The organism is Pseudomonas putida (genome assembly GCF_003228315.1).
GTDB classification, from domain to species: domain Bacteria; phylum Pseudomonadota; class Gammaproteobacteria; order Pseudomonadales; family Pseudomonadaceae; genus Aquipseudomonas; species Aquipseudomonas putida_S.
The window spans coordinates 2,860,001-3,090,686 of the sequence record NZ_CP029693.1; the positions used below are offsets into that span (position 1 = coordinate 2,860,001).

Genomic DNA, 230,686 nt, shown 5'->3' on the forward strand with positions numbered 1-230,686 from the left:
TCGTTGCCAGCCCTAAGAAAATGAAAAAGCCACCGCTATCGGTCATCGCGGTAATCATGACACTGGCGCCCATCGCCGGGTCACGCCCAAGTCGCGCAAGCGTCATAGGAATCAAAACCCCCATCAACGCAGCAAGCAACAGGTTCAGAGTCATGGCCGCTGTCATCACCACTCCCAATGACCAACTGCCATACAACAGATAGGCAACCACTCCGATCACCCCACCCCAGATCACTCCGTTGATCAGCGCTACCGCCAACTCTTTACGCATTAGTCGTGAGGTATTGCCGGTACTTACCTGGTCCAGCGCCATGGCACGGACAATCATGGTGATAGTCTGGTTACCCGAATTCCCACCTATTCCCGCTACGATTGGCATCAATGCCGCGAGCGCCACGAGCTTCTCGATCGACCCTTCAAAAAGGCCAATCACCCGAGATGCGACGAACGCCGTGATCAGGTTGATTGCCAGCCAGGCCCAGCGGTTACGCAGCGACTTCCAGACCGACGCGAAGATGTCTTCCTCTTCGCGCAGACCCGCCATGTTGAGAACTTCGCTTTCGCTCTCCTCACGAATCAGGTCGACCATTTCATCGATGGTCAGACGACCAATCAGCTTGCCGTTCTTGTCGACCACGGGGGCGGAAATCAGATCGTAACGCTCGAATGCTTGCGCAGCATCGTAGGCTTCTTCGTCCGGGTGGAAACTCACCGGATCGCTGGCCATGACTTCAGAAACCTGTTTCTCCGGATCGTTGACCAGCAAACGCTTGATCGGCAAAACCCCCTTCAGGACGCCGTCGTAATCAACCACGAAGAGTTTGTCGGTATGACCAGGAAGTTCCTTGAGACGACGCAAGTAACGCAATACCACTTCAAGACTGACATCCTCACGGATCGTCACCATCTCGAAGTCCATCAACGCACCGACCTGCTCCTCGTCATAGGACAGAGCGGAACGCACACGCTCGCGCTGTTGCTGGTCCAGCGTTTCCATCAACTCGTGAACGACATCTCGCGGCAGCTCGGAAGCCAGGTCCGCAAGTTCGTCGGCATCCATGTCCTTGGCCGCAGCCAGAAGCTCGTGATCGTCCATGTCGGCGATCAGGGTTTCACGGACCGAGTCGGATACTTCGAGAAGAATGTCGCCGTCACGATCGGCCTTGACCAATTGCCAGAGCGTCAGACGATCGTCCAACGGCAAGGCTTCGAGGATGTAGGCGACGTCGGCGGAGTGCAGGTCATCGAGCTTGCGCTGCAACTCGACGAGGTTTTGCCGGTGAACCAGGTTCTCGACCCGATCGTGATGCGGGCCTTCCTGGCGGTGAGTCAGGTCTTCGACCACTCGCTGACGCTGCAACAGCTCAATGACTTGAGCGAGGCGGTCCTGCAAGCTTTCCTGCGTTTTTTTTACTTCATTTTCAGACATAGGCGAACTCCACTCCCAGCAGAGGAGCACGCCGGAAGGATCAATCAGTCAATTCGTGATTGGAAAATCTGTTTACTGAGTAACTACTGGGTAAGTCCATGGAGGTATTCCACAAGCCCCGGCGGGGCTGACGGGCGCAATGATACACCGCCTGAGTGTTTTAAATGTTAAAAAATCGCGGATGAAACAAGCGCTTGCAAGACAAACCTGAGCAACGCTCTGATCCTTGAATCTCCGACGACTCATCCTGAAAAGAAAGCACACTGCCGGGAAAAATGCGCAGGCTACGCTTATGAAGAATCGTCACGGAGGACATTCAATGCAATCGAGCTCACAGTACTTATTCATTACCGCCCTGCTCTTCCCGTCCTGGTCAATTGCCACGACCATTCACCGCTGTGAGGCCGCCAACGGGCAGATCACCTTCACCACACTGAGCTGCGCAATCGGCGAAAGCTACTCGCGTCAGGAACTACAAACCTTCACACCAAGCAACATGACGGCACTCATGCCTGAAGCGGAGCCTCGCAACACACCAGTCAGGACCATCAAAAGACGAGAGCCCGTTGTTGCAGGCCAGACCGAGGACAAATGTGGAAACCTGATCAGCGCCGCGGAACGGCGCGCGGCAATCATGAGTAAACGGATCATCGCCGGCATGAGCCCGCAAGATGTCGAAAGCGCACTCGGCAAGCCCGACCAGATCAGTATTCGGAATTCGAGCACCCGCTACCGCTACGACTCCAAGCGAGGACGTAGTGCACAGATTGAATTCGATGAGAGAGGATGTACGAAAGGAAAAGCCAAATCCCAGACGGCAAAAAGCCCGCATTAAATGCGGGCTTTCTGTTGTATGGTGCACTCGACAGGATTCGAACCTGTGACCGCTCGGTTCGTAGCCGAGTACTCTATCCAGCTGAGCTACGAGTGCATTTTGTGTTTTTAGACCAGACCACAACTGGTTGAAGCCGACTTACTTATATCGCTATAAGCAACCCTTAAATGGTGCACTCGACAGGATTCGAACCTGTGACCGCTCGGTTCGTAGCCGAGTACTCTATCCAGCTGAGCTACGAGTGCATTTGTTGCCGCGCATTATAGGCCGTTAAATCTGTTTGTAAAGCGCTTTTTTCTAGTAATTTCAACAACTTACCGAAGAAGCCAGATTACAACGTACTACGAAAATAATGGCGGAGAACGGGGGATTCGAACCCCCGACACCCTTTTGAGGTGTACTCCCTTAGCAGGGGAGCGCCTTCGGCCACTCGGCCAGCTCTCCGCAACACGGGGCGTATATTAACCAGCTTCTTCCCCGTTTGCAAACATAAAAAACGATAAAAATTAATGGCTTGGTTCTTCGTCCTTCTCTTTCTTGATGCGAAGGTAGATTTCCTCACGGTGGACAGCTACCTCTTTCGGGGCGTTGACCCCGATACGCACTTGATTTCCTTTGACGCCGAGCACGGTCACGGTGATTTCGCCATCACCAATAATCAGGCTTTCTGCGCAGCGACGAGTCAAAATCAGCATACCTTTCACCTCACGCATTTCATTTCAGGAACAGCAGTCTGCAAAAAAAAAGCAAAAAGCCTACAGCCAAATCGGCTGAGGCCTACATGCCAGAGTATTGACTAACGCGAGCAAAAGAACAGCTTCGAGGGTCACGCCATTAAAAAAAACAAAAGGCGCGGTTCAGACCGCGCCTTTTGGCAAACGCATCACTCGCCCTGGCGGGCCGGTGCGTCCAGATCGAAAGCCGTGTGCAGGGCGCGCACAGCCAGTTCCAGGTACTTCTCTTCGATCACTACGGAGACTTTGATTTCCGAAGTCGAGATCATCTGGATGTTGATGCTTTCCTTGGCCAGGGATTCGAACATGCGGCTGGCTACGCCTGCGTGAGAACGCATGCCAACGCCGACGATCGATACCTTGGCGATCTTGGTGTCGCCAACGACTTCACGGGCACCGATCTCGCGAGCGGTGTTTTCCAGCACACCCTGGGCGGCCTGGTAGTCGTTGCGGTGCACGGTGAAGGTGAAGTCGGTGGTGTTATCGTGCGCAACGTTCTGCACGATCATGTCGACTTCGATGTTCGCGGCGCTGATCGGGCCGAGAATCTTGAATGCAACGCCCGGGGTGTCTGGCACGCCACGGATGGTCAGCTTGGCTTCATCGCGGTTGAAGGCGATGCCGGAAATGATCGGCTGTTCCATGGTTTCCTCTTCATCAATAGTAATGAGGGTGCCCGGACCCTCCTTGAAGCTGTGCAATACGCGCAGCGGGACGTTGTACTTGCCGGCGAATTCCACCGCTCGGATCTGCAATACCTTGGAACCGAGGCTGGCCATTTCCAGCATCTCTTCGAAGGTGATCTTGTCCAGGCGCTGGGCCACGGACACCACGCGCGGGTCGGTGGTGTAGACACCATCGACGTCGGTGTAGATCTGGCACTCGTCAGCCTTCAAGGCCGCCGCCAGCGCCACGCCGGTGGTGTCGGAACCGCCACGACCGAGGGTGGTGATGTTGCCGTGCTCGTCGACGCCCTGGAAACCGGCGACGACGACGACGCGACCAGCCTTCAGGTCGCCGCGAATCTTCTGGTCATCAATCTGCAAGATACGCGCTTTATTGTGCGCGCTATCCGTCAGGATCCGAACCTGGTTGCCGGTGTAGGACACCGCTGGCACACCACGCTTGATCAGCGCCATGGCCAACAGGGCAATCGTCACCTGCTCACCGGTGGACACGATCACATCCAGCTCGCGGGGAACTGGCTGGCCGTCGCCACTGATTTGCTTGGCCAGATCGATCAGACGGTTGGTTTCGCCGCTCATTGCAGACAGCACAACCACCAGGTCATCGCCGGCATCGCGGAATTTCTTAACCTTGTCGGCGACCTGCTCGATTCTCTCGACAGTGCCGACCGAGGTGCCTCCAAATTTCTGTACGATCAAAGCCATTTCAAAGCCGCCTCTGCCCATGAAGGGCGCCCAAATAAACACTCAAACAGCGATCCGGCCCGCCACTAGACTGCGGGCCGGACACGCTGCCTTATAGACCCTGCTCTACAAATGGAACGGTCAGCGCCAGTGCCGCATCCAGCGCGCCAGCGTCGGTACCACCGCCTTGCGCCATGTCTGGACGACCACCGCCCTTCCCACCCACTGCCGCAGCAGCTTGCTTCATCAAATCACCGGCTTTGAGTTGGCCAGTCAGGTCTTTGGTTACGCCTGCAACCAGAACGACCTTATCCTCATGGACACTGCCGAGCAGGATCACTGCGCGGCCGAGTTTGTTTTTCAGCTGATCGACCAGCGCCAGCAGCGCCTTGCCATCCTGGCCATCCAGACGCGCAGCCAGCACTTTCGCGCCTTTGACATCCAGAGCGGAAGCCGACAGATCGTCGCCCGCCGCACTGGCTGCCTTGGCCTGCAACTGCTCGAGTTGCTTCTCCAGCAGACGGTTGCGCTCCAGCACAGCCGACAGTTTGTCGATCAGGTTGTCGCGGCTGCCCTTGACCAGGCTGGCCGCTTCCTTGAGTTGTTCTTCCGCCGCATTCAAGTAGGCCAGTGCCGCGGCACCGGTGACGGCCTCGATACGACGTACACCCGCAGCCACACCGCCTTCGCTGATGATTTTCAGCAGGCCGATGTCGCCGGTGCGCTTGGCGTGGATACCGCCACACAGCTCGACGGAGAAATCACCGCCCATGCTCAGCACGCGCACGCTGTCGCCGTACTTCTCGCCGAACAGCGCCATGGCGCCTTTCTTCTTGGCGGTATCGATATCGGTTTCTTCGGTTTCAACAGCGGAGTTCTTGCGGATCTCGGCGTTGACGATGTCTTCCAGCGCCTTGATCTGCTCAGGCTTGATCGCCTCGAAGTGACTGAAGTCGAAACGCAGGCGCTGACTGTCCACCAGCGAGCCCTTCTGCTGAACGTGATCGCCCAGCACTTTGCGCAAAGCCGCGTGCAGCAAGTGAGTGGCCGAGTGGTTCAGCGAAGTGGCGTGACGCACGTCGGCTTCGACGTGGGTTTCCACCGGTGCACCGATCAACAGGCTGCCACGGACCAGGGCACCGTGATGCAGGAAAGCACCGCCAGTCTTGGTGGTATCGCGCACTTCGAAACGCGAAGCGCCGGCCTGCAGGTAACCACAGTCGCCAACCTGGCCACCGGATTCGGCATAGAACGGAGTCTGGTTCAGCACCACGACGCCTTCTTCGCCTTCATTCAATACGTCGACCGACTGCCCATCCTTATAGATAGCAACGACTTTCGCCGAGCCGCTGGTGGCGTGGTAACCGGTGAACTCGGTGTCGACATCGACCTTGACCAGGCTGTTGTAGTCCATGCCGAAGGAACTGGCGGAACGGGCACGGACGCGCTGGGCTTCCATTTCACGCTCGAAACCTGCTTCGTCGATGGTCAGGCTGCGCTCGCGAGCGATGTCGCCGGTCAGGTCCATCGGGAAACCGTAGGTGTCGTACAGTTTGAACACCACGTCGCCCGGCACCACGTCACCCTTGAGCTCGGCCAGATCCTGCTCGAGGATCTTCAAGCCCTGCTCCAGGGTCTTGGCGAACTGCTCTTCTTCGGCTTTCAGCACGCGCTCGATGTGCGCCTGCTGGGATTTCAGCTCAGGGAAGGCTTCGCCCATCTCGGCAACCAGGGCTGCGACGATCTGATAGAAGAAGCTGCCCTTGGCGCCCAGCTTGTTGCCATGACGGCAAGCGCGACGAATGATCCGGCGCAGTACATAGCCACGGCCTTCGTTGGACGGCAGCACGCCATCGGCAATCAGGAAACCGCAGGAACGAATGTGGTCGGCCACGACTTTCAGGGAAGCCTGGGCGTCGTTGGTGCAGCCAATGGCCTTGGCCGATGCGTTCAGCAGGCTCTGGAACAGGTCGATTTCATAGTTCGAGTGAACGTGCTGCAGCACGGCACTGATCCGCTCCAGGCCCATGCCGGTGTCTACCGACGGCGCTGGCAGCGGGTGCAACACGCCATCGGCGGTGCGGTTGAACTGCATGAACACGTTGTTCCAGATTTCGATGTAGCGGTCGCCGTCTTCTTCCGGCGAGCCCGGTGGGCCGCCCCAGATGTCGGCGCCGTGATCGTAGAAAATCTCGGTGCAAGGACCGCACGGGCCGGTATCGCCCATGGTCCAGAAATTGTCCGATGCGTACGGCGCGCCCTTGTTGTCGCCGATACGAACCATGCGCTCGGCCGGCACGCCGATTTCCTTGGTCCAGATGTCGTACGCCTCGTCATCGCTGGCGTAGACGGTGACCCACAGCTTTTCCTTCGGCAGGTTCAGCCACTTGTCAGAGGTCAGGAAGGTCCAGGCGTAGGTGATGGCATCACGCTTGAAGTAATCGCCGAAGCTGAAGTTACCCAGCATTTCGAAGAATGTGTGGTGACGAGCGGTATAGCCGACGTTTTCCAGGTCGTTGTGCTTGCCACCGGCGCGCACGCACTTCTGGCTGCTGACAGCGCGGGTGTACGCGCGCTTTTCCTGGCCCAGGAAGCAGTCCTTGAACTGGTTCATCCCCGCGTTGGTGAACAGCAGGGTTGGGTCGTTGCCCGGAATCAAAGAGCTGGAGGCTACACGGGTGTGGCCTTGCTCTTCGAAGAAGCGAAGGAAGGCTTCACGGATTTCTGCGCTTTTCATTAGGTTCTTCCACGGAGGCTGCGGCCAAAGGCCTGTTCGAAACGTCAACGGACGAAACGACGGCAAAGGGCCGCATTATATCGGCCCTGCGCGCGGGGTACAGCGTGTTTATACGATAGAAACGGTCAATTGGCGTGCTAACGCTATCACTTACGCGAAAAGTCGACGAATGTCGCGACGACCTGCTCGATTTGATCACCGCTGACGTCCATGTGCGTGACCATCCGCAGACGGGCGGCAGCGCTTAATGTGATGCCGCGCTCGGCCGCATACGCCTTGAGCGCTTCGGCCTTATCGCCGATGTTCACGTACACCATGTTGGTCTGCACCGGTTCGACTTCATACCCTGCCGCGCGCAGGCCTTCGGCCAGTCGCTGGGCATTGGCGTGATCGTCCGCCAGGCGCTGGACGTTGTGATCCAGCGCATACAAGCCCGCCGCCGCCAGGATCCCGGCCTGGCGCATGCCGCCACCGACCATCTTGCGCAGGCGTCGCGCTTTGGCGATCAGCTCCTGCGAACCACACAGCACCGAGCCGACCGGCGCGCCGAGGCCTTTGGACAGGCACACCGAGACCGAATCGAAATGCTGAGTAATTTCCCGCGCATCAACCCCCAACTTGACCGCCGCGTTATACAGACGCGCGCCGTCCAGATGCAGTTGCAAGCCGTGCTCACGGGTGAAGCTGCGGGCCCGGGCCAGATACTCCAGTGGCAGCACCTTGCCCTGCATGGTGTTTTCCAGGGCCAGCAGGCGTGTGCGGGCAAAGTGAAAGTCGTCCGGCTTGATCGCCGCTGCGACCTGCGCCAGCTCCAGCGAACCATCGGCCTGCACTTCCAGCGGCTGGGGCTGAATCGAACCCAGCACCGCCGCACCGCCGCCCTCATATTTATAGGTATGCGCCTGCTGCCCGACGATGTACTCGTCACCGCGCTCGCAGTGGGCCATCAAACCCAGCAGGTTGCTCATGGTTCCGCTCGGGACAAACAGCGCGGCGGCAAAGCCCAGGCGCTTGGCCAGTTCGGCTTCCAGTCGATTGACCGTCGGATCTTCGCCATAAACGTCGTCCCCGGTGGCCGCGGTGGCCATCGCGTCGAGCATCCCGGCGGACGGTTGAGTGACGGTGTCGCTGCGAAGATCGATAACGCTCATGAATCTGGCCTCGGTTAGCAGGGGGAAATCCCTTTCAGGTAGGAATTACTGCGGTCATGCCGATGATTAATCAACCCTCGGGCAAGGAAAAGGCGGATTAATCCAGCGAAAAAGTCGATGAGAATCATCTGAAAGCATCAATGCGCAGGCAGGAAATATGTGTTAAAAACGCTGCGCCGCCAAACATTCTGGCGGCAAAAACGTTCTCAGGGCGGGGTGCAACTCCCCACCGGCGGTAATTGCGCGCAATGCGCATAGCCCGCGAGCGCTTGGTGACGGTACCGCTTTGGCGGTGACGGCCATCAAGGTCAGCAGACCCGGTGCGATCCCGGGGCCGACGGTCATAGTCCGGATGAAGAGAGAACGGGATTGTTACCGATGGGCCGTTTGTAGCATTCGTGCGAGCGTGCGTACCCTGAAATCCCCTTCGATTCATAACGCCCTGTTTTTCACACAAACAGGAGTCAGAACATGCAACCCACCGCAATCGACAGCAAAAGCAAACACCCTCATGGCGAGCGCGTTGCGTTCATTCAGGCCTGCTGGCACAAGGATATTGTCGACCAGAGCCGTAAAGGCTTCGTCGCCGAAATGATTGCCCAGGGTTATCAGGAATCCGACATCGATTTCTTCGAAGTCGGCGGTGCCTTCGAAATGCCCCTGCACGCCAAGTTGCTGGCCAAGACCGGCCGTTATGCCGGGATTGTCGCCGCAGCCCTGGTGGTGGACGGCGGGATCTATCGCCACGAATTCGTCGCCCAATCCGTGGTCAGCGGCCTGATGCAGGTTCAACTGGAAACCGAAGTGCCGGTGTTTTCGGTGTCTTTAACCCCGCACCACTTCCATGCTGGTGAAGAACTGCACCATAAGTTCTTCTTCGAGCATTTCGTGCACAAGGGCCAGGAAGCGGCTAAGACGTGTGCCGACACACTGAGCAAGATTCGCGCGTTGCGCCGCACCGAGCCGCGTGCGGTAGCCGTCTAACGACAAAACCCACTGTAGGAGCGAGCCTGCTCGCGATGGTCGTCAACGATGACGCGGGCAATCTGATACCCCGCGGCGGTCTTGCGACCATCGCGAGCAGGCTCGCTCCTACAGAGTACGGCGGTGTTTTCAGGCCAGGTTTTCGTCGCTGGTCGGAACGACCAGGATGCCGGCCCGCAGACCATTCTTCACCTTGGGGTTCGGGAAGATGATCCGGGCGCCCTCCTCCTCGATGATCCAGCGGGTGTTGGCGATGTCTTCCGCCAGCAGATAACCCACGTCCAGCTGCGAAAAATTCTCGATATCCGCCGGCAGGTTCAGGCGGAAGCTGTCGCTGTGCTTGATGATTTCCCGCGCCACGCTGAACAGCTGCAAACCGTCCAGTGCCGCCTCGGTCAAGTCCGGCTCGGTGCCTTCGATGATCTGCTTCAGGCGGTTTTCCAGCAGCGAGACGTTAACCCCGTCGTTCTGCCCGAATGGCCGCGCCTTGCCCAATTCAAGGGTGAAGGACTCGGCACCCAGCTTGTCGTAGGTATAAGAGCTGAACACGATGGACGGCTTGTTCTGCAGCAGCACCGCCTCCATGCCGGCGGCGCGCAGGCGAGCCAGCTCCTGGCGTGAATGCTGGCGCCCCTCCTTCCACGGGTATAAGGCGAACTGCTCGATTTTCGAACCACGAATCGCCGTGTGCAGGTCGTAGTGCAGGCGCTGGCGATCCGGCAGGCTGAAGAAACTGGCGGCCAGGCGCTCCAGCTCGCAGGCGCGCAGGGCTTCATTGCCGCTGCTTTGTTCATGACGGCCGTTGAACAGCCGATTGACGTCCTGCTCGACGAAACGCTCGCCGCGACGAATGGCGTCGGGGTTGCCGAACAGGAACAGAATGCGTGCACGCGGCTTGAGATCGCCGCGAGCGATGTCATGCAGCAGCCGGTCGAGCAGTTCGATCGGTGCTGTTTCGTTGCCGTGGATCCCTGCCGACAGCAGCAGGTCCAGGCCATTGTCACGGGCTTCGGGTGGCCGCACTTCCAGCGCACCCTCGCTCAACCAGCGCATGCGCACGCCTTCGACAGTCAGTTGAGTCTTCTCCGCCGGTTCGCGGCCGGCGAGGGTCAGTTCAAGCAGTTTGCCGAGGGCGAGCATAGAGCGGTTTCCTTAGTGGTCGTGATTGCAATCCGGGCCGTGAACGTGACCGTCATCGCCGCCGATGTCAGCCGGTTCCATCTCCAGTTGCAGACTTACCAGATTAGTCGCCAATGGGCGCAACAGCAGGTTGGCGTATTCTTCGTCGTCTTCTTCGACGTCCACGCCGATCAGCAGCTGGCCGCGGCCGTCCTGCTGGATCCACAGCTCTTTGCCTTGCCACATGACCGCGACGCGGGTGCAGGACGTTTCCAGTTGCGTGCCGTCGGTGTCTTCAAGGATCAGCTGCAGTTTGTCGCTCATGTCATTACGCTCTCATTGGAGATGAAGCGGCGCGCCCCCGGGCCCGAGGGCGCGCCGTCGATCAATTGATCTGGAATGGATAAACCGCGCCCAGTTTAAGGATTTGCGTCAGTTCATCCAGTGCCGTCCGGCACTCAAGCAGCAATTGCGGGTCCGCCAGATCGTTTTCGGTCATGCGGTCGCGGTAGTGCTTGTTGACCCATTCGGTCAAAGTGCCATACAGCGGCGCCGTCATGATAACGCCTGGGTTGACCGCCGCCAGTTCGGTTTCATTGAGTGCCACGCGCAACCGCAGGCAAGCCGGGCCACCGCCGTTCTGCATGCTTTGCTTGAGATCGAACACCTTCACTTCACGAATCAGGCCGCCGGAGCTGGTCAGGCCCTGCAGGTATTGCCACACACGCTCGTTGCCACGGCACTCTTCCGGCACGATCAACAGCATGCTGCCGTCAGGACGCGACAACAGTTGGCTGTTGAACAGGTACGAGCGAACTGCATCTTCAACGCTGACCGCCGAGCGTGGTACGCACACCGACTGGAATTTCCCGCCGACCTTGGCCAGTTTGCTCGAAAGCTCAGCCAGCATCTTGTCGGTCTCGAGGAACGCATCCTCGTGATAGAACAGCACTTCGCCATTACCCACGGCGATCACGTCGTTGTGGAACACGCCCTGATCGATCACCGACGGGTTCTGCTGAGCGTAGACCACGCCGTCATCCTTCAAACCGTGCAGACGGGCAACCGCCTGGGACGCTTCGAGGGTCTGGCGCGCCGGGTACTTCTGCGGCGCCGGGTAACGGGTGTCGAAGGCACTGCGACCGAACACGAAGAACTCGACGCCCGCTTCGCCGTACTCACGGCAGAAACGCGTGTGGTTGGCCGCGCCTTCGTCACCGAACTGCGCCACGGCCGGCAAGGCGGCGTGATGCGCAAAGTGCTTCTGGTCGGCAAACATCGCGCCCAGCACGCGGCTGGTGGTCGGGTGCTCGATGCTGCGGTGGTATTTGCAGTTGAGGTTGGCGGCGGTGAAATGCACGCGGCCGTCCGCGGTGTCGGCGCTCGGGCTGACGGTGGCGGCGTTGGCCACCCACATGCTCGACGCCGAGCAGCTGGCGACCAGCAGCGGCATCGCGTCTTTCGCGGCGCGCTCGATCACTTGCGCGTCAGTGCCGCTGAAGCCCAGGCGACGCAGCGCGGCCACGTCCGGGCGTTCCTGCGGGGCCAGCACGCCTTGCTGAAAGCCCATGTCCATCAGCGCTTTCATTTTCGCCAGGCCCTGCAGCGCCGCTTCCTTGGGGTTCGACGCCTGCTGGCTGTTGCTCTGGGACGCGACGTTGCCGTAGGACAAACCGCCGTAGTTATGGGTCGGCCCCACTAGACCGTCGAAATTGACTTCATAGGATTTCATCAGCGAGGCTCCACGAGAATCTGTTTGTTATAGGCTTCAGGTAACAATTCAGTAAGACCGCGTCGCGGCCATCGCGGGCAAGCCTTGCTCCTACAAGGATTGCGCAAACCTGTGGGAGCAAGGCTTGCCCGCGATTGGGCGTTACGACATCCGCACGCCTGGGGTCAATGCGCCGGGCAACACCAGGCTCGGCGTCTCCAGCGAGGCCACCGGGTACGCGCAGTAGTCCGCCGCGTAATAGGCACTGGCGCGATGGTTGCCCGAGGCGCCCACGCCGCCGAACGGCGCGCTGCTGGCAGCACCAGTCAGTTGCTTGTTCCAGTTGACGATGCCGGCGCGGCTTTCCAGCCAGAATTGCTGGTAGCGTGCTTCGGAGTCCGACAGCAGGCCGGCCGCCAAGCCGTAGGCCGTGTCGTTGGCTTCAGCGATCGCCGCTGCAAAATCAGCGTAGCGGATCACTTGCAGCAACGGCCCGAACAGCTCTTCGTCCGGGCGCTCGGCCACGGCGGTCACGTCGAGAATGCCAGGGGTCAGCAAGGCAGCCTGGGCCTGAGGCTGGGTCATTTCCAGCAAGGCCACCGCGCCGTTGGCCAGCAGGTGTTCCTGGGCGTCCATCAAGGCTTTCGCCGCGCCAAGGGAAATCACCGAGCCCATGAACGGCGCCGGCTGCTGGTCGAAAGCGCCCACGTCGATGGTCGAACTGACCGCCACCAGCCGCGCCAGCAACGCATCGCCCCAGGCGCCTTGCGGCACCAGCAAGCGGCGTGCACAAGTGCAGCGTTGGCCGGCAGAGATGAACGCCGACTGAATGATGGTGTAAACCGCGGCATCCACATCGGCGACTTCATCGACCACCAGTGGGTTGTTGCCGCCCATCTCCAGCGCGAGGATCTTGTCCGGACGACCGGCAAATTGATTGTGCAGGTGATTGCCGGTACGGCTGGAACCGGTGAAGAACAGACCGTCGATGCCAGGATTCGCCGCCAGGGCGATACCGGTTTCGCGAGCACCCTGCAGCAGGTTCAGTACGCCCGCCGGCAGGCCAGCCTCGATCCAGCACTTGACCGTCAGCTCGGCGACTTTCGGCGTCAGTTCGCTCGGTTTGAACAGCACGCTGTTACCGGCCAGCAGCGCCGGAACGATATGCCCGTTCGGCAAGTGACCGGGGAAGTTGTAAGGACCGAACACGGCGACAACGCCATGTGGCTTGTGACGCAACACAGCGGTGGCGTCGCCCAACGGGCCGCTCTTCTCACCGGTACGTTCGCGGTAGCTCTGCACCGAGATCGCGATCTTGTTGACCATGCTGGTGACTTCGGTCGCCGATTCCCACAGCGGTTTACCGGTTTCCTCACCGATGGTGCGCGCCAGTTCGTCCGCGTGTTTCTTCAGGGTGGCGGCAAAGGCTTCCAGCACCGAAATACGTTCTTCCAGCGTGCGACGAGCCCAACCCGGGAATGCCTGGCGCGCAGCCTGCACGGCCGACTCGACCTGGGCGGCCGTGGCGCCATTGCCGGACCACAGCACTTGCTGGGTCACCGGGTTCAACGACTCAAAGGCTTCGCCCTGACCGTCCAGCCATTCACCTGCGATGTAAAGCGACTTCATTATTTCGACTCCCGAGCAGCGGACAACGGAACGGCGCGCACCTGATCGCCGGCGTTGAGTTGAAGACGTTTGGCGGTCAGCGGATCGACCACCAGCGTGCCCGCGGCGAAGCGTGCGGGTGCGGCAGTGATGCGGCAGTCTTCGCGCTTGCGGTTATGAATAATGAACGGCGTGGCGTCATCGCCCGGTGTGCCGATGGCCAGCACCAGCGCCTGGCTGTCGCGCACCGCGCGGATCTTGCCGGTTTCGCATTCGATGGCAGGGCCCGCGTCGAAAATGTCGACGTAACCCTGATAGCTGAAACCTTCGCTCTTGAGCATCGACAGCGCAGGCTCAGTGTCCGGGTGCACCTGGCCGATCACGTTGCGCGCGTCCGGCGACAGGAAGCAGGTGTACAGCGGGAATTTCGGCATCAGTTCGGCGATGAACGCCTTGTTGCCCACACCGGTGAGGTAATCAGCCTGGCTGAATTCCATCTTGAAGAAGTGCCGGCCCAGGCTTTCCCAGAACGGCGAACGCCCGGCTTCATCGGAAACGCCGCGCATCTCGGCGATGATCTTGTTGCCGAACAGGTCCGGGAACTCGGCGATGAACAGCATCCGCGCCTTGGACAGCATGCGGCCGTTGAGGCCGGTGCGGTAATCGGCGTGCAGGAACAATGAGCACAGCTCGGAATTGCCGGTCAGGTCGTTGGCCAGGAACAGCGTCGGGATTTCCCGATAGATATTCAGTTCTTGCGAAGCGCTGACGGTCAGACCGACGCGGAAGTTGTACCAGGGCTCACGCAGGCCGACGGCACCGGCGATCGCGGAAATACCCACCACACGACCGTTGTCGTCTTCGAGCACGAACAGGTAGTCCGCATCGCCCCGCCCGGCTTCGCCGCGGAAGGTCTTCTCGGCCCAGCCGACCCGATGAGTCAGGCGCTCTTCGTTGGCCGGCAAGGTGGTCAGGCCGGTGCCGGTGCTGCGGGCCAGGTCGATCAGAGCGGGTAAATCGCTGCTGCGTACGGGACGAACGATCATGCTATCTCCTCAAACGGGCCGCCAACGCCACCCGCGAAACTTCGCTGCTTTGCAGAATGCTTTCAGACCGGCCTTAAACTGCCACCAGGCGCACGCTGGCACCTTCACCAACGCCCAGGGCTTCGGCGGCTTCCAGATCCAGGGTCACGGGTTTGCCCGGCGCGTAATCGAGTTCGAGCAACACGGCGCGGTAATCCTGCAACTGGGCATTGGCCACCAGGTATTGACGACCGACACCCTTGGCCGGCTCGCCGATCTTCACCGGCACCACGCGGCTCTGGGCGATCGAACGGATCCCCGATACGCGAGCGTGCAGGGTCGGGCCGCCGTCGAAAATGTCGATGTAGTGATCGGTCTCGAAGCCTTCGCGCATCAGGATGTCGAAGGTGATCTGCGCCCGTGGGTGCACCTGGCCCATGGCTTCCTGAGCGGAGTCCGGCAGCAGTGGCACGTAGATCGGGTAGTGCGGCATCAGCTCGGCCAGGAACGTACGGCTCTTCAGGCCGCACAAACGCTCGGCTTCAGCGTAGTTGAGGTCGAAGAAGTTGCGGCCAATGGCATCCCAGAACGGCGAGTCGCCGTTTTCATCGCTGTAACCGACGATCTCGGTGACCACGGCATCGGCAAAGCGCTCCGGATGGCTGGCCACGAACAGCAGGCGACCACGGGAATTGAGCTCGGCCCAGGGCGAACCCACCAGCTCGCGCTGCACGTAGAAGCTGGTCAGCAAGCTGTTGCCGGTCAGGTCATGGCACTGGGAGAGCACGTGAATCTTGTTGTGAATCTTCAGCTCGCGGGAGGCGTGCACGAAGGTTTCGTTACGGAAGCTGTAGAACGGCTCGGAATAACCGGCTGACGCCACGATGGCCGAGCAACCGACGAGCTTGCCGGTGGTCGTGTCTTCGAGGACGAAGAAGTAGCTTTCTTCACCGTTGAAACTGACTTCGGCGGCGAACGAGGCTTCGCTCGCGGCGATCTTGTCGCTCAGGCGTTCAACGTCATCCGGCAAGGAAGTGACACCAATCGGGCTGTCCGCAGCCAGACGCTGTACCTCGCCCAGATCAGCCATTTGCGCGGGGCGCATCACCAGCATGGTGTCACTCCTTTTTTCAACTCTTGAGGGAAATAAGCCGGCCCCTTGTAGGAGCGAGCCTGCTCGCGATGGTGGATCAGCAACAATGATGTCGACTGACACACCATCGCGAGCAGGCTCGCTCCTACAGAAAAGCGGGACCGGTATCAAAATTTGGATCGACGCCCGAATTCTCAGGCGCCGAAGGGTCTATCAGGCTTGCGTCAGTTTTGCCGCAGCACGTTCGAAGCGGTCCAGGCCGGCATCGATATCGGCGTCTTCAACCACCAGGCTTGGCGCGAAACGCACCACGTCAGGACCGGCTTGCAGCACCATCAGGCCTTCTTTTTCAGCGGCGTTGAAGATGTCCTTGGCCTTGCCTTTCCAGGCATCGCTCAAGACGCAACCAATCAACAGACCCAGGCCACGTACCTGAGTGAACAGGCCGTACTTCTCGCCGATCTGCTCCAGGCGCGCCTTGAACTTGTCGTGCTTGGCATTCACGCCCGCCAGCACTTCAGGGGTGTTGATCACGTCCATCACCGCACCGGCCACGGCGCACGCCAGCGGGTTGCCGCCGTAGGTGGTGCCGTGAGTGCCGACGACCAGATGCTTGGCCAGGTCTTCGGTGGTCAGCATGGCTGCGATCGGGAAACCGCCGCCCAGGCTCTTGGCGCTGGTCAGGATGTCCGGGATCACGCCGTAGTGCTGATAGGCAAACAGTTTGCCGGTACGGCCCATGCCGGTTTGCACTTCGTCGAAGATCAGCAGTGCGTTATGCGCGGTGCACAGTTCGCGGGCACCTTGCAGGTATTCGAGTTCAGCCGGGATCACACCGCTTTCGCCCTGGATCGGCTCCAGCACCACAGCACAGGTCTTGTCGGAAATGGCGGCTTTCAGCGCGGCCAGATCGTTGTACGGCACATGGGTGATACCGGTGATTTTCGGACCGAAGCCGTCGGAGTACTTCGACTGGCCACCGACGTTCACGGTGAACAGGGTGCGGCCATGGAAGCTGTTGAGCGCGGCGATGATTTCGTACTTCTCGCTGCCGAAACGGTCGAAACCGACACGACGGGCCAGCTTGAAGGCGGCCTCGTTGGCTTCGGCGCCGGAGTTGCAGAAGAAGGCACGCTCGGCAAAGGTGGCATCAACCAGCTTGTGGGCCAGGCGCAGGGCCGGTTCGTTGGTGAACACGTTGGACACGTGCCACAGCTTGTTGGCTTGCTCGGTCAAGGCACCGACCAGCGCCGGATGCGCATGGCCCAATACGTTTACGGCAATCCCGCCGGCGAAGTCGATCAGCTCGCGGCCGGACTGGTCCCAGACGCGGGAGCCTTCGCCACGTACCGGAATGAAAGCGGCAGGCGCGTAGTTGGGAACCATTACCTGGTCGAAATCGGCGCGTTCTACCGCAGCGTGCTCAACGGACATCGGAGTCTCCTGAAGAGAAAACACCCGCCTGAAACTGGCGAGCGATGGGGGGATTGTAAGGACAGTTTTCAGCCCGGCCTTGCCGCCAAGCGACAACTTCTTATAGCGCAAACCCCGGTTTTTCCCGGGTTTACGGCAATGCGACATATAGGGTCGCAAAGGCGCAGTTTAACTGTACGAGGCAGTTAACGGCAGGCTTGGAGGGATTTGATTTACCGCAGGTGCGCAAGATGCCGCCGATTGCCGGACATCTATAAGGAGGGATTAACGAAGTGTTTACAGATCGGCCATGGCGACACCGCCATGGCCTGGTCAGGCAGGAATCAACCGCGCTCGGAAGGCACGGAGGACAATTCGAAAGGACTGCTGCTACGCCGCTGGTTGCGATCTTCCCGCGGCGTGGCGCCGAAGAAGTTGCGGTAGGCGCTGGAGAAATGCGGCCCCGAAGAGAAGCCACAGGACAAACCGATCTGGATGATCGACTTGCTGGTCTGCATCAACATCTGCCGGGCCTTGTTCAGGCGCAGTTCCAGGTAGTACTGGCTCGGCACTCGATTGAGGTATTGCTTGAAGATCCGCTCCAGCTGACGACGGGACACGCAAACGTGCTGGGCGATTTCGTCGGTGGTCAGCGGCTCCTCGATGTTGGCCTCCATCAACAGCACCGCCTGGGTGAGCTTCGGATGACTGGAGCCGAGGCGATTCTGCAACGGGATACGCTGACGCTCCCCGCCTTCACGAATGCGCTCGACCACCAGCTCCTCCGACACTGCACCGGCCAGTTCCGCACCGTGATCCCGAGCTAGCACCGCCAGCAGCAAATCGAGTACCGACATGCCACCGCACGCGGTCAAGCGATCACGATCCCAATCGAACAGATGACTGGTGGCGATAACCTTCGGGAAACGCTCGGCAAAATCATCCTGCCAGCGCCAGTGCACGGCGGCGCGATAACCGTCGAGCAACCCCAGCTGCGCCAACGGATAGACACCGGCAGACAGGCCACCGATCACGCAACCGGCACGCACCAGTTGCTTGAGGGCCGTGCTGAGCGCGGGCGCCAGGGCGGTCGGCGGCTCGTCGGCGAGCAGGAACAGCTTCTGGAAATTCTCGAGCTTGCCGCTCCAGGCCTCGCCCGGCAATTGCCAGGCGCCATCTACCGGCGCCTCGGCCTGCAGGAAGGACAGCTCGTAGACCACTTCCGGATGCACACGCTGGGCAACACGCAAGGCCTCCTCAGCCAGCGCCAGCGTCAGTGCTTTAGTGCTGGGCCAAATCAGGAAACCAATTCGATGGGCAGTCATGGGCGGGCGATCCGAAACGAAGAACAGTGATGAAAGCATGGGCCAATGCTAGCCCGTAAATGAACGCAAATCGCAAACCGGCAAAGATCTAATTGTAGGAGCGAGCCTGCTCGCGAAAGCGGTGGATCAGTCGACATCCGAGTTGGATGTCACACCGCAATCGCGAGCAAGCCCGCTCCCACAGGGGATCGGGGCCAGCCTTTAGACTGCGAAGCATGCACCATCCAGGTGCACAACGGCAGCCCTGATTACTTGAGGCTACCCGACAGGAATTGCTGCAAGCGCTCGGACTGCGGGTTCACCAGCACTTCACGCGGGTTGCCGCTCTCCTCGACCACACCTTTATGCAGGAACACCAACTGATTCGACACTTCACGGGCGAAGCCCATTTCGTGGGTCACCACCACCATGGTCCGGCCTTCCTGGGCCAGGGCCTGCATCACCTTCAACACGTCACCCACCAGCTCCGGGTCCAGTGCCGACGTCGGTTCGTCGAACAGCATGACTTCCGGCTCCATCGCCAGCGCACGGGCAATCGCCACACGCTGCTGCTCGCCGCCGGACATATGCCCAGGGTAAGCGTCCTTGCGGTGCGCCACGCCCACCTTGTTCAGGTACAGCTCAGCCTTTTCGCGGGCTTCAGCCTTGGACACGCCCAGCACATGGACCGGCGCTTCCATGATGTTTTCCAGCGCGGTCATGTGCGACCACAGGTTGAAGTGCTGGAACACCATCGACAGGCGCGAACGCATGCGTTGCAGCTGTTTCGGATCGGCAGCCTTGAGCCCGCCGTCCTTGTTCGCCACCAGCTTCAACTCTTCGTTGTTGAGCAGGATCTTGCCCGCGTGCGGCTGCTCCAGCAGGTTGATGCAGCGCAGGAAGGTACTTTTGCCGGAGCCACTGGAGCCGATGATGCTGATCACATCGCCAGCCGCCGCTTTCAGGGACACGCCCTTGAGCACTTCGTGACTGCCATAGCGTTTATGCAGGTCTTGGACTTCAAGTTTGTACATGCGGTCGGTTCTCACAAAAAGCAGTCAGTCAGTCGTTGAGCAAGCGCCCGTGACGCAGCGCTTCGCGCCCCGCCACCTTGGCCAGCCAGAAACCGGGTTGGGCGTATCGCAGCCGTTCAATGGCAAACAGCACCCCGGACGTACCAGCACACACCGTGCTGACCCGATCCGCCAGCGGATCGATCACTTCGAAAATTTCGTCGCCGGCTTCGATCCACTCGCCGGGTTTGCGCAAGTAACTGATCACGCCAGGGTGCGGCGCGAACAGCAATTCGGTGCCTTCGAACGGCATACCTTCGCAAGGTTCATGCGCAGGCTTAGGCCATTCGCCACTGATCAGCCCTTGCTCGGCAAGGAACGCCAGAATGCCCTCGGCCCAGGCTTCGGTGGCCTCGCGACCGGTGTCGGCCTGACCGCCCAATTCGAGGGTGGTCGCCAGGCACGCCAGCGGAATCTGTGCATCCGGGAACAAGCGCGACAAACGCAGCCACGGCAACGAACAGGCTTCATCAAAGGAGCTGCCGCCGGAATCCTCCGCCAGCAAGCCGACCCGCACATTCAAATGCGCGGCCAGCGAACGCCACTGCGGCCAGTGCTGCGGCAAGGCATACATGTGCAGCGCCGCTTCGGCATCGCAATGCAGATCCAGCACCACATCGGCGGTGCAAGCGTGGCTGAGCAGGATGCGTTGCATGCCCTGCAACTGGCTGCTTGCCTCGGGCAAGGCAGCCAGATGATCGCTCATGGCCTGGCGGATCAAACGAATGTTGGCGTGCGGGTCATCGCCCAGATGCCCGTCGAGCTGAGCCGCAACCGGCGCGCTGAGTTCGACGAAATCGCGGTTGAAGTTCTTGCCGCTGCCCGCCTCGAAACGCCCTTGGTGATTGCCTTGCAGTAGTTGCCCCAGCCCCAGTGGATTGGCCACCGGCACCAGTTCAATCACGCCGTTGAGCGCGCCTTGAGCTTCGAGTTCGGCCAGGCGTTTTTTCAACGCCCAGGCGGTGCGCATACCCGGCAATTCATCGGCGTGCAGGCTGGCCTGGATGTAGGCCTTGCGCTCGCCACTGCCGTAGCGAAACACCGAAATATGGCGCTCGCTGCCCAGATGACTCCACGGCAATGCGTGATCGATGCGTTCCATATCAGTGCTTCCGCGGGGCCAGGTAGCCCAGCCAGCGGCGCTCGGCCAGCTTGAACAGTTTCACCAGAATGAAGGTCAGGCACAGGTAGAACACGCCGGCGGTGATGTACGCCTCGAACGGCAGGTAGAACTGGGCGTTGACCGTGCGCGCGGCACCGGTGATGTCGATCAGGGTCACGATGGACGCCAGACTGGTGGTCTGCAGCATCATGATCACTTCGTTGCTGTACTGCGGCAGCGCCCGGCGCAGGGCCGACGGCAGCAGGATGCGCTTGTACATCTTGAAGCGCGACATGCCCATGGCCTTGGCCGCTTCGATCTCGCCGTTCGGCGTCGCGCGCAGGCTGCCAGCGATGATTTCGGCGGTGTAGGCGCTGGTGTTGATCGCGAAGGCCAGGCAGGCGCAGAACGTCGCGCTGGACAGCCATGGCCACATGAAGCTTTCGCGCACCGCCTGGAATTGCGCCAGGCCGTAGTAGATCAAGAACAGCTGCACCAGCATCGGCGTGCCGCGGATCACGTAGGTGTAGAGCCACGCCGTCATGTTGACCACGGCGTTTTTCGACACACGCATCAGCCCCAGCGGCAATGCACACAGCAAGCCGAAGAACAGCGACAGCGCGAGCAGTTTGAGGGTGGTGACCAGGCCGCCGAGGTACAGCGGCAGGGCCTCCCAGATGACGTTGTAGTCGAAGATCATAGCTCAGCCGCCCTTACGCCTACCGAGTAGCGCTTCTCGAGGTGACGCAATGCCAGCAACGAAACACTGGTGATCACCAGGTACAAGGCAGCCACTGCGAGGAAGAAGGTGAAAGGCTCGCGGGTGGCGTCGGCCGCCTGCTTGGCCTTGAACATCATGTCTTGCAGACCCACCACCGAAATCAGCGCGGTGGCCTTGGTCAGTACCAGCCAGTTGTTGGTGAAGCCCGGAATCGCCAGGCGAATCATCTGCGGCACCATCACCCGGAAGAACACCTGGAACCGGCTCATGCCGTAGGCCATGCCCGCTTCGGCCTGCCCCTTGGGGATCGCCATGAACGCACCCCGGAAGGTCTCCGACAGGTACGCACCGAAGATGAAGCCCAGGGTGCCGATACCGGCAGCCAATGGGTTCAGGTCGATGTATTCGTCATAGCCGAGCATCGGTGCCACGCGGTTGAGCATGTCCTGACCGCCGTAGAAGATCAGCAGGATCAGCACCAGGTCGGGAATCCCGCGGATCACCGTGGCATACAGGTCGCCCAGCCAGGCCAGCCAGCGCACCGGAGACAGACGCAGTGCCACGCCGATCAGGCCCAGCACGATGGCCAGGGCCATGGACGACAAGGCGAGCTGAAGCGTCAGCCAAACGCCATCGAGGATGACAGCCCCGTAGCCTTTCAACATGATTCAGGTCCTCGAAAGTTGGGATGAAAAAATGGCGCAAACCTCAGTGATCCTGCTGCTTGCGCCATTTCGGACTTGTCGCTTGGGCGTGTTACTTGCCGTAGATATCGAAGGCGAAGTACTTGTCCTGGATTTGCTTGTACTTGCCGTTTTCGCGGATGGCCGCGATGGCAGCGTTGAGCTTGTCCAGCTCGGCCTTGTCGCCCTTGCGCACGGCGATACCCACGCCGTCGCCGAAGTATTTGACGTCGGTGAAGGCCGGGCCGACGAACGCGAAGCCTTTGCCGGCGTCGGTTTTCAGGAAGCCGTCATCCAGCAGCGTAGCGTCTGCCACGGTGCCGTCGAGGCGACCGGCGCTCACGTCCAGGTAAATTTCGTTCTGCGAACCGTATGGCTTGATCTCGGCACCCAGCGGGGCCAGGACTTCGCGGGCGAAACGCTCGTGGATCGAACCACGCTGCACGCCAATGTTCTTGCCCTTGAGCTCGGTCAGGCCTTCGCTGACCTGGGTGCCTTGCTTCATGACCAGGCGAGCCGGGGTGTTGTAGTACTTGTTGGTGAAGTCCACGGACTTCTTGCGATCTTCAGTGATCGACATCGACGACAGGATGGCGTCGATCTTGCGCACTTTCAGTGCAGGGATCAGACCGTCGAACTCTTGCTCGACCCACACGCACTTGACCTTCATCTCTTCGCACAGGGCGTTGCCGATGTCGTAGTCGAAACCGACGATGCTGCCGTCCGGTGCCTTGGAGGCGAACGGAGGGTAAGCCGCTTCGATACCGATTTTCAGAGGTTTTTCATCGGCGAAGGTTGGCAAGGACAGCACGGAGGACAGTGCCAGGGCGCCAAGCAGCACGAGTTTCTTCATCTTGGGACTCCATCGGAAAAGGGCTAAAACGGCAGAGTGAGCGACAGCCCAATATGCGAATGAGTGGAACCGGAATTGTGTTGCTCCGTCCTGGGAAGCCTGTACGAATTTTCAACACAGGCAACGACGAGCGAGTGATCGGCATTCTAACGACAGGCCCGAGGCCGATATTTCTTCAATGCGACAACTAGTTACAGAAGCACCGAGAAAGCCGTTTGAGCGCGTTGACAGCCTCGCAAATTCATGCAAAGGCAAAAGAGGGTAAACCGATCTATGTAGCAAATTGCGGGCCTATTATTGGCAAACCCTTCTAATCCGGCAAGCTTGGCGTGGGGTGTTATTTTTTTGAGGGGCTTTTTTGCCCCTGACAGGAGATGCCGGGTTTCCCAATGACTCGTCTGGGTGTGGAGCGGTTACACATTCAGTTACTTGAGAACTGACGGGTAACAGTGGGAAAGGGCCTACAGGGGAAGTCGATAATTATTGGCTGGTGTTTAGGCGGTGTCAGACAGGCCGCCATCGCGAGCAGGCTCGCTCCTACAGTGATTTTGTGAACGCCTGAGACCCCTGTAGGAGCGAGCCTGCTCGCGATGAGGCCAGCCCAGGCAACACGAATCTCACAGACAACAAAAAGCCCCACCAGGCACAACACCTGGCAGGGCTCCGATGACTCCAAACGCTACTTAAGCCACATTCATCGTCTTGTGCGTATCAATCAAATGCTGCACCACACCCGGATCGGCCAGGGTGGAGATATCACCCAACCCCTCATACTCGGCCGTCGCGATCTTGCGCAGAATCCGCCGCATGATCTTGCCCGAACGGGTCTTCGGCAGCCCCGGCGCCCACTGGATCACATCCGGCGAAGCAATCGGGCCGATCTCCTTGCGCACCCAGTTCTTCAACTCAAGGCGCAGTTGCTCGCTCGTCTCTTCGCCGGCATTCAGGGTGACGTAGACATAAATGCCCTGCCCCTTGATGTCGTGCGGCACACCCACCACCGCCGCTTCGGCGACTTTCGGGTGCGCAACCATCGCGCTTTCGATCTCGGCCGTACCCATGCGGTGGCCGGACACGTTCAGCACGTCATCCACACGGCCGGTGATCCAGTAGTAACCATCGGCATCGCGACGCGCGCCGTCACCGGTGAAGTACATGCCACGGAAAGTCTTGAAGTAGGTGTCGACGAAGCGGTCGTGGTCGCCGTACAGGGTACGCGCCTGGCCCGGCCACGAATCGAGAATCACCAGGTTGCCCTCGGCCTCGCCCTCGATGATGTTGCCCAGGTTGTCCACCAGCGCCGGCACCACACCGAAGAACGGACGCGCCGCAGAACCCGGCTTCATGGCATGGGCGCCCGGCAGCGGGCTCATCATGTTGCCGCCGGTTTCGGTCTGCCACCAGGTGTCGACGATCGGGCAACGGGACTTGCCGACGTTCTTGTAGTACCAGTCCCAGGCTTCCGGGTTGATCGGCTCACCCACCGAACCGAGCAGGCGCAGGCTGCTGCCATCGGCGCCTTCGACCGCGGCGGTGCCGGCGGCCATCATGGCGCGGATCGCGGTCGGCGCGGTGTAGAGGATGTTGACCTTGTGCTTGTCGACGATCTTCGCCACCCGGGTGATGTCCGGATAGTTCGGCACGCCTTCGAACAGCAGCGTGGTAGCGCCGTTGGCCAGCGGGCCGTAGACGATGTAGCTGTGACCGGTGACCCAGCCGACGTCGGCGGTGCACCAGTAGATTTCGCCCGGACGGTAGTCGAACACGCGCTCGTGGGTCATGGCCGCATACAGCAGGTAACCGCCGGTGGTGTGCTGCACGCCCTTCGGCTTGCCGGTGGAACCGGAGGTGTAGAGGATGAACAGTGCTTCTTCAGCGCCCATCTCTTTCGGCGCGCACACGGTGCCGGCCACTTTCATCAGGTCTTCGAACCAGATGTCGCGATGCTGGTTCCACTTGATATCGCCACCGGTGCGCTTGCACACGATGACTTTCTGGATGCTGCTGGTTTCCGGGTTGGTCAGCGCGTCGTCGACGTTGGCCTTGAGCGGGATCTTCTTGCCGGCACGGATGCCTTCATCGGCGGTGATCACCACTTTCGAGCGGCAGTCGATGATGCGACCCGCCAGGGCTTCCGGCGAGAAGCCACCGAACACCACCGAGTGAATCGCGCCGATCCGGGTGCACGCCAGCATGGCGACCACGGCTTCGGGAATCATCGGCATATAGATGGTCACCACGTCGCCGCGGTGCACGTCCTGGCCACGCAGGGCGTTGGCGAACTTGCAGACTTGTTCGTGCAGTTCGCGGTAGGTGATGTTGCGGCTTTCGGAAGGGTCATCGCCTTCCCAGATGATTGCGACTTGGTCGCCGCGCTCGGCCAGATGACGGTCGAGGCAGTTGTAGGAAACGTTCAGGGTGCCGTCGGCGAACCATTTGATATCGACATGGTGATCGTCGAAGGAAGTCTGCTTCACCGTGGTGAAAGGCTTGATCCAGTCGAGGCGCTTGGCCTGCTCGCGCCAGAAACCGTCCGGGTTGACGACCGACTGCTGGTACATGGCCTTGTAGGTCGCCTCGTCAGTCAGCGTATTGGCCAGAACCTCGGGACGAACGGGATACAGAGAAGCCGCACTCATCTTTCTTACCTCGGTGGAATAGTTGTTTTTGTATGGCCCCTGTTTTAGCCGGGCGGGGGCTATAGAACCATTCGACGATGGTAGTAACAAGCCCATACAAATTGTCCTGATTACTCCCACGCCGCCCTGCCAAACATCCCACACTCCTGTAGGAGCGAGCCCTGCTCGCGATGGTCGCCAACGATAACGCGCCCAGCCTGACACCCCGCGCAACCTTCTAGTCCATCGCGAGCAGAGCTCGCTCCTACAGAAAAAGAGGTTATTCAGGGATTGTTACAGGATCTGTCAAAAGTGTTTATCAGAACCACGTCTATATGAACGTATCCCCCGCCCCTAAAATCTGCCTCGCCAACCCGGCAACCGAGTTAACACGTTACAGCCCCCACGAAGGCAGTTAACCCACATCCAGTAGTGCAGTTACACACGCAACCCCAAAAAGGTTGCGTGACCCCTTTCGCCCTCAAAAAGGTAAAACTTAAATGAAAGCTTTATTGGTTCTGGCCCTCACCAGCCTGTGCGCAACCGCCATGGCAGACGAGATTCAGACTGATGTCGCACAGCAACAACCGGCCATCGAGGAATACACTTACTCAATGAACCTGGACATCGCCAAAGTTATCTCCATGAGCGAAGTTCCGAATGTTTGTGAAGTTGTTCCGGCGAAAATGGAATACGACGACTCTAACGGTCAGCGTCATATTCTGCGCTACAGCGTCATGGGTAACGGCTGCTCCGGCGGCTGATCAAAACTGCACCGAATCGGCCACCTTTGCGCTCAGCGCTCAGGCTCGATTTCAGCCCGACTTCGGTCGGGCTCAGTTGTGTCTGGAGTCGTCGAAAACCGATCCAAAACACAAGATGTAGTAAAAAATGGCTTTTTCCGCTCATTTTTTGAGCAATCCCTGAGTCAAGCCATTTTTCCGAAAAAAATTCTTCTCCCGCCAAAGCCCCATAAACTCTCGCTCTGGCCGAAAAACCTGCCCCCTCGGCCGCCCCGTGCGCGGATTCGCCCCACCACGGCCGGAAAAATTTCCCTATAATGCCGCCTTAAACGGGCCTGCAATATTCCCTTACAGGGACGGCAGTCAGTCTGAAGCCCACGTGGACGTCCTCAACGATTTCCGCGCCCCCTCAGAGGCTCTCGGAGCCCGTACGAAATTATGTTTATTTGCCTGCGCGTGCCGCTGCAAAAAACGCTATCCAACGCGGCCAGTACGGCCGTGTGAAAAACAGACCATCCATTTCACACGGGCAACTGGCCCTCACGCAGGAGACGACACGTCATGCTGAGCTGGGACGAATTCGACAAAGAAGACACGGAAGTAGTGGCCAAGAGCACCAACGCTGGCCAAGCTGCCGAAGCCACCATGGACCGTCTCGACAGCGCCGGCGGTGCCGCCGCCCTGGAAGCTCGCGCCGTGACCGCTGCTGACTCCGCCGCCGTTGCCCGCGCCAAGGCTGCCCTGGATTCCCTCGACGTCGCCGAAGGCCTGGCCGAACTCGAAGGCGCCTCCGCCCGTGTCGCCGTTGACGAAAAGCGCATGATCAACTGCCGCGCCGACCTCAACCAACTCGTACCTTTCAAGTACGACTGGGCCTGGCAGAAATACCTGGATGGCTGCGCAAACCACTGGATGCCGCAAGAAGTCAACATGACCGCCGACATCGCCCTCTGGAAAAACCCGGAAGGCCTGACCGACGACGAGCGCCGCATCGTGATGCGCAACCTCGGCTTCTTCTCCACCGCCGACTCCCTGGTTGCCAACAACCTGGTCCTGGCCGTGTACCGCCTGATCACCAACCCGGAATGCCGCCAGTACATCCTGCGCCAGGCCTTCGAAGAGGCGATCCACACCCACGCCTACCAGTACTGCATCGAATCGCTGGCCATGGATGAAGGCGAGATCTTCAACATGTACCACGAGATCCCATCGGTCGCGAAAAAAGCCACCTGGGGCCTCAAGTACACCCGCTCGATCTCCGACCCGAAATTCACCACCGGCACCGTCGAGACCGACAAAGAGCTGCTGCGCAACCTGATCGCCTACTACTGCGTTCTGGAAGGCATCTTCTTCTACTGCGGCTTCACCCAAATCCTCTCCATGGGCCGCCGTAACAAAATGACCGGCGTCGCCGAGCAGTTCCAATACATCCTGCGCGACGAATCCATGCACCTGAACTTCGGCATCGACGTGATCAACCAGATCAAAATCGAAAACCCACACCTGTGGGATGCCGAAATGAAGGAAGAAGCGACCCAGATGATCCTGCAGGGTACTCAGCTGGAAATCGAATACGCGCGTGACACCATGCCTCGCGGCGTACTGGGCATGAACGCGGCGATGATGGAGGACTACCTGAAGTTCATCGCTAACCGTCGTTTGTCGCAGATCGGTTTGAAGGAAGAGTACCCAGGGACGACTAACCCGTTCCCTTGGATGAGCGAGATCATGGACTTGAAGAAGGAGAAGAACTTCTTTGAGACTCGGGTGATTGAATACCAAACCGGTGGTGCGCTGAGCTGGGATTGATTCCTGAGCTAGCCACGATTTGACGATGTAAATCGGCAAATCGAACATCTAAAAGCCCCGATCTGATCGGGGCTTTTTATTGGGGTAAGAAAACTCTTACTCGCAATCTCCCCTGCAGCTAAACCTCCTACAAAAACTCCAGCACGATCTGTATTGAGAGCTACATCAAGCAGCTCTACGATTTGCGCAGGTGCCTAAGAAACGCCCAACGTAGAAACTGATTTTCATCACATCGAACGCATGCTGGTATCAGCCATGAACGCTCTATGTGCAGAAGGATCAGTTTGTTGGAGTTTCTTAAATCCTCTACGTCGGGTTTTGGCCTTATTCAACTTCGCACGTAGAGGTAAAGGATATGCCTGCAGAAAGCCCACAATGTTGGATCGTGCATGAGCCCTTCGATCCGGCAATTTTCACCCGCCATAACCTCGCCCTCCACGCCCTCCTCCTTGAAAACCAGCCTTGGTTCTGTGCGCGTGACATCGGTCGTTTGATGGGTATCCATCTGAGCGATCGCATGGTCAGCAAGCTGGATAAGGACCAGCGTCGCATTTGCTGGATTGAGTATTTCCGAAAGCCAGAAGAACAGCTGATGCTCAGCGAGTCAGGCGTGTACGCGCTATTGGTTTATCACTACATTCCTGGGAATCGATTGCTGCGTGAGTGGTTGACCCATCAGGTGGTGCCGGCCTTGCGCGATGCAGAGCCCTCGAAAAATTCGGACCGGCCGATGTTGAGTGTGTTGGATTGGCCGGAGATGTCGCTAAGCTTGCTGCATTGGCAGGATGAAGGTTGGATTCGGTTGCGGGACATGCCGTTCTGGTTGAACGATCGAACGCAGCCGCGGGTACCTGCGGCTAAACCGTGGTGGCGGAGAGTTGTGCAGTTGATTCAATCGTCGAAGCGTTCAATGGGATGAGTGATAGGGAATAGATTCAATCGTGGAATCCATCACTAATTTTTGGTAGGAAACTTCGCTGATAATTTTAATAGCTATTCCGTGTCGGCCGAGGGTTACCAACCCTCGGCGACCTACAGGTGTTGAGCAAAGCTTTCATAGGAGCTTTGTTTTGAATCCCCGAACTTCCTAGATCCTCGACAACTTCCCGAGACTCACCTAACTATCGGCCAAATCTTCGAAAACCCACCGGCCATGAAGCATGCCTTTCAATTCCTCGACGGTAAGTAGGTTATCGGGCTTCTTATGAACAGCCGCGTGGCAGTTCGCACAGAGTGTAATCAGGTCGGTTGCTGGATCGACTGCTTGGTCTTCCTGAAACTCTGAAATGGGCCTCACATGATGAACATGAATGAAGCCTTTCGCATGCTCGCCATAAGCCTTCTCGAAATCAAAACCACAGGCATTACATACGACCCCATGAATCGCTATCGCCTGCCGTCGAAGCTTTGGACTGCGTTCGTACCTCACACCAAAATAGGTGATTTTTTTCCCTTCGACGCCGGTGACTGTAGTCTCAAACTCCTGCTCATGATCATTCAAGTTGTAATCGTCGATCTCCTCGGGCTTTAACACCGCTAGGGAGCAGATGCTGTCGAATACACTTTGATCAATGGCTCGGACACCGTTACGCCAGTAGTTATCTTTGAGTTTTGGAGGAATTGGCTCGAGGTAATTTCCACCTACCTTGTTGGGAATAGCAGTTTCAAAAGGCCTAAAGTCCTTAATGACGGCAAATAAATCTCCCTTCGTGCTGTTTTTATCTGCATGAATGCTTCCAACTCGAGCAACGCCAAAGTAATGAGGATTGGCGCTAAGGCGTTTATTCCCAAAAGCCTTGTTCGTCATTTTTCCTTTGTAATAAAGCACGGCAGTTCCTTCGGCAAGGATCGCTCTGTACTGCTTTGGGAAGTGGTAAAGCAAACCTGTTTCGTCAGCCCACTTCGATTCATCATTTTCGGCAATGACCGCTGGCATCCATTCATCCTCCTATTGGAGAATGAAGCCTACCAAATCACAGGAAATTTCCTACACGCATAACGGAACACGACTACAGCTCTTGATATGGAAATGAAGAGGGCTCTCCATCTGGAGGCATTGATTTCAACGACTTTGAATCAACAGATGCGCCATTTCCCTCCACCCGCTATTAATACGCCCCCTCCATCGAAGGACTGAGCCCCCCATGAAATTCGACCTCGCCTACTGCCTAAGCCTCGACACCAAGCTGTCGATCTACGACGTACGCGATCTGAATTTCGACGAAACCATCACCTTCGACTCCGCCAAAGAACACTTCCAGTGCCCCAACGACGCCTGTCGTTCGGCGTTCGATGCGGCAAACGTGTTGACCACGTTCAACGCCAAGAACGTGAATTACGTTCGCACCCCGCACTTCAAGAACACGCCCGGCACGCGGCATGTGGTGGATTGTCCTTATGGCAGTCTCAGGGCGTCGGCGTCGGGTGTGGAGACGGAAACAGATGACGGGCGTGAGGAGCATTTTCCGTCGGAGTTGTTGCTGACTCGGCGTGAGTATGTGCGTAAGCCGTCGAGTTCTGCGGTCGCGGTGAATGATGTGGGAGCTGCGCCGAAGCCTGCTTCTGCATCTGACAACACAGAGCACCCGAGCCGCGAAACGGCGCCGGACAAGACCAGCGTGTTCGCCCATCCCGTGGAGTGTTTTGTCTCGAACTTCGAGGACAAGGAACTGCTCAAGCGCATGCCGTTGAAGATCGGTGAGCACACGGCCAGTTACGGGGCGTTCTTCAAGAAGATCGAGTATCTGCAGGACAACAATGGGCTGATTTACTGGGGACGGATCAAGGAGTTCAAGGATTACATCCAGAGTTTTCGCATCGATTTCGAGAAGAAGGTCTGGTTCGAGAAGAAGCCGTACTCGGTCAATGTTTACCTGAGCAAGAAGCTGATCGAAGGCTATCGTAAGCGCAAGGCGTTTCTGGAGGAATCAAGCACGCCATTGAAAGAGGGCGTGAGTTGTATTGCTTCTTTTATGGAGTGACGCCGGAATTGAAGCAGGTGCCGAGCAAGAAAAACCCCGAGCAGACGTTCGGGGTGTTCAGTGCGGATATCGAGAACCTGGATCACTTGATTGTGCGTGAGGTCCCTGGACTGGAGGGCTGAGCGGCCGGCCTCCAACGATATCTCAATCGCTCATTGCTCCTGGCGTCTGAGTTGATCTTTGAGCGCCCGTATTTCCCGCTTCACTTCCATACGACGCTTAAGGGCGGCGTTAATGCCTGACTCATCAAGCCCGCAGTAACGGTGCAACCAGTGGGCGAGCATTTCCTCATCCGGGTAGTACAAGTCCTTGTGGCCTTTGCTGCCTCGGGGGGTGTCATTCATATCGCCATCGAAGCGTCCGGCTGAAAACTCGTCAGAAGGTAAAGTCCCCCATTCGGCGGCGCAATCTTCGAAAACCCATGAGATCTCATTGATATGTTTTTGCGCACCACGATGGCCGCGTTTGTAAAAGGCGTACTCGCGGCAACCCTCCTGGAAACTTTCCATCATCTGCTCAGGATCAACCCAGCGCAGGATGTCATGGTCCCCGGCATGCTGGACTAGCCCCTCCAGCCAACGGTTGGCAAAACGTCGAATGAAACCATCGATATCCGCTTTTTTCGCATCCGCGAAAATCATGCAGTAGCGGGTTTGCACATGGATGACGTACAGCACATGTTTGCGTTGCACCGTGGTGGCATAGACCAGCCATTGTTCGGTGAATTCACTCGCCTCATCGTCCTCGATAACGGGTGATGGCGGTTTCTCCACCGGGGTGATTTTCTTGCCCTTGTGCACACGGCTGAAGAAGTTACTGGCCGCTTCGCTGCAGTTGAAGATCAGCATCCTGTTTCTCTGGTAGAGGAAGGTAAGTCTGGTTGTCAGTCCTGCCGCACGATCTCATCAACCCATACAAGCTCATAAGGTTGGCGAACAACGCCCGAGATGTAATCGCGGGCATCTTCGCTGAGCGTCGACAGCTCCGCCTCGGTCAACAAGTCATGCATGACAAACAAAGCCAATCCTCTGAGTGCACTCGAGCGGGATTGGCTGTTCGCGTCGAATGCCCGGTACATGTCCTTGTTTCGGTCCTGGATCAGACCGTAGAGCATTCCATAACGAGCGTGAGCGGACAGCGCGCCGTGCTGAGCGATCGCCTTGGCATCGGCCAGAACGCCCTGACAAAAACGATCGAGCGCAATCCTTCTCAGTTCCTTGAATTTCTTCCAGTCACTTTCAGCGATCGACATGGTTTTCTCCTGCAAGCTTTCGGGTAGCGGAAAGCTTGATTGTTGCGAAAAAAACTTTCCCACCAACTCAAAAATCAGTTTTTTCTCGAGCAAAGAGAGGAACACCGTCTGTCCGGTTGGATGCGCTGGAACAGAAAAAACCAAAAAATGCATTTGATCCGCGCTCAAAACAACTGTACAAAAACACAGTATATTTTGAACCAACACCCCGAGCCCGGAGAACACCATGGCCTCTCAAGCGATGAAAATCACCCTGGAGCGTATCGCCCTCTTCCAATTCACCCCCACCCACTGCGCACAGGCCCGAGCGATGCTGGGCTGGAGTGTGGAGGAGTTGTCCCGGGAGGCCGGGGTTTCGGTGGAGGCGATTGAGCGTTTTGAAGCCAAACGTGAGGTGCTGGATGTCACGCGATTGGCGTTGGCGTATCGGTTTGAATCGGAAGGGTTGGTGTTCTTCCCGGGGTTTGCGCCGGGGCGTGGGATGAATGTGAAGGGATCTACGCCGAATCCGGTGGGGCGGGCGGATTTTGCGATGGTGGAGTGAAGCGGTTAATCGATTGACGATTATTCCCATATAGGTATATTTTCGCATGAGTACAAGGAAGTCACTCCTGTGGGTTGGAAGCAGCAAGAAAGACCTCAAGCAGATGCCCACAGATGTACAGGATGTTTTTGGTCACGCTCTCGATCTGGCACAAAGCGGCAAGAAACATTCAGATGCCAAGCCGCTAAGGGGCTTCGGAAGTGCTGGTGTCCTTGAGTTGATAGAGGACTTCAATACGAACACTTACCGCGCCGTTTACACAGTCAGTTTCGGTAGCGCCATTTATGTTCTGCACTGCTTTCAGAAAAAGTCGACTACAGGTATCAAGACCTCGCAGTGCGACATCGATCTGATCAGAAAGAGGCTACAAGCAGCGCAGGATCATGCGAAAGGAATGAGTAATGGTTGATATCGAAGAAAGCAGCGGCAACGTCTACCAAGACCTCGGAACCCCCAATGCCAGCGAAATGCGAGTCAAATCCCAGCTGGCGGCAAAGATTGGGGAAATCATCAAGGCCCGTCATCTGACCCAGGTTCAGGCATCAGAAATTTTGGGGCTGTCACAACCCAAGCTGTCCGAGATGTTGCGTGGAAAGTTTCGAGGAATCAGTGAGGCCAAGATGATGGAGTGCCTTCTGTTGCTCGGGCGCGACGTGCAGATCGTCGTCAAATCGGCCCCCCGTTCACGCAAAGAGGGCCGTCTTGAGGTGGTCTTCAGTTGAAGTGGTAAATCCCGGTTTGTCCTTTTCCTACGGTTTGAACCCTGGCGTGCGCCGCGCATTCGCTATCTGTTCATACCCGTACGCCAACACTAGAAGCCTCGCTTCGCTCCAGCGAGGCCCGAAGAAAAAAATCGAGGTGGGGACGCCTTCATCGTCCATACCGGTCGGCACCATGATGCCGGGATAACCTGCCAGCGGCACGATGTTCATGGCGGGTGATTCGACGTCCGACACGATCGCAGCCAATTCATACGTTACTAGTAGCCGATCGATGGCCGCGGCGTTTTCGCTTTGGATGTTTTGCCAGAGCTGATTGTAGGTTTGTTCGCCGAAGGCAATGGCACCGGCGGCCAGCAACGTGCCCTGGTTGTAACCATCGTTGGAAGCAGCATTCAGCGACAGCAGTTCATCCAGCGTCCGAGCAGTAAGACCTGTTCGAGTTGCCAAGTAAGTAGGCAAGTCACGCTTGATTCCCATTTGAAAAGCCTCCTCCACCCGCTCGGAAAGCGGGTCGATCAGGTCCACGGGGATCAAGGTTGCGCCAGCCGCCTGCATGCGTTCCAGAGCGTTGGAAAACTGGGGATCGCCCAGCAATGGCAATCCGCTGCGATCAAACTTGGCCGGGTAGCCGATGCGCTTGCCGACCAATGCTTCGGAGCGCAACAACGCGGTGTAATCCAGCCCCTTCAACTCACGGGGTTTTGGCACTGGATCGGCGGGATCGTCCCCCGTCATGACATTCAACAATAGCGCCGCCTCGCGAACCGTACGCGCCATCGGCCCGGGCGTATCCAGCTTGTGAGTCACCGGGATGATGCCGCTACGGCTTAACAACCCCACCGTGGGTTTGACACCCACTACGCCGTTCATGGAAGCCGGGCAGATGATCGAGCCTGCGGTTTCCGTTCCAACACTCAGCGGTGCGAAGCCTGCAGCGACGGCGGCGGCTGAACCTGAGCTTGAGCCGCACGGATCGCCACTTAACAGATGCGGATTTTTGGTTTGTCCGCCGCGCCCGCTCCAGCCGCTGGGAATCTCCGGATCTCGAAAGTGAGCCCATTCACTGAGATTGGTTTTGCCGAGAATCACTGCTCCAGCGACCCGCAGCCGCTGCACGATAAACGCATCCTTTGCGGCAGGTTGACCGACCATTGCCAGGGAGCCGGCAGTGGTCTGCATCTGATCGGAGGTGTCGATATTGTCCTTGAGCAACACTGGAACGCCATGCAACGGCCCACGAATGTAGCCGCCCTTTCGTTCCTGATCCATTGCCTGGGCCATGGCCAGTGCATCTGGGTTCAGCTCTATCACCGCATTGATCGCCGGTCCGTTTTTATCCAGCCTTTCGATCCGTTCCAGCAGGTGCTGCACCAGCGTGGCGGAGGTCAGTTCACCACGACCCATCCTCTGGTTGATTTCATCGACACTCAAATACTCAAGCCGTGTTTCCGGGGCCGCAGTCGCCGCACTCATAACCAACGACAGCAGGGCAATCCCGGTCAGCCGCTTCATGCAGCCGTTCAATTTCACATCCATGTTTGCATCCTCGATAACTGAAAACGGGTGACTGATGTCACCCGTTTTTCAGCCTACCGAAGCAGCGCAAATTGACCGTCATCCCCGCTCACGGCCTCTCGTATGAATGCTCACTCCGGCTTGTAGCCGCCTCAACCGACGCTCTTCTGATCCTCAAACACAGGCTGTTCCACCGCCAACCACCACGCCTCGCCCCGACGCGGATACATCAAGTTGAAGGCTTCCCCCATTTGCGGCGTGGTGATCGACACGCTTCGTTCCCAGGCCAGGGCCAGGATGCGATCGAAGGGTTCGTACCAGGCATGCATCGACAAATCGAAGGTGCCGTTGTGGATCGGCAACAACCAACGACCCTTGAGGTCGAGGTGTGCTTGCAGGGTTTGTTCAGGCTGCATGTGCACGTGCGGCCATTCGACGTTGTAAGCGCCGGTTTCCATCAGGGTCAGGTCGAATGGGCCGTACTGTTCGCCGATGCGTTTGAAGCCATCGAAGTAGCCGCTGTCGCCGCTGAAGAAGATCCGCGTGTCACCGTCGATCATCACCCACGACGCCCACAGGGTGCTGTTTCCGTCGAACAGGCCGCGACCGGAAAAGTGTTGCGACGGCGTGGCGACAAAACGCAAACCATCGACTTCCGTGCCTTGCCACCAATCCAGTTGCCGGACCTTGCTGGCGTCGATGCCCCATTTGATCAGGGTGTCGCCCACGCCCAACGGGGTGAGGAAGTACCGGGTCTTGTCGGCCAGTTGCAGCACCGCCTGATGGTCCAGGTGGTCGTAGTGATCGTGGGACAGGATCACCGCTTCAATCGGTGGCAATTGCTCCAGGCTGATGGGCGGCTGGTGGAAGCGCTTGGGACCGGCCCATTGCACGGGCGAGGCGCGCTCGGCGAACACCGGGTCGGTGATCCAGAATTTGTCGCGCAGTTTGAGCAGCACCGTGGAATGGCCAAGGCGATAGACGCTGTGGTTCGGTGCGGCGATCAGCGCCGCTTGCGTCAAAGGCTGCACCGGCACTGGTGCACTGGGGCGGGTGTCGCGGGGTTTGTTGAAGATCACGTTCCACAGGATGCGCAATGTTTTGCGAAAGCCTTCGCGCTTGACCGGTGCATGGTTGCGAAATTGCCCTTCTGTGTGACGGGAAGCTTCAGGTGTGGCAGCGATTTCCGCCGGGGACGTTGAATGGGCCATGACTGAAAAACTCCAGAAAAACCGCACGCTTCACGGTTTCACTTTTGTGGATAGATGGCCAAGGCACGCACGCATCAGCCGAACTTTCTATTTCTGAATCTCTATCTTCTACTGCGCAGGATTAACAAAACATTACACTGCACAGTGTAGTTTCAAGGTTGCATCAAAGCCGATGACAAGTAAACTACCGAGTGTAATTTTTCTCTCTACCCTGCCGAAGCGTATTTATGACAGCTCCACAGCGCCTCACCGACCGTAAACGCGAAGCGATCATCCAGGCCGCGATCGCCGAATTCCGTGCCAACGGTTTCGACATCACCAGCATGGACAGGATCGCCGCCACCGCCGGCGTGTCGAAGCGCACGGTGTACAACCATTTCCCCAGCAAGGAAGAGTTGTTCGCCGAGATCCTCAATCAATTATGGGCCCGGGTGACGGCCGAGCAGTCGACCCCTTATCGCCCCGATCTGCCCCTACGCGAGCAGCTACGCCCGTTGCTGCTGGCAAAACTGCAAATGCTCGACGATGAAAACTTCCTCAACCTGGCGCGGGTCGCCATTGCCGCGGCGATCCACTCCCCTGAACGCGCGCAGAGCATGGTGGCGCGCATGGGTGAACACGAGGAAGGCCTGACCGTATGGATTCGAGGCGCCCAGGCCGATGGTCGACTCAAGCTGGTAGCCCCCGACTTCGCCGCCCAGCAAATCCACGGCCTGCTCAAATCCTTCGCCTTCTGGCCGCAGATTTCCATGGGCATGCCCGGGCTGTCGGACGAGGAGCGGGACAAGGTGGCGGACTCGGCGCTGGAGATGTTTCTGGCCTGCTATCAAGTGCAATAAATGACACTGTTATCGTGATGATCGGCCGCGCAATCGACTCCAACCCGAGCGCGGCCAATGTGTTTCAGGATGAAACTGACGCCGGACTATAGTGAACCTCAGTCCCGGCGACCTTCAGAGATCATCATGAATCACGAACCCAACGACAACGCCCCCGTCGATCATCACCTGCGTTTTCTTCATCCCCATGCCCACCTCGGCCCCACCTTCGGCACCGACAAATTTGCCCTGCGCGCCGAAGCCTTCGCGCGGTTCTTCGGCACCCCGACCTTTCTCGGCGCGCAAACGGTAGTCGTGGCGGTGTGGGTGTGCCTGAACCTGTTCGGCGTCACCCATTTCGATGTCTACCCGTTCATCCTGCTCAACCTGGCGTTCAGCCTGCAATCGGCCTATGCCGCGCCGCTGATTCTGCTGGCCCAGACCCGCCAGGCCGCGCGGGACAAGGCCCAGTCCGAAGCCGATGCGAAGCACCGCGAAGAGTTGGCGACCCTCAACAGTCAGCGTCAGGTGCAGGCGGCGCAGAACACCGCGCAGTTGTTGCAGCTGCTTGAGCAAAACACCCAGCTGACGCAAATGACCAAGGAACTGACCGAACGCATCGAAACCCTAACCTCGGAGATGCACCAGCATTTCGTGCGCAAGGAAGAAACCAAATAGCTTCAGGGCAACTTCAGTGCCCGCCCCAGCTCGTCGAACAGCGTCACCACCGAGCGCAAGGCGCGGCAATCCGGGCGGGTCAGCAGCCACAATGCAGTGTCGTAACCGTCCAGTGGCTCGCTCAACGCACATAAATCCCCGCCCATCAGGAAATCCGGCAACGCCGCCACGCCCAGCCCCGCGCGCACCAGTTCAGTGACCGAAAGCATGCTGTTGCAGCGATAACCCGGCACCACACCCGGCAACGCTTGACGGCGCCAGGCCACGGTCGGGTGATCGGGCAGGAAGTCATCCGGGGCGATCCAGGTCAATCCGGCGAGGTCTTCGGCATTCACCGATTGCAGATAACTCGCGCTGGCGCAGACCCGGTAGGAAATGTCCGCCAGACGACGCCCCACCAGATGTTCCGGCGGGGTGCGAGTCAGGCGCAGGGCGATGTCGGCATCGCGGCGGCTGAGGTTGGCGAAATCGTTGGAGGTACACAGCTCGATGGTCAGCGCCGGATAGTTGGGCATGAACCGCGCCAGCGCCGGCAGCAGCAAACCCTGCAGGACCGAATCGGTACAGGTCAGGCGCACGGTGCCGCTGATCACTTCGCCGCCCTGCTCCACGCCGATGCGCGCCGCTTCCAGTGCCTGTTCAGCCCGTTGCGCCTGCTCGGCCAGCGTTTGCGCCAGGGTCGTGGGTAAGTAACCGGCGCGGCTTTTTTCGAACAGCTGTTGGCCCAACGCGCCTTCCAGTCGACGCACGGCGCGAAACACCGTCGAGACGTCTACCTTCATCAGCTGCGAGGCCCGCGCCAGAGAGCCGCCGCGCACCAGCGCGAGGATCAGGGCGAGGTCGGGATAGTCCAGACGATAGTGCGCCGGTGCATTGATCACTTGGGGAAATGCCCATATTGAGTGCGTGAACGCCAATCTATAGTGGACGCCAGGAACCAACAAGCGCAGAGGCGAAACATGGAAAACCCTGTCATTCGCATCGCCCTGATCGGCGATCACGACCCGCAAGTCACCGCCCACCAGGCCATCCCCGTCGCCCTCGGCATGGCCGCCGAACACAGCGGCCGCAACGTGCAGGGACAATGGCTGGGCACCGATACCATTCGCGCCGACACCCCACTCGACGAATTCGATGGCTTCTGGTGCGTACCGGCCAGCCCCTACCGCAGCATGGACGGCGCATTACAGGCGATCCGGTTTGCCCGCGAGCAGCAACGACCGTTCCTCGGCACCTGCGGTGGCTTCCAGCACGCCGCGCTCGAATATGCGCGCAATGTGTTGGGTTGGGCGGATGCCGAGCACGGTGAAACATCACCCGACGCCGAGCGCGCCTTGATTACGCCGCTCACCTGCTCGCTGGTGGAAGCGGTCGACAGCATTCATTTGTTGGGTGGTTCTCTGATCGCCAAGGCGTATGAAACGTCCGAGATTCGTGAAGGCTATCGCTGCCGATATGGCGTGAATCCGGCGTTCGAGCAGGCCCTGTTCCAATACGACCTGCAACCTGTGGGGCACGATTCAGACGAGGGGCTTCGGGCCATGGAACTCAAGGGGCATCCGTTCTTCGTCACCACCCTGTTTCAACCAGAACGTGCGGCCCTCAAAGGCATCCTGCCGCCGCTGGTTCGGGCGTTGGTCGACGCCTGTGTGGAGCGCCGCTCATGATTGCCAATACGCCAGCGCCCCCCTATTACGCCGTGATCTTTACCTCGTTGCGCACGGAGGGGGACCAGGGTTACAGCGAAGCGGCCGAGCGGATGCTGGAGCTGGTGCGTGAACAGCCGGGGTTTCTGGGCGTGGAATCGGCGCGGGGTGAAGACGGGCAGGGGATTACGGTGTCGTATTGGGCCAGTGAGGAAGCGATTCTGGCGTGGACGCATCATCCCGAGCACACCGCGATTCGCGAGCGGGGGCGGTCGACCTGGTATGCGCGGTGTCAGACGCGGGTGTGCAGGGTTGAGCGGGATTATGGGTTCAGTCTGTAGTTGATGTTGTGTTTATCAGGCCGTCTTCGCGAGCAGGCTCGCTCCCACAGTTGATCTCCATAGTTCAAACGGACAATGTGGGAGCGAGCCTGCTCGCGAAGAGGCCATCACAGGCACCGCAAACTCTCAGCCCTTCACCACCCGCCGCACCGCCGAAATCTCCGGCACCTCCCGCCGCTTCATGTACACCCGCAACGGCTCGGTGATGTTGATCCGCTCATCGATGTTCTGGTCCAGCAACAACTGAATCAACTCGCGCTTCAGTGTCATGGTCGATTCAGGCCCCGCGACCCAGACGAATTCACTGGCGGGCATGATGCCGTCATCCGCCACATCCATGCCGAACGAGTCCTCACTGAAACGCACAATGTAGTGCCCGGTCTTGCGATTGAGGCCGACGAAACCCTGAAGTCCGTCGGCCGCCTGGCAGATGAGCTGGGAAGTGATGCGCATGGTCAACCTCACAAAAAAGATCGAGGTCAAGGCTACTGCAAACCCGCGCACACAAACCCTGATCAGCATCAGCTTTAAACGGCTTTATGTCGGTCTCGCGATAGCGCCTGCCACGCTCAGTTGTTAAAAGGGACGTCTTTGAACACTTCGCGAAAGGAACTCGACCATGCCTGCAACCTTCACCAAAAACGCTTTGCTGCTGAGCCTGTTGCTCGGCCTGACGCAAATCCAGACTCAGGCCCAGGCCGCCAGCGCGCCCAATCCCGCTGCTGTCGCCAATCGCCTGGGCATCCCTCATCCGGCCGTCATTGCTCACCGTGGCGCGTCCTACGATGCACCGGAATCCACCGCTGCCGCCTACAGGACCGCTCGCGATCTGGGCGCCGACTACCTGGAACTCGACCTGCAGCGCAGCAAGGACGGCGTGCTGTTCGCCCTGCACGACAACAACCTGCAACGCACCACCGACGTGGCGAGCAAGTTCCCCGAGCGCAAGGACAGCCCCGCCAATGCCTTCACCATGGCCGAGCTGAAAACCCTCGACGCCGGGCGCTGGTTCAACGCCGCCTACCCGGATCGCGCACGGCCTTCCTTCGCCGGTCTGAAAATCCTGACCCTGGATGAAATCATCGACATCGCCCAGGGCAATCCACTGCACCAGCCGGGCCTGTACATCGAGACTAAGGAGCCCAAGCAGTTTCCCGGCATCGAGCGTGATCTGCGGGCGAAACTGCAGGACCGTGGCTGGTTGAGCCCGGCCGGTTCCAAACTGGGCAAGCGCGAGCTGGCGGTCGGTCAAGGCAAAGGCAAGGTGGTCTTGCAGACTTTCGAGAAGAGCAGCCTGGAGTTGCTGCAGAAGGAAATGCCGAAGGTGCCGAAGATCCTGTTGTTGTGGGTGGGCGAAGGCAATATCGAGCCGGCCTCGAAGGTCAGCTTTGCCGAGTCCGGCGAGCAGGACAAAGCCGCTTTCTATGCCAAACAGCAGCCCAGGGACAAAGCCGAATTCCAGCGCTGGGTCGACTACGCCAAGGCCCAGGGCGCGATCGGCACCGGCCCATCTGCTGCGCTGACCCAAGGTGGAGATCAGAGTTATGCGGATCTGGTGCAACCGTGGATGAACCAGTACACCCATGATCAGGGGATGCTGGTGCACGTCTACACCGTCGACGATGCCGTGGATTACCAGAAGGTCATGAATGCCGGCGTCGACGGGATTTTCACCAACCGCGCCAGCGAGTTGTTGAAGTTCTATAAACGCCCGGCGGCGGCGAGTGTTGATCAGGTATTGAAGAACAATGGGTATTGATCCGGGACCGTGGTGACTGCTTCGCGAGCAGACTCGCTCCCACACCTCAGATCAACTGTAGGAGCGAGCCTGCTCGCGATGGTCGTCAACGATAACGCGGGAAGCCTGATACCCCGCGGCGTTCTCGGGTTCATCGCGAGCAGGCTCGCTCCTACAGAGGTACGGCCTGGGGTTTTAAGGGTGGATTAAGTTACGACAGCTAATCTGATCTCACTTAAACAGATCACCCAAGGAACGAACCTTATGAAGACTTTGACCGCCCTGTTCACCGCCGCCACCCTGACCCTCTCCGCCGGCCTGGCCCAGGCCAAGGACGTTCCCGTCGACCAGATCCCTCAACTGGTCAAGGACGGCAAGATCAAGCCGCTGGAAGAACTGAATGCGATCGTGATGAAGCTGCACCCGGGCGCAACGATCACCGACAGCGATCTGGACAACCACACCAGCCTCTACGAATACGAAGTCGAGTTGAAGGACGCCCAAGGCGTTGAATGGGACGTGGATTTGAACGCCACCACCAGCGAAGTCCTGAAGAACAAGAAAGACCACTGATGCACACAGCAAAAAGCCGCACGATGTTCGCATCGTGCGGCTTTTTTACGTCTGGATGATTGATCAGGCCGTGGTGCTGACCAGCGCTCCCGAGGTGCTGGAAGAGGAATCCGTCAGCGCCTGCAACAACGCCGCCGTAGCGCTCTGCAACGAGGCGGAAGTCGCTGCGATCTGCGATTGAGCCGCCGCCACTTCGCTGGCCTTGGCCGCATCGACTTCGCGCTTGGCCTGGGCTGCTTGCAGTTGTTGCTGCTGCTCCTGCATCTGCTTTTGCAGCTCGGCGATCTGCTTGCGCAGCTCTTTAACCGCATCGGATTCTTCGTTGCTGGAGCTGCTGTCACCCGACGCCGGTGCGCCGCCGGCCGGGGCCTTGGTGCTGTCGGCAGCAGCGCCGGCAGCTGCGGAAGTGGCGGAGGTTGCCGTGGTGCCTTCGGTATCGGTGCTGCTGGCGACTTTGGTGGCTGTATTCAACGTCGTTTGCGGGATCGAAATGTTGGTGATGCTGACCATGCTGGTACTCCGTTACGGGTTCGGTTTCACCTGATCATCGACGTCCACAACCCGCACTTGAGATCGACTGTGTACCGACTCGGTAAGCAAGTCGGTACACAGCGGTGTTCATCAGGCGCTCAAGCGCGCCGTCACCTGGTTCAACTCCCCCGACAGGCCATGCAGGTTGTTGCTTGCCGCTTCGGTGCGCTGCACGTTGTCCAGGTTGGTGCTGGCGATGCTGGTGATCTCGGTGAGGTTGCGCGAGATGTCCTCGGCCACCGAGGTCTGCTCTTCGGCGGCGGTGGCGATCTGGCGGTTCATGTCGCGGATGGCTTCCACGGCCAGGGTAATGCGCTCGAGCATGGCGCCGGCCTCGGTCACCTGCTGCACGCTTTCTTCGCTGCGCGACTGGCCGCTTTCAATCGCCTGGGCGGCATCCACCGCGCCGGTCTGCACAGTCTGGATGATCTGGTTGATCTCGATGATCGACGCCGCCGTGCGCTGGGCCAGGCTGCGCACTTCATCGGCCACCACCGCAAAACCGCGCCCGGCTTCACCGGCGCGCGCCGCTTCGATGGCCGCGTTGAGCGCCAGCAAGTTGGTCTGCTCGGCAATGCCACGGATCACTTCCAGCACCTTGCCGATGCGCCCGCTGTCGGTTTCCAGCTGACGGATGACCGTGGCGGTGTTGGCGATTTCACCGCGCATCTGGGTGATGGTGTGAATGGTGCCGTGCATGACTTTCTCGCCCTGCTGCGCCGACTGGTCGGCATCGTCGGCGGCACGCGCGGCATCGGCGGCATGACGAGCCACTTCCTGCGCGGTGGCGGACATCTCGTTCATCGCCGTGGCCACCTGATCGGTGCGGTTGAACTGCTCGCTGGTGCCGTTGGCCATGACGGTGGCGATGGCGTTCAGTTCGCCACTGGCACTGTCCAGATCCGAGGCGCTGCGTTGCAGGCGATTGAAGGTTTCGGCAAGGAAATCGCGCAGGGTGTTGGCGGCCATCGCCAGTTTGCCCAGTTCGTCCTGACGGTTGCTGCTCACGCGATCGGCAAACTTGCCCTGGCTGAGTTGCGCCACGTAGTCGATCAAACGGCGAATCGGCTCGACCAGGTGGCGGTTGACCAGCCACAGGCTCAGCAGGCCAATCAGCAGCCCCGAGGCCAGCATCACGATGATCCCCAACAGCACGGTGCGCTCGGCACTGGCGCTGATCAGCGTCGATTGCTCGGCGCCCTGTTTGCGCAACTCGCTGACCAGTTCGCTCATCTGCTCACTGGTGGCGCGGTCCACGCCCTTGACGGCAGTGTCGCCCGCCGTTGGATCGGCACCGGCCGCCACGTAGGCATCACGACCCTTGCGGTAAGCCGCGCCCAACTGGCGATGCTCATCACGCAGCCGCTCGATGCGAGCCTTGAGGGACGCCTCGATACCCGGCTGCCCCGCCAGTTGGCCGAGGATGCCCTGCACATCGGCCTGACGCTCCTCGAACTGCTTCCAGTACTTGTCCAGGTCCGCCGGTTGCTTGCCGCGCAGCAGGACGTTTTTCCACTCTTGCACCTGCACCTTGAATTGCAGGTTGGCCTCGTCGATCAATTGCGAGGTGTGCAGCGGCCCTTCGATGAGGTTGGCGTAGCTCTGCACGCCACTGGAGAGAAAGTGAAAACAGGCCAGGGCAATCAACAACATCGCGATCAGACTGCCGCTCAACAGGGCGAGAATTTGCGCTCTCAGGGACTTTTGCAAAGACATCGGAAGGTACTCATGGCAGGAATGAGACACGCCCTTGGAGAGCGTGAAAAGTGTCCGGACATCCCTGTCTGCGGTGTCGGCCATCGGCCGCGCGGCGCGCACTGTAACCTCCCCGAGATCGGCGTGCCAGAGCGGTTCTTGAGCCGAATCCGACGACCGGTATGGCAATCGTTTGTATTCATTTTCTCGTCACAAAACCGTCATCTGGCCTTGCGATGATGCGCCCTGTGCCCGTGCCTGAACTGCACCTGTAGGAGCGAGCCTGCTCGCGATGGTCGTTAACGAAAACGCGGCGTAACTGGATGTACGCGGTGCCCTTGCGTTCATCGCGAGCAGGCTCGCTCCTACAGGAGACATTCCCACCTTGCGAGTCCTCATGAACCACAGCCTCGATCAAAGCCATCGCGACCCTGATCTGTTTGGTTTGCTGTACGGGTTCAGTTTCCGTCCCGGCGAACGCGGGCAGGAAATCGATTCGGCCAGGGCGTTGCAATGCCTGCAACAGCCGGACGACAGCGAAGAATTCCTCTGGCTGCACCTGAACCTCGCCCACGCCGCGTGCGAGCGCTGGATGAAGAGCCACCTGGAATTGCCCGACGAGTTTTTCGAAGCCCTGCACGAAGGCTCGCGCTCGACGCGCATCGAGCATGTCGACTCGGCGCTGTTGGCGGTAGTCAACGATGTGGTGTTCAACCTCAGCAGCATGGTCTCGTCCGATGTCTCGACGCTGTGGGTGTGCGTGCGCAGCAAACTGATCATCAGCGCGCGCCTGCAGCCGCTGCATTCGGTGGACAAGTTGCGCTCCTCGGTGAAGGCCGGGGAGCGCTTTCGTTCGCCGCTGGAATTGCTGGTGCACTTGCTGCGTGATCAGGGTGAAGTGCTGACCCAGATCGTGCGTAAGACCAGCCTGAGCGTCGATCAGGTGGAAGACGAGCTGCTGTCCTCACGCCTGTCGACCAACCGTGCCGAGCTGGGCGCCAATCGCCGGGTGCTGGTGCGTCTGCAACGGCTGCTGGCGCTGGAGCCGGGCTCGCTGCTGCGCCTGCTCAACCGCCCGCCGCCGTGGCTGCAAAAGGAAGACGTCAAGGAGCTGCGCAAATCCACCGAGGAGTTCGCGCTGATCATCAACGACCTGACGGCGCTCGGTGAACGCATCAAGCTGCTGCAGGAAGAAATCGCCGCCAACCTCAACGAACAGAGCAACCGCACGCTGTTTACCTTGACGGTGGTGACGGTGCTGGCGCTGCCGATCAACATCATCGCCGGCTTTTTCGGGATGAACGTGGGTGGCGTGCCGCTGGCCCAGGATCCGGAAGGGTTCTGGATTCTGGTGGCACTGGTGGCGACCTTCACCGTGATTGCCGGGCGTTGGGCGTTTCGCAAGCGGCGGGATTATTGAACTCATCACCGCCTCATGTAGGAGCAAGGCTTGCCCGCGATTGAGGCAACGCGATTTATCAGATGACCGCGTTATCGTTCATCGCGGGCAAGCCTTGCTCCTACAGGGGCCGTGGCACATTCGGATCAACGGATCCAAAAAACGCCCAAACCCTGACCCAGAACAGCCTCCCTGTAACATTTCGCAATGATCATGGCGGATACCCCTTCCCTCCTCAGGAATGCCCGGTATGGCTACGCCTTCTTTCTCCACCGCCCAAGCGCCCGTCGCAGGCGGTAGACCTCATCTGGATAAAAAACCCGGCCTGCTCACCCTCGTGATTTTCTTTGCGGTACTGGCCATGGGGCTGCTGTTTACCGCCTACAGCCTGATGCGCGACATGAACGAACTCGGCACGGTGGTGACCACCTGGACACCGTTCCTGCTGCTCGGCGTGGCGCTGGTGATTGCCCTGGGCTTCGAGTTCGTCAACGGCTTCCACGACACCGCCAACGCCGTGGCCACGGTGATCTACACCCACTCGCTGCCGCCAAATTTCGCGGTGGTCTGGTCCGGGTTCTTCAACTTCCTCGGCGTGCTGCTGTCCAGCGGCGCGGTGGCGTTCGGCATCATCGCCCTGCTGCCGGTGGAGCTGATCCTGCAAGTCGGCTCTTCGGCCGGTTTCGCGATGATCTTCGCCCTGCTGATCGCCGCGATCCTGTGGAACCTCGGCACCTGGTGGCTGGGCCTGCCGGCCTCGTCGTCGCACACCCTGATCGGTTCGATCATTGGTGTGGGCGTGGCCAATGCCCTGATGCACGGACGCGACGGCACCAGTGGCGTGGACTGGGCGCAGGCGACCAAGATCGGCTATGCGCTGCTGCTCTCGCCGCTGGTCGGCTTCGGCTGCGCCGCGCTGTTGCTGCTGGCCTTGCGCGCCTTCGTGAAAAACCGTGCGCTGTACAAGGAGCCGCAAGGCAACACCCCGCCGCCGTGGTGGATTCGCGGTCTGCTGATCCTGACCTGCACCGGCGTGTCCTTCGCCCACGGTTCCAACGATGGCCAGAAAGGCATGGGCCTGATCATGTTGATCCTGGTCGGTACGCTGCCGATGGCCTATGCGCTGAACCGCACCATGCCGGCCGATCAGGCCTTGCAGTTCGCCGCCGTGGCGGAAGTCACCCAACAAGCGCTGGTGAAAAGCGCACCGCTGCCGGCTCCGGCCGATCCGCGTCCGGTGCTGTCCGAATACGTGCGCAGCAAGGAAGCGACGCCGCAACTGGTGCCGGCGCTCGCGGCGCTGACCGGCAGTATCGGTGCCCAGGTCAAGAGTTATGGCTCGCTGTCCAAAGTACCCGCCGAAGCGGTGGGCAACGTGCGTAACGACATGTACCTGACCAGCGAAACCATTCGCCTGATGGACAAGAACAAGGTTGGCAACTTCGACGCTGACACCAGCGGCAAGCTGCAACTGTTCAAGCAGCAGATCGACAGCTCGACGCGGTTCATTCCGCTGTGGGTGAAGATCGCCGTGGCCATCGCCCTGGGCCTGGGCACCATGGTCGGCTGGAAGCGCATCGTGGTGACGGTCGGTGAAAAGATCGGCAAGACCCACCTGACCTACGCCCAGGGCGCCTCGGCGGAAACCGTGGCCATGCTGACCATCGGCGCGGCCGACATGTTCGGGTTGCCGGTCTCGACCACCCACGTGTTGTCTTCGGGGGTGGCCGGGACCATGGTCGCCAATGGCGGTGGGTTGCAGATGAAGACCATCCGCAACCTGTTGATGGCGTGGGTGCTGACCTTGCCGGCGGCGATTTTGTTGTCGGGCAGCCTGTATTGGTTGTTCACCCAGCTGTTCTAAAGAACAGCGCATTCAACCTGTAGGAGCGAGCCTGCTCGCGATGGTCGTCAACGATAACGCTGGGTGCCTGACACTCCACTGCGTTCTCTAGTCCATCGCGAGCAGGCTCGCTCCTACAGGGTTATGCGTTGACCAGGCGGGCACGGGTCACGTCGTATACCCAGTGGTAAACGTAGGTGTACGGCAGGAAGAACAGCAACACGCCGATATCCAGCACGAACGCCTCCAACAGGCTGATATCCAGCCACCACGCAATCAGCGGCACGCCCAGGGCCACCAGGCCACCTTCGAACATCAGCGCATGCACCACCCGCGTCCAGGCGTTGTGGGCGATGGCGAAGCGTTTGAGTACGCGGTCGAACCAACCGTTGAAAATCACGTTCCACGCCAGCGCCAGCGCGGCCATGGCGATGGTCACGACGCCCATGTCGAGCATCGGTTTGTCCATGATCCACGCCAGCAACGGGGTACAGATCAGGATGGCCAGCAGCTCGAAACCGATGGCCTGGAAAATACGTTCAGTGATGGATTTGTTGGCAGTCATGGCCGACTCCCTTGAGTGTGTGTGGTTGCCATGGTCCGACATCACACCGATACTTCATAACCAATAACCATCGATCAAGGCGATAGTTCATGGCGTCCCAGGAAGTGTTGCAGGCGTTCGTCCAGGCCGCGACCCAAGGCTCGTTTTCCGCCGCGGCGCGTAAGTTGGGCCGCAGCCAGTCGACCATCAGCGCTGCGGTGGCCAGCCTGGAAATCGATCTGAACCTGGAACTGTTCGACCGCAGCAGCCGCAAGCCCACGCTCACCCCGGCCGGGCACGTGATGTTGCAGCGGGCCGAGGACATCCTCGCCGCCACCGGCCGCCTGGAAATGACCGCCAGCCAACTGTCCCAAGGGGTCGAGGCGAAGCTGACGGTGGCGCTGTCCGACACCTACCAGTCCGACCGCTTCGAAGCGGCACTCAGTGCCTTCGAGCAGCGTTACCCGGATTTGGAGCTGGAATGCCTGATCGCCGAATGCGACGACCTGGTGGCGCTGGTGCAGAGCGGTCGGGCGAATGTGGCATTCGCCGAAATGCAGGACAGCTACCCGCCGGACCTGATGAACGCGACGGTGGACGAGCGCACGGACATCGCCCTGTTCGTCTCGCCCGCGCATCCCCTGGCCACGCTCGAACACATCGATCAGGACGTGCTGCAGCAGCATCGTGAGCTACGCCTGGCGACCATCGTCAACCCGTATGAAAGCCGCGCCAAGGGCCGGGTCTGGTCGGCGCCCAGTTACCTGATGCTGCTGGAGATGGCCCAGGGCGGATTCGGCTGGGCACCGTTGCCGCGCTGGCTGGTGGAGCGTTTCGGGCCGGGGTCGTTGCAGGAACTGTCCGTGCGTGGCTGGCCGAAAACCGTGTATGTGGATGCGTTGTGGTCGCGGCTCAATCCGCCGGGGCCGGCGGGGAGCTGGTTGTTGGGCAAGATGCTGGAATAGCGGTGTCTGGTCGGACGCCATCGCGGGCAAGCCTTGCTCCCACAGGATTTGCATCGAACCTGTGGGAGCAAGGCTTGCCCGCGATGAGGCCAGCACATTTAACATTGATGGCGTCTGACACTCCGCTTTCGCGAGCAGGCTCGCTCCCACAAGGGAATGCACTTCAACTGTGGGAGCGAGCCTGCTCGCGATGAGGCCAGTGGAAACACATCACTCCAACGCCTTGAGCCGGGCCTCGATAAACCGCCGCTCCGGCTCTTGTCGGGTCAACTCCAGCGCCCGTTCATAGGCCTCGCGCGCCTGCTCTACCCTCCCCAACTGCCGACAAAACTCCGCCCGCGCCGAATGCGCCAGGTGGTAATCAAGCAGCTCTCCGCGATCCAGAATCGCGTCGACCAACGCCAGCCCCGCCAGCGGCCCATCGCGTTTGGACAGCGCCGCCGCCCGATTCAGCTCGATCACCGGCGACGGCACCGCCCGCAGCAGCACGTCGTATAGCCCGACGATCTGCACCCAATCGGTCTCATCCACCGAAGGCGCTTCAGCATGCACCGCGGCAATCGCCGCTTGCAGGCAATACGGGCCGAACCCGCGAGTACCCAGCGCCCGTTCCACCAGTGCACAACCTTCGGCGATCATCTCGCCGTCCCACAAGGTGCGGTCCTGCTCGTCCAGCAAGATCAACTCGCCGCTCGCTGAGGTCCTGGCCACCCGCCGCGATTCGTGCAGCAACATCAACGCCAGCAACCCCATGACTTCCGGCTCCGGCAGCAACTCCATCAACAAACGCCCAAGACGAATCGCTTCGCGGGTCAGATCCTCACGGGTGACCTGGGCGCCGATGGACGCCGAATGACCCTCGTTGAACACCAGGTAAATCACCCGCAAAACACTGTCGAGGCGTTCGGGCAATTCCGCCAGGGACGGCACTTGATAGGGGATTTTCGCGTCGCGGATTTTCGCCTTGGCCCGCACGATGCGCTGGGCGATGGTGGCCGGTGCCGAGAGAAAGGCCCGGGCGATTTCTTCCGTGGTCAGGTCGCAGACTTCACGCAGGGTCAAGGGCACCTGGGCGTCCGCCGCCAAGGCCGGGTGACAACAGGTGAAGATCAGGCGCAGGCGATCGTCTTCCACATCTTCATCACTCCAGTCGGATTGCTCCAGCGCCTCCAGTTGCGCGATCAACAGCGGGCGCGAGGCGGCGAACCGGGCGCGCCGGCGCAGTACATCGATGGCCTTGAAACGCCCGGTGGACACCAGCCAGGTGCGCGGGTTGTCCGGCACGCCGTCGCGCTGCCAGCGCTCGACCGCGACGAAGAAGGCCTCGTTCAAGGCTTCTTCGGCGAGGTCGAAATCGCCGAGCAGGCGGATCAGGGTCGCGAGGATGCGCCGCGAGTCCTGGCGATAGACCTGCTCGACCTGCGCCTTCACCGACTCCGGCATGTCAGACATTCAACGTTCGAACGGGGCGCACTTCGACGCTGCCGACCCGCGCCGCCGGGATGTCACCCGCGACCTGGATGGCTTCGTTCAGATCCTTGGCATCGATCAGGTAGAAGCCGGCCAATTGCTCCTTGGTTTCGGCAAACGGACCGTCAATGATCGACAACTTGCCGTTGCGCATGCGCACGGTGGTGGCGGTCTGCACCGACTGCAGCGCCTCGGCGGCGATCATCCGGCCACTGCCCTGGACCGACTCGGCATAGGCCATGCACTCCTCGTCGTTGGGGCTTTCCGGCAGCGAATGCAGCAGGCGCTCATCGCTGTAGACCAGGCATAAATATTTCATCGCGCTCTCCTGACCGAAGGGTTCTACTCAAGGCTCCAGATTGAACAGTGCCGCGCCGCTTTGCATGTCGAACGGGGCCGACCAGTGTTCGTGAACGATGCGCCATTGCCCGGCTTCGCGTCGATAGCCGGCGGTTCCGCGCATCCAGCAGGCCTGGATTTCGCCCTTGTCGTTGGTGCCACCGCAGTGGGCCAGCCAGTGGGCGAAGGCGATGTGTTCATCGGCGACGATGTTGATGTGGTCGAAGTCGAACTGGTGCGGGCCCGGGCACATTTCCATGCAGGCATGCCAATGCGCCCGGTAGGCGGCTTTGCCGCGAAATTGCAGGGCCTTGACCGCGTCGAAGGAGACGATGTCCTCGCCATAGAAGCTCATGATTCTGTCGATATCCTTGGCGACAACCGCCTGACGATAGTTGTCGATGAGGGTCTGGATTTCATGGGTGGCGCTCATGGTGGTTCTCCGTGGTTTTTATTGTGAAGACACCTTTAGTCGTCTGGCGGCCCGGCTGATCGACAGCTGAAATAAAAATAATCCAAAGCGCCGTAATCGCTAGAATCCGCAGTTCATTCGTGCAGGAACAAGGACACTCCCATGACAGCCCGACTCGTGCCTTACGAAAGCCTCAGCGCGCTGCAGCGCCAGCAGGTCGAGGCGATAGAGGTGCTCCCGGAACAGATCAAATTCTCCGGTGACATTCACGGCGCCTTGCACACCCTGCTGTCCCGTCCCTGCCCCGGCGTCAAGGGATTTGCCCTGCTGGCGGACGACATTCCCGTGGCGTTCCTGCTGCTCAAGCGCCCGCCGGTATTGCCGGCCTGGGCCAATGAGCATAGCGCCACGCTGCATGCGCTGCAGGTCGACCAACGGGCCCAGGGCAAAGGCTATGGCAAGGCCTGCCTGCAAGCGCTGCCCGAAGCGGCGCGCCAGGCCTGGCCGGAAATACGGGGGCTGGAGTTGTCGGTGGATGCGGACAATGAGTCGGCGATTGCGCTGTATGCCCGGTATGGCTTTGTCGACAGCGGCGAGGCGTACAGGGGAAGGATCGGGTATGAGCGGCGGATGGGGCTGAGCTTCTGAAACTGAGCACGATTCCCTGTGGGAGCGAGCCTGCTCGCGAAAGCGGTGTGTCAGGCAACATTGATGTCGTTTGATTCACCGTCTTCGCGAGCAGGCTCGCTCCCACAAATGCGCTCCCACAGGGGATCTGCGTTGGAGTCAGAGATTGAGCAACATCTCATGCCACGCCATGCCGCCATGGTCGGAAGCCGAAGGCTTGATGTAGGCAAACCCGAACCCGGCATACAACGGAATGTGCCGCTCCTTGCACATCAAATGAATCGTCGCCTTGCCCATGCCACGCATGCGCTCGATGAACTCAGCCATCAAGCGCTTCGCCAGACCCTGCCCCTGATAATCCGGATGCACCACCACCGACATGATCACCACGTTCGGGCCCGCCGGGTCGTGGCCGATCAGTTCCTTGAACGCTTCATCGGACATTTCCACCTGGAACGCCGCGCCGGAGTTGATGAAACCGGCCACCACGCCGTCCACGTCGGCCACGATGAAACCCTCGGGCCAGGTGGCGATACGGGTGGCGATCTTCTCGTAGGTCGCGGCTTCGTCGCCTTCGTAGGCAACGGTTTCGATGGCGTAGCAGCGGTCCAGGTCGGCAGGCGTGACGTTGCGGATGACGGTGTTCATGGCAGCTCGGAATGGGCGGGAAAAGGCAGGGGATCTTAAAGCAGGCGCAGCGTGACATCGAGAGGCGAATCGGTTGATGCACCTCCCTAGGCCTAAGTCATTGCTGGATCGGCAACCAGATTTCCAGCTTGCCGGTGTTCAGCTTCGGGTTGTAGTCCTCGCTGTAGCGCTCGAACTCCGGGGCGTCGCTGGCCTTGTAGCCGGATTGCGGGAGCCAGGTATCACAGATGTAGCGGAAGGTCTGCGGCAAAGTGGTCAAAGGCCCCTTGTGCTCGAACACCGCGTAATACTGCGGCTGGACTTCAACCCAGCGGTAGCTGTCGGGCAGGTCATCGAGCTTGCTGATCTCGACCCCGGCGATGTAGTCGAAACCGCCCTGACCATCGAAGTTATAACCGACGCCGTACATCACTTCGCCTTTCTGGCCAGGGATCTGCCCCAGATGAGGCATGAGTTTCTCCCACAGAGCGGGGATACGCGGGATGGTCTGTTGGGTGAAGCGCTCGCCCATACCGGCAATCAGGAAAAAGTGCCCGTGTTCGAAGCGAGGTTCCGACAGTTCGAAGCCTTTTTGTTCATCCATGACGCAACTCCTGGAAGGAAAAAGTGGGTTCGGCTGGGAGTATAGAAGCCAAACCCGATTCGCCCAGTTACAGGGCGTGCAACTGCTCGACGGCACCCGCTCCGAAGAACTCGTTGTACCCCGATAGGATCACGTACACCGCGAAATAGCAGAAGATCGCCGCCGATGCCATGTAGGAGTAACGCAGCAGCTTGTCGCCCAGCAGCTTGCCACCGTGGCTGGCGGCGAAGCACAGGCCGGCGCACCACAGCAGCCCGGCGCAGAGGAAACCACCGAGGAACAACGCTGAACTCAGGGGGCCGCCACCGCCGGAGCGGGCGATCAGCGTGCCGCCCACGGCGGCGAACCAGAGGATCGCGCTGGGCGATGACATGGCGAGAAAGATCCCGCGAAAGAACTCCTTGCGAGGGGAGTTGTGGCCGACCTCGGCGGTGGCGGCCAACTGCGCTTCATGGTGAATCGCCGAATAGATCATCTTCGCCGCGAAGTACACCAGCAGCGCAGAACCGCCGATCCACAGCACCCAGCGCACGGTTTCGTATTGCAGCAGAACGGTCATGCCCGCCAGCGCCAGCACCGCGTAGATCAAGTCGCCGACGCAGGTGCCCAGGCCCAGGGCGAAGCCTTGAAAATAGCCGCGTTGCATCGCCAGGGTGATCATCGCGATGTTGGCCACGCCGATATCCAGGCACAGCGAAAGGCTCAGCAAGAAGCCACTGCTAAATTCCATCAATCCAATTCCTTCGGAAAAATTTGTTTACATCGAGGCTGGACAGTCTGCCACAGCTGCCCGTACATTCCGCCACAGGTCACCGCAGTGACCTGCGTCGCTCGGACGGTTCCGGGCGCTTACGTTATCGAGGCAACAATGGCCGAACAAGGTTCGCCGCGCCGCTTTGCGCGCATAGATCGACTCCCCCCCTACGTTTTCAACATCACAGCCGAGCTGAAGATGGCCGCCCGTCGTCGTGGCGAAGACATCATCGACTTGAGCATGGGCAACCCCGACGGCGCCACCCCGCCGCACATCGTCGAGAAACTGGTGACCGTCGCCCAGCGCGAAGACACCCACGGCTACTCGACGTCCAAGGGCATTCCGCGTCTGCGCCGGGCGATTTCCAACTGGTACAAGGAACGCTACGAGGTCGACATCGACCCGGAAAGCGAAGCCATCGTCACCATCGGCTCCAAGGAAGGCCTGGCGCACCTGATGCTGGCCACCCTGGATCAGGGTGACACGGTACTGGTGCCCAACCCGAGCTACCCGATTCACATCTACGGTGCCGTGATTGCCGGCGCCCAGGTGCGTTCGGTGCCGCTGGTGCCGGGCGTGGATTTCTTCGCTGAACTGGAACGGGCCATTCGTGGTTCGATCCCGAAGCCGAAGATGATGATTCTCGGCTTCCCGTCCAACCCCACCGCGCAGTGCGTGGAGCTGGATTTCTTCGAACGGGTAATCGCCCTCGCCAAGCAGTACGACGTGCTGGTGGTGCATGACCTGGCCTACGCCGACATCGTCTACGACGGCTGGAAAGCCCCGTCGATCATGCAGGTGCCCGGCGCTAAGGACATCGCGGTGGAGTTTTTCACCCTGTCCAAGAGCTACAACATGGCGGGCTGGCGCATCGGTTTCATGGTCGGCAACCCGGAACTGGTCAGCGCCCTGGCGCGGATCAAGAGCTACCACGACTACGGCACTTTCACCCCCTTGCAGGTGGCAGCGATTGCCGCGCTGGAAGGCGATCAACAATGCGTGCGCGACATCGCCGAGCAATACCGGCAGCGGCGCAACGTGCTGGTCAAGGGCCTGCATGAATTGGGCTGGATGGTCGAGAATCCGAAAGCCTCGATGTACGTCTGGGCGAAGATTCCCGAGGCGTACGCCCACATGGGTTCGCTGGAGTTCGCCAAGAAACTGCTGGCCGAAGCCAAGGTCTGCGTTTCGCCGGGCGTGGGTTTCGGTGAGTACGGGGATGATCACGTACGCTTCGCCCTGATCGAAAACCAGGACCGGATCCGCCAGGCCGTGCGCGGGATTCGCGGGATGTTCCGGGCGGATGGGCTCGTCACCAAATCCAACGCCTGACACAAAAACCTGTAGGGCCGAGCCTGCTCGCGATGAGGCCATCACTTTCAAAAAAGCTGTTGCCTGACCCACCGCTATCGCGAGCAGGCTCGCTCCTACAGTGGTTTTGTGTATGACCATGAAATCATCACCCACAAAAAAACCGCATCACTGCGGTTTTTTTGTGTCTGTTGAAAACGCTTAAACGAACAGCGACAACAACAGAATAAAGCCCAGCCCCACCACCGACAGAATGGTCTCCATCGCGGTCCAGGTCTTGAACGTCTCTGCCACGGTCATGTTGAAGTACTGCTTGACCAGCCAGAAACCGGCGTCGTTCACGTGGGACAGGATCAAGGAACCGGCACCGGTGGCCAGTACCAGCAGTTCACGGTTAACCCCTGGAATCATCCCGACAACTGGCACCACGATGCCCGCGCCGGTAATGGTCGCCACGGTGGCCGAACCTGTAGCGATACGGATCACCGCCGCCACCAGCCAGGCCAGCAGGATCGGCGAGATCTGTGCAGCCACAGCCATATGACCGATCACGTCGCCTACGCCGCTGGTCACCAGCATCTGCTTGAAGCCACCGCCGGCACCGATGATCAGGATGATCGCGGCGGTCGGCGCGAGGCTCGCGTCCAGCCACTTGAGGATCTGTTGCGAACCGATGCCCTGCTTGTGACCGAAGGTGTACAGCGACAGCAGCAACGCCAACAGCAGCGCCGAGATCGGGTGACCGATCAGGTCCATGAAGGTGCGGAAGAAGTTGCCGTCCGGCAGCACCACGTCAGCGAAAGTTTTCAGCAGCATCAGGAACACCGGCGACAGCACGGTGACCAGGGTGATGCCGAAGCTTGGCAGTTCGGCGGAGTCCGATTCACGGGCCAGTTGATCCACCAGTTCCTGGTTCGGATGGCCTGGGATGTGCTTGGCAATGAAGGTACCGAAGATCGGACCGGCAATGATCGCCGTTGGCAGCGCCACGATCAGACCGTAAAGAATGGTCTTGCCGATGTCGGCACCGAACACGCCGATCGCCAGCAGTGGGCCCGGGTGCGGTGGCACCAGGCCGTGCACGGCGGACAGGCCGGCCAGCAGCGGGATGCCGATCTTGATGATCGACACACCGGTGCGACGGGCGACGATGAACACCAGCGGGATCAGCAGCACGAAGCCGATTTCGAAGAACAGCGGGATGCCCACCAGGAACGCGGCGAACATCATCGCCCACTGCACCTTGTCCTTGCCGAAGGCGCGGATCAGGGTCTGGGCGATCTGGTCCGCCCCGCCCGACTCGGCCATCATTTTGCCGAGCATGGTGCCCAACGCGAGGATGATCCCGACGAAACCGAGCACGCCACCGAAGCCATCCTGGAAGGCCTTGATGATGGTGCCGATCGGCATGCCGGAAGTCAGCCCGAGGAAGGCGGCGGCAATGGTCAGGGCAATGAAGGGGTGAAACTTAAACTTGGTGATCAGGACGATAAGCCCGATCACCGTCACCACTGCATCAAGCAGCAGGAACGTCTCGTGGGACATGCCAAACATTAGGGGTGTCTCCTGGTTGTTGTTGTTATTAAAGCGGGTAATTCGAAAGCCATAAGGACAGCGCTATCTCTGCAAGCAAAAATTAACCGGCACGTTTCAGGCCGTGCTCGAGCCACCAGTGGTGTGCTTGCACCGCCAACTGGTCGACGCTGTGGGTCGAGGCATCGAGGGCCAGGGTCAACGGCTCGCCGACCGGGGATTCGAGGGTGGCGAACTGGCTATCGATCAGGGTCGACGGCATGAAATGGCCCGGACGATGGGAAACCCGGTCGGCAGCCACTTCGGGGGTCAGTTCCAGGAACACGAAGCCCAGGCCCGGCAAGGCACTGCGCAAGCGTTCACGGTAAATGTGCTTGAGGGCCGAGCAGGTCAGCACCGGGCGCTGGCCCAGGGCGTCGACGCGGCGCAGCTCATCGCACAGGCTGTCGAGCCAGCCGGCACGGTCTTCATCGTTCAGGGGAATACCCGCGCTCATCTTTTCGATATTGGCGGCAGGGTGGAAAGAGTCGCCTTCAATGGCAGTGGCGCCGTTAAGCAGGCAGAGGGCCTCGCTGACGCACGTCTTGCCGCAACCGGCAACGCCCATGATGACCAGGGCGGTGATGGGATGGTTCATGTAACACCTCAGCGCGCAGACAGCGCTACCTTTGCCAGTTATGACACTAGACCAAAAGCAGGAGTTGCCGACGCCTTTCTTGTCATTTTGTGGGTTGCAGCATGTTTGTCCCCAACGCCAAAAAGCGAGGATCAGGCGAACCCTCGCTCACGCATTTGCAGCTGCATCGAGACAGCGCTACCTTAGTGCCTTGAATATTGTTTGGCAAGCCGTCGATGACCTCAACCAAGAACGATAAAAATACGCGCACCACTGGCCGCCCTACCCTGAACGAAGTCGCGCGACTGGCTGGCGTCAGCCCGATTACCGCGTCTCGCGCCCTGCGCGGCTTGAGCACAGTGGCCACGGAACTGGTGGAAAAAGTCCAGAACGCGGCCCGTGAACTCAACTACGTGGTCAACTCCGCCGCCCGCGCCCTGGCCTCGGCCCAGAGCCATTCGGTGGTGGTGTTGGTGCCGTCGCTGTCCAACCTGCTGTTCATCGACACCCTGGAAGCCATTCATCAGGTTCTGCGCCCCAAGGGCTTCGAAGTGCTGATCGGCAACTTCCATTACTCGCGCGATGAAGAAGAAAACCTGCTGCGCAACTACATGGCTTATCAGCCCCGTGGCTTGCTGCTGACCGGTTTCGACCGCACTGAAAGTTCGCGGCGGATGATCGAGGCAAGCAACATCCCCTGCGTGTACATGATGGAACTGGACAGCGCCGCGGGCCTCAATTGCGTCGGTTTTTCGCAGCTGGCCGCCGGTGAAACGGCTGCCGAACATTTGCTGTCCCGGGGCCGCAAGCGCCTGGCCTACATCGGCGCGCAGCTCGACCAGCGCACGCTGCTGCGCGGCGAAGGTTACCGTCGCGCCCTGCAAAAAGCCGGTCTGTATGACCCGGCACTTGAAGTGCTGACCCCGCGTGCCTCTTCCGTGGGCCTGGGTGGCGAACTGTTCTTGAAACTGCTGGCCAGCCATCCGGATGTCGATGCCATCTTCTTCGGCAACGACGACCTGGCCCAGGGCGCCCTGCTCGAAGCCCTGCGCTGCGGGATCAAGATCCCCGAACAAGTGTCGATCCTCGGTTTCAACGATTTGCCGGGGTCGGCCCACATGGTCCCGCGCTTGAGCAGCATCAACACCCCGCGCGAAGCCATCGGCCGCCGCGCGGCAGAGCAGATGCTGACGCTGATGGCCGGTAATACCGTGGCCAAGCCGGTGCAGGACATGGGGTTTGAGTTGAAGGTGCGCGAGAGTACGTAGGAGCTTGCGCAGGCTCTGATCGTTCCCACGCTCTGCGTGGGAATGCCTCAACGGACGCTCCGCGTTCGGCTCTGGATTTGGGACGCGGAGCGTCCCCGGCTGCATTCCCACGCAGAGCGTGGGAACGATCACATCGCAACCTGCGGCAGCTCCTACAATTAAGGGGATGTACACCATTGTGGATGGAGTCGCTTCATGGAACATGCACTGAAAATCCTCGGCAAGGCCTCGTCGATCAACGTCCGCAAGGTCCTGTGGACCTGCGAGGCGCTGGGCCTCACCTATGAGCGCGAGGATTGGGGCAGCGGTTTCGCCTCGACCCACAGCCCCGAGTTCCTGCGCTTCAACCCCAACGCCCAGGTGCCTGTGATCATTGATGAGAACGGGCCGCTGTGGGAGTCCAACACCATCTGCCGCTACCTGGCCGGCAAGCATCACCACCATCACAACGAGCTGCTGCCCACCGACCCGGCGGCCCGCGCCCGGGTGGACCAGTGGATCGACTGGCAGGCCACCGATCTCAACGCTTCCTGGAGCTACGCTTTCATGGCGCTGGTGCGCAAGGACCCGGAATTCCAGGACCCGCATCGCGTGGAAGTCAGTGTGCGCGGCTGGAACCAGAAAATGGGTATCCTCGAACATCAACTGGCGAGCACCAAGGCCTACGTCGCCGGGGCCCGGTTTACCCTGGCCGACATCGTGATCGGGCTGTCGGTCAACCGCTGGCTGATGACGCCGATGGAGCGCTCCGACTACCCGGCCATCGATGAATACTTCAAGCGTCTGGCACCGCAGCCCGGTTTTCTCAAGCACTGCTGCAACGGCCTGCCTTGAATGGCGCAACCTTTGCCATCCGTCGGCAAAGGTTTGCCCTTCTCTGCCGCGAAAGCTCACCGAAACAAGGCTAACCAGCTGATCTGTATAGAGTTTTCTTTACAGGCACAGTCTTTGCTCAAAGCCCTGCACTGTCATCACTTACAAGGGCTTTCATCATGTTGGTCAATGCAAAAACAAACCTGGTTACTCCCCTTCCCAAACGCCCAGGCGAGGATCCCACCGCCGAAGCCGCCGCCGGCCTGCAAAGCGTCCTGACCCAGGCCCTGCAGAACAACGTGCAGGCACAGAACTCCCAGGCCGCGTCCCAGGTTCAGGAGTCCGCCACCGGGCAGGCCACGCAGCAGGTCAGCGAAACCACACGCATCAGTGACAACGTCGATGAAGCGTTCGCCAAGACCCGCGTGAACCTGCAAGCGGTCAATGCGCCGCTGCCGGACGGCGTCAGGGATCGGATCAAGGACGGCTCGGCCACCTCCGAGTTCAAGGAGTACATGAGCAAGTCCCCGGAACAGCGCATGCACGATGCGATCCTTGAGGAAATGGGCCTGACTCAGGAAGAAGTCGACAAGATGCCTCCGGAGAAGCAGCAGGCGATCGGTGAGGAAATCGCCAAGCGCATGGAAGACAAGCGCGAGATGGCAGCGGCCGAGAAGGCGCAAAAGGACGGCAATCAGGACAAGGCTCAGGTGGTGGATAAACTCCTGGCTTCGCTCTGAGCACAGCCCCGTCCCCTGTAGGAGCGAGCATGCTCGCGATGGATTACCAGACACCGCTGGCATTCAGAATGCCCGCGTTATCGTTGACCTCCATCGCGAGCATGCTCGCTCCTACAGGGGTTTGCGTTTAATTCAGTTGCAGCGTGGAATTGAACTGACTGATCGCATCCACCACATGCCGCGAGCCCTGTTGAATCTCCAGAATCACTTCCCCCGCCTCGTTAGCCAGCTCCACCCCGAGCCCGGTTCGGCTCAGGCTCGATTGCATGCTCGTCACCGCACTCACCGACAGATCGTGGTTCTTGCGCACCACATCGACGATTTCCACCGTCGCCTGGCTCGTGCGCGCGGCCAGGCTGCGCACTTCATCGGCCACCACCGCGAAGCCTCGGCCGTGCTCCCCGGCGCGGGCCGCTTCGATGGCAGCGTTGAGCGCCAGCAGGTTGGTCTGATCGGCGATGCCGCGAATGGTCTGCACGATGGTGCCGATGATGTCGGACTGTTTGCTCACCGCATCGATGCTCAGCGCCGCTTCGTTCAGGTCTTTGGAAATGTCCTGGATGATCTGCACCGTCTGCTGCACCACCTCGGAGCCCTTGCGGGCGCAAACGTCATTTTGCACCGAGGTGCTGTGGGCCGATTCCGCAGCGGTTTGCAGGGTGGTCATCTGGCGGGTGATGTCGCTGGCGAACTTCACCACCTTGTACAGCCGGCCCTTGGCGTCGAACAAAGGGTTGTAGGACGCTTCCAGAAAGACGGTATGACCGAACTTGTCTTTGCGCTCGAATCGGTGCGAGTGATATTCGCCGCGATTGAGCGACGCCCAGAATGCCTTGTAGGCCGACGACTCGGCTTCGGCACGGTGACAGAACAGGCTGTGGTGTTGGCCAACGACTTCGTTAAGGGAGTAGTGCATGGTCTTGAGAAAGTTTTCGTTGGCCGTGATGACCTTGCCGTCCGGGGTGAATTCGATCACCGCCATGGAGCGGCCGATGGCGGCGAGCCGGGCTTCGTTTTCGTGTTCCTTGTTGATCCTGTCGGTGATATCCGTGGCCACCTTGATCACGCTGCGCACCTGTCGGTCAGGGCCGAACACCGGCATGTAACTGGCTTCGAGCCAGATCTCCCGGCCACTCTTGTTCAAGCGCGAAAAGGTGCCGCTGAGCGCTTCGCCCCGCGCCAGGTCACGCCACAATTTGGCGTACGCCTCGCTGCGGTAAAACGCTTCCTCGCAGAAAATCCGGTGATGCTTGCCGCGTACTTCATCGGCGCTGTAACCCATGGCCCTGCAAAAGTTTTCATTGGCATCGATGACGATGCCATCCGGTGTGAACTCGATCATCGCCATCGAACGACCGATAGCCGCCAACTTGGCATTGGCTTCGGCCAGTGCACAGCCGGAGCGTTCGATTTCCAGCAAGTCAGCCTTGTTATGCAGGTTGAACATGGTCGTATCACCCTATGCGCGGTCTTTTGATAAATGAAAGTAACGGGGCTTTCACATCCACCACTTCGTTCCTTGGAACAGGTACGCGCGCCCCTCCAAAGGAAGGACTTGTCAGGGAATTAGTTGATGTTGAATCGGAGGGTCCTTATTTCGACGTCCTCATCAAGACATCCTTCTCTTGATAGCCCGAAACCGGGCGAGCCCTGATGTGCTCATAAACAAAGTCCATTTAACGTATTTCTCCATTTTGATCGGCTACGGTGCCTTGGCCTGCGCACTCTGAAGCCGCAATCGCTATTGGCCGATTGCGTCCGACATAGTTAGTTACGAATGAGCATAGACAGGCATGGGGGCTAAGCAAGGCCACTAGTCGGCCAGTATCGAGGACAAAATCGGTTCAGCGGTTGGATCCAAAACCGCTCTAGGACGCGTGTTTGAGAATGGGAACGAAGACGGTGTCAGCCGTGGGGATGGGGTGAAGCGGATCGCGAGCAGGCTCGCTCCTGCAGGGCCACGGAAATCCTGTAGGAGCGAGCCTGCTCGCGATGGCTAACGATCGAACAGCACAGCACAGCACTACAGGCTGGCACTCACCTTGCCCGCCACCTCCCCCGGCACCCAACCTTTCCACACCTGCGGCTGTTCACGCAAAAACGCTTCGGCGACTTCCCGCGGCTTCTGCCGCTTTTCGCTCATCTGCCCCAACGTCTGGTTCAACAGATCGATCGGCAGGTCGACCTTCTCGAAGAACGTCACCAGCTCCGGGTACTGCGCCTTGAAGGGTGCGGACACGCCGATGGCCAGGCTGGCCGGCATCGAGCGGGTACCCCTCGGATTGGGGTTAGTGGCGTCGGCCAGGGTTTTCCAGGCGTCGGCGTCGAACGGCGGTTCTTCCAGCTTCACCAGTTTGAAGCGCCCCAACAGCGGCGTTGGCGACCAGTAGTAGAACAGCACCGGCTTGCCGCGACGAATCGACGACGCCACCTCGGTATCCAGCGCCGCGCCGGAACCGGTGCGGAAGTTGACGAAGCTCTGCGTCAGGCCGTAGGCCTTGAGCTTCTGGCTGTTGACGATTTCCGAGGTCCAGCCGGTGGGGCTGTTGAGGAAGCGCCCGCGGCTCGGATCCTCGGGGTCGCGGAACACGTCCTTGTACTTGCTCAGGTCGGCCACGGATTTGAGCTCCGGCGCCAGCGGCTTGATGCCGCGCTCCGGGTCGCCCTTGATCACGTACTCCGGCACCCACCATCCCTCGGTCGCGCCCTTGACCGTATCGCCAAGGCCGAACACCTTGCCCTCAGAGGCGGCCTTGACCCATGCCGGACTGCGCCCGGCCCACTCTTCGCCAATCACCTGAATGTCATTTTTGGCCAGCGCCGCTTCGAGGCTGACGGTGCTGCCCGGCAAGGTATCGGTGGGGTAGCCGTAACCTTTCTCGACGATCAGCCGCAGGATCTCGGTGATGAGATTGCCGCTTTCCCAGGTCAGGTCGCCAAAGTGGATGGGCGTCGTTTTTTCGCTTGCCGATGCCGGGCCGGCAATCAGGCTCAGGGCCAGCAGCGAACTGCCGAGCAGGGTTTTGATCGATCTCATGCGGACCTCTTGTTCTGTAGTGGGTTGTTCAGCCATTGATTGGCGCTGTGCCGGGCGCACAGGGCCGTGGAACGGGTCATGTAGACGCTGACCGAACGCGGGGAAATGCCCAGTTCAGCGGCGATCTGCGGGTAGGTCAGGCCGTCGACCCGCGACAGCAGAAAGGTCGCCCTGACCTTGCCCGGCAGGCGCGCCAAGGTGCGGTCGAGGCCGTGCAGGGCCTGGGTCAGTTGCGCCAGTTCTTCGGGGGACGGTGCCGTGGGTTGATCAAGCTGTTGCAGTTGATCCAGGTGCCGGCGTTCCAGATCGCGGCGGCGCCACGACTCAAAGACCAGACGTCGGGCGATGGTGGTGAGCAAGGCGCGCGGTTCGCGGATCGATGTCAGGTCGGGCGTTTCGAGCAACTGCACGAAGGCATCGGCGGCGATGTCTTCGACGCTGCAAGCGTTGCCCAGGTATTGGCGCAAGCGGGCGCACAGCCAGGGGTAATGGGCGCGGAACAAGCCGCCCACGTCATTGCGATGGGAAAAGTCGGTGCCGGACATAGAGGCTCCAAAGGTCAGGGTCGCTGAATGTCCGGTCGTCCGGTGGCGCGATCCTAGCAAGGAGCCTTATTCATTAATAATATTTAAAATTCATTTTTATATTCGATTTAGGAATATTTATTTGTGTTGTCTGGCAGATTGCTTTCGCGAGCAGGCTCGCTCCCACAGGTCCGCGGATATTCTGTGGGAGCGAGCCTGCTCGCGAATGGTCTTCAGTCAACGCAAAAGCCCATAACCCGACGCTTGCGCCTGTAGTTGATAATCCAGAACGATCTGGTAGTCGCTTTCGTCGGCCGCCAACACCTCTTGCAAACCAAGCACCTGCGCCACCTCCGGCAGATCTCCCAGCGTCTCATTCATCACCCGCCGAATCTCTTGTGCTTGCTCATCGCTCAGACTTGCAGCGGTGATGTACGGCAATGTCGGGCTCAAGGCACTGCGCTCGACCACCCGCAACCCTTGCACCTCCTCTGCCGCCTCACGCGCCAGATAGGCGAAGGTCACGCTGTCGATGGCCGCCAGATCGGCCCGATCCTCGCGCAACCAGCGCAGGCTTTCGCGGTGGCTGCCGCTGATGCCGACCTGGGCGAAGAATCGACCGTCCCGATGCAAAGGCGCCAGGCGATGACGCAACAGGTTCATGCCGCTGTTGGAATCCTCGCCGTTAATCACGCCCCGGCTGCCATGAAAGTCCGCCAGGGTCCTGCGCGGATCATCGGCACGACTCAGGATCAGGCTGCAATGGTTGCCGGCGCTGCTGTCCGGCAGTTCATAGCGCGGGCGCCCCAGCACCCGGACCTTGCCGCGCAGCGCGGTCATCAGTGGGTAGCCGCAGGTTTGCGTCAGCAGCAAGTTCGGTGACAGCCAGAGGTCCATCAGGGACAAACCCTCGGCGTCGCGGCGTGTGGCGCCCAGTCGCTCGAGGATGAGCGCCAGCCAGCGTTCGTTGGCCTGGCGAATGGGTTCGGGGGCGACGTACATCAGCAGTTCGGCGAGGTGTTGAGTCATCAAAAACCTTCCATACAACAATGATCCCCTGTAGGAGCGAGCCTGCTCGCGATAGCGTCGTGTCAGACAAAAGTGATGTCGACTGATTGGCCGCCATCGCGAGCAGGCTCGCTCCTACAGGGGAATGTGTTCGCAATCAGTGAAATGGATGCCGCGGGCTGTCGATTGCCTTCACGCCATTCTCGCGCCACAACTGCCCATACCCCCGCACCAGAAACCCGCCACTGCGCGCCAGCCACTGCTCGCGTCGATCACGGTAGGCACGTGGCAAGTCGTACCAGGGCAACCCCGGCAAATCGTGATGCACCAGATGCAGGTTGAGGTTGAGGAACAACCAGCGCCAGGGCCATGCCGCTTCGTTGAGCACGGTGCGCTGCTGGGGCTCGGCGTGGGGGCGGTGTTCATAGTAGGAGCGGATCATCGCAATCGACAGCGCCGGCACGCTGATCAGCAGCAGGTAATGCCACACCGGCACCACGCTGTAGCGTGCGATGAACAGCAGCATCAACAGGGTCAGCGCGCCATGACTGAGCCACATCAGCCACGCCTGACGATCACCGGCTTTCAGCCGCTGCAGTTCCTCCCGGGCCAGCCCCAGCAAGGCCAGCGGTGCACCGATGGCGAAGCGCCCGAGCACGGTTTTGTTCAGCCAGTGCAGACCCTGTTCGAACAGCGAACTGCCCTGCCATTGTTCGCGGCTCAGATAGCGGCTTTCCGGATCGCGACCGGGGAGGGTCAGGTCTTCGTCACGGTGATGCAGCAGATGACTGTCGCGATACAGCGTGTAGGGATACCACACGGCGAACGGCGCGTAGCCGAGGACTTTGTTCAGTGCGGTCCAGCGGGTCGGGTGGCCATGCAGCAATTCGTGCTGTAGCGACAGCCAGAGCACCACCACGGGAATCAATAAAAGGGTGCTCCACCACAGGCCCAGTTTGTGGCTGTTCAGAATGATGGCGAACCAGGCGCTGTAGACGCCAATCAAAAGCAACCAGGTCGGCCACTCGGTGCGGGCGGTCAGGCGTTGGCGCAGGGCTTCGATTTCTGTGCGGTGGGCGTCATCGAAATAATGGGGCATGGCGTTGCTCGGATCGGGGACCAGTCCCCTTCTGTGCAACGACGCCGGGATTTCTTGCAGATTATTTTGCTTAAACGCTGATCAACGTAGGAGCTGCCGCAGGCTGCGATCTTTTGATCTTGATTTTAAAGATCAAAAGATCGCAGCCTGCGGCAGCTCCTACAGGGGAACGAGGCTCAATGGCCGAATACGTTCAGTTTCTTGGCCTTCTTATCGGCGCGCTTTTCAATGGCGGTTTTTGCCGGTTTTTTCTTCAGCTCTTTTTTTGCTTCCATACCTTTGGACATGATGCGTACTCCACTCGTGAGGGATGTGACATCAGGTATACACCTATCCCGGCGTGCGCGTTCTTTTATAATCGCGCGCTTGCCCTCCAACAGTTTAGTCCCATGCCCGATACCCGTTACACCCGGCTCGACGAGCCGCTCTGGCCGTTGATGAACAAGTTCTATCGCGCCCACCAGTCATCGATGAAAGCCGTGCGCGACGCGCAGTTGTGGGTCGCCCGGCGAGACGAGATCGTCGCGGCGCTGTGCCTGCGTCCAGTGGCCGGAGGGCATTGGCTGACCGGGTTGTTCGTCGATCCGGCCTGTCGTGAACAGGGTGTCGCCGCTGCGTTGATCGCTGAGGCGGTGAAGGGAGTCGAGTTGCCGGTGTGGCTGTTCTGCCATCCGGACCTGCGCGGGTTCTATGAGCGGCGCGGCTTCACCTTCAATCCGCCGATGCCTTACGCCATGGTCGAGCGTTTGAGCCGTTATGCGCGCAGCAAACCGATGATTGCCATGGGTCTGGCACCCAAAACCTGAACGCCGCATAACCCCTGTAGGAGCCGAGCTTGCTCGCGATAGCGGAGTGTCAGTCACATCAAAGCTGACTGACACTCCGCTATCGCGAGCAAGCTCGGCTCCTACAGGGATTTGTGGTGTTTTTTTGAAAGGGGTCAGTCGTCGGCGTTGGGGTCAAGGTCGGGGAACATCACCTCGGTAAACCCGAACTTGCTGAAATCGGTAATGCGTGACGGGTACAAACGGCCGATCAGGTGATCGCATTCATGCTGCACCACCCGCGCATGGAATCCCGAGGCGATCCGCACGATCGGCTCACCCTTGGGGTCGACACCTTCGTAACGGATCTGCTGATAGCGATCCACCGCACCGCGCAGGCCGGGCACCGACAGGCAACCTTCGAAACCCTCTTCCATGATCGGGCTCAGCGGCGTGATCAGAGGGTTGATCAGGATTGTCTGCGGCACGGCTTCAGCGTCCGGGTAGCGCTCGCTGTGCTCGAAACCGAAGATCACCAGTTGCAGGTCGACACCGATCTGCGGCGCGGCCAGGCCGACGCCGCCGACGCTTTCCATGGTCTGGAACATGTCATCGATCAGTTGCCACAACTCAGGGCTGTCGAACATTTCGGCAGGCACTGGCGGGGCGATGCGCAGCAGGCGCTCGTCGCCCATTTTCAGGATTTCACGGATCATTTGATGACTTCGTCAGTGGGTGGTTTGACCGAGTGATCGCGGCCCAGGCCGGACACGTGGTGTTTTTCTTCATGCTGCCCTTCAGGATCAGTACCGTGCTCGCCGGGGACTTTCTCGCCAGGGTCCTTGCCCTCGCGGGACATGTGCTCGATCACCGCATTCATCTCTGCGCCGAGCAGCAGCACGGCGGCGGAAATGTAGAAGTACAAGAGCAGCACGATGATCGCGCCGATACTGCCATACATGGCGTTGTAGTTGGCGAACTCCTTGACGTACAGGCCGAAGCCCAGGGACGCGATGATCCACACCACCACCGCCAGCACCGAACCCGGGGTGATGAAGCGAAATTCCTGTTTGACGTCGGGCATCACGTAATAGATCAGCGCCACGGCGACCATCAGCAGGATCACGATCGCCGGCCAGCGGGCGATGGACCATAGGGTAACGATGAAATATTCGAGACCGACCTGCTCGGCGATCCAGCCCATCACCTGTGGCCCGAGCACCATCAGCGCGGCGGCCACCAAGAGCATGCCGGCGATGCCGACGGTGTAGATGATCGACAGCGGAAAACGCTTCCAGGCGGGACGTCCCTCGACCACGTCGTAGGCCGCGTTCATCGCACTCATCATCAGCCGTACGCCTGCCGAGGCCGTCCACAGGGCAATCACGATACCCACCGACAACAGGCCGCCCTTGGACTGCTGGAGCTGGTCGATGACGGGGTTGACCTGCTCCAGGGCTTGGGGCGGCAGCACCAGTTCCGATTGCAGGCGCAGCCAGGTGAAGAAGTCCGGTAGATGCAGGAAGCCGATCAGGGCGATCAGGAACAGGATGAAGGGAAACAGCGAAAACAGCATTTGATAGGCCAGCGCCGAGGCATAGGTCGACATCTCGTCTTCGACGAATTCGGTGACCATGCGCATCATCACACGGTGCAGGGGCAGGCCTCTCATGTCCGGGAAAATCATTCGCGTCTCCATTCGCCGCATGCAGTGTTGGGTGGAAGTCTTGGCGACTCAGGGGCCGTTTTCTTACATCAAGTTAGCCTACCTGGCGACTTTGAAACAATTTCGTCGCTCAAGTTCAGGCTGACACAAAAACGGCCATCCGTGGATGGCCGCCGCGTGTTTTCGTCAAAGCCCGGATCAAGCCTTGTCGATGCCTTTTTTCAGTGCGTCCTTGGCTTTGCCGACCGCTTGCTGGGCCTCGCCTTTCTTTTCCTGCATCACGCCTTCGGCGCGCATTTTGTCGTTGCCGGTGGCCTTGCCGACGCCTTGCTTGACGTTGCCGACCGCTTCGTTGGCCATGCCTTTCACTTTATCGCCCGTGCTGCCCATGATGATTCTCCTGCGTCGCTTTCAAAGGGAGGAAAGTCGTTACACAGGGTTGACCGGAGGCTTTTGCGGGGAGTTTCATTTATTTTCAGCGCGTCATTTCATCGCTCCAGGCAGGTTGGGCTTTATGTTTGCCCGGCAACCCCCGAGAATGCGCCACGTATCGGCGCCATGACGCTGAAGATCCAACCCCCGCAGGAATGTTATGAAACTCGATAAAAAGCAGGCCATTGCCCGCAGAAACCAGGAACTTGGCGGTGCCGTGCTGGGCGTCAACAACTGCCATTTCACCGAATTGAACCGCAACCGCAACATCTGGTGGTTCGACATCCCGGTGTCGCGCCTGGCCGTCGGTCAGTACGAGTGGATTCACCTGCTGATGCACACCCCGGCCACCGACGAACTGCTGCACCTTAAAGTGCCGACGGTGTTCCTGCGCGAGAAACTCGAAGGCCTGGTGGTGCGCAACCAGGGCAAGCGCAAGGCGGCCCTGAGCCTGGAACTGAGCGCCGACAAGGACTCCTGGCTGCAGGACATGCGCCCGGCGGGTACCAACGTCAATTTCGCGCCGTTTCGGCAATAACCCCCTTTCCTGTAGGAGCGAGCCTGCTCGCGATGGACGTCAACGATGACGCGGGCTGCCTGGATGCCCGCGTTGCCGGGACCTTCTTCGCGAGCAGGCTCGCTCCTACAGAGGGCCGGTTTTTCCAGCCGACCAACAAAAAGCCCCGCATCGGCGGGGCTTTTTGTTGATCACGCGGTGGCTTTCTTCGCGTTGATCTTCTTCAACTCTTCATCGCGCAACTCGCGCCGCAGGATCTTGCCGACGTTGGTGGTCGGCAGCGCATCGCGGAACTCCACGGCCCGTGGAACCTTGTAACCGGTGACGTTGGCGCGCATGTGCTCCATCACGGTTTCCTTGGTCAGGGTCACGCCCGGCTTGGCGACGATGAAAATCTTGATCGCCTCGCCCGACTTCTCGTCCGGCACGCCGATGGCTGCGCATTGCAGCACGCCCGGCAGGGTCGCCAGCACGTCTTCCAGCTCGTTGGGGTACACGTTGAAACCGGAGACCAGGATCATGTCTTTCTTGCGATCGACAATGCGCATGTAGCCATCAGGCTGGATCAGGGCGATGTCACCGGTTTTCAACCAGCCTTCGCTGTCGAGGATTTCATCGGTGGCTTCCTGGCGCTGCCAGTACCCCTTCATCACCTGCGGGCCTTTCACGCACAGCTCACCGATTTCACCCATCGGTTGCTCGGCACCGGCATCGTTGACGATTTTGCACAAGGTCGACGGCACCGGGATGCCGATGGTGCCGATCTGGATGTTCTGGATCGGGTTCACCGTGGCCACCGGGCTGGTTTCGGTCATGCCGTAACCTTCGCAGATGGCGCAGCCGGTCACCGCTTTCCAGCGCTCGGCGGCGGCCAGTTGCAGGGCCATGCCACCGGACAGGGTGACTTTCAGCGCGGAGAAGTCCAGCTTGCGGAAGCCTTCGTTGTTGCACAGGGCCACGAACAGGGTGTTGAGGCCGACGAAGCCGCTGAACTTCCACTTCGACAGTTCCTTGACCATCGCCGGCAAATCACGCGGGTTGCTGATCAGGATGTTGTGGTTGCCGATCAGCATCATCGCCATGCAATGAAAGGTGAAGGCGTAGATGTGGTACAGCGGCAGCGGCGTGATCAGGATCTCGCAACCTTCATTGAGGTTGGAGCCCATCAGCGCCTTGCACTGCAGCATGTTGGCCACCAGATTGCGGTGAGTCAGCATCGCGCCCTTGGCCACGCCGGTGGTGCCGCCGGTGTATTGCAGCACGGCCACGTCGCTGCTGGCCGGGCTGGCTTCGGTCACAGGCTGGCCCTGGCCTTTGCTCAGCACGTCATTGAACTTGATGGCCTTGGGCAAGTGATAGGCCGGCACCATCTTCTTCACGTACTTGATCACGCTGTTGATCAGCAGGCGCTTGAGCGGTGGCAGCAGGTCCGCCACTTCCGTGACGATCACGTGCTTGACGCCGGTTTTCGGCACGACGGTTTCCGCCAGGTGCGCCATGTTGGCCAGGCACACCAGGGCCTTGGCGCCGGAGTCGTTGAACTGGTGTTCCATTTCCCGGGCGGTGTACAGCGGGTTGGTGTTGACCACGATCAAGCCGGCCCGGATCGCACCGAAGACGGCCACCGGGTACTGCAAGACGTTGGGCAGTTGCACGGCGATTCGATCGCCCGGCTGCAAATCGGTATGCTGTTGCAGATAAGCGGCAAAGGCACCGGACAGTTCGTACAGCTCACCGTAGGTGATTGTCTTGCCCAGGTTGCTGAACGCCGGTTTGTTGGCGAAGCGTTGGCAGGATTGCTTCAACACTGCCTGAATATTCGGGTACTCGTCTGGATTGATGTCGGCAGCAATTCCAGCTGGGTACTTATCCTTCCAAAAGTCTTCGATCATGGAAGCCCACTCCTCAGCAACGCGAATTCAGCACCGCATTTGATGCGATTATTATTGGTGTTTGTTTACAGGTGAATCCGGGCTTTTTCCAGGCCGAGAAGTCACAAAGCGCGCCGAGAGTAGCAGCTTTGAATTGGGTCGACCAGAGCCAAAAGCGGCCTCTACGGTCACATTTGTGACTCAAGAATGGCTGCCGGTCATTTTAGAGCAAAAAACCTATATGTCGCTATAAGCCCCGTAAATCGGGGGTTTAAAAACTGTAGGAGCGAGCCTGCTCGCGAAAAACGTCCAGACAACGCTGTCATTCAGACAAGTCGCGTTATCGTTGACGTCCATCGCGAGCATGCTCGCTCCTACAGGGATAGGCCATTTATCGATCAGGCGATATCCCGCAACTCCCGCCGCAAAATCTTGCCCACCGGCGTCATCGGCAACGACTCACGCAACACAATGTGCTTGGGCACCTTGTACGCCGTGAAATTCTCCTTGCAGTACGCCTTCAGCTCCTCAAGGCTGACCCCCGCCTCACGCGCCACCACAAACAGCTTCACCGCCTCCCCCGAACGCTCGTCCGGCACACCGATCACCGCGCAGTTGGCGACTTTCGGGTGGGCCATGACCACGTCCTCGATCTCGTTCGGATACACGTTGAAGCCCGAGACGATGATCATGTCCTTCTTGCGATCGACGATACGCACAAAGCCATCCGGATCGATCACCGCGATGTCGCCGGACTTGAACCAGCCTTCGGCATCCAGCACCTCGTTGGTCGCCTCGGGTTTCTGCCAGTAGCCCTTCATGATCTGCGGTCCCTTGATACACAGTTCGCCACGCTCGCCCAGAGGCTGCTCGACACCCTCATCGTTGATGACCTTGAGCGTGGTGCCCGGCACCGGCAGGCCGACCGTGCCGATGCGCGACTGGTCGCCGTAGGGGTTGGTGCAGGCCACAGGCGAGGTTTCGGTCAGGCCGTAGCCTTCGGTGATGCGGCAACCGGTCATTTGCTCCCAGCGCTCGGCGGTGGCCTTGACCAGCGCGGTGCCGCCGGAGTTGGTGAGCTTGAGGCTTGCGAAGTCCAGGGTCTTGAAGTCCGGGTGGTCCATCAGCGCCACGAACAGCGTGTTCAAACCCAGCAGCGCCGAAAACCGCCAGTTTTTCAGCTCCTTGATGAAGCCGCCGATGTCCCGTGGATTGGTGATCAACACGTTGTGGTTGCCGGTCACCATCATGCACATGCAGTTCGCCGTGAAGGCATAGATGTGGTACAGCGGCAGCGGCGCGATCATGATCTCCTGCCCTTCGCGCAGCAGCGGCTGGCCATCTTTACCGGACTGACTGAGGCAGGCCCGCGCCTGCTGCATGTTGGCCACCAGGTTGCCGTGGGTCAGCATCGCGCCCTTGGCAAGGCCCGTGGTGCCGCCGGTGTATTGCAGGACGGCGATGTCGTTGAGTCGGGCGGTCAGCGGCTTGATGGGCTGGCCTTTGCCCTGATTCAACGCGGTTTTGAAGGAAATGGCCTGGGGCAGCGAATAGGCCGGGACCATTTTCTTGACCTTGCTCACCATCGTGTTGACCAGCCAGCCCTTGGCGGTCGGCATCAGGTCGCCCATCCGGGCTTCGATCAGGTACTGGATGTCGGTGTCGGCCAGCACTTCCTGGACCTTCTGCCCGAACATGTTCAGGTACACCAGCGCCCGGGCGCCGGAATCCTTGAACTGGTGACGCATCTCCCGCGCGGTGTAGAGCGGGTTGGTGTTGACCACGATCAGCCCGGCGCGCAAGGCACCGAACACGGCAATCGGGTATTGCAGGACGTTGGGCATCTGCACCGCGATGCGATCCCCCGGTTTCAGATCGGTGTGGGCTTGCAGGTAGCCGGCGAACGCTGCGCTGTAGCGCTCCAGCTGGGCGTAGGTCAGGGTCACTCCCATGTTGCTGAACGCCGGGCGATCAGCAAACTTCTTGCAGGAACGCTCGAACACCTCGATGACCGACTTGTACTCAGCGACATCAATGTCCAGTGGCACGCCGGCCGGGCGTTTGTCATTCCAGAAATCAGGTTGCATTGTTCTTGTCCTCTTTACCTGAGCCGATCCGGGCCGCTTTTCTGTCATTTTCCAGAGATTCTCGAAATGCATAAAAGCGGAGCTTCACCGACACTAGCAGTAATGGCGAATCAGGCAAATATGTCCTCAGGTGTCATAGATAGCGTGAATCTTGCTGCCCCGGCGCAGCCTGATCGAATGTTTTGGTGGAGGATGCGCTATACAGTGCAGTCAGCTCTTTGTAGGAGCGAGCCTGCTCGCGATGGATGACGGAACACCGCGGGGTGTCAGGTTACCAGCGTCTTCGTTGACGACCATCGCGAGCAGGCTCGCTCCTACAGTAAAGTGTGTGACAAAGGCCCTCAGCAAAGGAATCGCGATGATCCACGACACGTTCTGGCTGACCACCAGTGACCACCACCGGCTGTTCGTCAACCAGTGGCTACCCACGGACAAGCCCAGGGCAGTGATTCTGCTGGCGCACGGCATGGCGGAACACAGCGGTCGCTATGCGCGTCTGGCAGAAAAGTTCTGCGATCAAGGCTTTGGCGTGTACGCGCCGGATCTGCGCGGACATGGCAAAACTGCCGAAAACGGGACCCTCGGACATTTCGCCGATGAAGGCGGTTGGGCCAAGGTGGTCGGGGACCTGGCGTGCCTCAACCAGCACATCGGCCAGCGGCATCCCGGCGTGCCGATTGTTCTGCTGGGGCACAGCATGGGCAGCTACATCGCCCAGGCCTACCTGCTGCATCACAGCGCCAGCCTGCATGGCGCCGTGCTCAGCGGTTCGAACTTCCAGCCCGTGGCGCTCTATCGCGCGGCCCGCCAGATTGCCCGTTTCGAACGCCTGCGCCAGGGCCCCAAGGGCCGCAGCGCGCTGATCGAATGGCTGTCATTCGGTTCGTTCAACAAGGCGTTCAAACCGGCGCGCACCTCTTTCGACTGGCTCAGCCGCGATCCGGCGGAAGTCGATCTGTACGTCAACGACCCGCTCTGCGGCTTTCGCTGCACCAATCAGCTGTGGATCGATTTGCTCGGCGGGTTGCAGCAAATCAGCAAAACGTCCAATCTCGCCCAGATCGACCCGGGCCTGCCATTGCTGGTCATTGGCGGCGAATGTGATCCGGTGAGTGAAGGCAAGCGTCTGAAAGATCTGGCCGGCGCGTTGCGCGAGGCCGGCAGCCAGAACCTGCAACTGACCGTTTATCCGCAGGCCCGGCACGAACTGTTCAACGAGACCAACCGCGATGAAGTGACCGCCGATGTGCTGGCCTGGATCCAGCAGACCTTGAGCAACCCCCGGCCGCACCGATCCGAATAGTTATCAGCGACTTCTTTTATTCGTCACAGGAATTCAGACCCATGACCCAGGTTACCAACACCCCTTACGAAGCCCTCGAAGTCGGCCAGACCGCCAGCTTCAGCAAGACCGTCGAAGAGCGCGATATCCAGTTATTCGCGGCGATGTCGGGTGACCACAACCCGGTGCACCTGGACGCCGAATACGCCGCCGGCACCATGTTCAAGGAGCGCATCGCCCACGGCATGTTCAGCGGTGCGCTGATCAGCGCCGCGGTTGCCTGCGAACTGCCTGGGCCGGGCACCATCTACATCGGCCAGCAGATGAGCTTCCAGAAGCCGGTGAAGATTGGCGACACCCTGACCGTGCGCCTGGAAATCCTCGAAAAACTGCCGAAGTTCCGCGTACGCATTGCCACCCGTGTATTCAACCAGCGCGATGAGCTGGTAGTGGACGGCGAGGCGGAGATTCTGGCGCCGCGCAAGCAGCAGTCGGTGACGTTGACCGAGCTCCCAGCGATCAGCATCGGCTGATTCATCGCACAATAAACTGTAGGAGCGAGCCTGCTCGCGATAGCGCCAGTTCACTCAACATCAATGTTGAATGGAGGACCGCCATCGCGAGCAGGCTCGCTCCTACAGGGGTTTACCGGTTGGGATTTACGAACGCGCACGCGCCTGGTTACGCAGGGCTTTCACCTGATCATGGTTGCGTTGCACGCCGTGATACTGGCGTTCAACCAGGTCACGAATACCCACCAGGTTGTGCTTGTTGATTTTCTCCATGGCATCGCGATAAGCCTTCAACGCATGGTCTTCACCACGCTCGGCTTCGTTCAGCACGGCCTCTTCGCCCTTGCCGGTGAACATCGACTTCACGTCGACCCAACGACGGTGCAAATCGCCACTGACGCTGGTAGTGGTTTCCGGATCGCCACCCATCGAACGCACGGCGCTCTGCAATTCGGACGCAGCGGTCGCACATTCAGCCGAGCGCTGCACGAAAAGGGTCTTGAGTTCCGGGTGCTTGATGTCTTCAGCGCAAGTCTTGAACCCTTCCTGACCGTCCTTGCTGGTTTCAATCAGGTCGTTGAGTACAGAAATCGCTTCTTTATTCATGTCAGTCATTTTTCAATTCCTTGCGGTTGATGAAGGTGCGATAGGTATTGCACCCTGCATGCCACTCCGAAACTGATAAATAAGTCGTTATTTATTAGATAGTTACGTAAATACCATCCATCTGTATCCGTTTCTTTTGCATGATCTGTCAATTGGCCTGCATGCAGAATGCCTGTATTTTTCCGACTCACCGCAATCAGGACGACTGAGTGATGAACCCTGAAAAACTCGAACTTCTGATTACCCGCCAAATGCCCTTCGGCAAATACAAGGGCCGGATCATTGCGGACTTGCCGGGGCCGTACCTGAACTGGTTCGCCCGCGAAGGTTTTCCCCATGGCGAACTGGGTGGCCTGTTGGCGCTGATGCATGAAATCGATCACAACGGATTGTCGGAACTGCTCGAACCGCTGCGTGCCAAACATGGCAAACCTGCCCCTCGTCACTGAAGACTCTCCACCTGCCTGAGTAGCCCATGCCCGACAATACCCGCCGCGCCCGTGATGAAGCCTTCTGGCAAACCTTCGCCGATCGCTACGATCTGCAACCCGGCCCGATCAACCTGGAAAACGGTTACTTCGGACGCATGTCGCGCACGGTGGTCGAGGAGTATCAGCGCAACATCGAGCTGATCAACCGTGGCAATTCGGTTCAGGTGCGCCAGCGTTTCGAACAGGGCGACAGCGTGAAGATCAGCGCGCAGGTGGCCAAGCTGATCGGCATGCCAACCGAGACCGTTGCCCTCACCCGCAACGCCTCGGACGGATTGCAGTCGTTGATCCGCAACTACAACCGGCTGCAACCGGGCGACCAGGTGCTGATCTGCGATCTGGAATACGACACCGTCAAGGGCGCGATGCGCTGGCTGGCCAAACATCGCGGTGTCGAGGTCGTCGAAATCGAGCACCAGCACCCGGCCAGCTTCGATAGCCTGGTGAAGACCTACCGCGAGACCTTTGCCCGTCATCCACGCCTGAAGCTGATGGCCCTGACCCACGTCACCCACCGCACTGGCCTGGTGATGCCGGTGCAGGCCATCGCCGCTGCGGCGAAGGAACACGGCATCGATGTGATCCTCGACGGCGCCCACGCCTTGGGCCAACTGGAGTTCAACCTCGACGAGCTGGGGATCGAATTCGCCGCCTTTAACCTGCACAAGTGGATCGGCGCGCCGCTGACCCTGGGCTTCCTGTACATCGCGCCCGAGCGGCTGGCCGACATCGACCCGGACATGGGCGAAATGCATTTCCCCGTCACCGACATTCGCGCCCGCACGCCCTACAGCACACCGAACATCCCGGCCCTGCTGACCTTGCCACTGGTGCTCGAAGAGCATGAAGCCATGGGCGGCGCGGCAGCCAAGGGCTCTCGGCTGAATTACCTGCGCAACCTGTGGGTGCGAGAGGTGCGTGAACTGCCGGGCATCGAAGTACTGACACCGGATGATCCGCGCCTGTATTGCGGCATCACCTCGATGCGCTTTACCGCACAGACCGATCAACAGGCGATGGTCGAGCGACTGCTCAAGGACTACAACCTGTTCACCGTGGTACGCACGGGGGCGGCGTGTGGTCCGTGCATCCGCATTACGCCGGGGCTGACCACCACGGCGGAACATATGAAGCAATTGATCACAGCGCTGAAGGAACTGCGCTGATCACCCCTGTAGGAGCGAGCCTGCTCGCGATGGTCGTCAACGATGACGATGGAAACCTGACACCCCGCGGCGCTCTCTGGTGCATCGCGAGCAGGCTCGCTCCTACAGGGGTTGGCGCCCGGCATTGTTCGCAGGCAAAAAAAAACGGCGCACCGACCAAGCGCACCGTTAAAGCCGTAAAGCACACAACTACGTGTAGGGTGAGGCGGATCAGTCCAGCAGCGCCAACGCCTCGGCGGTGCATTCCTGAATGCGGGCCCAGTCGCCGTTCTTGACCCACTCAGGATCAAGCATCCAGCTACCGCCCACGCACATGACGTTTTTCAGCGCCATGTAGCTCTTTATGTTCGCCGGACCCACGCCGCCGGTCGGGCAGAATTTCACTTCGCCGAACGGGCCGCCCAGGGCCTTGATGGCCGCGACACCACCGCTGACTTCCGCCGGGAACAGCTTGAAGCGGCGATAACCCAGGCCATAGCCCTCCATGATGCCCGAGGCATTGCTGATGCCCGGCAGCAGTGGAATCGGGCTGGCGACGCTGGCTTCCAGCAGGTCGCGGGTGATGCCCGGCGTGACGATGAACTGCGAACCCGCAGCTTCGGCAGCCGCCAGCATGTGGCGATCGAGTACGGTACCGGCGCCGGTCACCAGTTCCGGACGCTGTTCGCGCAGGATCTGGATGGCCTTGAGGCCGAACTGCGAACGCAGGGTCACTTCCAGGGCGGTCAGGCCACCGGCGGCGAGGGCATCGGCCAGCGGCAGGATGTCCTGCTCGCGGGCGATGGTGATCACCGGCAGGATCCGCGCCTTGGCGCAGAGGCTGTCGATCAGGGCAACTTTATCCGCCATGGAAACGGTCGGGGATGGATTTGTCATAGCGGCTGTTCCTTGGCTCATGGGCACCAATAAATCTCTAACGTGGGTTGCAGAAATGCGCGAATCGGCAGTTCGGCGACGTCGTCACCGGCCAGCGCGAAACTCAGGGTGGTCAGCTTGGACTGACCGGAAATCGACAGGATCTTGTGTTTGGCCGAAGCCAGCAGCGCGCGACTCATGGTCAGGCGCTGACGCGGCACCGTGGGCGCCAGCATCGGGTAGCAGCGGCGAACACCGTCAGCCTTCAGGGCTTCGGCGAGGTTCGGGCTGTCGGGGAACAGGGACGCGGTATGGCCGTCATCACCCATGCCCAGCACCAGCACGTCGATCACCGGCAATTCGGAGAGTCGGCAGTCGGCTTGTTCGGCTGCCTGTTCGAGGTTGGCACTGGCGCTGTACAGGCTCAGGAACTGCGCCTTGGCCGCTGGCCCCTGCAGCAGGTATTTCTTGAGCAAACCGGCGTTGCTGTCGGCGTGTTCCACCGGCACCCAGCGCTCATCGGCCAGGCTGACCACCACGCTCGACCAGTCCAGCGTCTGCTTGGCCAGATGCTGGAAAAACGCCACCGGGCTGCGGCCACCGGAGACCACCAGGGTCGCGGTGCCCTGGGCGTCGATCGCATCGCTCAGTTGCTTGGCCACGTTCAGCGCCAAAGCCTCGGCCAACAGCGCCGGGCTCTTGAACTGATGGGCAGTGACACCCTGGGGCAGTTTCAAATCAGATATCGCCATACCACGACCTCCCGTCCCGCGTGATCAGCGCAATGGAGCTCATCGGCCCCCAGGACCCGGCCGCGTACGGCTTGGGCGCATCACCGGATTTCTTCCACCCGGCGATCAACTGGTCACACCACTTCCACGCGGCTTCGATTTCATCTTTGCGGACAAACAGGTTCTGATTGCCGCGCATCACTTCCAGCAACAACCGTTCGTAGGCATCGGGAATCCGTGCGCTGCTCCAGGTGTCGGAAAAATTCAGCTGCAACGGACCGCTGCGCAGCTGCATGCCTTTGTCCAGGCCTTGATCCTTGGTCATCACGCGCAAGGAAATGCCTTCGTCCGGTTGCAGGCGGATAATCAGCTTGTTGCTGATTTGCAGGCGCTGCTCGGGGGCGAAGATGTAGTGCGACGGTTCCTTGAAGTGGATGACGATCTGCGACAGCTTCTGCGGCATGCGCTTGCCGGTACGCAGGTAAAACGGCACGCCGGCCCAGCGCCAGTTGCGGATGTCGGCACGCAGGGCGACGAAGGTCTCGGTGTCGCTCTGGGTGTTGGAATTGGGTTCTTCCAGGTAGCCCGGCACCGCCTTGCCTTCGCTGTAGCCGGCGATGTACTGGCCGCGCACCACCTGGGTGGTCAGGCCTTCCGGGCTGATCGGCGCCAGCGCCTTGAGGACCTTTACCTTCTCGTCGCGGATGCTGTCGGCGGACAGGTCGGCCGGCGGGTCCATGGCGATCAGACAGAGCAGTTGCAGCAGGTGATTCTGGATCATGTCCCGCAGCTGGCCGGCCTTGTCGAAGTAGCCCCAGCGGCCTTCGATACCGACCTTCTCGGCCACGGTGATTTCCACGTGGGAGATGTAGTTCTGGTTCCACTGGGTTTCGAACAGGCTGTTGGCGAAACGCAGGGCGATCAGGTTCTGCACCGTTTCCTTGCCCAGGTAGTGGTCGATGCGATAGGTGCGGTTCTCCGGGAAGAACTGCGCCACGGCATCGTTGACCTTGCGCGAGGATTCCAGGTCCGAACCGATGGGCTTTTCCAGCACCACGCGGGTGTTTTCCGCCAGGCCAACCTTCGCCAGGTTCTCGCAGATTGCGCCGTACACCGCAGCCGGCGTGGCGAAATAGGCAATCATCCGCTGTGCGCTGCCGGCCTGCTCGGCCAGGGCCACATAGTCTTCGGCTTTGAGGAAGTCGACGTGCAGATAGGACAGGCGAGCGAGGAAGCGCTCGACCACGGCTTCGTCCAGCTCCTTGGCCCCGACGTAACGGCGCAGCTCGGAGGCGATGAACGTCAAGTGCTCCTGTTCGCTGCCAGGCTCACGGGCCAGCGCGATGATGCGGGTGTCCTCATGCAAAAGGCCTGCGCCATCGAGTTGATAAAGGGCTGGAAACAGCTTGCGCAGGGCCAGATCGCCCAGAGCGCCGAACAAGGCAAAGGTGCACGGTTCAACCGTAATCGAAAGCATGATGTTTGTTCTTTTATCAAGTTAAGCTACAAATACCTTTTTTCAAGGCATCACTCAAGGGAAAATGTAGTAATAACCACAACATTTTCGCACAATACAGATTCCATATGGTGGTCAGTCGGAGCCAACAGTAGGATAGGCCACCGTGACGGGCCTCACCAAAGGCCCTTTTTGCATGAGCCGCGCGCTGAACAGCGCCGGTGTTAAGGATACTTATATGGACCGCGTGCGAAATTTACTGGAGCAGATCCAGAATCGCCTTGAAGAGCTGAACAAGGCCGAACGCAAAGTCGCCGAGGTGATCCTGCTCAACCCGCAGCAGGCCACTCGCTTCAGCATCGCCGCCCTCGCCCAGGCCGCCTCGGTGAGTGAACCGACGGTCAACCGTTTCTGCCGTTCCTTCGGCGTCAGCGGCTACCCCGAACTCAAGCTGCAGCTGGCCCAGAGTCTGGCCAGCGGCGCGGCCTATGTCAGCCGCGCGGTGGAAGCCGACGACAATCCCCAGGCCTACACCCAGAAGATCTTCGGCAGCGCCATCGCCTCCCTGGACAGCGCTTGCCAGGCGCTGGACCCGAACCTGATCAGCCGCGCCGTCGACCTGTTGATCCAGGCGCGGCAGATCCACTTCTTCGGCCTCGGCGCCTCGGCCCCGGTGGCCCTGGATGCACAGCACAAGTTCTTCCGTTTCAACCTGGCCGTGACCGCCCACGCCGACGTGCTGATGCAGCGCATGATTGCCTCGGTGGCACACACCGGCGAATTGTTCGTGATCATTTCCTACACCGGCCGCACCCGCGAGCTGGTGGAAGTGGCGCGTATCGCCCGGGAAAACGGCGCGTCGGTGCTGGGCCTGACGGCGGAAAACTCACCGCTGGCCAAGGCCAGTACCCTGAGCCTGAACATTCCGCTGCCGGAAGACACCGACATCTACATGCCGATGACCTCGCGGATCATTCAGTTGACCGTACTGGACGTGCTGGCGACCGGCATGACCTTGCGCCGGGGCGTGGATTTCCAGCCGCATTTGCGCAAGATCAAAGAGAGCCTGAATGCCAGCCGGTATCCGGTGGGTGACGAGTTCAACTGATCCGGAATCTCATTGCCTGATCGGGCCTCATCGCGGGCAAGCCTTGCTCCCACAGGTTGAGCGGCGGTCACAAGTTTTGTGCTCGACGCGGACACTGTGGGAGCAAGGCTTGCCCGCGATGGCGTTAGTGGCAACACCGCAAAGTCAGGCTCCCACCCGCGCCTGCAAACTCAAATGCGCCCGCTCCCCCGGCTTCAGGCACAGGCTGTCCGTGCCGCCACTCGCCGCTTCCACACAAACGAATTCGGTTATTTCATTCCAGCTCACCCCCAGCAACGGCCGCGACCCCGGATGCCAGACCACCGTGTCCGCCGTATCCCCGGTATCGATGCACAGCGCCCGCTGCCAGGCATGGTCGTTGAGCTGCAATTCACCGTCATGCTGGAACACCCGCTGACAGCCTCCGTCGACGCGTAACTCGCCTTCCTGCTGGCAAAACTCTCGGCTCAACTGGTCGTAACCCTGCACGCCATCGAGCCCAGACAGCGCTACCTCAGCGACATCGCCAATACGCCAGTAAGCATGCAAAGCCTGGCTCAACTGGCACGGCAGGTCGTCCTGATGCTCGGTGCTCAGGCGTAGATCCATGCTTTCACCGAGGTGTGCATGCAGGTCCACCTGCCAGTCGCACAACTCGAGACGCCAGTGCAGCCGCACACCATCGTCGTCACTGCTGCTGTCGATCAGCTTCCAGTCGAGCAGGCGCGCCCAACCATGTGACGGCCAGGCATTTTCGCTCGGGTGACGGCCATACCACGGCCAGCACACCGGCACGCCACCGCGAATGGCGCCCACCTGAGGCCAGCGCGCCGCGCACCACAGCCATGGCTTTTGATCCCTGGGTTGAAAGTGCAACAGCTGCGCGCCCTGACGGCTGAACACCGCCTGGCACAACGGGTGATCGATCACCAACACATCGCGCTTCTGATAGCGCTCCCACGCAAACACCGGCCGTTCGCGCAAGGATTTGAAGAAGCGTTGTAGCGGATGCTCAAGCATGTGCAACGGTCCTGAAAAACACTGTCACCGGGGCTGCGCGCTCCCCAAAAAAAAAGCGGACAGCCTGGGCTGTCCGCAAAATGCGCACATAGAGAGGAGCTTATCGCAACAGCGTCAGAACACCGACTGAATTTTCAGGCCGGCGACCAGCGCGTTATCCACTTCATCCACACCGCCGGGGTGCGTGACGTATTGCAGGTTGGGACGCACGGTCAGCCAGTTGGTGACGTGGAAGCCGTAGTTGAGTTCGTAGTTGTACTCGGTCTCGCGCAGTGGCGAGAACAACGGGTCTTCGTAGTTGCTGACACCATTGGCCGCGTTCACCAGCTCGGCGTTTTTCTTCACGTCATCGTTGACATGGATACGGGCGAAACCGATGCCCACGTCATCTTTCGGACGCGCATCGAACGGCCCCTTGTACACGAACATCAGCGACTGATAGTTGTCGACGACGTTGGTGTCCTTGTCGTGGAACGTGGCGTTGGCCGCAATGTTCAGGCCACGGGAAGCGTCGCCGTTGTGCGTGGTGAGTTGCTGCTGCGCGACAAACCAGTAGCCGTGCTTGCTGTCATGGCTGCGGTAGGCGTTGCCGGTGGTGGCGGCGTCATTGCCGTTTTCGTCTTCACGGACGTCATCGGCCTTGGCCGTGCTCTTGTAGTAACCGACACGGTACTCGCCCGGCAGGTTGCCAGGGTTGGGCAGCCAGACCAGTTCGACCGGCAGTACGGTACCCTCGGTGCCGCTGCCGCTGAGCTTGAAGCCGTTGCCGTGCTCGAGCTGCGTCGGGTTCTGGTTGTACGCGCCGATCTGCGCATACCACTCCGGCGAGATGTTCCACTTCACGCGGATCGCCGCCTGGCTGATCGGCCAGTTGTACCAGATGTTGGTGGCCCAGTTACCCACCTGGGAGCCGCAGAACGCCAGGTTCTGGAATTCGCACGGGAAGCTGTTGAAGTCTTCGCCTTCACCGAAGTAACCGGCCTTGACGTCCAGTTGGTTGTCGAAGAACTGATGCTTGATCCACAGCTGGGTCAGACGAACCATGTGGCCGCGACCGTAGACTTCCTGGGAGGAACTCAAGGTGCCCGCGCGCGGATCACCGATGCGGTCGTTGGAGATGTTTTCGCCGTTACGGTTAGTCAGCTGGATCTTCGCCTGGGTGTTGTCCCAGCCGAGCAGCTTTTGCAGGTCCAGCGCCGCGCCGAGGCCGAACTGGTCGGCATAACGCGCGGTCTTGTCGTCGTTGAAACCGCCGTGCAGGTTGCCACCGACTTCACCGACATAGTCCATCTTGATGTCGATGCCCTGCTCGATCAGCCGGGTCCGTTCACCACCCCAATCACCGGTCATCCATTCTGAATCGGCGCTGAACGCTTCAGCTGCGTGGACGCTACCGGCCAGCATCATGGCCGCGACGGCCGATAACTGACAGATCAGCTGAGCGCTGTTGTTCTTCTTCATCCCTACTTCCTCGTTTTATTGTTATTAACTTTTTTGCCTAACGCGGTTACATCAGTTGCGAAGAGCGACAGGCCGCTCACCGCATATCCCCCCTGTAGGAGCGAGCATGCTCGCGAGAAACCTGAGAGCACCGTGGGGTGTCAGGTTTCCAGAGTCATCGTTGACGTCCATCGCGAGCAGGCTCGCTCCTACAGTTTTTGGTCTTCAGCGGCCTTTGAATTGAGCAACGTTGGCAGCGTGGCTCTCGACCTTTGGCAACCCGGCAACCCCCAGTCGCTCACCGCTCTTGGCGTCGAACAGCAGCACTTTCGCCGGATCGAATTGCAGGGTCAGGGTCTCGCCCACCTGCGGCGCGACGTCCGGTGCGAGGCGGCAGCAGACCTTGGTGCCGTTGAGATTGACGAAGACCAAGGTGTCGGGACCGGTCGGCTCGGTGACCTGGACTTCGGCGCGAATGGTCGGCAAACCATTGGCCTCGGCGCCGGCCAGCACGATCTGCTCCGGACGCATGCCGAGGATCACTTCGCGGTCTTCAAGGCCGGCGTCCTGCATGCCCAGCGGCAGTTCGCAGCGCGCCTGGCCACTGTCGAGCAGCGCCAGCAAACGACCGTCCTTGCGCTGCAAACGCAGGGGGATGAAGTTCATCGGCGGCGAGCCGATGAAGCTCGCCACGAACAGGTTGGCCGGGTTGTTGTAGATGTCTTTCGGGGTGCCGAACTGCTGGATGATCCCGTCCTTCATCACCGCCACTTTGTCGCCCAGGGTCATGGCTTCGATCTGGTCGTGGGTCACGTAGACCGTGGTGGTTTTCAGGCGCTGGTGCATCAGTTTCATTTCGGTGCGCATCTCGACCCGCAGCTTGGCGTCGAGGTTGGACAGCGGTTCGTCGAACAGATAAATCTTCGGTCGCCGCGCCAGTGCACGGCCCATCGCCACCCGCTGTTGCTGGCCGCCGGAGAGCTGGCCGGGCTTGCGGCTGAGCAGGTGTTCGATCTGCAACAGCTTGGCCACACGGGCGACTTCTTCGTCGATGTCGGCGGTGGGCATTTTGCGAATCTTCAGGCCGAAGGCGATGTTGTCGCGCACGCTCATGGTCGGGTACAGCGCGTAGGACTGGAACACCATGGCGATGTCGCGATCCTTGGAGCTCATGCCGCTGATGTCGGCGTCGTCCACCAGGATCGCACCGCCGCTGATGGTTTCCAGGCCGGCGATGCAGTTCATCAGGGTCGATTTACCGCAGCCCGACGGGCCGACCAGGATCAGGAACTCCCCGTCGTTGATCTTCAGCTCGATGTTTTTCAGGGTGTCCGGCAAGCCGGCGCCATAGGTCTTGTTGACGTTGCGTAATTCGAGAGTTGCCATGTTTCTACCCCTTGACCGCGCCGGACGTCAGCCCACGCAGGAAATACTTGCCAGCGAATATGTAGACCAGCAGTGTCGGCAGCCCGGCGATCATCGCGGCGGCCATATCAACGTTGTATTCCTTGACCCCGGTGCTGGTGTTGACCAGGTTGTTCAGGGCCACGGTGATCGGTTGCGCATCGCCACTGGCGAACACCACGCCGAACAGGAAATCGTTCCAGATCTGGGTGAACTGCCAGATCAGGCAGACCATCACGATCGGGATCGACATCGGCAGCAGGATCTTCCAGAAGATCATGAAGAAGCCCGCGCCATCGAGCCGCGCGGCCTTGACCAGCGCATCCGGAATGCTCACGTAGTAGTTGCGGAAGAACAGCGTGGTGAACGCCAAGCCGTAGACCACGTGCACCAGCACCAGGCCTGCGGTGGTGTTGGCCAGGCCGAACTTGCCGAGGGTGAACGAAGCCGGCAGCAGCACGGTCTGGAACGGCAGGAAGCAGCCGAACAGCAACAGGCCGAAGAACAGTTGCGAACCGCGGAAGCGCCACATCGACAGCACGTAGCCGTTCATGGCACCGATGAAGGTCGAGATCAGCACCGCCGGCACGGTGATTTTCACCGAGTTCCAGAAGTAGCCGCCGACCACGTCCCAGGCCTTGATCCAGCCGATGCCGTCGATCACCGCCGGCCAGCTCAACAGGTTGCCGGTGCGAATGTCTTCCGGGGTCTTGAAGCTGGTCAGCAGCATCACGATCAGCGGAATCAGGTACACCGCCGCCGCCAGCAACAAGGTGGCGTAGATGGCGATGCGGCTGAAACTCAAGGAAGGTTTGCCCAGTTGATTAGTCATGGCGCTTGCCTCGCAGCTCGGAGTACAGATACGGCACGAGGATGGTCAGCACGGCACCGAGCATCAGCATGGCGCTGGCCGAACCGATACCCATCTGGCCACGGCTGAAGGTGAAGGAATACATGAACATCGCCGGCAGGTCGGAGGAGTAGCCAGGACCGCCAGCGGTCATCGCCGCCACCAGGTCGAAGCTCTTGATCGCGATGTGCGCCAGGATCATGAAGGCGCTGAAGAACACCGGGCGCAGGCTCGGCAAGACGATCTTCAGGTAGATGGTCGGCAGGCTCGCACCATCGACTTGCGCGGCACGGATGATCGACTGATCGACACCCCGCAGGCCGGCGAGGAACATCGCCATGACAAAGCCGGAGGCTTGCCAGACAGCGGCGATCACCAGGCAGTACACCACGCGATCCTGATCCACCAGCCAGTCCAGGCGGAAGCCTTCCCAGCCCCAGTCACGCAGCATCTTGTCCAGGCCAAGGCCTGGGTTGAGCAGCCATTTCCAGGCAGTACCGGTGACGATCATCGACAGCGCCATCGGGTACAGGTAGATGGTGCGGATGAAGCCTTCCTTGCGGATGCGCTGGTCCAGCAGCACCGCGAAGAGCACGCCCAGCACCAGGCTGATGCCGATGAACAGACCGCCGAACACCGCGAGGTTCTTGCTCGCGACCCACCAGCGGTCGTTGTCCATCAGGCGCATGTATTGCTGCAGGCCGACCCACTTGTAGCTCGGCATGAAGCTGGAGTTGGTGAAGGACAGAATGAACGTCCAGATGATGTAACCGTAGAAGCCAACCAACACGATCAGCATGCTCGGCGCCAGTACCAGTTTGGGTAGCCAGCGCTGCAGCGCATCGAACGGTGAGGCTTTGCTGAAAACCGCCACAGAGCTCATCGGGATAATCCAGGTTTAGATGTAAAGGATCGGAGTACGACCCCTTGTAGGAGCCAGCCTGCTGGCGATGGAGTGTCAGTCGACATCTGTGTTACTGACACACCATCGCGAGCAGGCTCGCTCCTACAGGGGACTCCTCGGTGTCAGGGATTACTGGGCCGCTTTGACCGCCGACGCCAGCTGCGCGCTGGCCTTGGCCGGGTCGGCGTCCTTGTCGTTCATGAAGTTGGTGACCACGTCGAAGATCGCGCCCTGCACGGCCAGGGAAGTGGCCATGTTGTGCGCCATGCTCGGTTGCAGGCCTCCGGTCTTGTCGTCCGCCAGGAAGTCCTTGGCAGCGGTCTGGGCGCAGGAGTCGAAGCCCAGTTTGTCCATCTCGTTCAGCATGTCGGTGCGGACCGGGATCGAGCCTTTGTTGATGCTGAAGACTTTCTGGAAGTCGGTGCCCAGCGCGACCTTGGCCAGGTCCTGCTGCGCGGCGATGTCGCCTTTGCGATCAGCCTTGAGCTTGAACACGGCCATCGAGTCGATGTTGTAGGTGAAGGCCTTGTCGGTCCCCGGGAACGCTACGCACTGGTAGTCCTTGCCGGCGACTTTCTTGGCGGCGGTCCATTCACTCTTGGCCCAGTCGCCCATCATCTGCATGCCCGCCTTGCCGTTGATCACGTCGGCGGCAGCGATGTTCCAGTCACGACCGGCACGGTTCGGGTCCATGTAGGTGGTGATTTTTTTAAGCTCCGTGAAGGCCTTGGTCATCTCGGCGCCCGACAGGGTTTTCTGGTCGAGATCCACCAGCGCTTTCTTGTAGCCATCGGCGCCCATGACCGAGAGCACCACGTCTTCGAACACGGTGCTGTCCTGCCACGGCTGGCCACCGTGGGCGAGCGCGATGAAGCCGGCGGCCTTGAGCTTGTCGCCGGCGGCGTAGAATTCTTCGAGGGTGGTCGGGGCCTTGTCGATCCCGGCTTTCTTGAACACTTCCGGGTTGATCCACAGCCAGTTCACACGGTGGATGTTCACCGGCACGGCCACGTAATCGCCTTCGTACTTGACGGTGTCGGAGACTTTCTTCGACAGCAGGCCATCCCAGTTTTCCGCCTTGGCCACAGGGGCCAGGGTGTCGGTGCTCAGCAGGCCGGTGCTGCCCCATTCCTGGATGTCCGGGCCCTTGATCTGGGCAACGCCTGGCGGGTTACCGGCCACGGCGCGGCTCTTGAGTACGGTCATGGCGGTGGAGCCGCCACCACCGGCGACTGCGCCGTCCTTCCAGGTGTAACCGTCTTTTTCGACCTGGGCCTTGAGGACATCGACCGCTGCCTTTTCACCACCGGATGTCCACCAGTGAACGACTTCCACCGAGCCTTTGGCATCGTCGGCAAGAGCACTAATAGGGAACGCGGAAAATGGAACCAGGGAGGCGAGAGAAATGACAGTAGCGAGGCGAGAAATCGCATTCATCTAGGAGTACCTTTCTTGTTGTTATGCGTTGCAAGTCTGGTGCTTGCGCTGCATGGGATTTTAAACAGCGGACATCCCTTCGCAGGTAACGAAGGGACGCGGGAATGTCACCACATGGTTACACAGCTGGTTACATAGCTGATTACAAAGCAGCGCTCTGGGACAACTGTCCCAGCGCCGTGGCCATGCTTGGCGCCAGGGGCAGGCGCGGGATCAGCAGCGCCTGCCAGGCGTGATAGAGGTCGGGTTTTCCGGCCCAGATGTCGGCGCTCGGGCGGTTCAGCGGGTCGAGTTCGTGGTGCCAACTGCCGTCACAACGGTCGATGAAATGCTGCTCGCAAAATTCCCAGAACAGCCGGTACCAGTGCTCGTATTGCGCCTCGCCGGTGCGCTTGAGCAAGGCGCTGGCGGCGGCGCTGGCTTCGCAATGGGTCCAGTGCAGACGATGGCGTACCACCGCGCGATTGTCCCAGTCGAGGGTGTAGACGATGCCCGGCGCGCCATCGACGTCCCAGCCATTGAGGCAGTTTTGTTCGAAGAGTTTTTGCGCATCGGTGACCAGCCATCCCGGCGTGAGCATGCCGGCGCGCACCCGCGCAGCCTCAAGGTGCAACACCAGTCGCGCCCATTCGAAGCCGTGTCCCGGCGTGGTGCCGTAGGGGCGGAAACCGTCGGCAGGATTGTCGTGGTTGTACTCGCGCAACGGCTGCCAGTCGCGGTCGAAATGTTCGATCACCAGGTAGCCATTGGCGGCGGCGTGACCGTGAATCACCCGCTCGACGATGCGCTGGGCGCGGCACAGCCAGCGGTTGTCATTGGTGACATCGGCCAGTGCGAGGAACGCTTCGGTGGCGTGCATGTTGCTGTTGGCGCCCCGGTACGCCTCTTCTTCACTCCAGTCGCGGTTGAAGAATTCGCGCATGGCGCCTTCCTCTTCGCTCCAGAAATAGGTGTCGATGATGTCGATCGCATCTTCGAGCAAGGCCTGTGCGCCGGGACGCTGCGCCACCACCGCGGAGCTGGCGGCGAGCGCCACGAAAGCATGCAGGTAGGCGTTCTTGCCGGTGTTGCCATCGCGGTGTTCGGCCACGGCGAACCAGCCGCCATGCAATGCATCGCGCAACGGCCCGCGCAGCGCCTGGATGCCGTGATCCACCAACTCGGCGAACCCCGGCAGGCCCTGGATATGGGCCATGGCGAAGCTGTGGGTCATGCGTGCGGTGTTCATGGTTTCGGCTTGCGCGTCGGCAGGCAGGCGACCTTTTTCGTCGAGATTGCCGAAGCCGTCAGGCAGCTTCGAGGCTTTGGCAAACGCCAGCAGGCGCAGGCCTTCGGCGGCGAGCCATTGCTGATGGGCGGGTGCATTCAGCCAACTGCTGAAGGCAGGTTGGAAGTGGTCCATGGGGGGCCTTTTTTGTTGTTATGACTGAGGGGCAGTCTAAACAACGGGCTGGGGCGGGCTTGTAACGAAGGGGGCGAGTTATGTCACCGGCTTGTGACAATTGCCTTGGGGAATGTGTTGAATGATCTGACGCCATCGCGAGCAAGCTTTGCTCCCACAGGTAACACGCACAACTATGGGAGCAAAGCTTGCTCGCGATGAACGATAACGCGGTCTTCAGTCAACGCTGCGAGGCAACTGCAAGGTCACCCTTAACCCACCCTCACGCAAATTCTGCAAACTCACTTCCCCACCATGGCTATGGGCAATGTTGCGCGCGATGCCCAGCCCCAACCCATAACCCTGCTGCTGCCCGGCCAAACGAAAGTGCGGTTCGAACACCTGCTCCAGCCGTTGCTCGGGTACCCCCGGCCCTTCGTCGTCGACGTGCAGCACAAACGCACTCTCGTCGTCATCGATGTGCAGGTGGGCGTTCTGGCCATACTTCAGCGCATTGTCGATCAGGTTGCCGATGCAGCGCTTGAGCGCCAGGGGTTTGCCCGGATAACTGGCCAGCGCGCGCCCCTGCTGGGTCACTCGACCGTTGCCGTTGGGCGACAGGTACGGCTCCACCAGGCAATCGAGCACGTAGTTGAGATCCACCGGTTCGATGTTTTCGTGGATGTCGGTGTCCTTCACGCATTGCAGCGCGCCCTTGACCAACAGCTCCAGCTCATCCAGGTCGCGACCGAACTTGGCTTGCAGCTTTTCGTCTTCCAGCAGTTCAACCCGCAAACGCAGACGGGTGATCGGCGTGCGCAGGTCGTGGGAGATCGCACTGAACAATTGGCTGCGTTCGGTCAGGTAGCGGCTGATGCGCTCGCGCATGGTGTTGAAGGCGCGGCCGACCTCAACCACTTCACTGCCGCCGCCCTCCGCCACCGGCTCTACATCCGCCCCCAGCGACAACTCCCGCGCCGCCCGCGCCAGGCGCTTGAGCGGTCGGCTCTGCCAATGCACCAGCAGACCGATGAACAACAGCAAAAAGCCGCTGGTGAGGACGATGAACCACACCTGCTGCGCCGGCAGGCCCTGCTCTTCCAGACTGGTGTAGGGCTCGGGCAACAGCGAGGCGATGTACAGCCATTCGCCCGGCGCCATCTGGATCTGCGTCACCAGCACTGGCGGGTTGACCGGTTCCAGGGTCAGCGCGTAGTGCGCCCAGGAGCGCGGCAATTCATCGAGTTTCAGGCCGCCATTGAAAATCCGCAGGTCCTCGGGGCTGACGAACGACACCGAAATGTCGGTGTCCTGCCCCAGGGACTGGCGCAGCACTTCGTCCACCGCCTGCATCACCGCCGCCTTGCGCGGGGTGATCGGCAGCACTTCCATGCCCAGGGGTTTGTCGTTGAGGGTCACCACGAATCGCGTGCCGCCCATGCTGCGCAACTGGTCGAGCACCAGCGGCCGATAGGCCACCGGCAGCGAACGCAGGTAGCTGACGCTGGCGTTCATTGAATGGGCGAGGCTGCGGGCGCTGGTGACCAGACCTTCGAGCTGCGTGGCGCGCAGTTGCGACACCCAGATCACGCTCGACAGCGTCTGCGCGAACAACACCGCCAGCAAGGTCAGCAGCAACATCCGTCCGAGCAGCGAACGCGGCACCGGGATGCGTCGCACCAGCTTGCGCAGGGACTCAGTGACCATTGCTGGCGACCACATTGGCGGCCAGTTGATAGCCGCTGCCGCGCACGGTGCGGATCAGCCGTGGCGGTTTTTCCGTGTCGCGCAGGCGCTGGCGCAGGCGACTGACCGCCATGTCGACGATGCGATCGAGCGGCATCAATTCGCGGCCACGGGTGGCGTTGCCGATGGTGTCGCGGTCGAGGATTTGCTGGGGGTGATCGAGGAACAGTTTCAGCAAGGCGAAATCGGCGCCGGACAGAATCACTTCTTCGCCATCGATGTGAAACAGGCGGTGGCTGACCATGTCCAGGCGCCAGTCATCGAAGGCCAGGACCTCACCGCCATTACGTTCCTGACCGAACTGGGCGCGGCGCAACAACGCCTTGATGCGGGCCTGCAGTTCACGAGGACTGAAGGGTTTGCCCAGATAATCGTCGGCGCCCAGCTCCAGGCCGATGACCCGGTCGGCCTCGTCGGAACTGGCGGTGAGCATGATGATCGGCACCTGTGCGCGCTTGGGATGCTGGCGAATCCAGCGACACAGGCTGAAGCCGTCTTCGTCGGGCAGCATCACGTCGAGGATTACCAGATCGCTCGGCTCGTCATTCAGGGCCTGGCGAAAACCGGCGCCGTCGGGCGTGGTGCGGACCTGGAAACCGGCGCGGGTCAGGTAGGTGTCCAGCAACTCGCGGATCTCTTGATCGTCATCGACCAACAAAATCGATTTGTTGACTGAGCTCACTTCGAAGGCGTCCTTGTTGTTGGAATTGGGCGGATTATGCCTTAAGCACCACTTTTACTAACAACACAGAACAACTGTAGGAGCGAGCCTGCTCGCGATAGCGGTCTTGCATCCAACATTTCTGCTGACTGACACTCCGTCATCGCGAGCAGGCTCGCTCCTACAATTTGATTGCATTTCAAGCGGGGATTGATTGCTCCAGTGCTACACCGGCACCCACCAACCCGGAATACGGCGCCGTCACCAGCCACACCGGAATCCCCTTGAAGTAATCGCTCATGCAGCCCTTGTCGGCAAAGCACCGCGCAAAGCCGCTTTCGAGGAAGAAATCGGCGAAGCGCGGAATCACCCCGCCCACGATGTACACGCCACCGCGTCCGCCGGTGGTCAGCACGTTGTTGCCGGCCACGCGGCCGAGCCAGCAGCAGAATTGTTCGAGCACTTCCAGCGCGATCGGATCGCCCGCAAGACCCGCCGCAGTGATCGCTTCCGGGGTGTCGAGCACAGGTTCATGCCCATCCACCGCGCAGATCGCCCGATAGACACGAGGCAAGCCGCCACCACTCAACGCGGTTTCCGCGCTGACGTGCCCGATCTCATTGAAGATGTGCTGCCACAGTTGAGTTTCGCGCGGACTGCTCAGCGGCAAGTCGACATGGCCACCCTCGCCCGGCAGCGCGGCGAATCGCCCTTCGCCCAGATTGAGCAAGGTGCCGACGCCCAGGCCAGTGCCCGGACCGATCACCACCGCCGGGCGCATCGGCTCCGGCGTGCCTTCGCAGACCACGCGGTATTCCCCCGGCTGCAAACGAGTCATGCCCAGGGCCATGGCGGAGAAGTCGTTGACCAGCAGCAACTGGTCGACCTGCAAGGTCTGGCAAAAGCCCTTGCGGCTCAGGCGCCAGTGGTTGTTGGTGAACTTGAATTCGTCGCCGCTCACGGGACCGGCCACCGAGAGGCACACCGAACCGATCGAACCCGGCGCCAGGCCCAGCCCGCCCAGATACAGGCTGATCGCCTCTTCCGGGCTGGCATGGTCGGCCGTCGCCAGCACCTGGACCGATTCCAGCTGCTGGTTTTTCCACAACGCGAAGCGTGCGTTGGTCCCACCGATGTCACCGACCAAAGCCAGTTTCAATTAAGCGTCTCCAGGGCAGAAGTGAAGGCGCTGGCGCCCTGCTCCGCCGAGCTGAAGGCCATGCGCATGAAACCGAACAGCTCGCGACCGGTGCCGATGTTGTTGCCCAACAGGCCCTTGGCCGGCGTGCGCGCGGCGAATTCTGCGGCGTCCACCTTGATCTCCAGGGTGCCTTTGACGCCATCGACGCGGATGATATCGCCCTCTTGCACCCGCGCCAAAGCGCCGCCCACATAAGCCTCGGGACTGACGTGAATGGCCGCCGGGATTTTCCCCGACGCGCCGGACATGCGCCCGTCGGTGACCAGTGCGACTTTAAAGCCGCGATCCTGCAGTACGCCGAGAAACGGCGTCATTTTGTGCAGCTCCGGCATGCCGTTGGAGCGCGGGCCCTGGAAGCGCATCACCGCGACGAAATCCTTCTCCAGCAAACCGGCCTTGAACGCATCGGCCAGGTCCTGCTGATCCTGGAACACCATGGCCGGTGCTTCGACGATCTGGTTTTCCAGCGCCACTGCCGAGACCTTCATCACCCCGCGACCGAGGTTGCCTTCCATCACTCGCAAGCCGCCCTCTGGTGAGAACGCGCGGGCGACCGGGCGCAGGATGCTTTCGTCCATGCTGTCGGTGATGCCTTCGCGCCAGACCAGTTCGCCGTTGTCGAGGAACGGCTCCTGGGTGTAGCGGCGAAGGCCCGGGCCCATCACGGTGTTGACGTTTTCGTGGAGCAGCCCGGCGTCCAGCAGTTCGCGGATCAGGAACGACATGCCACCCGCTGCCTGGAAGTGGTTGATGTCGGCCTTGCCGTTCGGGTAGACGTGGCTCAGGGTCGGCACGACTTCGGAGAGGTCGGCCATGTCCTGCCAGGTCAACTGGATGCCCGCCGCCATGGCGATGGCCGGCATGTGCAGGGTGTGGTTGGTCGAGCCGCCGGTGGCATTCAGGGCGACGATGGAGTTGACCAGCGAACGCTCGTCGACGATTTCACCGATCGGCATGTAATTGCCATTCTGCTTGGTCAGGCGCGTCACTTGATGCGCCGCTTCGCGAGTCAGGGCATTACGCAATGGCGTGTTCGGGTTGACGAAGGATGCGCCCGGCAGGTGCAGGCCCATGACTTCCATCAGCAACTGGTTGGTGTTGGCGGTGCCGTAGAAGGTGCAGGTACCGGGGCTGTGGTAGGAATTCATTTCCGATTCCAGCAGCTCTTCGCGGCTGGCCTTGCCTTCGGCATAGCGCTGGCGCACATCGGCTTTCTGCTTGTTGGAAATGCCCGAGACCATCGGCCCGCCCGGCACGAAGATCATTGGCAGATGACCGAAACGCAGCGCACCCATCATCAGGCCGGGGACGATCTTGTCGCAGATGCCGAGCATCAGCGCGCCATCGAACATGTTGTGGGACAACGCCACGGCGGTGGACAGCGCAATCACTTCGCGGCTGGGCAGGCTCAGCTCCATGCCCGGCTCGCCCTGGGTCACGCCATCGCACATGGCCGGGGTGCCGCCGGCGAACTGGCCGACCGAACCGATCTCGCGCAGGGCCTTTTTAATCAGCTCCGGGAAGACTTCGTACGGCTGGTGCGCCGAGAGCATGTCGTTATATGACGAAACTATCGCGATGTTGGCGGAGTTCATCATCCGCAGGCTGTTCTTGTCATCGCTGCCGCAGCCGGCCACGCCGTGGGCGAAGTTGGCGCATTGCAGTTTGCCGCGCATCGGACCGTCGCTGGCGGCATCGCGGATCAGTGCCAGGTAAGCCTCACGCGTGGCGCGACTACGGGCGATAAGGCGTTCGGTGACCTCAAGGACGCGGGGATGCATGTGTAGAACTCCAGGCTAACGGATGTGGCGGACCTGATTGTCTATGCTGATCAAACGCCGATGTCGTTGGGATGACGGACGGTTTTGTTGATCGGTTGGACCAGTTGGTTCAGGTCACTCGTTGTAGAATGAATAAAATATTGCCATCAAAAAGGCTTGTTTTCTATTTTTTTACGAATAATCTTGTTATTCCAACAACAAAACGACGGTAGCGCTGATATATGACTCTTCGAATCGCAATCAATGGTTTTGGCCGTATCGGTCGTAACGTCCTGCGCGCACTCTATACCCAGGGCTACCGTCAGGATCTGCAAATCGTCGCCATCAACGACCTGGGCGATAGCGCGATCAACGCTCACCTGCTCAAGTACGACACCGTTCACGGCACATTCGACGCCGATGTGCAGCACGATCAGGAAAGCCTGACCGTCAATGGTGACCGTATTTCGGTCAGCGCCATTCGCAATCCCGCCGACCTGCCCTGGGCCGCTGAAAAAATTGATGTGGTATTCGAATGCACCGGTCTGTTCACCGACCGCGCCAAAGCCGCCGCGCATATCACCGCCGGCGCCCGCAAAGTGATTATCTCGGCACCGGCCAAGGGCGCCGATGCCACCGTGGTGTATGGGGTCAACCACGACATCCTGCGCCAGTCGCACCAGATCATTTCCAACGCGTCGTGCACCACCAACTGCCTGGCCCCGGTGGCGCAGGTGCTGCACCGCGAACTGGGCATCGAAAGCGGCCTGATGACTACCATTCACGCCTACACCAACGATCAGAACCTGACCGATGTCTACCACAGCGACCCGTACCGCGCCCGCTCCGCCACCCAGAACATGATCCCGAGCAAGACCGGCGCCGCCGAAGCGGTCGGCCTGGTATTGCCGGAGCTGGCGGGCAAGCTGACCGGCATGGCCGTGCGCGTACCGGTGATCAACGTGTCGCTGGTGGACCTGACCGTGCAGCTCAAACGCGAAGCGAGTGCAGAAGAAGTCAACGCGCTGCTCAAGCAGGCCAGCCAGCACTCGAAGATTCTTGGCTACAACGCTCTGCCGCTGGTTTCCAGTGACTTCAACCACAACCCGCTGTCGTCGATCTTCGACGCCAACCACACCAAGTCCAGCGGCAAGCTGCTCAAGGTGCTGGCCTGGTACGACAACGAATGGGGCTTCTCCAACCGCATGCTCGATAACTGCCTGGCGCTGTGTAACGCCGAGTAAACCGCGCCTGTTCCCTGTAGGAGCGAGCCCGCTCGCGATGGACTCAAGATCACCACGGGGTGTCAGGTTTCCCGCGTCATCATTGACGACCATCGCAAGCAGACTCGCTCCTACAGGGTGCGTGTCATTTCTGGAGCAACCATCGAGATGATCGGAATCAGCTTCACCGAAAAAACCATGGCCGCGCGCAAGCGCATCGCCCTGGTCGCCCATGACCACTGCAAAGTGTTTTTGCTGGACTGGGCCGAGCGCCAGAAAGACCGGCTCGCCCAGCATCAACTGGTCGCCACCGGCACCACGGGTTTGTTATTGCAACAACGTCTGAACCTTCCGGTGGAGAGCATGATCAGCGGCCCGCTGGGTGGCGACCAGCAGCTCGGTGCGCAAATTGCCGAGCAACGGGTCGACATGCTGGTGTTCTTCTGGGACCCGTTCGAGCCGCAACCCCACGACCCGGACATCAAGGCCTTGCTGCGAGTCGCCGCGGTCTGGAACATTCCCGTGGCCTGCAATGAATGCAGCGCCGACTACCTGCTCAGCAGTCCGTTGATGGATCAGGCGCACCTGCACCGGATTCCCGATTACGCCACGTATTTGCAGGGCCGCGTCTGACGCTCGGAAAAATCAGCACTTGACCAGCGCAGTGGATGATAAGCATTATCATTCGCTCGAAATGGATCAGGTCCTCCCGTGAGTCAATCGCGCTTCAACGACGTCTTCATCACCCAGCGAGTCTCCCTGCTGCGCACGCTGGAGCGGATGGTCAACAACCACAGCACCGCCGAGGATCTCCTGCAGGAGACTTACCTGCGGGTGACCCGCGCGCTCAGCGAGCGGGCCATCGATCATCTGGAACCCTTCGTTTTCCAGACTGCCCGCAACCTGGCGCTGGACCACTTGCGCGCGCGGCGCATCCACTCGCGAACCATGGTCGATGACGTGCCGCTGGAGGTCGTGGAAAGTGTCGCCGCCCCGGCCAGCAGCGCCGAGGATGCCGCCCATGCCGAACAACTGCTGGAGCGTTTGAACGTGCGCCTCGGTCAACTCAGCCCCCGCCAGCAACAGATCTTCATCCTCAGCCGCCTGCACGGCCACAGCTACCTGGAGATCGCCGAAAAACTCGACGTCTCGCAGAGCACCGTGCAGAAGGAACTGAAACTGATCATGAGCATCTGTATCGGCCTCGCCAACCGCTCGAACGGCCGCTGAGTCGTCCGTGTCTCGACGCCTTTGTTCTTCAGGGCTACCCTTGCCCCTCTTTTGCGCTTCACTAAAAAAACAGCCGTGCACAGACACTGCCGAGGAAACACCGTGACGGACACCCACCGCTCCCCTTCGCCCTCCCCGGCGCAGGATTCTGCAGACGCGATGGACCAGGCTATGGACTGGCTGATCGTGCTGGACAGCCCGAGCGAAGAACAGTCTCGCCAGTTCCACGCCTGGCTCGCCGCCGACCCGGCAAACGCCGAGGCCTTCGCCAGGGCCCAGGCGATCTGGAACGGCCCGCAAGTCACGCAATGCGCGCAAAGCCTGGCGTCGCGCCCAGCCAAAGTCACTGTCCTGTCGCGCCTGCGTCCGCACTGGAAGCCCCTGGCCACCGCCGCCGTGCTGATCCTCGGTTTGTTCAGCTTCGGCAACCTGCCGATGCGACTACAGGCCGATCACCTGACCGTGGTCGGTGAGCGCCAGCGTCTGCAACTGGAGGACGGCTCCAAGGTTTTGCTCAATACCAACTCGGCGTTTTCCAGCACCATCAACGATCAGCAACGGGTGGCGCGCCTGTATCAGGGCGAAGCGTTTTTCGAGGTGCAGCCCCATCGCGGCCAACCGCTGGAGATCGATGCAGGCCCGGTCACCGCCAGCGTCCGCGACACCGCCTTCGCCGTGCGTTACCTCGATGGCGTGACCCAGGTGCGTGTGCAGCGCGGGGATGTCGATTTGCGCGCCACTCGCGATGACGCGCGGGTGCGACTGACCGCCGGTGAAAGCATTCGCATCGGCCCTAACGGCTTCGACCGCCCGGCCAAGCTCGATGCCGCCACCGACCTGGCCTGGGTCCAGGGTCGCCTGGTGTTCGAAAACTGCCCGCTGAGCCAGGTGCTGGCGGAACTGCGGCGCTACTACCCGGGCTGGATCATCAACACCAACGAGCAGTTGGCGGATGTGGCGGTCACCGGAAACTACCGTCTCGACCAGCCATTGGACGTGGTTCGTTCACTGGCGCACATCACCTCGGCGCGACTCAAGGAATTCCCCGCGCTGGTGATCTTGAACTGAATGAGAATTATTTTTACTCGATAGCCGAAGCTCGTACGTCTCGTTATAGCCAATGCAATTGATTCGCATCTTCTGATGCCCATCAGCACCTATAAAGATTCGTGCGACACGGAGCGCTATCGATGTCCTCTCGCCTCACCCGCCAGTCCTCTTCACCGTCCTATGTGCTGTCGCTGCTGACCGCTGCCATCCTGATGGCCGGCACCGCGCAGGTCTCGGCCGCCACTGCCGAACAGCCGAGCCGCAGCATGGGCGACTATTCGTTCGCCATTCCAAAACAGCCACTGGTGTCGGCGCTCAACGCATTCACAACCGTGACAGGCTGGCAGGTCGGCTTCTCCGCTGAACTGGCGCAAGGCATGGAGTCACCGGGCGTGCGCGGATCGTTGTCGCCAGAGAAGGCGCTTGATCAGCTATTGGTGGGGACCCACCTGAGCTATCGCAAACTGAGCAGCAACAACATCATTCTCGAACCACGCAATACTCCAGGCGCACTGAATCTGCAGCAGGTCACCATCAGCGCCACTCGCCAGGAACAAGACATCAACAGTGTGCCCAGCACCGTCACGGTCCAGACCCGCGAAGATCTTGACCGCAACAACGTTAACAACATCAAGGATCTGGTTCGTTACGAACCGGGCGTTTCGGTAGGCGGCACCGGCACCCGTGCCGGTCTTTCCGGCTACAACATCCGCGGTATCGATGGTGATCGCGTATTGACCCAGGTCGACGGCGTGCAAGTGCCCGACGGCTTTTTCAATGGCCCGTATGCCCAGACCAACCGCAACTATGTCGACCCGGAAATCGTCAAGCGTGTGGAAATCCTGCGCGGCCCGGCGTCGGTACTGTATGGCAGCAACGCCATCGGCGGCGCCGTCAGCTACTACACCCTCGACCCGGACGACATCATCAAGCCAGGCCAGGACGTCGGAGCACGCCTGAAGACCGGCTATAGCTCGGCCGATGACAGCTGGCTGACCTCCGGGACCGTGGCCGGACGCACCGGCGACTTCGATGGCCTGTTGCATCTGAGCCAGCGCAACGGTCATGAAACCGAGTCCTACGGCGAGACCGGCGGCACCGGTCTCAATCGCACCGAGGCGAACCCCGAAGATGTGCGCACCACCAACGTCCTCGCCAAACTGGGCTGGAACTACGCCGACGACGCACGCTTCGGCCTGACCTACGAGCATTACAAGGACGACCGCGACACCAATCAGTTGAGCGCCGTCGGTGGCCCGTTCAACGCAGGACGCGGTTTTGGCTTCTACAAATCCCGCACCGGCAACGACACCATCACCCGCGAGCGGTTCGGCCTGGATCACAGCTTCGCGCTGGACAGCCTGCTGGCGGACAACATCAAGTGGACCTTGAATTACCAGATCGCCAAGACCGACCAGAGCACCGAAGAAATCTACGCGCCGTCACGCACCGTGCTGCGTAACCGAAATACCACCTACAAGGATCGCCAGTGGGTGTTCGACGCCCAGGCAGACAAGGCGTTCGCCATCGCCGACACCGACCACGTCGTGACCTACGGCACCACCCTCAAGCAGGACAAAGTCACCGGCCTGCGCACCGGCACCGGCACCTGCCTGACCGTGGCCAGTACGTGCCGCGTCGTTGGCGCCGTGAGCCCCGCCGACACCTTGACCCCGGCCAGCGATTTCCCGGACCCGACCATCAACACTTACAGCCTGTTCGCCCAGGACCAGATCGCCTGGAACAACTGGACCTTCGTGCCGGGCCTGCGCTACGACTACACCCAACTCAAGCCGCACCTGACCAAGGAATTCCTGGCCACGGCCGACCAGAGCGGCAACGGCGAAGTGAACGACGACGAAAAGACCTGGCATCGCCTGTCGCCGAAATTCGGCACGACTTATCGCTTCAATGACCATTACACCTGGTACGGCCAGTACGCCGAAGGCTTCCGCACGCCAACCGCCAAGGCGCTGTATGGTCGCTTCGAAAACCTGGCGGGCGGCTATCAGGTCGCGCCCAATCCCGACCTCGAACCGGAAAAGAGCAAGAGCTACGAAACCGGCCTGCGCGGCCAGTTTGACGCCGGCACCTTCGATGTCGCGGTGTTCTACAACAAATATCGCGATTTCATCGACGAGAACGCCATCACCCCCGGCTACACCGAGACCACGTTCCAGAGCAATAACATCAAGCACGCCACCATCAAGGGCCTGGAACTCAAGGGACGCTTGAACCTGGACACCTTCGGCGCGCCAAGCGGCCTCTACACCCAAGGCTCGGTGGCTTACCTGTATGGTCGCAACGACGACAGCGGCGAGCCGCTCAACAGCATCAACCCGCTGACCGGCGTGTTCGGCCTCGGCTACGACCAGGACAAATACGGCGCCTTGCTGAACTGGACCCTGGTCAAGCGCAAGACCCGGGTCGACAGCACCAGCTTCAACACACCGGATGGCACCAGCACCCAGTTCAAGACACCGGGTTATGGCGTGCTCGACCTGGCGGGCTTCTACAAGGTGACCGACGACGTGACCGTCAACGCGGGCCTGTACAACCTGACCAACAAAAAGTACTGGGAATGGGATGACGTGCGCGGCTACGACAGCGTCGGCGAAGCCTCGGTGACACAACCGGCCAACCTCGATCGCCTGACCCAGCCGGGCCGTAATTTCGCGATCAATCTGGTGTGGGATATCTGACCTCGATTACCTCGTTGCGCGACTTGATTGCAGCCGTGCAACGAGGATTTTTTACTGTCCGGCACCTGCTCATTCGTCTCGTTACCAGGCACTTCTCTTTCTCAAGGATTCCCCATGACCACCCAGGACACCGCTGCACGTCCGGCCTTGCGCTCGCAACGCCTGAACCAGATCACCCACGAACCCCACAGCAAACTCGACGCCCTGGTCAAAGCCCACGCCCCGTTCGAAACCCAGGCCAGCTTCGCCCGCTTCGTGGTGGCGCAGTACCTGTTCCAGTCGGAACTGGTGGCGCTGTACAACGATGCCGAACTGACTGCCATCGTTTCTGACCTGCCCGAGCGCTGCCGCGCCGAAGCGGCCAAGGCCGACCTGGCGGATTTGGATACCGAAGTGCCGGCTCCGGTGGCAGGTGCCGTCAACAACCCAAGCAAGGCCGAGGCGCTGGGCTGGCTGTTCGTCTCGGAAGGTTCGAAGCTCGGCGCGGCGTTTTTGATCAAGCGTGCAGTGGGCCTGGGCTTGAGCGAAACCTTCGGTGCCCGCCACCTTGGCGAACCGGCCGGCGGCCGCGCGCAAGGCTGGAAGAATTTCGTCAAAATCCTTGATGAGCTGGAGTTCAGTGCAGAGGAAGAAGCGCTGCTGGATAAAGGCGCCATTGATGCGTTCAACCGCTTCACGGTGTTGCTGGAACAGGCTTACACCCCGGAACTCGCCTAACCCACCTCCCTGTAGGAGCGAGCATGCTCGCGATGGTTGCCAACGATAACGCTGGCTGCCTGATGCCCCGCGGTGTGTGGAACTCCATCGCGAGCATGCTCGCTCCTACAGGTGAATCTCGATCAAGCCTGAGCCCATGCCCGCCACCTCCAGACTCACCCGCCTGCTCTTCGGCCTGCTGGCCTATGTCAGCCTCGGCATCGGCCTGATCGCCATCGTCATCCCCGGCCTGCCGACCACCGAGTTCATTCTGCTCGCCGCCTGGGCCGCCACCCGCAGCTCGCCGCGCCTCAGTGCCTGGCTGGAAAACCATCGGCTGTTCGGGCCGATCCTGAGCAACTGGCGCAACGGCAAGGTCATCGCGCGCCGGGCCAAGGTCAGTGCCACTGTCAGCATGTTGTCATGTGCAACCTTGATGCTGGTGATGCTCGATCACGGCTGGCCGGTCTATCTGGCGATTGCCGGCATGACCCTGGGCAATCTGTGGATCTGGTCGCGACCGGAAACACTGCCAAAAACCGCCTGATTTTTTCCGAGATTTTCCCTGTTTTTCTGCCGTTTTTCGGCACATTTTTCCGCGCAAACGGTCAACCACTACCGTTCGTCGGATTGCCATTCATGCACCTCACCGCTGCGCCGATGGGAAATGAATGGCGCTGAATGGATTTGGCGCGTCGAGCCGCAATGGCTCACAGCCAAACATTCATCCATTCGCGAGTTCGCCCTATGTTCGACTCACTGTCCATCCGCCTGAAAACTGTCCTGCTCTCCGGCTTGTGCCTGCTTGGCGTCGTTGCGCTGATCGTCGGCATGAACCTCTACCAGACCCATCAGAATGATGAACTGGTCAGCGATTCCAGCAGCAGAATGCTCACCGTCAATGTGCAGAGACAGCTGCAGGCCGAGGCTGACGAACAAGCGGTACGGGTGCAGAAGACTTTCGGCGAAGCCCAGACAGTGGTCACCGCCCTGGCGGATCAGATCAAGGACATGCGCACGATGGCGGCCAAGCGTTCGCTTGAGCCGGGCGCGCTGCGTGAAGAATTGAATCAGAGCCTGAAAACCGCCTTCGAACGCAACGGCAAGGTGCTGGGCATCTGGCTGGCATTCGAGCCCAACGGCCTGGACGGCAAGGACAGTGAGTTCGTAGGCGACGCCGCCCGCCAGTCCAACGAGATCGGTCGTTTCGCCACCTATTGGAGCCGTGCCGGGGGCGAAGCGCTGAATACGATCATGGTCGAAGAGGACATGACCAAGACCACCCTGAACCTCAGTGGTACGCCCTACAACGTCTGGTACACCTGCCCCCGGGACAGCAAGCGCACCTGCCTGCTTGACCCGTATGCCGATACCGTCGGCGGCAAGGAAGTGCTGATGACCACCATTTCCGTGCCACTGCTGGTCGATGGCAAGTCCATCGGTGTGGTGGGTATCGACATCGCCCTCGACTCCCTGCAAGCGGCAGCGGTCGTCTCCCAGCGGGAACTGTTCGACGGTGCCGGACATATGCTGATCGTCTCCGGCACGGGCGTGTTGGCGGCTTACAGCGCCGATGCGACGAAAGTGGGCAAGAACATCGGCGACACCCTCGGTGCGCAAGGCAAAGACATCCTGCAATTGCTCGGCGCTGGTGAGTCGAAGATTCTCGAACAGGACGACCTGATTCGCTCGGTGAACCCGGTCAGCCCGATCAGCGACGCCAAGCCTTGGGCGGTGGTCATCGGCCTGCCAAAACAGGCGTTGCTGGCCGACGCGGTAAAACTGCAAGGGCAACTCGAAGAGGCCCGGCAAACCGGCACAATCCAGACGATAGCTGTTGCAATCATCGCCGGCCTGATCGGCCTGCTGCTGATCTGGCTCACCGCCTCCGGCGTTACCCGTCCGATCAACAGCGTGGCCGAGATGCTCAAGGCCATTGCCAGCGGCGACGGCGATTTGACCCAGCGTCTGCGCTACAGCAAGAAAGATGAATTGGGCGAGCTGGTCAGTTGGTTCAACCGCTTCCTCGACAAGCTGCAACCGACCATCGCGCAGATCAAGCAAAGCATCACCGACGCCCGTGGCACCGCCGACCAGTCTTCGGAAATCGCCCGCCAGACCAGCGAAGGCATGCAGCTGCAGTTCCGTGAAATCGACCAGGTGGCCACCGCGTCCAACGAAATGAGCGCCACCGCCCACGATGTCGCCAACAGTGCATCGAACGCCGCCAATGCCGCCAAGGGTGCCGACCAGTCGGCCCGCGATGGCATGCAGATCATTGAGCGCAGCACCCGCGATATCAATGAATTGGCCGATGAAGTCAGCAAGGCCGTGACTGAAGTCGAAGCACTGGCGGTGAACAGTGAACAGATCGGTTCGGTACTGGAAGTGATCCGCAGCATCGCCGAGCAGACCAACCTGCTGGCGCTCAACGCGGCAATCGAAGCGGCCCGTGCCGGTGAAAGCGGTCGCGGTTTTGCGGTGGTCGCCGATGAAGTGCGCAACCTGGCCAAACGCACCCAGGACTCGGTGGAGGAAATTCGCCTGGTGATCGAGCGCATCCAGAGCGGCACACGCGGTGTGGTCGCCACCATGCATTCGAGCCAGACCCAGGCCCACAGCAACGCCGGGCAGATCCAGCAGGCGGTCCAGGCCTTGAGCAAAATCAGCGACGCGGTGACGGTCATCAGCGACATGAACCTGCAAATCGCCAGCGCCGCCGAGCAACAAAGCGCCGTGGCCGAAGAGGTCAACCGCAATGTGTCGGCGATTCGCACCGTTACCGAAACCTTGACCGGGCAGGCTACCGAATCTGCACAGATCAGCAGCCAGCTCAACAACCTCACGACTCACCAGATGAAATTGATGGATCAGTTCCGGGTGTAGCTTTTCTGTAGGAGCGAGCCTGCTCGCGATAGCGGTTTAACACTCAATGGCGATGTTGAATGGCACACCGCAATCGCGAGCAGGCTCGCTCCTACAGGGGGATTTCATCCGGTCCCGCCTTTTTTTGATCTATCCTCGCCCTCTCGTTCCGGAGGGCCTTCGATGACTGATCTGCTCACGTCCATTCAAGCCGCACTCGGCTTGCCGCACACGCCAATCCCGTTCACCTCCAGCGGCGCCCTGCCCTCGGCGTTCGCCGTTACCGACCTGGCTTGCGCCAGCATCGCCGCCGCCGGCCAGGCCATCAGCGAACTTCTTCATCAGCAGACCGGACGTTTGCCGGGCCTGGAAGTCGACCGGCGCCTGGCCTCGTTCTGGTTCTCCAGCTCGATCCGCCCGCTGGGCTGGAGCGTTCCGCCGTTGTGGGACCCGGTCGCCGGTGACTATGCCGCGAAGGATGGCTGGATCCGCCTGCACACCAACGCCCCTCATCACCGCGCCGCCGCCGAGTCCGTGCTGGGCGCCTGTGCCGACCGTGTCGCAATGGCGAGCAAGGTGGCGCAATGGAGCACGGGCGATCTGGAGCAGGCGGTAGTCGATGCCGGTGGCTGCGCCGCCGAGATGCGCAGCTGGGCGCAGTGGCAGGTACATCCGCAAGGCCAGGCCGTGAACGGTGAACCACTGGTTCAGTTCGATCATCACGGCAGCGCCAACGCCAAACCGTGGCAAGGCTCGGTAGCGCAACCGCTGGCTGGAATCAAAGTGCTCGACCTGACTCGCGTGCTTGCAGGTCCCGTCGCCAGCCGTTTTCTGGCGGGGCTCGGTGCCGACGTCTTGCGCATCGATCCCCCGAGCTGGAATGAACCCGGGGTGATACCGGAAATGACCCTGGGCAAACGTTGTGCGCGCCTGGACCTGCATGACAGCGCCGATCGCAACCTCTTCGAAAGCCTGCTCAAGGACGCCGACATCGTGCTCCACGGCTATCGCGCCGATGCGTTGGAGCGCTTGGGATACGGCATCACCGAACGGCAAAAACTCGCCCCCGGCCTGATCGACGTCAGCCTCAACGCCTATGGCTGGAGCGGCCCGTGGCAGAACCGCCGTGGCTTCGACAGCCTGGTGCAGATGAGCAGTGGCATTGCCGAAGCCGGCATGCAGTGGAAACAGGCAGACAAACCGACGCCCTTGCCGGTGCAGGCGCTCGATCAAGCCACCGGGTACTTGATGGCGGCCAGTGCGATCAAGCTATTGGCAGATCGCTTGAACAACGGACGAGGTGGATCGGCGCGACTGTCGTTGGCGCGTACGGCGAAGTTGTTGATCGAGCATGGAGCCGGCATCGACGATCCGTTGCGGGCGGAGGATGAAGCGGATCAGGGGATGCTGGTGGAACAGACGCCGTGGGGACCTGCGCACCGACTGCATGTGCCGTTGAAGATTACTGGCACGCCGTTGCAATGGACCATCGCCGCCTCTGAATTGGGTTCACACCGCCCGCAGTGGTGGTGACTGACAGATCGCCATCGCGAGCAGGCTCGCTCCCACAGGGGCAACCTCGAACCTGTAGGAGCGAGCCTGCTCGCGATGGCGCCCGAACGGCCAGCGAAGACTCAGGATCTGCTCAGTCGCTACGACTCAACGACGTCCAGAGCAACTGCGCCGCATACCCCCGATACGGCCGCCACGCTTCAGCCCGCGCCAACAACTGACGCGCCGTCACCGCCTCGCCCTCAAGCGCCGCCAACGCATTGATCAACCCCACATCCCCGTTCGGAAACCCATCCAGCTCGCGCAACTGCCGCAGGGCAACGTACTGCGCGGTCCAGTCGCCAATGCCGTACAACGCCAGCAACCGCGCCACGCCTCCTCCACGGCCCGGCTCGAACAGCAACGGATCATCCAGCAGCGCCTGGGCCACGCCGGACAAGGTTCGGCCACGGCTTTTCGGCATGCCCAATGTCGCCAGGTCCGCCGCCGCCAGTACCTCGGCCTCGGGAAACACGTGCGTCAGGCCACCACGTGGCAAGGCCAGCGGCGTGCCGTAGCGGGCCACCAGTTTCCCGGCCAGCTTGATCGCCGCCACCACCGTGATCTGCTGCCCCAGCACCGCACGAATCGCCAGTTCCAGCCCGTCCCATGCCCCAGGAACCCGCAGCCCCGGACGCTCGGCGATCAAGCGCGCCAGCAGCGGATCATTCGCCAACTGTCGATGGATGGTGCCCAGGTCGGCATCCAGATCGAACATTCGCCTTACTCGCGCGACGATCTCGGGCACGGCCGTCGGGTCGGGAAAATCCAGCGACAGCTCCAGCGAATCCACCGCCTCAGGCCTGATCGACAGGGTTCCGTGGACACCGTTCAAACCGATGCTGCGCGAGTAAGCACCGTCCACCACCTCTTCCATGCCGGCAATCGCCCGCGCCGACAGGAAACCGAGCATGGCGGGCCAGTCAAAGGGTGGTTGAAATTTCAGCGACAGCTTCATGGTGCCCCTCAAATTGATCAGTGCGACCAGATTATCCTTTTGTGGGAGCGAGCCTGCTCGCGAAAGCGGAGTGTCGGCCAACACTGCTGTCCACTGACACACCCTCTTCGCGAGCAGGCTCGCTCCCACAGTGAAAACTTCGTTGCTCCAAGTGCGCCGGATTTCACCAATCGCCCGCCCCAAGGCATACTTGCCACCCTCCGCACTGCAGAACCCGAACCGCCCCATGCGTATCCACGTCAGCTTCATCGACCGCGTCGGTATTACCCAGGAAGTCCTGGCTTTACTCGGTGGACGCAATCTCAATCTGGATGCGGTGGAAATGGTGCCGCCCAACGTCTACATCGACGCCCCGACCCTGAGCCCGGACGTGCTCGAAGAGCTGCGCGATGCCTTGCTCAGCGTGCGCGGCGTGCAGGCGATGACGGTGGTCGACATCCTGCCAGGCCAGCGTCGGCACTTGCAGCTAGACGCCTTGCTCGCGGCCATGACCGATCCTGTGCTGGCTTTGGACAGCGCCGGCAAGGTGCTGCTGGCCAACCCCGCGCTGATTGCCCTGTACGGTCGCGAACCAGCCGGTGAAAGCATTGCCGATCTGTTCGCCGATCCGGCCTTGCTCGATGCCTTGCTGGAGCACGGATTTCGCTTGCCGCTACGGGAAATCACCGTCAACGGCCAGACACTGCTGCTGGACGCCACGCCCATCACCGACGCCGGTGCCCTGCTGACCCTGTATCAACCGAACCGCATCGGCGAACGCCTGTCGGCGCTGCACCACGACCATGCGGAAGGTTTCGATGCACTGCTGGGCGACTCGCCGGTGATTCGCACGCTCAAGGTTCGCGCGCAACGGGTTGCGGCCCTTGATGCGCCGCTGTTGATCCAGGGGGAAACCGGCACCGGCAAGGAACTGGTGGCGCGGGCTTGCCACGCCATCAGTGCCCGGCACAACTCGCCGTTTCTCGCATTGAACTGTGCGGCATTGCCGGAGAACCTCGCCGAAAGCGAACTGTTCGGCTATGCCCCCGGCGCCTTCACCGGTGCGCAGCGCGGTGGCAAGCCCGGCCTGATGGAACTGGCCAACCAGGGCACGGTGTTTCTCGACGAGATTGGCGAGATGTCGCCGTACTTGCAGGCCAAGTTGCTGCGTTTTCTCAACGACGGCAGTTTTCGCCGGGTCGGCGGCGATCGCGAAGTGAAGGTCAACGTGCGCATCCTCAGCGCGACCCACCGCGACCTGGAAAAAATGGTCAGCGAAGGTCTGTTTCGCGAAGACCTGTTCTATCGCCTCAATGTGCTCAACGTCGAAGTCCCGCCACTGCGAGAGCGCGGTCAGGACATTCTGCTGCTGGCCCGCTACTTCATGCAGCAGGCCTGCGCGCAGATCCAGCGCCCGGTCTGTCGTCTGGCGCCGGGCACGTATCCGGCCCTGCTGGGCAACCGCTGGCCGGGCAACGTGCGTCAACTGCAAAACGTGATTTTCCGCGCCGCGGCCATTTGCGAAAGCAGCCTGGTGGACATCGGCGACCTCGACATCGCCGGCACTTCGGTGGCCCGCCAGAGCGACCACGAGGTCGACAGCCTGGAACAGGCGATGGATGAGTTCGAGAAGACCCTGCTGGAAAAGCTTTACGTCAGCTACCCCTCGACCCGGCAACTTGCCAACCGCCTGCAAACCTCCCATACGGCCATTGCCCATCGGTTGCGCAAGTACGGGATTCCCAACAAGGCTTAGGTCCTGTCTGATCTGCGACACCGGACCATTGTGGGAGCGAGCCTGCTCGCGAATACGGTATGCCAGCCTGCATTGATGTCGACTGACACTCCCTCTTCGCGAGCAGGCTCGCTCCCACAGGTTTGGTGTTGATCTTCAAATCGCTCCAAAAACGACCTCCACCTGTACTGAAAGCGCTACAGCGGAACGATATCGCTACACCCCTCTGTAATCATGGCTGTGCAAGGCTTTGATCCACTTCGGCTTTTCTCCTCGCTTGAGCCTGTAGCGATTTCGCTACAGCGCCTCATTTCCTCGCACCCTGAAAACAACATAAATCATTGATTTATAACAATAAAATAACATTGGCCGCGTTCTTGCTATGTATCTGCTCATAAATCAGGGCAATAGCCCGAGCATTCAATCGCGTCCACCAGACGAGTCTGGCCCCTTAGGAGTTTCCATGAGCGAGTTGCGTTTTACTGAAGATCACGAATGGCTGCGTACCGAAGCTGACGGCACTGTCACCGTCGGCATCACCGCTTTCGCCCAGAACGCCTTGGGCGACGTGGTTTTCGTACAACTGCCTGAGCTGCAGTCCTACGACAAAGGCGCTGAAGCCGCCACCGTGGAATCGGTAAAAGCCGCCAGCGGCGTGTACATGCCGCTGGACGGTGAAGTGCTGGAAGTGAACCCGGCGCTGGACAACGCTCCGGAACTGGTCAACGAAGATCCGCTGGGCGAAGGCTGGTTCTTCCGCTTCCAGCCAACCGACGCCGATGCTGTCGCCAAACTGCTGGATCAGGACGCGTACGACCGTCTGATCAAAGCCCAAGCCGAAGCCTGAGGACTACGAACATGACTCAACCAAGCCTGACCACCGCCAACGAATTCATCGCCCGTCACATCGGCCCGCGCGCCGGTGACGAGCAAGCCATGCTCAACAGCCTCGGCTTCGATTCCCTGGAAGCCTTGAGCGCCAGCGTGATTCCTGACTCCATCAAGGGCACCAGCGTGCTCGGCCTGGAAGACGGCCTGAGCGAAGCCGACGCCCTGGCGTTGATCAAGTCCATCGCCGGCAAGAACCAGCTGTTCAAGACCTACATCGGCCAGGGCTACTACGGTACCCATACACCGTCGCCGATCCTGCGCAACCTGCTGGAAAACCCGGCCTGGTACACCGCCTACACCCCGTACCAGCCGGAAATCTCCCAGGGCCGCCTCGAAGCGCTGCTGAACTTCCAGACCCTGATCAGCGACCTCACCGGCCTGCCGATCGCCAACGCCTCGTTGCTCGACGAAGCCACCGCCGCCGCCGAAGCCATGACCTTCTGCAAGCGCCTGAGCAAGAACAAGGGCAGCCACCTGTTCTTCGCTTCCGTGCATTGCCACCCGCAGACCCTCGACGTGCTGCGCACCCGTGCCGAGCCGCTGGGCATCGAAGTGGTGGTGGGCGACGAGCGTGAGCTGACTGACGTCAGCGCGTTCTTCGGCGCCCTGCTGCAATACCCGGCGAGCAACGGTGATGTCTTCGATTACCGCGAGCTGACCGAACGCTTCCACGCCGCCAACGCCCTGGTGGCCGTGGCCGCCGACCTGCTGGCCCTGACCCTGCTGACCGCGCCGGGCGAATTCGGCGCCGACGTGGCCATCGGCAGCGCGCAGCGTTTCGGCGTGCCGCTGGGCTTCGGTGGCCCGCACGCCGCTTACTTCTCCACCAAGGATGCGTTCAAGCGCGACATGCCGGGCCGTCTGGTCGGCGTGTCCGTAGATCGTTTCGGCAAGCCGGCCCTGCGCCTGGCGATGCAGACCCGCGAGCAGCACATCCGTCGCGAGAAGGCCACTTCGAACATCTGCACCGCGCAAGTGCTGCTGGCCAACATCGCCAGCATGTACGCGGTGTACCACGGCCCGAAAGGCCTGACGCAGATCGCAAACCGTGTGCATCACCTGACGGCGATTCTGGCCAAGGGCCTGAGCAGCCTCGGTCTGCAGGTTGAACAGGCCAGCTTCTTCGACACCCTGACCGTGAAAACCGGTGCGAACACCGCCGCCCTGCACGACAAGGCCCATGCACAGAAGATCAACCTGCGCGTGGTGGACGCCGAACGTCTGGGCCTGTCCCTCGACGAAACCAGCACCCAGGACGACGTCGAAACCCTGTGGTCCCTGCTGGCCGACGGCAAGGCGCTGCCGGACTTCGCCGCCCTCGCCGCCTCCGTGCAAGCCACGATCCCGGCCGCGCTGGTACGCCAGTCGCCAATCCTCAGCCACCCGGTGTTCAACCGCTACCACTCGGAAACCGAGCTGATGCGCTACCTGCGCAAGCTGGCGGACAAGGACCTGGCACTGGACCGCACCATGATCCCGCTGGGCTCGTGCACCATGAAACTCAACGCCGCCAGCGAAATGATCCCGGTAACCTGGGCCGAGTTCGGCGCCCTGCACCCGTTCGCCCCGGCCGAGCAAAGCGCCGGCTACCAGCAACTGACCGATGAACTGGAAGCGATGCTCTGCGCCGCCACCGGTTACGACTCGATCTCGCTGCAACCGAACGCCGGTTCGCAAGGTGAATACGCCGGCCTGCTGGCGATCCGCGCCTACCACCAGAGCCGTGGCGAAGACCGTCGCGACATCTGCCTGATCCCGTCGTCAGCCCACGGCACCAACCCGGCCACCGCACAGATGGCCGGCATGCGCGTGGTCGTCACCGCCTGCGATGCCCGCGGCAACGTCGACATCGAAGACCTGCGCGCCAAGGCCATCGAGCACCGCGAACACCTCGCCGCGCTGATGATTACCTACCCGTCTACCCACGGTGTGTTCGAAGAAGGCATCCGCGAAATCTGCGGCATCATTCACGACAACGGCGGCCAGGTGTACATCGACGGCGCCAACATGAATGCCATGGTCGGCCTGTGCGCACCGGGCAAGTTCGGCGGCGATGTTTCGCACCTGAACCTGCACAAGACCTTCTGCATTCCTCATGGCGGTGGCGGCCCGGGCGTTGGTCCGATCGGCGTGAAATCGCACCTGGCGCCGTTCCTGCCGGGCCACGCGCACATGGAGAACAAGAAAGGCGCGGTCTGCGCCGCGCCGTTCGGCAGCGCGAGCATTCTGCCGATCACCTGGATGTACATTCGCATGATGGGTGGCGCCGGTCTGAAACGCGCCTCGCAGCTGGCGATCCTCAACGCCAACTACATTTCCCGTCGCCTGGAAGAGCACTATCCAGTGCTGTACACCGGCAGCAACGGCCTGGTGGCGCACGAGTGCATTCTCGACCTGCGTCCGCTCAAGGACAGCAGCGGCATCAGCGTCGATGACGTGGCCAAGCGCCTGATCGACTTCGGTTTCCACGCCCCGACCATGTCGTTCCCGGTGGCCGGCACCTTGATGATCGAGCCGACCGAAAGCGAATCCAGGGAAGAACTGGACCGCTTCTGCGACGCCATGATCCGCATCCGCGAAGAAATCCGCGCGGTGGAAAACGGCACCCTGGACAAGGACGACAACCCGCTGAAGAACGCCCCGCACACCGCGGCGGAACTGGTCGGCGAGTGGTCGCACCCGTACAGCCGCGAGCAGGCGGTGTATCCGGTTGCTTCGCTGATCGAAGCCAAGTACTGGCCGCCGGTCGGTCGCGTCGACAACGTGTTTGGCGACCGCAACCTGGTTTGCGCTTGCCCGTCGATCGAAAGCTACGCTTAAACCAATGCGGGGGCGGGTTCGCTCGCCCCTTTCAAGAACACCGCATTCCCTTGTAGGAGCGAGCCTGCTCGCGATGACGGACTGACATTTCCCATTTGTGTCGACTGATAGACCGCTATCGCGAGCAGGCTCGCTCCTACAGGAGATTGCACCCGGCTCTACATTGCGCCAATTCCTATAACAAGAAACCGGAGAACAACCATGTCGCTTAGCGTGTTCGACCTGTTCAAGATTGGCATCGGCCCCTCCAGTTCCCACACCGTCGGCCCGATGCGCGCAGCCGCGCGTTTCGTCGAGGGCTTGCGTCGTGAAGGACTGCTGACGGCAACCACCAGCGTCAAGGTCGAGCTCTACGGCTCGCTCGGTGCGACCGGCAAGGGTCACGGCAGCGACAAGGCCGTGTTGCTCGGCCTGGAAGGCGAACACCCGGATACCGTGGACACCGAAACCGTCGCCGCCCGCCTGCAGGAAATCCGTGGCAGCGGACGCTTGAACCTGCTCGGCGAACACAGCATTGCGTTCAACGAGAAAGAACACCTGGCGATGATTCGCAAACCGTTGGCCTATCACCCCAACGGCATGATTTTTCGCGCCTTCGACGCTGCGGGCCTGCAAATCCGCAGTCGTGAGTACTACTCGGTCGGCGGCGGTTTTGTCGTCGATGAAGACGCCGCCGGCGCCGATCGCATCGTCGAAGACGCCACCCCGCTGACCTTTCCCTTTAAAAACGCCAAGGAACTGCTCGGTCACTGTGCCACCTACGGTCTGTCCATCAGCCAGGTGATGCTGACCAACGAAAGCGCCTGGCGCCCGGAAGCGGAAACCCGCGCCGGTCTGCTGAGGATCTGGCAGGTCATGCAGGATTGCGTTGCTGCCGGTTGCCGTAATGAAGGCATCCTGCCCGGTGGCTTGAAGGTCAAGCGCCGGGCGACCGCGCTGTACCAGCAATTGTGCAAGAACCCTGAATCGTCCCTGCGCGACCCGTTGTCGGTGCTCGACTGGGTCAACCTGTACGCCCTGGCGGTGAACGAAGAAAACGCCAATGGCGGGCGCGTCGTCACCGCACCGACCAATGGCGCGGCCGGGATCATTCCGGCGGTGCTGCATTACTACATGCGCTTTATTCCCACGGCGAACGAGGACGGGGTGGTGCGCTTTCTGCTCACCGCTGCGGCCATCGGCATTCTGTACAAGGAAAACGCCTCGATCTCCGGCGCCGAGGTCGGTTGTCAGGGCGAGGTCGGGGTCGCCTGCTCGATGGCGGCCGGTGCGCTGTGCGAGGTGCTTGGCGGCACCGTGCAGCAAGTGGAAAACGCTGCGGAAATCGGCATGGAACACAACCTGGGCCTGACCTGCGACCCGATTGGCGGGCTGGTACAGGTCCCTTGCATCGAGCGCAACGCCATGGGCTCGGTCAAGGCCATCAATGCGGTGCGCATGGCCATGCGCGGTGACGGACATCACTTCGTCTCCCTAGACAAGGTCATCCGCACCATGCGCCAGACCGGCGCCGACATGAAAAGCAAATACAAGGAAACCGCCCGTGGCGGTTTGGCGGTCAACATTATCGAGTGCTGATGTGCGCTCACCTGCATAAGCACTTTTTCAGGAGCTGAATATGTCCACCGAACAACTGTTGAAAACTCCATTGCACGCCCTGCACATCGAACTGGGCGCGCGCATGGTGCCCTTCGCCGGCTACGACATGCCCGTGCAATATCCGCTGGGCGTGATGAAAGAACACCAGCACACCCGCGACCAGGCCGGTTTGTTCGATGTTTCGCACATGGGCCAGATCCGCCTGACCGGCGCCAATGCCGCCAAGGCTCTGGAAACCCTGGTGCCAGTGGACATCATCGATTTGCCGGTGGGCATGCAGCGCTACGCGATGTTCACCAACGAAACCGGTGGCATCCTCGACGACCTGATGGTCGCCAACCTGGGCAACGACGAGTTGTTCCTGGTGGTCAACGCCGCCTGCAAGGATCAGGACCTGGCGCACCTGCGCAAGCACATCGGCGAGCAGTGCACGATCGAGCCATTGTTCGAAGAGCGCGCACTGCTGGCGCTGCAAGGTCCGGCGGCGGTCACTGTACTGGCGCGATTGGCACCGGAAGTGGCGAAGATGACCTTCATGCAATTTGCCCGCGTGAAATTGCTGGGCGTGGACTGTTTTGTCAGCCGTTCGGGATACACAGGCGAGGATGGTTTCGAAATTTCCGTACCGGCTGCCAACGCCGAAGCCCTGGCTCGCGCGCTGCTGGCTGAACCGGAAGTCGAGGCCATTGGCCTGGGTGCACGCGATTCCCTGCGCCTGGAAGCCGGCCTGTGTCTGTATGGCCACGATATGAACACCGAAACCAGCCCGATCGAAGCCAGCCTGTTGTGGGCCATCTCCAAGCCACGTCGTGCCGATGGCGCGCGGGCCGGTGGTTTCCCGGGTGCTGAAAACGTATTCGCTCAACAACAGGGCGGGGTCCGCCGCAAGCGTGTCGGCCTGCTGCCACAGGAACGTACCCCGGTGCGCGAAGGCGCAGAGATCGTCAATGAAGCGGGCGAGATCATCGGCAGCGTCTGCAGCGGCGGTTTCGGGCCGACGCTGGGAGGTCCTTTGGCGATGGGTTATCTCGATAACGCTTATATCGCTATCGATACACCGGTATGGGCAATTGTTCGTGGGAAAAAGGTTCCTTTGCTTGTAAGCAAAATGCCATTTGTTCCACAACGCTACTATCGTGGCTGATTGACTGTTTCTATAAGTAACGCGATTGCGTTATGCGTGCACTAATGTGTAACGCAATCGCCATAAAATAGTGCATCAGTTTTACGTCGGCTTCGATTATGAACTTTGCTTATAACGATCGAAAACAATTGAACAAGCACAAAGAATAAGAACCGGTGTTTTTGTACAAACTGCCAGCAAGCCGAGGAAATCCGGGGCTTCGCAGGGGCTTGTTTTTTCTCCCATAGTTGGCGTAGAGTTTGTTCACTGTGTTTGCATGGGTCGCTTGGAATCGTGACCTGGGCAGTAGCCTCAAGTTAGCTACATCCCGTTCGACGTCTTCTTACTCTCCTGCAACCAGCCCCAGTACTCTGTCACAAGATAGAGACTGTCATTAATTTTAGCGTCAAAGGAAATAAGAAATGTCCCAACGTCAGAGCGGTACCGTCAAGTGGTTTAACGACGAGAAAGGTTTTGGTTTTATCACTCCAGAAAGCGGTCCGGATCTGTTCGTGCATTTCCGCGCTATTCAGGGCAACGGCTTCAAGAGCCTGAAAGAAGGCCAGAAAGTGACTTTCATCGCCGTGCAAGGCCAGAAAGGCATGCAGGCTGACGAAGTACAAGCAGAAGCCTAATCTTCTGTAACGAAAAAGCCCCTGATGCTGACATCAGGGGCTTTTTTGTGCGCGTAAATCCGTAAAATGGCTTCCTTTTTCGCCGAGAGCCAACATGTCGAAACACCTGCTTAATCCCCAGGGCGAATTTCCCGCCGTTGGCCTGGGTCGTCGCCTGGCCGCCATGTTCTATGACTTCCTGCTGTGCACCGCCCTGCTGATCGTCACCAGCGGCGTCTACAAAATGATCCAGATGGCAATCATCGGCGAGGAAAAAATGCGGGCGCTCACGGAAGCCGGCGCGCTGGATGGCGACCCGCTGCTTTCGACAGTGTTGCTGTTTGTCCTGTTTGGCTTCTTTGCCAAGTTCTGGACGCATTCCGGTCAGACCCTGGGCATGCAAGTCTGGTGCATTCGCGTACAGAACGCCGACGGCTCCTCCATCAGCTTGTGGCAGGCGTTGTTGCGCTTTGTGGTATCGATCGCGTCCTGGCTGTGCGTTGGACTGGGGTTCATCTGGTCGCTATTCGACAAGCAGAAACGCAGCTGGCACGACATGTATTCCAATACCCAGCTGGTGCGGGTACCGAAAAAAACCAAGTAATTGCGTTGGGCACAAATCAATGTGGGAGCGAGCCTGCTCGCGAAAGCGGTGTATCAGCAACATTATTGTTGGCTGACACTCCCTCTTCGCAAGCAGGCTCGCTCCCACAGTTTTTTTGCGTAGCGACTGAACGGTATTAAGCGTTCCCGGCCAGCTTCATCCGCGCCGCCTGAGTGAAATCAAGCATCCGCTTCAGCGGGCGAATGGCCTGAGGAATCAGCGCCGGATCGACAAAAATCTCGTTCGCCCCCTCCTTCAAGCTCTTGAGCGTGCGCTCAAGGGTGTTCATCGCCATCCACGGGCAATGCGCGCAACTGCGGCATGCTGCGCCGTTACCAGCGGTAGGCGCCTCGATAAACACCTTGTCCGGGCACAGCTGCTGCATCTTGTAGAAGATGCCACGGTCGGTCGCAACGATCAGGGTCTTGTTCGGCAACGTCTGTGCTGCCGCGATCAACTGACTGGTTGAACCCACGGCGTCCGCCAGCTCGATCACCGAGGTCGGCGACTCCGGATGCACAAGGATCGCCGCATCGGGATACAGCGCCTTCATGTCCTCGAGCTGCTTGGACTTGAACTCTTCGTGAACGATGCAAGCACCGTCCCACAGCAACATGTCGGCACCGGTCTGGCGCTGAATGTAGGTGCCCAAGTGCTTGTCAGGGCCCCAGATGATGGTTTCGCCGTTATCCATCAGGCTTTCGACGATTTCCAGTGCGCAGCTTGATGTCACCACCCAGTCGGCCCGGGCCTTGACCGCCGCCGAGGTGTTGGCATAAACCACCACCGTGCGCTCGGGATGCTGATCGCAGAACGCGGAAAACTCGTCGACCGGGCAACCCAGGTCCAGCGAGCACGTCGCCTCGAGCGTCGGCATCAGAATGCGTTTTTCGGGGTTGAGGATCTTGGCCGTCTCCCCCATGAACTTGACCCCGGCAACCACCACAGTCTTGGCCGGATGGGCATTGCCGAAACGGGCCATCTCCAGAGAATCGGAGACGCAGCCACCGGTTTCTTCGGCCAGGGCCTGAATGATTGGATCGCAATAGAAGTGGGCAACCAACACCGCATCCTGAGCCTTGAGCTCGGCAGCGATGGCGGCACGGTAATGGGCCTCCTCGTCGGCCGTCAGCGGCTTTGGCTGCTTGGCGTCGAGGTGGGCTTGAACCAGAAGGCGTTCGGAAATCTGCGTCATGTTCGCAAGACCTGCAGGCGCATTCGCGCGAAAGTCGAGTATACACCCGGCTCCGGACCCGTCTGGGTACCGCCGGGAAAGTGAGTATTCATCAGGCACGGACAGCGTTGAAGCTGCGCAAGGCTACAGAATATCCCGAGGATGCAAAAGATGATTCTGACCTGCGCCATGCGGTGCTGCCCAGGAACCGGGCTGACTTAAATCGCGGGCAAAAAAAAATCCGGAAATCCTCACTTTCGTGGGCCTTCCAGACTTTTAAAACAGCTTGAAAATGGTGGGTCGTGTGGGATTCGAACCTACGACCAATTGGTTAAAAGCCAACTGCTCTACCAACTGAGCTAACGACCCGCTGTGTGGTGGCGCGTATAATACTGATTTTTAAGGACTATTCAACACCTTTTTTAAAATAATTCAAAAATAAGGTGTTGGGTCGCTGATTCCCGCCGCCGCAAAGCCTTCCGCACGCAAACGGCAGCTGTCGCATTTACCGCATGCACGGCCTTCGTCATCGGCCTGATAGCAGGAAACGGTCAGGCCATAGTTCACGCCAAGCTTCACGCCCGCCTGTACGATCTGCGCCTTGCTGAGGTTTTGCAGCGGTGCCTGGATTCGGAAGCCATTGCCTTCCACGCCGGCCTTGGTCGCCAGATTCGCCATGCGTTCGAAAGACTCGATGAACTCGGGACGGCAATCCGGGTAACCGGAGTAGTCCACTGCATTGACACCAATGAAGATGTCTCGCGCGCCCAACACTTCCGCCCAGCCCAAAGCCAGCGATAGGAACACCGTGTTGCGTGCCGGGACGTAAGTGACGGGAATACCTTCTCCCGGTGTTTCCGGTACATCGATGCTGCTGTCAGTCAGTGCCGAGCCGCCCATGCCATTCAGGTTGAGACCGATCACCTTGTGCTCGATTACACCCAGGTCCCGGGCAACACGTTCGGCGGCATACAGTTCGGCATGTGACCGCTGACCATAATCGAAGCTCATGGTGTAGCAGCTGTAGCCTTCAGCGCGAGCCATGGCCACGACAGTGGCCGAATCCAGGCCACCGGACAGCAGGATGACCGCACGTTTTTCCGTAGTGTTCAGTAGTTCCGTCATTTCAGCGCCCCGGCTCATCGTTCCAAAGATATTTATGCAGCTGCAGTTGCAGACGCACAGGCAGGTTATCCGCGACCACCCAATCGGCCAGATCCCGAGCATTGAGGTCGTGATGGCTTGGCGAGAACAGCACTTCGCCAGCGCGCTGGTCCAGGCCATATTGAATCAGCTTGGAAACAGACCACTCATAGTCTTCCCGCGAGCAGATGACAAACTTCACCTGATCGTTCGGCGTGAGCAGCTCAATGTTTTCGTAGCGATTGCGGTGCGCTTCCTTCGAACCCGGAGTTTTCAGGTCGACAACGCGACTGACCCGGGAATCTACCGCCGAGATATCAATGGAGCCACTGGTTTCCAGCGACACTTCGTAACCGGCATCGCACAAGCGCTTGAGCAATGGAATGGCATTGGGCTGCGCCAGGGGTTCGCCGCCCGTGACACAAACATAGCGCGGACGAAAACCAGCCACCTGCTCGAGGATATCGTCGAGCGTGCGGAGGGTGCCGCCCGTGAAGGCGTAGGCGCTGTCGCAGTATTGGCAACGTAACGGGCAACCGGTCAGGCGCACAAAAACAGTGGGCAAGCCGGCCGTCCGAGTTTCACCCTGCAACGAGTAGAAAACTTCGGTGATTCTCAATGTGTCTTGCATAGTCGCCACGGGCGTAACAGCTAAACAGGCTGTCCGCCTCCGTCAGGCACTTCAAGGAACCCCGGCAATGCGTAGATCCCAAAAAGCGTGTTTCAGAAAAAGGGGGTGAATTCTAACGAAAAAACCCGCGACAAGCGCGGGTTTCTTTGGAACGGGTCAGGCAGGCTTACATTTTCTGCAGATCGCGCTGCGCCAGCTGAGCGGCGGAAGTCCCCGGATACTGGGAAACCACCTGCTGCAAAATGCCTTTGACACGATCGGTATGACCGAGGCGACGCTCTACATCAGCAAGCTTGTACAGCGAATCAGGCACTTTGGCATGCTTCGGATAAAGCTGCGAAACCTTGGCAAATGCTTGACCTGCACCCTGCAAATCACCTTTGGCCAGGTTCACTTCGCCCAGCCAGTACTGCGCATTGCCCGCGTACTGACTGTTTGGGTACTTGCGCAGGAAAGCGGCAAAAGCCTGGCTGGCCTTGTCGAAATCCTTGGCCTTGATCAGGTCGAAGGCTGCATCGTAGTAAAGCTTTTCCTTCGCCGGGTCTGCCGGTTCGCTGCTCGCTGAAGGTGCCTGAGCCGCTGCCGCCCCCGCGGCTGCGCCTGCACCTGCTGCAGCACCGGGGGCGTTCAAATCGCCACCGGTAGAAGAATTCTCTGGAGTCGCGGCTGGTGCAACGCCGGATCCTATGCGCCGATCAAGATCCTGGTATCGCTCCAGGTTTTCCTGCTTCATGCGCGCTACATCATTTTGCAGAACCTCGATCACGCCTTGCTGGCGCTCGATCTGTTCCTGCATTTGCTGAAGCTGGTTGAACAGCTGGCCCTGTGCCGAGACAGGGGCCGAAACCCCTCCCCCGGCATAGGCGCCGTTCGTACCGTAACCCGCAGGCGGATAACTGCTCCCGCCATTGCCGGAGTCATTATCGACCACAGGAACCGCAGCCCACGCCGAAAGCGACGCAAGGCTGAGAGCCAGAACAGTTACAGCACGACGGCACGTTCGCATGACGAATTACTTACGCAGTTCGACGCGACGGTTTTGAGCCCAGGACTGCTCGTCGTTGCCGGTAGCAACTGGACGCTCTTCGCCGTAGGAAACCAGTTCCAGCTGAGCTGGGGAAACGCCTTGCAGTACCAGGTAGCGTTGAACGGCTTTCGCACGACGCTCGCCCAGTGCCATGTTGTACTCACGAGTACCACGTTCGTCGGTGTTGCCTTCCAGAACAACGCGAGCGCCGTTTGCTTTCAGGTCTTTGGCGTGAACGTCCAGAGCGCGCATGGCTTCTGGCTTCAGGTCCGAGCTGTCGTATTCGAAGTAGAAAGTGGTGATAGCGCGCAGAGCAGCTTCTTCGCTCAGGGAGCCGTCAACTGCACCAGTGTTTGCGCCGTAACCAGCGTTTGGATCTACCGCGCCTTCACCGGCATTGTCGCCGCCTTTGGACGAGCAACCTACAGCTACAGCCATGGCCAGAGCCAGCGCAGCAAATTTACCAAACTTCAGCATTTCCATCGTGAAACTCCTAATGAACCCCAGTGTGTTAAGTAAAACGTAAAGCGCCGCGTCAGTTCAGGTAAGGGGACCAGGAAGGTTCTCTGACTTCGCCTTGTGCGGTAGGAAGCGGGAGCCTTACGCGTCCATTGATGGACACGAGCATCAAGACTCCCCGGCCCTGCTGGCGGGTGGCGTAGATTACCATGGTGCCGTTGGGCGCGACAGTGGGCGACTCGTCCAGAGTGCTATCAGTGAGGATTTTTACGCTACCGCGCTGCAAATCCTGAGCCGCCACTTTGAAATTGGTGAATCCGTCCTGGCGGTGAATCATGACCAGGGTCTTTTCGTCCGCCGACAGTTTAGGGTTGGCGTTGTAGTTACCGACGAAAGTTACACGCTCCGCACCACCGCCACCGACGCTTGTTTTATAGATCTGCGGTTTGCCGCCACGGTCGGAGGTGAAGTAGATGGTCGAACCATCCTTGCCCCAAAACGGTTCGGTGTTGATGCCAGGACCATTGGTAACGCGGCTGATCTGACGCGAGCCCAGGTTCATCACGTAGATGTCCGGGTTACCGTCTTTGGACAGCACGAATGCCAGGCGATTGCCATCCGGCGACCAGGCTGGCGCGCCGTTCAGGCCTTCGAAGTTGGTGATCTGCTCACGGCGACCGGTGTCGATGTTCTGCATGAACACCCGAGGACGTTTCTGCTCGAACGACACGTAAGCAATACGCTTGCCGTCCGGTGCGAAACGCGGCGACAGGATTGGCTCGCGCGATTGCAGCAGGGTCACGGCGCGAGCACCGTCATAGTCCGAGCGTTGCAGGGTGTAGCGCGTGTTCTTCTCGGAGAAACGCTCGGCAGTCACGTACAGCAGGCGAGTGGAAAACGCACCTTTGATACCGGTGAGTTTTTCAAACGACTGGTCGGAGATGTAGTGCGCCATGTCACGCAACTGATCAACACCACCCGACACGCTACCGGTCAGCACTTGCTGCTCGGTCGCGACGTTGAACAGTGCGTATTGAACCTGCAGGCGACCGCCCGCTGGGACGATGCTGCCAACCATGACGTACTGGGCACCCAGCGCCTTGAAGTCACGGAAGATGATTTCGCTGGCCTGGCTTGGCTGGCTGATCATGTTCTGCTTCGGAATCGGCGAGTAGTAACCCGAGTTGCGCAGGTCGTTACCGATGATTTCAGCCATGTCGTCCGGCAGCACGCTACCGCCCTGGAAGCCGAACGGTACAACCGCGATCGGGGTAGCACGGTCACTGCCGCTGGTGACCAGAATGTTTTTCTCATCTGCCATCGCGATCCCTGCCATGCAGCAGATCACGACGAGCATTCCTCGAAGGAGGTTTCTCACGGGGCTAGATCCTCAGGTGTGAATGTCATCTTGAATGAACGATACGGAGCAAAATCGCTCGGCTTCATTCCCTGCATTTCTGTCAAACGTCCAATATTCTTCACTGCCGCTACGGCTGAAGCGTCAAACGGACCGTCGCCACTGGACTTGAGCACCTTGACCGAAGTCACCGTACCGTCCGGCAACATGCCGATTTGCAACTGAACCGTCATGCCTTTGCGGGCCGAAGGTGGACGAGCCCAGCCTTCCGCTGCGCGAATTCGAATCAGGTCATCGAAACTGCCGGCGACTTCGTCACCCTGCTCATCGGCCAAGGCCTGCTGACGCTGTGGCGTGTCGGAAAGCAAATCTGCCAGGGCCTGGGCCTTTTTGTCTTCGGCGGATTTTTTCGCCGCGTCCTGCGATTTTTTCTTCGCAGCATCGGCAGCAGCTTTCTTCTTCGCTTCCTCGGCGACTTTCTTCTTCGCCTCTTCAGCTTCAGCTTTCTTCTTGGCGTCTTCCGCGGCTTTCTTCTTCGCGTCTTCGACGATCTTTTTCTTCGCTTCTTCAGCAGCCGCTTTCTTGGCCTCTTCTTCAGCCGCCTTCTTGGCTTCTTCTTCAGCTTTCTTCTTGGCTATATCAGCCAATTGTTTCTCTTCTGCCTTCTTGGCTTCGGCGGCTTTCTTCGCGTCGTCGGCTTTCTTGGCTTCGTCAGCCTTCTTCGCCTCGTCCGCTTTCTTCGCCTCGTCGGCCTTCTTGGCTTCCTCGGCCTTTTGAGCCGCTTCTTCTTTCTTTTGTTCCGCAGCCTTCACCGCTTCCTGCTCGACCTTCTTCTGTTCCAACTGCTCCTCTTCGGTCTGGCGCGCGGCGGATTTCTTCGCCTCACCCGCAATCTTCTGATTGGTCTGGGTGGTTGCCTGACTTTTCGATTTCAGCTGGTACAAGGTCGCCTGGACAATAGGCTTGGCCGGCGGCAGTTCCGGTGTGAAGGCGAAACTGACGAACAGCATGCCGAACACCAGCACGTGCAAGCCAATCGCCCAGACACTAGGCCAGAAGTAGCTTTCCGAGGCGGACGGCTCTCGCTGTTGCTGCATCAGGGCGCCTCGGTAATCAAGCCAACATTACCGACCCCGGCTTTCTGCAACCCGCCCATGGCGCCCATGACGGCACCATAGTCGACGCTTTTGTCGCCGCGAATGAAGACCTGGGTACGCTTGCCGCTTTCATTGCCGACGCGAATGATCTTGGTCACCGCGTCAGTCATCTGCGGCAGGGTCATGGCGCGATCCTGCTGCTTTTCGGTGTCGACTTCACTGCCAAGATTCCAGTAGTAGGTCTTGTCAGCCTTGATCGAAATGGTCAGGACCTGGGTGTTGTTGTCCTGGGGCAAGGCTTCGCTGGAAACCTTGGGCAGATCAACTTTCACGCCCTGATTGAGCATCGGCGCGGTCACCATGAAGATGACCAGCAGTACCAACATCACGTCGATGTAAGGCACTACGTTCATCTCGGCGACCGGCTTGCGCTTGTGTCGGGCTCGAGCGATTAAAGCCATTGGAAATTACCTGCTTATTCTTCGCTGGTGTGCACTTTGCGGTGCAGGATCGCCTGGAACTCATCGGCGAAGGTGTAGTAGCGGCTCAGCAGGGTTTCGCTGCGAGCGGAGAAGCGGTTGTAGGCAATTACCGCCGGAATCGCAGCGAACAGACCAATCGCAGTGGCGATCAGGGCTTCAGCAATACCTGGCGCCACGGTGGCCAGGGTCGCTTGCTGGGCAGTTGCCAGACCACGGAAGGAGTTCATGATGCCCCAGACGGTACCGAACAGACCGATGTACGGGCTGACGGAACCAACGGTGGCCAGGAAAGGCAGGCTCTGTTCGAGCTTTTCTTCTTCGCGGGAAATCGCTACGCGCATGGCACGGGCCACACCCTCCATGACCGCTTCCGGGTCAACACCAGGCTGCTGGCGCAGACGGGAGAATTCCTTGAAGCCGGCGCGGAAGATCTGCTCGACACCCGAATCCGGATCCGGGTTGCTGCCCGCCTGGCGATAGAGTTTGGACAGGTCGATACCCGACCAGAAGCGCTCTTCGAAGCTCTCCAGGGCACGTCGACCGGCGCGCAGCAGGTTGCTGCGCTGAAAGATCATGATCCATGAGGTCACCGATGCGGCTACCAGGGTCAGCATTACCAGTTGCACCACGATACTGGCATTGCTGACCAGGCTCCACATGGAGGAATGGTCGACGACGTTAGCTTCCACGCTTTATCTCCTGCGTTGAGTGTGTACCCGCGCCGCTCACGTCGGCAAAGGCCGCTCGTAGAGCTTCGGGAATGGCCCGGGGTTTCAAGCTGTTGGTGCGCACACAGGCCACCAGAAACTGCCCTTCGCAGAGCAGTACGTTATCCGTAGCCCGCCTGACCTGTTGTTTGAAGCGCAGGCTGGCACGGTTCAATTCGATTACTTCAGCGCTTACCAGCAACTCGTCATCCAGTCGCGCCGGCGCGTGGTAACGCGCTTCGCTGGAGTGCACGACGAACAACAGGTCCTCCCCTGCCAGCTGTGATTGGGCAAAGCCCAGATCGCGTAGCCGCTCGGTTCGAGCCCGTTCCATAAACTTGAGGTAATTAACGTAATACACGATGCCACCCGCATCGGTGTCCTCGTAATAAACGCGACAACGATGTGCGAAAGGCTCAAGCCCGTTTTGCGCGCGCATACTCTAGTGCTTACTCCTCGGGTTGCCAATCCGGCAGGCAACTGTTTTTCAATGTTCTGCGGCTTTCTCGCGAAAGTACGGTCCTGAGACAGCACAATGCCCGAAAAATCAGCCCGCAAAAGTTAATTAATCGTCCACGGCGTCGAGGAACTCGTCTACCACGGGCATTTCACCCAATCGTGACGGAATGTTTAAACCGAAGTGCAGGTAAGCATGCCGGGTCACCACCCGCCCACGCGGGGTGCGCATGATGTAGCCCTGCTGAATCAGGTAGGGCTCCAGCACATCCTCAATGGTGTGGCGCTCTTCGCTGATAGCAGCGGCGAGGCTGTCCACACCAACCGGTCCGCCGTCGAACTTCTCGATCATGGTCAACAACAGGCGTCGATCCTGATGATCGAAGCCACGTTCATCGACATCCAGCAGGTTCAAGGCCATATCGGCAACAGACTTGGTGATGTGACCCTTGGCACGAACTTCGGCGAAGTCCCGCACCCGGCGCAGCAGACGGTTGGCGATCCGAGGGGTACCACGAGCACGTCGGGCGATTTCGAACGCACCCTCCGGGTCCAGCGGCAAGCCGAGAATGCTTGCCGAACGACTGACAATCGTCGACAGGTCGGCGTTGCTGTAGAACTCCAGGCGCTGAACGATCCCGAATCGGTCGCGCAGCGGGTTGGTCAGCATCCCCGCCCGCGTGGTCGCGCCGACCAGAGTGAAAGGCGGCAGATCGAGCTTGATCGAACGCGCAGCCGGGCCTTCACCGATCATGATGTCGAGCTGGAAATCCTCCATGGCCGGGTACAGCACTTCTTCGACTATCGGAGACAGACGATGGATCTCATCGATGAACAGCACGTCATGAGGTTCGAGATTGGTCAGCAGCGCCGCCAGATCGCCCGGTCGCTCCAGGACCGGCCCCGAAGTGCTTTTGATCGAGACACCCATTTCCTGGGCAATGATGTTGGCCAGGGTGGTTTTGCCCAGGCCCGGAGGACCAAATATCAGCGTGTGATCCAGGGATTCGCTGCGCCCACGAGCAGCCTGGATGAACAGTTCCATCTGCTCGCGAACGGTCGGCTGGCCGATGTATTCGGCCAGGCTGACTGGGCGAATCGCCCGATCTTGCACTTCCTCGCGCTCACGGGGACTGCCTGTGGCTGTGATAAGACGATCAGCTTCAATCACTTAGATCATTCCCTTCAGGGCACGACGAATCATGTCTTCGCTGCTCAAACCTTTCTCCTTGATCGCGGAAATCGCCTTGCTGGCCTCCTGCGGCTTGTAGCCCAGGGAAATCAGCGCGCTGACCGCGTCGTTTTCCGCCATGTTGACCGGTGCCGGCCCGTCCGGCTGGTTCGGCACCAGGGCAAACATGGCCGGCACCGTTTCCCAGGCCTTGAAGCGGTCCTTGAGTTCAACCAGCAGGCGCTCGGCGGTTTTCTTGCCAACGCCCGGCACCTTGGTCAATGCAGAGGTGTCCTGGGATTGCACGCAACGGATCAGCTCGTCGACTTCCAGACTCGACATCAAGGCCAGGGCCAGTTTCGGCCCTACACCATTAAGACGGATCAACTCGCGAAAAAAGTCTCGCTCGCGCTTGCCGACGAAACCATAGAGTAACTGCGCGTCTTCGCGCACAACTAAATGGGTGTGCAAGGTCAGCGGCTCACCGACCGACGGCAAGCGATAAAGTGTGGTCATGGGCACTTCAAGCTCATACCCCAAACCGTTTACATCCAGAATCAGGTGCGGCGGCTGTTTCTCAGCCAGTGTGCCGCGCAAGCGTCCAATCACGTTACAGATCCTTGAGCGTTGGCCGGCACGATACCGGCGACTGACAGAGCGAGGGCCTTGCGCCAGCCCGGGCGCAAATCCCTGATTCCATGAAATTGACTGCCGATGCTATCAGAGACGCAGGCGCCCGCCACGACTGCGTGCCGCGCCCAACCCGTGAGGCAACAGGCTGGAGCGAGTGTGAGCGTGACAAATGGCAATGGCCAAGGCGTCCGAGGCATCGATCTGCGGCTTGCTGGTCAGTTTAAGCATGTGCATGACCATCATCTGCACCTGCTCCTTGTTGGCCGCACCGGTGCCGACCACCGCCTGCTTGACCTGAGTCGCGGTGTACTCGGCAATCTCCAGACTTTCCTCCGCGCCCGCGACAATGGCGGCACCACGGGCCTGCCCCAGTTTCAACGCGGAATCGGCGTTACGCGCCATGAAGACCTTTTCGATCCCCATTGTCACCGGCTTGTAGGTCTGAATGATCTCCCGCACCCCGCGGTAGACGATCTGCAGGCGCTCATGCAGCTCGCCAGCGCCGGTACGGATGCAACCGGAGGCCACGTACTCGCAGCCACGCCCGGTATCGCGTACCACGCCATAACCAGTGATGCGTGAACCGGGGTCGATACCAAGAATTAAAGTCATAACGCCTGCGGGTAGGTAAAAGCACGAATTCAAAAATAACGAATAACCCAATGCGGGAGCGGGCTTGCTCGCGAATACGGTTTTACATTCAGCAACCATGTTGCCTGAAAACCCGCATTCGCGGGCAAGCCCGCTCCCACAATGTATCTTGGTTGTCCTTAGCCGAGCTGCGCTGCGACCGACTCCGGAATATCGGCATTGGAGTAGACGTTCTGCACGTCATCGAGGTCTTCGAGCATATCGATCAGCTTGAGAACCTTTTCCGCGCCCTCCAGATCCAGTTCGGCACTGGTGGTCGGGAGCATGACGATTTCCGCATCGGTGCCTTTGAAGCCAGCTGCCTCAAGCGCGTTACGCACGGAATAGAAGCCGGCAAACGAAGTGAACACATCGATTGAGCCATCGTCGTTGGTCACCACGTCATCGGCGTCAGCCTCCAGGGCCGCTTCCGTCAACGCATCCTCATCGACGCCTGGCGCAAAGCTGATCTGCCCCTTGCGCTCAAACAGATATGCCACCGAACCATCAGTGCCGAGATTACCCCCACACTTGCTGAACGCATGGCGCACGGCAGCAGCGGTACGGTTGCGGTTGTCGGTCATGCATTCGACCATCACTGCAACGCCGCCGGGCCCGTAACCTTCATAAGTCAGCTCTTCAACGTTGTCGGCTTCGGTCGCTCCCGCGCCACGGGCGATGGCGCGATCGATGATATCGCGGCTCATGTTCGCGCCCAGCGCCTTGTCCAGGGCCAGACGCAGACGTGGATTGGAACCCGGATCGCCACCGCCCTGGCGGGCTGCGACGGTCAGTTCACGAATCCACTTGGTGAAGATCTTGCCTCTCTTGGCGTCCTGACGTTCTTTGCGGTGCTTGATGTTCGCCCACTTGGAATGACCAGCCATAACTCGCTCCGAATTCACTTTGGAACATTGCCCGCCACGCCTTGAGGCGCCAGCCGGCAAACAAAAATATCGACCATACCCAAAAAGAAAAGGCGCATCCGAAGATGCGCCCTTCAGATCAGCCTTACTCGGCTTTAGGCGTTTCGCGCAAACGAATGTGCAGTTCGCGCAGGGCCTTGGCATCCACCTGACCCGGTGCCTGGGTCATGACGTCTGCAGCGCTCTGGGTTTTCGGGAAGGCGATCACTTCGCGGATCGACTGGGCGCCGGTCATCAGCATCACCAAGCGGTCCAGACCGAACGCCAGGCCACCGTGCGGTGGTGCGCCGTATTTCAGGGCGTCGAGCAGGAAGCCGAATTTCTCTTCCTGTTCCGCTTCGTTGATACCCAGCAGACGGAACACAGTCTGCTGCATCTCTTTACGGTGGATACGGATGGAACCGCCACCCAGCTCGGTACCGTTCAGCACCATGTCGTAAGCGCGGGACAGTGCGGTGGCCGGATTGGCCTCCAACTCTGCCGGGGTGCACTTCGGCGCGGTGAACGGGTGGTGCAAGGCAGTGAAGCTGCCGTCGTCGTTCTCTTCGAACATCGGGAAGTCGACGACCCACATCGGAGCCCATTCGCAAGTCAGCAGGTTGAAATCGTGACCAACCTTGATCCGCAGCGCGCCCAGGGCTTCGCTGACGATCTTGAACTTGTCCGCACCGAAGAACACGATGTCACCGTCAACTGCACCGACGCGATCGAGGATCACGTTCAGGGCGGCTTCAGGGATGTTCTTGACGATTGGCGACTGCAGGCCTTCGACGCCTTTGGCGCGTTCGTTGACCTTGATGTACGCCAGGCCCTTGGCACCGTAGATGCCGACGAACTTGGTGTAGTCATCGATCTTGCTGCGCGGCATGCTCGCCCCGCCCGGTACGCGCAGTGCGGTTACACGGCATTTCGGATCGTTGGCCGGACCGCTGAAGACCTTGAATTCAACGTCCTTGAGCTGGTCGGCAACGTCTACCAGTTCCAGCGGGTTACGCAGGTCCGGCTTGTCGGAGCCGTAGCGGCGCATGGCTTCTTCGAAGGTCATGTGCGGGAAATCGCCGAATTCCAGACCCAGCACTTCCTTGAACAGGTTGCGGATCATGCCTTCGGTCAGGCCCATGATGTCTTTTTCATCGAGGAAGCTGGTCTCGATGTCGATCTGGGTGAATTCCGGCTGACGGTCGGCACGCAGGTCTTCGTCGCGGAAGCACTTGGCGATCTGGTAGTAACGATCGAAGCCGGCAACCATCAACAGTTGCTTGAACAGCTGTGGCGACTGCGGCAAGGCGAAGAACGAGCCGGCGTGAGTACGGCTAGGTACGAGGTAGTCGCGGGCACCTTCCGGAGTGGCACGGGTCAGGATCGGCGTTTCGACGTCGAGGAAGCCGTTTTCGTCCAGGTAGCGACGAATGCTGGTGGTCATGCGCGAACGCAGGCGCAGCTTCTCGGCCATTTCCGGACGACGCAGGTCCAGGAAACGATAGCGCAGGCGGGTTTCTTCACCGACGTCGGAGAACTCGTTCAGCGGGAACGGCGGGGTTTCGGCTTCGTTCAGCACTTCCAGCTCATAGCCCAGCACTTCGATCATGCCCGACGCCATGTTGGCATTCGTGGCACCGGCAGGACGCAGGCGAACCTTGCCGGTGATCTTCACGACGTATTCGCTGCGCACGCGGTCGGCGGCGGCGAAGGTTTCAGCGCGATCAGGGTCGAATACCACCTGAGCCAGGCCGTCACGATCACGGATATCGAGGAAAATCACCCCACCGTGGTCACGGCGACGGTGAACCCATCCGCAAAGGGTAATTTCCTGGCCGTCCAGGCTTTCGTTCAGTTGGCCGCAATAATGGCTGCGCATCATGGTCGTGGTTTCACTTCTCGTAATTCGACATTCGGTTGGAGACCTTGCACCTATCGGCTGACCGATGCGGCAAGGCGCTCACGTGTGTGATCAGTTCAGAGCATGAACCCTAGTCAGCTTTGTCGCCGCCGGCCAGATTCTTCTTCGAACCGGTCTTGAAATCGGTCTCGTACCAGCCATTGCCGCTGAGGCGGAAACCCGGCATGGACAACATCTTCTTGAGCTCTGGCGCCTGGCATGCAGGGCAGTCGACCAGCGGCGGCGCGCTGATCTTTTGAATGGCTTCCAACTGATGACCACAGGAAGCACATTGGTAATCGTACATCGGCATGGGGTTGTCTCGGCGATCAGATTGCTACCGCGCACGCTGGGTATTGCGGCAAAGAGCGGGATTATATCCATTAAATGCAGCCTGTGCAGCCGTAAGACTGCACAGATCGACATGCTGCGCTTTCATTGCCGAGACTGGAGCATGGCAGCAGATTCCGCTTCCTTTAAGCTATGCACAACGCAGATTACCCGCACCAGCCCACTGAAGTTCTTTACACCACCATGGCGCAAATGGACCTCACGATCCAGGTGGGACAGCAATGCACTGACCGAACAGCAATTGACTTTGGCCATTGCGCCCAAGATATCCCAATAAACCTGTTCAAGCCGCAAACAGGTCGCGAAGCCATTGAGCCGCACCGACCGGGACAATGGCTGGGCCAGCCCCATATCGAATTCGCTGGCAAAGGGATCATTCCTGATTCCCTTGAGCGATTGCCCCCTCCTCTCACTTTTCCTGTTGTCATGAACCATACCGCTGACACTCCTTTGCCATACCTGGTTTCATAGAGTTTGTGGGCTCATGGAACCGCGAGGACAAAGTTATATCCAGATGACTTTTTGCCTCTATCTGTAGGAGAAGCCAACAGTTGCGGGTAGATCCGGGAGAGCGTCCTACGCCGAACCTTTTCCTGGTCCGACAGACGAAATTTCGCTCAACAAGCAGGCATTTTTCGAGGAAACCCGCTTCGAACATGGGAAGCAACGCGCGAACAAACCCAAAGGTGCATTCGCGCGCAAGTGTTACTGATCGAGCAGGGCGCGAAGCATCCAGGCGGTTTTTTCGTGTACCTGCATGCGCTGGGTCAGCAGGTCAGCGGTGGGCTCGTCACTGACCTTGTCCAGCAATGGAAAAATTCCGCGAGCCGTACGCGTCACAGCCTCCTGCCCTTCAACCAGTTGCCTGATCATGTCTTCGGCGGCCGGCACACCCTCTTCCTCTTTAATGGAGGACAGTCGAGCGTAAATCGCGTAGGCGCCCGGAGCGGGAAACCCGAGGGCACGAATGCGCTCGGCGATCAAATCGACCGCAAGTGCCAGCTCGTTGTATTGCTCTTCGAACATCAAATGCAGCGTGCGAAACATGGGCCCGGTGACGTTCCAGTGGAAGTTATGGGTCTTCAAATAAAGTACGTAAGTGTCCGACAGCAGTCGCGAAAGACCCTCGACGATGGACTTGCGGTCCTCTTCACTGATACCGATATCGATTGCCATGCTTTTCCCCTAAAGGTGATGAGTTTCATCCGACAGGTGCAGGACCACTCTAGCAAGCCTGTCGTGGCATCGCTGCCCTGGACGTGCCCCGGCCGTGCGACAAATCGCCCCGATGCACCGCTGGACTCCTTGATTTGAGTAGCCACAAGCTTTGCTGTTAAATAGATGCCGTGTCGCTGGCGCCCTTATTTTCCGGGCACTGCGCATAGGCTGATATCAGATACGTGCTCAACGCCTCTTATTGTTTCGAAGCGAACCGTGTCCTTTCAGCTCTTCCTTGTGATCCGTCTTAACGTGAGTCAATAAAAATGTTGAAAATAGTCCACCTGCTATTGGGCACGGCAGCCTTGCTGTTGTCCTTCATCCCTAGCCTGCGAACCGAAGCTGTTCCTTACCTGCAACAACCCGATGCGCTTTACCTGGCCCTGTTCGGCCTGCTCAACCTGATCCTCGCTCCTGTCATCCCGAACTGGAACAAGGGTCCGCGTCATCACCTGCAAAACCTCGTCAGCGCTCTGCTGATGCTGGCCGTCGTACTGCAAACCCTTACGCTCATTGCACCAATGCCCGTCATTGCCGGCCAGCCAACGGTCCTGTTCAGCCTGATCGCCGCTTTCATCGCCGTCGTTCTGCATCTGGCCATCAGCTTCTACAAATCGTCACCGGCCGCTGCTCCAACCAGCTATGACATGAGCAACCGCGATACTGGCACCGTCAAGTGGTTCAACACATCCAAGGGCTTCGGCTTCATTTCCCGCGACTCCGGCGACGATATTTTCGTGCACTTCCGGGCTATTCGCGGCGAAGGTCACCGCGTCCTGGTCGAAGGCCAGAGAGTAGAGTTCTCTGTCATGAACCGTGACAAGGGCCTGCAAGCCGAAGATGTGATCGCCGCCCTGCCGCGACGCTGATTCGAAGCCGTAAAAAAACCGCGAGCAGTTGTGCTGCTCGCGGTTTTTTTTTGCCTGGCTTTTTACTTGTTTTCAGTAATGTGGAGGCGGCGCTTCTTCTTCGAAGGTCTCAAACTGACCGGCCATCTCCTCCTGGCGCTTGAGCAATGCCGTCATTTGCGCTTGAAGACGTTCAACGACCCGTTGCTGCGCCGTCAGCACATCATTCAAGGCCTGGATGGTGTCATCCTGAAACGCCAACTGGCTCTCCAGATCGGTAACGCGATCTTCCAGGCTCATGGTTCAACCCTCCAGAAACGTGAAATCTTCAGGCAGCACGCGCCGAAGCTGCTCGCGTATCGCGCCAACCTGCCCCGCCGTGTAAGGGACAGCAGGATGCTTGCCCCAGACCGGCGCTGGCCATGCAGCATCCGCTCGCTTGCGCACAATGACATGCATGTGTAACTGACTGACCACGTTACCCAGAGCCCCGACATTCATCTTGTCCGCGTCGAACGCTGTCTTCAGCAATTCCGCCAGCGTAGTTGTCTCCTGCCACAGCGACTGCTGATCGGCGACACCCAACTGAAATATCTCGCTGATATCGTCGCGACGAGGTACCAGGATGAACCAGGGATAGTTCGAATCGTTGGACAGCAGGAGCCGGCACAGCGGGAAATCACCGATCGGCAAGGTGTCTTGTTGAAGTCGTGAATCTAAAGCGAACACTGCGTGCACTCCCGCCGGGTCATCATTTTCAGCTTAGCGCCCATCCAGAGGGATCGCGCACCAAGCGACAGGACGGCAGCATACCTGCGAATGCTACGGTCTTCACGACGAACCTCGATTCTCACTCACAAAACCTAAGACATCGAAAATCGCCCCGAGATGTGACACATGAAGCCAAAACGCACCATCGCAGAACCGGAGCAGACGACAAAAGCGTTGAAATGACTACAGAACAGGGATTCGTTTAATTTCCCTAGGTGATCGAACTGTGTGAATTGAGTACAGTAACTGAAATTTTTTGCACCAAAACCGCACAGTGCGTCTACGCTGACTGCTTCGAGCATCCGCCAACTACTCACTGGCGGGGTGAACCGGTAACATTTTAGGCTGTCACGGGGCGGTAACAGGATGTTCAACACCATCAACAGGATGGCGTCAACCCCCGAAACCTGCACGATGAAGCCCCCGGTTTCATGGGGTTTTTCCGGGATCGGTCAGGGTTTGTGAAAAAATTATCAGCGACGCAGTAATTTGTGCACGTTTGTTGCATTCACACCCACATCGTCTATAAGGCCCACGGGACGTGGAAGCCTCACGACAAAATAAAACAGTGGCAGGATAGCCCGATGGAGATTCAAACGTTTCACCAGGGACTCTTTTTACCGGTGCGCCAGTCCAGAAAAAACAGCACTAAAGTTGTCAGCCGGTTGCATCGGGGCTGTAAATTTGCGACATCTAGCAAGCTGTTTACGACAGGGTCGTAAAGATGCTGAAAGGTTAGATGCGCAAGTATCGCCAACATTGGTCGACGTGATATAAGTTTGCGCCGACACAAAAAGAAAGAGCCGCCCAGATAATAAAACAGGTGGGACGGCAATACTCTTCTAAAAACCAAAGGAGCAAATCACGATGCGCGTGATGAAGTGGAGCATGATCGCACTGGCTGTTGCAGCTGGTACCTCGCAGTTCGCAGTAGCGTCTTCCCAGGACGATTCCAAGGGTTTCTTCGGCGACCAGAGCCTGAAACTGAAAACCCGTCTCGAATACATGAACCGCGACTACAAGAACGGTGCTAGCAACCCATCCAGCGGTACCTCCGGCTATCGTCAGGACACCGGTGTCAGCCAGTTGCTCACTTACGAGTCGGGCTTCACTCAAGGCACCGTAGGTTTCGGCCTCGACGCCATGGCAATGGGTTCGGTCAAACTGGACGGTGGCTCGGGTCGCCGCGGTAACGGCCTGTTCGCCAACGACAGCGAAGGCAACCCAGAGAAATCCCAGGGCAAGGTTGGCGGTGCAGTCAAATTCCGTCTCTCCGACACCACCCTGAAATACGGCCAGCAATTCGTTGCCAGCCCAGTGTTCGCAACCGACGACAGCCGTCTGCTGCCAGAAGTTGCCACCGGTACCCTGGTTACTTCCAAGGAAATCAAAGGCCTGGAACTGAGCGCCGGTCGCTTCACCGCACTGAGCAAGCAAACCGGTATGGCTCGCGACAGCATCGGCGGTCTGGCTGATGAAGACGGCAACCACGGTAAAGGCCTGAGCGACGGCATCAACATCTTCGGCGCCAGCTATGCCTTCACCGACAACTTCACCGGTGCACTGGCTGCTTCCGACGCTGAAGAGTACTTCAAGAAGTACTACATCAACCTGAACTACACCCTGCCAATCGCAGACGATCAGTCCCTGAACTTCGACCTGAACGGTTACAAAACCAAAGGCGACAAGCGCGGCGACCTGGTTGACGCAATCGGTGACGGCGTTCTCGGCGTAGACAACAACCTGTGGTCCCTGGCCGCTGCGTACAGCCTCGGCGCTCACAAGTTCACCGTTGCCTACCAGCAATCGAGCGGCGACAACGCTTACTACTATGGCGTTGACGGTAACAGCACCATCTTCGTATCCAACTCCATCCAGATCTCCGACTTCGTGGGTCGCGAAGAGAAGTCCTGGCAGGCTCGCTACGACATCAACATGGCCACCTACGGCGTACCTGGTCTGAGCTTCATGACCCGTTACGTAAAGGGTGACAACATCAAGACCAACGGTCTGGGTGAAGGTAAGGAAAACGAATGGAACCTGGAGTCCAAGTACGTGATCCAGGAAGGCCCAGCCAAAGACCTGTCGTTCCGTGCGCGTTTCGCCAACTACCGCTCGAACGGCGCGTACAGCGGCTACTCGTCTGACGTCTACGACACCCGTCTGATCATCGAGTACCCGCTGAGCATCCTGTAATCCAGGTGCAATACCGCAAGTACTGCTGATCAAAAACCGCCCACCTCTTCAGGTGGGCGGTTTTTTTATGCCTGCCATATACCAGACACCGCAGCAAACAACTTGCGCGAATAACGTTAATACTTTTTTCAATGAACTGATCAATAGTTACAAAAAAACCCAAGAGACTTTTATCCTCTTGGGTTTATTCAGTAAAAAACACAACAGCCTTACTGGACCGAAGCTTCCTGAACCACACGAACTACACGCTGAGGAAATGGAATGTCAATACCCGCTGTTCTCAACCGGTCGCGGGACTGCTCGTTAAACATGAACATCACATCCCAGTAGTCCGCTGTTTTCACCCAGACACGCAGAGAAACAGTGATCGAACTGTCACCCAATGTCGAAATAACAGCTTGAGGTGCCGGGTCAGTCAAAACACGTGGATCCTTGGCCAGTTCCAGCAATACCTGACGGGCTTTCTGCAGGTCGGCTTCATAATCAACGCCTACATCAAACACCACCTTGCGGGTCGGCTGACGGTTGGTATTGGTGATGATCCCGTTAGACAGGTTGCCGTTTGGCACGATGATGGTCTTGTTATCGCCAGTACGCAGCACGGTGTGAAAAATCTGGATGCTGTCGACAGTACCAGCAACACCCTGGGCCTCGATCCAGTCTCCGATGCGGAACGGGCGGAACAGCAGGATCAACACGCCGCCTGCGAAATTCGCCAGGCTACCCTGCAAGGCCAGGCCGATTGCAAGGCCCGCCGCACCAATGGCCGCCACGAACGACGTGGTCTCCACACCGATCATCGACGCCACGCTGACGATCAGCAGAATTTTCAGAACAATGTTTGCCAGGCTGCTGATAAAGCCTTGCAGGGCCAGATCCGCATTTCGCAGCGCGATCAGCTTGCCTAGCTTGTGAGTAACCTTGTTGATCAGCCACCAGCCAATCGCCAGGGTAATCATTGCCAGCAGCACGCGGCTGCCGTATTCCATGATCATCGGAATCCAGGCCTGGGAAACCTTGACCAGGTTGTCTACCTCAGCATTCAAATCCATGTTTGTTCTCCTGATTTCCGGGTAACCGGCACACTAAAAATAAACGGTAGAAAGATCGAGCCCCGGTCAGGGTCAATCGTTTCTACCGTTACTTGGGGGTCGGACGCTGAAAACGCCGAGAGGTTCCCGCTTTCAGGTCAGTCGCGGAAGTTGTTGAACTGCAGCGGCATGCCGAATTCCTTGCCACGCAGTGCCGCGATCGCCTCTTGCAAGTCATCGCGCTTCTTGCCGGTTACTCGAACCTGCTCACCCTGAATGGCGGCCTGGACCTTGAGCTTGGCGTCCTTGATATGCGCGACAATCTTCTTCGCCAGCTCTTTGTCGATGCCTTCCTTGAGGACGGCTTCCTGCTTCATCAGCTTGCCCGAGGCAAAAGCGTCCTTGACCTCAAGGCATTGCACATCGATTTTGCGCTTGACCAAAGCCAGCTTGAGGATCTCAATCATCGCCTCGAGCTGGAAATCCGCTTCAGCAGTCAGGTTTACGGTCAGTTCCTTTTCCTTGAACTCGAAGCTGCCCTTGCCTTTCAGGTCATAACGACGATCGAGTTCCTTGACGGCGTTCTCGACCGCATTGGTGACTTCGTGTTTGTCCAGTTCGGATACCACGTCGAACGACGGCATGTAATCTCTCCAAATAAAAGGCGCACCCATGAAGCACGCCTGGCTTGCGGTAAAAATCCGCGCTGATTATAACGGGTCTTTCCCATCATTCGCTGCGAGCCGTCCATGCGCGCATTAAACAGAGCAAAAAGCTGATGGCCACCACCTGGCATGTCCTGGGCGCCGGCAGTCTCGGCACATTGTGGGCCACACGCCTGGCCCGGGCCGGGATACCGGTTCGGCTGATCGTACGCGATACCACCCGCTTGCAGGCCTATGAAGCAGCTGGCGGACTGACCCTAGTCGAACACGACAAGGAACAGTGCTATCCGGTACCCGCCGAAACGGCCGACAGCCAAGAGCCTATCCAGCGCCTGCTGGTCGCTTGCAAAGCCTACGACGCCGAGCGTGCCGTGGCGCAAGTGGCATCGCGCCTGGCGCCCGGCGCCGAACTGATTCTGCTGCAGAACGGCTTGGGCAGCCAGGACGCCGTGGCGGCGCAGGTTCCACAGGCGCGCTGCATCTTTGCCTCCAGCACCGAAGGCGCCTTCCGTGATGGCGACTGGCGCGTGGTTTTCGCCGGCCACGGATTCACCTGGCTCGGGGATGCAGGCCATCCCGTGGCACCGATCTGGCTGGACGACCTGGATGACGCCGGTATTCCCCACGAATGGAGTACCGAAATCCTCACTCGGCTGTGGCGCAAACTGGCGCTCAACTGCGCCATCAATCCCTTGACGGTGCTGCACGACTGTCGCAACGGCGGGTTGCAGGAACATCACTGCGAAGTCGCCACCCTCTGTGGCGAACTGACCGAACTGCTTGAGCGATGCGGCCAGCCTGCCGCCGCCGAGAACCTGCAACAGGAAGTCGAACGAGTGATCCACGCCACCGCCGCCAACTATTCATCCATGCACCAGGACGTGAATAACCGGCGCCGGACGGAAATCAGCTATCTGCTCGGGCACGCCTGCAAAGTCGCCGCACGCCACCAGTTGAACCTGCCACACCTCAATCAGCTTGAATCACGGCTGATCGCTCGCCTGCACAGCCTTGGATTGCCCAGCGACTGAGCAGCGGCTACGCTGGCCACTTGTTCCTCTGCAGCGATAACCCTGATGCCATTGCGCCAGCGCCTTGAAAACCTCCCGGTCGGCCAGAAACTGCTGGCCGCCCTGTTGGTGCTGTTGACCACCGTCCTGCTGGTCGCCAACCTGACTTTTATCAGCGCCGCCTATTACATCTCCCAGGAAAGCATGGCGCCCCAGGCCCTGCAAACCATTGGCCGGCTGGTGTCCAACCCCAGCCTGATCTCTGAAGCCCTGGCCTCACCACAAAGCGCACAACGCCTGCTCGACGAACTCAACAGCTATTCCCCCCTGCGTGCCGCCGCCCTGTATGACGGCAAGGGCGAACGCCTGGCGCAGCTGCAACATGGCGATCATCTGAACCTGCCTGAACACTATCGACATATCGAATCCTGGCAAGCCACCGAATTTCGCAGCAATCAAGTCATCACCCTACCCCGCCCGGGTGCCGCCTCCGGACACCTGCTACTGGTGGCCAGCAGCGAACTGCCGATGGCGTTCTATACCGGGACCCTGACCGCCAGTCTCGGCATCCTGATCTTCAGTGTGCTGCTGTGGCTGGTGATCGCCCGCCAGATCAAACGCCTGATTACCCGGCCGATCCATCAACTCGAAGAGCTTTCACGGCAAGTGACCCGTGAAGAGAACTATTCCCTTCGCGCCTCCCGCGGCAACCATGACGAAATCGGCAGCCTCGCCGAAGCCTTCAACACCATGCTCTCGCGAATAGAGGCGCGGGAGCAGCAGCTCAAACGGGCGCGGGATGACTCCCAGGCCGCCTACGACCAGGCTCAGGGACTGGCGGAAGAAACCCGGCACACCAACCGCAAGCTGGAGCTCGAAGTCCAAGTGCGCAGCAAGATCGAGAAGAAGCTCACCGGATTCCAGAACTACCTCAACAGCATCATCGACTCCATGCCGTCGGCGCTGATCGCTCTCGATGAACAACTCTACGTGACGCAATGGAACCAGGAAGCCAGCGCCCTTTCCGGCACTCGCCTGGACGAAGCGCTGAACCAGCCGATCTTCCTTGCGTTCGAGCCGCTCAAGCCTTTTCTTCCGCAGCTCAAGCAAACCGTCGAGCAACACACAGTCGCCAAGATCGAACGCGTCACCTGGGTCAAGGACGATGACGCCCGGCATTACGCCCTGACCTTCTATCCGCTGATGGGTGGGGCGGGACGCGGCGTGGTGATCCGTATCGACGACATCACCCAGCGTCTGTCGCTGGAGGAAATGATGGTGCAGTCGGAGAAAATGCTCTCCGTCGGCGGCCTCGCAGCTGGGATGGCCCACGAGATCAACAACCCGCTGGGCGCCATTCTGCACAACGTGCAAAACATTCGCCGGCGCCTGTCTCCGGAACTGCCGAAGAACCTCGAACAGGCCGAACAGATCGGCGTCGAGCTGTCCACGGTCAACGACTACCTGCAAGCGCGAGAGGTGCCACAGCTGCTCGATGGCATCCAGCAGGCCGGCGCCCGTGCCGCGAAGATCGTCACCCACATGCTCAGTTTCAGTCGCCGCAGCACCCGGCAAATGGCCCCTTGCGACCTGCCGGCGCTGATCGATCAAGCCGTGGAAATCGCCGGTAATGACTTCGACCTGACCATCGGTTTCGACTTCAAGGGCCAAGCCATCATTCGCCAGTTCGACCCCGCGTTGGGTCCGGTGCCCGGCACCGCCAACGAACTGGAACAGGTGCTGCTCAACCTGCTGAAAAATGCCGCCCAGGCCATTCACCTGCGTGAAGACGACCGCGAGCCGGGGCGGATCATTCTGCGCACGCGGCTCAACCCGCCCTGGGCAGAAATTCAGGTGGAGGACAACGGCATCGGCATGAGCGAAAGCGTGCGCAAGCGTACGTTCGAGCCATTTTTCACCACCAAGGAAATCGGTCAGGGCACAGGCCTGGGCTTGTCGGTGTCGTACTTCATCATCACCAACAACCACAAGGGACAGATGGAAGTGCAATCGACCCTGGGCCAAGGCACCTGTTTCACCTTGCGCCTGCCCCTGGCCGGCACTCCGGTGGTCTCTCAGGAACTCAATCAGTTATCGAGGTAAGCCATGGGCTTTCGCTTGTCGAAGATTTACACCCGTACCGGCGACAAGGGCGAAACCGGCCTGGGCGACGGCCGCCGCGTCCCCAAGGATCACCCGCGGATCGAGGCCATTGGCGAAGTCGATTCATTGAACAGTCAGGTGGGCGTGCTGCTGGCCGGGCTGGCCGCAGCAAGCAACGAACATCCGGGGCTCAAGGAAGTGATCGAGGTATTGGCGCCCTGCCAGCACCGGTTGTTCGACCTCGGTGGCGAACTGGCAATGCCGGAATATCAGGCGTTGAACAGCGCAGAAATCGAGCGTCTGGAAGCGGCGATCGATGTGTGGAATGAAGAGTTGGGGCCGTTGGAGAACTTCATCCTGCCGGGCGGGTCAGCGTTGATCGCCCAGGCTCACGTGTGCAGAAGCCTGGCCCGTGCCGCCGAGCGTCGCTGCCAGCATTTGAATGCGCTTGAGCCACTGGCCGGGGTGGGGCTGGCGTACATCAATCGGTTATCAGATTTGCTGTTTGTGATGGCTAGGGTGATTGCGCGGCGTCAGGGAGTTGCGGAGATTTTGTGGCAGCCGGCGGCGAAGCCTGAGGTTTGAGCAATAACGTCACTGGCCCCATCGCGAGCAGGCTCGCTCCCACAATGGACTTTCTGTGGACACACTATCTGTGAACACCAAAAATCAATTGTGGGAGCGAGCTTGCTCGCGATAGGGCCATCAGCTATTACGCAGAACTTAGGCCTCAGGCCAGAACGCCCGAATCCCCGCCACACCCTGGGCACCCGCCGCCCAGGCCTTCTGTACTTCCGCCGGGCCAACTCCACCGAGCAGAAACACCGGCCTGCTGAAGCCCTGGATCAGGGTCGAAGCCTGCTCCCAACCCAACGGCTGCGCCCCCGGATGCGTCAACGTCGGCTGCACCGGTGACAAGGTCACGAAGTCCACCCCCATCTCCTCGGCCAGCGCCAGTTCCTCGGCGTTATGGCAGGAGGCCGCCAACCAGCGCGATGCAGGCAGTGGCCGACCGGCAGCTGCGTATTTGCGCAACTGCGCCGAGGTGATGTGCCAGCCGGCGGAGGGGAAATCTCCCAGCCACTCGAACGGCCCCTTGATCATCAACTGCGCCTTGCCAGCACACAGGCCGGCGGCATCGACCGCCAGATCGCGGTATTTCGGGTCGTAACCGTTTGGCGCGCGCAGCTGGATCAACTTGATACCGCCCGCGATGGCTTTCTGAATCCCCCGTAGCAGGGCCGGCGCTTCCAGATCTTCCGGAGTGATCAGGTACTGCTCGGGCAACCGCGCAGCAGCGACAATTGGCCGGTTCGCCTCGGGGAACTCGTAACCCGACAACTCACGCGCCGTGACCCACGCCAGTGGCTGGCCTTCCGCACCGTGTGGCTCGCCGGTAAATGCCGAGACTTCCCAGACATCCAGCAACACCTGCTTGTCCGGATAATCGTGGTGGACCTTGATCAACGGGCGGGCCGCATTGACCACGATGCCCAGTTCTTCCTGCAGCTCGCGGGCCAGTGCGGTTTCCACCGATTCATCAGCCTCGACCTTGCCACCAGGAAACTCCCACAACCCGCCCTGGTGCTGTGTGTCGGCACGGCGGGCGATGAGGATTTTGCCGCTGTCGTCACGGATGACGGCAGCGGCTACATGTACGCGTTTCACCGCTCGATTTCCTCCAGTCCGGCCTTCTGCCAGGCCTTGAAGGCCGGCCATTGGTAGATGGTTTCAACATAGGCCTCGTCGACAGCCGACAACTTGACCCGATAGGTACGCAGGCGCACGGCGATGGGTGCGAAGAACACGTCGGCCAGGCTTATGCGACCGAACAGGTACGGACCGGTTTCAGTGGCTGCGGCGCGGCATTCGGCCCACAGGGCTGACATGCGCTCGACATCCACCTGGACTTCGGTCGGAACCGACGCCAGCGGCGCGTCATGGCTCAGGTCGAACGGCATGTTGCCGCGCATGCCAAAGAATCCGCTGTGCATCTGCGCACAGGCCGAACGCGCCTGGGCGCGGGCAGCCGTGTCTTTGGGCCACAGGCCCTTGTCGGGAAATTGCTCAGCCAGGTATTCGGCAATTGCCAGGGAGTCGGCGATGGTGCCGTGCCCGGTTTTCAACAGCGGGACTTTGCCGGTTGGCGAATGCTTTAGCAGACACTCGCGGGTGTCTGGCTGGTTGAGTTTGATGAGTTCTTCGGTATAGGGGGCGCCGGTCAGGTCAAGAGCCAGGGCGCCGCGCAGGGACCAGGAGGAAAGCAGTTTGTCGCCGATGATCAGGTGCAGGCTCATGTTCGGGACCTTTAAATAGAGGGACAAGCCAGTCTAGCGGGTGACTGACAAACCGCCATCGCGAGCAGGCTCGCTCCCACATTGGTCCTGCCATACACAAAAACTGTGTCCACTGAGAATCCTGTGGGAGCGGGCTTGCCCGCGATGGGGTCGACGCGATCTTACGTACGATACTCGGCGTTGATCTTCACGTACTCGTGGGACAGATCGGTCGTCCAGATGGTTTCGCTGCAATCGCCGCGTCCCAGCTCGATACGGATGGTGATCTCTTCCTGCTGCATCACCGCAGCGCCCTGGGCTTCGGTGTAGGTGGCAGCACGCGCGCCACGGCTGGCGATGCACACTTCGCCGAGGAACACGTCGATCTTGCTCACGTCCAGGTTCGGTACGCCGGCACGGCCAACGGCGGCCAGGATACGGCCCCAGTTCGGATCGGAAGCGAACAGTGCGGTCTTGATCAGCGGCGAGTGGGCAACGGTGTAACCGACGTCCAGGCATTCCTGATGATTGCCGCCACCGTTGACTTCAACAGTCACGAACTTGGTTGCGCCTTCACCGTCGCGAACGATGGCCTGGGCCACGTCCATGCACACTTCGAACACCGCCTGCTTGAGTTTGGCGAACAGCTCGCCTTCGGCGCGGGTGATTTCCGGCAATGCCGCCTGACCGGTCGCGATCAGCATGCAGCAGTCGTTGGTCGAGGTGTCGCCGTCGATGGTGATGCGGTTGAACGACTTGTTGGCGCCGTCCAGCATCAGGTTTTGCAGCACTTCACGGGAGACTTTGGCGTCGGTGGCGATGTAGCCGAGCATGGTCGCCATGTTCGGGCGAATCATGCCCGCGCCTTTGCTGATGCCGGTCACGGTGACGGTGACGCCATCGTGCTGGAACTGGCGGCTGGCGCCCTTGGGCAGAGTATCGGTGGTCATGATGCCGGTGGCGGCAGCTTCCCAGTTGTTAACCGACAGGTCGTCGAGGGCCGCTTGCAACGCACCTTCGATCTTCTCGACCGGAAGCGGCTCGCCGATCACACCGGTGGAGTACGGCAGCACCTGGCTGGCGTCGACTCCGGTCAGTTCCGCCAGCTTGGCGCAGGTGCGCTCGGCGGCGGCCAGGCCCGGTTCACCGGTACCCGCGTTGGCATTGCCGGTGTTGGTCAGCAGGTAACGCACCGGGCCTTGCACACGTTGCTTGGCCAGGATCACCGGGGCCGCGCAAAAAGCGTTCAGGGTGAACACGCCCGCGACGGTCGAGCCTTCGACGCAGCGCATGACCACGACATCCTTGCGCCCCGGGCGCTTGATACCGGCCGATGCGATACCGAGTTCAAAACCGGCAACCGGGTGCAACGTTGGCAAAGGACCAAGACCAACAGCCATGAATGCGCTCCTCACTAGATGATGTCTGCACCGCTGCGCTCTTTTTCAACTAGCGGTGGTTTGAATGGTAAAACGCCGCGACGGCATGAGCCGGTCGCGGCGCGGGTATTTCAGCGTATCAAACGGGTTTTACTGGATCTGCCCGTGGCAATGCTTGAACTTCTTGCCCGAACCGCAGTAGCACAACTCGTTGCGGCCCAGCTTCTGCTCGTTGCGAACCGGTGCGGCAGCGAGGGCCACATCGACCTCTTCACCAAGCAGCTCCGGCTGCTCGAGGCCCGGGGCCTCGTCGTGTTGGAACTGCATGCGCGCTGCCAGTGCTTCGGCTTCCTGACGCAGACGGGCTTCTTCTTCGGCCGGATCTTCGCGGCGCACCTGAACGTGGGACAACACGCGGATCGAGTCGCGCTTGATCGAATCCAGCAGCTCGGAGAACAGCGTGAACGACTCGCGCTTGTATTCCTGCTTCGGGTTCTTCTGGGCATAGCCACGCAGGTGGATACCGTGACGCAGATGGTCCATGGTCGACAGGTGGTCTTTCCACAGGTCGTCCAGGACGCGCAGAACGATTTGTTTCTCGAAGGTGCGCAGCGCTTCGGCACCCGCCTGATCTTCTTTCTCGTTGTACGCAGCCATCAGCTCCTGCATCAGCTTCTCACGCAGGGTTTCTTCGTAAAGGTGGTCGTCTTCGTCAAGCCATTGCTGGATCGGCAGCTTCACGCCGAAGTCGCTGGCAATCGCGGCTTCCAGACCAGCCACGTCCCACTGCTCAGGCAGCGATTGCGGCGGAATGTGTGCGCTGACGGTCGCGTTGAGCACGTCCTGACGGAAGTCGGCGATGGTTTCACCGATATTGTCGGCAGCCAGCAACGTGTTACGCATGTGATAGATCACTTTACGCTGTTCGTTGTTGACGTCGTCGAACTCGAGCAGTTGCTTACGAATGTCGAAGTTGCGGCCTTCAACCTTGCGCTGCGCCTTTTCGATGGCGTTGGTCACCATGCGGTGCTCAATCGCTTCGCCCGGCTGCATGCCGAGGGCCTTCATGAAGTTCTTTACCCGGTCAGAGGCGAAGATACGCATCAGGCTGTCTTCCAGCGACAGGTAGAAACGGCTGGAACCGGCGTCGCCCTGACGGCCGGCGCGACCACGCAACTGGTTGTCGATACGACGGGATTCATGACGCTCGGAGGCGATCACCTGCAAACCGCCCGACTCGAGCACTTGCTGGTGACGTTTCTGCCAGTCGGCCTTGATCTGCGCGATCTGCTCAGGGGTCGGGTCTTCCAGCGAAGCGACTTCCACTTCCCAGTTACCACCCAACAGGATGTCGGTACCACGACCGGCCATGTTGGTAGCGATGGTCAGCGCACCCGGGCGACCGGCCTGGGCAATGATCTCGGCTTCCTTTTCGTGGAACTTGGCGTTCAGGACCTTGTGCTCGATGCCTTCCTTCACCAGCAGGCTGGACATGTGCTCGGAAGTTTCGATGGTGGCAGTACCCACCAGCACCGGACGGCCGGCGGCCATGCTTTCCTTGATGTCGTTGACGATGGCCGCGTATTTCTCGTCGGCGGTCAGGAACACCAGGTCGTTGTAGTCCTTGCGGGCCAGCGGCTTGTTGGTCGGGATGACGATGACCGGCAGGCCGTAGATCTGATGGAATTCGAACGCTTCGGTGTCGGCCGTACCGGTCATGCCGGACAGTTTTTCGTACAGACGGAAGTAGTTCTGGAAGGTGGTCGATGCCAGGGTCTGGCTTTCGGCCTGGATGTTCAGGTGTTCCTTGGCTTCGATGGCCTGGTGCAGGCCTTCGGACAGACGACGGCCCGGCATGGTACGGCCAGTGTGTTCGTCGACCAGGACAACCTGACCGTCCTGCACGATGTATTCCACGTTGCGGTGGAACAGCTTGTGCGCACGCAGGCCGGCGTAAACGTGGGTCAGCAGGCTCAGGTTGTGTGCCGAGTACAGGCTCTCGCCTTCAGCCAGCAGGCCCAGGCGGGTCAGCGCGTCTTCGACGAACTGGTGACCGGCTTCGTTGAGTTCGACCTGGCGGGTCTTCTCGTCGACGGTGTAGTGGCCAGCCTTGGTGACTTCGCCTTCCACTTCTTCGACGTGCAGTTCCAGCTGCGGGATCAGTTTGTTGATCTCCATGTACAGCTTGGAGCTGTCCTCGGCCTGACCGGAAATGATCAGGGGAGTACGGGCTTCGTCGATGAGGATGGAGTCGACTTCGTCGATCACGGCAAAATTGAGTTCACGCTGGAATTTTTCTTCCATGCTGAACGCCATGTTGTCGCGCAGGTAATCGAAACCGAATTCGTTGTTGGTGCCGTAGGTGATGTCGGCGGCGTAGGCGGCGCGCTTTTCTTCCGGCGGCTGGAACGGCGTGACCACGCCGACCGTCAGGCCGAGGAATTCGTAGAGCGGACGCATCCAGTTGGCATCTCGGCGGGCCAGGTAGTCGTTCACCGTGACCACGTGCACGCCCTTGCCGGACAGCGCGTTGAGGTAAACGCCCAGTGTGCCCACCAGGGTCTTGCCTTCACCGGTACGCATTTCGGCGATCTTGCCTTCATGCAAGGTCATGCCACCGATCAGCTGGACATCGAAGTGACGCATACCCATGACGCGCTTGCCGGCTTCGCGGGCGACCGCAAATGCTTCCGGCAGCAGCTTGTCGAGGGTTTCCCCTTTGGCGATGCGGGCCTTGAACTCATCCGTCTTGGCACGCAATTGATCGTCCGAAAGGGCCACCATTTGCTCTTCGAAAGAATTGACGTGTTGCACCGTCTTGAGCATGCGTTTGACTTCACGCTCGTTCTTGCTTCCAAAAAGTTTCTTTAACAAAGGCGCAAACATATCGGCAGGATCTTCCACACTAAAGGGATGGAGGGCGGCCCCATGAGCGTCGCCCGTGCAGCCCTCATGGCCGCATGCGAACGAGCATTCTACCCGGAAACGATGGTGAGGAAAGTGGCGTTATTCCACGATGCTGGCTCAGCGCTTTGACGGGGCTCACTTAAAATAGGGACAAATGATTGAACTTCAAGCCATGGAAGGCAGAAGTTATCCGTTGATTTAATGGGTAAAACGCGCGCAAAGCAATGGGTCGGGCGCAACCCGTGCTTTCTGCTACCATGGCCGCTCTGTTACTTCAGGTGTCTGATCATGGCATTTCGCCCTCTTACGGCCAGAGCACCCGCCGTCCTGCTACGCGAAGCCAAGCCGCTCAAGGCCATACTCGGTCATGCCCAACGCCTGGGTCATCTGCAACGGCTGCTCGACAGCCAACTGCAACCCGCCGCCCGCGAACATTGCCATGTGGCGTCGTTTCGCGAAGGAAGTTTGTTGTTGATCGTCACCGATGGCCATTGGGCCACCCGCCTGCGTTACCAGCAAAAACGCCTGCAACGGCAATTGCAGATGTTCGATGAGTTTTCCAGCCTCACGAGAATCCTGTTCAAGGTCCAGCCACCCACCGTTCATCGAGGTGCGGCCGGGCATACCATCGATTTGTCCGTGGATGCGGCGGCGACCATCCAGGCGACGGCCGATGGCATCAGTGATCCGAACCTGCGGGCGGCACTGGAGCGATTGGCGGCGCATGCCAGGCCCAAACCCTGAATTCACCAGGTTCTCCGTAGGAGCATGGCTTGCCCGCGATAAGGACGCCGCGGTGCACTAGGTACACCGCATCATCGTTCATCGCGGGCAAGCCTTGCTCCTACAGGGGTCAGCGGCGTTTGCTGCCACCCAGCAGAGACCCCATCAACCCCCGCACCAACTGCCGTCCCAACTGATTCGCCGCCTGACGCATCGCGGATTTCAACGCCTGCCCCGCCGCGGTACCGAGAAACTCCCCAGCCTGCTCGGTAAAACTCGGCTCCTGCGCTGCCGGCTTATCCGGCGCGGCCTCGGCTTCCGGCGCCAGCCCCTTGCGCCCCATCAGGACTTCATAGGCCGACTCGCGATCGATCGGCTTGTCATAACGCCCCTTGAACGGCGACCCGGCGATCAGCATCGTGCGCTCGGTGTCGGTCAGCGGCCCGATTCGAGATTGTGGTGGCGCCACCAGCACCCGCTGAACCATTTCCGGCGTGCCCTTTTCCTGCAAGGTCCCCACCAGGGCTTCACCGATACCCAATTCAGTCAGCACCGACAAGGCATCGAACGCCGGGTTCGGCCGGAAACCGTCCGCCACCGCCCGAAGGGACTTCTGCTCCTTGGCGGTGAACGCGCGCAAACCATGCTGGATGCGCAAGCCCAGCTGGGCCAGCACGTCATCCGGCAAGTCGCCTGGCGATTGGGTGACGAAATATACGCCCACGCCTTTTGAGCGAATCAGCCGAACCACTTGTTCCAGACGGTCCTGCAAGGCTTTGGGCGTGCCGGCAAACAGCAAATGCGCTTCGTCGAAAAAAAGCGCCAGCAGCGGCTTGTCCGCGTCGCCGCGCTCCGGCAATTGCTCAAACAGTTCGGCCAGCAGCCACAACAGGAAGGTCGCGTAGACCTTCGGCGCTTCGTGCACCAGACGACTGGCATCGAGCAGGTGAATGCGCCCGCGACCATCGGCAGCCGGCTGCAGAATGTCTTCAAGTTGCAGCGCCGGCTCCCCGAACAGCGCCTCGGCGCCCTGCTGCTCAAGGGTTGCCAGGCGCCGCAACAGGGCCTGGCTGGAACCGGTGGTCATCAACGCGGAATCATCGCCAAGCAGTTCCGGGTGGTCCTTGAGGTGATTGAGCAGCGCTTTCAGGTCCTTGAGATCCAGCAGCAACAGGCCCTCTCGGTCCGCGACCTTGAACGCGGCATATAGCGCCGATTGTTGACTGTCGGTCAGCTCCAGCAGGCTCCCCAGCAACAACGGCCCCATTTCACTCAACGTGGTGCGCAATGGATGACCGGACTGGCCGTGGATATCCCACAAGGTCACCGGATACGCCGCCGGTTTGTGGTTCAACCAGGGCATCCCGGCGATCCGCTCGGCGACTTTGCCCTGAGGGTTACCCGCAGCCCCCAATCCGCACAAGTCACCTTTGATATCGGCCGCGAACACCGCCACACCGGCATCGCTGAAGGCTTCGGCCATGCGTTGCAGGGTGACTGTCTTTCCGGTACCGGTAGCACCCGCGATCAAACCGTGGCGGTTGGCCAGGCGCATGGCCTGGGCGATCGGCTGCCCCGAAGGATCGGCGCCGATAACGAGTTGCAATGAGTCAGGCATTTGGTCACCCATGGTTAATCTTTGTGCTTGCACGGCCGATAGCAGTAGCGACAAAGCAAACAGACACAATCTGGTCGGATATTTCCCTTAAGGAGCGATGGAAATCCCACATGCTTTAAACCGTGCCCATTGCATCTCTTTATAAAAGCACGCGATGGGCATTAAGACTTTAGCGGAACCTCAAGCCATGAATAAAAATCTACGTTTCAGCCATAAAATCCTGCTTGCCGCCGCGCTCATCGTCATCACCACCTTCGCCTCGTTCACCCTGTACAACGACTATTTACAGCGCAACGCCATTCGCGAAGACCTGGACAACTACCTCAACGAGATGGGCGACGTCACCGCCAACAATATCCAGACCTGGCTGGCCGGCCGAATCCTGCTGATCGAAAACCTTGCGCAAAACATTGCCATCAACCCGGAACAAACCAACGTTGCCGCACTGCTCGAACAGAAAGCGCTGACGTCGACCTTCATGGCGTCCTACCTGGGCGACGCCACCGGACACTTCACCATCCGTCCGGATGCCAAGATGCCCGACGGCTTCGACCCACGGGTCCGCCCCTGGTACAAGGGCGCGGAAAACAGCAATACTCCGACCCTGACCGAACCCTATATCGATGCGGCCACCGGTCAAACCATCATTTCCCTGGCCACCGCCTCGAAAAAGGCCGGCCAAAACGTCGGCGTGGTCGGCGGTGACCTGAGCCTGCAAACCCTGATCGACACCCTCAGCGCGCGCGACTTCGACGGCATGGGGTACGCTTTCCTGGTCAGCGCCGATGGCAAGATTCTGGTGCACCCGGACAAGGCCCTGGTGATGAAGTCCCTGAGCGAGGCCTACCCGCAGAACACTCCGCGCATCAGCCGCGACTTCAGCGAAGTGGAAGTAGACGGCAAGACCCGCCTGGTGACCTTCACGCCGATCAAGGGCCTGCCTTCGGTCAACTGGTACATCGGCCTGTCCGTCGACAAGGAAAAGGCCTTCTCGATGCTCAGCGAATTCCGCACTTCGGCAGTGGTGGCGACGGTCATTTCCGTGGTGATCATCATCGCCCTGCTGGGGATGCTGATCCGCATCCTGATCCAGCCGCTGCACGTCATGACCCGCGCCATGGCCGACATTGCCGACGGCGAAGGCGACCTGACCAAACGCCTGACCATCGTCAACAACGATGAGTTCGGCACGCTTGGCACTGCCTTCAACCGTTTCGTCGAGCGTATTCACGGCTCGATCCGCGAGGTCTGCTCGGCCACCGGCCAAGTCAACGAAGTGGCGCTGCGCGTGGTGGCCGCCTCGAACTCATCGATGTACAACTCGGACCAACAGGCCTCGCGCACCAGCAGCGTCGCCGCAGCAATCAATCAGTTGGGCGCTGCCGCTCAGGAAATCGCCCGCAACGCCGCGCAGGCCTCCAATCAGGCCAGCGACGCCCGCAACCTCGCCGAGGATGGCCAGCATGTGGTGGATCGCAGCATTGCCGCGATGAACCAGCTGTCGAGCATGCTCAGCGCTTCGAGCAGCAACATCGAATCGCTCAACAGCAAGACCGTGAACATCGGGCAGATCCTCGAGGTCATCACCAGCATTTCCCAGCAAACCAATCTGCTGGCGCTCAACGCTGCCATTGAAGCGGCGCGGGCGGGCGAAGCCGGGCGCGGGTTTGCCGTGGTGGCCGATGAAGTGCGCAATCTGGCGCACCGTACCCAGGAATCGGCACAGCAGGTGCAGAGCATGATCGAGGAATTGCAGGTGGGCGCCCGGGAATCGGTCAGCACCATGAGCGACAGCCAGCGCCACAGCCAGGACAGCGTGGAAATCGCCAACCTGGCCGGCGAGCGCCTGAGCAGTGTGACCCGGCGCATCGGCGAAATCGACGGCATGAACCAATCCGTGGCCACGGCGACCGAGGAGCAGACGGCCGTGGTGGAATCGATCAATGTCGACATCACCGAAATCAATACATTGAACCAGGAAGGGGTGGAGAACTTGCAGTCGACACTGCGGGCCTGTGCCGATCTTGAGCAGCAAGCGGCGCGATTGAAACAACTGGTGGGCAGTTTCCGGATCTAGCGCCTGAACAGGCCCCTTCGCGAGCAGGCTCGCTCCCACATTTGATCTCTGTCGTTCACAAATAATGTGTTCACCGAAGAACCAATGTGGGAGCGAGCCTGCTCGCGATGGCGGTCTCCAATACACTGCAAAACCTCGCTGGCACCCCACCCGCAGAACCCCAACCGAACATCTATTCTTCAATAAGGTCAACCAAGGGAGACCCGACCGGAGGGATGTTCATCGTGCACATCGCCGACATCACCATGTTCTACGCCCCTGCCAGTGGTGGCGTGCGCACTTACCTGGATGCCAAACATCATCGTCTCTGCACAAGACCCGGCACTCGCCACAGTTTGCTTATCCCCGGAGCGATTTTCAGCGAAAAGGATGGCATCTACACCGTTCCGGCGCCCGCCCTGCCCTTCGGCAAGGGTTATCGCTTCCCTCTCCGCCTGGCGCCCTGGCGAAATGTCCTGCACGACTTGCAACCGGATCTGATCGAGGTCGGTGACCCGTACCTCACCGCCTGGGCAGCCCTGGATGCGCGGCGACAACTGGATGTGCCGGTGATCGGCTTTTATCACTCCGACCTGCCACTGCTGGCCAGCAATCGCATGGGCAATTGGGTCACGCCCAACGTCGAAGCCTATGTCAGCAGACTCTACGGCAACTTCGACCGGGTGCTGGCGCCAAGCCGGGTCATGGCAGACAAACTGACGGGCCTGGGGGTCAGGAACGTTTTTGTGCAGCCGCTGGGCGTCGATCTGCAACTGTTTCATCCCGCTGCCCGCGACCCCGGCCTGCGAGCCGAACTGGGCCTGGACGAACAGACTCATCTGCTGATCTTCGCCGGGCGCGGCTCCAAGGAAAAAAACCTGCCGATCCTGCTCGATTGCATGAAACGCCTGGGCCGGCGCTACCACTTGCTGCTGGTCGGCTCGTCGATGCCGACCAGCGTGCCGGACAACGTGACCGTCATCGACGATTTCCGCCCGGCCGCACAAGTTGCCCGCCTGATGGCCAGTGCCGATGCCCTGGTCCATGCCGGCGACCAGGAAACCTTCGGCCTGGTGATCCTCGAAGCCATGGCCTGCGGCATTCCGGTGGTGGCGGTGGCCGCCGGTGCGTTCGAGGAAATCATCGACGATCGATTCGGCCGGCTGTGCACGCCAAACGATCCATTGGCCATGGCCAACGCCCTGCGTGAGTTGTTCAGCCAGGGTTGCGCAGCCCTCGGCCAGCAAGCGCGACGCCATGTCGAGCAGCATTACGCCTGGGATACCGTGGTCAACAGCCTGCTCGGCCACTATCACGCCGTACTTGGCAGCCAGTGGCCACGAGTTGCCAATGGGTGAGCCCATGTCCTCGCCCAGCCTGCTACTGGTGCTGCACGATGTGGCACCACAAACCTGGGAAGACTACCGTCCCTTCGTCGAAGCCGTTGACGCACTTGGTGCGGTGCCGATGACCTGGCTGGTGGTGCCTGACTTTCACCACCATAACGACCTGCAAACTCATCCCGAATTTCGCCGCATGCTTGCCGGACGTCTCGAACGCGGTGACGAATTGGCACTGCATGGCTACTTTCATTGTGATGATGAACCGATATCGGCTAATCCACGGGACTGGTTCATGCGCCGTATTTATACCCACGAAGCTGAGTTCTACAGGTTGTCCCGGGAGCACGCCCTCGCCCGGCTGCGTGCAGGCATCGACTTGTTCGATCGTTACCACTGGCCACTCCAGGGCTTTGTCGCACCGGCGTGGCTGATGAGTGAGGGCACGCGCCAGGCGTTGCGCCGACTGCCTCTGAGCTACACCAGCGATGCACAGCATTTATATCGCCTTCCCGACTTTGCCCCGATCGACGCCCCCGGGTTGGTGTGGAGTTCGCGCAGTGCCTGGCGTCGAGGCCTGTCGAAACTCGTCAGTGACCGACTCGAGCATCGCTGGCGTCAGGCCCCGGTCATTCGGCTGGGCATTCATCCGGTGGACATGCGCCACGAGTTCTCGCGCACTTACTGGCTGAACCTCCTCCAGCGCCTGCTCGACAAAGGGCGGATGCCGCTGACCAAGGTGTGCTGGCTAGCCCGGCAAAACCAGCCGATGGAGCGCGCCGCATGAGTCGCGGGATCCTGCTGCTGATCGGCCTGCTTGCCGCCGTGCTGATTCCCTGGATATTGGGCGGCAGCGAAACCTGGTCTCGGCTGGAGAACTTTCCACTGAACTGGCTGCTGGTGATGTTCGGCATGATTTTGCTGTGCTGGTTGATCAACACCCTGCGCCTGAGACTGTTATTGGGCGATCAACGGCAGAAGGTCAGCCCGGTCAAGAGCCTCGGCGTGGTGATGGCCGCCGAGTTCGCCTACTGCGCGACCCCGGGAGGCAGCGGCGGACCACTGACAATCATGGCTTTACTGGCACGCAATGGTGTTCGCCCGGCCAGAGGCAGCGCGGTGTTTGCCATGGACCAGTTGAGCGACCTGTTGTTTTTTCTCTGTGCGTTGAGCACCATCCTGATTTATGCGCTGTTCCAGCACCTCAGCCAGCGAATGGAGTGGCTCCTGACGGTCAGTGCGATCTCGATGTTTGGCGGCCTGGTCTGCTGCGTAGCGGCCGCGCGCTACCATCGCCTGCTGATTCGCCTGGGTGGCCGGTTGCTCGTTCGCTTGAACGTCCAATCCACCACGCGCATGCGCTGGGCGCGAAAACTCTTGCACTTTCTGGCGGCATTTACCGACACACTCAAATTACCGTTTCAGACATTGATCAAGGTATTTGCCTTGACCTGCCTGCACTGGATCCTGCGTTACAGCGTGCTGTATCTGGCACTGCGCGGGTTGGGTGCGGACTTGCAGTGGGCCTGGAGCTTTCTGATCCAGATGCTGTCACTGAGTGCGGGGCAATTCAGCCTGCTGCCGGGCGGGGCCGGGGCGGCAGAACTGACATCGGCGGCGCTGTTGGCGCCCATGGTGGGCAAATCCACGGCGGCCGCAGCCATTCTGATCTGGCGGGCGGTGACCTATTACTTTTATCTGGTTGTGGGTGGGCCGGTGTTTCTTTTGATGCTGGGTCGGCCGTTGCTCAAGAAGTTGATGAAGCTCAAGCAGGCTTAGGCGGGTTGTCGGGTTCTTGCTGCAATTGCTCCCACAACTCGGCCGCTCCCGGAAATTCGGTGCCGTCCTCCGGGCTTATGTCATCGGGGTCATAACGACTCAAGCACCCTTCTCCCACTGTCGCAGGTGCCTTGGACGTGGCTTTATCCAGTGGATCGGTCATGTTTATGTCCTCAGAAACGGCGAAGGGCCTGGAGCGATTGAACGCCCAGGCCCTTCGATTTTCAACCGTATCGTGTCGGAATCAGAACACCACAGTCTTGTTGCCGTGCACCAGTACCCGGTCTTCGAGGTGGTAACGCAGGCCACGGGCCAGGACCATCTTCTCGACGTCACGACCGAAGCGCACCATGTCTTCGATGCTGTCGCTGTGGCTGACGCGTACCACGTCCTGCTCGATGATCGGACCGGCGTCCAGCTCTTCGGTCACGTAGTGGCAGGTCGCACCGATCAGCTTCACACCGCGCATGGACGCCTGGTGGTACGGCTTGGCACCAACGAAGGACGGCAGGAAGCTGTGGTGGATGTTGATGACCTTGTGGGCATATTCGCTGCACAACTCTGGCGGCAGAATCTGCATGTAGCGCGCCAGTACGACCACTTCCGCATCATGCTGTTTAACCAGGCGCGAAACTTCGGCGAAGGCCGGTTCCTTGTCCTGTGGATTGACCGGTACGTGGTAGTACGGGATGCCGTGCCATTCGACCATGCTGCGCAGGTCGTCGTGGTTGGAAATCACACAGGCGATTTCACAGTCCAGTTCATCGCTGTGCCAGCGGTGCAACAGGTCGGCCAGGCAGTGGGACTCGCGGCTTGCCATCAGCACCACGCGTTTTTTCTGCGCGGTATCGGTGATGCGCCAGTCCATCGAAAACTCTTCGGCAATCGGCGCAAAGGCTTCACGCAGGGCTTCGATACCGAACGGCAGCGAGTCGGCACGAATCTCGTGACGCATGAAGAACCAGCCACTCTGATTGTCCGAGTGATGGCTCGCTTCAGTGATCCAGCCGTTATGGGACGCCAGAAAGTTACTGACTTTAGCAACGATGCCGACGCGGTCCGGGCAAGAAATCACCAGCCGATATGTATGCATGAGGGGGAAACTCCAGAACTTCGCAAAGGCGGCCATTCTAGCGACAACGCAGCAAAACCGCAGTATTGATCACGTTGTGTCTTGCCCGGTGGTCGCTGAGCAGGGTACTGCCAGCCCTGCGCAGTCCTGTTCGTGGCAGTGTTGTTTACCTTCTATACGCATTCAATTGTGAATAACTGTCGTGGTCGACTCGAACTTTTAACTGCTCATCCATTGTCGGACAAACTCATCGTATTTAAATTAAATAAACATCGGTTTAATGTTTACTTGAAGAAATACCCTGACTATTATTGCCGCACTGTCTCCCTGCCATCTCTTTTCTACATAAGGTAGTAATCATGTCCTTGATCAACGAATATCGTGCCACCGAAGAAGCTATCAAAGAGCTGCAAGCCCGTTTGAAGAATCTGTCCCAAGACGACAAACTGCAAACCGAGCTGGAATTCGAAGGCAAACTGCGCACCCTGATGGGCGAATACTCCAAGTCCCTGCGCGACATCATCGCTTTGCTGGATCCGGAATCCAAAACCAAGGCACCACGTGGCGGCGCGGTAAAAACTACCGGCACCAAGCGTGCTCGCAAAGTTAAACAATACAAAAACCCGCACAACGGCGAAGTCATTGAAACCAAAGGCGGCAACCACAAGACTCTGAAAGAGTGGAAAGCCAAGTGGGGCGGTGACGTGGTTGAAGGCTGGGCTACCCTGCTGGGCTAAGCCTGCGCACTTGTCGCATACGAATTTGTGACAAAAAATAACGCCAGCATTACGCTGGCGTTTTTTTATGCCTCGAATTCAACATCGCTCATTTTCGAATTCAAAGATTCAAGCGTTTGCGCAATTCCCCTACATAGTACTGCCATTGATCAAGCACCTCCTGCTGAAACGGCGTCGCTGTAAGAGCCCATTGGGCCGCGGCCTGCGTGAAACTTTCCAGGGTATTGGGTGCGCCCCATTCCGGGGCAGTCAAACGTTTCTGACAGAACATTCTCCAGCGTTCTTGCTCTTCAACACTCAAGGTGTCGGAAAAGTTGCGTGCGCGATATCGAAACAATAATTCCGGCAGACGTTCATCATCGAAAGGCCATTGCTGTTGCGCCAATTGAATAGGATCGACCGTGCGCACTTGTTCACAAAGCCTGCGATCGCGGTCGCCAATGAAACCATCGTACAACTGTTGTTCCGGGTCCTGGCTGGGGGCAAATTCCTCGCCGGCATATATTCCCAGGACTTTGTCCTGCCAAACTTTCTGCGCCTCGCTCAGTTGTGCTGCGCGCTGCTGATACAGCGCCATATCCATCCCGAGGCGCTGTTGATCTTCCGGACGCAGGACACCCAGGGGCGCCACCACCGGACACTTGTTGATGTGAATGAGCTTGAGCGGCACCGGCAACTCGCCCTCGGCCAACTCCTCGCGCCGGGTGTACAGGCGCTGGCGCAGGGTGTCGGCATCCAGGTCCAGCACTCCCTGGGGATCCAGGTGCAGATCGCAGACGATCAATGCGTTCTTGTTGCGTGGGTGCCAAGCCAGGGGCAACACCACTCCGATGTAGCCGCGAGCGGCGGAAAAACGCCCGGACACGTGGACCATCGGTTTGAGCAGACGAATCTGATCAAGGACCTTTTGTTTACTGCGTAGCTGAAACAGGAAGTCGTACAGCTTCGGTTGCTTTTCCCGAACGAGGCGCGCGAGGGCGATGGTGGCGCGAACGTCCGACAGCGCCTCGTGGGCATGGCCGTGATCGATGCCGTTCGCGGCGGTGAGGCGTTCGAGCTTGAGTGTCACCCGCCCCTCATCATCCATCGGCCAGACGATGCCATCCGGACGCAAGGCGTAGGCCGCACGCACCACATCGATCAAGTCCCAGCGACTGTTACCGCCCTGCCATTCCCGCGCGTAGGGATCGAAGAAATTGCGGTACAGGCTGTAGCGGGTCATCTCGTCGTCGAAACGCAAGGTGTTGTAGCCCGCGCCACAGGTACCGGGCGCCGCCAGTTGGGCATGCACCCGGGTCATGAAGTCGGCTTCGCTCATGCCTTGTTCAGACAACACGCCGGGGGTAATGCCGGTAATGGCGCAGGCCGCCGGATGCGGCAGGATATCTTCGCTGGGCTGGCAATAGAGATTGACCGGCTCGTCGATTTCATTGAGATCAAAGTCAGTACGCAGCCCCGCCATTTGCAGGGGTCGGTCGCAACGGGGATTGATGCCCGTCGTTTCATAGTCGTACCAGAAGATGGAGGTCACAGGTTTTTCCTGAACAACGGGAGATCGGCGAAGTCTAGGCTTTCAGGCCCTGCGGCGGCCAGCAATGTTGTTGAAGAGTGCTCGCTCAAGCCGCCGGCAACATTTTCCCAGGCAAGGCTGCTAGCATCGAGAAGACGAGTCCCTCCCGATCAGGCCACAACATCAGGTTGCCCATGTTCGAGACCGCAGCACTGCAACGGAAAGCGACGCTGTCCCCGCCACTGGATACGCGGTATCAGGTCGAAACGCCGGAAGGCATCGATTTGCCATTGCGGCCGGCCGGGCTGATGGTCCGCGCATTGGCGTTCTCCATCGACCTGGCGCTGCGCGGTTTGATCCTCGGCCTGCTGTTCGTGGCGCTTTCGATGCTTGGCAAGCTGGGCATGGGCCTGGGTTCGCTGCTGATCTTCGGCGTGAGCTGGTGGTACATGGTGCTGTTCGAAGTCCTCAACCAGGGCCGCTCACCGGGCAAGCAATGGATGGGCCTGCGGGTGGTGCAGGATGACGGCACGCCCGTTGGCTGGTCTGCCTCGCTGCTGCGTAACCTGCTGCGCTTTGTAGATCTGCTGCCCTTCGGTTACTTCCTCGGTGCCATCAGCTGCCTGCAAACGCCGGGGTTCAAGCGCCTCGGCGACCTTGCCGCCGGTACGTTGGTGATCTACCGCGAACAACCCCTCACCCGCCCGCAACTGCCCGCCGCCCAACCGCGCCACGCGCCCTTCGCCCTGACACTGTCCGAACAGCGCGCCATTCTCGGGTTCGCCGAACGCCAGGCCGGCCTCTCCGATGCCCGGGTCAATGAACTGGCCGCCATCCTCGCCCAACCCCTGCAAGTACCTGTGCCGCAGGCGGCCGCCGAACTCAATGGCATCGCCCGCGGGCTGTTGGGTCCGGCATGAAGCAAAGTCTTTTCGAACATCGGCACATGGCCGAATGGGAGCAGTTCGACGGCCTGCTGCAAAGGCTGGAACGCGACAGGAACGCCACGGGGATGGACAATTTTCCCGGCGACTATCGACGCATTTGCCAACACCTGGCACTGGCCCGGGAGCGCGGTTACAGCAGTTTCCTGATCGACTCCCTGCAACAACAAGTGCTGCGCGGGCATCAACAGCTGTATCGCCATCGAAGCCACCTGGGCGCCCATGTGCTGGGGTTCATCCTCGTCGGTTTCCCGCGTCTGGTGCGCGAACAGTGGCGTTTCGTGCTGGCGGCCAGCCTGCTGTTTTTCGGCAGCCTGATCGGCTTTGCCTTGCTGGTTTACCTGTTTCCGGACCTGGTCTACAACCTGATGCCCGCCGAGCAGGTCAGCGAAATGCAAAGCATGTACGACCCCCAGGCCGGTCACCTCGGACGCTCGGCGGAACGCGCCGCCAGCGAAGACTGGGTGATGTTCGGCTACTACATCATGCATAACATCGGGATCGCCTTTCAGACCTTCGCCAGCGGTTTGCTGTTTGGCCTGGGCAGCGCATTTTTCCTGTTCTTCAACGGCATGATCATCGGCACGGTGGCCGGCCACCTGACGCAGATTGGCTTCGGGCAGACCTTCTGGTCCTTCGTCATCGGGCATGGCGCCTTCGAACTGACCGCCATTGCCCTGGCCGGCGCCGCGGGCCTGCAACTGGGCTGGGCGCTGATCGCGCCGGGACGCCTGTCCCGTGCCGAAGCCTTGCGTCTGGCGGCACGCAAGAGTGTGTTGCTGATTTGCGGGGTCATGCTGTTTCTGCTGATTGCTGCGTTTATCGAAGCCTACTGGTCGTCGATGACCGCACCGGCGCTATTGACCAAATACCTGGTCGGCGCGGCACTTTGGCTGCTGATCGCAGGCTATCTGCTGTTTGCCGGACGGGTCCGCCATGCGCCTGAGTGATGCCAGTGTGGTCATCCGCCCGCGCCCGACCTGGGAAGCCATGGACCTGGGCGTGTTGCTGAACCAGCGCCATCGACGCCTGCTGATGACCAGTTGGGCCCTGGTGACGCTGCCGGTGTTTGCCCTGTTGACCTGGCTGTTCTGGGAGTCGCCGTCCTGGGCGGTGATCATCTTCTGGTGGTTGAAACCGGCGTTCGAGCGCCTGCCGCTGTACATCCTGTCCAAGGCCCTGTTCGGTGAAACCCCCACGCTCAAACAGGCTCTTTACCAATGGCCACGACTGCTCAAGCCGCAACTGCTGGCCAGCCTGACCTGGCGTCGCTTGAGCCTGTGTCGCAGCTTCCTGCTGCCGGTCATCCAGCTCGAAGGCCTTGGCGGTGATGCGCGACAACAGCGTTTGCGAGTCCTGTTGCAACGTGATGCCAATGCGGCGCGATGGCTGACGGTCATTGGCGCACACTTGGAAACCGCGCTTTGGATCGGCCTGACGGTGCTGTTTTATCTGCTCCTGCCGCAGCAGGTGGCCGTGGACTGGAGCTGGCAATCGCTGATCGCGGCCGCGAACCAGGATTGGCGCTGGCTGGAACACCTGACCAATGCCTTCTATGTCCTGGTGCTGGTGCTGTGGGAACCGATTTATGTCGCCTGCGGCTTCAGCCTTTATCTGAACCGGCGCACCGTGCTGGAAGCCTGGGACATCGAACTGGTGTTCCGCCGCCTGCGCCAGCGCTTGAGCACGACCGCCGCCGGGCTGTTACTGGCAGCGATTGTGCTGATGCCTGCCAGCCAACATGTCTGGGCTGCAGAGCCGGTGCCCTCACCCGATAGCCCGCGTCTGCTGCAGCAACCCCTGACCAGTCAGGCCTCCCGGGCCAGCATCCAGACCCTCCTCGAACAACCACCGTTCAAGAACCTGGAAACCGTTACCCGCTATCGCTTCGGTGACGACAAGGCCACCGCCCAATCCCCGGACGATAACCAGACGCCGGCGTGGCTCAAGGCATTGCTGGAGTTATTTGGCAGCCAGCGCTTCGGCTCAGTGGCGACAGTGATCGAAACCTTTCTGTGGGGCGCGGTGATCCTTGCCATCGGCGTGTTGATCTGGCGTTACCGCGACTGGCTGCAGACGTTCGTCAGTCGTCGCCCTCTTCCTCGCAAGAAAGCCCCGCCTGCGATGCCGCAACAGGCGTTCGGCCTGGACCTCGGCCGCGACACCTTGCCGGCCGACATTGCCGCCAGCGCCGAAAGCCTCTGGCAAACCCGGCCCCGAGAAGCACTCGGCCTGCTCTATCGTGCCCTGCTCAGTCACTTGTTGAATGATTTCAACCTCGTGCTCAAGGCGGCCGACACCGAAGGCCAGGTGCTGGAGCGCATCAGGCAGCTGCAGCAACCGGCCCTGCTGGCCTTCAGCCAGGACCTGACAATGCACTGGCAGAACATGGCCTATGGGCATCGCCTGCCACCGCAGGATTCGCGGCAGCAATTGTGCGATGGCTGGCGCGCCTTGTTCGGGCCGGGGGCGATTCGTTGAACCGTCGCAACAGGCCGTTGATGCTCGGCATCCTGATCGCCGTGCTGCTGGGTGCGCTGGCCCTCTATCTATACGTCAAGGCCATTCCCTATGCGGATCAGATCGACCACGGTCCCTCGCCGGAAGCCCAGGCCAATCCCTACCTCGCCGCCGAGCACTTCCTGCGCCAACAGGGCCTGAGCGTCAGCCATGCCAACAGTCTCGACATCCTGCCCAGGCTGGAACCACGCCGGAACAGCCTGCTGCTGCTCGGGGATCGCTACAACATGACGCCCCGGCAGATTGATCAAGTCATGAACTGGACCCGGGCCGGCGGGCGTCTTTTGTTCGTCGCCCAATCGCTGTGGGACGAAAAGGCCGGGCGCAGCAACGACCTGCTGCTCGACCGTGTGCAGCTGCATCAATCTTTGAGCAAGGATCTCAAGGACCCACCGCCCGGCGACGATAACGGCAGTGGCAATGACAATGCCGCCGACCCCTACCCGAAGCTGACAAAGCTGTATCTGGAAAACGAAGACGCACCCGCCTATGCCGGCTTCGATACCGCGTTCCACCTCGAAGACCCGAACAACCTCGCCCAGGCCTGGGCCAACAGCGCCAAAGCCACGCACATGATGCAACTCAACCACGGGCTGGGCTCGATTATCGTGGTGACCGACGCCGACCTGTGGAAAACCCCGGCCATCGGCCTGTACGACAACGCCTGGCTGCTCTGGTATCTGACGGCCGACACCCACGTGACCCTGATGTACGACAGCGATCACGACAACCTGTGGACCTTGTTGCTGCGTTATTTCCCCCAGGCGCTGGTGGCGCTGATCGCCCTGATCGGATTGGGCCTGTGGCATGTCGGTGTACGCCATGGGCCATTGCAGGCGCCGGCGCCGAAAACTCGCCGGCAACTGCTGGAACATGTGCGCGCCAGTGCCGACTTCATGTTGCGGCGCAACGGCCAGCACAGCCTGCTGCAAGCCTTGCAACAGGACATCCTGCGCCGGGTTCGCCATCGGCATCCCGGATACGACCAACTGGCCGTCGCCGAACAATGGCTGGTGCTGTCGCGCCTGACCCGGCAACCCACACGCGCCATCAGCCAGGCCATGAGCCCGCGACCGAAGCGGCGGCTGTCCAGTGCCGAATTCAGTCGTCAAGTCGCCCATCTGCAAACCTTGAGGAACGCTTTATGACGGACCCGAAAGAGCCCGATACCGCCGCTCACGCCATGCAGCAACGGCAACGCGCCAGCCAGTTGGCCCAGGCGATACGCACCGAACTGCAAAAGGCGGTGATCGGCCAGGACAGCGTCATCGACGACGTACTCGGCGCATTGATTGCCGGTGGCCACGTGTTGCTCGAAGGCGTGCCGGGGCTGGGCAAGACCTTGCTGGTGCGGGCGCTGGCACGCTGCTTTGCTGGTGAGTTCGCACGTATCCAGTTCACCCCGGACCTGATGCCCAGCGATGTCACGGGGCATGCGGTGTACGACCTGCAGACCGAACAATTCAAACTGCGCAAAGGCCCGCTGTTCACCAACCTGCTGCTGGCCGACGAGATCAACCGGGCACCGGCCAAGACCCAGGCCGCGCTGCTCGAAGCCATGCAGGAACGGCAGGTCACCCTCGAAGGCCGCGCCCTGCCCATCGCGCAACCGTTCATGGTCCTGGCCACGCAAAACCCGATCGAACAGGAAGGCACTTACCCGCTGCCGGAAGCCGAGCTGGATCGCTTCATGCTCAAGGTGCGCATGGACTATCCCGACGCCGCGCAGGAGCTGGACATGGTGCGCCAGGTCAGTCGCTCGACCCGCGCCGACATGCTCGATGTACAGCCACTGCGCACGATCCTGCAGGCCAAGGATGTGCTGGCCTTGCAGCGCATCGCCAGCGACCTGCCACTGGACGACCAAGTGCTCGATTACGCCGTGCGCCTGGCCCGTACCACCCGCAGCTGGCCCGGCCTGACCCTCGGTGCAGGTCCTCGGGCCTCGATTGCGCTGGTGCGTTGCGCCCGGGCACGGGCTTTATTGCGCGGCGGCGAGTTCGTCATTCCGGATGACATCAAGCACTGCGCGCTGGCGGTATTGCGCCATCGCGTGCGTATCGCGCCAGAGCTGGATATCGAAGGGCTGGATGTGGATCAGGTGCTGCGCCAGCTGCTCGATCAAGTGCCGGCGCCGCGCCTGTGAAACCGACTCGCCTTCTGTTGCTCTGGCTCGCGCTGTTGCTGGCCGTCGGCATCGTGCTGGGCACCTTGCAGGCACTGGAGTTCGGGTTGCCGGCTTACCTGTCGCGGATCAACTGGGGCCTGCTGTTGGCACTCATGATCCTGGCGCTGATCGATGCAGTGCGCCTCAAGCGCCTGCCCTCGCCGCGCCTGCTGCGGCGCATGCCAGGCAGCCTGGCGCTGGGGCGCTGGAGTGAGGTGCGACTGGAGCTTGAACACGACTTTGCGCAGCCGCTGGAGCTGCAACTTTTCGACCACGTACCCGACGGCCTGAGCTTCGAGCACCTGCCAATGACCGTGCAACTGCAGCCGGGCCAGCGCAGCCTGATGGACTACCGCCTGCGCCCGCTCAAGCGCGGGCATTTCAGTTTCGAACGCTGCGAAATCAACCTGCCGGGGCCGCTGGGGCTGTGGTCCGACAAGCGTTTGCTCAATGTGACGGACCACACGCGGGTCTATCCCGATTTCGCCCACCTCTACGGCGGTCAACTGCTGGCTGTGGATAACTGGCTCAGCCAACTCGGCGTGCGCCAGCGTCAACGACGTGGTCAAGGGATGGAGTTTCATCAGTTGCGCGAATTTCGCGAGGGCGACAGCCTGCGGCAAATCGACTGGAAAGCCACCGCCCGTCAGAGGGCGCCGATTGCCCGGGAATACCAGGACGAACGCGACCAGCAGATCGTGTTCATGCTCGACTGCGGGCGCCGCATGCGCAGCCAGGACGCCGAGCTGGCGCATTTCGACCATGCGCTTAATGCGTGCCTGCTGCTGAGCTACGTCGCGCTGCGCCAGGGGGATGCCGTGGGTCTGTGTACTTTCGCCAGCGATCAACCGCGCTACCTCGCCCCGGTCAAAGGCAGCGGACAACTCAATGTCCTGCTCAACACCGTCTACGACCTGAACAGCAGCCAGCGCAGCGCCGACTATCAAGCGGCCATCACCGAACTGCTCGCCCGCCAGAAACGCCGGGCACTGATGGTGCTGATGACCAACCTGCGGGACGAAGACGATGAAGAACTGCTCACCGCCGTCAAACGCCTGAGCCGGCACCATCGGGTGCTGGTCACCAGTCTGCGCGAAGAGGTGCTCGACAACCTGCGGCAAACGCCAGTGCAGACCTTGCCCGAGGCGCTGGCCTATTGCGGCACGGTGGATTACCTCAATGCACGGGCCGAACTGCATGAGCGGCTGAGCGCCCATGGCGTGCCGGTGCTGGATGCGCGGCCAGGGGAATTGGGTACGCAACTGGTGACGCAGTATTTGAGCTGGAAGCGCGGTGGGAGTGTTTGATCGGGTCAGCTGGATCTCCACCGCCCGAGCCGACGCCATCGCGAGCAGGCTCGCTCCCACAGGGGATTGTGTGAATCACGCAGATCAACTGTGGGAGCGAGCCTGCTCGCGAAGCTTTTGAAGCTTCAGGCCGAAGCCGACAACGTCTGGAAACTGAAGTACTGCTTCAACGCCTCCACCAATTGCCCATATTCCGGCGGGGCACGCTGCAGGCTGAACCCGGCGTCATAGTACTGGGGGGTTTGATCTTCGTGGCACCACAGGCAGCACGCCCGCAGATCGATGATCTGCTGGCACCCATCGCCGACCGGAATTTTCAGGCGCAAGCCGAAGTCCGCGCCTATCATCATGGGCAACTGGCTGATGAGCATCAGCCCGTGTTCGGAGACATTGCCCAGGTAACCGATGGGTTTGTCAGTGACACTGTTGAATACTTTCAGGAAATACGGCAGTTGATGCCGCTCGATCCGGCGGTCAGTGAACATTGCTGAATTCGCTTCGCTAGACCCTTAAGCAGGGCCGCACTAATGCTTCGGAACAGGCCTGCCAACTGATACGTCCAGGCAGATGCGGCCCGCTCTCCCCGATCCTGGCGCGACAGTCCGTCAACCGCTGCCGCTTACTCCTGCCGATCACAGGTGTTGCTGCAGTTTAGAAACCAGGCTCTAAACCGATCTATTCGACTATAGCTCACCGCCGCGGGTCGGCCAGCTATTGAATGATAACCAGCATCAGAACTGCGTCGGGCGTACCGCTGCGGCACTGCGCATCGGGTAATGCCCCAGGCTCGCCAGGGTTTCCAGGCGGGCACGGGCGCGGTAGGCGTATTCGCTCTGCGGATAGGTGGCGATGATGAACTGGTAGGTCTGGGCGGCATCGATGAACATTTTCTGCCGTTCCAGGCACTGACCGCGCATCATCGACACTTCCGGCCAGACATACGGCCGGGCCCGGCTGTCGCGCTCGACCTTGGACAACTCGAGCATCACCTGCTCGCAATTGCCACGGTCATAGGCACTGTAGGCATTGTTCAAATGATGGTTCATGGCAAACCGGACGCAGCCCGTGGCACCGAACAGGGCAAGGGCGGCAATGAGTACGAATCGCATGGGGAATCTCCTGTCTTGAACGCTTTATCGACCCGTGGACGGAAATCTTCAGGCGCCAAGGCATAAAGTTGTGCCTCTCAATTGCAGAGTTCAATAAAGAAAGAAAAAACAAAGCTCTTCGAAAAAAGTAGTGCATACGAACAATGACTACACCTGCGGAGCATAGTAGCCTCACTCAGCGCTTGAACTCAGGAGTCTTTGCATGTCCGTCCGTCGTACCAAAATCGTCGCCACCCTTGGCCCGGCCAGTAACTCGCCGGAAGTTCTCGAACAGCTGATTCTGGCTGGCCTGGACGTCGCCCGCCTGAACTTCTCCCACGGCACCCCCGACGAGCACAAGGCTCGCGCGAAGCTGGTGCGTGACCTGGCCGCCAAGCACGGCCGCTTCGTCGCCCTGCTGGGTGACCTGCAAGGCCCGAAAATCCGTATCGCCAAGTTCGCCAACAAGCGCATCGAGCTGAAGATCGGTGACAAGTTCACCTTCTCCACCAGCCATCCGCTGACCGAAGGCAACCAGCAGGTGGTCGGCATCGACTACCCGGATCTGGTCAAGGACTGCGGCGTGGGCGACGAGCTGCTGCTCGACGACGGCCGCGTGGTGATGCGCGTTGAAACCGCCACCGCCACCGAACTGCATTGCGTGGTGACCATCGGCGGCCCGCTGTCCGACCACAAAGGCATCAACCGTCGTGGTGGCGGCCTGACCGCTCCGGCCCTGACCGAAAAAGACAAGGCCGACATCAAGCTCGCCGCGGAAATGGACCTGGACTATCTGGCCGTGTCCTTCCCACGCGACGCCGCCGACATGCAATACGCCCGTCAACTGCGCGACGAAGCCGGCGGTACCGCCTGGCTGGTGGCGAAGATCGAACGCGCCGAAGCCGTGGCCGACGACGAAACCCTCGATGACCTGATCCAGGCCTCCGACGCGGTGATGGTGGCCCGTGGCGACCTCGGCGTGGAAATCGGCGATGCCGAACTGGTGGGCATCCAGAAGAAGATCATTCTGCACGCACGTCGCCACAACAAGGCGGTGATCGTGGCGACCCAGATGATGGAGTCGATGATCCAGAACCCGATGCCGACCCGTGCCGAAGTGTCCGACGTGGCCAACGCCGTGCTCGACTACACCGACGCCGTGATGCTCTCGGCCGAGTCCGCCGCCGGCGCCTACCCGCTCGAAGCCGTACAGGCCATGGCCCGTATCTGCATCGGCGCGGAAAAGCACCCGACCAGCAAGACCTCCAGCCACCGCATCGGCAAGACCTTCGAGCGTTGCGACGAAAGCATCGCCCTGGCCACCATGTACACGGCCAACCACTTCCCGGGCGTGAAGGCGATCATCGCGTTGACCGAAAGCGGCTACACCCCGCTGATCATGTCGCGCATCCGCTCCTCGGTGCCGATCTACGCGTTCACCCCGCACCGCGAAGCCCAGGCTCGCGCGGCAATGTTCCGTGGCGTGTACACCATCCCGTTCGATCCGGCCTCGCTGGCACCGAACGAAGTCAGCCAGAAAGCCATTGACGAGCTGGTCAAGCGCGGCGTGGTGGAGAAAGGCGACTGGGTCATCCTGACCAAGGGCGACAGCTACCACACTACCGGTGGCACCAACGGCATGAAGATCCTGCACGTTGGCGATCCGCAGGTCTGAGTGACCGGCTGCTGAAAGACAAAAGCCCCGCCATGTGAATGGCGGGGCTTTTTGTTTTCGGAGCCTGAAGATGTGTTGTCTGTTCTGGCCCCATCGCGGGCAAGCCTTGCTCCTACAGGATCTCCACCGTCCGTAGGAGCAAGGCTTGCCCGCGATGAGGCCAGAACAGCCAATAAAAAACTCAATGCCTGTTGATAAACCCGGACAACGCCGCCATCGCCTCCGGCGAGCGCAACCTTTGGGTGAACAACGCCCCCTCTTCTTCTATTACCTTTCTCAGCAACTCCCGATCCGGCGCCTTCATCAATTGCTTGCTGATCCGCACCGCCTCCGGTGGCAACGACTCGAAGCGCAGCGCCATCTCCCGCGCCCTGGCCAATGTCTCTTCGCCACTGCCCAAGGCTTCGGACGCAATGCCCCAGACGGCCGCCTGCTCACCATTGAAACCTTCGCCCAGCAGCAACAACTCCGCCGCTTTCGCCTGCCCAAGCAAACGCGGCAGGATCAAACTGGAGCCGAATTCCGGGCACAGGCCCAGGTTGACGAACGGCATGCGCAAGCGCGCATCACGGCTGACGTACACCAGGTCGCAATGCAGCAACAGCGTCGTACCGATACCCACCGCCGCACCGGCCACCGCGGCGATCACCGGTTTGCGGCATTCGAGCAGGTTGAGCATGAAATGAAACACCGGGCTGTCGAGGTTGCTCGGCGGTTGCTGGACGAAGTCAGCGATATCGTTGCCGGCGGTGAAGCACTCACTGGACCCTGTGATCAATACGGCATTGATTTCTGGGTCGCTGTCGGCCCGCTTCAGCGCCTCGGCCAATTGGCTGTACATGGCTCGGGTCAGGGCGTTTTTCTTTTCCGGGCGATTGAGGCGCAGGGTCAGCAGGCCGCGTTCGCGTTCGATCAGGATAGCGTCGGTCATGGCAGGTCTCGCGTCTGAAAATCAGCGCTCAACCACGGGGCAGGAACACATCGGCCAGCAGTTGATTGCGCGGCAATCCCGCCAGATACAGGCGTCGGGCAAAGGCGTCGACACTGTCGGGGGCTCCGCAGAGTAAGGCCAGGGTTTGCCGGGAAACAAGCCGCAGTTGCGCCAAAGCCGCTGGCAACTCGGCCGCGGTCCACAGCTCGATATTCAGGTTCGCGCGGCTGGCCGCCATGGCCTGCAAGGGCTTGGCCAGGTAATGCTGGCTGGCATCATGGGCCAGGTGAATGACGCGGATCGTGCCCTGGTGATCCTGGCGCAACGCTTCGCGCAGTACACCGAACAACGGCCCCAGCCCGGTACCGGACGCCATCAGCCACAAGGGGCGGGTGTGCCAGTCGGGATCGTAATGCAGGGCGCCACCGCGCAACTCGCCCAGACGGATCGGGTCGCCGATCTTCAGTTGGCGTGCCGCGTCGCTGAACTCCCCGGGCAGACGGCAATCGAGGTGGAACTCCAGAAACCGGTCGTCTTCCGGCAGGCTGGCGAGGGAATACGGCCTTGCCACATTCCCCGCCCACAGCACCAGATGCTGGCCGGCGCTGTAGCGCAATGGGCGCTGCGGAGTCAGGCGCAGCCGCAAAACGCTGTCGCTCAACCAATCGACCGCAGCGACCTCGGCCGGGCGGCCATCCCGAAGCGGGTCGAAGGTGTGCACCTGCAAGTCCTCGACCACCTGGCACTGACACGCCAGTCGCCAGCCCTGCTGCCGTTGCTCCGCGCTCAAGGCATCGGGCCGGCTGTCGCTCGGCAGTCCCTGCACACACTGCACCAGACATGCATGGCAACTGCCGGCGCGACAGCTATAGGGCACTGCCACGCCATTGTGATTCAGCGCATCGAGCAGATTGCTGCCCGCTGCCACCGACCACTGGCGTTCACCAACCCGCAGCTCAGGCATCGACGTTTTCCCACGCTGCGGCACAACGGTTGCGCCCGTCACGCTTGGCGCGATACAGCGCCTGATCGGCCCGCTGCAAGGCATCGTCGAGATCGTCCCCCGGCGCCAGCAACGTCATGCCCGCGGACAGGCTGAGGTTACGCACGCTCAGGCCGATCAACTCGACATCGGTAAACGCAATGCGCAGGCGCTCGCAGCAGGAGGTCAGGCTGTCCGCATCGCAATCGGGCAACAGCACCACGAATTCCTCGCCGCCATAACGGGCCAGTACATCACCGTCGCGCAAGCAAGCAGTGGCGACGCCGGCGAAGGCTTGCAGCACCTGATCGCCGGCGGCGTGCCCGTGCATGTCATTGATACGTTTGAAATGGTCAAGGTCGATCAGCGCCAGACCGTGCACCACATCGGGATCCATCATATTGAGTTCTCGGGAGGCCAGGCGCAGGAAATGCCGGCGGTTGAACAGCCCGGTCAATTCGTCGGTGGCCACCAGGTCTTCCAGTTGGCGCATCATGCCGCGCAAAGTGTCCTGGTGTGCCTGCAACGCAAAGCGCCGCTGGCGCATGCGATGGCGCGAGGCCTGGACATAACCGGCATAGAGCACCAGCCAGACCAGCACGATCAGCAGCACGCACACCTGCAACGCCGCCAGGGCCGGGTCGGGTAACCGCATGTGGTAGCCCTCCCACAGCGTGATCGCGCTGAAACTGAAGAACACCAGCAAGGCGCAGCGCAAGAATGATCGACGGGACAGGTGGAACAGCCCGAACAACAGGATCAGGACATAAAAAACCAGGAAGGCCCCGCGCGCATTGTCCAGGTGGGCAATCAGCCAGGTTTGCCAGCCCAGGCCCAATATCACCTGGGCTTCGGTCAGGCTGGGGTCGGAAAACCGCAGATTGGCGCCGGAATAAAACAGCGCGAACAGCGCCGCCTGGCTGATGACCACCAGCGAGCTGCCAATGGCCATGCCCGCCAGCGAGTCTTCATAGTGGCCGGTAAAAAACGCCAGCCACACCAACAGCAATGCCAGCGCATAGGTGCCAGCCGCTAGGGCAAAACGTTTGATCAGCAGGCGTTGAATGGCGTTATGGGTCAATCGTTGACTCACCGAATGAAAGGAGGCTGGTAGAGCGTCTCTACTCTACAGACCGTATGTCACTTTAGTGGCGTGGCCGATAAATGACCATCCAATTTTCAGGGACGAAGACCTGGCGTCAAACTCACTGTCCGATATGCGACCAACGATTGACTACCGGCGCGTGTGCCCTTGAGCGAGGCGCGTTATACTGCCGCGCCTTTTTAGCGTCGCGCCAGCATGCCCGGCGTGCCTTGAAAGGTGCTTGCAACCGACCGATGCACCCAAGCTGCAAGCACCTTATTGAATGTTCCCGTCTTTTAGAGGAGCGCGACTCATGACCGTGATCAAGCAAGACGACCTGATTCAGAGCGTTGCCGACGCCCTGCAGTTCATTTCCTACTACCACCCCGTGGATTTCATCCAGGCGATGCACGAGGCCTACCTGCGCGAAGAATCGCCGGCAGCCCGTGATTCCATGGCGCAAATCCTGATCAACTCGCGCATGTGCGCCACCGGCCACCGTCCGATCTGCCAGGACACCGGCATCGTGACCGTGTTCGTCCGCGTGGGCATGGACGTGCGTTGGGATGGCGCCACCATGAGCCTGGACGACATGATCAACGAAGGCGTTCGTCGCGCCTACAACCTGCCGGAAAACGTCCTGCGCGCTTCGATCCTCGCCGACCCGGCGGGCGCTCGCAAGAACACCAAGGACAACACCCCTGCCGTTATCCACTACTCCATCGTTCCGGGTAACACCGTGGAAGTGGACGTGGCGGCCAAGGGCGGCGGTTCCGAGAACAAGTCGAAAATGGCCATGCTCAACCCGTCCGACTCGATCGTCGACTGGGTGCTCAAGACCGTTCCGACCATGGGTGCCGGCTGGTGCCCACCGGGCATGCTGGGTATCGGCATCGGCGGCACCGCCGAGAAAGCCGCGGTGATGGCCAAGGAAGTGTTGATGGAGTCCATCGACATTCACGAGCTGAAAGCCCGTGGCCCACAGAACCGCATCGAAGAGATGCGCCTGGAGCTGTTCGAGAAGGTCAACCAGCTGGGCATCGGCGCCCAGGGCCTCGGTGGCCTGACCACCGTGCTCGACGTGAAGATCATGGACTACCCGACCCACGCCGCGTCCCTGCCGGTGTGCATGATCCCGAACTGCGCCGCCACCCGTCACGCGCACTTCGTGCTTGACGGTTCCGGCCCGGCCTCGCTGGAAGCGCCACCTTTGGACGCCTACCCGGAAATCGTCTGGGAAGCCGGCCCGTCGGCCCGTCGCGTCAACCTCGACACCCTGACCCCGGAAGAAGTGCAGAGCTGGAAGCCGGGCGAAACCATCCTGCTCAACGGCAAGATGCTCACCGGTCGCGACGCTGCGCACAAGCGCATGGTCGAGATGCTGAACAAGGGTGAATCCCTGCCGGTGGACCTCAAGGGTCGCTTCATCTACTACGTCGGCCCGGTTGATCCGGTGCGCGAAGAAGTGGTTGGCCCAGCAGGTCCTACCACCGCCACGCGGATGGACAAGTTCACCCGTCAGATCCTCGAGCAAACCGGCCTGTTGGGCATGATCGGCAAATCCGAACGCGGCCCGACCGCGATCGACGCGATCAAGGACCACAAGGCCGTTTACCTGATGGCAGTGGGCGGCGCGGCTTACCTGGTGGCGCAAGCGATCAAGAAGTCCAGCGTCGTAGCCTTCGCCGAGCTGGGTATGGAAGCGATCTACGAGTTCGAGGTCAAAGACATGCCAGTGACCGTTGCGGTCGACAGCAAGGGCGAGTCGGTACACATCACCGGTCCTGCCATCTGGCAGCAAAAGATCAGTGAAAGCCTGGCGGTCGAAGTGCAGTAAGCGCTTCGATTGACCGAAAAAGGCGACAGGGCTTGGCCCCTGTCGCCTTTTTTATTGCCTGCCCATATCCCCTGTAGGAGCGAGCCTGCTCGCGATGGTCGCATGAACGACTCGGGCTGCCAGATGCCCCGCGTTATCGTTGACGTCCATCGCGAGCAGGCTCGCTCCTACAAGGGCCCGGCAGCCCATGTTATGGTGCGCCCCCTCCGTACCACCGTGTGTAATGCCTGCATGTTCCTGTCATCCCGCCCCCTGCGCCTGACGCTCTATACCCTGGTCATCATCGCCGGCGCCGTCATCGCCGCCACTCTGGCGATGCGCCATGCCGTGCGCCAATCCATGGTCGAAGACGCAGCCCGCGCCAATCAGCAATTGGGGCTTTATGCCACCTCCCTGCACACCCTGATCGAACGCTACCGCGCCCTGCCCTCGGTGCTGGCGCTGGACCCGCAATTGCGCGACGCGCTCAAGGGACCGGTCAGCCCCACGCAACAGGACGTACTGAACCGCAAGCTGGAACAAATCAACGGCGCCGCCGAATCCTCGACCCTGGAATTGCTGGACCGCACCGGTCTTGCCGTCGCCGCAAGCAACTGGCGACTGCCCAGCAGTTATGTTGGCCACAACTATGGCTTCCGCCCTTACTTCAACCAGACCCGCACCCAGGGCACCGGGCGCTTTTATGCTGTGGGGGTGACCAGCGGCATTCCGGGTTACTTCCTGTCCAGCGCCGTGACCAACGACGACGGGCAGTTTCTCGGCGCCATGGTGGTCAAGCTGGAATTTCCGGAACTGGAACGGGAGTGGAGCCAGGGCAGCGATACCTTGCTGGTCAGCGATGCCCGCGGGATCGTGTTCATCGCCAACCAACCGGGCTGGCGCTATCGCCTGCTAAAGCCGTTGAACGACCACGATCACGCCGAACTCAAGGCCACCCGTCAATACGACAAGCAACCGCTGACCCCTCTGGACTATCACTCGCTGCGACGCTTCGATGACAACAGCGAGCTGGCCCGTGTGCAAGGTCCGGACGGTCAGGCGGATTATCTGTGGGAATCCCTGCCGCTGGCTGCCGAAGGCTGGACTTTGCACCTGCTGCGCCGCCCGCAGGTGGCGTTCGAAGACAGTCGCAACGCCGCGCTCGCCGCTGCCGGGCTGTGGCTGACACTGGTGTTTCTGCTGCTGTTCCTCAACCAGCGCTGGCGCCTGGCGAAAATGCGCCAGCGCAGCCGCGAGGAGCTTGAGCAACTGGTGGAAGAACGCACCCGCGACCTGCGTACAGCCCAGGAAGGACTGGTGCAATCGGCCAAGCTGGCCGCCCTCGGGCAGATGTCGGCCGCCCTGGCTCATGAAATCAATCAGCCGCTGACCGCGCAGCGCATGCAGTTGGCCACCCTGCGCCTGCTGCTCGACCACGGTCGGGTCGATGAAGCCTACGCAGCCCTCAAGCCCGTCGACGAGATGCTCACCCGTATGGCCGCCCTCACCGGCCACCTGAAAACCTTCGCCCGCAAGAGCCCCAGCGGCTTGCGCGAGCGTTTGGACCTGGCGGCGGTGGTGGATCAGGCGCTGCAACTGCTCGATACGCGGTTGCGCGATGAGCAGGTCAGTACCGTGCTGCACCTGACACGCCCGGCCTGGGTGCGCGGCGATGCGATTCGTCTGGAGCAAGTGCTGATCAACCTGCTGCGCAATGCCCTGGACGCCATGCGCGACAAAACCTGCAAGCGCCTGGAAATCCGTCTCGAAGCCATCGAACAGACCTGGCGATTGAGCGTCATCGACAATGGCAGCGGCATCGCCGAAGAAAACCTGCCGAAAGTGTTCGACCCGTTTTTCACCACCAAGCCTGTGGGCGATGGCCTGGGTATCGGCCTGGCGGTGTCTTTCGCTATCGTGCATGAATCGGGCGGACGCCTGACCGCCGATAATCATGCCAACGGCGCGGTGTTTGCCCTGACCCTGCCCATCGATCTGGAGGCCCACGGTTCATGCTGAATTCTGTGATGGTGGTCGACGACGAAAGCAGCATCCGCAGTGCCGTCGAGCAATGGCTGAGCCTGTCGGGTTTCGAGGTGCAGTTGTTCAGCCGCGCCGATGAGTGCCTGGCGCAACTGCCCAGGCATTTTGCCGGGGTGATTCTCAGCGATGTGCGCATGCCCGGCATGACCGGCCTGGAACTGCTGGCCGAAGTGCAGCGCCGCGATGCCGACCTGCCGGTGATCCTGCTGACCGGTCACGGTGATGTGCCGATGGCGGTCGATGCCATGCGCGATGGCGCCTACGATTTTCTGGAAAAACCCTTCACCCCCGAAACCCTGCTCGGCAGCCTGCGCCGCGCCTTGGACAAGCGCCGTCTGGTCCTGGAAAACCGCGCCTTGCACGAGCAGGCCGACAACCGCGTCAAGCTCGATGCGACGCTGCTCGGGGTTTCGCGCAGCTTGCAGACGTTGCGCGGGCAAGTGCTGGACCTGGCGGCACTGCCGGTCAACGTATTGATCCGCGGCGAAACCGGCAGCGGCAAAGAACTGGTTGCCCGCTGCCTGCACGACTTCGGACCCCGTGCCGACAAACCCTTTGTCGCCTTGAACTGCGCGGCCATCCCCGAGCAACTGTTCGAGGCCGAGCTGTTCGGCCATGAAAGCGGTGCCTTCACCGGCGCCCAGGGCAAGCGCATCGGCAAACTCGAATATGCCGACGGCGGCACTTTGTTTCTCGATGAGATCGAAAGCATGCCTCTGGCGCAGCAGGTGAAACTGCTGCGGGTGTTGCAGGAGCAGAAGCTGGAGCGCCTGGGGTCGAACCAGAGTATTCGCGTGGATTTGCGGATCATCGCTGCGACCAAGCCGGACCTGCTCGACGAAGCGCGAGCCGGGCGTTTTCGCGAGGACCTGGCCTATCGCCTGAACGTCGCCGAACTGCGCCTGCCACCGTTGCGCGACCGCCGCGAAGACATTCCCCTGTTGTACGAGGCTTTCGCCCGACAGGCCGCCGAACGCCTGGGCCGCAGTTTTTCGCCCTTGAGCGGGCCGCAGTTGAGCTACCTGCTGAGCCACGACTGGCCGGGCAACGTGCGCGAACTGGCGAACGCGGCCGAACGTCAGGTCCTGGGGCTGGGCGAGCCGCTGCCGGCGGGCATCGAGCCCGGGCAATCATTGGCCGCACAGCAGGAAGCCTTTGAAGCGCAATGCCTGCGCGCGGCGCTGAGCCGGCACAAGGGGGACGTCAAGGCGGTGCTGGAAGAACTGCAACTGCCGCGTCGTACCTTCAATGAAAAGATGCAGCGGCATGGGCTTGCCAGAGAGATGTTCCTTCCCTAAGGCTGATTTTTTTGGTGTTTGATCTGACCTCATCGCGAGCAGGCTCGCTCCCACAGTAGATCGGTGAACGCCTTGCCATTGTGGGAGCGAGCCTGCTCGCGATGGGGTCGGCACATACAACAAAACTATCTGGAAGAATGAGCGATTTTCCGCTCACACCCAATTACATATAAGCGGATTTCCGCTCACCAAAACTGGTCAACCCCTCTAAACCGGCCCTCTCCCCCTTGGCACAGCTCCTGCTATAGCCCCTTCAGGCGGCGTTCAAGCGCGCTCCACAAAAACAACTAAACGAAGGATCCTTCAATGGATAACTCCAATACCCTGCCCCTTGGGTCGGCTGCCGTGCCGACCAAAGAAAGAACCACTGCCAATCGCATCAAATCGATCTTCAGCGGTTCTGTCGGCAACATGGTCGAGTGGTATGACTGGTACGTCTATGCCGCCTTCTCCCTGTACTTCGCCAAGACCTTTTTCCCTGCCGGCTCCTCCACCGCACAGCTGATGAACACCGCTGCGATCTTTGCCGTGGGCTTTTTGATGCGGCCGATCGGTGGCTGGCTCATGGGCCTGTACGCCGACAAGGTCGGGCGCAAAAAGGCGCTGATGGCTTCGGTCTATCTGATGTGCTTCGGCTCGCTGCTGATCGCCCTGAGCCCGAGCTATGAAGTCATCGGCATTTTCGCGCCGATCCTGCTGGTGTTCGCCCGTCTGCTGCAGGGCCTCTCGGTTGGCGGCGAATACGGTACCTCCGCCACTTACCTCAGCGAGATGGCCACCAAGGAACGTCGTGGCTTCTACTCCAGCTTCCAGTACGTGACCCTGATTTCCGGCCAGCTCATCGCGCTGGCGGTGCTGATCGTCCTGCAGCAAACCCTGACCACCGAACAGCTGTATGCCTGGGGCTGGCGCATTCCGTTCGCCATCGGCGCGCTGTGTGCCGTGGTCGCGCTCTATCTGCGTCGCGGCATGGAAGAAACCGAGTCGTTCGTGAAAAAAGAGAAGGCCAAGGAAAGCGCGATGCGCACCTTGCTGCGCCATCCGAAAGAACTGCTGACCGTGGTCGGCCTGACCATGGGCGGTACGCTGGCGTTCTACACCTACACCACATACATGCAGAAATACCTGGTGAACACCGTCGGCATGAGCATTTCCGACTCCACCACCATTTCCGCGGCCACGCTGTTCCTGTTCATGTGCCTGCAACCGATCATCGGCGGGCTGTCGGACAAGATCGGTCGTCGTCCGATCCTGATCGCCTTCGGCGTACTGGGCACGATTTTCACCGTACCGATCCTGATGACCCTGCACACCATCCAGACCTGGTGGGGTGCGTTCTTCCTGATCATGGCGGCGCTGATCATCGTCAGCGGCTACACCTCGATCAACGCGGTGGTCAAAGCCGAACTGTTCCCGACCGAAATCCGCGCCCTGGGCGTCGGCCTGCCGTATGCACTGACCGTATCGATCTTCGGCGGCACCGCTGAATACATCGCCCTGTGGTTCAAGAGCATCGGCATGGAAAGCGGCTACTACTGGTACGTGACGGGGTGCATCGCCATTTCGTTGCTGGTGTACGTCACCATGAAGGACACCCAGAAGCATTCGCGGATTGTTACTGACTAATAGCCACAATTGATGGTGGCTGTACTGGCCTCATCGCGGGCAAGCCTTGCTCCTACGGATTTTTGTCGTTCGCCAAACTTGCGAACGACACACCACTGTAGGAGCAAAGCTTGCTCGCGATGGGTTCACCTCGGTATCAGGACAACTCGGCAACCGGCTGTTTCCCGAAGCGCTTCTGCGCCATCGACGCCCCCACGATCATCACCAGCAGAATCCCCGCCAACACCGCCGACGAACCGATGGTGCCGAAATCCAGGCCACCCTTTTCATGGGGCTTGGTCATCAAGTCGCCCAGGGTCGCACCGAACGGTCGGGTGAGCACGAACGCCACCCAGAAAAGCACCACTGTCGAAATCTTCGTGAAGTATTTGAGCAGCACCACCACCGCGATGGTCGAGCCGATCAACAGCGCGCCGCCGGCGAAGCCAAGGCCGGAATCATCGGCCAGATAATCGCCCAACGCCGTGCCCAGGGTGTTGGAGAACAGAATCGCCATCCAGTAGAACATCTCGCCGCGGAACGTCTGGACCTTGCTCACGTTCAGCGAATCGCCGCTCAGGCGCCAGGCCGCAAAGATGCCCAGCAAAATCGCAATCAGGATCATCGACCCCGTGGCATAGCCCAGTTCGAGGGTGCGGTCCATGAAGTCGGACATGGTGGTACCGGCGGTGCTGGTCGACAGGATCACGATCCAGTACAGCATCGGTTTGTAGGTCTTGGACATCAGTTGCGTGACCAGGGTCAGCACAAACACGCTGATCAGAATCAGCGAGCTGACGGCATAACCGACATTAAGCGTCATCGACAGCAAGTCGCCGGCGGTTTCCCCCAGGGTCGTCGCGCAGATTTTCATCACCCAGAACGCCAGGGTGATTTGAGGAAGTTTATTCATCGAGGTGCAGCTCCAATGGTCAAGACGGCCGTATTTCTTCGTTTTATCCGATGGCGCGCAGACTGGAGAACAGGGGGTGAAAAATGGGTAAGCGGTTTATGAAAATTCTGTCACGCAGGCAAAAGAGCCGATTAATCACGAGTTAATGCTCGCCCTCCATCCTGATCCTGCCTAATCGATTAATTGCCTTGCGCTCATCAGTGTCTGAAAAGCGAAAAAGCTCGACAGCCTTAACATCTAATTAATCGATTGTTTCTAACATTATTTTGCGCTTTTTAATCAGTTTAATTGGCGTAGCATGAAACCCATGCCCAAGACACAAAACGCCAACGAATCTGGAGAATGAAAATGAAAACCAAACTGTTCCTTGCGATTGCCCTGTCCGTACTGGCCGCCAACACCTTCGCCGCCGACGGTTTCGACCGCACCGGTTCTGCTGTCGCAGCAGACGGCTACGACCGCACTGGCTCCGCTACCGTTGCCGCTGATGGCTACGATCGCACTGGCGGTGCCACCGTTGCCGCCGATGGCTACGATCGCACTGGTGGCGCTACCGTCGCCGCCGACGGCTACGACCGCACTGGTGGCGCTACCGTCGCCGCCGATGGCTACGATCGCACTGGTGGCGCATCCATCAGCTGATTCACCCCGGTGACACCAAAGCCCGGCCTCGGCCGGGCTTGGTCATTTCTGGAGCACGCGATTCCCTGTAGGAGCAAAGCTTGCTCGCGATGAGGCCGGCACATCCAGCATCACTGGTGGCTGATACACCGTCATCGCGAGCAAGCTTTGCTCCTACAGAAATTCATTGGCTGGAAAAATGTCGTCGCTCCTTGCACCATGACCGCCTCATGAAAAGCGCCAGGATTGCCCCCATGCCCGACGACATCCACTTCTACGAACCCGCCAACGGCCACGGCCTGCCGCACGATCCGTTCAATGCGATCGTCGGCCCGCGTCCCATTGGCTGGATCTCCTCGCAGGATGCCGAGGGCCGCCTGAACCTGGCGCCCTACAGTTTCTTCAACGCCTTCAACTACATTCCGCCGATCATTGGTTTTTCCAGCATCGGGCGCAAAGACAGCCTGAACAACATCGAACAGACCGGCGAATTCGCCTGGAACCTGGCGACCCGGCCTTTGGCCGAGCAGATGAACCAGAGCTGCGCCAACGTGGGTCCGGAAGTCGACGAGTTCGAGCTGTCGGGACTGACCCCGGTGGCCTCGAAAATCATCTCGGTGCCACGGGTGGCCGAAACCCCGGTGTCCTTCGAGTGCAAGGTCACGCAGATCATTCAGTTGCAGCGCGCGGACGGGAACGTGGTGCCGAGCTGGCTGATTCTCGGCGAGGTGGTCGCCGTGCATATCGCCAAATGGCTGTTGAAGGACGGGGTCTACGACACCGCCGCGGCAGAACCGATTCTGCGCGGCGGCGGGCCGGCGGATTACTTTCAGCTGGGGCCTGAGGCGTTATTCAAGATGTATCGCCCGGGGGCGAAGAAGTAGTTACCAGATCAGCTCGGCGTCATCGTCGACACCCTTGAGGCGTTCCAGCTCCTGGATGGCGGCCTCATCGGCGGCGATGGCCCCCGGGAAAACCTGACCCTCCAACAGCTTGTGGAAGCGTGGCGCACCACCACCGACCAGTGCCTTGACGGCAATCGCCGCGTGATAGCCCTTGTTGCCCCCCAACTCGACGGGAACGACAGCGGAAACCGCTTCGAAGTGTTCAAACTCTTTACGTGCCATGTCACACATCCTGGCTCAGTCAAAATAAGCCGGACATTAAACCCTCAACCGGCCAGTTTGTGTACCGCCGCACCGGACTGACGCAAGGCCTGCGCCTCCGAAACCTCCTTGAAAGTATGGAAATCCAGGCTGTTGACCACCAGGTCCTGCACCAGCTCGGCAAACACCTCCATGGCCGGGGTGCTGAAATAGGCGGTCATGGCCTTTTGATTGACCCAGAAACCGGACACCAGCCACAGGTCCGGATCACCCTGGGAATGCTGCAAGGCAAAACTCAGGCAACCCGCTGCCGCGCGGGACGGTTCGATCAGTGCGCTCAGGCGCACACCCAGCTCTTGCGAACGCCCGGCGCGTGCGCGGACAAAAGCCATATGACTGACGGGGATCTGCTTCGACATGTTCCATCCTCCCGGGGAGTTGCGTGGCAGCCTGGGACGGGCTGCGACAGGATCCAAGGTTAAGGGGCGCGGTGCCTGCCTCGTTAGTCGATTCCTGCCGCTACGTTGCACAATCCTGCGAACGTGTCGGGGTAGCCTGTAAAAATGTGTAAAACACCGTCACGAGTTCGTCACATGGGTTTTGTGTAGGTGCTGCCGAAGGCTGCGATCTTTTGATCTTCAAAAGAAGCCATCCCGTGCAGGATCAGGCAAGCATTTGACAGGATGTGTCTACCGCTCAAGCTTGCACAATCTTATGCTCTGCCTCATTCCACCGCCCTTGCCGAGGATGCCGCGCATGACGTCATTCGATCGTTTTCAACTCCCTTCTGATGCCGACATGGAAAAGCAGCGCGCGGAACTGGCGGCGATCATCCGGCGCAACACCGCCGAAGATGGCAGTTATGCCACTGCCGTCGATTCACTGTTCATGTCGCGCCACAGCCAGAACCACGAGTTCGCCCCAGTGCTCGCGCAACCGGCGCTGTGCATCATGGCCCAGGGGCGCAAGGAAGTGCGGCTGGCGGACGAGTACTTCAATTACGACCCGCTCAATTACCTGGTGGTGTCGGTGTCGATGCCGCTCAGCGGGCGCGTGGTCAATGTGACGGCCGAAGAGCCGATTCTGGCCGTGCGCCTGGACATCGACCCGGCGGAAATCACCGCGCTGATCGCCGATGCCGGCCCCATGGGCGTGCCTGCCCGGCCCACCGGTCGCGGGTTGTATGTGGAGCACCTGGACAGCGCGATGCTCGACGCGGTGCTGCGCCTGGCGCGACTGCTCGATGCCCCGAAAGACATCGCCATGCTCGCGCCGCTGATTCGCCGGGAAATCCTCTATCGACTGCTGCGCAGCCCCCAGGGCCATCGGCTGTATGAAATCGCCATCGCCAACAGCCAGAGCCATCGCATCAGCCAGGCGATCAAATGGCTCAACGGCAACTTTGAGCAGCCGTTGCGCATCGATGATCTGGCCAAAGAAGTGAACCTGAGCGTGTCGACCCTGCACCACCGCTTCAAGGCGATGACGGCGATGAGTCCGTTGCAATATCAGAAGCAGTTGCGCCTGCAGGAAGCCCGGCGGCTGATGCTGGCCGAAGGGCTGGAAGCTTCGGCGGCGGGGTATCGGGTGGGCTACGAAAGCCCTTCGCAATTCAGCCGGGAGTACAGCCGGCTGTTCGGCGCGCCGCCGTTGCGGGATTTGGCGCGGTTGCGGTTGTCGGTCTAGCTGATTTTTATGTCGTTTGTGAGGCCCTCATCGCGAGCAGGCTCGCTCCTACAATGGATCGGCGTACACCGTCCCAATGTAGGAGCGAGCCTGCTCGCGATGAGGCCAGCAAGAGCAGCGCCTATTTCGGATCAGGCACCAAGAACGCGGCAAGCCTCCGCCGGCAAGGTCACCGACACCGGATGCCCAACCCGCAACCCCACATCCTGATTCGGCGTGCTCAGCGCCGTGAACGTCACCCCGGAACACTCCACCGTGGTCTCGATGGTCGCGCCGATGTCCCGCACGAACGTCACCTTGCCCAGCAGCCGATTACCCGCCGAGGCCTGTGCCGGCGACAGTTGCAGGTCTTCCGGACGAATCAGCATCTTCACCTTCTCACCGACCACGATGCTGCTGCAGATTGGCACTTGCAGCGCGTCGCCACCGGGCAGGCTGACCTTGCCATCGCCCAGCGCCGTGGCCGGGAAGATGTTGCCGGAGCCGATGAAGTCGGCCACGAATTCGTTGGCCGGATGCCGATAGATCTCGATCGGCGTGCCCACCTGTTGCACCCGATGTTCACCCAGCACGACCACGATATCGGCCATGGTCATGGCCTCGCGCTGATCGTGGGTGACCATGATGGTGGTGATGTTCAGGCGTTGTTGCAGCTGGCGGATTTCCACTTGCATCGATTCGCGCAGTTTGGCGTCCAGCGCCGACAGCGGTTCATCGAGCAACAGGATTTTCGGGTGGTTGGCAATCGCCCGGGCGATTGCCACGCGCTGGCGTTGACCACCGGACAGCTTGGCCACCGGGCGATCGATCATCGGCTTGAGCTGAATCAGCTCCAGCAACTCCACCACCCGCGCCTGCTGGTCAGCCTTGCTGACCCCGCGCAGCTTCAGCGGATAAGCGATGTTCTCCCCCACGGTCATGTGCGGGAACAGCGCCAGGGACTGGAACACCATGCCGAAATTGCGCAGATGCGCAGGCGTATGGCCAATGTCCTCACCGTCCAGGCGAATCTCGCCGCCGGTCAGGGACTCAAGCCCCGCGATCATGCGCAGCAGAGTGGTCTTGCCACACCCCGAAGGGCCGAGGAAACACACCAGCTTGCCCTCGGGCAAATGCAGGTTCACATCCTTTACCGCGCAGGCCGAGCCGTAGTGTTTCTCGACGTTTTCCAGAATCAGACCAGACATAAATCACCTCAAGAAATCAGAACGAAACGCCGCCTTCACCGACCAACTTTTCCAGCGCCCAAATGAGCACGAAGTCGATCAGCACGATCAGCACGGCAAACGAGAATACGGTGGGGTCGAGCGAAGACACGGTGCGGCTGTACATCCAGATCGGCACGGTCATCACGTCGATGGTGTAGAGGAAATAGGTCACGGTGAATTCGTTGAACGAAACGATGAATGCCAGCAGCATGCCCGCCAGAATCCCCGACTTCATCAACGGCACCACCACGTCGACAATCGCCCGCAGTGGCGAGGCGCCGAGCATTTGCGCGGCTTCTTCCACTTCGCTGCCAATGGAAAGCATGGCCGCCGTGCAGTTCTTCACCACGAATGGCAACGCGAGGATCACGTGGGCAATCACCAGCCGCGAGGTGGTCATGTGGAACGGCAGGCTGTCGAACACCAGCAGCAAGGCCAGGCCCAGTACCACCATCGGGAACACCAGTGGCAGCGACATCAGTTGCAGCGCCACGGCCTTGCCACGGAACTCGCAACGAGTCAGCGCATAGGCCGCCGGCACCGCGATCAGCGTGGCGAAAATCATGGTCAGGCACGACACCATCAGGCTGGTGGTCATGGCCTGGCCGAGACTCAGCACATCGCTGGCGTCCGGCGAAACGAAGGTGTGCCAGGCAGCCTTGTACCACTGCAGGCTGTAGCTGCTGGGCGGGAAGTCGAGGTTCGACGAACCGCTGAACGACATGACGATCATCGTCAGGATCGGCAGTACCGCCAGCAGCAGGATGAAACCCGAGAGGGTCCCGGCGAACTTGCCGGTCTCACCTGGCAGCAGTGACTGGCGCTTTTTGATCAGGGTACTCATTGCGAAGCCTCCAGCATGCGCCGACGACGGCCAGTGATGTATTCGGACAGCGTCATGATCGCCAGGGTGGTGACGATCAGCACCACGCCGGCGGCGGACGCGGCGGGCCAGTTCATCAGCGGGGCGATCTGGTCATGCACCATCACCGCCAGCATCGGCACGCGACGGCCACCGAGCAGCAACGGCACCACGAAACTGCTGGCGTTGTAGGCGAACACCAAAGTCGCGCCGGTAATGATTCCCGGCAGACTCATGGGCAACACCACCTGACGGAACACCTGGAAGCGACTGGCGCCGAGGGTGGCGGCGGCTTCTTCGTAGCTGCGGGCAACGCCACGCATGGCGCTGGCAATCGGCAGCACGGCCAGCGGGAAAGCGGTCTGTACCAGGCCCATCAACACGCCGTTCTGGTTGTACAGCAGCATGATCGGACGCTTGATCAGGCCCAGGCCCATCAGCGTCTGGTTGAGCATTCCGCCCGGTCCCAGAATCACCAGCCAGCCATAGCTCTGCAGCAGCAGGTTGACCAGCAACGGCAATAGCACCGCGGCGAGGAATATGCGTCGCACAAAGGGCGAGGTCAGGCGCGACATGGTGTAGGCCACCGGGATCGCCAGCACCACGGCAATCACTGCACTGATCAGCGCCAGGCGCAGGGTCAGAATCAGGGATTTGAGGTAATAGGGTTCCAGCAGTTGGGCATAGCTGGCCAGGCTGAACCCGGACCATTCCGCGCCCTTGGTGCCCACGCTCATGCGCAGAACCAGCAGGCTGGCGGCGATCAGCACGCCCAGAAACAGCATCGACGGCGTGAGGAAAAACCAGGCACGGGCCGTCGGCGAAATACCGCGATCGGCGCGCACGGGGGCGGCACTCACCGGATGGGTCAGAGGTTGGTGTTCCATAGCAAGGGTCTCGTCAATGGAAAGCAGCTGACAAACACAAATCTTGCGGGCACATCGCCCCCTTGTAGGAGCGAGCCTGCTCGCGATAGCGATGTATCAGTCGACATCATCGGTGGATGTCAGGCCGCAATCGCGAGCAGGCTCGCTCCCACAGGGGGATGTTCAGTGTCCGAAGATCAGGAAGAAAAGATTTCCGTGTAACGACGAATCCATTGGTCATGCACCGTCGCCAGGAAGGCGTTGTCGTGCATGATCGCCTTCTCGGAGATTTGCTCCGGAGTCAGGATGTACGGGCTCTTGCGTGCTTCGGCGGAGATGATCGCCTTGGCGTTGACCGGGCCGTTGTAGATGTCTTCGGCCATCTTGCCCTGCACCAGCGGGTCCAGGGAGTGGTTGATGAAGGCGTAGGCCATGTCGGTGTCGCCCGGACGGTTCTTCGGCATCACCGAGAGCATCAGGTCGGTGTAGAAACCCTCCTTCATGCCGAAGGTGGCGCCCAGGCCGTAGTTCGGGTCGCGGATCTGTTTCGGGAAAAAGGCTGGTGCGTACAGGCCGCCCATGTCCAGGGAACCGGTGCGGAACAGCTCGGCGATCTGGTTCGGGTTTTCACCCAGGGTCACCACGCGGTCCTTGAGCTCGGCGAGTTTCTTGAAGCCAGGCTCGATGTTGTGCTCGTCACCACCGGCCAGTTTGGCGGCGATGATGATCAGGTCCATGGCCTCGGTCCAGTTCGGCGGCGGCAGGAAGATGTTCGGCGCCGCATCGGCATCCCACAGGGAGGCGTAGCTGGTCGGCGCTTCTTTCTGGGTGCGGGTGCTGTAGACCAGGCTGTTGCACCAGAGCAGGTAACCGATACCGTGGCCATTGGCGCCGGTGCGGTATTTCTCCGGTACGTCGACCAGGTTGGGAATACGGTTCAGATCGGGTTTTTCCAGCAGGTCGGCGGCGGCCAGACCTTCGGCACCAACGCCCGCCAGGGTGATGATGTCGTATTGCGGACGATCACCGCCGGCCTTGAGCTTGGCGACCATTTCCGAGGTACTGCCGGTACGGTCGGCGACGACCTTGCAGCCGTACTTGTCTTCGAAGGTCGCGGCGATGTTGCGCAGTGCTGCCAGGCCGGTGTCATCGGACCAGGTCAGCAGTTTCAGGGTCTTGCCGGCAAAGCGGGTGTCGCTGGCGTTGGCCTTGACGAACGGCAGGCTCATGGCCGCCGCGGCAACCGAGGCTACGCCCACGGTCTTGATGAATTGACGTCTGTTCAGATCATGCTCGCCCATTACGGACTCCCTTTGTTTTTGTAGGTATGAGGCAGGTCGAAACTGTTGCATCCGCGCGGTCGGATCAGCGCTGGCTCCCGTATCTTCGGGGGCTTGGTTGAACCGGTGAGTTCATCCTGAGGTCGTGCAAAACAACTGACTATCGATAAAAAATCATTGGAGCCATGACGTAGGCGCATGACTCTTTTTACCTGTGGGAGCGAGCCTGCTCGCGATGGACGTCAACGAAAACGCGGGGCATCAGACGGCCCGTGTCGCCTATGAGTGCATCGCGAGCAGGGCTCGCTCCTACAGTGTGATAGGGGCGTCAGACAGCCCGAATCACGTGTTTGATTTCCTGGAAAGCCTGCAAGCCCCACGGCCCCAATTCGCGGCCGATGCTGCTCTGCTTGTAGCCACCCCAGGCGGTCTGCGGGAAGATCACCTGCGGTGCGTTGATCCATACAAGCCCCGCCTGCAGGGCGTTGGCGACGCGATCCGCCGTTTCGGCATTGCTGCTGACCACGCTGGCCACCAGACCGAACTGACTGTCGTTGGCCAGGGCGATCGCCTCGGCTTCGGAGTTGAAACGACGTACGCAGATCACCGGGCCGAAGATCTCCTCACACCACAGCGCACTGTCCAGGGGCACGTCGGTGAAGACCGTCGGCTGCAAAAAATATCCGCGCGCAAGATCCGCCGGACGATTGCCGCCGCACACCAACGTGGCGCCGGCACTCAGGCCGCGATCGATGTGGCCGAGCACGCGCTGGTATTGCGCCTGATTGACCAGTGCGCCCATCTCTACATTCGGGTCGAACGGATCGGCCACGCGAATCGCTTCGGCGCGGGCCTTCAGACGGGTCATGAATTCATCGGCCAACTCATCGGCAACCAGCACGCGGCTGGTGGCGGAGCACATTTGCCCGGCGTTGAAGAAACCGCCACCGCAGGCCACGTCCACCGCCAGGTCGATGTCGGCATCAGCCAGCACCAGCAGCGACGACTTGCCGCCCAGTTCCAGGCTCACACCCTTGACGGTTTCCGCCGCGCGCTGCATGACCTGTACGCCCACCGCATTGCTGCCGGTGAAGGAAATCTTGGCGATGCGCGGGTCCGCCGACAGTGGCGCGCCCACGGCCAGGCCGGTACCGCAAACCAGGTTGAACACACCGGCCGGCAAACCGGCTTGGGCAATGATGGTTGCCAGTTCAAGTTCCGGCAGCGGCGTCACTTCCGATGGCTTGAGCACCACGCAGCAACCGGCGGCCAGGGCCGGGGCGAGTTTCCAGGCGGTGGTGACCATCGGGAAGTTCCACGGCACGATCAGGCCGACTACACCGCAGGGTTCGCGGCGCAGGCGTGCACTGAAATCATCGCTTGGCAGCTCGACGGTGCTGTCCTGCTTCGCGTCCAGGCCTTCGGCCAGACCTGCGTAGTACTCGAAGGTAGCGATCACATCATCGACGTCGATGGCCGCTTCGAACTGTGGCTTGCCGTTGTTGCTCGACTGCAACTGCATCAAGCGCTCACGAGCAGCCGACACGCCGGCAGCGATCTTGCGCAGAATCGCGCCGCGCTCGGCGCCGGAGGTCTTCGACCAGTCGGCGAACGCCCGGGTGGCCGCGCTGACGGCCTGCTCGACCGCTTGTTCATCACCGCCCACCACCGTGGTCAGCAGCGCTTCGGTGGCCGGGTTGATCACCCGCAGGTGCTCGTTGCCGGCGGACCATTGGCCGTCGATGTACAGGCCGTCCAGGGTGGTTGGCAGAGTCAGGGATACGCTCATTTCGACACCGCCTGGGTCCACGCGGTCTGGTCGATTTCGATCAGGGTGGGCCCCTGACGATCGGCGGCGGCACGCAGGGCAATGCGCAGCTTGTCGGCGTCGCTGACGGCTTCCGCCGCACAGCCCAGGGCCTTGGCCACACCGATGAAGTCCGGGGTGTAGATGTCCACGCCCACCGGCTCGATGGCGCGGTTGACCATGTATTTCTTGATCTCTTCGTAACCCTGGTTGTTCCACAGCAGCACGATCACCGGGGTGCGCGCTTCAACGGCGCTGGCCAGTTCCGGCAGGGTGAATTGCAGGCCGCCGTCACCGATCAGGCACACCACCGGTGGGCGGGTGCCGCTCTCAGTGCTGCCGCCGAGCCAGGCGCCAATCGCCGCCGGCAAGGCATAACCGAGGGTGCCGTAGCCAGTGGACGAGTTGAACCAGCGGCGCGGGCGCTCCGGGTTGAACGTCAGGTTGCCGGTGTACACCGGTTGGGTCGAGTCGCCGACGAATACCGCGTCCGGCAATTCGCGCAGAACGGTTTCCAGGAAATGCGTCTGGGCCAGGGTCGGGGCATCCCAGCTGGCAGCCAGTTCTTCGCGCAGACGGGCGGCACGCACGTGGCCCCAATCGTTGCTGCGCGCGGCCAGGGTCTTGTGGGACAGCGAGCTGAGCAAGGCCTGGGCGGCGTTGCGCGAGTCAGCTACCAAGGCCACGTGCGGCGGGTAGTTGCGCACGGTCTGGTCCGGATCGATGTCGATGCGCAGCAGCTTGCCGGGAATCTCGAAACCACCTTTGAAGGTGACGTCGTAGTCGGTCTCGGCCAGCTCGGTACCGATGGCCAGCACCACGTCGGCCTCGGCCACCAGGGCACGGGTGGCGACCAGGCTCTGGGTCGAACCGATCAACAGCGGGTGAGCGGATGCGAGCATGCCCTTGGCGTTGATGGTCAGGGCCACCGGTGCGTCCAGCAGTTCGGCCAGCTGGGTCAGCTCGGCGGCAGCATCGATGGCGCCGCCGCCAGCGAGGATCAGCGGACGCTGGGCGCTGGCCAGCAGTTCAGTCATGCGGCTGACGGCGGAAGGTGCGGCACCGGCGCGGTCGATGTTGACCGGCAGGCTGGCGAGCAGGTCGTCGGCTTCTTCAACCAGTACGTCCAACGGGATTTCGATGTGTACCGGGCGTGGACGACCGGCCTGGAACAGCGCGAAGGCGCGGGCCAGCACGACCGGCAACTCGGACGCCGACATCAGGGTGTGGGAGAACTCGGCGACACCGGCACACAGCGCGCTCTGGTTCGGCAGTTCGTGCAGCTTGCCGCGACCGCCGCCCAACTGGCTGCGCGATTGCACGCTGGAAATCACCAGCATCGGGATCGAGTCGGCGTAGGCCTGACCCATCGCGGTGGTGATGTTGGTCATGCCAGGGCCGGTGATGATGAAGCACACACCCGGCTTGCCGCTGGTGCGGGCATAGCCGTCGGCCATGAAGCCGGCGCCCTGCTCGTGGCGCGGGGTGACGTGGTTGATGCTCGAACGGGCCAGCCCGCGATACAGCTCCACGGTATGAACGCCCGGAATGCCGAATACCTGCTCGACACCGTAACCTTCGAGTAACTTGACCAATACTTCGCCGCACGTCGCCATGTGTATGCCCTTCTTGTTCGTTTGAGACGCCGGGCCTGCGCCGTGTTTATGATGATTGGGCAGGTCCAGGGATGGCCTCATTGGAACGGGCGACACGTAGCCGTAACAATGGATAAAAAGTCATACTAGCCATGTCCTCACGTCATACCTTGGATCCCAATGAAACGACTGCCTCCCCTGCCGGCGCTGCACACTTTTCTGATTACCGCGCAGTGCTGCAATTTCACCCGGGCCGCCGAGCAACTGCACATCACCCAGGGCGCGGTCAGCCGGCAGATCGCCGGGCTGGAAGATTTTCTCGGTTATGAGTTGTTCATCCGTCAGGCCCGGGGCCTGGACCTGACCGCCGAGGGACGTGAATGGCTGCCACGGGTGCAGCAGATTTTCGGCCTGATCGACGAGGCGGTGGAGCAGATCGGCGAGAAGCGCGAAACCCTGCAACTCAAGGCCCCGACCTGCGTCATGCGCTGGTTGCTGCCGCGCTTGCTGCAATGGCAGCGGGAGCGGCCGGACGTGCCGGTGGAATTGACCACCACGGTCAAGCACGGGGTGGATTTTCATCTGGAGCAATTCGATGCGGCGGTGATGTATGGCGCGCCACCGGATCGCGCGCTGGAGTCGCACCTGCTGTTTGATGAACAACTCACCCCGGTCTGCTCCCGGCCCATGCTCGAAGGCACGTTGGCCTTGCAGGCGCCGACGGACTTGCAGCACCACCTGTTGCTGCACCCCACCCGCGATGAACGGGACTGGAAAGCCTGGTTGAAAGCGGCGGATGTGCATTTGACCAATGTCAGCAAGGGCCAGCATTTCGAAACCCTGGACCTGGCGATGTCGATGGCGTCCCAGGGGACTGGCGTGGCGATCGGCGACTGGTCGCTGATCGGCGATGACCTGAATGCCGGACGGCTGGTCATGCCTTTCGATCTGAAGGTAAAAACCGGGCTGGCGTATTACCTGGTTTTCCCGGAGAAACCCGCGCCTTCGCCGAAGTTGCGTGAGTTGATGGGGTGGTTGGTGGAGCAGGCGCAGTCGCGCTGAACTCCGCACCGCTTCTCTGTAGGAGCGAGCCTGCTCGCGATGATCGCAAGGGCACCGCGATTTACCTGGCAGCCCGCGTCATCGTTAACGACCATCGCGAGCAGGCTCGCTCCTACAGGGAGAGGTGTCGTTTCAGTAGCCGACCGTGAACCGTTGTTTTGAATGCTTCGGCACTTCGATTTCATCGAGCATCGCAATCGCAAAATCGGCAAACGAGATCCAGCTGCGCCCTTCGCGGCTCACCAGCAAATCATCCTTGCCAACCCGGAACGACGCCGTGCGCTCGCCTTCGACAAACTCCGCCGACGGCGACAGGAAGGTCCAGTCCAGATCCTTTTCCTGACGTAGATTGTCCAGAAACACCGCACCGGCACCCGCCTCGGCCTTGTACTCCGCCGGAAAGCCTGCGCTGTCGATCACCCGGGTACCGTCCGGCAACAACAGCGAACCGGCACCGCCCACCACCAGCAGGCGCTTGACCCCGGCGGCCCTCACCGGCCCGATCACGGCGCTGGCCGGCAGCGTCGCGAAATGCGCCGCGCTGATCACCACGTCATGCCCGGCGATTGCCGCTTGCAGCGCAGCGCCATCCAGCGCATCGACGGCCTTGCTGACCACGCCTTCACGCTGGCCGATTTTCGAAGGATCGCGGGCGATGGCGGTGACGCTGTGACCGCGACGCAGGGCTTCTTCCAGGAGTTGGCTGCCGGCACGGCCGGTGGCACCGATGATTGCGATTTTGCTCATGACGTTCTCCAGTTGGCTGTACTCGTAAGTGATCGTTCCCACGCTCTGCGTGGGAATGCCTCAAGGGACGCTCTGCGTTCCAATGGGACGCAGAGCGTCCCGGGCTGCATTCCCACGCGGAGCGTGGGAACGATCAGGGAACTGCGCACTACCACTTCATCTCGCCCTTGGCGACTTTGGCGCTCAGCTCCAGGGAGCTTTCCTCGCCCAGGGTCGGGTAGCGTTTTTTCATCGCGGCGATCAGCGCGGCAGAATCCTTGGCCTTGGCGGTTTCTTCGTCGAAAGCCTTGATGTAGTCAGCCGTGAACTGCACCGCAGCCAGGGACCGGGCACTTTCACCAAGGTAGTGACCCGGCACGACGGTCTTCGGTTTCAGCGTTTCGATGGAGTGCAGCGTAGCCAACCAATCGGCATGGGACTGCGGCGTCTGGGTGTCGGCCATCCACACGTGGATGTTTTCCGCGACGACTACGCCACCGACCACGGCCTTGATCGACGGGATCCAGACGAAGGTGCGATCGGGCTGTTTGCTCTCCAGACCGACGACCTGCAATTTCTGCCCTTCGAGGATCAGGCTGTCGCCCTTGAGCACCTGGGGCACGACGGTTTTGGCCGGCGCATCAGCGCCCAGTTTCGGCCCCCAGAACGCCAGTTTGCCGGCCACGGTCTGCTTGATGTGATCGACGGTTGGCTGCGAGGCGAGAACCTTGGCCTTGGGGAAGGCAGCGGTCAGGGTGTCGAGGCCGAAGTAATAATCCGGGTCACCGTGGCTGATGTAGATGGTGGTCAGTTGCTTGCCGCTGGCGCGGATTTTTTCCACCAGTTGCTCGGCCTGGGATTTGCCGAACTGCGCGTCCACCAGGATCGCGTCCTTGTCGCCGCTGACCAGCACCGAGGTCACCGGGAAAATCGCCTTTTCGCCGGGGTTGTAGACGTCCAGCGTCAAGGTCGATGCGCTGGCCTGGCCAGCAAAGCCAAGGGCGGTGGCCAGCAGAATGCGTTTGAGAGAGGTAATGCCGATCATTGTTCGCACCGTTATCGGAATGGAAAACCCGCCTCCCTGTAGGAGCGAGCCTGCTCGCGATGGACGACAGGACACCGCGGGGTATCAGGTTTCCAGCGTCATCGTTGACGACCATCGCGAGCCTGCTCGCTCCTACAGGGGAGCAGAAGGACATGGAGAGAGAGCTTAGTTGCCTGGTTCGTTACAAAAAATGCGATGCTGAAACACAGATTGTTTCTGAAATCGGGCAAATCATGGATCGTCTACAAGCAATGCGGGTGTTCGTCACGGTGGTCGACCTGGGCAGCCAGTCGGCCGCCGCCGATCATCTGGAGCTGTCCCGGCCGGTAGTTTCACGGTATCTGGCGGAACTGGAGGACTGGGTCGGCGCGCGTCTGATGCACCGCACGACCCGCAAGTTGAGCCTGACCGCCGCCGGCAATGAAACCCTGCCCCGCTGCCGGCAGATGCTGGAGCTGTGCAACGACTTGCAGGCCGCCGTCAGTGAACCGGACGATGCCCCGCGCGGCCTGCTGCGCATCAGCGTCAGTACCTCGTTCGGCCAGGCGCAACTGGCCGATGCCGTGGCGGCCTTCGTCAAGCGCTACCCCGGCGTGAGCATCGATCTGCAGATGCTTGATCGCACGGTGAACCTGGTGGATGAGCGCATCGACCTGGCGATTCGCACCAGCACCGAACTGGACCCCAACCTGATCGCCCGGCGCCTGACCGTCTGTCGTTCGGTGATCTGCGCCTCCCCCGCTTACCTGCGCGAGCACCCGGCACCGCAGCGGGTCGAGGACCTGAGCCGGCACAACTGCCTGACCCATTCCTACTTCGGCAAGAGCCTGTGGCATTTCGAACAGGACGGCGAACAGCTATCGGTCCCGGTGCAGGGCAACATCAGCGCCAACGAAGCCAGCACCCTGTTGCGCGCAGCGATAGCCGGGGCCGGCGTGGCGATGCTGCCCACGTATCAGGCCGGGGTGCATATCCACAGCGGTGAACTGGTGCGCCTGCTGCCAAGGGCCGAGCCGCGACAGATGCAGGTGTACGCGGTGTATGCCTCACGCAAGCACATGCCGGCGGCGTTGCGCAGCCTGGTGGATTTTCTGGTGCAACGGTTTCCCGAAGAACCTGCGTGGGATGTGGGTCTGTAGACACAATTCATTGTAGGAGCGAGCCTGCTCGCGAAAGCGGTGGGTCAGCCAACAAACATCGTGTATGTGAAGGCCTCATCGCGAGCAGGCTCGCTCCTACAAAGGCATCAGTGTTCTGCCGTTGCGCTGGCAACTCACCACCCCTGACCTATGCTCAAGGTAATACCCAAGGGTATTCGTTCAGAGGTCTACGCCATGAACATCAGAACAAGAAGGTACCTGGCCATTTTCATCACCTGCGCGGTCACGCTCGGGCTGTATGGCGCGGCAGCCTGGCGCGTCGAGCAGTTGCGCAACCTGCCCCGTGACTACGCCAGCTGCAATTTCGAGCGTTGCATTCCGCACAACGCCACCCTCAACGCCCTGCGCTGACCACAGGCTCAGGCCGGGTTGTCCTGGTCGGCCTTCAAGCGGTCGCGAAAGGCCTTGGGCGAGATGCCGACCCGACGCCGGAACAGGCGTGTGAAGTTGGTCGGATCGGAAAAGCCCAGCAAGTCCGACATCTCATAAATCGTCATGCTGGTGTAGGTCAGCAACCGCTTGGCCTCCAGCAACTGCCGCTCGTGCATGATCTGCAGCGCCGGCTGCCCCGCCAGTTCGCGGCAAGTGCCATTGAGGTGCGACACGGAAATGCCCAGGCGATGGGCCAGGTCCTCGACCTTGACGTGCTGCCGGTAAGTCTCTTCCACCAGTTGAATGAAACCGTTGAGGTATTCCCTCGCGCGCTGTGGCCGTTGCGTGGCCGTGTGTCGCTGGATCACCCGGCGGCTGACCCACACCATGATCACGCTGACCAAAGAATGCATGAGCATGTCCCGGGCAGGCTGGTGGCTGGTGTATTCGGCTTGCAGGGCGGCGAACAGGCTGTTGAGGTAGTCGGCGTCCTGACCGGCCGGGTAGCTCTCGGCGTGGGCCAGGGCATTCACCGAATGCCCCAATTGCGCCTGAAGATGAGCGATCAAGGGTGCTGCCAGGGTCACGACAAACCCTTCGACGTCCTCTGAAAAACGGAATCCGTGCACCGACAGCGGTGGCAGGATCTGGATGGCAGGCTCAGTCAGTTGCGTACGTTTGCCTTCGATTTCAAGCTCTGCCTGACCTTTGAATACGAAGAGCAACTGGCACAAATCGGCGTGGCGGTGGGGTTTGATTTCCCATTGATGTTCGCGGCTGCGTTTGGAGATGGTTTCACAGTGCAGCAAGTCCGGGGTTGGCCAATCCAGGCCTTCACCGTAGAGCTTGAACACTGGAATCGAAGGCAGGTCAGGCTTGTTCATCACTTCAATCCAGGCCTCGCGTTGATGACGGGCGATAATCGCACCGATTGGCAGAAAGTACAGATATCGGCTCAGTTTTCACCTTCAATTGACAGACCCGCAAGTGAAAAATGCAAGCACTCGATCCATAAAACTCATTCACCGGCCAAGGCTGCGTGAAGCTTGCGAGTCATAAAAACAATGAAAACCTTGAAAACCCAAGTCGCCATTATCGGCGCCGGTCCTTCCGGTCTGTTGCTCGGTCAATTGCTGCACAACGCCGGTATCGACACCCTGATTCTCGAACGCCAGACACCCGAGTATGTGCTCGGTCGCATCCGTGCCGGCGTCCTCGAACAAGGCATGACAGACCTGTTGCGCCAGGCCGGCGTGAGCCAGCGCATGGACGCCGAAGGGCTGGTCCATGGCGGCTTCGAACTGGCCCTCGATGGTCGTCGCGTCCACATCGATCTGCAAGCTCTCACCGACGGCAGGACGGTAATGATCTACGGCCAGACCGAAGTCACCCGCGACCTGATGGCCGCTCGTCGGGAGGCCGGGGCAACGACGATTTACCAGGCCACCAACGTCATCCCCCATGGCATGAAAACCGACGAAACCTTCGTCACCTTCGAGAAGGATGGCGAGCTGTACCGCCTCGACTGCGACTACATCGCCGGCTGCGACGGCTTCCACGGCGTGGCGCGGCAATCAATTCCCGCCGAGTGCCTGAAGGTCTTCGAACGGGTCTATCCCTTTGGCTGGCTGGGGATTCTGGCCGACACCCCGCCGGTGCATGAAGAGCTGGTCTACGCCCGCCACGAACGCGGCTTCGCCCTGTGCAGCATGCGCTCGGCCACGCGGACCCGTTATTACCTGCAAGTGCCCGCCGAAGAGCAAGTCGAAGACTGGTCCGATCAACGTTTCTGGGATGAACTCAAGTCCCGTCTGCCGCCAGATCTGGCCGACAAGCTGGTGACCGGGCCGTCCATCGAAAAAAGCATCGCGCCACTGCGCAGTTTCGTGGTCGAGCCCATGCAGTACGGACGGATGTTCCTGGTCGGCGACGCCGCGCATATCGTCCCGCCCACCGGGGCCAAGGGCTTGAACCTGGCGGCGAGTGATGTCAGTACGCTGTTCAATATTCTGCTGAAGGTTTACCGCGAGAATCGCGTCGACCTGCTGGAGAAATACTCGGAGATCTGTCTGCGCCGCGTGTGGAAAGCCGAGCGCTTTTCCTGGTGGATGACCTCGATGCTCCATCGTTTCCAGGATCACGATGCCTTCAGCCAGCGCATCGCCGAGTCGGAGCTGGACTATTTCATCGACTCCGAGGCCGGTCGTAAAACCATCGCAGAAAATTACGTCGGGCTTCCTTATGAGGCTATCGAATAGCCTGCTACCGACTTACACTGGCGAGCATCCCCGCTCGCCCTTGCCTCGCGCGGGACTTTCACTGCCCGCAGGTTCTGCCGTGACCAATCTCAATCATCCCGAAACGCCCAAGCCCGCCATCCGCAGCGTGTTGATCGCGCTGATGCTGGCGATTTTTCTCGGTGCCCTGGACCAGACCATCGTCGCGGTGTCGATGCCGGCCATCTCCGCGCAGTTCAAGGATGTCAGCCTGCTGGCCTGGGTGATTTCCGGCTACATGGTGGCGATGACGGTGTCGGTGCCGATCTACGGAAAACTCGGCGACCTGTATGGGCGGCGCAAATTGATGCTGTTCGGCATGGGCCTGTTCACCATCGCCTCGCTGTTTTGCGGCATGGCCCAGAGCATGGAGCAACTGGTGCTGGCGCGGATTATCCAGGGCATCGGTGCCGGCGGGATGATTTCCGTCAGTCAGGCGATCATTGGTGACATCGTGCCGCCACGCGAACGCGGACGCTATCAGGGTTATTTCAGCAGCATGTATGCGGCCGCCAGCGTGGCCGGCCCGGTACTGGGCGGCTACATGACCGAATACCTGTCCTGGCGCTGGGTGTTTTTGATCAACCTGCCGCTGGGCCTCGGCGCGTACTGGGTCGCCCGACGCAACCTGATGGGCTTGCCGATTCCTCACCGCAAACCGGTCATCGACTATCTCGGCACGCTGTTGATGATCATCGGCCTGACCGCACTGTTGCTGGCGATCACCGAGGTCGGCCAGGGTTATCCATGGACCAGCAGCCAGGTGCTGGGGCTGTTTGCCTGTGCGGTGGTGGTGCTGGCGGTGTTCGTCTGGCATGAGCGTCGTGCGCGGGAGCCGTTGCTGCCCATGCATTTGTTCGCCAATAGCAACGCATTGCTGTGCTGGTGCGCGATTTTCATCACCAGTTTCCAGGCGATTTCCCTGACCGTACTGATGCCGCTGCGCTTTCAGAGCGTGACCGGTGCCGGGGCCGACAGCGCGGCCCTGCATTTGCTGCCGCTGGCGATGGGTTTGCCGATCGGGGCGTATTTTGCCGGGCGCCGCACCTCGGTGACCGGGCGCTATAAACCGCAGATTCTCACTGGCGCGCTGCTGATGCCGCTGGCGATCCTGGGCATGGCGTTCAGCCCGCCCCAGGCCTTTTTGCTGAGCAGCCTGTTCATGCTGCTCAGCGGCATCGCTTCGGGGATGCAGTTCCCGACATCTTTGGTAGGCGCACAGAATTCCGTGGAGCAACGCGACATCGGCGTCGCCACCAGCACCACCAACCTGTTCCGTTCCCTGGGCGGTGCGGTGGGCGTGGCGCTGATGTCGGCGCTGTTGCTGGCATTGTTGCAGGATTCGAGTTTCGCCCATCTGACCGGCTCGGCGCTGGTCGGCGAAGGGCATTCAGGCAATGTCCTGCTGGACGGCCTGAACGCCGCACCGGGGGATGCGCAGACTGCCTTGCGCGGTGAACTGCTGCTGACCTTCCGGCATTTGCTGATGGTCAGTGCGGGGGTTTCACTGGTGGGGCTGGCGGCGGCGATTGCCATGCCGAACCGGTTGTTGCGGGGGCGGGAGGACAAGGTTCGGTAGCTGGACCGCGTCGCCTGCATCGCGGGCAAGCCTTGCTCCTACAGAGTTTGCGCAACACTTGTAGGAGCAAGGCTTGCCCGCGATGGCGCCACCACTGTCGCCAAATATTCAAGGGCTGTAATAACCGACAGCCACCAGCAAATGCCCGACCTTCTTCAGGTAGGCATGCTTGTCCTCGACCTTGCCGGTCACCGGATTTTTCCAGCGATATTCGTACTCGCCATAATCCTGCTTGCTCATCAGCGCCAGGATCGGCTCGCCCACCGGTTTGCCTTCCGGGTCCTTGATCTTGCCAAAATCGGTGTTGATCAACCGCAGGTTGGTGCCGTGGGCCAGGTAGCGCTGGGTGTTCAGGTCAACGACAAACACATACAGGTCATCCTGCAGGTAACCACCCTTGAGGGAGTTGATCGCTGCAAGGGTGCCCTTTTCATCCTTGGTCAGGTCGATCGCCGCCTTGTTCAACAGGGCCATGGCCTGCTCCGCCGACGCCCGAGGAAGGTAGTAGCCAACCGCGAGAATTCGCTGGCCGACACGCTGGTAGTACACATGCTTGCGTTCGACCTTGCCATCGGCCCAGTTCTGCCAGCGGTAGTCGGCCTGCTGAATGCCATTGCCCTCCGGCACTTTCAGGGCGTCCTTGAAGGTTTTCTGCAAATCCGGCCCGAGGACCGTCGACACATCCCGGCCAATCAGCGCCGCCGACGGCCCGCCACTGGCGAGCATTACGCCGTTGGTGTCGAGGACGAACACGTAACGGTCCTTGTCGACGAACTCGCCCTGACGGCTGAAGGCAGCGAAGGCCTTGTCGCCATGGTCGTGATAGTAAGCCAGGGCCTTTTCCAGCAAGGCGATGGCGGCCTGGCTGTCGGCCTTTTCCGATTCAGCGGCGTGAACCTGGCCCAGACACAACACGAGCATGCCGCCCAGCCAGGCGAGCTTATGCAGAAATCCCATAGCGCACTCCTCGTTCCTCTTGGTGTTTGAGGAGCGTAGACGGCTTGGGGATATGTACGAATATTCCGGAAACGGTAGCAAGGCCTGTAGGAGCGAGCCTGCTCGCAATGGACTCAAGAACGCCGCGCTTATCCTTTAGCCAGCGTTATCGTTGACGACCATCGCGAGCTTGCTCGCTCCTACAAGTGAACGCGTTACTGCCGTGCGCGCAGCTGTTGCTGCAGATTCTGGATCTGCGCCTGAAGGGTGTTGATGTTGCGCGTCACCTGGCCACGGAAGGCGTCGAATTCCGCGGTGTTGGTTGCGCCTTGAGCCGGTGCGGGACGATTGTCCTGCACGCTTTTGAGCACCACGACTTCCTGTTCCAGACGCTCGATAGCGGCACTCGGGTTGCCTTGTTTCTTCAGTGCGGTGATATCGGCACCCAGGCTCTTGAGTTGTGCATCGAACTTCTCGCTGTCAGCCGGGGCATTTTTCAGGGCTGTCAGCTCGCCCGTCACGGTTTTCAGCTGGGCCTGCAATTGAGCGTTGGCGGCCTGTTGTTCGGTGTTCTGGGCAACGGCTTGCGCCAGGCGCTTGTCCAGCTCGCTGGTCTGGGCACTCATCTGTGCCAGGCGCTTGTCCAGATCCGAGGCCTGGCCGGCCACGCCCTGTTGCTGCTGGTCCTGATCGCGCAGCCGGGTTTCCAGCTGTTTGATTTGCAGCTTCAAGGCTTCGCTGTCGGTGGTGACGTTGGTCTGGCTGGCGACCACCTTGCCGGAAATGTCCTGCAAGCGCCCCGCCGCTTCCTCACTGATCCGCGCGAAGCTTTCCTGGGTCGCGACCAGTTGTTGCTCCATCAGGGAAATCTGCTGAAAGCTCCACCAGGCCAGGCCCGCGAACGCAAAGAACAACGCGCCAACCAGTGCCCACAACGGCCCGGTGCTCGCCGCCCGGACCCTGGTCACCGGCGCAGGCCGTGAATGCACGGAGTTGCGAGCGGTGACCGGAAAATCATCGTCGTCGAGGCTGTCGGCACGCAGGCTCGGTACATCGAAGTCGTCGTTGGCATCGTTACGCATGGCTATTGAGTCAACCTTTGTGAATCGGTGATGGCTTTATGCTGCGAGTATACCCCCCAACCGCCGCAACGATTGACCCTCAACCCTGGAGTCGGTTCATTGCGCGGCGGCTCAGCTGATCGCCTGGGCTTTCCACCAAGTACAGAATTCATCGAGGGCGGTCCACAGGCTGACCTTGGGGTCGTAGTCCAGATAATGCCGGGCGCGGCTGATGTCGAGGGTGAAGTTTTTGTTCATGACCTGCATGCCCAGGCGCGACAGCGTCGGCTCCGGGCGCCCCGGCCACAACTTGCAGGCGCCTTCATTGAGTGCCGCGACAGAGTAGGCCAGGCCGTAGGAACGGTAGCGTGTCACCTGTGGGACTTCCATGTTGCGCATGACGTAATTGACCACGTCCCACAGGGGAATCGGCGTACCGTTGCTGATGTTGTAGGCACGACCCAGGGCCGACCCGCTGGCCAGCAAACTGCTGAGCAACGCCTCGTTGAGGTTTTGCACGCTGGTGAAATCTACCTTGTTCAGGCCGTTGCCAATGATCGCCAGGCGCCCCTTGCGCTGCATCTTGAGCAAGCGCGGGAAGATGCTCATGTCGCCGGCGCCGGTGACGAAACGCGGGCGCAGGGCCAGGGTTTCAAGCCCGAACTCCTGGGCGCCGAAGACCTTCTGCTCGGCCAGGTATTTGGTCGCAGCGTACGGATGTTTGAAGCGTTTCGGCACTTGCTCTTCGGTCAGTCCCAGATGATCGCGGCCGTCGAAGTAGATCGATGGCGAGGACAAATGCACCAGCCGCCGGACCCGCTGCTTCAGGCAGGCTTCAACCACGTTTTCGGTGACTTCGACATTGCCCTGGTGGAAGTCCTGATAGCGCCCCCACAGGCCGACCGCACCGGCGCAATGCACCACGGCTTCGACGTCGGTACATAGCTGACGGGTGAACTCCGGGTCGCTCAGATCACCCTGGGCAAAATCGGCGCCACGGCGCACCAGGTGCTCCACGCCTTCGGCCCGGCGTCCGTTGATCCGCACCTCTAGCCCCTGCTCCAGGGCAAAACGCGCAAAGCGCCCGCCAATGAAGCCGCTCGCGCCGGTGACCAGAATTTTCATGGGGGGGTTCCTTCGGATACAGCTGCAGGCTTTCTGTTAAAAGCTGCAAGTTTAAATAATGCGCTGGCCTTCGCTTGGCGCTTGCAGCTTGACGCTTAAAGCGGCCCGAAGGGCACGAGCCATTGTTTGGTTGCGCGCAGCAATTGGTCGGTGAGTACCCCGAGCAATTGCCCGCCATTGCGCCAATGATGCCAGTACAGCGGCACATCGATCGGTTTATCTGGAAGAAGCTCGCGCAACGTGCCGCTTTTCAGCTGATCACGAGCCTGCAACTCCGGCACCAGGCCCCAGCCGAGCCCCGCTTCGGCCAAGCGCAGGAAGCCTTCGGACGAGGGGCACAAATGGTGCTCGAAGCCGCCATCGACACCGAGGGACGCCAGGTAGCGATGTTGCAGGAAGTCATCCGGGCCGAAGACCAGGGCCGGGGTCCGAGCCAATTGCTCGGCACGCACACCGTCCGGGAAATGCCGTTCGATGAAAGCCGGGCTGGCCAGTGCGCGATATCGCATCGCCCCCAGCAAGACGCTGCGGGCACCGGCCACCGGCCGCTCGCTGGCGCACAGACAGGCCGCCACTTCCCCCGCGCGCATGCGCTTGAGGCCGACTGTCTGGTCTTCCACGATCAGCTCCATCAGCACATGCTGCTCGGCGCAAAAGTCCCCCACGGCCTGCGCCCACCAGGTCGCCAGGCTGTCGGCGTTCAAGGCGATGCGCAAGCGTTCCGGCAGCCCTTCTTCATCCAGCGCCGGCACCAGGCTTTGCAGATCGCGCTCGAGCAGGCGCACCTGTTGCACATGGTTGAGCAGGCGTCGGCCGATTTCCGTCGGCGACGGCGGCGTGCCACGCACCAGCACCGGTTGCCCTACCCGCGCTTCGAGCAATTTGATGCGCTGGGAGATCGCCGATTGCGACAGCCCAAGCACCTGTGCGGCCCGTTCGAAACCCGCCTGTTCGACCACGGCAGCCAGGGCGGACAGTAATTTATAGTCGAACATCAGTTTTCCTAATGAGCGATCAGCAGTATTGGTTTTTCTTATACAGCGAAGTGCCCGAGAATGACCAGCAAGAACTCTTGAACAGGAAACACCCCATGGCTGGCGAAACTTCATTGGCAACGCTGCTGCGCAGCATGAGCCCGCAACTCAACGCTGGCGAATATGTGTTCTGCACCCTGCACGACGGTCAGTTGCCGCAAGGCCTGGACATAATCGGCAGCTTTCGCGAGCAGGAAGGCCTGACAGTCATTCTCGAACGCTCTCACGCCGAACAGGCCGGTTTCAGTTTCGACTACATCGCGGCCTGGATCACCCTGAACGTGCACTCGGCCCTGGAAGCCGTCGGCCTCACCGCCGCCTTCGCCACGGCATTGGGCAAGGCTGGCATCAGTTGCAACGTGATCGCCGGCTACTACCACGACCATTTGTTTGTCGGCCAGGCCGACGCCGAACGCGCCATGCAAGTGCTGCGCGACCTGGCAGCGAACGCGGAGTAATCATCATGTGGCAAAGCTATGTAAATGGCCTGTTGGTGGCCTTCGGCCTGATCATGGCGATCGGCACGCAAAACGCGTTTGTGCTGGCGCAGAGCCTGCGACGTGAACATCACCTGCCGGTGGCGGCACTGTGCGTGGCTTGCGATGCGATTCTGGTGGCCGCCGGGGTATTCGGCCTGGCCACGGTGCTGGCGCAGAACCCGACCTTGTTGGCGGTCGCCCGTTGGGGTGGTGCGGTGTTTTTGATCTGGTACGGCAGCCAGGCGTTGCGCCGGGCCTTTTCGAAACAAAGCCTGCAACAGGGTGAGAATCAGACCGTTCGTTCGCTGCGGGCGGTGATGCTCAGCGCGTTGGCCGTGACCCTGCTCAACCCCCATGTGTATCTGGACACCGTCTTGCTGATTGGCTCCCTGGGAGCGCAACAAACCGAACCCGGTGCTTATGTAGTGGGTGCGGCCAGTGCTTCATTGCTGTGGTTCTTTACCCTGGCGCTGGGCGCTGCGTGGTTGGCGCCATGGCTGGCCCGCCCAAGTACCTGGCGCATTCTTGACCTGTTGGTGGCGGTGATGATGTTCGCGGTAGCTTTGCAACTGATCACGGCTGGCTGATTTATTCCAAAAGGCTCTGGAACCTCTATTCCACACAGTTGTTGCGTGGTTATGCCGCACCCCCGGTGCTATGATCCGACCCTGCGCCGCAAAGAGTATAAAACTCCCCGGCGCTTGTCTGGCCGCCCGTGATCGGCCTTGCGCTCACCGCACCTGACCTGATTAGGAGATCCACCATGGCTTTCGAATTGCCGCCACTGCCTTACGCTCACGATGCACTGCAGCCGCACATTTCCAAGGAAACTCTGGAATTCCACCACGACAAGCACCACAACACCTACGTCGTGAACCTGAACAACCTGGTGCCAGGCACCGAGTTCGAAGGCAAGACCCTGGAAGAAATCGTCAAGACTTCCTCGGGCGGTATCTTCAACAACGCCGCTCAGGTCTGGAACCACACTTTCTACTGGAACTGCCTGGCACCAAACGCCGGCGGTCAACCAACCGGCGCACTGGCTGAAGCCATCAACGCCGCTTTCGGTTCCTTCGACAAGTTCAAGGAAGAATTCAGCAAGACTTCCATCGGCACCTTCGGTTCCGGCTGGGGCTGGCTGGTGAAAAAGGCTGACGGTTCCCTGGCACTGGCCAGCACCATCGGCGCCGGCAACCCGCTGACCAACGGCGACACCCCGCTGCTGACCTGCGACGTCTGGGAACACGCCTACTACATCGACTACCGTAACCTGCGTCCTAAGTACGTTGAAGCGTTCTGGAACCTGGTTAACTGGAAATTCGTGGCTGAGCAGTTCGAAGGCAAAACCTTCACCGCTTAAGCTCGTATGCCAGACAAAAACCCGGCTTTCATGCCGGGTTTTTTTATGGCTGCAAGAGATTGATTGCCTGCCGGGCCGCCATCGCGAGCAGGCTCGCTCCTACAGGGATGGGGTACATCCGCTAAATCAGGTCGGCTGTCAGGCCGCCATCGCTGGCAAGCCTTACTCCTACAGGGGTGCGGCGAACACCCGCTCCGCTCTACACCACTCAACAGGCCGAGCGTTAGCTCGCCTGCCGCTTTTGATTTTGATCCACCCGCCCCTTAGGGAGGCTGAGTGGAGGCGTTTATCCGGGGGGAAGGCGCGTAGCGCCGTGCGGCGAAGCCGCACACATCGAGAGGAGGTGCAGCGAAGCAAACCGGAGGCGATGCCCCCGGATGAATGCCGGAGCGAAGGAACCCCGAGCCTCAGCGAGGGGCCGGACTCCGGGGCGAGACCTTTGCTTCCTTTGGGGCGTTTGCCAAAGGGAGTCGACCGTCAGGTCGAAACCATAAGTGGCCGTTACCGCAGAAATGGATATGTACCCACCCCAAAATGAAACGAATCCCCAACCCCTTGCCCCAGAGCCACACCCGTCTACCATCAATCAAAAGGAAATTTTCTCCACCTCCCCTCAAGTTGAAGGACTCGACAACCGACACAGTACTAATCGGAGATTTACCCCGGTCAACAGCATATCGGCCAAGCTGCAGGCAAAATCCCGCACGCATGATTGACCCTTTGACTGCCATCACGGGATTGCCAATACTCATGGCTACTTGATGCTACCCGCACGGAACAAGGAATAACCCTTTGAAGCTGGAACTCAAGAACAGCTTGTCGGTGAAGTTGCTCCGGGTCGTGCTCCTGTCGGCATTGATCGTCGGCGTGGTCTTGAGCTGCGCACAGATCGTTTTCGATGCCTATAAAACACGCCAGGCCGTCGCCAATGATGCCGAACGCATCCTCGACATGTTTCGCGATCCCTCGACCCAGGCCGTCTACAGCCTGGACCGTGAGATGGGCATGCAGGTCATCGAAGGCCTGTTCCAGGACGACGCCGTGCGCCAAGCGTCCATCGGCCATCCCAATGAAGCCATGCTCGCGCAAAAATCCCGCGACTTGCAGCAATCCAACAGTCGCTGGCTGACCGACCTGATCCTCGGCCAGGAACGCACCTTCACCACCCAGTTGGTGGGCCGCGGGCCTTACAGCGAGTATTACGGCGACCTGAGCATCACCCTCGACACCGCCACCTATGGGCAAGGTTTCATCGTCAGTTCGGTGATCATCTTCATTTCCGGCGTACTGCGCGCCATGGCGATGGGGCTGGTGCTGTATCTGGTCTATCACTGGCTGCTGACCAAGCCGCTGTCGCGGATCATCGAGCACCTGACCGAAATCAACCCGGACCGCCCCAGCGAACACAAGATTCCGCAGCTCAAGGGCCACGAAAAGAACGAGTTGGGCATCTGGATCAACACCGCCAACCAGTTGCTGGAGTCCATCGAGCGCAATACCCATCTGCGTCACGAGGCGGAAAACAGCCTGCTGCGCATGGCCCAGTACGATTTTCTGACCGGCCTGCCGAACCGCCAGCAATTGCAGACGCAACTGGACAAGATTCTCGTTGATGCCGGCAAGCTGCAGCGGCGGGTCGCGGTGTTGTGTGTCGGCCTGGATGACTTCAAGGGCATCAACGAACAGTTCAGCTACCAGACCGGCGACCAGTTGCTGCTGGCCCTGGCCGATCGCTTGCGGGCGCACAGTGGACGCCTCGGCGCCCTCGCCCGTCTCGGCGGTGACCAGTTCGCCCTGGTGCAGGCCGATATCGAACAGCCTTACGAGGCCGCCGAACTGGCACAAAGCATTCTCGATGACCTGGAAGCGGCGTTTGCCCTCGATCATCAGGAAATCCGCCTGCGCGCCACCATCGGCATCACCCTCTTCCCCGAAGACGGTGACAGCACCGAGAAGCTGCTGCAAAAAGCCGAGCAGACCATGACCCTGGCCAAGACCCGCTCGCGCAACCGTTATCAGTTCTACATCGCCAGTGTCGACACCGAGATGCGCCGTCGCCGCGAGCTGGAAAAAGACCTGCGCGATGCCCTGACCCGCGAGCAGTTCTACCTCGTCTATCAGCCGCAAATCAGCTATCGCGATAACCGTGTGGTTGGCGTAGAGGCGCTGATTCGCTGGCAGCACCCCGAGCACGGGCTGGTTCCGCCGGACCTGTTCATCCCGCTGGCCGAGCAGAACGGCACCATCATTGCCATCGGCGAGTGGGTGCTGGACCAGGCCTGCAAGCAATTGCGCGACTGGCATGACCAGGGCTTCAGCGACCTGCGCATGGCGGTGAACCTGTCCACGGTTCAACTGCACCACGCCGAGTTGCCACGGGTGGTCAACAACCTGCTGCAGATGTATCGCCTGCCGCCGCGCAGCCTGGAACTGGAGGTCACCGAGACCGGCCTGATGGAAGACATCAGCACCGCCGCCCAGCACTTGCTCAGCCTGCGCCGCTCCGGCGCATTGATTGCGATTGACGACTTCGGCACGGGCTACTCGTCACTGAGTTATCTGAAAAGCCTGCCGCTGGACAAGATCAAGATCGACAAGAGCTTTGTGCAGGACCTGCTCGATGACGACGATGACGCGACCATCGTTCGCGCCATCATCCAGTTGGGCAAGAGCCTGGGCATGCAGGTGATTGCCGAAGGCGTGGAAACCGCCGAGCAGGAGGCCTACATCATCTCCGAAGGCTGCCATGAAGGTCAGGGTTATCACTACAGCAAACCGCTGTCGGCCCGGGAATTGGGGGCCTATCTGAAGCAGGCCCAGCGCAGCAACGCCGCCATCTGGTAACCCCGTTTCACCTGTAGGAGCAAAGCTTGCTCGCGATGCATCCGAGAACGCCGTGAACTGTCAGACAGCCAGCGTTATCGTTTGCGACCATCGCGAGCAAGCTTTGCTCCTACAGATCGCTTACACATGCCCCCCTGAATAAGAAATATTTCCAAGAACAACTCTTTACACATAATGCGAAAGATTTGCATTATGTCGCAGTTTTGCGCGACGAACGCGCCATACCACCCCTCTCGAAGCAGGATGTTCGCCATGATTCGTATGCCTCTGGCTACCGCCAGTCTGTTGGCCATCGCTATTTCCCTCGCCGGTTGCGGCGAAGGCAAAGACAAAGAAAAAGCTGCCGCCCCTGCGCCAGCGGCCAGCACCGCTGCTGCCCCGGCGACTCCAGCCGCCGCACCTGCCGCAGCCGGCAAAGTCGATGAAGCCGCCGCCAAAGCCGTTGTCGCGCATTACGCCGACATGGTTTTCGCCGTTTACAGCGATGCCGAATCCACCGCGAAAAACCTGCAAAAAGCCGTGGATGCCTTCCTCGCCAAGCCGAACGCCGACACCCTGAAAGCGGCCAAGGAAGCCTGGGTCGCTGCCCGCGTTCCTTACCTGCAGAGCGAAGTATTCCGCTTCGGCAACACCATCATCGACGACTGGGAAGGTCAGGTGAACTCCTGGCCTCTGGACGAAGGCCTGATCGACTACGTCGACAAATCCTACGAGCACGCACTGGGTAACCCGGGCGCCACCGCCAACATCATCGCCAATACCGAGATCCAGATCGGCGAAGACAAGGTCGACGTGAAAGACATCACCCCGGAAAAACTCGCCAGCCTGAACGAGCTGGGCGGTTCCGAGGCCAACGTCGCCACCGGCTACCACGCCATCGAATTCCTGCTGTGGGGCCAGGACCTGAACGGCACCGGCCCTGGTGCCGGCAACCGTCCGGCTTCGGATTACCTGGAAGGCGCCGGCGCCACCGGCGGCCACAACGACCGTCGCCGTGCCTACCTGAAAGCCGTAACCCAACTGCTGGTCAGCGACCTGGAAGAAATGGTCGGCAACTGGAAGCCGAACGTGGCCGACAACTACCGCGCCACCCTCGAAGCCGAACCGGCTGAAAGCGGCCTGCGCAAAATGCTGTTCGGCATGGGCAGCCTGTCCCTGGGCGAACTGGCGGGCGAGCGCATGAAGGTTTCCCTGGAAGCCAACTCCCCTGAAGACGAGCAGGATTGCTTCAGCGACAACACTCACAACTCGCACTTCTACGATGCCAAGGGCATTCGTAACGTGTACCTGGGCGAGTACACCCGCGTCGATGGCACCAAAATGACCGGCGCCAGCCTGTCGTCTCTGGTGGCCAAGGCCGACCCGGCTGCCGACACCGCGCTGAAAGCCGACCTGGCCGCGACCGAAGCCAAGATCCAACTGATGGTTGACCACGCCAACAAGGGTGAGCACTACGACCAGTTGATCGCCGCTGGCAATACCGCCGGTAACCAGATCGTGCGCGATGCGATCGCCTCCCTGGTCAAACAGACCGGTTCGATCGAAGCGGCCGCCGGCAAACTGGGCATCACCGACCTGAACCCGGACAACGCTGATCACGAATTCTGATCAACGCGGGTTTGAGTGAACAAGAAAGGCGACCTTCGGGTCGCCTTTTTTATTGGCCTGAACGCAATCCCCTGTAGGAGCGAGCCTGCTCGCGAAGAGGCCATCACAGTCAACATCTTCAGTGCGGCCAATACCGCGATCGCGAGCAGGCTCGCTCCTACAAAGGGAGTTGTGGTGTCATCGTGAATTTTGCCCCACATCAAGCAAACGATAATTCCTCTTATTCAAATTCCCATCCCCTGTTAGACTTTGCGCCCTTATTTTGCTCGTCTTGCAGGATGTCTGATGCCCCCGCTGCCTCTTCGCTTATCCGCACTGGTCATGGCCCTGTGCCTGAGTGCCTGCGATGATGCCCCGCGTTTTACCAAGGCCGAACCCGGTGAAGCCCGGTCCGGGGGCAGTGCGACCGTGCGCAAGACTGATCAGAACGCCTTTTCCCTGCCTTCCGCCAACCTGCCGCCTTCGCGACGGGTGGACTTCAGTGTCGGCAATAGTTTCTTCCGCAGCCCCTGGGTGATCGCGCCGTCGACGACGACCGCTCGCGACGGTCTTGGCCCATTGTTCAACACCAATGCCTGTCAGGGCTGCCACATCAAGGATGGCCGCGGCCATCCGCCGGCTCCGGACGATGCAAACGCCGTGTCGATGCTGGTGCGGCTGTCGATTCCCGATACCCCGGCCTACGCCAAAATCATCGAGCAACAGGGTGTGGTGCCCGAGCCGGTCTACGGCGGGCAATTCCAGGACATGGCCGTGCCCGGTGTCGCCCCGGAGGGCAAGGTGCGAGTGGATTACACGCCGGTGCCGGTTCGCTTCAAGGACGGCACCGAAGTCCAGCTGCGCAAGCCGACCTTGAACATCACCCAGCTGGGCTATGGCCCGATGCACCCCGATACGCGCTTCTCGGCTCGGGTTGCCCCGCCCATGATTGGCCTGGGACTGCTCGAAGCCATTCCTGAAGAGGCCATCCTGGCCAATGCCCAGGCGCAGGTGAAAGAGAACAAAGGCATCGCCGGTCGCCCGAACCGGGTCTGGGATGACGCCCAGCAGAAAACCGTCCTCGGGCGATTTGGCTGGAAAGCCGGGCAACCGAACCTCAATCAACAGAATGTTCACGCCTTTTCTGGTGATATGGGCCTCACGACCAGCCTGAGACCCTTTGATGACTGCACGGACGCACAAACAGCCTGCAAACAGGCACCCAATGGCACCGGCCCCGATGGCGAGCCGGAAGTCAGCGACAACATCCTGCGCCTGGTGCTTTTTTATACCCGAAATCTCGCCGTACCGGCGCGCCGCAATGTCGGCGCCCCCGAGGTACTGGCCGGCAAGAACCTGTTCTATCAGGCTGGCTGCCAGTCCTGTCACACACCGACCTACACCACCGCCGCCAACGCCGCCGAACCTGAACTGGCCAATCAAGTGATTCGCCCTTACAGCGATCTGCTGCTGCACGACATGGGCGACGGACTGGCCGACAACCGCAGCGAATTCCAGGCCGGTGGCCGCGACTGGCGCACACCGCCGTTGTGGGGCATCGGTTTGACCGAAGCGGTCAGCGGCCACACCCAGTTTTTGCATGACGGTCGCGCCCGCAATCTGCTCGAAGCCGTGCTCTGGCATGGCGGCGAAGCGCAGGCCGCACAGCAACAGGTTTTGTCTTTCAACGCCGTCCAGCGTGCTGCGTTGCTGGCGTTTTTGAATTCCCTTTAATACCCATTCCACTCGCGGGAGCCCTGCATGTTCCGTCCCAAACTGTTGTTCACCAGCCTGGCCGCGCTAGCCCTGGGCGCCTGTTCGCCACAGGACCCGCAGGCCGTCACCTCGGCGGCCATCGCCAAATCGGTGATTCTGCCGACCTACACCCGCTGGGTCGAAGCCGACCGCCAACTGGCCGTCAGCGCCCTCGCCTACTGCGAAGGCAAGGAAACCCTGGAAACCGCCCGCGCCGACTTCCTGCACGCACAAAAAGCCTGGGCCGAGCTGCAACCGTTGCTGATCGGTCCCCTGGCCGAAGGCAACCGTTCGTGGCAGATACAGTTCTGGCCGGACAAGAAAAACCTCGTCGGTCGTCAGGTCGAACAACTGGTCACCGCCCAGCCACAGATCGACGCCGCTGCGCTGGCCAAATCCAGCGTCGTGGTTCAGGGCCTGTCGGCCTACGAATACATCCTGTTCGACAGCAAGCCTGATGTGGAAAACGCCGAGCAAAAAGCCCGCTACTGCCCGCTGCTGGTCGCCATTGGCGAGCGTCAGAAGCAACTGGCCGAAGAGATCCTGAAAACCTGGAACAACACCGACGGCATGCTCGCGCAGTTGAGCAAGTTCCCCAACCAGCGCTATGCCGACTCCCACGAAGCGATCGCCGATCTGCTGCGCGTGCAGGTCACCGCACTCGACAGCCTGAAGAAGAAACTCGGCACGCCGATGGGCCGCCAGACCAAAGGTGTGCCGCAACCGTTCCAGGCCGATGCATGGCGCAGCCAGTCGTCCCTGACGAGCATGGAAGCCAGCCTCGCCGCCGCCAAAACCGTGTGGGAAGGTGTCGACAACAAGGGCATTCGTGGCTTGTTGCCAAGCGACCAGAAAGCCTTGGCCGACAAGATCGACGCCGCCTACGCCGCATCGCTCAAACTGTTCGCCAGCAACCAGCGCTCGCTGACTGAAATGCTCAACGACGACGCCGGTCGCCAGCAACTCAACGATCTTTACGACAGCCTCAACGTGGTCCACCGCTTGCACGAAAGCGATCTGGCCAAGGCGCTGGGCATCCAACTGGGCTTCAACGCCAACGACGGTGACTGATGAGGACGAGTGCCATGCTGCGACGTCAGGCTCTGACTTTAGGTAGTTTGCTGCTGGGAGCAGTGACACTGGGCGGCTGGACGCTGTTCAAACGCAAGGATCAGAGCCCGTTGCTGCTGTCGGCGCGGGACGATACCGACGGCAAGCACTATGCCGTCGGTTATCGGCTGGATGGCACCCGGGTGTTTGCCACCCAGGTCGGCCAGCGCTGCCACGACATCATCAACCACCCGGCGCAGCCCATCGCGCTGTTCGTGGCCCGGCGCCCGGGTACCGAGAGTTACCTGATCGACCTGCGTGACGGTACGCTGCTGCAAACGGTAACTTCGCAGCCGAACCGGCACTTCTACGGTCACGCGGTGATTCACCACAGCGGCGACTGGCTGTACGCCACCGAGAACGACACCACCGATCCGGGTCGCGGCCTGCTCGGTGTTTACAAGTTCGAAGGCGAGCGCCTGGTGCACAGCGGCGAGATTTCCACCCATGGCCTGGGTCCGCATCAGGTGTCGTGGATGCCCGACGGCGAAACCCTGGTGGTGGCCAATGGCGGGATTCGCACCGAGGCCGAAAGCCGCGTCGACATGAACCTCAACGCCATGGAGCCGAGCCTGGTGCTGATGCAACGCGACGGCACCCTGCTGAGCAAGGAAACCCTCGCCCAGCAGATGAACAGCGTGCGTCACCTGGGCATTGCCAGCGACGGCACCATCGTCGCCGGCCAGCAATTCATGGGGGCATCCCATGAGCGCTCGGAACTGCTGGCGATCAAGCGTCCCGGGCAGCCATTCGTGGCATTCCCGGTGCCCGAGCATCAGTTGCAGGCCATGGGGCACTACACCGCGAGCGTCGCGGTGCACAGTGACTTGCGCCTGGTGGCGTTGACTGCGCCACGGGGCAACCGCTTTTTCATCTGGGACCTGGACAGCGGCGAAGTGCGCCTGGATGCACCACTTCCCGATTGCGCCGGCGTGGGCGCCGTGGCCGACGGGTTTGTCGTGACCTCGGGCCAGGGCCGCTGCCGCTACTATGACTGCCGCCAGACAAACCTTGTTGCAAAACCGCTGGAGCTACCGGCGGGGCTCTGGGACAACCATCTGCATCTGATGGCGTAACCGCCCCCTGCAGGAGCGAGCCTGCTCGCGATGGACGTCAACGATGACGTGGGCTGCCGGAATGCCTGCGTTGCCATGAAGTTCTTCGCGAGCAGGCTCGCTCCTATGGGTTTTTGCGCTCTGCGCAGGCTGCGATCTTTTCAGGGTTTTAACGTTCTAATACCTCGCTACCTGTAAAAACTGGCAGTTGGATTCCCCTTCCCACTCGCGGTAATGTGCCCGACTGTCTCACCTGATTTCTCCAAGGAACTGGAAATATGCTGCGTCGCCGCATGCTGATCATGTTGGGTGTTGTGCTGCTGATCGTGCTGGTACTGGCCGGGTACAAAGCCTTCTCCATCTATACGATGATTCAAGGTTTCTCCGCGCCCAAACCGCCCATCAGCGTCGCCGTGGCCACGGCTACCGAAAAACCATGGCAAGCGCGCCTGCCGACTGTCGGTACGCTCAAGGCATTGCAGGGCGTGGACCTGAGCCTGGAGACCGACGGCACGGTCGTCGATTTGCAGTTCGAGTCAGGGCAGAAGGTCAAGGCCGGTCAGCCCCTGCTACGACTCGACAGCGCGGTGGAAACAGCCCTGCTCGAAACCGCCCAGGCTGACCTGGGGCTGGCCCAGGTCGATTTTGGCCGAGGCAGCCAACTGGTCGGCAGCCAGGCGATTTCCAAAGGTGAATTCGACCGACTCTCGGCGGTGCTGAAAAAGAGTAAGGCCACGGTCAATCAGCTCAAGGCGGCCCTGGGCAAGAAGAGCATCGTCGCACCGTTCAGCGGGACCATCGGCATTCGTCAGGTAGACATCGGCGACTATCTGGCCAGCGGCACCATGATCGCCACCCTGCAAGACCTCAGCAGCCTCTACGTCGACTTTTATGTACCGGAACAGTCGGTACCGAAAATCGCCCTCGGCCAGCCGGTTGAAATCATCGTCTCGGCGTATCCCTCCCAGTCCTTCCCCGGCACCATCAGCGCGATCAACCCGAAGCTCGAAAACAGCACGCGCAACATGCAGGTTCGCGCGACCCTGGCCAACCCGGACGGCAAATTGCTGCCGGGAATGTTCGCCAGCCTTCAGGTCATGCTGCCCAACCCGCAGCAGCGCATCGTCGTGCCGGAAAGTGCGATCACCTACACCCTCTATGGCAACTCGGTGTATGTCGCCGCGCAGAAGAAAGCCGAAGACGGCAGCGTGGAGAAAGACGACAAGGGCCAGCCGATCCTGGTCGCCGAACGACGCTTCGTCGAAACCGGCGAACGCCGTGACGGGATGGTGATGATCACCAAGGGCGTACAGAACGGCGAAACCGTCGTCACCGCCGGCCAGATCAAACTGGACAACGGTGCCCACATCGCCATCAGCGATGACAAGACCCTGGTCGAGAAGAACAGCCAGCCACGCGCTGACTGATCAAGGAATCCACATGGCTTTTACCGATCCGTTCATCCGCCGCCCGGTACTCGCGACCGTGGTGAGCCTGCTGATTGTGCTGCTGGGCTTCCAGGCCTGGAGCAAGCTGCCGCTGCGCCAGTATCCGCAAATGGAAAACGCCCTGATCACGGTCACTACCGCGTACCCCGGGGCCAACGCCGAAACCATCCAGGGCTACATCACCCAGCCGATGCAGCAGAGCCTGGCCAGTGCCGAGGGCATCGACTACATGACCTCGGTCAGTCGTCAGAATTTCTCGGTGATCTCGATCTACGCGCGTATCGGCTCCAACAGTGACCGCCTGTTCACGGAACTGCTGGCCAAGGCCAACGAGGTCAAGAACCAGTTGCCCCAGGACGCCGAGGACCCGGTCCTGAGCAAGGAAGCCGCCGACGCTTCGGCACTGATGTACATCAGCTTTTTCAGCAAGGAACTGAGCAACCCGCAGATCACCGACTACCTGTCGCGGGTCATCCAGCCGAAGCTGGCGACCCTGCCCGGCATGGCCGAAGCCGAGATTCTCGGCAACCAGGTCTTCGCCATGCGCCTGTGGCTGGACCCGGTGAAACTCGCCGGCTTCGGCCTGACGGCCAGTGACGTGACCAATGCGGTGCGCCAGTACAACTTCCTCTCCGCCGCCGGCGAGGTTAAAGGCGAATACGTCGTCACCAGCATTAACGCCAGCACCGAACTCAAGTCCGCCGAAGCCTTCGCCGCCATTCCACTGAAGGTCGATGGCGACAGTCGAGTGCTGTTGCGTGACGTCGCGCGGGTCGAGATGGGCGCAGAAAACTACGACACCATCAGTTCCTTCGGTGGCACGCCCTCGGTGTATATCGGCATCAAGGCCACCCCCGGCGCCAACCCGCTGGACGTGATCAAGGAAGTGCGCAAGATCATGCCGGACCTTGAGGCGCAGCTTCCGCCCAACCTCAAGGCCGAAATCGCCTACGACGCCACGCTGTTCATCCAGGCATCGATCGATGAAGTGGTGAAAACCCTGTTCGAGGCGGTGCTGATCGTCATTGTGGTGGTGTTCCTGTTCCTCGGAGCGTTGCGTTCGGTGGTGATCCCGGTGGTGACCATTCCGCTGTCGATGATCGGCGTGATGTTCTTCATGCAGATGATGGGCTATTCGATCAACCTGCTGACTTTGCTGGCGATGGTGTTGGCCATCGGCCTCGTGGTGGACGACGCCATTGTGGTGGTGGAAAACATTCACCGGCACATCGAGGAAGGCAAGACACCGCTGGAGGCCGCCCTCGAAGGTGCACGGGAAATCGCCATGCCGGTGGTGTCGATGACCATCACCCTGGCGGCTGTGTATGCGCCGATCGGCTTCCTGACCGGGCTGACCGGGGCGCTGTTCAAGGAGTTCGCCCTGACCCTGGCCGGAGCGGTGGTGATCTCCGGCATCGTCGCCCTGACGCTGTCACCGATGATGTGCGCCTTCTTGCTGCGCCACGACGAAAACCCCACGGGCCTGGCACACCGCCTCGACCGGATTTTCGAAAGCCTCAAACGCCGCTACCAAAGCCTGCTGCACGGCACGCTCAATACCCGGCCGGTGGTGCTGGTGTTTGCCGTGATCGTGCTGTGCCTGATTCCGGTCCTGCTCAAATTCACCAAGTCGGAACTGGCGCCGGATGAAGACCAGGGCATCATTTTCATGATGGCCAGCGCCCCGCAACCGACCAACCTCGATTACCTGAACACCTACACCGACGAGTTCGTCTCGATCTTCAAGGCTTTTCCCGAGTACTACTCCTCGTTCCAGATCAACGGGTTCAACGGTGTGCAATCGGGCATCGGCGGCTTCCTGCTCAAGCCCTGGAACGAACGGCACCGAACCCAGATGCAGATCCTGCCCGACGTACAAGCCAAGCTTGAGGGCATCGCGGGCCTGCAGATTTTCGGATTCAACCTGCCTTCCTTGCCGGGTACCGGGGAGGGTCTGCCATTCCAGTTCGTCATCAACACCGCCAACGATTACGAGTTGCTGTTGCAGGTGGTCGACCGGGTGAAGAAACGCGCCGTCGAGTCCGGCAAGTTCGCGTTTGTCGACGTCGATCTGGCCTTCGACAAGCCTGAAGTGGTGGTGGATATCGATCGCGCCAAGGCGGCGCAGATGGGCGTATCGATGCAGGACCTCGGCGGCACGCTGGCGACCTTGCTGGGTGAAGCGGAAATCAACCGATTCACCATCGAGGGTCGAAGCTACAAAGTCATCGCACAGGTCGAGCGACCGTTCCGTGACAACCCGGACTGGCTGAACAATTACTACGTCAGAAACAACAAGGGCGAACTGCTGGCCCTGTCGACCCTGATTACCGTGACTGACCGGGCCCGACCGCGGCAGTTGAACCAGTTCCAGCAGCTCAACTCGGCGATTCTCTCCGGCGTGCCGCTGGTGAGCATGGGTGAAGCCATCGATACCGTACGCCAGATCGCCCGGGAAGAAGCCCCCGTGGGCTTCGCCGTCGATTACGCCGGCGCCTCGCGGCAATACGTGCAGGAAGGCAGCGCATTGTGGGTAACCTTCGCCCTGGCACTGGCCATCATCTTCCTGGTGCTGGCGGCACAGTTCGAAAGCTTCCGCGACCCGCTGGTGATTCTGGTGACCGTGCCGCTGTCGATCTGCGGCGCATTGCTCCCGCTGTTCCTCGGCTGGTCGAGCATGAATATCTACACCCAGGTCGGGCTGGTGACGCTGATCGGCCTGATCAGCAAACACGGGATCCTGATCGTCGAATTCGCCAACCAGCTACGCAAGGACAAGGGTCTGACGCCACGCGAGGCCGTGGAAGAAGCCGCCTCCATCCGCCTGCGTCCGGTCCTGATGACAACCGCTGCCATGGTGTTCGGCATGGTGCCCTTGATCATCGCCACCGGTGCGGGCGCGGTCAGCCGGTTCGATATCGGCACCGTGATCGCGACGGGGATGTCCATCGGCACGTTGTTTACGTTGTTTGTCCTGCCGTGCGTTTACACGCTTCTGGCCAAACCCGATAAGCCTGAACAGCACTGATAAACACTGTGGGAGCGAGCCTGCTCGCGAATACGGACTGTCATTCAACGAATTTGTTGAATGGAAAGCCGCTTTCGCGAGCAGGCTCGCTCCCACAGTAGATTTCATTGAGATTCAGGACAGGTAAATGAAAAAGGCCTCGCATCAGCGAGGCCTTTTATTTTGGCTTCAATCGTTTCAACGCTATGGCCTCAACCCTTGAGACATTCCAAACACGAACAGCAATAAATCATGATCAGGCTGAGTCGCCACGGATGCTTTGGTAATCCGCGGCAATGGGCAACTTTCCCCATTGCCTGAACTGAAAACCTGCGTGCGTGGCTGCTCCCAGGCAGCCACCGCCAGTGAAGCAACTGCCAAGGCTCCTACTAGAAACAAACCTCGCGCAACTTCGAGTTTCATCGCTATAAACCTTTGATAGCGCTGCCAAACGCCGTCTTATAAAAGTAGACGAGCTTTCCCCAATCCGCCGGGTTGAACGACGAGTGGCGACGCAACTGTTTCATATCGTGTGCAGCCGCTTGCCCTGCGGTCAGACGCTGCCGGCATTTCTCCAGATCGATCAATGCGACCTCGACCTGGGCGGCTTCACCCTCGCCGGTCACACGGAGAAAAACGTGCTTGATGTACAGGCAACTGTGCTGCCAACGGCCCTTGTGCATGCGCGCCAGGTTCTCGGCCAGATCCTTTAACACGCGATCATGCACCGCTTCGCCGTGGCGCTCCCGGCCACCACTGGCGTACCAGTTTTCGATTTCATCGAAGCCATCCAGTGATTTGGTGACCAGCAGCGCGCGCCATTTGTGCACCGGATCACGCTGAGCGCCGCAGTAGATGATCTGCGGGACACGAACACCGAGCTTGCTGACACCCGTGAGGGCGTCACGTTCGCGCAGTACCGTTGGCCGGCCGAACGGGTGCAGCAGCGTACGATGGATATGCCCGGTCTGACGCTTCACATAAAGCAACTGACCATCACTGCCCATGACCCGCTGAACACCACTTTCTCCACCACGGCGGACGTTGGGTTCTTCTACCCAATCACCGCGCTGATTCCAGAAATAGTCGAAGCGGTCCTGGGACCCCATATCCGATCCCTCTGCATACTGCACTGCCATCCTGTTACCTCTTGCGTAATACGTAAACCCGCCACATGGCATAGAGCGGGATAAAGTCCAATCGTTCCTGAATCCGGAACCCTGCCTGCTCAAATTCCTTTTCTACCGTAGCGGCCGGTAACACAAATCGATTTTGGTAACCGACCTGCCCACGTGTTTTCTCTGCGCGCTTGCGTTTCCAGGCTTTGAAATTGCCGTCCACCCACAGCGAAAGGATCACGCTGTCACGGCTAACGCGTTCGAATTCGCGCAAAATAGCCATTCGATGCTCGGCTTCACCGATGTGATGAAGCAAACGCATACAGAATATGCTGTCGACGGCGTTATCAGGTAACGCGATGTCGAATGCAGAAGTGTGCAAGGGTTGTACCCGTTTCACCACATCGGCCGGTTGTGCCTGTGTGGCGATCTTGATCATGGACTCGGAATTGTCGGCGCCGATGATCACGCGATTGGGTTTTTCCGCCAGCATTGGCCAGAAACGCCCCGCGCCACAGGGCAGATCAAGAACCAGTCCTGGCTCACCGACCGCAGTCAGGGCCTTTCGAGCCATCTGAACATCACGCCAGTGCGACAGCCGCCGACCCAAGCCATCCTTATGCTTGCGCAGATAGCGCTTGGCATGTTCATCATCATACTTCTCGGAAAAGTCTAGCTTGATCGGGCCAGCCATCATCAGGTCTCCTGTACTTTCGAATGGCAACCACCTTAGGCAGCAAAATGTCCGCGTCAGGTCATGCAATTGTGAAAATTTTGTCAAGAAAACATCAAATTATTTCGAGATTTTACAAGATGCATCAATTGTCAGAATAGCTCGTCCTCAACCGATCATTTTGTATCCGAGTTATACAAATCCACCTGGAAACGACAACCATTGGGTTCCATGGTGGTGAGGCTGACTGTCCAGCCCTGGTTTTCACAGATGCGTTGCACCAGCGACAACCCCAATCCCAACCCCTCCCCACGCTTCTCCGTGCCCCGCACGAAAGGCTCGAACATCGCTTCGCGTTTTTCCTCGGGGATGCCTACGCCGCTGTCCTCCACCGTGAAACCGTTACGGGTCAAGGTCAGGCGAATGAAACCTTGCTCGGTGTAATGCAATGCATTGCGCAGCAGATTGCCCATGACCGCATGCAGCAACGTTGCGTTATACCGCCCGTCCTGCTCGCTGCCCGGCTCAAAGGTCAGTAGTAGACCTTTGGTCTCGATCGGCTCGCGCCACAGATTGAGCAACCCCTCGGCCACCTGACGCAACGACTGTTGCGGCGACATGCTGGCGTCTTCGCGCTGAGCACGGGCCAGCATCAGGAAGGTTTGCACCAGTTCGCGCATTTCTTCACTGGCGCGGGCAATTCGCTCGACCTGAGCACGGCCGCGCTGATCGATTCGGGGGTTTTCCAGCAGCAGCTCGCATGAACTGGCGAGCACCATCAATGGCGTGCGCAGTTCGTGGCTGACGTCACTGGTAAATAAGCGTTCCCGGGTCAACGCCTGGCGCAAACGGCCGAGGGTTGCATCGAAAGCCACAGCCAGTTCACCGACCTCATCAGCCGCGTAATCCGGAGCTAGCGGCGGCGCCAGCCCGAGCAATTGGTCGCGGTGACGTACCTGACGGGCCAAGCGCACAACCGGCGCCATCACCTTGCGCGCCAGCACCCAACCGAGGAAGACTGCCAATGCCAGGCTCAGTACGAAACCCACCAGCACCACGGCGAACAGCACCCGCTCGCGTTCTTCGAAGTCACTCTGGTCCTGCAACAGCACATAACGCCGTCCATCGACGACTTCGACCATCGCGTGATAGGACAGCTGCTCGCGAAACACCTCGTGAAACCCCGGATCCAGGTGCCGCAGATCCTTGGGCAACTCGAAATCACCCGGCCCACCACTGAAGTAGAACAACTGGTCCGGCTCGGGGCGATGGCTCCAGTCCGCGACGTTATCCATCAGCAACAAACGCTGCAAATCGCCGCCCAGGCCCGCCGAGATCAGCTTTTCTTCTACCAGGTGCACGGTCGCGACAATGCCCATGGCGAAGGCGCCGGCCACCAGCGCGCTCATCAGTGCAAAGGCAATGATGATCCGCTGACTGAGGCTCTGCTTAAACTCCATCACGCCCCTCGGCCAATCGATAACCCACGCCGTGCACGGTATGCAGCAAGGGTTTGGCAAACGGCTTGTCGATCACCTGGCGCAACTGATGGACATGGCTGCGCAGGCTGTCGCTGTCCGGGCAGTCATCGCCCCACAACGCTTCTTCAAGAATTTCCCGACGCAATACGTGGGGACTTTTCTGCATCAGCACCGCCAGCAACTTCAGGCCTACCGGGTTGAGCTTGAGCAAGCGACCTTCACGGGTCACTTCCAGGGTGTCGAGGTCATAGTTCAGATCTGCAACTTGCAGGGTACGACGGCCTCCACCCTGGGTGCGACGCATGACCGCCTCGACCCGCGCTGCCAACTCCGAAAGGGCGAAAGGCTTGATCAGGTAATCGTCGGCACCGGATTTGAAGCCCTGCAACCGATCGTCCAGCTGATCACGGGCGGTGAGCATGATCACCGGTGTGTCCCGACGGGCATCCTCGCGCAGGCGTTTGCACAGGGTGTAGCCGTCGATACCGGGCAGCATGATGTCGAGCACGATCAAGTCATAGTGCTCGGTGGCTGCCAGATGCAGGCCCGACAAACCGTCCTGCGCGCAATCCACGGTGTAGCCTTTGAGCCCCAGGTAATCAGCCAGATTGGCCAGGATGTCGCGGTTGTCTTCAACCAATAAAATTCGCATGGGCATCTCCTCCGTACACAGTAACGGCCGTCTTGGCCCGCGCAGCTTACGGTCAAGTGTGGCCCACGGCTAGGGGAAGGCCACCGAGGAATCGATCCGCTCAACCAAAGCACCGAATTGACAAGTTTTTCACTATCGATTCACACCTCGGCTACAGTGGTTGCGTCAAACTGTCACTTGATTGCTATAAGGAATGTAGATAATGGACTTTCTGAAGACGGCACCAATGCGCTTTTTGCTATTGGTTACCGGCTCCTGGCTGATTATTTTTCTTCTGACCCGAACCGTTCTGCTCCTCACCCATCTTGATGAGGCCGGCAGCGGATTTTTGTCGGTCTTCGGTATTGGCCTGCTTTACGACCTGGGTTTCCTGGCCTATGCGGCGCTGCCCATGGGGCTCTATCTGTTGCTATGCCCGCCAGCCTTGTGGCGCCGGCGCGGACACCGCTGGTTTCTTCAGGCACTGCTCACCGTCAGCCTGTTTGCGATGCTGTTCACTTCCGTCGCCGAATGGCTGTTCTGGGATGAATTCGGTGTGCGTTTCAACTTCATCGCCGTCGATTACCTGGTGTATTCCGACGAAGTGCTGAACAACCTGCTCGAGTCGTATCCGATCGGCACGCTGCTGAGTATCCTCGCCGTGCTCGCCGTGGCCTTGAGCTTCGTATTGCGCAAGCCCTTCATTGCCGCGCTGGATGCACCCTTGCCGCCCCTGCGTGGACGTCTGGTCAATGCCTTGGGCCTTGTCCTTGTCGCCGGCCTCAGCCTGCAGTTGCTGAGCCAGGACGCACCGCGCGCCCAAGGCGGCAATGCCTATCAGAACGAGTTGGCCAGCAACGGCCCCTACCAGTTTTTCGCAGCCTTCCGTAACAACGAACTGGATTACCCGCAGTTCTATAGCACGCTGCCATCGGCGGTCGTTGCCCAACAGATTCGCGATGAGTTGAAGGAACCCAATGCCCGCTTCATCGGCGAGGACCCACAGGACATTCGTCGGCAAATCGATAATCCGGGTACGTTGCGCAAACCCAACATCGTGCTGGTCACCATTGAAAGCTTCAGCGCCAAATACATGGGCAGCAACGGTGATGAGCGCAACCTGACGCCCAACCTGGATGCCCTGCGCAAACTGAGCCTGTACTTCAACAACTTCTACGCCACCGGTACCCGTACCGACCGAGGCCTGGAAGCCATCACCCTGGCCATTCCTCCGACGCCGGGACGTTCGATCGTCAAGCGCGTGGGTCGTGAAAGCGGTTTCGCCAGCCTCGGCCAGCAACTCAATGCCGTGGGTTACGACAGTGTGTTTGTCTATGGCGGGCGCGGCTATTTCGACAACATGAATGCTTTCTTCAGCGGCAACGGTTATCGCGTTGTCGACCAGAGCAGCGTCGACGAGTCAGAGATTCACTTCAAAAATGCCTGGGGCATGGCCGATGAGGACCTCTACAAACAAACAATCAAACTGGCCGACGCCGACTACGCCTTGCAAAAGCCATTTCTGCTGCAGTTGATGACGACTTCCAACCATCGTCCTTATACCTACCCGGAAAATCGGATCGATATCAAATCCGGCAACGGGCGCGACGGTGCGGTGAAATACACCGACTACGCCATTGGTCAGTTCCTCGATCAGGCGCGTCAGAAACCGTGGTTCGACAATACTATTTTCATCTTCGTCGCCGACCACACGGCGGGCAGCGCCGGCAAGGAAGACCTGCCGATCAGCAACTACCAGATTCCATTGTTCATTTATGCACCGAAATTGATCGAGGCCCGCGAGACTGCGCAACTGGCCAGCCAGATCGACCTGGCCCCCACTTTGCTGGGCCTGTTGAATCTGGATTATCAGTCGACGTTCTTTGGGCGTAACCTGTTGCAGGACAATTCGTTGCCACCACGTGTAGTGGTCGGCAACTATCAGCACCTGGGATTGTTCGACGGTAAAGATCTTGCGATTCTGAGCCCGCGCCAGGGATTGCGTCGTCACGATGCAGCCTTGACCGAAAGTCGCGAGTCCCGATCCAGCACCAGTGACCCATTGATCACCCGCGCGATCACCTATTACCAAACCGCCAGTTATGGCTTCAAGCAGCAGCTGCTTGGCTGGAAAGTGCCCAAGGAGGGCACCGCCCAAGTCAGCGAATGATAACCGGAACGCCCCGGGCTGATGCCCCGGGGCTTTTTCCTTTGTTCAGGATCCACCATGTCATCAACCGTTGCCCGCCCTGCCTCTCGACCACTCAACCTGTGGGTGTGTCTGGGCGTTCCCGCCATCACGGCCATCATTCTGGTCCTGCTCGAACTGACCTCACTGGACATGGATCTGGCGAGGATGTTCTACGACCCTGCGGCTGGAGACTTCATCGGGCGCCACAGTTACTTCCTCGAAACCATCCTGCATGACCGTGCCAAACAGGTAGTCATCGCTTTCTCGGTGTTCGCGATCCTCGGCTTCATCGGTTCGTTTTTCATCGACAGGCTCAAGCCGTTCAAACGGGAGCTGGGCTGCCTGGTGTTGTCGCTGGGTCTGGCAACGTCCTTTGTCACGCCCATGAAAGCGGTGACAGCGGTGCAATGCCCGTGGAGCCTGGAACAGTTCGGCGGCCACGAAAAGTACAGCGAACTGCTGAGCCCTCGCCCACATACCGACAAACCCGGGCGCTGCTGGCCTGGCGGACATGCCGCGACGGGCTTCACGTTGTTTGCGCTGTTCTTCGTATTGCGTGACCGTCGCCCACGACTGGCCCGCGCGGCGCTCGTCTTCGCTTTCGCACTGGGTACGGTGTTTTCCGTTGGCCGGATGATGCAAGGCGCGCACTTCTTTTCGCACAACGTGTGGACGGCAGTGTTCTGCTGGCTGATTTGCCTGGGTTCGTATTACTGGATTCTGTATCGACCGGCGTCCAAGACTGAGCCCGTAACCAAGGCCAAGACTGTCGGCGCCTGAAATACGATCCATTGTAGGAGCGAGCCTGCTCGCGATTGCGGTGGATCAGTCACCGCTCCATCGCCGGGCAAATCGCCATCGCGAGCAGGCTCGCTCCCACATGGGTCCGATGTGAAATTCAGAAATCCCGGCAATAAAAAACCCCGCCTGCTTTCGCAGGCGGGGTTTTTCGTTACAGGGGTAAGGCTGGCTTACATCATGCCGCCCATGCCACCCATGCCGCCCATGTCTGGCATGCCGCCGCCAGCTGGAGCGTCTTTCTTCGGTGCTTCAGCTACAGCAGCTTCGGTGGTCAGGATCAGACCGCCGATCGAAGCTGCGGCTTGCAGAGCCGAACGGGTTACCTTGGTTGGGTCCAGGATGCCCATTTCGATCATGTCGCCGTATTCGCCAGTCGCGGCGTTGAAGCCGAAGCTGCCTTTGCCGTTCTTGACCTTGTCGACGACTACGCTTGGCTCGTCGCCGGAGTTGGAAACGATCTGGCGCAGCGGCGCTTCAACAGCGCGACGCAGAACAGCGATACCCACGTTCTGATCAGCGTTGTCGCCTTTCAGCTCGGTCAGTGCTTCCAGAGCACGGATCAGGGCCACGCCACCGCCAGGTACCACGCCTTCTTCAACGGCTGCACGGGTAGCGTGCAGAGCGTCTTCAACGCGGGCTTTCTTCTCTTTCATTTCAACTTCGGAGCCAGCGCCAACCTTGATTACTGCAACGCCGCCAGACAGCTTGGCCAGACGCTCTTGCAGTTTTTCACGGTCGTAGTCCGAGGAAGTTTCGGCAACCTGGGCACGGATCTGAGCGATACGCGCTTCGATGTCGCCCTGTACGCCAGCACCGTCAACGATGATGGTGTTTTCCTTGGTCAGGGTCACGCGCTTGGCGTTACCCAGATGCTCCAGGGTGGTGCTTTCCAGGCTCAGGCCGATCTCTTCGGAGATGACGGTACCGCCGGTCAGAACGGCGATGTCCTGCAGCATGGCCTTGCGACGGTCGCCGAAGCCCGGAGCCTTGACGGCTGCGACTTTAACGATGCCACGCATGTTGTTCACAACCAGAGTCGCCAGGGCTTCGCCTTCAACGTCTTCGGCCACGATCAGCAGTGGACGGCCGGCTTTGGCAACGGCTTCCAGTACGGGCAACATTTCGCGGATGTTCGAGATCTTCTTGTCGACCAGCAGGATCAGCGGGCCGTCAAGCTCGGCAACCATGGTGTCCGGCTTGTTGACGAAGTACGGGGACAGGTAGCCACGGTCGAACTGCATGCCTTCTACGACCGACAGTTCGTTTTCCAGGCCCGAACCTTCTTCAACGGTGATCACGCCTTCTTTACCGACTTTTTCCATGGCTTCGGCAATGATGTCGCCGATGGAGTTGTCGGAGTTGGCGGAGATGGTGCCTACCTGAGCGATGGCCTTGGTGTCGGCGCATGGCTTGGACAGAGCTTTCAGCTCCTTGACGATCGCGATGGTCGCTTTGTCGATACCGCGCTTGAGGTCCATCGGGTTCATGCCGGCAGCGACGGCCTTCAGGCCTTCGTTGACGATCGATTGAGCCAGAACGGTAGCAGTGGTGGTGCCGTCGCCGGCGTCATCGTTGGCCTTGGACGCTACGTCCTTGACCAGCTGCGCGCCCATGTTTTCGAAACGGTCTTCCAGTTCGATTTCCTTGGCTACGGAAACGCCGTCCTTGGTGATGGTCGGAGCGCCGAAGCTCTTCTCGAGGATCACGTTACGGCCTTTCGGGCCCAGGGTCGCTTTTACCGCGTCAGCCAGAACGTTGACACCAACGAGCATCTTCTTGCGAGCGGAATCGCCGAATTTAACTTCTTTAGCAGCCATGATCGATATTCCTTAAATACTTTGTAGTAGCGGGAAAATGAGCGGGAAATCAGCCTTCGATAACAGCGAGAATCTCGTTCTCAGCCATTACCAGCAGGTCTTCGCCGTCGACTTTCACAGTGTTGCTGCCGGAGTAAGGACCGAACACAACCTTGTCGCCCACTTTGACGGACAGTGCACGCACTTCACCGTTTTCCAGCACGCGGCCGGTACCTACAGCGAGGATTTCGCCGCTGTTGGCTTTTTCGGCTGCCGAACCTGGCAGGACGATACCGCCAGCGGTTTTCTTTTCTTCTTCGCTGCGACGGATGACGACGCGGTCATGCAGAGGACGAAGCTTCATTGTCGATCTCTCCTAATTGTGGTTTTCATCGGCCGGTGTAGTCCCGGCGGGTTAACAAAGTCCGGCGGTGCCGGGTGCGGCTCGACGAGCGAGACGCGGAAGTCTGTCTGGCGCAATTGCCAGAAACCTTGCGGTGACCGTTACATAAGGGCGCATAAGCTTATTACAAGGGTGGGGATCGAAAAATTTTCAGGTCGATTCCCCGCAAACGAACACGGCACCCGAAGGTGCCGTGTGAATACGTGTGGTTACTTGCTGTCGCGGTGTTCGAATTCGCCTTCGATCACATTGGGCTCCCGACCCAGCGGCTCACGCGGCGAGGGACCGCCACGGGGCTGAAGGTCGTCGGCGAATGCACGCTGGCGGATTGCCTGTTCCTCGGCACGCTGACGCATCTTGTTGGCCAGCAGACGGCGGCTCATCGGTAACAGCATGATCAAGCCGATCACGTCGCTGATGAAGCCCGGAAGAATCAACAAACCACCGGCCAGTGCCAGCATCAGGCCTTCGAGCATGGTCTGCGCCGGCAGTTCACCGCGATTCAGGCTTTCACGGGCACGCAATGCCGTAGCCAGGCCCGCTACCCGCAGCACGAAAATACCGAACATCGAGCCAAGAATGATCAGCAGCAGGGCCGGGAAGAACCCGATAGCCCCTGCCACCTTGACGAATACGAACAGCTCCAGCACCGGAAACAGCAGAAAGAGCAACAAAAAAGGGCGCATCAAATAGTTCCTCAACGCAAGAATGCCTTGCCAGTTCAACCTAGATGACGTCGCCGATTCGTGAATTCAAGCGTCGGCCACTTCATTTTTCGGCCAATGTTCGGCGTGAGCCAGGAAAACCAAGGCCTCGCGAACTTGTGTCGGGGTATTACATGGGGCTTGGAAAGGTAGCCAGTAGATCCCCTGGCCGATACGCAAATGCATGCCCTCGGTATCGATCCCGACCATTTGTGCCGGTGCGGTTTTCGGCAATCCCGCCAGGTCGACGTAGTGGGCAATGGCCTTGGCGTGATCATCATTCATGTGTTCGACCATGCTCACTTCGGCCTTGCCGGCGAAAGGGTTAGCCAGTGTCAGGTCATTGACCCAGTGGATGGCGCCAAAACCGCCGATGTAGCGATGACGTACCGGTTGCAGCACCCAGAAATCGAAATCATGGGCCTTGTGATAATTGCGCGAGTCGGGGAAGTAACGGTAGTAGCGCTCGGCTGCGGCCTCGATGGCCGCCTCATCCTCGATCCGTTGGGCCTCTGCCAGATAGGTCAGGCGCCCGACGGCCTGAACGTCTTCAGCTTCACGCTCGCCCACCAGCAAAGAACATTTGGGATCCTTTTGCAGGTTGTGCGTGTGCTGGGCGATGCGGCTGATCAGAATCAGCGGCCGCCCCAACTCGTCCAGACAGTAGGGAACCACGGAACCGAACGGGAAACCGGGCATGGCCTTGGAGAGCGTCGACAGGACTCCGCGGTATTCCTTGAGCAGCAATTCTCGTGCATGCTTGGCAACTTCAACGCTCAATTTATGACTCCTTATATAGAATCCGTCAGAAAAACGGACAGGCGACTGATGATAGTTTCAGTACGCCATCGGGGCAGTTCTCATGTGCAGCCAGGCCACGTCGGGCGCAGATCGAGAGGCTCACTATAAAAAAACCAATCAGACCTGCTACCGGGGCATGCGAATGCAACTCACTGACAAAGTAATCATTATCACTGGCGGTTGCCAGGGTTTGGGCCGCTCCATGGCCGAGTATTTCGCCGGCAAGGGCGCGAAGCTGGCGCTGGTCGACCTCAATCAGGAAAAGCTCGACGAGGCCGTGGCCGCCTGCCAGGCCAAAGGCGTCGAAGCCCGCGCTTACCTGTGCAACGTGGCCAATGAAGAGCAGGTAACTCACATGGTCGCTCAGGTCGCTGATGATTTTGGCGCGATCCATGGCCTGATCAATAACGCCGGCATCCTGCGCGACGGGCTGCTGCTCAAGGCCAAGGATGGCGAGATGACCAAAATGAGCCTGGCCCAGTGGCAGGCGGTCATCGACGTCAATCTGACCGGGGTGTTCCTGTGCACCCGTGAGGTCGCGGCGAAAATGGTCGAGCTGAACAATACCGGCGCGATCATCAATATCTCGTCGATCTCCCGTGCTGGCAACGTCGGCCAGACCAACTACTCCGCCGCCAAGGCCGGTGTCGCCGCCGCGACCGTGACCTGGGCCAAGGAACTCGCGCGCTACGGCATTCGTGTGGCCGGCATTGCGCCAGGCTTCATTGAAACCGAGATGACCCTGGGCATGAAGCCTGAAGCGCTGGAAAAGATGACATCGGGGATTCCGCTCAAGCGCATGGGCAAGCCGGAAGAGATCGCCCATTCGGCGGCCTACATTTTCGAGAACGACTACTACACCGGTCGGATTCTGGAGATGGATGGCGGGTTGCGGATCTAAGACTTGCCACAAAACACTGTGGGAGCGAGCTTGCTCGCGATTGCGGAATGTCAGACACCTCAATGGTGAATGTGACGCCCTCATCGCGAGCAAGCTCGCTCCCACAGGTTCTGTGTCTTATTCGACGGGCTTCAATCGTCGCTGATGGTGATGTTCGGCATTGCCGGCGTTGCCGCTTCCTGCAACACGATCCGCGCGCCGACATGGCGAGCCAGCTCCTGGTAAACCATGGCGATCTGGCTGTCCGGCTCGGCGATGACCGTCGGCTTGCCGCCATCGGCCTGCTCACGGATGACCATCGACAGTGGTAGCGACGCCAGCAGTTCGACGCCGTACTGGCTGGCCAGTTTCACCCCGCCGCCCTCACCGAACAGATGCTCTGCGTGTCCGCAATTGGAGCAGATGTGTACAGCCATGTTTTCCACCACGCCCAATACCGGGATGTTGACCTTGCGGAACATCTCCACCCCCTTGCGCGCGTCGAGCAGTGCCAGGTCCTGAGGTGTGGTGACGATGACCGCGCCGGCCACCGGGACTTTCTGCGCCAGGGTCAACTGGATGTCGCCGGTGCCAGGCGGCATGTCGATGACCAGATAATCCAGGTCACCCCATGCGGTCTGGGTCACCAGTTGCAGCAAGGCGCCGGACACCATGGGTCCGCGCCAGACCATCGGCGTGTTGTCGTCGGTCAGGAACGCCATGGACATCACTTCGACACCGTGGGACTGGATCGGCACGAACCACTTCTGATCCTTGATCTGCGGGCGGGTGCCTTCGGCGATGCCAAACATGATGCCCTGGCTTGGGCCATAGATGTCGGCATCGAGGATGCCGACCTTGGCGCCTTCTCGGGCCAGGGCCAGGGCCAGATTGGCGGCAGTCGTGGACTTGCCCACGCCACCCTTGCCGGAGGCCACGGCCACCACATTCTTGACGTTGGCCAGACCCGGGACTTGCGCTTGAGCCTTGTGCGCGGCAATCACACTGGTGATATCGACGCGGGCGCTGGTGACGCCATCGAGGCCTTCGATGGCCATTTGCAGCATTTGCGCCCAACCGCTCTTGAACAGACCGGCGGCGTAGCCCAGTTCGAGCTGAACGCTGACACGGTCGCCCTGCACATCGATGTTGCGCACACACCCGGCGCTGACCGGGTCCTGGTTCAGGTAAGGATCGGTGTATTGGCGAAGGACGGCTTCCACCGCTGCGCGATTGACGGCGCTCATGGGCAACTCCGGTAACAAGACAGGGAAAATATGGCGGGTATCCTACCCCTTCTGTCCTCCGGACGGCACGCCCGGCAACTATTTGCAGGGGTGAAATATCTTTCCCGGCGCTTTATAGTGGCCGACCTCCGTTTCATCAAGTAGCCGAGCCCCATGTCCGAGCCACGCAAGATTCTCGTCACCAGCGCCCTGCCCTATGCCAATGGTTCGATTCACCTTGGCCATATGCTGGAATACATCCAGACCGATATGTGGGTGCGCTTCCAGAAGCACCGCGGCAATCAATGCATTTATGTCTGCGCCGACGACGCCCACGGTTCGGCGATCATGCTGCGCGCGGAAAAGGAAGGCATCACCCCGGAACAACTGATCGCCAACGTCCAGGCTGAACACAGCAGCGACTTTGCCGACTTCCTGGTGGACTTCGACAATTTCCACTCCACTCACGCCGAAGAAAACCGTGAGCTGTCGAGCCATATCTACCTGAAACTGCGCGACGCCGGGCACATCGCCACGCGTTCGATCACCCAGTATTTCGACCCGGAAAAGAAAATGTTCCTGGCCGACCGCTTCATCAAGGGCACCTGCCCGAAATGCGGCACGGAAGACCAGTACGGCGACAACTGCGAAAAATGCGGCGCCACCTACGCTCCGACCGACCTGAAGGATCCGAAGTCTGCGATCTCCGGCGCCACACCGGTGCTCAAGGACTCCCAGCACTTCTTCTTCAAGCTGCCGGACTTCCAGGAAATGCTGCAAACCTGGACCCGTAGCGGCACCCTGCAAGACGCCGTTGCCAACAAGATCGCCGAATGGCTGGATGCCGGCCTGCAACAATGGGACATCTCCCGTGATGCGCCGTATTTCGGCTTCGAAATTCCCGACGAGCCGGGCAAATATTTCTACGTGTGGCTGGATGCGCCGATCGGCTACATGGCGAGCTTCAAGAACCTGTGCAACCGCACGCCGGAGCTGGACTTCGACGCGTTCTGGGGCAAGGACTCCACTGCCGAGCTGTACCACTTCATCGGCAAGGACATCGTCAACTTCCACGCCCTGTTCTGGCCAGCCATGCTCGAAGGCGCGGGCTACCGCAAGCCGACCGGGATCAACGTGCACGGCTACCTGACCGTCAACGGTCAGAAAATGTCCAAGTCCCGCGGCACCTTCATCAAGGCCCGGACCTATCTGGATCACCTGTCGCCGGAGTACCTGCGTTACTACTACGCCTCCAAGCTGAGCCGTGGCGTCGACGACCTGGACCTGAACCTCGAAGACTTTGTGCAGAAGGTCAACTCCGACCTGGTGGGCAA

Annotated in this window: 212 protein-coding genes, 4 tRNA genes, 5 pseudogenes and 1 riboswitch (2 of these 222 cut by a window edge); of the genes and pseudogenes, 92 read left to right on the plus strand and 129 right to left on the minus strand. The window is 60.2% G+C overall.

Going from position 1 to position 230,686, the window contains the following annotated elements; translation table 11 throughout:
• A protein-coding gene (gene mgtE / locus DKY63_RS13215; RefSeq protein WP_110964501.1) for a magnesium transporter crosses the window boundary here: on the minus strand, positions 1–1,429 show its 5' portion. 14 nt of this gene lie to the left of the window's left edge; the window shows 1,429 of its 1,443 coding nt (coding positions 1–1,429); its start codon is at positions 1,427–1,429; the stop codon falls past the left edge of the window.
• A gap of 319 nt (positions 1,430–1,748) precedes the next feature.
• On the opposite strand from mgtE, the gene DKY63_RS13220 reads away from it, so the two are divergent.
• On the plus strand, positions 1,749–2,264 hold the full coding sequence (locus DKY63_RS13220; protein ID WP_110964502.1) for a cell envelope protein SmpA: 516 nt from the start codon (positions 1,749–1,751) through the stop codon (positions 2,262–2,264).
• A 19-nt stretch (positions 2,265–2,283) separates the two neighbouring features.
• Here DKY63_RS13220 and DKY63_RS13225 read toward each other — a convergent pair.
• The 7 genes from DKY63_RS13225 to ltaE form a co-directional block, all read right to left on the minus strand.
• Positions 2,284–2,360: transfer RNA gene (locus DKY63_RS13225), tRNA-Arg, on the minus strand.
• Between the two features lie 72 nt (positions 2,361–2,432).
• A tRNA-Arg gene (locus DKY63_RS13230) sits at positions 2,433–2,509 on the minus strand.
• A 108-nt stretch (positions 2,510–2,617) separates the two neighbouring features.
• Positions 2,618–2,708 (minus strand) — tRNA-Ser (locus tag DKY63_RS13235).
• A 62-nt stretch (positions 2,709–2,770) separates the two neighbouring features.
• Complete coding sequence (csrA, locus tag DKY63_RS13240; RefSeq protein WP_002554426.1) at positions 2,771–2,959, minus strand: carbon storage regulator CsrA; 189 nt, start codon at positions 2,957–2,959, stop codon at positions 2,771–2,773.
• 188 nt (positions 2,960–3,147) lie between these two features.
• Complete coding sequence (locus DKY63_RS13245) at positions 3,148–4,389, minus strand: aspartate kinase (RefSeq protein WP_077045934.1); 1,242 nt, start codon at positions 4,387–4,389, stop codon at positions 3,148–3,150.
• Positions 4,390–4,480: 91 nt separating this feature from the next.
• Positions 4,481–7,105, minus strand: coding sequence for an alanine--tRNA ligase (alaS, locus tag DKY63_RS13250; protein WP_110964503.1), 2,625 nt, complete (start codon positions 7,103–7,105; stop codon positions 4,481–4,483).
• A gap of 146 nt (positions 7,106–7,251) precedes the next feature.
• Positions 7,252–8,256, minus strand: coding sequence for a low-specificity L-threonine aldolase (gene ltaE, locus DKY63_RS13255; RefSeq protein WP_110964504.1), 1,005 nt, complete (start codon positions 8,254–8,256; stop codon positions 7,252–7,254).
• 198 nt (positions 8,257–8,454) lie between these two features.
• Positions 8,455–8,625, plus strand: a riboswitch (FMN riboswitch).
• Positions 8,626–8,727: 102 nt separating this feature from the next.
• Between ltaE and DKY63_RS13260 the strand changes: the two genes are divergently transcribed.
• Positions 8,728–9,240: a 6,7-dimethyl-8-ribityllumazine synthase gene (locus DKY63_RS13260; protein ID WP_110964505.1), complete on the plus strand. Its 513-nt coding sequence runs from the start codon at positions 8,728–8,730 to the stop codon at positions 9,238–9,240.
• 129 nt (positions 9,241–9,369) lie between these two features.
• Here the strand turns inward: DKY63_RS13260 and astE are convergent, their stop codons facing one another.
• The 14 genes from astE to acs form a co-directional block, all read right to left on the minus strand.
• Positions 9,370–10,380 (minus strand): succinylglutamate desuccinylase, encoded by a 1,011-nt coding sequence (gene astE / locus DKY63_RS13265; protein WP_110964506.1) that lies wholly within the window; start codon positions 10,378–10,380, stop codon positions 9,370–9,372.
• Positions 10,381–10,392: 12 nt separating this feature from the next.
• Positions 10,393–10,683, minus strand: a complete 291-nt coding sequence (locus tag DKY63_RS13270) for a topoisomerase II (protein WP_110964507.1) — start codon at positions 10,681–10,683, stop codon at positions 10,393–10,395.
• Positions 10,684–10,744: 61 nt separating this feature from the next.
• A complete protein-coding gene (gene astB, locus DKY63_RS13275) occupies positions 10,745–12,091 on the minus strand; it encodes an N-succinylarginine dihydrolase (RefSeq protein WP_110964508.1) in 1,347 nt (448 codons plus the stop codon).
• A 141-nt stretch (positions 12,092–12,232) separates the two neighbouring features.
• The gene (gene astD, locus DKY63_RS13280; protein ID WP_204354348.1) at positions 12,233–13,702 is read right to left on the minus strand and encodes a succinylglutamate-semialdehyde dehydrogenase; all 1,470 of its coding nucleotides are present in this window, start codon (positions 13,700–13,702) and stop codon (positions 12,233–12,235) included.
• Positions 13,699–14,724 (minus strand): arginine N-succinyltransferase, encoded by a 1,026-nt coding sequence (astA, locus tag DKY63_RS13285; protein ID WP_110964510.1) that lies wholly within the window; start codon positions 14,722–14,724, stop codon positions 13,699–13,701. The genes astD and astA overlap by 4 nt, the downstream gene beginning before the upstream one ends.
• A gap of 73 nt (positions 14,725–14,797) precedes the next feature.
• Positions 14,798–15,817, minus strand: coding sequence for an arginine/ornithine succinyltransferase subunit alpha (aruF, locus tag DKY63_RS13290; RefSeq protein WP_110964511.1), 1,020 nt, complete (start codon positions 15,815–15,817; stop codon positions 14,798–14,800).
• A gap of 192 nt (positions 15,818–16,009) precedes the next feature.
• Positions 16,010–17,230 carry an aspartate aminotransferase family protein gene (locus tag DKY63_RS13295; protein WP_110964512.1) on the minus strand — a complete coding sequence of 407 codons (1,221 nt, stop codon included), beginning with the start codon at positions 17,228–17,230 and terminating at the stop codon, positions 16,010–16,012.
• 323 nt (positions 17,231–17,553) lie between these two features.
• Entirely contained in the window at positions 17,554–18,534 is a 981-nt protein-coding gene (gene argR, locus DKY63_RS13300; RefSeq protein ID WP_110964513.1) for a transcriptional regulator ArgR, read from the minus strand.
• Positions 18,535–18,782: 248 nt separating this feature from the next.
• Positions 18,783–19,547, minus strand: a complete 765-nt coding sequence (locus DKY63_RS13305; RefSeq protein ID WP_110964514.1) for an ABC transporter ATP-binding protein — start codon at positions 19,545–19,547, stop codon at positions 18,783–18,785.
• A 28-nt stretch (positions 19,548–19,575) separates the two neighbouring features.
• Entirely contained in the window at positions 19,576–20,688 is a 1,113-nt protein-coding gene (locus DKY63_RS13310; RefSeq protein WP_110964515.1) for a M14 family metallopeptidase, read from the minus strand.
• 1 nt (position 20,689) lies between these two features.
• On the minus strand, positions 20,690–21,388 hold the full coding sequence (locus tag DKY63_RS13315) for an ABC transporter permease (RefSeq protein WP_110964516.1): 699 nt from the start codon (positions 21,386–21,388) through the stop codon (positions 20,690–20,692).
• On the minus strand, positions 21,385–22,074 hold the full coding sequence (locus tag DKY63_RS13320; RefSeq protein WP_110964517.1) for an ABC transporter permease: 690 nt from the start codon (positions 22,072–22,074) through the stop codon (positions 21,385–21,387). The genes DKY63_RS13315 and DKY63_RS13320 overlap by 4 nt, the downstream gene beginning before the upstream one ends.
• A gap of 91 nt (positions 22,075–22,165) precedes the next feature.
• The gene (locus tag DKY63_RS13325) at positions 22,166–22,945 is read right to left on the minus strand and encodes an ABC transporter substrate-binding protein (protein WP_110964518.1); all 780 of its coding nucleotides are present in this window, start codon (positions 22,943–22,945) and stop codon (positions 22,166–22,168) included.
• A gap of 683 nt (positions 22,946–23,628) precedes the next feature.
• Positions 23,629–25,584, minus strand: a complete 1,956-nt coding sequence (gene acs, locus DKY63_RS13330; protein ID WP_110964519.1) for an acetate--CoA ligase — start codon at positions 25,582–25,584, stop codon at positions 23,629–23,631.
• A 479-nt stretch (positions 25,585–26,063) separates the two neighbouring features.
• Between acs and DKY63_RS13335 the strand changes: the two genes are divergently transcribed.
• From DKY63_RS13335 to DKY63_RS13345, 3 genes are all read left to right on the plus strand, one after another.
• Entirely contained in the window at positions 26,064–26,327 is a 264-nt protein-coding gene (locus DKY63_RS13335; protein WP_110964520.1) for a DUF2790 domain-containing protein, read from the plus strand.
• Between the two features lie 540 nt (positions 26,328–26,867).
• A complete protein-coding gene (locus tag DKY63_RS13340; RefSeq protein ID WP_110964521.1) occupies positions 26,868–28,115 on the plus strand; it encodes a ribonucleotide-diphosphate reductase subunit beta in 1,248 nt (415 codons plus the stop codon).
• A 355-nt stretch (positions 28,116–28,470) separates the two neighbouring features.
• Positions 28,471–29,034, plus strand: coding sequence for a BRO-N domain-containing protein (locus DKY63_RS13345; RefSeq protein ID WP_110964522.1), 564 nt, complete (start codon positions 28,471–28,473; stop codon positions 29,032–29,034).
• A gap of 198 nt (positions 29,035–29,232) precedes the next feature.
• On the opposite strand, the gene DKY63_RS13350 is transcribed toward DKY63_RS13345, so the two are convergent.
• Positions 29,233–30,051 (minus strand): HNH endonuclease, encoded by an 819-nt coding sequence (locus tag DKY63_RS13350; RefSeq protein ID WP_110964523.1) that lies wholly within the window; start codon positions 30,049–30,051, stop codon positions 29,233–29,235.
• Between the two features lie 208 nt (positions 30,052–30,259).
• On the opposite strand from DKY63_RS13350, the pseudogene DKY63_RS13355 reads away from it, so the two are divergent.
• A pseudogene (locus tag DKY63_RS13355) lies at positions 30,260–31,218 on the plus strand (hypothetical protein).
• A gap of 30 nt (positions 31,219–31,248) precedes the next feature.
• Here DKY63_RS13355 and DKY63_RS13360 read toward each other — a convergent pair.
• Positions 31,249–31,944, minus strand: a complete 696-nt coding sequence (locus DKY63_RS13360; protein ID WP_110964524.1) for a DUF6933 domain-containing protein — start codon at positions 31,942–31,944, stop codon at positions 31,249–31,251.
• Positions 31,945–31,979: 35 nt separating this feature from the next.
• Entirely contained in the window at positions 31,980–32,348 is a 369-nt protein-coding gene (locus tag DKY63_RS13365; RefSeq protein WP_110967919.1) for a hypothetical protein, read from the minus strand.
• 226 nt (positions 32,349–32,574) lie between these two features.
• Here DKY63_RS13365 and DKY63_RS13370 point away from each other — a divergent pair, with 226 nt between their 5' ends.
• Genes DKY63_RS13370 through DKY63_RS13380 form a run of 3 tightly spaced genes read left to right on the plus strand, consistent with a single transcriptional unit; the run spans position 32,575 to position 33,614 of the window.
• Positions 32,575–32,892: a helix-turn-helix transcriptional regulator gene (locus tag DKY63_RS13370; RefSeq protein ID WP_110964525.1), complete on the plus strand. Its 318-nt coding sequence runs from the start codon at positions 32,575–32,577 to the stop codon at positions 32,890–32,892.
• Between the two features lie 46 nt (positions 32,893–32,938).
• Positions 32,939–33,301, plus strand: coding sequence for a type II toxin-antitoxin system RelE/ParE family toxin (locus tag DKY63_RS13375; protein WP_110964526.1), 363 nt, complete (start codon positions 32,939–32,941; stop codon positions 33,299–33,301).
• Positions 33,294–33,614, plus strand: coding sequence for a helix-turn-helix domain-containing protein (locus tag DKY63_RS13380; RefSeq protein WP_110964527.1), 321 nt, complete (start codon positions 33,294–33,296; stop codon positions 33,612–33,614). The genes DKY63_RS13375 and DKY63_RS13380 overlap by 8 nt, the downstream gene beginning before the upstream one ends.
• Positions 33,615–33,641: 27 nt before the next feature.
• On the opposite strand, the gene DKY63_RS13385 is transcribed toward DKY63_RS13380, so the two are convergent.
• The gene (locus DKY63_RS13385) at positions 33,642–35,150 is read right to left on the minus strand and encodes an amidase family protein (protein WP_110964528.1); all 1,509 of its coding nucleotides are present in this window, start codon (positions 35,148–35,150) and stop codon (positions 33,642–33,644) included.
• 131 nt (positions 35,151–35,281) lie between these two features.
• A complete protein-coding gene (locus DKY63_RS13390; protein ID WP_110964529.1) occupies positions 35,282–36,340 on the minus strand; it encodes an MBL fold metallo-hydrolase in 1,059 nt (352 codons plus the stop codon).
• A 227-nt stretch (positions 36,341–36,567) separates the two neighbouring features.
• Between DKY63_RS13390 and DKY63_RS13395 the strand changes: the two genes are divergently transcribed.
• Together DKY63_RS13395 and DKY63_RS13400 are read left to right on the plus strand one after the other, a co-directional pair.
• Positions 36,568–37,179 (plus strand): TetR/AcrR family transcriptional regulator, encoded by a 612-nt coding sequence (locus DKY63_RS13395; protein WP_110964530.1) that lies wholly within the window; start codon positions 36,568–36,570, stop codon positions 37,177–37,179.
• Positions 37,180–37,305: 126 nt separating this feature from the next.
• Positions 37,306–37,836, plus strand: coding sequence for a DUF1003 domain-containing protein (locus DKY63_RS13400; RefSeq protein WP_110964531.1), 531 nt, complete (start codon positions 37,306–37,308; stop codon positions 37,834–37,836).
• Positions 37,837–37,838: 2 nt separating this feature from the next.
• Here DKY63_RS13400 and DKY63_RS13405 read toward each other — a convergent pair whose 3' ends face one another.
• A complete protein-coding gene (locus tag DKY63_RS13405) occupies positions 37,839–38,780 on the minus strand; it encodes a LysR family transcriptional regulator (protein WP_110964532.1) in 942 nt (313 codons plus the stop codon).
• A 15-nt stretch (positions 38,781–38,795) separates the two neighbouring features.
• On the opposite strand from DKY63_RS13405, the gene DKY63_RS13410 reads away from it, so the two are divergent.
• Positions 38,796–39,503 (plus strand): CTP synthase C-terminal region-related (seleno)protein, encoded by a 708-nt coding sequence (locus tag DKY63_RS13410; RefSeq protein WP_110964533.1) that lies wholly within the window; start codon positions 38,796–38,798, stop codon positions 39,501–39,503.
• Positions 39,500–39,823 carry an antibiotic biosynthesis monooxygenase family protein gene (locus DKY63_RS13415; RefSeq protein ID WP_110964534.1) on the plus strand — a complete coding sequence of 108 codons (324 nt, stop codon included), beginning with the start codon at positions 39,500–39,502 and terminating at the stop codon, positions 39,821–39,823. Before DKY63_RS13410 ends, DKY63_RS13415 begins: the two co-directional genes overlap by 4 nt.
• Positions 39,824–39,949: 126 nt before the next feature.
• Here the strand turns inward: DKY63_RS13415 and DKY63_RS13420 are convergent, their stop codons facing one another.
• A complete protein-coding gene (locus tag DKY63_RS13420) occupies positions 39,950–40,276 on the minus strand; it encodes a DUF2025 family protein (RefSeq protein ID WP_110964535.1) in 327 nt (108 codons plus the stop codon).
• A gap of 166 nt (positions 40,277–40,442) precedes the next feature.
• Here DKY63_RS13420 and DKY63_RS13425 point away from each other — a divergent pair, with 166 nt between their 5' ends.
• Positions 40,443–41,582 carry a glycerophosphodiester phosphodiesterase gene (locus tag DKY63_RS13425; RefSeq protein WP_110964536.1) on the plus strand — a complete coding sequence of 380 codons (1,140 nt, stop codon included), beginning with the start codon at positions 40,443–40,445 and terminating at the stop codon, positions 41,580–41,582.
• 243 nt (positions 41,583–41,825) lie between these two features.
• Positions 41,826–42,134: a PepSY domain-containing protein gene (locus DKY63_RS13430; RefSeq protein ID WP_110964537.1), complete on the plus strand. Its 309-nt coding sequence runs from the start codon at positions 41,826–41,828 to the stop codon at positions 42,132–42,134.
• 63 nt (positions 42,135–42,197) lie between these two features.
• Here DKY63_RS13430 and DKY63_RS13435 read toward each other — a convergent pair whose 3' ends face one another.
• Positions 42,198–42,644 carry a hypothetical protein gene (locus DKY63_RS13435; protein ID WP_110964538.1) on the minus strand — a complete coding sequence of 149 codons (447 nt, stop codon included), beginning with the start codon at positions 42,642–42,644 and terminating at the stop codon, positions 42,198–42,200.
• 111 nt (positions 42,645–42,755) lie between these two features.
• Complete coding sequence (locus tag DKY63_RS13440) at positions 42,756–44,381, minus strand: methyl-accepting chemotaxis protein (RefSeq protein WP_110964539.1); 1,626 nt, start codon at positions 44,379–44,381, stop codon at positions 42,756–42,758.
• 376 nt (positions 44,382–44,757) lie between these two features.
• Between DKY63_RS13440 and DKY63_RS13450 the strand changes: the two genes are divergently transcribed.
• Positions 44,758–45,780, plus strand: coding sequence for a transporter (locus DKY63_RS13450; RefSeq protein ID WP_110964540.1), 1,023 nt, complete (start codon positions 44,758–44,760; stop codon positions 45,778–45,780).
• A 229-nt stretch (positions 45,781–46,009) separates the two neighbouring features.
• Positions 46,010–47,623 carry an inorganic phosphate transporter gene (locus tag DKY63_RS13455; protein ID WP_110964541.1) on the plus strand — a complete coding sequence of 538 codons (1,614 nt, stop codon included), beginning with the start codon at positions 46,010–46,012 and terminating at the stop codon, positions 47,621–47,623.
• Between the two features lie 121 nt (positions 47,624–47,744).
• Here the strand turns inward: DKY63_RS13455 and DKY63_RS13460 are convergent, their stop codons facing one another.
• Positions 47,745–48,167 carry a multidrug/biocide efflux PACE transporter gene (locus DKY63_RS13460; protein WP_110964542.1) on the minus strand — a complete coding sequence of 141 codons (423 nt, stop codon included), beginning with the start codon at positions 48,165–48,167 and terminating at the stop codon, positions 47,745–47,747.
• 89 nt (positions 48,168–48,256) lie between these two features.
• On the opposite strand from DKY63_RS13460, the gene DKY63_RS13465 reads away from it, so the two are divergent.
• The gene (locus DKY63_RS13465; RefSeq protein ID WP_110964543.1) at positions 48,257–49,111 is read left to right on the plus strand and encodes a LysR family transcriptional regulator; all 855 of its coding nucleotides are present in this window, start codon (positions 48,257–48,259) and stop codon (positions 49,109–49,111) included.
• A gap of 210 nt (positions 49,112–49,321) precedes the next feature.
• Here DKY63_RS13465 and DKY63_RS13470 read toward each other — a convergent pair whose 3' ends face one another.
• From DKY63_RS13470 to DKY63_RS13480, 3 genes are read right to left on the minus strand one after another with little or no spacing between them, the layout of a single operon-like run.
• Positions 49,322–50,554, minus strand: a complete 1,233-nt coding sequence (locus DKY63_RS13470; protein WP_110964544.1) for an RNA polymerase sigma factor — start codon at positions 50,552–50,554, stop codon at positions 49,322–49,324.
• A gap of 1 nt (position 50,555) precedes the next feature.
• Positions 50,556–50,900 (minus strand): YciI family protein, encoded by a 345-nt coding sequence (locus DKY63_RS13475; RefSeq protein WP_110964545.1) that lies wholly within the window; start codon positions 50,898–50,900, stop codon positions 50,556–50,558.
• 27 nt (positions 50,901–50,927) lie between these two features.
• Positions 50,928–51,353: a YybH family protein gene (locus DKY63_RS13480; protein ID WP_110964546.1), complete on the minus strand. Its 426-nt coding sequence runs from the start codon at positions 51,351–51,353 to the stop codon at positions 50,928–50,930.
• A 141-nt stretch (positions 51,354–51,494) separates the two neighbouring features.
• On the opposite strand from DKY63_RS13480, the gene DKY63_RS13485 reads away from it, so the two are divergent.
• Positions 51,495–51,980, plus strand: a complete 486-nt coding sequence (locus DKY63_RS13485; RefSeq protein WP_110964547.1) for a GNAT family N-acetyltransferase — start codon at positions 51,495–51,497, stop codon at positions 51,978–51,980.
• Between the two features lie 138 nt (positions 51,981–52,118).
• On the opposite strand, the gene DKY63_RS13490 is transcribed toward DKY63_RS13485, so the two are convergent.
• The 3 genes from DKY63_RS13490 to DKY63_RS13500 form a co-directional block, all read right to left on the minus strand.
• Positions 52,119–52,607: a GNAT family N-acetyltransferase gene (locus DKY63_RS13490; protein WP_110964548.1), complete on the minus strand. Its 489-nt coding sequence runs from the start codon at positions 52,605–52,607 to the stop codon at positions 52,119–52,121.
• A 97-nt stretch (positions 52,608–52,704) separates the two neighbouring features.
• On the minus strand, positions 52,705–53,190 hold the full coding sequence (locus DKY63_RS13495; RefSeq protein ID WP_110964549.1) for a GyrI-like domain-containing protein: 486 nt from the start codon (positions 53,188–53,190) through the stop codon (positions 52,705–52,707).
• Positions 53,191–53,257: 67 nt separating this feature from the next.
• Positions 53,258–53,920 carry a LysE family translocator gene (locus DKY63_RS13500; RefSeq protein WP_110964550.1) on the minus strand — a complete coding sequence of 221 codons (663 nt, stop codon included), beginning with the start codon at positions 53,918–53,920 and terminating at the stop codon, positions 53,258–53,260.
• Between the two features lie 138 nt (positions 53,921–54,058).
• Here DKY63_RS13500 and alaC point away from each other — a divergent pair, with 138 nt between their 5' ends.
• Entirely contained in the window at positions 54,059–55,276 is a 1,218-nt protein-coding gene (gene alaC, locus DKY63_RS13505) for an alanine transaminase (RefSeq protein ID WP_110964551.1), read from the plus strand.
• A 180-nt stretch (positions 55,277–55,456) separates the two neighbouring features.
• Here alaC and DKY63_RS13515 read toward each other — a convergent pair whose 3' ends face one another.
• Both DKY63_RS13515 and DKY63_RS13520 read right to left on the minus strand, forming a co-directional pair.
• A complete protein-coding gene (locus DKY63_RS13515; protein WP_110964552.1) occupies positions 55,457–56,809 on the minus strand; it encodes a GntP family permease in 1,353 nt (450 codons plus the stop codon).
• Between the two features lie 82 nt (positions 56,810–56,891).
• Entirely contained in the window at positions 56,892–57,425 is a 534-nt protein-coding gene (locus DKY63_RS13520) for a gluconokinase (RefSeq protein WP_110964553.1), read from the minus strand.
• 215 nt (positions 57,426–57,640) lie between these two features.
• On the opposite strand from DKY63_RS13520, the gene DKY63_RS13525 reads away from it, so the two are divergent.
• From DKY63_RS13525 to DKY63_RS13535, 3 genes are all read left to right on the plus strand, one after another.
• Entirely contained in the window at positions 57,641–58,672 is a 1,032-nt protein-coding gene (locus DKY63_RS13525) for a LacI family DNA-binding transcriptional regulator (protein ID WP_110964554.1), read from the plus strand.
• Positions 58,673–58,867: 195 nt separating this feature from the next.
• Positions 58,868–59,506 (plus strand): glutathione S-transferase family protein, encoded by a 639-nt coding sequence (locus DKY63_RS13530; protein ID WP_110964555.1) that lies wholly within the window; start codon positions 58,868–58,870, stop codon positions 59,504–59,506.
• Positions 59,507–59,664: 158 nt separating this feature from the next.
• Positions 59,665–60,225: a hypothetical protein gene (locus tag DKY63_RS13535; protein ID WP_110964556.1), complete on the plus strand. Its 561-nt coding sequence runs from the start codon at positions 59,665–59,667 to the stop codon at positions 60,223–60,225.
• Positions 60,226–60,352: 127 nt separating this feature from the next.
• On the opposite strand, the gene DKY63_RS33070 is transcribed toward DKY63_RS13535, so the two are convergent.
• From DKY63_RS33070 to DKY63_RS13565, 6 genes and pseudogenes are all read right to left on the minus strand, one after another.
• Positions 60,353–60,892 carry a methyl-accepting chemotaxis protein gene (locus tag DKY63_RS33070; protein ID WP_430523153.1) on the minus strand — a complete coding sequence of 180 codons (540 nt, stop codon included), beginning with the start codon at positions 60,890–60,892 and terminating at the stop codon, positions 60,353–60,355.
• 9 nt (positions 60,893–60,901) lie between these two features.
• Positions 60,902–61,672: pseudogene (locus tag DKY63_RS33075) on the minus strand (PAS domain-containing protein); the annotation flags it as partial.
• Between the two features lie 576 nt (positions 61,673–62,248).
• On the minus strand, positions 62,249–63,262 hold the full coding sequence (locus tag DKY63_RS13545; protein ID WP_110964558.1) for an ABC transporter substrate-binding protein: 1,014 nt from the start codon (positions 63,260–63,262) through the stop codon (positions 62,249–62,251).
• Complete coding sequence (locus DKY63_RS13550) at positions 63,259–63,807, minus strand: sigma-70 family RNA polymerase sigma factor (protein WP_110964559.1); 549 nt, start codon at positions 63,805–63,807, stop codon at positions 63,259–63,261. Before DKY63_RS13550 ends, DKY63_RS13545 begins: the two co-directional genes overlap by 4 nt.
• 216 nt (positions 63,808–64,023) lie before the next feature.
• Positions 64,024–64,815 carry a phosphate/phosphite/phosphonate ABC transporter substrate-binding protein gene (locus DKY63_RS13555; RefSeq protein WP_110964560.1) on the minus strand — a complete coding sequence of 264 codons (792 nt, stop codon included), beginning with the start codon at positions 64,813–64,815 and terminating at the stop codon, positions 64,024–64,026.
• A 136-nt stretch (positions 64,816–64,951) separates the two neighbouring features.
• Positions 64,952–65,893: a fatty acid desaturase gene (locus tag DKY63_RS13565; RefSeq protein WP_110964561.1), complete on the minus strand. Its 942-nt coding sequence runs from the start codon at positions 65,891–65,893 to the stop codon at positions 64,952–64,954.
• 389 nt (positions 65,894–66,282) lie between these two features.
• Between DKY63_RS13565 and DKY63_RS13570 the strand changes: the two genes are divergently transcribed.
• The gene (locus DKY63_RS13570) at positions 66,283–66,699 is read left to right on the plus strand and encodes a GNAT family N-acetyltransferase (protein WP_110964562.1); all 417 of its coding nucleotides are present in this window, start codon (positions 66,283–66,285) and stop codon (positions 66,697–66,699) included.
• A gap of 134 nt (positions 66,700–66,833) precedes the next feature.
• Here DKY63_RS13570 and def read toward each other — a convergent pair whose 3' ends face one another.
• The 3 genes from def to DKY63_RS13585 all read right to left on the minus strand — a co-directional run bounded on the left by def (position 66,834) and on the right by DKY63_RS13585 (position 68,713).
• Positions 66,834–67,373, minus strand: a complete 540-nt coding sequence (def, locus tag DKY63_RS13575) for a peptide deformylase (RefSeq protein ID WP_110964563.1) — start codon at positions 67,371–67,373, stop codon at positions 66,834–66,836.
• The gene (locus tag DKY63_RS13580; RefSeq protein WP_110964564.1) at positions 67,370–68,344 is read right to left on the minus strand and encodes a YihY/virulence factor BrkB family protein; all 975 of its coding nucleotides are present in this window, start codon (positions 68,342–68,344) and stop codon (positions 67,370–67,372) included. The genes def and DKY63_RS13580 overlap by 4 nt, the downstream gene beginning before the upstream one ends.
• 177 nt (positions 68,345–68,521) lie before the next feature.
• Positions 68,522–68,713, minus strand: coding sequence for a CsbD family protein (locus DKY63_RS13585; RefSeq protein WP_110964565.1), 192 nt, complete (start codon positions 68,711–68,713; stop codon positions 68,522–68,524).
• Between the two features lie 202 nt (positions 68,714–68,915).
• Between DKY63_RS13585 and DKY63_RS13590 the strand changes: the two genes are divergently transcribed.
• Entirely contained in the window at positions 68,916–69,293 is a 378-nt protein-coding gene (locus DKY63_RS13590) for a hypothetical protein (RefSeq protein ID WP_110964566.1), read from the plus strand.
• A gap of 170 nt (positions 69,294–69,463) precedes the next feature.
• Here DKY63_RS13590 and fadD1 read toward each other — a convergent pair whose 3' ends face one another.
• Both fadD1 and fadD2 read right to left on the minus strand, forming a co-directional pair.
• The gene (fadD1, locus tag DKY63_RS13595) at positions 69,464–71,164 is read right to left on the minus strand and encodes a long-chain-fatty-acid--CoA ligase FadD1 (protein ID WP_110964567.1); all 1,701 of its coding nucleotides are present in this window, start codon (positions 71,162–71,164) and stop codon (positions 69,464–69,466) included.
• A 377-nt stretch (positions 71,165–71,541) separates the two neighbouring features.
• Positions 71,542–73,230, minus strand: coding sequence for a long-chain-fatty-acid--CoA ligase FadD2 (gene fadD2, locus DKY63_RS13600; RefSeq protein WP_110964568.1), 1,689 nt, complete (start codon positions 73,228–73,230; stop codon positions 71,542–71,544).
• 358 nt (positions 73,231–73,588) lie between these two features.
• Between fadD2 and DKY63_RS13605 the strand changes: the two genes are divergently transcribed.
• Both DKY63_RS13605 and DKY63_RS13610 read left to right on the plus strand, forming a co-directional pair.
• Positions 73,589–74,533: an alpha/beta hydrolase gene (locus DKY63_RS13605; RefSeq protein WP_110964569.1), complete on the plus strand. Its 945-nt coding sequence runs from the start codon at positions 73,589–73,591 to the stop codon at positions 74,531–74,533.
• A gap of 41 nt (positions 74,534–74,574) precedes the next feature.
• Entirely contained in the window at positions 74,575–75,045 is a 471-nt protein-coding gene (locus DKY63_RS13610) for a MaoC family dehydratase (RefSeq protein ID WP_110964570.1), read from the plus strand.
• Positions 75,046–75,171: 126 nt separating this feature from the next.
• Here DKY63_RS13610 and DKY63_RS13615 read toward each other — a convergent pair whose 3' ends face one another.
• Entirely contained in the window at positions 75,172–75,639 is a 468-nt protein-coding gene (locus tag DKY63_RS13615) for a ferritin-like domain-containing protein (RefSeq protein WP_110964571.1), read from the minus strand.
• A 203-nt stretch (positions 75,640–75,842) separates the two neighbouring features.
• Here DKY63_RS13615 and DKY63_RS13620 point away from each other — a divergent pair, with 203 nt between their 5' ends.
• On the plus strand, positions 75,843–76,079 hold the full coding sequence (locus tag DKY63_RS13620) for a DUF3820 family protein (protein ID WP_110964572.1): 237 nt from the start codon (positions 75,843–75,845) through the stop codon (positions 76,077–76,079).
• Between the two features lie 26 nt (positions 76,080–76,105).
• Positions 76,106–77,287: an aminotransferase class V-fold PLP-dependent enzyme gene (locus tag DKY63_RS13625; RefSeq protein WP_110964573.1), complete on the plus strand. Its 1,182-nt coding sequence runs from the start codon at positions 76,106–76,108 to the stop codon at positions 77,285–77,287.
• 210 nt (positions 77,288–77,497) lie between these two features.
• Here the strand turns inward: DKY63_RS13625 and DKY63_RS13635 are convergent, their stop codons facing one another.
• The 3 genes from DKY63_RS13635 to zwf are packed head-to-tail and all read right to left on the minus strand — an operon-like array spanning position 77,498 to position 80,350.
• Complete coding sequence (locus DKY63_RS13635) at positions 77,498–78,163, minus strand: bifunctional 4-hydroxy-2-oxoglutarate aldolase/2-dehydro-3-deoxy-phosphogluconate aldolase (RefSeq protein WP_110964575.1); 666 nt, start codon at positions 78,161–78,163, stop codon at positions 77,498–77,500.
• A gap of 17 nt (positions 78,164–78,180) precedes the next feature.
• Positions 78,181–78,894, minus strand: a complete 714-nt coding sequence (gene pgl, locus DKY63_RS13640; RefSeq protein ID WP_110964576.1) for a 6-phosphogluconolactonase — start codon at positions 78,892–78,894, stop codon at positions 78,181–78,183.
• Positions 78,881–80,350, minus strand: coding sequence for a glucose-6-phosphate dehydrogenase (gene zwf / locus DKY63_RS13645; protein ID WP_110964577.1), 1,470 nt, complete (start codon positions 80,348–80,350; stop codon positions 78,881–78,883). The genes pgl and zwf overlap by 14 nt, the downstream gene beginning before the upstream one ends.
• A gap of 226 nt (positions 80,351–80,576) precedes the next feature.
• On the opposite strand from zwf, the gene DKY63_RS13650 reads away from it, so the two are divergent.
• The gene (locus DKY63_RS13650) at positions 80,577–81,437 is read left to right on the plus strand and encodes a MurR/RpiR family transcriptional regulator (RefSeq protein ID WP_175379671.1); all 861 of its coding nucleotides are present in this window, start codon (positions 80,577–80,579) and stop codon (positions 81,435–81,437) included.
• A gap of 144 nt (positions 81,438–81,581) precedes the next feature.
• On the opposite strand, the gene DKY63_RS13655 is transcribed toward DKY63_RS13650, so the two are convergent.
• The 11 genes from DKY63_RS13655 to edd form a co-directional block, all read right to left on the minus strand.
• Positions 81,582–82,436, minus strand: coding sequence for a D-hexose-6-phosphate mutarotase (locus DKY63_RS13655; protein ID WP_110964579.1), 855 nt, complete (start codon positions 82,434–82,436; stop codon positions 81,582–81,584).
• A gap of 114 nt (positions 82,437–82,550) precedes the next feature.
• Positions 82,551–83,897, minus strand: coding sequence for a carbohydrate porin (locus DKY63_RS13660; protein ID WP_110964580.1), 1,347 nt, complete (start codon positions 83,895–83,897; stop codon positions 82,551–82,553).
• A gap of 204 nt (positions 83,898–84,101) precedes the next feature.
• The gene (locus tag DKY63_RS13665; RefSeq protein ID WP_110964581.1) at positions 84,102–85,262 is read right to left on the minus strand and encodes an ABC transporter ATP-binding protein; all 1,161 of its coding nucleotides are present in this window, start codon (positions 85,260–85,262) and stop codon (positions 84,102–84,104) included.
• Between the two features lie 4 nt (positions 85,263–85,266).
• On the minus strand, positions 85,267–86,112 hold the full coding sequence (locus DKY63_RS13670) for a carbohydrate ABC transporter permease (protein ID WP_110964582.1): 846 nt from the start codon (positions 86,110–86,112) through the stop codon (positions 85,267–85,269).
• Positions 86,105–87,013, minus strand: coding sequence for a carbohydrate ABC transporter permease (locus DKY63_RS13675; protein ID WP_110964583.1), 909 nt, complete (start codon positions 87,011–87,013; stop codon positions 86,105–86,107). Before DKY63_RS13675 ends, DKY63_RS13670 begins: the two co-directional genes overlap by 8 nt.
• A gap of 150 nt (positions 87,014–87,163) precedes the next feature.
• Entirely contained in the window at positions 87,164–88,471 is a 1,308-nt protein-coding gene (locus tag DKY63_RS13680) for an ABC transporter substrate-binding protein (protein ID WP_110964584.1), read from the minus strand.
• Between the two features lie 142 nt (positions 88,472–88,613).
• Positions 88,614–89,873: an AGE family epimerase/isomerase gene (locus DKY63_RS13685; protein ID WP_110964585.1), complete on the minus strand. Its 1,260-nt coding sequence runs from the start codon at positions 89,871–89,873 to the stop codon at positions 88,614–88,616.
• 216 nt (positions 89,874–90,089) lie between these two features.
• Positions 90,090–91,559, minus strand: coding sequence for an ATP-binding protein (locus DKY63_RS13690; RefSeq protein WP_110964586.1), 1,470 nt, complete (start codon positions 91,557–91,559; stop codon positions 90,090–90,092).
• Positions 91,549–92,280: a response regulator gene (locus DKY63_RS13695; protein ID WP_110964587.1), complete on the minus strand. Its 732-nt coding sequence runs from the start codon at positions 92,278–92,280 to the stop codon at positions 91,549–91,551. The genes DKY63_RS13690 and DKY63_RS13695 overlap by 11 nt, the downstream gene beginning before the upstream one ends.
• 178 nt (positions 92,281–92,458) lie before the next feature.
• The gene (locus DKY63_RS13700) at positions 92,459–93,418 is read right to left on the minus strand and encodes a glucokinase (protein WP_110964588.1); all 960 of its coding nucleotides are present in this window, start codon (positions 93,416–93,418) and stop codon (positions 92,459–92,461) included.
• Positions 93,415–95,241, minus strand: coding sequence for a phosphogluconate dehydratase (gene edd / locus DKY63_RS13705; protein WP_110964589.1), 1,827 nt, complete (start codon positions 95,239–95,241; stop codon positions 93,415–93,417). Before edd ends, DKY63_RS13700 begins: the two co-directional genes overlap by 4 nt.
• A gap of 221 nt (positions 95,242–95,462) precedes the next feature.
• Here edd and gap point away from each other — a divergent pair, with 221 nt between their 5' ends.
• From gap to DKY63_RS13755, 10 genes and pseudogenes are all read left to right on the plus strand, one after another.
• On the plus strand, positions 95,463–96,464 hold the full coding sequence (gene gap, locus DKY63_RS13710) for a type I glyceraldehyde-3-phosphate dehydrogenase (RefSeq protein ID WP_110964590.1): 1,002 nt from the start codon (positions 95,463–95,465) through the stop codon (positions 96,462–96,464).
• 147 nt (positions 96,465–96,611) lie between these two features.
• Entirely contained in the window at positions 96,612–97,076 is a 465-nt protein-coding gene (locus tag DKY63_RS13715; protein WP_110964591.1) for a methylglyoxal synthase, read from the plus strand.
• 78 nt (positions 97,077–97,154) lie between these two features.
• Positions 97,155–97,673 (plus strand): RNA polymerase sigma factor, encoded by a 519-nt coding sequence (locus DKY63_RS13720; protein WP_110964592.1) that lies wholly within the window; start codon positions 97,155–97,157, stop codon positions 97,671–97,673.
• 102 nt (positions 97,674–97,775) lie between these two features.
• Positions 97,776–98,741 carry a FecR family protein gene (locus DKY63_RS13725; RefSeq protein WP_110964593.1) on the plus strand — a complete coding sequence of 322 codons (966 nt, stop codon included), beginning with the start codon at positions 97,776–97,778 and terminating at the stop codon, positions 98,739–98,741.
• Between the two features lie 122 nt (positions 98,742–98,863).
• Positions 98,864–101,425: a TonB-dependent receptor gene (locus DKY63_RS13730; protein ID WP_110964594.1), complete on the plus strand. Its 2,562-nt coding sequence runs from the start codon at positions 98,864–98,866 to the stop codon at positions 101,423–101,425.
• Between the two features lie 114 nt (positions 101,426–101,539).
• Positions 101,540–102,142 (plus strand): biliverdin-producing heme oxygenase, encoded by a 603-nt coding sequence (locus DKY63_RS13735; protein ID WP_110964595.1) that lies wholly within the window; start codon positions 101,540–101,542, stop codon positions 102,140–102,142.
• A 136-nt stretch (positions 102,143–102,278) separates the two neighbouring features.
• On the plus strand, positions 102,279–102,668 hold the full coding sequence (locus DKY63_RS13745) for a YbaN family protein (protein ID WP_110964597.1): 390 nt from the start codon (positions 102,279–102,281) through the stop codon (positions 102,666–102,668).
• Positions 102,669–103,141: 473 nt separating this feature from the next.
• Positions 103,142–104,101 (plus strand): annotated as a pseudogene (locus DKY63_RS33080) (PDC sensor domain-containing protein); the annotation flags it as partial.
• A 381-nt stretch (positions 104,102–104,482) separates the two neighbouring features.
• Positions 104,483–105,007: pseudogene (locus DKY63_RS33085) on the plus strand (methyl-accepting chemotaxis protein); the annotation flags it as partial.
• Positions 105,008–105,169: 162 nt separating this feature from the next.
• Positions 105,170–106,519: a CoA transferase gene (locus DKY63_RS13755; protein WP_110964599.1), complete on the plus strand. Its 1,350-nt coding sequence runs from the start codon at positions 105,170–105,172 to the stop codon at positions 106,517–106,519.
• Positions 106,520–106,631: 112 nt separating this feature from the next.
• On the opposite strand, the gene DKY63_RS13760 is transcribed toward DKY63_RS13755, so the two are convergent.
• Positions 106,632–107,495, minus strand: coding sequence for a DNA-3-methyladenine glycosylase family protein (locus DKY63_RS13760; RefSeq protein ID WP_110964600.1), 864 nt, complete (start codon positions 107,493–107,495; stop codon positions 106,632–106,634).
• 226 nt (positions 107,496–107,721) lie between these two features.
• Here DKY63_RS13760 and DKY63_RS13765 point away from each other — a divergent pair, with 226 nt between their 5' ends.
• From DKY63_RS13765 to DKY63_RS13800, 7 genes are all read left to right on the plus strand, one after another.
• Positions 107,722–109,230, plus strand: coding sequence for a sigma-54-dependent transcriptional regulator (locus tag DKY63_RS13765; protein ID WP_110964601.1), 1,509 nt, complete (start codon positions 107,722–107,724; stop codon positions 109,228–109,230).
• Between the two features lie 442 nt (positions 109,231–109,672).
• Positions 109,673–110,056, plus strand: a complete 384-nt coding sequence (gene gcvH / locus DKY63_RS13775; RefSeq protein ID WP_110964603.1) for a glycine cleavage system protein GcvH — start codon at positions 109,673–109,675, stop codon at positions 110,054–110,056.
• 11 nt (positions 110,057–110,067) lie between these two features.
• Positions 110,068–112,920, plus strand: a complete 2,853-nt coding sequence (gcvP, locus tag DKY63_RS13780; protein WP_110964604.1) for an aminomethyl-transferring glycine dehydrogenase — start codon at positions 110,068–110,070, stop codon at positions 112,918–112,920.
• A gap of 201 nt (positions 112,921–113,121) precedes the next feature.
• Positions 113,122–114,498: an L-serine ammonia-lyase gene (locus tag DKY63_RS13785; RefSeq protein WP_110964605.1), complete on the plus strand. Its 1,377-nt coding sequence runs from the start codon at positions 113,122–113,124 to the stop codon at positions 114,496–114,498.
• A gap of 40 nt (positions 114,499–114,538) precedes the next feature.
• Complete coding sequence (gene gcvT, locus DKY63_RS13790; RefSeq protein WP_110964606.1) at positions 114,539–115,663, plus strand: glycine cleavage system aminomethyltransferase GcvT; 1,125 nt, start codon at positions 114,539–114,541, stop codon at positions 115,661–115,663.
• A 401-nt stretch (positions 115,664–116,064) separates the two neighbouring features.
• The gene (locus DKY63_RS13795) at positions 116,065–116,277 is read left to right on the plus strand and encodes a cold-shock protein (protein ID WP_007977299.1); all 213 of its coding nucleotides are present in this window, start codon (positions 116,065–116,067) and stop codon (positions 116,275–116,277) included.
• A gap of 94 nt (positions 116,278–116,371) precedes the next feature.
• Positions 116,372–116,860: an RDD family protein gene (locus tag DKY63_RS13800; RefSeq protein ID WP_110964607.1), complete on the plus strand. Its 489-nt coding sequence runs from the start codon at positions 116,372–116,374 to the stop codon at positions 116,858–116,860.
• 136 nt (positions 116,861–116,996) lie between these two features.
• On the opposite strand, the gene nadA is transcribed toward DKY63_RS13800, so the two are convergent.
• The 19 genes from nadA to DKY63_RS13895 form a co-directional block, all read right to left on the minus strand.
• On the minus strand, positions 116,997–118,055 hold the full coding sequence (gene nadA, locus DKY63_RS13805; RefSeq protein WP_110964608.1) for a quinolinate synthase NadA: 1,059 nt from the start codon (positions 118,053–118,055) through the stop codon (positions 116,997–116,999).
• A gap of 272 nt (positions 118,056–118,327) precedes the next feature.
• Positions 118,328–118,403, minus strand: a tRNA-Lys gene (locus tag DKY63_RS13810).
• A gap of 63 nt (positions 118,404–118,466) precedes the next feature.
• Entirely contained in the window at positions 118,467–119,159 is a 693-nt protein-coding gene (gene queC, locus DKY63_RS13815; RefSeq protein ID WP_110964609.1) for a 7-cyano-7-deazaguanine synthase QueC, read from the minus strand.
• Position 119,160: 1 nt separating this feature from the next.
• Positions 119,161–119,808 carry a 7-carboxy-7-deazaguanine synthase QueE gene (queE, locus tag DKY63_RS13820; protein WP_110964610.1) on the minus strand — a complete coding sequence of 216 codons (648 nt, stop codon included), beginning with the start codon at positions 119,806–119,808 and terminating at the stop codon, positions 119,161–119,163.
• Positions 119,809–119,974: 166 nt separating this feature from the next.
• Positions 119,975–120,814, minus strand: coding sequence for a tol-pal system protein YbgF (ybgF, locus tag DKY63_RS13825; RefSeq protein WP_110964611.1), 840 nt, complete (start codon positions 120,812–120,814; stop codon positions 119,975–119,977).
• Positions 120,815–120,820: 6 nt separating this feature from the next.
• Positions 120,821–121,318, minus strand: coding sequence for a peptidoglycan-associated lipoprotein Pal (pal, locus tag DKY63_RS13830; protein WP_003178634.1), 498 nt, complete (start codon positions 121,316–121,318; stop codon positions 120,821–120,823).
• 52 nt (positions 121,319–121,370) lie between these two features.
• Positions 121,371–122,651, minus strand: a complete 1,281-nt coding sequence (gene tolB, locus DKY63_RS13835; protein ID WP_204354351.1) for a Tol-Pal system beta propeller repeat protein TolB — start codon at positions 122,649–122,651, stop codon at positions 121,371–121,373.
• A gap of 17 nt (positions 122,652–122,668) precedes the next feature.
• Complete coding sequence (gene tolA / locus DKY63_RS13840) at positions 122,669–123,748, minus strand: cell envelope integrity protein TolA (RefSeq protein WP_110964613.1); 1,080 nt, start codon at positions 123,746–123,748, stop codon at positions 122,669–122,671.
• On the minus strand, positions 123,748–124,200 hold the full coding sequence (gene tolR / locus DKY63_RS13845) for a protein TolR (RefSeq protein ID WP_162634961.1): 453 nt from the start codon (positions 124,198–124,200) through the stop codon (positions 123,748–123,750). The genes tolA and tolR overlap by 1 nt, the downstream gene beginning before the upstream one ends.
• Before the next feature lie 23 nt (positions 124,201–124,223).
• Positions 124,224–124,919: a protein TolQ gene (tolQ, locus tag DKY63_RS13850; RefSeq protein WP_095193175.1), complete on the minus strand. Its 696-nt coding sequence runs from the start codon at positions 124,917–124,919 to the stop codon at positions 124,224–124,226.
• A complete protein-coding gene (ybgC, locus tag DKY63_RS13855; protein WP_110964615.1) occupies positions 124,909–125,376 on the minus strand; it encodes a tol-pal system-associated acyl-CoA thioesterase in 468 nt (155 codons plus the stop codon). The genes tolQ and ybgC overlap by 11 nt, the downstream gene beginning before the upstream one ends.
• A 126-nt stretch (positions 125,377–125,502) precedes the next feature.
• Positions 125,503–126,564, minus strand: a complete 1,062-nt coding sequence (gene ruvB, locus DKY63_RS13860) for a Holliday junction branch migration DNA helicase RuvB (protein ID WP_110964616.1) — start codon at positions 126,562–126,564, stop codon at positions 125,503–125,505.
• Positions 126,565–127,173: a Holliday junction branch migration protein RuvA gene (gene ruvA / locus DKY63_RS13865; protein WP_110964617.1), complete on the minus strand. Its 609-nt coding sequence runs from the start codon at positions 127,171–127,173 to the stop codon at positions 126,565–126,567. It lies immediately after the preceding gene.
• A gap of 111 nt (positions 127,174–127,284) precedes the next feature.
• Positions 127,285–127,809 (minus strand): crossover junction endodeoxyribonuclease RuvC, encoded by a 525-nt coding sequence (gene ruvC, locus DKY63_RS13870; RefSeq protein WP_110964618.1) that lies wholly within the window; start codon positions 127,807–127,809, stop codon positions 127,285–127,287.
• Between the two features lie 158 nt (positions 127,810–127,967).
• On the minus strand, positions 127,968–128,714 hold the full coding sequence (locus DKY63_RS13875) for a YebC/PmpR family DNA-binding transcriptional regulator (RefSeq protein WP_110964619.1): 747 nt from the start codon (positions 128,712–128,714) through the stop codon (positions 127,968–127,970).
• Positions 128,715–128,838: 124 nt separating this feature from the next.
• Positions 128,839–130,614 carry an aspartate--tRNA ligase gene (gene aspS, locus DKY63_RS13880; RefSeq protein ID WP_110964620.1) on the minus strand — a complete coding sequence of 592 codons (1,776 nt, stop codon included), beginning with the start codon at positions 130,612–130,614 and terminating at the stop codon, positions 128,839–128,841.
• A 109-nt stretch (positions 130,615–130,723) separates the two neighbouring features.
• Positions 130,724–130,945 (minus strand): FmdB family zinc ribbon protein, encoded by a 222-nt coding sequence (locus tag DKY63_RS13885; RefSeq protein ID WP_110964621.1) that lies wholly within the window; start codon positions 130,943–130,945, stop codon positions 130,724–130,726.
• Between the two features lie 122 nt (positions 130,946–131,067).
• Complete coding sequence (locus tag DKY63_RS13890; RefSeq protein WP_110964622.1) at positions 131,068–131,418, minus strand: ribbon-helix-helix domain-containing protein; 351 nt, start codon at positions 131,416–131,418, stop codon at positions 131,068–131,070.
• Between the two features lie 270 nt (positions 131,419–131,688).
• Positions 131,689–132,159 (minus strand): Dps family protein, encoded by a 471-nt coding sequence (locus DKY63_RS13895; RefSeq protein WP_110964623.1) that lies wholly within the window; start codon positions 132,157–132,159, stop codon positions 131,689–131,691.
• Positions 132,160–132,467: 308 nt separating this feature from the next.
• On the opposite strand from DKY63_RS13895, the gene DKY63_RS32900 reads away from it, so the two are divergent.
• The gene (locus tag DKY63_RS32900) at positions 132,468–133,070 is read left to right on the plus strand and encodes a cold-shock protein (protein ID WP_110964624.1); all 603 of its coding nucleotides are present in this window, start codon (positions 132,468–132,470) and stop codon (positions 133,068–133,070) included.
• Positions 133,071–133,142: 72 nt separating this feature from the next.
• Here DKY63_RS32900 and DKY63_RS13905 read toward each other — a convergent pair whose 3' ends face one another.
• Positions 133,143–133,349, minus strand: a complete 207-nt coding sequence (locus DKY63_RS13905; protein WP_110964625.1) for a SlyX family protein — start codon at positions 133,347–133,349, stop codon at positions 133,143–133,145.
• 3 nt (positions 133,350–133,352) lie between these two features.
• Positions 133,353–133,778 carry an HIT domain-containing protein gene (locus DKY63_RS13910; protein WP_110964626.1) on the minus strand — a complete coding sequence of 142 codons (426 nt, stop codon included), beginning with the start codon at positions 133,776–133,778 and terminating at the stop codon, positions 133,353–133,355.
• A 909-nt stretch (positions 133,779–134,687) separates the two neighbouring features.
• Between DKY63_RS13910 and DKY63_RS13915 the strand changes: the two genes are divergently transcribed.
• On the plus strand, positions 134,688–136,016 hold the full coding sequence (locus DKY63_RS13915) for an OprD family porin (RefSeq protein ID WP_110964627.1): 1,329 nt from the start codon (positions 134,688–134,690) through the stop codon (positions 136,014–136,016).
• A 209-nt stretch (positions 136,017–136,225) separates the two neighbouring features.
• Here the strand turns inward: DKY63_RS13915 and DKY63_RS13920 are convergent, their stop codons facing one another.
• Positions 136,226–137,068 (minus strand): mechanosensitive ion channel family protein, encoded by an 843-nt coding sequence (locus DKY63_RS13920; RefSeq protein WP_110964628.1) that lies wholly within the window; start codon positions 137,066–137,068, stop codon positions 136,226–136,228.
• 137 nt (positions 137,069–137,205) lie between these two features.
• Complete coding sequence (locus tag DKY63_RS13925) at positions 137,206–137,691, minus strand: YajQ family cyclic di-GMP-binding protein (protein ID WP_110964629.1); 486 nt, start codon at positions 137,689–137,691, stop codon at positions 137,206–137,208.
• Positions 137,692–137,825: 134 nt separating this feature from the next.
• Between DKY63_RS13925 and DKY63_RS13930 the strand changes: the two genes are divergently transcribed.
• From DKY63_RS13930 to DKY63_RS13940, 3 genes are read left to right on the plus strand one after another with little or no spacing between them, the layout of a single operon-like run.
• Positions 137,826–138,743, plus strand: a complete 918-nt coding sequence (locus DKY63_RS13930) for a putative 2-dehydropantoate 2-reductase (RefSeq protein WP_110964630.1) — start codon at positions 137,826–137,828, stop codon at positions 138,741–138,743.
• A 45-nt stretch (positions 138,744–138,788) separates the two neighbouring features.
• Positions 138,789–140,825: a sensor histidine kinase gene (locus DKY63_RS13935; RefSeq protein ID WP_110964631.1), complete on the plus strand. Its 2,037-nt coding sequence runs from the start codon at positions 138,789–138,791 to the stop codon at positions 140,823–140,825.
• 3 nt (positions 140,826–140,828) lie between these two features.
• A complete protein-coding gene (locus DKY63_RS13940) occupies positions 140,829–141,410 on the plus strand; it encodes a cob(I)yrinic acid a,c-diamide adenosyltransferase (protein WP_110964632.1) in 582 nt (193 codons plus the stop codon).
• A 138-nt stretch (positions 141,411–141,548) separates the two neighbouring features.
• Here the strand turns inward: DKY63_RS13940 and DKY63_RS13945 are convergent, their stop codons facing one another.
• The 4 genes from DKY63_RS13945 to secA all read right to left on the minus strand — a co-directional run bounded on the left by DKY63_RS13945 (position 141,549) and on the right by secA (position 147,366).
• A complete protein-coding gene (locus DKY63_RS13945; protein ID WP_110964633.1) occupies positions 141,549–142,493 on the minus strand; it encodes a Nudix family hydrolase in 945 nt (314 codons plus the stop codon).
• On the minus strand, positions 142,490–143,122 hold the full coding sequence (locus DKY63_RS13950; protein ID WP_110964634.1) for a glutathione S-transferase family protein: 633 nt from the start codon (positions 143,120–143,122) through the stop codon (positions 142,490–142,492). Before DKY63_RS13950 ends, DKY63_RS13945 begins: the two co-directional genes overlap by 4 nt.
• A gap of 161 nt (positions 143,123–143,283) precedes the next feature.
• Positions 143,284–144,501, minus strand: a complete 1,218-nt coding sequence (gene argJ, locus DKY63_RS13955) for a bifunctional glutamate N-acetyltransferase/amino-acid acetyltransferase ArgJ (protein WP_110964635.1) — start codon at positions 144,499–144,501, stop codon at positions 143,284–143,286.
• Positions 144,502–144,630: 129 nt separating this feature from the next.
• The gene (gene secA, locus DKY63_RS13960; RefSeq protein WP_110964636.1) at positions 144,631–147,366 is read right to left on the minus strand and encodes a preprotein translocase subunit SecA; all 2,736 of its coding nucleotides are present in this window, start codon (positions 147,364–147,366) and stop codon (positions 144,631–144,633) included.
• Positions 147,367–147,675: 309 nt separating this feature from the next.
• On the opposite strand from secA, the gene DKY63_RS13965 reads away from it, so the two are divergent.
• Positions 147,676–148,131: a DUF721 domain-containing protein gene (locus DKY63_RS13965; RefSeq protein ID WP_110964637.1), complete on the plus strand. Its 456-nt coding sequence runs from the start codon at positions 147,676–147,678 to the stop codon at positions 148,129–148,131.
• Positions 148,132–148,240: 109 nt separating this feature from the next.
• Here DKY63_RS13965 and DKY63_RS13970 read toward each other — a convergent pair whose 3' ends face one another.
• Positions 148,241–149,728, minus strand: coding sequence for a helicase HerA-like domain-containing protein (locus tag DKY63_RS13970; protein ID WP_110967920.1), 1,488 nt, complete (start codon positions 149,726–149,728; stop codon positions 148,241–148,243).
• Between the two features lie 187 nt (positions 149,729–149,915).
• Between DKY63_RS13970 and DKY63_RS33090 the strand changes: the two are divergent.
• The 5 genes and pseudogenes from DKY63_RS33090 to DKY63_RS13990 all read left to right on the plus strand — a co-directional run.
• Positions 149,916–150,947: pseudogene (locus tag DKY63_RS33090) on the plus strand (HAMP domain-containing protein); the annotation flags it as partial.
• 93 nt (positions 150,948–151,040) lie between these two features.
• Positions 151,041–151,805, plus strand: a complete 765-nt coding sequence (locus tag DKY63_RS33095; protein ID WP_430523154.1) for a methyl-accepting chemotaxis protein — start codon at positions 151,041–151,043, stop codon at positions 151,803–151,805.
• 215 nt (positions 151,806–152,020) lie between these two features.
• On the plus strand, positions 152,021–153,142 hold the full coding sequence (locus DKY63_RS13980; protein ID WP_204354330.1) for a glycosyltransferase family 4 protein: 1,122 nt from the start codon (positions 152,021–152,023) through the stop codon (positions 153,140–153,142).
• Positions 153,135–153,911: a DUF2334 domain-containing protein gene (locus tag DKY63_RS13985; RefSeq protein WP_110964639.1), complete on the plus strand. Its 777-nt coding sequence runs from the start codon at positions 153,135–153,137 to the stop codon at positions 153,909–153,911. Before DKY63_RS13980 ends, DKY63_RS13985 begins: the two co-directional genes overlap by 8 nt.
• Positions 153,908–154,903 carry a lysylphosphatidylglycerol synthase transmembrane domain-containing protein gene (locus tag DKY63_RS13990; RefSeq protein WP_110964640.1) on the plus strand — a complete coding sequence of 332 codons (996 nt, stop codon included), beginning with the start codon at positions 153,908–153,910 and terminating at the stop codon, positions 154,901–154,903. Before DKY63_RS13985 ends, DKY63_RS13990 begins: the two co-directional genes overlap by 4 nt.
• Here the strand turns inward: DKY63_RS13990 and DKY63_RS32390 are convergent.
• Complete coding sequence (locus tag DKY63_RS32390) at positions 154,890–155,066, minus strand: hypothetical protein (protein ID WP_204354331.1); 177 nt, start codon at positions 155,064–155,066, stop codon at positions 154,890–154,892. The genes DKY63_RS13990 and DKY63_RS32390 overlap by 14 nt on opposite strands.
• An 81-nt stretch (positions 155,067–155,147) precedes the next feature.
• A complete protein-coding gene (gene purU, locus DKY63_RS13995) occupies positions 155,148–155,996 on the minus strand; it encodes a formyltetrahydrofolate deformylase (protein WP_110964641.1) in 849 nt (282 codons plus the stop codon).
• A gap of 338 nt (positions 155,997–156,334) precedes the next feature.
• Here purU and mvaT point away from each other — a divergent pair, with 338 nt between their 5' ends.
• On the plus strand, positions 156,335–156,712 hold the full coding sequence (gene mvaT, locus DKY63_RS14000) for a histone-like nucleoid-structuring protein MvaT (protein ID WP_007933316.1): 378 nt from the start codon (positions 156,335–156,337) through the stop codon (positions 156,710–156,712).
• A gap of 100 nt (positions 156,713–156,812) precedes the next feature.
• On the opposite strand, the gene sbcB is transcribed toward mvaT, so the two are convergent.
• Positions 156,813–158,243, minus strand: a complete 1,431-nt coding sequence (gene sbcB / locus DKY63_RS14005) for an exodeoxyribonuclease I (RefSeq protein ID WP_110964642.1) — start codon at positions 158,241–158,243, stop codon at positions 156,813–156,815.
• Between the two features lie 173 nt (positions 158,244–158,416).
• Between sbcB and DKY63_RS14010 the strand changes: the two genes are divergently transcribed.
• The 6 genes from DKY63_RS14010 to DKY63_RS14035 are packed head-to-tail and all read left to right on the plus strand — an operon-like array spanning position 158,417 to position 165,160.
• Positions 158,417–159,142, plus strand: coding sequence for an RDD family protein (locus DKY63_RS14010; protein ID WP_110964643.1), 726 nt, complete (start codon positions 158,417–158,419; stop codon positions 159,140–159,142).
• Positions 159,139–160,116, plus strand: a complete 978-nt coding sequence (locus tag DKY63_RS14015; RefSeq protein ID WP_110967922.1) for a stage II sporulation protein M — start codon at positions 159,139–159,141, stop codon at positions 160,114–160,116. Before DKY63_RS14010 ends, DKY63_RS14015 begins: the two co-directional genes overlap by 4 nt.
• Positions 160,103–161,647, plus strand: a complete 1,545-nt coding sequence (locus DKY63_RS14020) for a DUF4129 domain-containing protein (RefSeq protein ID WP_110964644.1) — start codon at positions 160,103–160,105, stop codon at positions 161,645–161,647. The genes DKY63_RS14015 and DKY63_RS14020 overlap by 14 nt, the downstream gene beginning before the upstream one ends.
• Before the next feature lie 20 nt (positions 161,648–161,667).
• Positions 161,668–162,834, plus strand: a complete 1,167-nt coding sequence (locus DKY63_RS14025; RefSeq protein WP_430523155.1) for a DUF4350 domain-containing protein — start codon at positions 161,668–161,670, stop codon at positions 162,832–162,834.
• Positions 162,831–163,832 (plus strand): AAA family ATPase, encoded by a 1,002-nt coding sequence (locus DKY63_RS14030; RefSeq protein ID WP_110964645.1) that lies wholly within the window; start codon positions 162,831–162,833, stop codon positions 163,830–163,832. Before DKY63_RS14025 ends, DKY63_RS14030 begins: the two co-directional genes overlap by 4 nt.
• Positions 163,829–165,160, plus strand: coding sequence for a DUF58 domain-containing protein (locus tag DKY63_RS14035; RefSeq protein ID WP_110964646.1), 1,332 nt, complete (start codon positions 163,829–163,831; stop codon positions 165,158–165,160). The genes DKY63_RS14030 and DKY63_RS14035 overlap by 4 nt, the downstream gene beginning before the upstream one ends.
• Before the next feature lie 125 nt (positions 165,161–165,285).
• On the opposite strand, the gene DKY63_RS14040 is transcribed toward DKY63_RS14035, so the two are convergent.
• Entirely contained in the window at positions 165,286–165,645 is a 360-nt protein-coding gene (locus DKY63_RS14040) for a PilZ domain-containing protein (RefSeq protein ID WP_110964647.1), read from the minus strand.
• 246 nt (positions 165,646–165,891) lie between these two features.
• The gene (locus DKY63_RS14045; RefSeq protein ID WP_110964648.1) at positions 165,892–166,269 is read right to left on the minus strand and encodes a tetratricopeptide repeat protein; all 378 of its coding nucleotides are present in this window, start codon (positions 166,267–166,269) and stop codon (positions 165,892–165,894) included.
• A gap of 202 nt (positions 166,270–166,471) precedes the next feature.
• Between DKY63_RS14045 and pyk the strand changes: the two genes are divergently transcribed.
• Positions 166,472–167,923 carry a pyruvate kinase gene (gene pyk / locus DKY63_RS14050; RefSeq protein ID WP_110964649.1) on the plus strand — a complete coding sequence of 484 codons (1,452 nt, stop codon included), beginning with the start codon at positions 166,472–166,474 and terminating at the stop codon, positions 167,921–167,923.
• 181 nt (positions 167,924–168,104) lie between these two features.
• Here the strand turns inward: pyk and DKY63_RS14055 are convergent, their stop codons facing one another.
• From DKY63_RS14055 to DKY63_RS14065, 3 genes are read right to left on the minus strand one after another with little or no spacing between them, the layout of a single operon-like run.
• The gene (locus tag DKY63_RS14055; RefSeq protein ID WP_110964650.1) at positions 168,105–168,854 is read right to left on the minus strand and encodes an enoyl-CoA hydratase-related protein; all 750 of its coding nucleotides are present in this window, start codon (positions 168,852–168,854) and stop codon (positions 168,105–168,107) included.
• Positions 168,855–168,882: 28 nt separating this feature from the next.
• Positions 168,883–169,818: an iron-sulfur-binding ferredoxin reductase gene (locus tag DKY63_RS14060; protein WP_110964651.1), complete on the minus strand. Its 936-nt coding sequence runs from the start codon at positions 169,816–169,818 to the stop codon at positions 168,883–168,885.
• A complete protein-coding gene (locus tag DKY63_RS14065; protein ID WP_110964652.1) occupies positions 169,811–170,917 on the minus strand; it encodes a GGDEF domain-containing protein in 1,107 nt (368 codons plus the stop codon). The genes DKY63_RS14060 and DKY63_RS14065 overlap by 8 nt, the downstream gene beginning before the upstream one ends.
• 316 nt (positions 170,918–171,233) lie before the next feature.
• Here DKY63_RS14065 and DKY63_RS14070 point away from each other — a divergent pair, with 316 nt between their 5' ends.
• The 4 genes from DKY63_RS14070 to DKY63_RS14085 all read left to right on the plus strand — a co-directional run bounded on the left by DKY63_RS14070 (position 171,234) and on the right by DKY63_RS14085 (position 177,703).
• On the plus strand, positions 171,234–172,757 hold the full coding sequence (locus DKY63_RS14070; RefSeq protein WP_110964653.1) for a fumarate hydratase: 1,524 nt from the start codon (positions 171,234–171,236) through the stop codon (positions 172,755–172,757).
• Between the two features lie 231 nt (positions 172,758–172,988).
• The gene (locus DKY63_RS14075; protein ID WP_110964654.1) at positions 172,989–174,755 is read left to right on the plus strand and encodes an ATP-binding protein; all 1,767 of its coding nucleotides are present in this window, start codon (positions 172,989–172,991) and stop codon (positions 174,753–174,755) included.
• Positions 174,749–176,077, plus strand: a complete 1,329-nt coding sequence (locus tag DKY63_RS14080; protein ID WP_110964655.1) for a sigma-54-dependent transcriptional regulator — start codon at positions 174,749–174,751, stop codon at positions 176,075–176,077. Before DKY63_RS14075 ends, DKY63_RS14080 begins: the two co-directional genes overlap by 7 nt.
• A 306-nt stretch (positions 176,078–176,383) precedes the next feature.
• On the plus strand, positions 176,384–177,703 hold the full coding sequence (locus tag DKY63_RS14085; RefSeq protein WP_110964656.1) for an MFS transporter: 1,320 nt from the start codon (positions 176,384–176,386) through the stop codon (positions 177,701–177,703).
• Between the two features lie 136 nt (positions 177,704–177,839).
• Here DKY63_RS14085 and DKY63_RS14090 read toward each other — a convergent pair whose 3' ends face one another.
• Positions 177,840–178,595 (minus strand): COG4705 family protein, encoded by a 756-nt coding sequence (locus tag DKY63_RS14090; RefSeq protein ID WP_110964657.1) that lies wholly within the window; start codon positions 178,593–178,595, stop codon positions 177,840–177,842.
• 348 nt (positions 178,596–178,943) lie between these two features.
• Between DKY63_RS14090 and DKY63_RS14095 the strand changes: the two genes are divergently transcribed.
• Both DKY63_RS14095 and DKY63_RS14100 read left to right on the plus strand, forming a co-directional pair.
• Positions 178,944–179,237: a hypothetical protein gene (locus tag DKY63_RS14095; protein WP_110964658.1), complete on the plus strand. Its 294-nt coding sequence runs from the start codon at positions 178,944–178,946 to the stop codon at positions 179,235–179,237.
• A 233-nt stretch (positions 179,238–179,470) separates the two neighbouring features.
• Positions 179,471–180,100: a flavin reductase family protein gene (locus tag DKY63_RS14100; RefSeq protein WP_110964659.1), complete on the plus strand. Its 630-nt coding sequence runs from the start codon at positions 179,471–179,473 to the stop codon at positions 180,098–180,100.
• Here DKY63_RS14100 and DKY63_RS14105 read toward each other — a convergent pair whose 3' ends face one another.
• Both DKY63_RS14105 and DKY63_RS14110 read right to left on the minus strand, forming a co-directional pair.
• A complete protein-coding gene (locus DKY63_RS14105; RefSeq protein ID WP_110964660.1) occupies positions 180,101–180,343 on the minus strand; it encodes a hypothetical protein in 243 nt (80 codons plus the stop codon).
• A gap of 44 nt (positions 180,344–180,387) precedes the next feature.
• The gene (locus DKY63_RS14110; protein ID WP_110964661.1) at positions 180,388–180,741 is read right to left on the minus strand and encodes a putative quinol monooxygenase; all 354 of its coding nucleotides are present in this window, start codon (positions 180,739–180,741) and stop codon (positions 180,388–180,390) included.
• Between the two features lie 337 nt (positions 180,742–181,078).
• Here DKY63_RS14110 and DKY63_RS14115 point away from each other — a divergent pair, with 337 nt between their 5' ends.
• Positions 181,079–182,008: an AraC family transcriptional regulator gene (locus DKY63_RS14115; protein WP_110964662.1), complete on the plus strand. Its 930-nt coding sequence runs from the start codon at positions 181,079–181,081 to the stop codon at positions 182,006–182,008.
• A gap of 131 nt (positions 182,009–182,139) precedes the next feature.
• On the opposite strand, the gene DKY63_RS14125 is transcribed toward DKY63_RS14115, so the two are convergent.
• The 6 genes from DKY63_RS14125 to DKY63_RS14150 form a co-directional block, all read right to left on the minus strand.
• On the minus strand, positions 182,140–183,195 hold the full coding sequence (locus tag DKY63_RS14125) for an ABC transporter ATP-binding protein (protein WP_110964664.1): 1,056 nt from the start codon (positions 183,193–183,195) through the stop codon (positions 182,140–182,142).
• A 16-nt stretch (positions 183,196–183,211) separates the two neighbouring features.
• Positions 183,212–184,060, minus strand: a complete 849-nt coding sequence (locus tag DKY63_RS14130; RefSeq protein ID WP_110964665.1) for an ABC transporter permease — start codon at positions 184,058–184,060, stop codon at positions 183,212–183,214.
• Positions 184,057–184,965 (minus strand): ABC transporter permease, encoded by a 909-nt coding sequence (locus DKY63_RS14135; RefSeq protein WP_110964666.1) that lies wholly within the window; start codon positions 184,963–184,965, stop codon positions 184,057–184,059. Before DKY63_RS14135 ends, DKY63_RS14130 begins: the two co-directional genes overlap by 4 nt.
• 176 nt (positions 184,966–185,141) lie before the next feature.
• Entirely contained in the window at positions 185,142–186,245 is a 1,104-nt protein-coding gene (locus DKY63_RS14140; protein WP_110964667.1) for an extracellular solute-binding protein, read from the minus strand.
• A 307-nt stretch (positions 186,246–186,552) separates the two neighbouring features.
• The gene (locus DKY63_RS14145; RefSeq protein WP_110967924.1) at positions 186,553–188,001 is read right to left on the minus strand and encodes an aldehyde dehydrogenase family protein; all 1,449 of its coding nucleotides are present in this window, start codon (positions 187,999–188,001) and stop codon (positions 186,553–186,555) included.
• Between the two features lie 8 nt (positions 188,002–188,009).
• Entirely contained in the window at positions 188,010–189,647 is a 1,638-nt protein-coding gene (locus tag DKY63_RS14150; RefSeq protein WP_110964668.1) for a 5-guanidino-2-oxopentanoate decarboxylase, read from the minus strand.
• Positions 189,648–189,806: 159 nt separating this feature from the next.
• Between DKY63_RS14150 and DKY63_RS14155 the strand changes: the two genes are divergently transcribed.
• On the plus strand, positions 189,807–190,688 hold the full coding sequence (locus DKY63_RS14155) for a LysR substrate-binding domain-containing protein (protein WP_110964669.1): 882 nt from the start codon (positions 189,807–189,809) through the stop codon (positions 190,686–190,688).
• 132 nt (positions 190,689–190,820) lie between these two features.
• Here DKY63_RS14155 and DKY63_RS14165 read toward each other — a convergent pair whose 3' ends face one another.
• Both DKY63_RS14165 and DKY63_RS14170 read right to left on the minus strand, forming a co-directional pair.
• Positions 190,821–191,435: an NAD(P)-dependent oxidoreductase gene (locus tag DKY63_RS14165; protein ID WP_110964671.1), complete on the minus strand. Its 615-nt coding sequence runs from the start codon at positions 191,433–191,435 to the stop codon at positions 190,821–190,823.
• Positions 191,436–191,583: 148 nt separating this feature from the next.
• Positions 191,584–192,459, minus strand: a complete 876-nt coding sequence (locus DKY63_RS14170; protein ID WP_110964672.1) for an MBL fold metallo-hydrolase — start codon at positions 192,457–192,459, stop codon at positions 191,584–191,586.
• A gap of 233 nt (positions 192,460–192,692) precedes the next feature.
• Between DKY63_RS14170 and DKY63_RS14180 the strand changes: the two genes are divergently transcribed.
• Complete coding sequence (locus tag DKY63_RS14180) at positions 192,693–193,598, plus strand: LysR family transcriptional regulator (RefSeq protein ID WP_204354332.1); 906 nt, start codon at positions 192,693–192,695, stop codon at positions 193,596–193,598.
• 195 nt (positions 193,599–193,793) lie between these two features.
• A complete protein-coding gene (locus tag DKY63_RS32395; protein WP_170948630.1) occupies positions 193,794–193,970 on the plus strand; it encodes a hypothetical protein in 177 nt (58 codons plus the stop codon).
• Positions 193,971–193,978: 8 nt separating this feature from the next.
• Here the strand turns inward: DKY63_RS32395 and DKY63_RS14185 are convergent, their stop codons facing one another.
• Entirely contained in the window at positions 193,979–194,875 is an 897-nt protein-coding gene (locus DKY63_RS14185) for a helix-turn-helix domain-containing protein (RefSeq protein WP_110964674.1), read from the minus strand.
• Between the two features lie 189 nt (positions 194,876–195,064).
• On the opposite strand from DKY63_RS14185, the gene pobA reads away from it, so the two are divergent.
• Positions 195,065–196,249: a 4-hydroxybenzoate 3-monooxygenase gene (pobA, locus tag DKY63_RS14190; protein ID WP_204354352.1), complete on the plus strand. Its 1,185-nt coding sequence runs from the start codon at positions 195,065–195,067 to the stop codon at positions 196,247–196,249.
• Positions 196,250–196,328: 79 nt separating this feature from the next.
• On the plus strand, positions 196,329–197,846 hold the full coding sequence (locus DKY63_RS14195) for an MDR family MFS transporter (protein WP_110964676.1): 1,518 nt from the start codon (positions 196,329–196,331) through the stop codon (positions 197,844–197,846).
• 108 nt (positions 197,847–197,954) lie between these two features.
• On the opposite strand, the gene DKY63_RS14200 is transcribed toward DKY63_RS14195, so the two are convergent.
• The 4 genes from DKY63_RS14200 to DKY63_RS14215 form a co-directional block, all read right to left on the minus strand.
• A complete protein-coding gene (locus tag DKY63_RS14200; protein ID WP_110964677.1) occupies positions 197,955–198,803 on the minus strand; it encodes a cache domain-containing protein in 849 nt (282 codons plus the stop codon).
• A gap of 194 nt (positions 198,804–198,997) precedes the next feature.
• Positions 198,998–199,870, minus strand: coding sequence for an ATPase (locus DKY63_RS14205; RefSeq protein WP_110964678.1), 873 nt, complete (start codon positions 199,868–199,870; stop codon positions 198,998–199,000).
• 105 nt (positions 199,871–199,975) lie between these two features.
• Positions 199,976–200,968, minus strand: coding sequence for an NAD-dependent epimerase/dehydratase family protein (locus DKY63_RS14210; protein ID WP_110964679.1), 993 nt, complete (start codon positions 200,966–200,968; stop codon positions 199,976–199,978).
• 95 nt (positions 200,969–201,063) lie between these two features.
• Positions 201,064–201,963 (minus strand): LysR family transcriptional regulator ArgP, encoded by a 900-nt coding sequence (locus DKY63_RS14215; protein ID WP_110964680.1) that lies wholly within the window; start codon positions 201,961–201,963, stop codon positions 201,064–201,066.
• 95 nt (positions 201,964–202,058) lie between these two features.
• On the opposite strand from DKY63_RS14215, the gene DKY63_RS14220 reads away from it, so the two are divergent.
• The 10 genes from DKY63_RS14220 to DKY63_RS14265 all read left to right on the plus strand — a co-directional run bounded on the left by DKY63_RS14220 (position 202,059) and on the right by DKY63_RS14265 (position 216,668).
• Positions 202,059–202,460 carry an ACT domain-containing protein gene (locus tag DKY63_RS14220; RefSeq protein ID WP_110964681.1) on the plus strand — a complete coding sequence of 134 codons (402 nt, stop codon included), beginning with the start codon at positions 202,059–202,061 and terminating at the stop codon, positions 202,458–202,460.
• Between the two features lie 5 nt (positions 202,461–202,465).
• Positions 202,466–203,068, plus strand: coding sequence for a LysE/ArgO family amino acid transporter (locus DKY63_RS14225; RefSeq protein WP_110964682.1), 603 nt, complete (start codon positions 202,466–202,468; stop codon positions 203,066–203,068).
• A gap of 176 nt (positions 203,069–203,244) precedes the next feature.
• The gene (locus tag DKY63_RS14230; protein ID WP_008022038.1) at positions 203,245–203,841 is read left to right on the plus strand and encodes a superoxide dismutase; all 597 of its coding nucleotides are present in this window, start codon (positions 203,245–203,247) and stop codon (positions 203,839–203,841) included.
• Positions 203,842–204,633: 792 nt separating this feature from the next.
• The gene (locus DKY63_RS14235; protein ID WP_110964683.1) at positions 204,634–206,685 is read left to right on the plus strand and encodes a putative bifunctional diguanylate cyclase/phosphodiesterase; all 2,052 of its coding nucleotides are present in this window, start codon (positions 204,634–204,636) and stop codon (positions 206,683–206,685) included.
• A gap of 252 nt (positions 206,686–206,937) precedes the next feature.
• Positions 206,938–208,293 carry an imelysin family protein gene (locus DKY63_RS14240; RefSeq protein WP_110964684.1) on the plus strand — a complete coding sequence of 452 codons (1,356 nt, stop codon included), beginning with the start codon at positions 206,938–206,940 and terminating at the stop codon, positions 208,291–208,293.
• A 285-nt stretch (positions 208,294–208,578) separates the two neighbouring features.
• The gene (locus tag DKY63_RS14245; RefSeq protein ID WP_110964685.1) at positions 208,579–210,006 is read left to right on the plus strand and encodes a di-heme oxidoredictase family protein; all 1,428 of its coding nucleotides are present in this window, start codon (positions 208,579–208,581) and stop codon (positions 210,004–210,006) included.
• A gap of 27 nt (positions 210,007–210,033) precedes the next feature.
• A complete protein-coding gene (locus DKY63_RS14250) occupies positions 210,034–211,098 on the plus strand; it encodes an imelysin family protein (RefSeq protein WP_110964686.1) in 1,065 nt (354 codons plus the stop codon).
• Between the two features lie 14 nt (positions 211,099–211,112).
• A complete protein-coding gene (locus tag DKY63_RS14255) occupies positions 211,113–212,213 on the plus strand; it encodes a DUF1513 domain-containing protein (protein WP_110964687.1) in 1,101 nt (366 codons plus the stop codon).
• 257 nt (positions 212,214–212,470) lie between these two features.
• Positions 212,471–213,619: an efflux RND transporter periplasmic adaptor subunit gene (locus DKY63_RS14260; protein ID WP_110964688.1), complete on the plus strand. Its 1,149-nt coding sequence runs from the start codon at positions 212,471–212,473 to the stop codon at positions 213,617–213,619.
• Positions 213,620–213,632: 13 nt separating this feature from the next.
• Positions 213,633–216,668, plus strand: coding sequence for a multidrug efflux RND transporter permease subunit (locus tag DKY63_RS14265; RefSeq protein WP_110964689.1), 3,036 nt, complete (start codon positions 213,633–213,635; stop codon positions 216,666–216,668).
• Between the two features lie 183 nt (positions 216,669–216,851).
• Here the strand turns inward: DKY63_RS14265 and DKY63_RS14275 are convergent, their stop codons facing one another.
• The 5 genes from DKY63_RS14275 to colR form a co-directional block, all read right to left on the minus strand.
• Positions 216,852–217,070 (minus strand): hypothetical protein, encoded by a 219-nt coding sequence (locus tag DKY63_RS14275; protein ID WP_110964690.1) that lies wholly within the window; start codon positions 217,068–217,070, stop codon positions 216,852–216,854.
• A 2-nt stretch (positions 217,071–217,072) separates the two neighbouring features.
• A complete protein-coding gene (locus DKY63_RS14280; protein ID WP_110964691.1) occupies positions 217,073–217,786 on the minus strand; it encodes a lipopolysaccharide kinase InaA family protein in 714 nt (237 codons plus the stop codon).
• A gap of 4 nt (positions 217,787–217,790) precedes the next feature.
• Positions 217,791–218,459 carry a class I SAM-dependent methyltransferase gene (locus tag DKY63_RS14285; RefSeq protein ID WP_110967925.1) on the minus strand — a complete coding sequence of 223 codons (669 nt, stop codon included), beginning with the start codon at positions 218,457–218,459 and terminating at the stop codon, positions 217,791–217,793.
• A 155-nt stretch (positions 218,460–218,614) separates the two neighbouring features.
• Entirely contained in the window at positions 218,615–219,898 is a 1,284-nt protein-coding gene (locus tag DKY63_RS14290) for a sensor histidine kinase (protein WP_110964692.1), read from the minus strand.
• Complete coding sequence (colR, locus tag DKY63_RS14295) at positions 219,888–220,571, minus strand: two-component system response regulator ColR (protein WP_110964693.1); 684 nt, start codon at positions 220,569–220,571, stop codon at positions 219,888–219,890. The genes DKY63_RS14290 and colR overlap by 11 nt, the downstream gene beginning before the upstream one ends.
• A gap of 202 nt (positions 220,572–220,773) precedes the next feature.
• Here colR and DKY63_RS14300 point away from each other — a divergent pair, with 202 nt between their 5' ends.
• Together DKY63_RS14300 and DKY63_RS14305 are read left to right on the plus strand one after the other, a co-directional pair.
• Positions 220,774–222,720 (plus strand): LTA synthase family protein, encoded by a 1,947-nt coding sequence (locus DKY63_RS14300; RefSeq protein ID WP_110964694.1) that lies wholly within the window; start codon positions 220,774–220,776, stop codon positions 222,718–222,720.
• A gap of 57 nt (positions 222,721–222,777) precedes the next feature.
• The gene (locus DKY63_RS14305) at positions 222,778–223,521 is read left to right on the plus strand and encodes a phosphatase PAP2 family protein (RefSeq protein WP_110964695.1); all 744 of its coding nucleotides are present in this window, start codon (positions 222,778–222,780) and stop codon (positions 223,519–223,521) included.
• Positions 223,522–223,712: 191 nt separating this feature from the next.
• Here the strand turns inward: DKY63_RS14305 and groL are convergent, their stop codons facing one another.
• From groL to DKY63_RS14325, 4 genes are all read right to left on the minus strand, one after another.
• Positions 223,713–225,359, minus strand: coding sequence for a chaperonin GroEL (groL, locus tag DKY63_RS14310; RefSeq protein WP_110964696.1), 1,647 nt, complete (start codon positions 225,357–225,359; stop codon positions 223,713–223,715).
• Positions 225,360–225,408: 49 nt separating this feature from the next.
• Positions 225,409–225,702: a co-chaperone GroES gene (locus tag DKY63_RS14315; protein ID WP_110964697.1), complete on the minus strand. Its 294-nt coding sequence runs from the start codon at positions 225,700–225,702 to the stop codon at positions 225,409–225,411.
• Positions 225,703–225,950: 248 nt separating this feature from the next.
• A complete protein-coding gene (locus tag DKY63_RS14320) occupies positions 225,951–226,427 on the minus strand; it encodes an FxsA family protein (RefSeq protein WP_110964698.1) in 477 nt (158 codons plus the stop codon).
• Positions 226,428–226,493: 66 nt separating this feature from the next.
• A complete protein-coding gene (locus DKY63_RS14325; RefSeq protein ID WP_110964699.1) occupies positions 226,494–227,225 on the minus strand; it encodes a HugZ family protein in 732 nt (243 codons plus the stop codon).
• A 163-nt stretch (positions 227,226–227,388) separates the two neighbouring features.
• Between DKY63_RS14325 and DKY63_RS14330 the strand changes: the two genes are divergently transcribed.
• On the plus strand, positions 227,389–228,147 hold the full coding sequence (locus DKY63_RS14330; RefSeq protein ID WP_110964700.1) for an SDR family oxidoreductase: 759 nt from the start codon (positions 227,389–227,391) through the stop codon (positions 228,145–228,147).
• A gap of 131 nt (positions 228,148–228,278) precedes the next feature.
• On the opposite strand, the gene apbC is transcribed toward DKY63_RS14330, so the two are convergent.
• Positions 228,279–229,373: an iron-sulfur cluster carrier protein ApbC gene (gene apbC, locus DKY63_RS14335; RefSeq protein ID WP_110964701.1), complete on the minus strand. Its 1,095-nt coding sequence runs from the start codon at positions 229,371–229,373 to the stop codon at positions 228,279–228,281.
• A gap of 153 nt (positions 229,374–229,526) precedes the next feature.
• Here apbC and metG point away from each other — a divergent pair, with 153 nt between their 5' ends.
• On the plus strand, positions 229,527–230,686 hold the 5' portion of the coding sequence (gene metG, locus DKY63_RS14340; RefSeq protein ID WP_110964702.1) for a methionine--tRNA ligase. It continues 892 nt past the right edge of the window; 1,160 of the gene's 2,052 nt are visible here — the first part of the coding sequence; the start codon lies at positions 229,527–229,529; its stop codon lies off the right edge, out of view.

Coding starts and splice junctions, on each gene's coding strand:
- DKY63_RS13220 (WP_110964502.1), top strand. CDS start 1,749: ATGCAATCGAGCTCACAGTACTTATTCATTACCGCCCTGCTCTTCCCG.
- csrA (WP_002554426.1), bottom strand. CDS start 2,959: ATGCTGATTTTGACTCGTCGCTGCGCAGAAAGCCTGATTATTGGTGAT.
- DKY63_RS13245 (WP_077045934.1), bottom strand. CDS start 4,389: ATGGCTTTGATCGTACAGAAATTTGGAGGCACCTCGGTCGGCACTGTC.
- alaS (WP_110964503.1), bottom strand. CDS start 7,105: ATGAAAAGCGCAGAAATCCGTGAAGCCTTCCTTCGCTTCTTCGAAGAG.
- ltaE (WP_110964504.1), bottom strand. CDS start 8,256: ATGAGCGTTATCGATCTTCGCAGCGACACCGTCACTCAACCGTCCGCC.
- DKY63_RS13260 (WP_110964505.1), top strand. CDS start 8,728: ATGCAACCCACCGCAATCGACAGCAAAAGCAAACACCCTCATGGCGAG.
- astE (WP_110964506.1), bottom strand. CDS start 10,380: ATGCTCGCCCTCGGCAAACTGCTTGAACTGACCCTCGCCGGCCGCGAA.
- DKY63_RS13270 (WP_110964507.1), bottom strand. CDS start 10,683: ATGAGCGACAAACTGCAGCTGATCCTTGAAGACACCGACGGCACGCAA.
- astB (WP_110964508.1), bottom strand. CDS start 12,091: ATGAAATCCTATGAAGTCAATTTCGACGGTCTAGTGGGGCCGACCCAT.
- astA (WP_110964510.1), bottom strand. CDS start 14,724: ATGATCGTTCGTCCCGTACGCAGCAGCGATTTACCCGCTCTGATCGAC.
- aruF (WP_110964511.1), bottom strand. CDS start 15,817: ATGCTGGTGATGCGCCCCGCGCAAATGGCTGATCTGGGCGAGGTACAG.
- DKY63_RS13295 (WP_110964512.1), bottom strand. CDS start 17,230: ATGTCCGTTGAGCACGCTGCGGTAGAACGCGCCGATTTCGACCAGGTA.
- argR (WP_110964513.1), bottom strand. CDS start 18,534: ATGACTGCCCATCGAATTGGTTTCCTGATTTGGCCCAGCACTAAAGCA.
- DKY63_RS13305 (WP_110964514.1), bottom strand. CDS start 19,547: ATGTACAAACTTGAAGTCCAAGACCTGCATAAACGCTATGGCAGTCAC.
- DKY63_RS13310 (WP_110964515.1), bottom strand. CDS start 20,688: ATGGAACGCATCGATCACGCATTGCCGTGGAGTCATCTGGGCAGCGAG.
- DKY63_RS13315 (WP_110964516.1), bottom strand. CDS start 21,388: ATGATCTTCGACTACAACGTCATCTGGGAGGCCCTGCCGCTGTACCTC.
- DKY63_RS13320 (WP_110964517.1), bottom strand. CDS start 22,074: ATGTTGAAAGGCTACGGGGCTGTCATCCTCGATGGCGTTTGGCTGACG.
- DKY63_RS13325 (WP_110964518.1), bottom strand. CDS start 22,945: ATGAAGAAACTCGTGCTGCTTGGCGCCCTGGCACTGTCCTCCGTGCTG.
- acs (WP_110964519.1), bottom strand. CDS start 25,584: ATGAGTGCGGCTTCTCTGTATCCCGTTCGTCCCGAGGTTCTGGCCAAT.
- DKY63_RS13335 (WP_110964520.1), top strand. CDS start 26,064: ATGAAAGCTTTATTGGTTCTGGCCCTCACCAGCCTGTGCGCAACCGCC.
- DKY63_RS13340 (WP_110964521.1), top strand. CDS start 26,868: ATGCTGAGCTGGGACGAATTCGACAAAGAAGACACGGAAGTAGTGGCC.
- DKY63_RS13345 (WP_110964522.1), top strand. CDS start 28,471: ATGCCTGCAGAAAGCCCACAATGTTGGATCGTGCATGAGCCCTTCGAT.
- DKY63_RS13350 (WP_110964523.1), bottom strand. CDS start 30,051: ATGCCAGCGGTCATTGCCGAAAATGATGAATCGAAGTGGGCTGACGAA.
- DKY63_RS13360 (WP_110964524.1), bottom strand. CDS start 31,944: ATGCTGATCTTCAACTGCAGCGAAGCGGCCAGTAACTTCTTCAGCCGT.
- DKY63_RS13365 (WP_110967919.1), bottom strand. CDS start 32,348: ATGTCGATCGCTGAAAGTGACTGGAAGAAATTCAAGGAACTGAGAAGG.
- DKY63_RS13370 (WP_110964525.1), top strand. CDS start 32,575: ATGGCCTCTCAAGCGATGAAAATCACCCTGGAGCGTATCGCCCTCTTC.
- DKY63_RS13375 (WP_110964526.1), top strand. CDS start 32,939: ATGAGTACAAGGAAGTCACTCCTGTGGGTTGGAAGCAGCAAGAAAGAC.
- DKY63_RS13380 (WP_110964527.1), top strand. CDS start 33,294: ATGGTTGATATCGAAGAAAGCAGCGGCAACGTCTACCAAGACCTCGGA.
- DKY63_RS13385 (WP_110964528.1), bottom strand. CDS start 35,150: ATGGATGTGAAATTGAACGGCTGCATGAAGCGGCTGACCGGGATTGCC.
- DKY63_RS13390 (WP_110964529.1), bottom strand. CDS start 36,340: ATGGCCCATTCAACGTCCCCGGCGGAAATCGCTGCCACACCTGAAGCT.
- DKY63_RS13395 (WP_110964530.1), top strand. CDS start 36,568: ATGACAGCTCCACAGCGCCTCACCGACCGTAAACGCGAAGCGATCATC.
- DKY63_RS13400 (WP_110964531.1), top strand. CDS start 37,306: ATGAATCACGAACCCAACGACAACGCCCCCGTCGATCATCACCTGCGT.
- DKY63_RS13410 (WP_110964533.1), top strand. CDS start 38,796: ATGGAAAACCCTGTCATTCGCATCGCCCTGATCGGCGATCACGACCCG.
- DKY63_RS13415 (WP_110964534.1), top strand. CDS start 39,500: ATGATTGCCAATACGCCAGCGCCCCCCTATTACGCCGTGATCTTTACC.
- DKY63_RS13420 (WP_110964535.1), bottom strand. CDS start 40,276: ATGCGCATCACTTCCCAGCTCATCTGCCAGGCGGCCGACGGACTTCAG.
- DKY63_RS13425 (WP_110964536.1), top strand. CDS start 40,443: ATGCCTGCAACCTTCACCAAAAACGCTTTGCTGCTGAGCCTGTTGCTC.
- DKY63_RS13430 (WP_110964537.1), top strand. CDS start 41,826: ATGAAGACTTTGACCGCCCTGTTCACCGCCGCCACCCTGACCCTCTCC.
- DKY63_RS13435 (WP_110964538.1), bottom strand. CDS start 42,644: ATGGTCAGCATCACCAACATTTCGATCCCGCAAACGACGTTGAATACA.
- DKY63_RS13440 (WP_110964539.1), bottom strand. CDS start 44,381: ATGTCTTTGCAAAAGTCCCTGAGAGCGCAAATTCTCGCCCTGTTGAGC.
- DKY63_RS13450 (WP_110964540.1), top strand. CDS start 44,758: ATGAACCACAGCCTCGATCAAAGCCATCGCGACCCTGATCTGTTTGGT.
- DKY63_RS13455 (WP_110964541.1), top strand. CDS start 46,010: ATGGCTACGCCTTCTTTCTCCACCGCCCAAGCGCCCGTCGCAGGCGGT.
- DKY63_RS13460 (WP_110964542.1), bottom strand. CDS start 48,167: ATGACTGCCAACAAATCCATCACTGAACGTATTTTCCAGGCCATCGGT.
- DKY63_RS13465 (WP_110964543.1), top strand. CDS start 48,257: ATGGCGTCCCAGGAAGTGTTGCAGGCGTTCGTCCAGGCCGCGACCCAA.
- DKY63_RS13470 (WP_110964544.1), bottom strand. CDS start 50,554: ATGCCGGAGTCGGTGAAGGCGCAGGTCGAGCAGGTCTATCGCCAGGAC.
- DKY63_RS13475 (WP_110964545.1), bottom strand. CDS start 50,900: ATGAAATATTTATGCCTGGTCTACAGCGATGAGCGCCTGCTGCATTCG.
- DKY63_RS13480 (WP_110964546.1), bottom strand. CDS start 51,353: ATGAGCGCCACCCATGAAATCCAGACCCTCATCGACAACTATCGTCAG.
- DKY63_RS13485 (WP_110964547.1), top strand. CDS start 51,495: ATGACAGCCCGACTCGTGCCTTACGAAAGCCTCAGCGCGCTGCAGCGC.
- DKY63_RS13490 (WP_110964548.1), bottom strand. CDS start 52,607: ATGAACACCGTCATCCGCAACGTCACGCCTGCCGACCTGGACCGCTGC.
- DKY63_RS13495 (WP_110964549.1), bottom strand. CDS start 53,190: ATGGATGAACAAAAAGGCTTCGAACTGTCGGAACCTCGCTTCGAACAC.
- DKY63_RS13500 (WP_110964550.1), bottom strand. CDS start 53,920: ATGGAATTTAGCAGTGGCTTCTTGCTGAGCCTTTCGCTGTGCCTGGAT.
- alaC (WP_110964551.1), top strand. CDS start 54,059: ATGGCCGAACAAGGTTCGCCGCGCCGCTTTGCGCGCATAGATCGACTC.
- DKY63_RS13515 (WP_110964552.1), bottom strand. CDS start 56,809: ATGTTTGGCATGTCCCACGAGACGTTCCTGCTGCTTGATGCAGTGGTG.
- DKY63_RS13520 (WP_110964553.1), bottom strand. CDS start 57,425: ATGAACCATCCCATCACCGCCCTGGTCATCATGGGCGTTGCCGGTTGC.
- DKY63_RS13525 (WP_110964554.1), top strand. CDS start 57,641: ATGACCTCAACCAAGAACGATAAAAATACGCGCACCACTGGCCGCCCT.
- DKY63_RS13530 (WP_110964555.1), top strand. CDS start 58,868: ATGGAACATGCACTGAAAATCCTCGGCAAGGCCTCGTCGATCAACGTC.
- DKY63_RS13535 (WP_110964556.1), top strand. CDS start 59,665: ATGTTGGTCAATGCAAAAACAAACCTGGTTACTCCCCTTCCCAAACGC.
- DKY63_RS33070 (WP_430523153.1), bottom strand. CDS start 60,892: ATGACCACCCTGCAAACCGCTGCGGAATCGGCCCACAGCACCTCGGTG.
- DKY63_RS13545 (WP_110964558.1), bottom strand. CDS start 63,262: ATGAGATCGATCAAAACCCTGCTCGGCAGTTCGCTGCTGGCCCTGAGC.
- DKY63_RS13550 (WP_110964559.1), bottom strand. CDS start 63,807: ATGTCCGGCACCGACTTTTCCCATCGCAATGACGTGGGCGGCTTGTTC.
- DKY63_RS13555 (WP_110964560.1), bottom strand. CDS start 64,815: ATGACTCAACACCTCGCCGAACTGCTGATGTACGTCGCCCCCGAACCC.
- DKY63_RS13565 (WP_110964561.1), bottom strand. CDS start 65,893: ATGCCCCATTATTTCGATGACGCCCACCGCACAGAAATCGAAGCCCTG.
- DKY63_RS13570 (WP_110964562.1), top strand. CDS start 66,283: ATGCCCGATACCCGTTACACCCGGCTCGACGAGCCGCTCTGGCCGTTG.
- def (WP_110964563.1), bottom strand. CDS start 67,373: ATGATCCGTGAAATCCTGAAAATGGGCGACGAGCGCCTGCTGCGCATC.
- DKY63_RS13580 (WP_110964564.1), bottom strand. CDS start 68,344: ATGATTTTCCCGGACATGAGAGGCCTGCCCCTGCACCGTGTGATGATG.
- DKY63_RS13585 (WP_110964565.1), bottom strand. CDS start 68,713: ATGGGCAGCACGGGCGATAAAGTGAAAGGCATGGCCAACGAAGCGGTC.
- DKY63_RS13590 (WP_110964566.1), top strand. CDS start 68,916: ATGAAACTCGATAAAAAGCAGGCCATTGCCCGCAGAAACCAGGAACTT.
- fadD1 (WP_110964567.1), bottom strand. CDS start 71,164: ATGATCGAAGACTTTTGGAAGGATAAGTACCCAGCTGGAATTGCTGCC.
- fadD2 (WP_110964568.1), bottom strand. CDS start 73,230: ATGCAACCTGATTTCTGGAATGACAAACGCCCGGCCGGCGTGCCACTG.
- DKY63_RS13605 (WP_110964569.1), top strand. CDS start 73,589: ATGATCCACGACACGTTCTGGCTGACCACCAGTGACCACCACCGGCTG.
- DKY63_RS13610 (WP_110964570.1), top strand. CDS start 74,575: ATGACCCAGGTTACCAACACCCCTTACGAAGCCCTCGAAGTCGGCCAG.
- DKY63_RS13615 (WP_110964571.1), bottom strand. CDS start 75,639: ATGACTGACATGAATAAAGAAGCGATTTCTGTACTCAACGACCTGATT.
- DKY63_RS13620 (WP_110964572.1), top strand. CDS start 75,843: ATGAACCCTGAAAAACTCGAACTTCTGATTACCCGCCAAATGCCCTTC.
- DKY63_RS13625 (WP_110964573.1), top strand. CDS start 76,106: ATGCCCGACAATACCCGCCGCGCCCGTGATGAAGCCTTCTGGCAAACC.
- DKY63_RS13635 (WP_110964575.1), bottom strand. CDS start 78,163: ATGACAAATCCATCCCCGACCGTTTCCATGGCGGATAAAGTTGCCCTG.
- pgl (WP_110964576.1), bottom strand. CDS start 78,894: ATGGCGATATCTGATTTGAAACTGCCCCAGGGTGTCACTGCCCATCAG.
- zwf (WP_110964577.1), bottom strand. CDS start 80,350: ATGCTTTCGATTACGGTTGAACCGTGCACCTTTGCCTTGTTCGGCGCT.
- DKY63_RS13655 (WP_110964579.1), bottom strand. CDS start 82,436: ATGCTTGAGCATCCGCTACAACGCTTCTTCAAATCCTTGCGCGAACGG.
- DKY63_RS13660 (WP_110964580.1), bottom strand. CDS start 83,897: ATGAAGAAGAACAACAGCGCTCAGCTGATCTGTCAGTTATCGGCCGTC.
- DKY63_RS13665 (WP_110964581.1), bottom strand. CDS start 85,262: ATGGCAACTCTCGAATTACGCAACGTCAACAAGACCTATGGCGCCGGC.
- DKY63_RS13670 (WP_110964582.1), bottom strand. CDS start 86,112: ATGACTAATCAACTGGGCAAACCTTCCTTGAGTTTCAGCCGCATCGCC.
- DKY63_RS13675 (WP_110964583.1), bottom strand. CDS start 87,013: ATGAGCTCTGTGGCGGTTTTCAGCAAAGCCTCACCGTTCGATGCGCTG.
- DKY63_RS13680 (WP_110964584.1), bottom strand. CDS start 88,471: ATGAATGCGATTTCTCGCCTCGCTACTGTCATTTCTCTCGCCTCCCTG.
- DKY63_RS13685 (WP_110964585.1), bottom strand. CDS start 89,873: ATGGACCACTTCCAACCTGCCTTCAGCAGTTGGCTGAATGCACCCGCC.
- DKY63_RS13690 (WP_110964586.1), bottom strand. CDS start 91,559: ATGGTCACTGAGTCCCTGCGCAAGCTGGTGCGACGCATCCCGGTGCCG.
- edd (WP_110964589.1), bottom strand. CDS start 95,241: ATGCATCCCCGCGTCCTTGAGGTCACCGAACGCCTTATCGCCCGTAGT.
- gap (WP_110964590.1), top strand. CDS start 95,463: ATGACTCTTCGAATCGCAATCAATGGTTTTGGCCGTATCGGTCGTAAC.
- DKY63_RS13715 (WP_110964591.1), top strand. CDS start 96,612: ATGATCGGAATCAGCTTCACCGAAAAAACCATGGCCGCGCGCAAGCGC.
- DKY63_RS13730 (WP_110964594.1), top strand. CDS start 98,864: ATGTCCTCTCGCCTCACCCGCCAGTCCTCTTCACCGTCCTATGTGCTG.
- DKY63_RS13735 (WP_110964595.1), top strand. CDS start 101,540: ATGACCACCCAGGACACCGCTGCACGTCCGGCCTTGCGCTCGCAACGC.
- DKY63_RS13745 (WP_110964597.1), top strand. CDS start 102,279: ATGCCCGCCACCTCCAGACTCACCCGCCTGCTCTTCGGCCTGCTGGCC.
- DKY63_RS13755 (WP_110964599.1), top strand. CDS start 105,170: ATGACTGATCTGCTCACGTCCATTCAAGCCGCACTCGGCTTGCCGCAC.
- DKY63_RS13760 (WP_110964600.1), bottom strand. CDS start 107,495: ATGAAGCTGTCGCTGAAATTTCAACCACCCTTTGACTGGCCCGCCATG.
- DKY63_RS13765 (WP_110964601.1), top strand. CDS start 107,722: ATGCGTATCCACGTCAGCTTCATCGACCGCGTCGGTATTACCCAGGAA.
- gcvH (WP_110964603.1), top strand. CDS start 109,673: ATGAGCGAGTTGCGTTTTACTGAAGATCACGAATGGCTGCGTACCGAA.
- gcvP (WP_110964604.1), top strand. CDS start 110,068: ATGACTCAACCAAGCCTGACCACCGCCAACGAATTCATCGCCCGTCAC.
- DKY63_RS13785 (WP_110964605.1), top strand. CDS start 113,122: ATGTCGCTTAGCGTGTTCGACCTGTTCAAGATTGGCATCGGCCCCTCC.
- gcvT (WP_110964606.1), top strand. CDS start 114,539: ATGTCCACCGAACAACTGTTGAAAACTCCATTGCACGCCCTGCACATC.
- DKY63_RS13795 (WP_007977299.1), top strand. CDS start 116,065: ATGTCCCAACGTCAGAGCGGTACCGTCAAGTGGTTTAACGACGAGAAA.
- DKY63_RS13800 (WP_110964607.1), top strand. CDS start 116,372: ATGTCGAAACACCTGCTTAATCCCCAGGGCGAATTTCCCGCCGTTGGC.
- nadA (WP_110964608.1), bottom strand. CDS start 118,055: ATGACGCAGATTTCCGAACGCCTTCTGGTTCAAGCCCACCTCGACGCC.
- queC (WP_110964609.1), bottom strand. CDS start 119,159: ATGACGGAACTACTGAACACTACGGAAAAACGTGCGGTCATCCTGCTG.
- queE (WP_110964610.1), bottom strand. CDS start 119,808: ATGCAAGACACATTGAGAATCACCGAAGTTTTCTACTCGTTGCAGGGT.
- ybgF (WP_110964611.1), bottom strand. CDS start 120,814: ATGCGAACGTGCCGTCGTGCTGTAACTGTTCTGGCTCTCAGCCTTGCG.
- pal (WP_003178634.1), bottom strand. CDS start 121,318: ATGGAAATGCTGAAGTTTGGTAAATTTGCTGCGCTGGCTCTGGCCATG.
- tolB (WP_204354351.1), bottom strand. CDS start 122,651: ATGCTCGTCGTGATCTGCTGCATGGCAGGGATCGCGATGGCAGATGAG.
- tolA (WP_110964613.1), bottom strand. CDS start 123,748: ATGCAGCAACAGCGAGAGCCGTCCGCCTCGGAAAGCTACTTCTGGCCT.
- ybgC (WP_110964615.1), bottom strand. CDS start 125,376: ATGCGCGCGCAAAACGGGCTTGAGCCTTTCGCACATCGTTGTCGCGTT.
- ruvC (WP_110964618.1), bottom strand. CDS start 127,809: ATGACTTTAATTCTTGGTATCGACCCCGGTTCACGCATCACTGGTTAT.
- DKY63_RS13875 (WP_110964619.1), bottom strand. CDS start 128,714: ATGGCTGGTCATTCCAAGTGGGCGAACATCAAGCACCGCAAAGAACGT.
- aspS (WP_110964620.1), bottom strand. CDS start 130,614: ATGATGCGCAGCCATTATTGCGGCCAACTGAACGAAAGCCTGGACGGC.
- DKY63_RS13885 (WP_110964621.1), bottom strand. CDS start 130,945: ATGCCGATGTACGATTACCAATGTGCTTCCTGTGGTCATCAGTTGGAA.
- DKY63_RS13890 (WP_110964622.1), bottom strand. CDS start 131,418: ATGGTTCATGACAACAGGAAAAGTGAGAGGAGGGGGCAATCGCTCAAG.
- DKY63_RS13895 (WP_110964623.1), bottom strand. CDS start 132,159: ATGGCAATCGATATCGGTATCAGTGAAGAGGACCGCAAGTCCATCGTC.
- DKY63_RS32900 (WP_110964624.1), top strand. CDS start 132,468: ATGTTGAAAATAGTCCACCTGCTATTGGGCACGGCAGCCTTGCTGTTG.
- DKY63_RS13905 (WP_110964625.1), bottom strand. CDS start 133,349: ATGAGCCTGGAAGATCGCGTTACCGATCTGGAGAGCCAGTTGGCGTTT.
- DKY63_RS13915 (WP_110964627.1), top strand. CDS start 134,688: ATGCGCGTGATGAAGTGGAGCATGATCGCACTGGCTGTTGCAGCTGGT.
- DKY63_RS13920 (WP_110964628.1), bottom strand. CDS start 137,068: ATGGATTTGAATGCTGAGGTAGACAACCTGGTCAAGGTTTCCCAGGCC.
- DKY63_RS13925 (WP_110964629.1), bottom strand. CDS start 137,691: ATGCCGTCGTTCGACGTGGTATCCGAACTGGACAAACACGAAGTCACC.
- DKY63_RS13930 (WP_110964630.1), top strand. CDS start 137,826: ATGGCCACCACCTGGCATGTCCTGGGCGCCGGCAGTCTCGGCACATTG.
- DKY63_RS13935 (WP_110964631.1), top strand. CDS start 138,789: ATGCCATTGCGCCAGCGCCTTGAAAACCTCCCGGTCGGCCAGAAACTG.
- DKY63_RS13940 (WP_110964632.1), top strand. CDS start 140,829: ATGGGCTTTCGCTTGTCGAAGATTTACACCCGTACCGGCGACAAGGGC.
- DKY63_RS13950 (WP_110964634.1), bottom strand. CDS start 143,122: ATGAGCCTGCACCTGATCATCGGCGACAAACTGCTTTCCTCCTGGTCC.
- argJ (WP_110964635.1), bottom strand. CDS start 144,501: ATGGCTGTTGGTCTTGGTCCTTTGCCAACGTTGCACCCGGTTGCCGGT.
- secA (WP_110964636.1), bottom strand. CDS start 147,366: ATGTTTGCGCCTTTGTTAAAGAAACTTTTTGGAAGCAAGAACGAGCGT.
- DKY63_RS13965 (WP_110964637.1), top strand. CDS start 147,676: ATGGCATTTCGCCCTCTTACGGCCAGAGCACCCGCCGTCCTGCTACGC.
- DKY63_RS13970 (WP_110967920.1), bottom strand. CDS start 149,728: ATGCCTGACTCATTGCAACTCGTTATCGGCGCCGATCCTTCGGGGCAG.
- DKY63_RS33095 (WP_430523154.1), top strand. CDS start 151,041: ATGTACAACTCGGACCAACAGGCCTCGCGCACCAGCAGCGTCGCCGCA.
- DKY63_RS13980 (WP_204354330.1), top strand. CDS start 152,021: ATGTTCATCGTGCACATCGCCGACATCACCATGTTCTACGCCCCTGCC.
- DKY63_RS13985 (WP_110964639.1), top strand. CDS start 153,135: ATGGGTGAGCCCATGTCCTCGCCCAGCCTGCTACTGGTGCTGCACGAT.
- DKY63_RS13990 (WP_110964640.1), top strand. CDS start 153,908: ATGAGTCGCGGGATCCTGCTGCTGATCGGCCTGCTTGCCGCCGTGCTG.
- DKY63_RS32390 (WP_204354331.1), bottom strand. CDS start 155,066: ATGACCGATCCACTGGATAAAGCCACGTCCAAGGCACCTGCGACAGTG.
- purU (WP_110964641.1), bottom strand. CDS start 155,996: ATGCATACATATCGGCTGGTGATTTCTTGCCCGGACCGCGTCGGCATC.
- mvaT (WP_007933316.1), top strand. CDS start 156,335: ATGTCCTTGATCAACGAATATCGTGCCACCGAAGAAGCTATCAAAGAG.
- DKY63_RS14010 (WP_110964643.1), top strand. CDS start 158,417: ATGTTCGAGACCGCAGCACTGCAACGGAAAGCGACGCTGTCCCCGCCA.
- DKY63_RS14015 (WP_110967922.1), top strand. CDS start 159,139: ATGAAGCAAAGTCTTTTCGAACATCGGCACATGGCCGAATGGGAGCAG.
- DKY63_RS14020 (WP_110964644.1), top strand. CDS start 160,103: ATGCGCCTGAGTGATGCCAGTGTGGTCATCCGCCCGCGCCCGACCTGG.
- DKY63_RS14025 (WP_430523155.1), top strand. CDS start 161,668: ATGCTCGGCATCCTGATCGCCGTGCTGCTGGGTGCGCTGGCCCTCTAT.
- DKY63_RS14030 (WP_110964645.1), top strand. CDS start 162,831: ATGACGGACCCGAAAGAGCCCGATACCGCCGCTCACGCCATGCAGCAA.
- DKY63_RS14040 (WP_110964647.1), bottom strand. CDS start 165,645: ATGTTCACTGACCGCCGGATCGAGCGGCATCAACTGCCGTATTTCCTG.
- DKY63_RS14045 (WP_110964648.1), bottom strand. CDS start 166,269: ATGCGATTCGTACTCATTGCCGCCCTTGCCCTGTTCGGTGCCACGGGC.
- pyk (WP_110964649.1), top strand. CDS start 166,472: ATGTCCGTCCGTCGTACCAAAATCGTCGCCACCCTTGGCCCGGCCAGT.
- DKY63_RS14055 (WP_110964650.1), bottom strand. CDS start 168,854: ATGACCGACGCTATCCTGATCGAACGCGAACGCGGCCTGCTGACCCTG.
- DKY63_RS14060 (WP_110964651.1), bottom strand. CDS start 169,818: ATGCCTGAGCTGCGGGTTGGTGAACGCCAGTGGTCGGTGGCAGCGGGC.
- DKY63_RS14070 (WP_110964653.1), top strand. CDS start 171,234: ATGACCGTGATCAAGCAAGACGACCTGATTCAGAGCGTTGCCGACGCC.
- DKY63_RS14075 (WP_110964654.1), top strand. CDS start 172,989: ATGTTCCTGTCATCCCGCCCCCTGCGCCTGACGCTCTATACCCTGGTC.
- DKY63_RS14080 (WP_110964655.1), top strand. CDS start 174,749: ATGCTGAATTCTGTGATGGTGGTCGACGACGAAAGCAGCATCCGCAGT.
- DKY63_RS14085 (WP_110964656.1), top strand. CDS start 176,384: ATGGATAACTCCAATACCCTGCCCCTTGGGTCGGCTGCCGTGCCGACC.
- DKY63_RS14090 (WP_110964657.1), bottom strand. CDS start 178,595: ATGAATAAACTTCCTCAAATCACCCTGGCGTTCTGGGTGATGAAAATC.
- DKY63_RS14095 (WP_110964658.1), top strand. CDS start 178,944: ATGAAAACCAAACTGTTCCTTGCGATTGCCCTGTCCGTACTGGCCGCC.
- DKY63_RS14100 (WP_110964659.1), top strand. CDS start 179,471: ATGCCCGACGACATCCACTTCTACGAACCCGCCAACGGCCACGGCCTG.
- DKY63_RS14105 (WP_110964660.1), bottom strand. CDS start 180,343: ATGGCACGTAAAGAGTTTGAACACTTCGAAGCGGTTTCCGCTGTCGTT.
- DKY63_RS14110 (WP_110964661.1), bottom strand. CDS start 180,741: ATGTCGAAGCAGATCCCCGTCAGTCATATGGCTTTTGTCCGCGCACGC.
- DKY63_RS14115 (WP_110964662.1), top strand. CDS start 181,079: ATGACGTCATTCGATCGTTTTCAACTCCCTTCTGATGCCGACATGGAA.
- DKY63_RS14125 (WP_110964664.1), bottom strand. CDS start 183,195: ATGTCTGGTCTGATTCTGGAAAACGTCGAGAAACACTACGGCTCGGCC.
- DKY63_RS14130 (WP_110964665.1), bottom strand. CDS start 184,060: ATGAGTACCCTGATCAAAAAGCGCCAGTCACTGCTGCCAGGTGAGACC.
- DKY63_RS14135 (WP_110964666.1), bottom strand. CDS start 184,965: ATGGAACACCAACCTCTGACCCATCCGGTGAGTGCCGCCCCCGTGCGC.
- DKY63_RS14140 (WP_110964667.1), bottom strand. CDS start 186,245: ATGGGCGAGCATGATCTGAACAGACGTCAATTCATCAAGACCGTGGGC.
- DKY63_RS14150 (WP_110964668.1), bottom strand. CDS start 189,647: ATGGCGACGTGCGGCGAAGTATTGGTCAAGTTACTCGAAGGTTACGGT.
- DKY63_RS14155 (WP_110964669.1), top strand. CDS start 189,807: ATGAAACGACTGCCTCCCCTGCCGGCGCTGCACACTTTTCTGATTACC.
- DKY63_RS14165 (WP_110964671.1), bottom strand. CDS start 191,435: ATGAGCAAAATCGCAATCATCGGTGCCACCGGCCGTGCCGGCAGCCAA.
- DKY63_RS14170 (WP_110964672.1), bottom strand. CDS start 192,459: ATGATCGGCATTACCTCTCTCAAACGCATTCTGCTGGCCACCGCCCTT.
- DKY63_RS14180 (WP_204354332.1), top strand. CDS start 192,693: ATGGATCGTCTACAAGCAATGCGGGTGTTCGTCACGGTGGTCGACCTG.
- DKY63_RS32395 (WP_170948630.1), top strand. CDS start 193,794: ATGAACATCAGAACAAGAAGGTACCTGGCCATTTTCATCACCTGCGCG.
- DKY63_RS14185 (WP_110964674.1), bottom strand. CDS start 194,875: ATGAACAAGCCTGACCTGCCTTCGATTCCAGTGTTCAAGCTCTACGGT.
- DKY63_RS14200 (WP_110964677.1), bottom strand. CDS start 198,803: ATGGGATTTCTGCATAAGCTCGCCTGGCTGGGCGGCATGCTCGTGTTG.
- DKY63_RS14210 (WP_110964679.1), bottom strand. CDS start 200,968: ATGAAAATTCTGGTCACCGGCGCGAGCGGCTTCATTGGCGGGCGCTTT.
- DKY63_RS14215 (WP_110964680.1), bottom strand. CDS start 201,963: ATGTTCGACTATAAATTACTGTCCGCCCTGGCTGCCGTGGTCGAACAG.
- DKY63_RS14220 (WP_110964681.1), top strand. CDS start 202,059: ATGGCTGGCGAAACTTCATTGGCAACGCTGCTGCGCAGCATGAGCCCG.
- DKY63_RS14225 (WP_110964682.1), top strand. CDS start 202,466: ATGTGGCAAAGCTATGTAAATGGCCTGTTGGTGGCCTTCGGCCTGATC.
- DKY63_RS14230 (WP_008022038.1), top strand. CDS start 203,245: ATGGCTTTCGAATTGCCGCCACTGCCTTACGCTCACGATGCACTGCAG.
- DKY63_RS14240 (WP_110964684.1), top strand. CDS start 206,938: ATGATTCGTATGCCTCTGGCTACCGCCAGTCTGTTGGCCATCGCTATT.
- DKY63_RS14245 (WP_110964685.1), top strand. CDS start 208,579: ATGCCCCCGCTGCCTCTTCGCTTATCCGCACTGGTCATGGCCCTGTGC.
- DKY63_RS14250 (WP_110964686.1), top strand. CDS start 210,034: ATGTTCCGTCCCAAACTGTTGTTCACCAGCCTGGCCGCGCTAGCCCTG.
- DKY63_RS14255 (WP_110964687.1), top strand. CDS start 211,113: ATGCTGCGACGTCAGGCTCTGACTTTAGGTAGTTTGCTGCTGGGAGCA.
- DKY63_RS14260 (WP_110964688.1), top strand. CDS start 212,471: ATGCTGCGTCGCCGCATGCTGATCATGTTGGGTGTTGTGCTGCTGATC.
- DKY63_RS14265 (WP_110964689.1), top strand. CDS start 213,633: ATGGCTTTTACCGATCCGTTCATCCGCCGCCCGGTACTCGCGACCGTG.
- DKY63_RS14275 (WP_110964690.1), bottom strand. CDS start 217,070: ATGAAACTCGAAGTTGCGCGAGGTTTGTTTCTAGTAGGAGCCTTGGCA.
- DKY63_RS14280 (WP_110964691.1), bottom strand. CDS start 217,786: ATGGCAGTGCAGTATGCAGAGGGATCGGATATGGGGTCCCAGGACCGC.
- DKY63_RS14285 (WP_110967925.1), bottom strand. CDS start 218,459: ATGGCTGGCCCGATCAAGCTAGACTTTTCCGAGAAGTATGATGATGAA.
- DKY63_RS14290 (WP_110964692.1), bottom strand. CDS start 219,898: ATGGAGTTTAAGCAGAGCCTCAGTCAGCGGATCATCATTGCCTTTGCA.
- colR (WP_110964693.1), bottom strand. CDS start 220,571: ATGCGAATTTTATTGGTTGAAGACAACCGCGACATCCTGGCCAATCTG.
- DKY63_RS14300 (WP_110964694.1), top strand. CDS start 220,774: ATGGACTTTCTGAAGACGGCACCAATGCGCTTTTTGCTATTGGTTACC.
- DKY63_RS14305 (WP_110964695.1), top strand. CDS start 222,778: ATGTCATCAACCGTTGCCCGCCCTGCCTCTCGACCACTCAACCTGTGG.
- groL (WP_110964696.1), bottom strand. CDS start 225,359: ATGGCTGCTAAAGAAGTTAAATTCGGCGATTCCGCTCGCAAGAAGATG.
- DKY63_RS14315 (WP_110964697.1), bottom strand. CDS start 225,702: ATGAAGCTTCGTCCTCTGCATGACCGCGTCGTCATCCGTCGCAGCGAA.
- DKY63_RS14320 (WP_110964698.1), bottom strand. CDS start 226,427: ATGCGCCCTTTTTTGTTGCTCTTTCTGCTGTTTCCGGTGCTGGAGCTG.
- DKY63_RS14330 (WP_110964700.1), top strand. CDS start 227,389: ATGCAACTCACTGACAAAGTAATCATTATCACTGGCGGTTGCCAGGGT.
- apbC (WP_110964701.1), bottom strand. CDS start 229,373: ATGAGCGCCGTCAATCGCGCAGCGGTGGAAGCCGTCCTTCGCCAATAC.